The organism is Pseudomonas sp. LS44 (assembly GCF_024730785.1).
Taxonomy (GTDB): Bacteria; Pseudomonadota; Gammaproteobacteria; order Pseudomonadales; family Pseudomonadaceae; genus Aquipseudomonas.
The window spans coordinates 342,233-572,918 of the sequence record NZ_CP102830.1 but is presented as its reverse complement, the minus strand read 5'-3'; the positions used below and the strand labels follow the sequence as shown (position 1 = coordinate 572,918).

The 230,686-nt window shown below is 63.3% G+C and carries 200 protein-coding genes, 1 tRNA gene, 4 pseudogenes and 3 riboswitches (1 of these 208 only partly in view); of the genes and pseudogenes, 116 read left to right on the top strand and 89 right to left on the bottom strand.

Annotated elements, in window-relative coordinates; translation table 11 throughout:
- Positions 1-12: 12 nt before the first annotated feature.
- The 4 genes from waaC to glnE all read right to left on the bottom strand — a co-directional run bounded on the left by waaC (position 13) and on the right by glnE (position 6,214).
- Entirely contained in the window at positions 13-1,014 is a 1,002-nt protein-coding gene (gene waaC, locus NVV93_RS02595; RefSeq protein ID WP_258252904.1) for a lipopolysaccharide heptosyltransferase I, read from the bottom strand.
- Positions 1,011-2,048: a lipopolysaccharide heptosyltransferase II gene (gene waaF, locus NVV93_RS02590; RefSeq protein WP_258252903.1), complete on the bottom strand. Its 1,038-nt coding sequence runs from the start codon at positions 2,046-2,048 to the stop codon at positions 1,011-1,013. The genes waaC and waaF overlap by 4 nt, the downstream gene beginning before the upstream one ends.
- A 182-nt stretch (positions 2,049-2,230) precedes the next feature.
- Positions 2,231-3,151 carry a branched-chain-amino-acid transaminase gene (ilvE, locus tag NVV93_RS02585; protein ID WP_258252902.1) on the bottom strand — a complete coding sequence of 307 codons (921 nt, stop codon included), beginning with the start codon at positions 3,149-3,151 and terminating at the stop codon, positions 2,231-2,233.
- Positions 3,152-3,265: 114 nt separating this feature from the next.
- Entirely contained in the window at positions 3,266-6,214 is a 2,949-nt protein-coding gene (glnE, locus tag NVV93_RS02580; RefSeq protein ID WP_258252901.1) for a bifunctional [glutamate--ammonia ligase]-adenylyl-L-tyrosine phosphorylase/[glutamate--ammonia-ligase] adenylyltransferase, read from the bottom strand.
- Between the two features lie 296 nt (positions 6,215-6,510).
- Between glnE and aceE the strand changes: the two genes are divergently transcribed.
- Positions 6,511-9,156 carry a pyruvate dehydrogenase (acetyl-transferring), homodimeric type gene (gene aceE / locus NVV93_RS02575; protein ID WP_258252900.1) on the top strand — a complete coding sequence of 882 codons (2,646 nt, stop codon included), beginning with the start codon at positions 6,511-6,513 and terminating at the stop codon, positions 9,154-9,156.
- Positions 9,157-9,167: 11 nt separating this feature from the next.
- The gene (gene aceF / locus NVV93_RS02570; RefSeq protein WP_258252899.1) at positions 9,168-10,838 is read left to right on the top strand and encodes a dihydrolipoyllysine-residue acetyltransferase; all 1,671 of its coding nucleotides are present in this window, start codon (positions 9,168-9,170) and stop codon (positions 10,836-10,838) included.
- Positions 10,839-11,139: 301 nt separating this feature from the next.
- Here aceF and NVV93_RS02565 read toward each other — a convergent pair whose 3' ends face one another.
- Positions 11,140-11,685: a hypothetical protein gene (locus tag NVV93_RS02565; RefSeq protein WP_258252898.1), complete on the bottom strand. Its 546-nt coding sequence runs from the start codon at positions 11,683-11,685 to the stop codon at positions 11,140-11,142.
- 75 nt (positions 11,686-11,760) lie between these two features.
- Between NVV93_RS02565 and NVV93_RS02560 the strand changes: the two genes are divergently transcribed.
- Together NVV93_RS02560 and msrA are read left to right on the top strand one after the other, a co-directional pair.
- Positions 11,761-13,884 (top strand): bifunctional diguanylate cyclase/phosphodiesterase, encoded by a 2,124-nt coding sequence (locus NVV93_RS02560; RefSeq protein ID WP_258252897.1) that lies wholly within the window; start codon positions 11,761-11,763, stop codon positions 13,882-13,884.
- 241 nt (positions 13,885-14,125) lie between these two features.
- Entirely contained in the window at positions 14,126-14,770 is a 645-nt protein-coding gene (gene msrA / locus NVV93_RS02555) for a peptide-methionine (S)-S-oxide reductase MsrA (protein WP_258252896.1), read from the top strand.
- A gap of 143 nt (positions 14,771-14,913) precedes the next feature.
- Here the strand turns inward: msrA and NVV93_RS02550 are convergent, their stop codons facing one another.
- Entirely contained in the window at positions 14,914-15,750 is an 837-nt protein-coding gene (locus NVV93_RS02550) for a 23S rRNA (adenine(2030)-N(6))-methyltransferase RlmJ (protein ID WP_258252895.1), read from the bottom strand.
- Between the two features lie 224 nt (positions 15,751-15,974).
- Between NVV93_RS02550 and NVV93_RS02545 the strand changes: the two genes are divergently transcribed.
- The 4 genes from NVV93_RS02545 (at position 15,975) to selO (ending at position 24,764) form a co-directional block, all read left to right on the top strand.
- Positions 15,975-17,777: an acyl-CoA dehydrogenase gene (locus NVV93_RS02545; RefSeq protein ID WP_258252894.1), complete on the top strand. Its 1,803-nt coding sequence runs from the start codon at positions 15,975-15,977 to the stop codon at positions 17,775-17,777.
- Positions 17,778-18,105: 328 nt separating this feature from the next.
- Positions 18,106-19,851, top strand: a complete 1,746-nt coding sequence (locus NVV93_RS02540; RefSeq protein ID WP_258252893.1) for a potassium/proton antiporter — start codon at positions 18,106-18,108, stop codon at positions 19,849-19,851.
- A 35-nt stretch (positions 19,852-19,886) separates the two neighbouring features.
- Positions 19,887-23,189 carry a mechanosensitive channel MscK gene (gene mscK, locus NVV93_RS02535; RefSeq protein WP_258252892.1) on the top strand — a complete coding sequence of 1,101 codons (3,303 nt, stop codon included), beginning with the start codon at positions 19,887-19,889 and terminating at the stop codon, positions 23,187-23,189.
- Between the two features lie 114 nt (positions 23,190-23,303).
- Entirely contained in the window at positions 23,304-24,764 is a 1,461-nt protein-coding gene (selO, locus tag NVV93_RS02530; protein ID WP_258252891.1) for a protein adenylyltransferase SelO, read from the top strand.
- A 15-nt stretch (positions 24,765-24,779) separates the two neighbouring features.
- On the opposite strand, the gene NVV93_RS02525 is transcribed toward selO, so the two are convergent.
- Complete coding sequence (locus tag NVV93_RS02525; RefSeq protein ID WP_258252890.1) at positions 24,780-25,295, bottom strand: hypothetical protein; 516 nt, start codon at positions 25,293-25,295, stop codon at positions 24,780-24,782.
- Between the two features lie 228 nt (positions 25,296-25,523).
- On the opposite strand from NVV93_RS02525, the gene NVV93_RS02520 reads away from it, so the two are divergent.
- From NVV93_RS02520 to NVV93_RS02505, 4 genes are all read left to right on the top strand, one after another.
- Positions 25,524-26,498 carry a sulfite exporter TauE/SafE family protein gene (locus NVV93_RS02520; protein WP_258252889.1) on the top strand — a complete coding sequence of 325 codons (975 nt, stop codon included), beginning with the start codon at positions 25,524-25,526 and terminating at the stop codon, positions 26,496-26,498.
- 73 nt (positions 26,499-26,571) lie between these two features.
- Positions 26,572-27,006: a thioredoxin TrxC gene (trxC, locus tag NVV93_RS02515; protein ID WP_258252888.1), complete on the top strand. Its 435-nt coding sequence runs from the start codon at positions 26,572-26,574 to the stop codon at positions 27,004-27,006.
- A gap of 90 nt (positions 27,007-27,096) precedes the next feature.
- Positions 27,097-27,540, top strand: coding sequence for a DUF4442 domain-containing protein (locus NVV93_RS02510; RefSeq protein ID WP_258252887.1), 444 nt, complete (start codon positions 27,097-27,099; stop codon positions 27,538-27,540).
- A gap of 166 nt (positions 27,541-27,706) precedes the next feature.
- Complete coding sequence (locus NVV93_RS02505) at positions 27,707-28,501, top strand: universal stress protein (protein ID WP_258252886.1); 795 nt, start codon at positions 27,707-27,709, stop codon at positions 28,499-28,501.
- A gap of 29 nt (positions 28,502-28,530) precedes the next feature.
- Here the strand turns inward: NVV93_RS02505 and NVV93_RS02500 are convergent, their stop codons facing one another.
- Positions 28,531-29,301: a ParA family protein gene (locus NVV93_RS02500; protein ID WP_258252885.1), complete on the bottom strand. Its 771-nt coding sequence runs from the start codon at positions 29,299-29,301 to the stop codon at positions 28,531-28,533.
- A gap of 235 nt (positions 29,302-29,536) precedes the next feature.
- Here NVV93_RS02500 and NVV93_RS02495 point away from each other — a divergent pair, with 235 nt between their 5' ends.
- The 22 genes from NVV93_RS02495 to NVV93_RS02390 all read left to right on the top strand — a co-directional run bounded on the left by NVV93_RS02495 (position 29,537) and on the right by NVV93_RS02390 (position 49,242).
- The gene (locus tag NVV93_RS02495; protein WP_375162901.1) at positions 29,537-30,253 is read left to right on the top strand and encodes a beta-ketoacyl synthase chain length factor; all 717 of its coding nucleotides are present in this window, start codon (positions 29,537-29,539) and stop codon (positions 30,251-30,253) included.
- Positions 30,226-31,035, top strand: a complete 810-nt coding sequence (locus NVV93_RS02490) for a 1-acyl-sn-glycerol-3-phosphate acyltransferase (protein WP_258252883.1) — start codon at positions 30,226-30,228, stop codon at positions 31,033-31,035. The genes NVV93_RS02495 and NVV93_RS02490 overlap by 28 nt, the downstream gene beginning before the upstream one ends.
- Entirely contained in the window at positions 31,016-31,276 is a 261-nt protein-coding gene (locus NVV93_RS02485; protein WP_258252882.1) for a phosphopantetheine-binding protein, read from the top strand. The genes NVV93_RS02490 and NVV93_RS02485 overlap by 20 nt, the downstream gene beginning before the upstream one ends.
- Before the next feature lie 11 nt (positions 31,277-31,287).
- A complete protein-coding gene (locus NVV93_RS02480) occupies positions 31,288-31,545 on the top strand; it encodes an acyl carrier protein (protein ID WP_258252881.1) in 258 nt (85 codons plus the stop codon).
- On the top strand, positions 31,542-32,087 hold the full coding sequence (locus tag NVV93_RS02475; RefSeq protein WP_258252880.1) for a hypothetical protein: 546 nt from the start codon (positions 31,542-31,544) through the stop codon (positions 32,085-32,087). Before NVV93_RS02480 ends, NVV93_RS02475 begins: the two co-directional genes overlap by 4 nt.
- Entirely contained in the window at positions 32,084-33,739 is a 1,656-nt protein-coding gene (locus NVV93_RS02470; protein ID WP_258252879.1) for an acyl-CoA synthetase family protein, read from the top strand. The genes NVV93_RS02475 and NVV93_RS02470 overlap by 4 nt, the downstream gene beginning before the upstream one ends.
- 129 nt (positions 33,740-33,868) lie before the next feature.
- A complete protein-coding gene (locus NVV93_RS02465) occupies positions 33,869-34,603 on the top strand; it encodes a glycosyltransferase family 2 protein (protein WP_258252878.1) in 735 nt (244 codons plus the stop codon).
- On the top strand, positions 34,600-35,532 hold the full coding sequence (locus NVV93_RS02460) for a glycosyl transferase (RefSeq protein ID WP_258252877.1): 933 nt from the start codon (positions 34,600-34,602) through the stop codon (positions 35,530-35,532). Before NVV93_RS02465 ends, NVV93_RS02460 begins: the two co-directional genes overlap by 4 nt.
- Positions 35,513-37,054, top strand: coding sequence for a histidine ammonia-lyase (gene hutH, locus NVV93_RS02455; protein ID WP_258252876.1), 1,542 nt, complete (start codon positions 35,513-35,515; stop codon positions 37,052-37,054). Before NVV93_RS02460 ends, hutH begins: the two co-directional genes overlap by 20 nt.
- A gap of 74 nt (positions 37,055-37,128) precedes the next feature.
- Positions 37,129-37,554, top strand: a complete 426-nt coding sequence (locus NVV93_RS02450) for a thioesterase family protein (protein ID WP_258252875.1) — start codon at positions 37,129-37,131, stop codon at positions 37,552-37,554.
- On the top strand, positions 37,551-38,144 hold the full coding sequence (locus NVV93_RS02445) for an outer membrane lipoprotein carrier protein LolA (protein WP_258252874.1): 594 nt from the start codon (positions 37,551-37,553) through the stop codon (positions 38,142-38,144). The genes NVV93_RS02450 and NVV93_RS02445 overlap by 4 nt, the downstream gene beginning before the upstream one ends.
- Positions 38,134-40,449 carry an MMPL family transporter gene (locus NVV93_RS02440; protein WP_258254270.1) on the top strand — a complete coding sequence of 772 codons (2,316 nt, stop codon included), beginning with the start codon at positions 38,134-38,136 and terminating at the stop codon, positions 40,447-40,449. Before NVV93_RS02445 ends, NVV93_RS02440 begins: the two co-directional genes overlap by 11 nt.
- Positions 40,446-41,603 (top strand): sodium:proton antiporter, encoded by a 1,158-nt coding sequence (locus tag NVV93_RS02435; protein ID WP_258252873.1) that lies wholly within the window; start codon positions 40,446-40,448, stop codon positions 41,601-41,603. Before NVV93_RS02440 ends, NVV93_RS02435 begins: the two co-directional genes overlap by 4 nt.
- Entirely contained in the window at positions 41,590-42,840 is a 1,251-nt protein-coding gene (locus NVV93_RS02430; RefSeq protein ID WP_258252872.1) for an NAD(P)/FAD-dependent oxidoreductase, read from the top strand. The genes NVV93_RS02435 and NVV93_RS02430 overlap by 14 nt, the downstream gene beginning before the upstream one ends.
- 20 nt (positions 42,841-42,860) lie before the next feature.
- Positions 42,861-43,589: a class I SAM-dependent methyltransferase gene (locus NVV93_RS02425; RefSeq protein ID WP_258252871.1), complete on the top strand. Its 729-nt coding sequence runs from the start codon at positions 42,861-42,863 to the stop codon at positions 43,587-43,589.
- A complete protein-coding gene (locus NVV93_RS02420) occupies positions 43,586-44,080 on the top strand; it encodes a hypothetical protein (protein WP_258252870.1) in 495 nt (164 codons plus the stop codon). The genes NVV93_RS02425 and NVV93_RS02420 overlap by 4 nt, the downstream gene beginning before the upstream one ends.
- The gene (locus tag NVV93_RS02415; protein WP_258252869.1) at positions 44,080-45,285 is read left to right on the top strand and encodes a beta-ketoacyl-[acyl-carrier-protein] synthase family protein; all 1,206 of its coding nucleotides are present in this window, start codon (positions 44,080-44,082) and stop codon (positions 45,283-45,285) included. The genes NVV93_RS02420 and NVV93_RS02415 overlap by 1 nt, the downstream gene beginning before the upstream one ends.
- Complete coding sequence (locus tag NVV93_RS02410) at positions 45,282-45,746, top strand: hotdog family protein (protein WP_258252868.1); 465 nt, start codon at positions 45,282-45,284, stop codon at positions 45,744-45,746. Before NVV93_RS02415 ends, NVV93_RS02410 begins: the two co-directional genes overlap by 4 nt.
- Positions 45,739-46,467, top strand: a complete 729-nt coding sequence (gene fabG, locus NVV93_RS02405; RefSeq protein ID WP_258252867.1) for a 3-oxoacyl-ACP reductase FabG — start codon at positions 45,739-45,741, stop codon at positions 46,465-46,467. Before NVV93_RS02410 ends, fabG begins: the two co-directional genes overlap by 8 nt.
- On the top strand, positions 46,467-47,693 hold the full coding sequence (locus NVV93_RS02400) for a beta-ketoacyl-ACP synthase (protein ID WP_258252866.1): 1,227 nt from the start codon (positions 46,467-46,469) through the stop codon (positions 47,691-47,693). The genes fabG and NVV93_RS02400 overlap by 1 nt, the downstream gene beginning before the upstream one ends.
- Positions 47,694-47,719: 26 nt before the next feature.
- Positions 47,720-48,109: a hypothetical protein gene (locus NVV93_RS02395; protein WP_258252865.1), complete on the top strand. Its 390-nt coding sequence runs from the start codon at positions 47,720-47,722 to the stop codon at positions 48,107-48,109.
- A gap of 629 nt (positions 48,110-48,738) precedes the next feature.
- Positions 48,739-49,242 carry a hypothetical protein gene (locus NVV93_RS02390; protein WP_258252864.1) on the top strand — a complete coding sequence of 168 codons (504 nt, stop codon included), beginning with the start codon at positions 48,739-48,741 and terminating at the stop codon, positions 49,240-49,242.
- Positions 49,243-49,287: 45 nt separating this feature from the next.
- Here NVV93_RS02390 and hemE read toward each other — a convergent pair whose 3' ends face one another.
- From hemE to NVV93_RS02335, 11 genes are all read right to left on the bottom strand, one after another.
- Complete coding sequence (hemE, locus tag NVV93_RS02385) at positions 49,288-50,355, bottom strand: uroporphyrinogen decarboxylase (RefSeq protein ID WP_258252863.1); 1,068 nt, start codon at positions 50,353-50,355, stop codon at positions 49,288-49,290.
- 181 nt (positions 50,356-50,536) lie between these two features.
- Positions 50,537-51,955: an FAD-dependent oxidoreductase gene (locus NVV93_RS02380; RefSeq protein WP_258252862.1), complete on the bottom strand. Its 1,419-nt coding sequence runs from the start codon at positions 51,953-51,955 to the stop codon at positions 50,537-50,539.
- 32 nt (positions 51,956-51,987) lie between these two features.
- A complete protein-coding gene (gene gltB, locus NVV93_RS02375) occupies positions 51,988-56,433 on the bottom strand; it encodes a glutamate synthase large subunit (RefSeq protein WP_258252861.1) in 4,446 nt (1,481 codons plus the stop codon).
- A gap of 241 nt (positions 56,434-56,674) precedes the next feature.
- Entirely contained in the window at positions 56,675-58,285 is a 1,611-nt protein-coding gene (locus NVV93_RS02370; RefSeq protein ID WP_258252860.1) for an AAA family ATPase, read from the bottom strand.
- 18 nt (positions 58,286-58,303) lie between these two features.
- Entirely contained in the window at positions 58,304-59,401 is a 1,098-nt protein-coding gene (gene aroB / locus NVV93_RS02365; protein ID WP_258252859.1) for a 3-dehydroquinate synthase, read from the bottom strand.
- Between the two features lie 51 nt (positions 59,402-59,452).
- Positions 59,453-59,971, bottom strand: a complete 519-nt coding sequence (aroK, locus tag NVV93_RS02360) for a shikimate kinase AroK (protein ID WP_258252858.1) — start codon at positions 59,969-59,971, stop codon at positions 59,453-59,455.
- Between the two features lie 4 nt (positions 59,972-59,975).
- Complete coding sequence (gene pilQ / locus NVV93_RS02355; RefSeq protein ID WP_258252857.1) at positions 59,976-62,042, bottom strand: type IV pilus secretin PilQ; 2,067 nt, start codon at positions 62,040-62,042, stop codon at positions 59,976-59,978.
- A 54-nt stretch (positions 62,043-62,096) separates the two neighbouring features.
- A complete protein-coding gene (gene pilP, locus NVV93_RS02350) occupies positions 62,097-62,591 on the bottom strand; it encodes a type 4a pilus biogenesis lipoprotein PilP (protein ID WP_258254269.1) in 495 nt (164 codons plus the stop codon).
- Positions 62,592-62,620: 29 nt separating this feature from the next.
- Entirely contained in the window at positions 62,621-63,244 is a 624-nt protein-coding gene (gene pilO, locus NVV93_RS02345) for a type 4a pilus biogenesis protein PilO (RefSeq protein WP_258252856.1), read from the bottom strand.
- On the bottom strand, positions 63,241-63,813 hold the full coding sequence (gene pilN / locus NVV93_RS02340; RefSeq protein WP_258252855.1) for a type 4a pilus biogenesis protein PilN: 573 nt from the start codon (positions 63,811-63,813) through the stop codon (positions 63,241-63,243). Before pilN ends, pilO begins: the two co-directional genes overlap by 4 nt.
- Positions 63,813-64,877: a pilus assembly protein PilM gene (locus NVV93_RS02335; RefSeq protein WP_258252854.1), complete on the bottom strand. Its 1,065-nt coding sequence runs from the start codon at positions 64,875-64,877 to the stop codon at positions 63,813-63,815. The genes pilN and NVV93_RS02335 overlap by 1 nt, the downstream gene beginning before the upstream one ends.
- A 185-nt stretch (positions 64,878-65,062) precedes the next feature.
- Here NVV93_RS02335 and NVV93_RS02330 point away from each other — a divergent pair, with 185 nt between their 5' ends.
- Positions 65,063-67,492 carry a penicillin-binding protein 1A gene (locus tag NVV93_RS02330; protein ID WP_258252853.1) on the top strand — a complete coding sequence of 810 codons (2,430 nt, stop codon included), beginning with the start codon at positions 65,063-65,065 and terminating at the stop codon, positions 67,490-67,492.
- Between the two features lie 69 nt (positions 67,493-67,561).
- Here NVV93_RS02330 and NVV93_RS02325 read toward each other — a convergent pair whose 3' ends face one another.
- The 4 genes from NVV93_RS02325 to rpmE all read right to left on the bottom strand — a co-directional run bounded on the left by NVV93_RS02325 (position 67,562) and on the right by rpmE (position 71,403).
- Positions 67,562-68,830: a malic enzyme-like NAD(P)-binding protein gene (locus NVV93_RS02325; RefSeq protein ID WP_258252852.1), complete on the bottom strand. Its 1,269-nt coding sequence runs from the start codon at positions 68,828-68,830 to the stop codon at positions 67,562-67,564.
- Positions 68,831-68,933: 103 nt separating this feature from the next.
- Complete coding sequence (locus NVV93_RS02320) at positions 68,934-70,370, bottom strand: M48 family metalloprotease (RefSeq protein WP_258252851.1); 1,437 nt, start codon at positions 70,368-70,370, stop codon at positions 68,934-68,936.
- Positions 70,367-71,167 (bottom strand): thermonuclease family protein, encoded by an 801-nt coding sequence (locus NVV93_RS02315; RefSeq protein WP_258252850.1) that lies wholly within the window; start codon positions 71,165-71,167, stop codon positions 70,367-70,369. Before NVV93_RS02315 ends, NVV93_RS02320 begins: the two co-directional genes overlap by 4 nt.
- A gap of 23 nt (positions 71,168-71,190) precedes the next feature.
- Positions 71,191-71,403, bottom strand: a complete 213-nt coding sequence (rpmE, locus tag NVV93_RS02310) for a 50S ribosomal protein L31 (RefSeq protein WP_258252849.1) — start codon at positions 71,401-71,403, stop codon at positions 71,191-71,193.
- 166 nt (positions 71,404-71,569) lie between these two features.
- Here rpmE and NVV93_RS02305 point away from each other — a divergent pair, with 166 nt between their 5' ends.
- The 10 genes from NVV93_RS02305 (at position 71,570) to NVV93_RS02260 (ending at position 84,630) form a co-directional block, all read left to right on the top strand.
- A complete protein-coding gene (locus tag NVV93_RS02305) occupies positions 71,570-73,804 on the top strand; it encodes a primosomal protein N' (RefSeq protein ID WP_258252848.1) in 2,235 nt (744 codons plus the stop codon).
- A gap of 123 nt (positions 73,805-73,927) precedes the next feature.
- Positions 73,928-75,667 carry an arginine--tRNA ligase gene (gene argS, locus NVV93_RS02300; protein ID WP_258252847.1) on the top strand — a complete coding sequence of 580 codons (1,740 nt, stop codon included), beginning with the start codon at positions 73,928-73,930 and terminating at the stop codon, positions 75,665-75,667.
- Positions 75,668-75,673: 6 nt separating this feature from the next.
- Positions 75,674-76,357: an SPOR domain-containing protein gene (locus NVV93_RS02295; RefSeq protein ID WP_258252846.1), complete on the top strand. Its 684-nt coding sequence runs from the start codon at positions 75,674-75,676 to the stop codon at positions 76,355-76,357.
- 232 nt (positions 76,358-76,589) lie between these two features.
- On the top strand, positions 76,590-77,120 hold the full coding sequence (gene hslV / locus NVV93_RS02290; protein WP_258252845.1) for an ATP-dependent protease subunit HslV: 531 nt from the start codon (positions 76,590-76,592) through the stop codon (positions 77,118-77,120).
- Positions 77,121-77,190: 70 nt separating this feature from the next.
- A complete protein-coding gene (gene hslU, locus NVV93_RS02285; RefSeq protein WP_258252844.1) occupies positions 77,191-78,528 on the top strand; it encodes an ATP-dependent protease ATPase subunit HslU in 1,338 nt (445 codons plus the stop codon).
- A gap of 216 nt (positions 78,529-78,744) precedes the next feature.
- Positions 78,745-79,119, top strand: a complete 375-nt coding sequence (locus NVV93_RS02280; RefSeq protein WP_258252843.1) for a DUF971 domain-containing protein — start codon at positions 78,745-78,747, stop codon at positions 79,117-79,119.
- 259 nt (positions 79,120-79,378) lie between these two features.
- Positions 79,379-81,061 (top strand): class II poly(R)-hydroxyalkanoic acid synthase, encoded by a 1,683-nt coding sequence (phaC, locus tag NVV93_RS02275; RefSeq protein WP_258252842.1) that lies wholly within the window; start codon positions 79,379-79,381, stop codon positions 81,059-81,061.
- A 161-nt stretch (positions 81,062-81,222) separates the two neighbouring features.
- Positions 81,223-82,080, top strand: coding sequence for a poly(3-hydroxyalkanoate) depolymerase (phaZ, locus tag NVV93_RS02270; protein WP_258254268.1), 858 nt, complete (start codon positions 81,223-81,225; stop codon positions 82,078-82,080).
- Between the two features lie 177 nt (positions 82,081-82,257).
- Complete coding sequence (gene phaC / locus NVV93_RS02265; RefSeq protein WP_258252841.1) at positions 82,258-83,940, top strand: class II poly(R)-hydroxyalkanoic acid synthase; 1,683 nt, start codon at positions 82,258-82,260, stop codon at positions 83,938-83,940.
- 75 nt (positions 83,941-84,015) lie between these two features.
- The gene (locus NVV93_RS02260) at positions 84,016-84,630 is read left to right on the top strand and encodes a TetR/AcrR family transcriptional regulator (RefSeq protein ID WP_258252840.1); all 615 of its coding nucleotides are present in this window, start codon (positions 84,016-84,018) and stop codon (positions 84,628-84,630) included.
- 47 nt (positions 84,631-84,677) lie between these two features.
- Here the strand turns inward: NVV93_RS02260 and NVV93_RS02255 are convergent, their stop codons facing one another.
- The 3 genes from NVV93_RS02255 to NVV93_RS02245 form a co-directional block, all read right to left on the bottom strand.
- Positions 84,678-85,523 (bottom strand): phasin family protein, encoded by an 846-nt coding sequence (locus tag NVV93_RS02255; RefSeq protein ID WP_258252839.1) that lies wholly within the window; start codon positions 85,521-85,523, stop codon positions 84,678-84,680.
- An 11-nt stretch (positions 85,524-85,534) separates the two neighbouring features.
- Positions 85,535-85,966 carry a phasin family protein gene (locus NVV93_RS02250; RefSeq protein WP_258252838.1) on the bottom strand — a complete coding sequence of 144 codons (432 nt, stop codon included), beginning with the start codon at positions 85,964-85,966 and terminating at the stop codon, positions 85,535-85,537.
- A 412-nt stretch (positions 85,967-86,378) separates the two neighbouring features.
- Positions 86,379-86,654 (bottom strand): polyhydroxyalkanoic acid system family protein, encoded by a 276-nt coding sequence (locus NVV93_RS02245; RefSeq protein WP_258252837.1) that lies wholly within the window; start codon positions 86,652-86,654, stop codon positions 86,379-86,381.
- Positions 86,655-86,790: 136 nt separating this feature from the next.
- On the opposite strand from NVV93_RS02245, the gene ubiE reads away from it, so the two are divergent.
- The 9 genes from ubiE (at position 86,791) to NVV93_RS02200 (ending at position 92,718) form a co-directional block, all read left to right on the top strand.
- The gene (gene ubiE / locus NVV93_RS02240; RefSeq protein WP_258252836.1) at positions 86,791-87,561 is read left to right on the top strand and encodes a bifunctional demethylmenaquinone methyltransferase/2-methoxy-6-polyprenyl-1,4-benzoquinol methylase UbiE; all 771 of its coding nucleotides are present in this window, start codon (positions 86,791-86,793) and stop codon (positions 87,559-87,561) included.
- Positions 87,561-88,184, top strand: coding sequence for an SCP2 domain-containing protein (locus NVV93_RS02235; RefSeq protein ID WP_258252835.1), 624 nt, complete (start codon positions 87,561-87,563; stop codon positions 88,182-88,184). The genes ubiE and NVV93_RS02235 overlap by 1 nt, the downstream gene beginning before the upstream one ends.
- Positions 88,181-89,785 (top strand): ubiquinone biosynthesis regulatory protein kinase UbiB, encoded by a 1,605-nt coding sequence (ubiB, locus tag NVV93_RS02230; protein WP_258252834.1) that lies wholly within the window; start codon positions 88,181-88,183, stop codon positions 89,783-89,785. Before NVV93_RS02235 ends, ubiB begins: the two co-directional genes overlap by 4 nt.
- A gap of 65 nt (positions 89,786-89,850) precedes the next feature.
- The gene (hisI, locus tag NVV93_RS02225) at positions 89,851-90,252 is read left to right on the top strand and encodes a phosphoribosyl-AMP cyclohydrolase (RefSeq protein ID WP_258252833.1); all 402 of its coding nucleotides are present in this window, start codon (positions 89,851-89,853) and stop codon (positions 90,250-90,252) included.
- Positions 90,245-90,580, top strand: a complete 336-nt coding sequence (locus tag NVV93_RS02220) for a phosphoribosyl-ATP diphosphatase (RefSeq protein ID WP_258252832.1) — start codon at positions 90,245-90,247, stop codon at positions 90,578-90,580. Before hisI ends, NVV93_RS02220 begins: the two co-directional genes overlap by 8 nt.
- A gap of 20 nt (positions 90,581-90,600) precedes the next feature.
- Positions 90,601-90,855, top strand: a complete 255-nt coding sequence (locus NVV93_RS02215) for a twin-arginine translocase TatA/TatE family subunit (RefSeq protein ID WP_258252831.1) — start codon at positions 90,601-90,603, stop codon at positions 90,853-90,855.
- 11 nt (positions 90,856-90,866) lie between these two features.
- The gene (gene tatB / locus NVV93_RS02210) at positions 90,867-91,214 is read left to right on the top strand and encodes a Sec-independent protein translocase protein TatB (protein ID WP_258252830.1); all 348 of its coding nucleotides are present in this window, start codon (positions 90,867-90,869) and stop codon (positions 91,212-91,214) included.
- Positions 91,211-92,014, top strand: coding sequence for a twin-arginine translocase subunit TatC (tatC, locus tag NVV93_RS02205; protein WP_258252829.1), 804 nt, complete (start codon positions 91,211-91,213; stop codon positions 92,012-92,014). The genes tatB and tatC overlap by 4 nt, the downstream gene beginning before the upstream one ends.
- Positions 92,011-92,718 carry a 16S rRNA (uracil(1498)-N(3))-methyltransferase gene (locus NVV93_RS02200; protein WP_258252828.1) on the top strand — a complete coding sequence of 236 codons (708 nt, stop codon included), beginning with the start codon at positions 92,011-92,013 and terminating at the stop codon, positions 92,716-92,718. The genes tatC and NVV93_RS02200 overlap by 4 nt, the downstream gene beginning before the upstream one ends.
- Positions 92,719-92,916: 198 nt before the next feature.
- Here the strand turns inward: NVV93_RS02200 and NVV93_RS02195 are convergent, their stop codons facing one another.
- Positions 92,917-93,408, bottom strand: a complete 492-nt coding sequence (locus NVV93_RS02195) for a helix-turn-helix domain-containing protein (protein ID WP_258252827.1) — start codon at positions 93,406-93,408, stop codon at positions 92,917-92,919.
- A 118-nt stretch (positions 93,409-93,526) separates the two neighbouring features.
- Between NVV93_RS02195 and NVV93_RS02190 the strand changes: the two genes are divergently transcribed.
- From NVV93_RS02190 to NVV93_RS02175, 5 genes and pseudogenes are all read left to right on the top strand, one after another.
- The gene (locus NVV93_RS02190) at positions 93,527-94,255 is read left to right on the top strand and encodes an SDR family oxidoreductase (protein ID WP_258252826.1); all 729 of its coding nucleotides are present in this window, start codon (positions 93,527-93,529) and stop codon (positions 94,253-94,255) included.
- A gap of 163 nt (positions 94,256-94,418) precedes the next feature.
- Complete coding sequence (locus NVV93_RS02185; protein ID WP_258252825.1) at positions 94,419-95,006, top strand: 2-hydroxychromene-2-carboxylate isomerase; 588 nt, start codon at positions 94,419-94,421, stop codon at positions 95,004-95,006.
- Positions 95,007-95,091: 85 nt separating this feature from the next.
- Positions 95,092-96,171 (top strand): annotated as a pseudogene (locus NVV93_RS20125) (methyl-accepting chemotaxis protein); the annotation flags it as partial.
- 30 nt (positions 96,172-96,201) lie between these two features.
- The gene (locus NVV93_RS20120) at positions 96,202-97,074 is read left to right on the top strand and encodes a methyl-accepting chemotaxis protein (protein ID WP_375162920.1); all 873 of its coding nucleotides are present in this window, start codon (positions 96,202-96,204) and stop codon (positions 97,072-97,074) included.
- A gap of 50 nt (positions 97,075-97,124) precedes the next feature.
- Positions 97,125-97,562, top strand: coding sequence for a UPF0158 family protein (locus NVV93_RS02175; RefSeq protein ID WP_258252823.1), 438 nt, complete (start codon positions 97,125-97,127; stop codon positions 97,560-97,562).
- A gap of 84 nt (positions 97,563-97,646) precedes the next feature.
- Here the strand turns inward: NVV93_RS02175 and NVV93_RS02170 are convergent, their stop codons facing one another.
- From NVV93_RS02170 to NVV93_RS02160, 3 genes are all read right to left on the bottom strand, one after another.
- Positions 97,647-98,381 (bottom strand): amino acid ABC transporter ATP-binding protein, encoded by a 735-nt coding sequence (locus NVV93_RS02170; RefSeq protein WP_258254267.1) that lies wholly within the window; start codon positions 98,379-98,381, stop codon positions 97,647-97,649.
- Positions 98,374-99,336, bottom strand: coding sequence for an amino acid ABC transporter permease (locus NVV93_RS02165; RefSeq protein ID WP_258252822.1), 963 nt, complete (start codon positions 99,334-99,336; stop codon positions 98,374-98,376). The genes NVV93_RS02170 and NVV93_RS02165 overlap by 8 nt, the downstream gene beginning before the upstream one ends.
- 214 nt (positions 99,337-99,550) lie before the next feature.
- Complete coding sequence (locus NVV93_RS02160; protein ID WP_258252821.1) at positions 99,551-100,342, bottom strand: transporter substrate-binding domain-containing protein; 792 nt, start codon at positions 100,340-100,342, stop codon at positions 99,551-99,553.
- 218 nt (positions 100,343-100,560) lie between these two features.
- Here NVV93_RS02160 and NVV93_RS02155 point away from each other — a divergent pair.
- Positions 100,561-100,710: pseudogene (locus NVV93_RS02155) on the top strand (urease subunit beta); the annotation flags it as partial.
- A 148-nt stretch (positions 100,711-100,858) separates the two neighbouring features.
- Here the strand turns inward: NVV93_RS02155 and dtd are convergent.
- The 8 genes from dtd to estP all read right to left on the bottom strand — a co-directional run bounded on the left by dtd (position 100,859) and on the right by estP (position 109,177).
- Positions 100,859-101,296, bottom strand: coding sequence for a D-aminoacyl-tRNA deacylase (dtd, locus tag NVV93_RS02150; protein WP_258252820.1), 438 nt, complete (start codon positions 101,294-101,296; stop codon positions 100,859-100,861).
- Positions 101,293-102,264, bottom strand: a complete 972-nt coding sequence (pip, locus tag NVV93_RS02145; RefSeq protein ID WP_258252819.1) for a prolyl aminopeptidase — start codon at positions 102,262-102,264, stop codon at positions 101,293-101,295. The genes dtd and pip overlap by 4 nt, the downstream gene beginning before the upstream one ends.
- Positions 102,265-102,492: 228 nt before the next feature.
- Positions 102,493-103,056, bottom strand: a complete 564-nt coding sequence (locus tag NVV93_RS02140) for a lipocalin family protein (protein WP_258252818.1) — start codon at positions 103,054-103,056, stop codon at positions 102,493-102,495.
- Between the two features lie 10 nt (positions 103,057-103,066).
- Positions 103,067-103,321: an outer membrane protein assembly factor BamE gene (bamE, locus tag NVV93_RS02135; protein WP_258252817.1), complete on the bottom strand. Its 255-nt coding sequence runs from the start codon at positions 103,319-103,321 to the stop codon at positions 103,067-103,069.
- A 64-nt stretch (positions 103,322-103,385) separates the two neighbouring features.
- On the bottom strand, positions 103,386-104,000 hold the full coding sequence (locus NVV93_RS02130) for a DUF924 family protein (RefSeq protein ID WP_258252816.1): 615 nt from the start codon (positions 103,998-104,000) through the stop codon (positions 103,386-103,388).
- Between the two features lie 3 nt (positions 104,001-104,003).
- Positions 104,004-105,014 carry a class 1 fructose-bisphosphatase gene (locus NVV93_RS02125; RefSeq protein WP_258252815.1) on the bottom strand — a complete coding sequence of 337 codons (1,011 nt, stop codon included), beginning with the start codon at positions 105,012-105,014 and terminating at the stop codon, positions 104,004-104,006.
- A gap of 89 nt (positions 105,015-105,103) precedes the next feature.
- Positions 105,104-106,756, bottom strand: a complete 1,653-nt coding sequence (locus NVV93_RS02120) for a histidine kinase N-terminal 7TM domain-containing protein (RefSeq protein ID WP_258254266.1) — start codon at positions 106,754-106,756, stop codon at positions 105,104-105,106.
- Positions 106,757-107,269: 513 nt separating this feature from the next.
- Entirely contained in the window at positions 107,270-109,177 is a 1,908-nt protein-coding gene (gene estP, locus NVV93_RS02115) for an esterase EstP (RefSeq protein WP_258252814.1), read from the bottom strand.
- A 210-nt stretch (positions 109,178-109,387) separates the two neighbouring features.
- Here estP and NVV93_RS02110 point away from each other — a divergent pair, with 210 nt between their 5' ends.
- The gene (locus tag NVV93_RS02110; protein WP_258252813.1) at positions 109,388-109,798 is read left to right on the top strand and encodes a YkgJ family cysteine cluster protein; all 411 of its coding nucleotides are present in this window, start codon (positions 109,388-109,390) and stop codon (positions 109,796-109,798) included.
- 68 nt (positions 109,799-109,866) lie between these two features.
- Positions 109,867-109,956: riboswitch (glycine riboswitch) on the top strand.
- Positions 109,957-110,057, top strand: a riboswitch (glycine riboswitch).
- Between the two features lie 62 nt (positions 110,058-110,119).
- Positions 110,120-110,698 carry a trimeric intracellular cation channel family protein gene (locus tag NVV93_RS02105; protein WP_258254265.1) on the top strand — a complete coding sequence of 193 codons (579 nt, stop codon included), beginning with the start codon at positions 110,120-110,122 and terminating at the stop codon, positions 110,696-110,698.
- A 193-nt stretch (positions 110,699-110,891) separates the two neighbouring features.
- Here NVV93_RS02105 and typA read toward each other — a convergent pair whose 3' ends face one another.
- Together typA and thiI are read right to left on the bottom strand one after the other, a co-directional pair.
- Positions 110,892-112,703, bottom strand: coding sequence for a translational GTPase TypA (typA, locus tag NVV93_RS02100; protein ID WP_258252812.1), 1,812 nt, complete (start codon positions 112,701-112,703; stop codon positions 110,892-110,894).
- Between the two features lie 127 nt (positions 112,704-112,830).
- Positions 112,831-114,285 carry a tRNA uracil 4-sulfurtransferase ThiI gene (thiI, locus tag NVV93_RS02095; RefSeq protein WP_258252811.1) on the bottom strand — a complete coding sequence of 485 codons (1,455 nt, stop codon included), beginning with the start codon at positions 114,283-114,285 and terminating at the stop codon, positions 112,831-112,833.
- 330 nt (positions 114,286-114,615) lie between these two features.
- Between thiI and glnA the strand changes: the two genes are divergently transcribed.
- The 5 genes from glnA (at position 114,616) to ntrC (ending at position 120,123) form a co-directional block, all read left to right on the top strand.
- Positions 114,616-116,022, top strand: coding sequence for a glutamate--ammonia ligase (gene glnA, locus NVV93_RS02090; protein WP_258252810.1), 1,407 nt, complete (start codon positions 114,616-114,618; stop codon positions 116,020-116,022).
- Positions 116,023-116,262: 240 nt separating this feature from the next.
- Positions 116,263-116,802 carry a DUF4124 domain-containing protein gene (locus NVV93_RS02085; protein ID WP_258252809.1) on the top strand — a complete coding sequence of 180 codons (540 nt, stop codon included), beginning with the start codon at positions 116,263-116,265 and terminating at the stop codon, positions 116,800-116,802.
- Between the two features lie 3 nt (positions 116,803-116,805).
- The gene (locus tag NVV93_RS02080) at positions 116,806-117,417 is read left to right on the top strand and encodes a DUF4124 domain-containing protein (protein WP_258252808.1); all 612 of its coding nucleotides are present in this window, start codon (positions 116,806-116,808) and stop codon (positions 117,415-117,417) included.
- 190 nt (positions 117,418-117,607) lie between these two features.
- Positions 117,608-118,690 (top strand): nitrogen regulation protein NR(II), encoded by a 1,083-nt coding sequence (glnL, locus tag NVV93_RS02075; protein WP_258254264.1) that lies wholly within the window; start codon positions 117,608-117,610, stop codon positions 118,688-118,690.
- A complete protein-coding gene (gene ntrC, locus NVV93_RS02070; protein ID WP_258252807.1) occupies positions 118,687-120,123 on the top strand; it encodes a nitrogen regulation protein NR(I) in 1,437 nt (478 codons plus the stop codon). The genes glnL and ntrC overlap by 4 nt, the downstream gene beginning before the upstream one ends.
- A gap of 368 nt (positions 120,124-120,491) precedes the next feature.
- Here ntrC and NVV93_RS02065 read toward each other — a convergent pair whose 3' ends face one another.
- The gene (locus tag NVV93_RS02065) at positions 120,492-120,938 is read right to left on the bottom strand and encodes a hypothetical protein (protein ID WP_258252806.1); all 447 of its coding nucleotides are present in this window, start codon (positions 120,936-120,938) and stop codon (positions 120,492-120,494) included.
- Between NVV93_RS02065 and trmL the strand changes: the two genes are divergently transcribed.
- Positions 120,937-121,410, top strand: a complete 474-nt coding sequence (gene trmL / locus NVV93_RS02060; protein WP_258252805.1) for a tRNA (uridine(34)/cytosine(34)/5-carboxymethylaminomethyluridine(34)-2'-O)-methyltransferase TrmL — start codon at positions 120,937-120,939, stop codon at positions 121,408-121,410. The two genes, NVV93_RS02065 and trmL, sit on opposite strands and share 2 nt — an antisense overlap.
- 126 nt (positions 121,411-121,536) lie before the next feature.
- Here trmL and secB read toward each other — a convergent pair whose 3' ends face one another.
- From secB to NVV93_RS02045, 3 genes are read right to left on the bottom strand one after another with little or no spacing between them, the layout of a single operon-like run.
- Positions 121,537-122,019 (bottom strand): protein-export chaperone SecB, encoded by a 483-nt coding sequence (gene secB / locus NVV93_RS02055; protein ID WP_258252804.1) that lies wholly within the window; start codon positions 122,017-122,019, stop codon positions 121,537-121,539.
- A 41-nt stretch (positions 122,020-122,060) separates the two neighbouring features.
- Positions 122,061-122,315 (bottom strand): glutaredoxin 3, encoded by a 255-nt coding sequence (gene grxC, locus NVV93_RS02050; RefSeq protein WP_258252803.1) that lies wholly within the window; start codon positions 122,313-122,315, stop codon positions 122,061-122,063.
- Positions 122,316-122,729, bottom strand: a complete 414-nt coding sequence (locus NVV93_RS02045; RefSeq protein ID WP_258252802.1) for a rhodanese-like domain-containing protein — start codon at positions 122,727-122,729, stop codon at positions 122,316-122,318. It lies immediately after the preceding gene.
- A gap of 142 nt (positions 122,730-122,871) precedes the next feature.
- On the opposite strand from NVV93_RS02045, the gene gpmI reads away from it, so the two are divergent.
- The 3 genes from gpmI to NVV93_RS02030 all read left to right on the top strand — a co-directional run bounded on the left by gpmI (position 122,872) and on the right by NVV93_RS02030 (position 127,210).
- The gene (gene gpmI, locus NVV93_RS02040) at positions 122,872-124,407 is read left to right on the top strand and encodes a 2,3-bisphosphoglycerate-independent phosphoglycerate mutase (RefSeq protein WP_258252801.1); all 1,536 of its coding nucleotides are present in this window, start codon (positions 122,872-122,874) and stop codon (positions 124,405-124,407) included.
- A gap of 173 nt (positions 124,408-124,580) precedes the next feature.
- The gene (locus tag NVV93_RS02035; RefSeq protein WP_258252800.1) at positions 124,581-125,846 is read left to right on the top strand and encodes a murein hydrolase activator EnvC; all 1,266 of its coding nucleotides are present in this window, start codon (positions 124,581-124,583) and stop codon (positions 125,844-125,846) included.
- A 47-nt stretch (positions 125,847-125,893) separates the two neighbouring features.
- Complete coding sequence (locus NVV93_RS02030; RefSeq protein ID WP_258252799.1) at positions 125,894-127,210, top strand: S41 family peptidase; 1,317 nt, start codon at positions 125,894-125,896, stop codon at positions 127,208-127,210.
- Between the two features lie 222 nt (positions 127,211-127,432).
- On the opposite strand, the gene hisF is transcribed toward NVV93_RS02030, so the two are convergent.
- From hisF to hisB, 5 genes are all read right to left on the bottom strand, one after another.
- Entirely contained in the window at positions 127,433-128,203 is a 771-nt protein-coding gene (hisF, locus tag NVV93_RS02025; RefSeq protein WP_258252798.1) for an imidazole glycerol phosphate synthase subunit HisF, read from the bottom strand.
- Between the two features lie 90 nt (positions 128,204-128,293).
- Positions 128,294-129,031, bottom strand: coding sequence for a 1-(5-phosphoribosyl)-5-[(5-phosphoribosylamino)methylideneamino]imidazole-4-carboxamide isomerase (gene hisA / locus NVV93_RS02020; protein ID WP_258252797.1), 738 nt, complete (start codon positions 129,029-129,031; stop codon positions 128,294-128,296).
- Between the two features lie 40 nt (positions 129,032-129,071).
- Positions 129,072-129,329 carry a DUF2164 domain-containing protein gene (locus NVV93_RS02015; RefSeq protein ID WP_258252796.1) on the bottom strand — a complete coding sequence of 86 codons (258 nt, stop codon included), beginning with the start codon at positions 129,327-129,329 and terminating at the stop codon, positions 129,072-129,074.
- A complete protein-coding gene (gene hisH, locus NVV93_RS02010; RefSeq protein ID WP_258252795.1) occupies positions 129,326-129,964 on the bottom strand; it encodes an imidazole glycerol phosphate synthase subunit HisH in 639 nt (212 codons plus the stop codon). Before hisH ends, NVV93_RS02015 begins: the two co-directional genes overlap by 4 nt.
- A complete protein-coding gene (gene hisB / locus NVV93_RS02005) occupies positions 129,964-130,557 on the bottom strand; it encodes an imidazoleglycerol-phosphate dehydratase HisB (RefSeq protein WP_258252794.1) in 594 nt (197 codons plus the stop codon). Before hisB ends, hisH begins: the two co-directional genes overlap by 1 nt.
- Positions 130,558-130,689: 132 nt before the next feature.
- On the opposite strand from hisB, the gene NVV93_RS02000 reads away from it, so the two are divergent.
- The 10 genes from NVV93_RS02000 to NVV93_RS01955 all read left to right on the top strand — a co-directional run bounded on the left by NVV93_RS02000 (position 130,690) and on the right by NVV93_RS01955 (position 140,157).
- Positions 130,690-131,088, top strand: a complete 399-nt coding sequence (locus tag NVV93_RS02000; protein WP_258252793.1) for a PanM family protein — start codon at positions 130,690-130,692, stop codon at positions 131,086-131,088.
- Between the two features lie 125 nt (positions 131,089-131,213).
- Positions 131,214-133,445, top strand: a complete 2,232-nt coding sequence (locus tag NVV93_RS01995) for an AsmA family protein (protein WP_258252792.1) — start codon at positions 131,214-131,216, stop codon at positions 133,443-133,445.
- Entirely contained in the window at positions 133,442-134,506 is a 1,065-nt protein-coding gene (gene mutY, locus NVV93_RS01990) for an A/G-specific adenine glycosylase (protein ID WP_258252791.1), read from the top strand. Before NVV93_RS01995 ends, mutY begins: the two co-directional genes overlap by 4 nt.
- 43 nt (positions 134,507-134,549) lie before the next feature.
- On the top strand, positions 134,550-134,822 hold the full coding sequence (locus tag NVV93_RS01985) for an oxidative damage protection protein (RefSeq protein WP_258252790.1): 273 nt from the start codon (positions 134,550-134,552) through the stop codon (positions 134,820-134,822).
- Between the two features lie 90 nt (positions 134,823-134,912).
- A tRNA-Phe gene (locus tag NVV93_RS01980) sits at positions 134,913-134,988 on the top strand.
- Positions 134,989-135,166: 178 nt separating this feature from the next.
- Entirely contained in the window at positions 135,167-136,375 is a 1,209-nt protein-coding gene (locus tag NVV93_RS01975) for an integrase arm-type DNA-binding domain-containing protein (RefSeq protein WP_258252789.1), read from the top strand.
- Between the two features lie 78 nt (positions 136,376-136,453).
- Positions 136,454-136,885: a hypothetical protein gene (locus tag NVV93_RS01970; RefSeq protein ID WP_258252788.1), complete on the top strand. Its 432-nt coding sequence runs from the start codon at positions 136,454-136,456 to the stop codon at positions 136,883-136,885.
- Positions 136,886-137,081: 196 nt separating this feature from the next.
- Positions 137,082-137,327, top strand: a complete 246-nt coding sequence (locus NVV93_RS01965; RefSeq protein ID WP_258254263.1) for an AlpA family transcriptional regulator — start codon at positions 137,082-137,084, stop codon at positions 137,325-137,327.
- A 297-nt stretch (positions 137,328-137,624) separates the two neighbouring features.
- Positions 137,625-139,379 carry a YfjI family protein gene (locus tag NVV93_RS01960; protein ID WP_258252787.1) on the top strand — a complete coding sequence of 585 codons (1,755 nt, stop codon included), beginning with the start codon at positions 137,625-137,627 and terminating at the stop codon, positions 139,377-139,379.
- 352 nt (positions 139,380-139,731) lie between these two features.
- Entirely contained in the window at positions 139,732-140,157 is a 426-nt protein-coding gene (locus tag NVV93_RS01955) for a Hint domain-containing protein (RefSeq protein ID WP_258252786.1), read from the top strand.
- An 874-nt stretch (positions 140,158-141,031) separates the two neighbouring features.
- On the opposite strand, the gene NVV93_RS01950 is transcribed toward NVV93_RS01955, so the two are convergent.
- Positions 141,032-143,416 carry a DUF4238 domain-containing protein gene (locus NVV93_RS01950; protein WP_258252785.1) on the bottom strand — a complete coding sequence of 795 codons (2,385 nt, stop codon included), beginning with the start codon at positions 143,414-143,416 and terminating at the stop codon, positions 141,032-141,034.
- Positions 143,417-144,669: 1,253 nt separating this feature from the next.
- Between NVV93_RS01950 and NVV93_RS01945 the strand changes: the two genes are divergently transcribed.
- Both NVV93_RS01945 and NVV93_RS01940 read left to right on the top strand, forming a co-directional pair.
- Positions 144,670-146,607, top strand: coding sequence for a DUF294 nucleotidyltransferase-like domain-containing protein (locus tag NVV93_RS01945; protein WP_258252784.1), 1,938 nt, complete (start codon positions 144,670-144,672; stop codon positions 146,605-146,607).
- Complete coding sequence (locus tag NVV93_RS01940; protein ID WP_258252783.1) at positions 146,604-147,308, top strand: PolC-type DNA polymerase III; 705 nt, start codon at positions 146,604-146,606, stop codon at positions 147,306-147,308. Before NVV93_RS01945 ends, NVV93_RS01940 begins: the two co-directional genes overlap by 4 nt.
- Before the next feature lie 182 nt (positions 147,309-147,490).
- Here the strand turns inward: NVV93_RS01940 and arsH are convergent, their stop codons facing one another.
- From arsH to NVV93_RS01920, 4 genes are read right to left on the bottom strand one after another with little or no spacing between them, the layout of a single operon-like run.
- Entirely contained in the window at positions 147,491-148,177 is a 687-nt protein-coding gene (arsH, locus tag NVV93_RS01935; protein ID WP_258252782.1) for an arsenical resistance protein ArsH, read from the bottom strand.
- 13 nt (positions 148,178-148,190) lie between these two features.
- Positions 148,191-148,661, bottom strand: a complete 471-nt coding sequence (locus tag NVV93_RS01930; protein ID WP_258252781.1) for an arsenate reductase ArsC — start codon at positions 148,659-148,661, stop codon at positions 148,191-148,193.
- A gap of 28 nt (positions 148,662-148,689) precedes the next feature.
- Positions 148,690-149,973 (bottom strand): arsenic transporter, encoded by a 1,284-nt coding sequence (locus tag NVV93_RS01925; RefSeq protein WP_258252780.1) that lies wholly within the window; start codon positions 149,971-149,973, stop codon positions 148,690-148,692.
- Positions 149,974-149,996: 23 nt separating this feature from the next.
- Positions 149,997-150,341: a metalloregulator ArsR/SmtB family transcription factor gene (locus tag NVV93_RS01920; RefSeq protein ID WP_258252779.1), complete on the bottom strand. Its 345-nt coding sequence runs from the start codon at positions 150,339-150,341 to the stop codon at positions 149,997-149,999.
- A 368-nt stretch (positions 150,342-150,709) separates the two neighbouring features.
- Here NVV93_RS01920 and NVV93_RS01915 point away from each other — a divergent pair, with 368 nt between their 5' ends.
- The 5 genes from NVV93_RS01915 to NVV93_RS01895 all read left to right on the top strand — a co-directional run bounded on the left by NVV93_RS01915 (position 150,710) and on the right by NVV93_RS01895 (position 156,122).
- Positions 150,710-151,228: an RNA polymerase sigma factor gene (locus NVV93_RS01915; RefSeq protein WP_258252778.1), complete on the top strand. Its 519-nt coding sequence runs from the start codon at positions 150,710-150,712 to the stop codon at positions 151,226-151,228.
- Complete coding sequence (locus NVV93_RS01910) at positions 151,225-152,193, top strand: FecR family protein (protein WP_258252777.1); 969 nt, start codon at positions 151,225-151,227, stop codon at positions 152,191-152,193. The genes NVV93_RS01915 and NVV93_RS01910 overlap by 4 nt, the downstream gene beginning before the upstream one ends.
- A 147-nt stretch (positions 152,194-152,340) precedes the next feature.
- Positions 152,341-154,734, top strand: coding sequence for a TonB-dependent siderophore receptor (locus NVV93_RS01905; RefSeq protein ID WP_258252776.1), 2,394 nt, complete (start codon positions 152,341-152,343; stop codon positions 154,732-154,734).
- Positions 154,735-154,803: 69 nt separating this feature from the next.
- Positions 154,804-155,937: a PepSY domain-containing protein gene (locus NVV93_RS01900; RefSeq protein ID WP_258252775.1), complete on the top strand. Its 1,134-nt coding sequence runs from the start codon at positions 154,804-154,806 to the stop codon at positions 155,935-155,937.
- Positions 155,934-156,122, top strand: a complete 189-nt coding sequence (locus NVV93_RS01895) for a hypothetical protein (RefSeq protein WP_258252774.1) — start codon at positions 155,934-155,936, stop codon at positions 156,120-156,122. The genes NVV93_RS01900 and NVV93_RS01895 overlap by 4 nt, the downstream gene beginning before the upstream one ends.
- Before the next feature lie 250 nt (positions 156,123-156,372).
- Here NVV93_RS01895 and NVV93_RS01890 read toward each other — a convergent pair whose 3' ends face one another.
- The 5 genes from NVV93_RS01890 to NVV93_RS01870 form a co-directional block, all read right to left on the bottom strand.
- Positions 156,373-156,699: a hypothetical protein gene (locus tag NVV93_RS01890; protein WP_258252773.1), complete on the bottom strand. Its 327-nt coding sequence runs from the start codon at positions 156,697-156,699 to the stop codon at positions 156,373-156,375.
- Positions 156,699-158,054, bottom strand: coding sequence for a cell envelope integrity protein CreD (gene creD, locus NVV93_RS01885; protein WP_258252772.1), 1,356 nt, complete (start codon positions 158,052-158,054; stop codon positions 156,699-156,701). Before creD ends, NVV93_RS01890 begins: the two co-directional genes overlap by 1 nt.
- Positions 158,055-158,263: 209 nt before the next feature.
- A complete protein-coding gene (gene creC, locus NVV93_RS01880) occupies positions 158,264-159,691 on the bottom strand; it encodes a two-component system sensor histidine kinase CreC (protein ID WP_258252771.1) in 1,428 nt (475 codons plus the stop codon).
- Complete coding sequence (creB, locus tag NVV93_RS01875; RefSeq protein ID WP_258252770.1) at positions 159,691-160,371, bottom strand: two-component system response regulator CreB; 681 nt, start codon at positions 160,369-160,371, stop codon at positions 159,691-159,693. The genes creC and creB overlap by 1 nt, the downstream gene beginning before the upstream one ends.
- 198 nt (positions 160,372-160,569) lie before the next feature.
- Complete coding sequence (locus tag NVV93_RS01870; protein ID WP_258252769.1) at positions 160,570-161,073, bottom strand: ATP-dependent zinc protease; 504 nt, start codon at positions 161,071-161,073, stop codon at positions 160,570-160,572.
- A gap of 597 nt (positions 161,074-161,670) precedes the next feature.
- Between NVV93_RS01870 and NVV93_RS01865 the strand changes: the two genes are divergently transcribed.
- Positions 161,671-162,312: an SCO family protein gene (locus NVV93_RS01865; protein WP_258252768.1), complete on the top strand. Its 642-nt coding sequence runs from the start codon at positions 161,671-161,673 to the stop codon at positions 162,310-162,312.
- Positions 162,313-162,558: 246 nt separating this feature from the next.
- Positions 162,559-164,415, top strand: coding sequence for a multicopper oxidase family protein (locus tag NVV93_RS01860; RefSeq protein ID WP_258252767.1), 1,857 nt, complete (start codon positions 162,559-162,561; stop codon positions 164,413-164,415).
- A gap of 279 nt (positions 164,416-164,694) precedes the next feature.
- Here the strand turns inward: NVV93_RS01860 and NVV93_RS01855 are convergent, their stop codons facing one another.
- Positions 164,695-165,249, bottom strand: coding sequence for a DUF2780 domain-containing protein (locus NVV93_RS01855; protein ID WP_258252766.1), 555 nt, complete (start codon positions 165,247-165,249; stop codon positions 164,695-164,697).
- 205 nt (positions 165,250-165,454) lie between these two features.
- Here NVV93_RS01855 and NVV93_RS01850 point away from each other — a divergent pair, with 205 nt between their 5' ends.
- The 8 genes from NVV93_RS01850 to NVV93_RS01815 all read left to right on the top strand — a co-directional run bounded on the left by NVV93_RS01850 (position 165,455) and on the right by NVV93_RS01815 (position 174,184).
- A complete protein-coding gene (locus NVV93_RS01850; RefSeq protein ID WP_258252765.1) occupies positions 165,455-166,015 on the top strand; it encodes an HdeD family acid-resistance protein in 561 nt (186 codons plus the stop codon).
- Complete coding sequence (locus NVV93_RS01845) at positions 166,012-166,260, top strand: hypothetical protein (protein WP_258252764.1); 249 nt, start codon at positions 166,012-166,014, stop codon at positions 166,258-166,260. The genes NVV93_RS01850 and NVV93_RS01845 overlap by 4 nt, the downstream gene beginning before the upstream one ends.
- 33 nt (positions 166,261-166,293) lie before the next feature.
- Complete coding sequence (locus NVV93_RS01840) at positions 166,294-167,232, top strand: choline ABC transporter substrate-binding protein (protein WP_258252763.1); 939 nt, start codon at positions 166,294-166,296, stop codon at positions 167,230-167,232.
- A gap of 57 nt (positions 167,233-167,289) precedes the next feature.
- Positions 167,290-168,138, top strand: coding sequence for a choline ABC transporter permease subunit (choW, locus tag NVV93_RS01835; protein WP_258254261.1), 849 nt, complete (start codon positions 167,290-167,292; stop codon positions 168,136-168,138).
- Positions 168,135-169,337 carry a choline ABC transporter ATP-binding protein gene (choV, locus tag NVV93_RS01830; protein ID WP_258252762.1) on the top strand — a complete coding sequence of 401 codons (1,203 nt, stop codon included), beginning with the start codon at positions 168,135-168,137 and terminating at the stop codon, positions 169,335-169,337. The genes choW and choV overlap by 4 nt, the downstream gene beginning before the upstream one ends.
- A 620-nt stretch (positions 169,338-169,957) precedes the next feature.
- On the top strand, positions 169,958-171,382 hold the full coding sequence (mdtD, locus tag NVV93_RS01825; protein ID WP_258252761.1) for a multidrug transporter subunit MdtD: 1,425 nt from the start codon (positions 169,958-169,960) through the stop codon (positions 171,380-171,382).
- Between the two features lie 224 nt (positions 171,383-171,606).
- Positions 171,607-172,986: an ATP-dependent RNA helicase DbpA gene (gene dbpA, locus NVV93_RS01820; protein ID WP_258252760.1), complete on the top strand. Its 1,380-nt coding sequence runs from the start codon at positions 171,607-171,609 to the stop codon at positions 172,984-172,986.
- A gap of 61 nt (positions 172,987-173,047) precedes the next feature.
- Positions 173,048-174,184 (top strand): NAD(P)/FAD-dependent oxidoreductase, encoded by a 1,137-nt coding sequence (locus NVV93_RS01815; protein WP_375162919.1) that lies wholly within the window; start codon positions 173,048-173,050, stop codon positions 174,182-174,184.
- A gap of 216 nt (positions 174,185-174,400) precedes the next feature.
- Here NVV93_RS01815 and NVV93_RS01810 read toward each other — a convergent pair whose 3' ends face one another.
- The 6 genes from NVV93_RS01810 to NVV93_RS01785 form a co-directional block, all read right to left on the bottom strand.
- Positions 174,401-174,913 (bottom strand): protocatechuate 3,4-dioxygenase, encoded by a 513-nt coding sequence (locus NVV93_RS01810; RefSeq protein ID WP_258252758.1) that lies wholly within the window; start codon positions 174,911-174,913, stop codon positions 174,401-174,403.
- Between the two features lie 209 nt (positions 174,914-175,122).
- A complete protein-coding gene (gene ald, locus NVV93_RS01805; protein ID WP_258252757.1) occupies positions 175,123-176,244 on the bottom strand; it encodes an alanine dehydrogenase in 1,122 nt (373 codons plus the stop codon).
- Between the two features lie 337 nt (positions 176,245-176,581).
- Complete coding sequence (locus tag NVV93_RS01800; protein WP_258252756.1) at positions 176,582-177,340, bottom strand: slipin family protein; 759 nt, start codon at positions 177,338-177,340, stop codon at positions 176,582-176,584.
- A gap of 2 nt (positions 177,341-177,342) precedes the next feature.
- A complete protein-coding gene (locus tag NVV93_RS01795) occupies positions 177,343-178,725 on the bottom strand; it encodes a nodulation protein NfeD (protein ID WP_258252755.1) in 1,383 nt (460 codons plus the stop codon).
- A gap of 349 nt (positions 178,726-179,074) precedes the next feature.
- Complete coding sequence (locus tag NVV93_RS01790; RefSeq protein ID WP_258252754.1) at positions 179,075-180,484, bottom strand: DUF2252 domain-containing protein; 1,410 nt, start codon at positions 180,482-180,484, stop codon at positions 179,075-179,077.
- 141 nt (positions 180,485-180,625) lie between these two features.
- Complete coding sequence (locus NVV93_RS01785; protein ID WP_258252753.1) at positions 180,626-182,017, bottom strand: amino acid permease; 1,392 nt, start codon at positions 182,015-182,017, stop codon at positions 180,626-180,628.
- Between the two features lie 351 nt (positions 182,018-182,368).
- Between NVV93_RS01785 and NVV93_RS01780 the strand changes: the two genes are divergently transcribed.
- Complete coding sequence (locus tag NVV93_RS01780; RefSeq protein WP_258252752.1) at positions 182,369-182,851, top strand: GreA/GreB family elongation factor; 483 nt, start codon at positions 182,369-182,371, stop codon at positions 182,849-182,851.
- Between the two features lie 69 nt (positions 182,852-182,920).
- On the opposite strand, the gene NVV93_RS01775 is transcribed toward NVV93_RS01780, so the two are convergent.
- From NVV93_RS01775 to NVV93_RS01765, 3 genes are all read right to left on the bottom strand, one after another.
- Complete coding sequence (locus tag NVV93_RS01775) at positions 182,921-184,048, bottom strand: methyl-accepting chemotaxis protein (RefSeq protein WP_375162918.1); 1,128 nt, start codon at positions 184,046-184,048, stop codon at positions 182,921-182,923.
- 792 nt (positions 184,049-184,840) lie between these two features.
- Positions 184,841-185,371: a YgjP-like metallopeptidase domain-containing protein gene (locus NVV93_RS01770; protein ID WP_258252750.1), complete on the bottom strand. Its 531-nt coding sequence runs from the start codon at positions 185,369-185,371 to the stop codon at positions 184,841-184,843.
- Between the two features lie 183 nt (positions 185,372-185,554).
- Complete coding sequence (locus tag NVV93_RS01765) at positions 185,555-185,713, bottom strand: hypothetical protein (protein WP_258252749.1); 159 nt, start codon at positions 185,711-185,713, stop codon at positions 185,555-185,557.
- A 95-nt stretch (positions 185,714-185,808) separates the two neighbouring features.
- On the opposite strand from NVV93_RS01765, the gene NVV93_RS01760 reads away from it, so the two are divergent.
- A complete protein-coding gene (locus NVV93_RS01760; protein WP_258252748.1) occupies positions 185,809-186,477 on the top strand; it encodes a polysaccharide lyase family 7 protein in 669 nt (222 codons plus the stop codon).
- Between the two features lie 409 nt (positions 186,478-186,886).
- Here the strand turns inward: NVV93_RS01760 and fba are convergent, their stop codons facing one another.
- The 6 genes from fba to NVV93_RS01730 form a co-directional block, all read right to left on the bottom strand.
- Positions 186,887-187,951, bottom strand: a complete 1,065-nt coding sequence (gene fba / locus NVV93_RS01755; RefSeq protein ID WP_258252747.1) for a class II fructose-bisphosphate aldolase — start codon at positions 187,949-187,951, stop codon at positions 186,887-186,889.
- 145 nt (positions 187,952-188,096) lie between these two features.
- Positions 188,097-188,423 carry an MliC family protein gene (locus NVV93_RS01750; RefSeq protein WP_258252746.1) on the bottom strand — a complete coding sequence of 109 codons (327 nt, stop codon included), beginning with the start codon at positions 188,421-188,423 and terminating at the stop codon, positions 188,097-188,099.
- 7 nt (positions 188,424-188,430) lie between these two features.
- Positions 188,431-189,594, bottom strand: coding sequence for a phosphoglycerate kinase (locus tag NVV93_RS01745; protein ID WP_258252745.1), 1,164 nt, complete (start codon positions 189,592-189,594; stop codon positions 188,431-188,433).
- Between the two features lie 25 nt (positions 189,595-189,619).
- Positions 189,620-190,669 (bottom strand): erythrose-4-phosphate dehydrogenase, encoded by a 1,050-nt coding sequence (gene epd / locus NVV93_RS01740; protein WP_258252744.1) that lies wholly within the window; start codon positions 190,667-190,669, stop codon positions 189,620-189,622.
- 129 nt (positions 190,670-190,798) lie between these two features.
- Positions 190,799-192,799 (bottom strand): transketolase, encoded by a 2,001-nt coding sequence (gene tkt / locus NVV93_RS01735; protein WP_258252743.1) that lies wholly within the window; start codon positions 192,797-192,799, stop codon positions 190,799-190,801.
- Positions 192,800-192,949: 150 nt separating this feature from the next.
- Entirely contained in the window at positions 192,950-194,080 is a 1,131-nt protein-coding gene (locus NVV93_RS01730; protein ID WP_258252742.1) for a TDT family transporter, read from the bottom strand.
- A gap of 120 nt (positions 194,081-194,200) precedes the next feature.
- Between NVV93_RS01730 and NVV93_RS01725 the strand changes: the two genes are divergently transcribed.
- From NVV93_RS01725 to NVV93_RS01705, 5 genes and pseudogenes are all read left to right on the top strand, one after another.
- Positions 194,201-195,097: a LysR family transcriptional regulator gene (locus NVV93_RS01725; RefSeq protein ID WP_258252741.1), complete on the top strand. Its 897-nt coding sequence runs from the start codon at positions 194,201-194,203 to the stop codon at positions 195,095-195,097.
- A gap of 46 nt (positions 195,098-195,143) precedes the next feature.
- A pseudogene (locus tag NVV93_RS01720) lies at positions 195,144-196,144 on the top strand (ArsR/SmtB family transcription factor).
- Positions 196,145-196,161: 17 nt separating this feature from the next.
- Positions 196,162-197,352 carry a methionine adenosyltransferase gene (gene metK / locus NVV93_RS01715; protein ID WP_258252740.1) on the top strand — a complete coding sequence of 397 codons (1,191 nt, stop codon included), beginning with the start codon at positions 196,162-196,164 and terminating at the stop codon, positions 197,350-197,352.
- Between the two features lie 472 nt (positions 197,353-197,824).
- Entirely contained in the window at positions 197,825-199,495 is a 1,671-nt protein-coding gene (gene ligB / locus NVV93_RS01710) for an NAD-dependent DNA ligase LigB (RefSeq protein ID WP_258252739.1), read from the top strand.
- A 207-nt stretch (positions 199,496-199,702) separates the two neighbouring features.
- Positions 199,703-200,104, top strand: a complete 402-nt coding sequence (locus NVV93_RS01705) for a DUF1090 domain-containing protein (protein ID WP_258252738.1) — start codon at positions 199,703-199,705, stop codon at positions 200,102-200,104.
- A gap of 14 nt (positions 200,105-200,118) precedes the next feature.
- On the opposite strand, the gene NVV93_RS01700 is transcribed toward NVV93_RS01705, so the two are convergent.
- The 3 genes from NVV93_RS01700 to NVV93_RS01690 all read right to left on the bottom strand — a co-directional run bounded on the left by NVV93_RS01700 (position 200,119) and on the right by NVV93_RS01690 (position 201,566).
- On the bottom strand, positions 200,119-200,565 hold the full coding sequence (locus NVV93_RS01700; RefSeq protein WP_375162917.1) for a c-type cytochrome: 447 nt from the start codon (positions 200,563-200,565) through the stop codon (positions 200,119-200,121).
- Positions 200,566-200,684: 119 nt separating this feature from the next.
- The gene (locus tag NVV93_RS01695) at positions 200,685-201,071 is read right to left on the bottom strand and encodes an MAPEG family protein (protein ID WP_258252736.1); all 387 of its coding nucleotides are present in this window, start codon (positions 201,069-201,071) and stop codon (positions 200,685-200,687) included.
- A gap of 105 nt (positions 201,072-201,176) precedes the next feature.
- Positions 201,177-201,566: a hotdog domain-containing protein gene (locus NVV93_RS01690; RefSeq protein WP_309137382.1), complete on the bottom strand. Its 390-nt coding sequence runs from the start codon at positions 201,564-201,566 to the stop codon at positions 201,177-201,179.
- Between the two features lie 175 nt (positions 201,567-201,741).
- A riboswitch (S-adenosyl-L-homocysteine riboswitch) is annotated at positions 201,742-201,825 on the top strand.
- Positions 201,826-201,872: 47 nt separating this feature from the next.
- Between NVV93_RS01690 and ahcY the strand changes: the two genes are divergently transcribed.
- From ahcY to NVV93_RS01670, 4 genes are all read left to right on the top strand, one after another.
- Positions 201,873-203,282, top strand: coding sequence for an adenosylhomocysteinase (gene ahcY / locus NVV93_RS01685; protein ID WP_258252735.1), 1,410 nt, complete (start codon positions 201,873-201,875; stop codon positions 203,280-203,282).
- A 118-nt stretch (positions 203,283-203,400) separates the two neighbouring features.
- On the top strand, positions 203,401-204,246 hold the full coding sequence (metF, locus tag NVV93_RS01680; RefSeq protein ID WP_258252734.1) for a methylenetetrahydrofolate reductase [NAD(P)H]: 846 nt from the start codon (positions 203,401-203,403) through the stop codon (positions 204,244-204,246).
- Between the two features lie 244 nt (positions 204,247-204,490).
- Positions 204,491-205,864 (top strand): nucleotide 5'-monophosphate nucleosidase PpnN, encoded by a 1,374-nt coding sequence (ppnN, locus tag NVV93_RS01675; RefSeq protein WP_258252733.1) that lies wholly within the window; start codon positions 204,491-204,493, stop codon positions 205,862-205,864.
- 205 nt (positions 205,865-206,069) lie between these two features.
- Complete coding sequence (locus NVV93_RS01670; RefSeq protein WP_258252732.1) at positions 206,070-207,938, top strand: DEAD/DEAH box helicase; 1,869 nt, start codon at positions 206,070-206,072, stop codon at positions 207,936-207,938.
- 67 nt (positions 207,939-208,005) lie between these two features.
- On the opposite strand, the gene NVV93_RS01665 is transcribed toward NVV93_RS01670, so the two are convergent.
- The 3 genes and pseudogenes from NVV93_RS01665 to NVV93_RS01655 all read right to left on the bottom strand — a co-directional run.
- Positions 208,006-208,584 (bottom strand): YceI family protein, encoded by a 579-nt coding sequence (locus NVV93_RS01665; protein ID WP_258252731.1) that lies wholly within the window; start codon positions 208,582-208,584, stop codon positions 208,006-208,008.
- A 32-nt stretch (positions 208,585-208,616) separates the two neighbouring features.
- On the bottom strand, positions 208,617-209,168 hold the full coding sequence (locus tag NVV93_RS01660; protein ID WP_258252730.1) for a cytochrome b: 552 nt from the start codon (positions 209,166-209,168) through the stop codon (positions 208,617-208,619).
- 258 nt (positions 209,169-209,426) lie between these two features.
- A pseudogene (locus NVV93_RS01655) lies at positions 209,427-210,810 on the bottom strand (flavin monoamine oxidase family protein); the annotation flags it as partial.
- Between the two features lie 195 nt (positions 210,811-211,005).
- Here NVV93_RS01655 and NVV93_RS01650 point away from each other — a divergent pair.
- On the top strand, positions 211,006-212,412 hold the full coding sequence (locus NVV93_RS01650) for an adenosylmethionine--8-amino-7-oxononanoate transaminase (protein WP_258252729.1): 1,407 nt from the start codon (positions 211,006-211,008) through the stop codon (positions 212,410-212,412).
- Between the two features lie 101 nt (positions 212,413-212,513).
- Positions 212,514-213,233: a 16S rRNA (uracil(1498)-N(3))-methyltransferase gene (locus tag NVV93_RS01645; RefSeq protein ID WP_258252728.1), complete on the top strand. Its 720-nt coding sequence runs from the start codon at positions 212,514-212,516 to the stop codon at positions 213,231-213,233.
- A 28-nt stretch (positions 213,234-213,261) separates the two neighbouring features.
- Here NVV93_RS01645 and NVV93_RS01640 read toward each other — a convergent pair whose 3' ends face one another.
- The 8 genes from NVV93_RS01640 to pilG form a co-directional block, all read right to left on the bottom strand.
- Complete coding sequence (locus tag NVV93_RS01640) at positions 213,262-213,735, bottom strand: chemotaxis protein CheW (protein WP_258252727.1); 474 nt, start codon at positions 213,733-213,735, stop codon at positions 213,262-213,264.
- A gap of 26 nt (positions 213,736-213,761) precedes the next feature.
- Positions 213,762-214,781, bottom strand: coding sequence for a chemotaxis protein CheB (locus tag NVV93_RS01635; RefSeq protein WP_258252726.1), 1,020 nt, complete (start codon positions 214,779-214,781; stop codon positions 213,762-213,764).
- Positions 214,778-222,469 carry an Hpt domain-containing protein gene (locus tag NVV93_RS01630; RefSeq protein ID WP_258252725.1) on the bottom strand — a complete coding sequence of 2,564 codons (7,692 nt, stop codon included), beginning with the start codon at positions 222,467-222,469 and terminating at the stop codon, positions 214,778-214,780. The genes NVV93_RS01635 and NVV93_RS01630 overlap by 4 nt, the downstream gene beginning before the upstream one ends.
- Positions 222,470-222,493: 24 nt before the next feature.
- Entirely contained in the window at positions 222,494-223,354 is an 861-nt protein-coding gene (locus NVV93_RS01625) for a protein-glutamate O-methyltransferase CheR (protein WP_258252724.1), read from the bottom strand.
- 63 nt (positions 223,355-223,417) lie between these two features.
- Positions 223,418-225,466, bottom strand: coding sequence for a methyl-accepting chemotaxis protein (locus NVV93_RS01620; RefSeq protein WP_258252723.1), 2,049 nt, complete (start codon positions 225,464-225,466; stop codon positions 223,418-223,420).
- Positions 225,467-225,558: 92 nt separating this feature from the next.
- A complete protein-coding gene (locus NVV93_RS01615; RefSeq protein WP_258252722.1) occupies positions 225,559-226,095 on the bottom strand; it encodes a chemotaxis protein CheW in 537 nt (178 codons plus the stop codon).
- 44 nt (positions 226,096-226,139) lie between these two features.
- Positions 226,140-226,505 (bottom strand): twitching motility response regulator PilH, encoded by a 366-nt coding sequence (pilH, locus tag NVV93_RS01610; protein ID WP_258252721.1) that lies wholly within the window; start codon positions 226,503-226,505, stop codon positions 226,140-226,142.
- A 42-nt stretch (positions 226,506-226,547) separates the two neighbouring features.
- Complete coding sequence (gene pilG / locus NVV93_RS01605) at positions 226,548-226,955, bottom strand: twitching motility response regulator PilG (protein WP_258252720.1); 408 nt, start codon at positions 226,953-226,955, stop codon at positions 226,548-226,550.
- A gap of 248 nt (positions 226,956-227,203) precedes the next feature.
- Between pilG and gshB the strand changes: the two genes are divergently transcribed.
- From gshB to pyrR, 5 genes are all read left to right on the top strand, one after another.
- Positions 227,204-228,157, top strand: coding sequence for a glutathione synthase (gshB, locus tag NVV93_RS01600; protein WP_258252719.1), 954 nt, complete (start codon positions 227,204-227,206; stop codon positions 228,155-228,157).
- Positions 228,158-228,265: 108 nt separating this feature from the next.
- Positions 228,266-229,159: an energy transducer TonB gene (locus tag NVV93_RS01595; protein WP_258252718.1), complete on the top strand. Its 894-nt coding sequence runs from the start codon at positions 228,266-228,268 to the stop codon at positions 229,157-229,159.
- A gap of 42 nt (positions 229,160-229,201) precedes the next feature.
- Positions 229,202-229,771, top strand: coding sequence for a YqgE/AlgH family protein (locus tag NVV93_RS01590; protein ID WP_258252717.1), 570 nt, complete (start codon positions 229,202-229,204; stop codon positions 229,769-229,771).
- Positions 229,771-230,205, top strand: coding sequence for a Holliday junction resolvase RuvX (gene ruvX / locus NVV93_RS01585; RefSeq protein ID WP_375162900.1), 435 nt, complete (start codon positions 229,771-229,773; stop codon positions 230,203-230,205). Before NVV93_RS01590 ends, ruvX begins: the two co-directional genes overlap by 1 nt.
- Before the next feature lie 78 nt (positions 230,206-230,283).
- Positions 230,284-230,686: the 5' portion of a bifunctional pyr operon transcriptional regulator/uracil phosphoribosyltransferase PyrR gene (gene pyrR, locus NVV93_RS01580; protein WP_258252715.1), read on the top strand. Its footprint extends 113 nt past the window's final position; 403 of the gene's 516 nt are visible here — the first part of the coding sequence; it begins with the start codon at positions 230,284-230,286; its stop codon lies beyond the right edge, outside the window.

Here is a 230,686-nt window from a genome sequence, read left to right as displayed (position 1 = left end):
GAGCGCCGCACATCAACATACCGGCTCGCTCAATAGCAGCGCTTCCAACTCCAGCGCCACCCGTTCCGGGCGCAGGCTGTCGAAACAGAGCTTGTCGCGGTCACCCGAGCCGGCGTCCGGGCCTTCCGCGCACAAATGCACCTGCGAGCCGCCATAGGCGCCGACCAGGTCCGGGCGGGTCGGCCCGTACAGGGAGATGGTCGGCACATCCAACGCCGCGGCCAGATGGCCGAGGCCGGTGTCCACCGCGACACAGGCGCGCGCCCCGGCGATGACTTTGGCGATCCCGGCCAGATTCAAACGCGGCAGCACGCTGACATGCGCCAGGCCCTCGGCCAGCCGCTCGGCGCGGGCCTGTTCGTCGGCATTGCCCCACGGCAGGCGCACGTCCCAGGCCAGTTCGTTCATCCGCTCGAGCAGCGCACGCCAATAAGCTTCCGGCCAGTGTTTGCTGGCCCAGGTGGTGCCATGCAGAAACAACAGGTAAGCCGGCACCACCGGATCGGCCAGGCGATTGCGGTCCAGACCGTAATCGACGACGCCTTGCGGCAGTGGATAGTCGAGCGCCTGGGCGAATAACTGACGCACCCGCTCCAAGGCATGCTGACCCTTGGCCACCGCGTAGCGCCGGTCATAGAAGCGACTGGCCAGCGGCTCGCGGGCGGAATTGCCGTCCAACCCGGCCACCGGGGCCTGGGCATAGCGGGTCAACCAGGCGCTTTTCAGCAAGCATTGGGCGTCGATCACCAGGTCGTAGCGGCGGCTGCGCAGACGTTGCTTGAAGCGCGCCCACTCACCACTCCTGAGGGTTTGCCAGAGGTTCTTGCGCCAACGGCGGATCGCCACCGGAATCACCTCGGCGACCGCCGGGTGCCAGGCGGGAATCTCGGCGAAGCCCTCTTCCACCACCCAGTCGAAGCGGATGCTGGGAATCGCCCGCGCTGCATCGGTGAGCGCCGGCAAGGTGTGGATCACGTCGCCCAGCGAGGACGTCTTGATCAGCAGCACTCTCATTCGCCGACCTCAATCGGGTCAGCGACCAGCCGGTCGAGGGCCTCGATCACCGGCCGCGGCTTCAGCTCGCGCAGACAGTTGTAATGCCCGAAGCGGCAGGTACGGTCGAAGCACGGACTGCATTCGATGCCCAGCCGGACGATTTCCACCTGATCGGCCAGCGGCGGGGTGAACTGCGGCGAGGTCGAGCCGTACACCGCCACCAGCGGCAGGTTCAGCGCGGCGGCGACATGCATCAGTCCGGAATCGTTGCTCACCACCGCTCCGGCGCAGGACATCAAGTCGATGGCTTCGGCCAGGCTGGTCTCACCGGCGAGATTGCGCAGTTCTTCGCGCAGGCCAGGAATCAGGCGCATGCGGATATCTTCACCGCCGGGGTGGTCGTTCTTCGAGCCGAAGATCCACACCTGCCAGCCAGCGCGGATTTTCAGCTCGGCGACCTTGGCGTAGTACTCGGCCGGCCAGCGCTTGGCCTCGCCGAATTCGGCGCCGGGACACAGCACCAGCACGGGACGATCGAGACTCAGGCCGAATCGCTCCAGCGCCGTCGCACGGCTGGCCGGGTCGATCTGCAAACGCGGCTGCGGATAGGGTTGCGGCAGCTCGGCAGCCGGCTCGAACGCCAGTGCCATGAAGCGCTCGATCATCAGCGGATAGCGTTGCCTGTCGAGTTTGCGCAGGTCATTGAGCAGACCGTAGCGCATTTCGCCCTTCCAGCCGGTGCGCTTGGGGATGCCGGCGAAGAGCGGCACCAACGCCGACTTCAGCGAATTGGGTAGCAGAATCGCCTGATCGTACTGGCCCCTGAGACTGCGGCCGATCTTGCGCCGCGCGGCGAGATCCAGCACGCCATGACCCAGCGGGAAGCTCAGCGCCTGGCGCACTTCGGGCATGCGCTCGAGTATCGGCCGGCTCCACTCGGGCGCCAGCACGTCGATCACGCAATCGGGGTGGCGCTGTTTCAAACAGTGAAACAGCGTCTGCGCCATCACCATGTCACCGACCCAGCTCGGCCCAACGATCAGTATTCTCATCACGGCTCCGGAAATGAGCAGGGAGGCTTACGCCTCCCCAGTCACTGCCTTATTGATGTATTGCTCTGCTTCAGTCCCGCCTACTTGCCCATTGAAATGGGTCTTCGTCGCAGGCTTTTCAATCTTGGCAAGCGGGCCACCGTCGAATGGCCCCGCGCCAGACGCTGCCAGCGCCGTACGTCTTATACCAGCGTGCGCCACTCGGCGTGCGCGCTGGTCTTGCCGGTCACCAGATCGAAGTATGCGGTTTGCAGCTTCTCGGTGATCGGACCGCGACGGCCAATGCCAATCGCCCGACCGTCGACTTCGCGGATCGGCGTGACTTCAGCAGCGGTGCCGGTGAAGAAGGCCTCATCGGCGATGTACACCTCGTCGCGGGTGATGCGTTTTTCCACCAGTTTCAGACCTTGCTCTTCCGCCAGACGCAGCACGGTGTTGCGGGTGATGCCGTTGAGGCAGGCGGTGACTTCCGGGGTGTACAGCACGCCGTCTTTGATGATGAAGATGTTCTCACCGGAACCTTCGGCCACGTAACCTTCCGGGTCGAGCATCATCGCCTCGTCGGCACCGCCGGAGATGGCTTCCTGCAGGGCCAGCATCGAGTTGATGTAGGCACCGTTGGATTTGGCGCGGGTCATCGAGATGTTCACATGGTGACGGGTGAAGGAGCTGGTGCGCACTTTGATGCCTTGCTGCAGCGCTTCCTCGCCCATGTACGCGCCCCAGTCCCAGGCGGCGACGATCAGGTGCACTTGCAGGCCGCTGGCGCGCAGGCCCATGCCTTCGGAACCATAGAAGGCCATCGGACGGATGTAGGCGCTTTTCAGGTTGTTCTCGCGCACGGCGGCGCGGCACGCTTCGTTGACCTGTTCTTTGCTGAACGGCATCTGCATATTCATGATGTGCGCCGAATCGAACAGGCGGTCGGTGTGCGCCTGCAGGCGGAAGATCGCCGTGCCTTGCGGCGTGTTGTAGGCGCGGACACCTTCGAATACGCCCATACCGTAGTGCAGGGTGTGGGTCAGCACATGGGTGGTAGCGTCGCGCCACTGCACCATTTCGCCGTCATACCAGATCACGCCATCACGATCGGCCATCGACATCTTTGCCAGCTCCTCAAGTGTTCGATTCGTTCATCAGAGTGGCGGCGTCGGCAGTCAATTCCGCCGCTACCACCGACAGGTCGCGCCGCATGCGCGCCCTGCTCAATCTTGTCGTCAGTTCAGCTCCAGCTCCAGCTCGCCCCAGATGCGCATCACGGCGCGGCGCTCGGTGTGGAACTGGTCGCCCGTCACCACCGCCGGCTGCTTCTGCAGGGCCAAGCGGTGCGCCACTGCACGGTAGGCCTTGTAGATCTCCTGCAGCAGGCGGGCGTCGTCACCAGGCAACAATCCGGCCGCTTCCAACTCGTCCAGGATGCGGATGTTGTCGGTCCAGCGCAGCAATTGCGGGTGCTGGTGCGACCAGGCCAGGGCCGTGTATTGCACCATAAATTCAATATCGACGATACCGCCGGCGTCCTGCTTGAGGTCGAACGGCGCCTCGGCGGCGAAGGCGTTGGCGCCGGTACCGGCGAGGGTCGTCGGGCTGCCGAGGTTGTCGCGCATCTTCGCGCGCATCTCGCTGACCTCCTCGCGCAGCTTGCCCGGGTCGCGCTCGCGCCCCAGCACGGCGGCGCGCACGTGTTCGAAGGCGCTGGCCACGCGCGGGCTGCCGACCAACACCCGGGCACGGGTCAGCGCCTGATGCTCCCAGGTCCAGGCCTCGTTCTGCTGATAACGCTCGAAGGCGCCCAGCGAGCTGACCAACAGCCCCGAGGCGCCGGAGGGGCGCAGGCGCATGTCGACCTCATAAAGCTGGCCGGAGGTGGTCTGGGTGGTCAGGAGATGAATGATGCGCTGGCCCAGACGGGTGAAGAACTGCGCACCGTCGATCGGCTTGTCGCCGTCGGTCTCAGCCTGCGGGTCGCCGTCGTGGATGAACACCAGATCCAGGTCCGAGCCGTGGCCCAGCTCCAGGCCACCGACCTTGCCATAACCGACAATGATGAAATCCGGATCGCACAGGCTGCCGTCGCTGCGCCGCGGCGTGCCATGCCGCGCGGTGCTGTAGCGCCAGGCCAGCGCCAGGACCTGATCGAGAATCGCCTCGGCCAGCCAGGTCAGATAGTCGCTGACTTTCATCAGCGGCAGCGTGCCGGCGATCTCCGAAGCGGCCACGCGCAAGCCGTGGGCCAACTTGAAGTGGCGCAGCGCTTCCATCTGCTGCTCGAGGTCGTCTTCGGGAATCCGCGTCAGCCGCTCGCGTAGCTCGGCAGCCAGCTCGGGCGCCAGCGGCGGCTTGAACAGGCGGCCCTCGTTGAGCAATTCATCGAGCAATAAAGGAAAGCGGGTGATCTGTTCGGCGATCAGCGGACTGGCGGTGCACAACCGCAGCAGGCGCTCCAGCGCGCCGGGGTTTTCGCTAAGCAAGACCAGATACGCGGAGCGGCGCGCCACAGCCTCGACCAGCGGCAACACGCGCTCGAGGACCAGATCCGGATAGTCGTGCTCGACCGCCTGGGCCAGCAGGCGCGGCATGAAGGCGTCCAGGCGCTCGCGGCCGAGGCGCTGGATGGCGCGCACCTGCGGGCCGCTGCGCAAATCACTAAGCCGCCGCCAGGCGATCTCCGGCTCGCGGAACCCGGCATCCTCCAGTTGCCGAACGCTGGCCACCACGTCCAGCGCCTCCTCCCACAGCGGCAGCCATTCGCCACCGATGCACGGTGTACCACCGCCCGCCTCGTCTTCATCGGGATCGGCGATCACCTGGCGGAAATGCCAGTCGACCCGGCCACGCCAGTACATCAGTTGCGCATGAAACGCCGGCCAGCTGTCGAAACCCATGATCAGGGCGACCCGCGCACAATCGTCGTCGTTGTCCGGGAGCATCTGTGTCTGCCGGTCGGCGATCGCCTGCAGGGCGTGCTCGGTGTAGCGCAGAAACTCGTAGCCCTCACGCAGTTCGGCGACCACCGCTGGCGGCAGGTAGCCCTGGCCCTCGAGAGTCGCCAGCACCTTCAATAGCGGGCGCTGCTGCAGGCTCAAGTCGCGCCCGCCGTGGATCAGCTGGAACGCCTGGGCGATGAATTCCACCTCACGGATGCCGCCGGAGCCCAGCTTGATGTTGTCGGCCATGCCCTTGCGCCGCACCTCCTGCTGGATCAGCTGCTTCATCGCGCGCAGCGCCTCGATGGCGGAGAAGTCCAGATAGCGTCGGTAAACAAAGGGGCGGAGCATTTCCAGCAGCTGTTTGCCAGCGCCCTGGTCACCACCGACCACGCGCGCCTTGATCATCGCGTAGCGTTCCCAGTCGCGGCCCTGGTCCTGGTAGTACTGCTCCAGCGCATTGAAGCTGAGCACCAGCGCCCCGGCCGAGCCGTAGGGGCGCAGACGCATGTCGACGCGGAACACGAAGCCTTCGACGGTGATTGCGTCCAGCGCCTTGATCAGTCGCTGGCCGAGCCGGGTGAAGAACTCCTGGTTGTCCAGCGCGCGCTTGACGCCCTGGGTCTCGCCGCTCTCCGGAAAACCGAAAATCAGGTCGATATCCGACGACAGGTTCAGCTCGAAGGCGCCGAGTTTGCCCATGCCGAGAATTACCATGTGCTGCGCCTGGCCGCTGCGCCGCCCGATCGGCGTGCCGAACTGCTCGCAATGGCGCAGATACAGCCATTGATAGGCCTCATCGATGCAGGCGTCGGCCAGCTCGGAGAGATCGCGACAGGTTTCGCGCAGGTCGGCCTGGCGCGTGATGTCGCGCCAGATGATGCGCAGCTGCTGGCGATTGCGGTACCGCCGCAGGCGCCGGCCGAGGTCACTTTCGTCGGCGCACTCGGCGAGCGCGGCGCTCAGCTGCGCGCGCAACTCGCCCGCCGCCAGACTGCGTTCGAGCTCGCCGGAGTCGGCCAGGGCGATGAATCCAGGCGCGTCGCGACTGGCTTGCTGACTGACAAAATCACTCGCCGCACAGACGCGCACGAAGGCTTCCCGGCGGCTCTCCGGCCAGCCGTCCAGACACTGCTGGGCATCGGGCTGATCGCTCAGGGCGGCCTGCAACGCCTGCTCGGCACGTTCGGAAAAGGGCTGCAGGGAAATCGGCAGGACGGCAAACGGCGGCAGGCTCATGGTCTATCCTTTTTCGGGCTACAGGCTACAGCTGACGGACTGCTGAAGTGCCTGCAGCCCGCGTAGCGCCTGACTTCTATAGGTGTCCACCTGATGACCAGGGCAGCGCGCCGCGCAAAAATTGTAGTTTTACTACTAAAGACTGTGCCAGAGGGGCTGAAATTAACGTCTATTTGTAGTAAAACTACACAGCCGGCCCTATCCCCGGTCATCCCAAGAATTCACGCGCCCGCCCAAAAGGCCGGCTGCGAACCTCGGCTACCGATTCTGGAAGCCTTTCCGCCCTGGAGCAAGCCATGCAAGATCTCGATCCCATCGAAACCCAGGAATGGCTGGACTCGCTGGAGTCCGTCCTCGACCGCGAAGGTGAAGACCGCGCGCATTACCTGCTGACCCGCATGGGTGAGTTGGCCACCCGCAGCGGCACTCAACTGCCCTACGCGATCACCACGCCGTACCGCAACACCATCCCGGTTGGCCACGAAGCACGCATGCCCGGCGACCTGTTTATGGAACGCCGCATTCGCTCGCTGGTGCGCTGGAACGCGTTGGCCATGGTCATGCGCACCAACCTGAAAGATTCCGACTTGGGCGGTCACATCTCCAGCTTCGCCTCCAGCGCAACGCTGTATGACATCGGCTTCAACTACTTCTTCCAGGCCCCGACCAGCGAGCACGGCGGCGACCTGATCTTCTTCCAGGGCCACGCATCGCCAGGCGTTTACGCCCGCGCCTTCATGGAAGGCCGCATCACTGAAGATCAGATGAACAACTTCCGCCAGGAAGTCGATGGCAAAGGCCTGTCGTCCTACCCGCACCCTTGGCTGATGCCGGATTTCTGGCAGTTCCCCACCGTGTCGATGGGCCTTGGCCCGATCCAGGCGATCTACCAGGCGCGCTTTATGAAGTACCTGGAGGCCCGCGGCTTTATCCCGGCCGGCAAGCAGAAGGTCTGGTGTTTCATGGGCGACGGCGAGTGCGACGAGCCGGAATCGCTCGGTGCGATCTCCCTGGCTGGCCGCGAGAAACTCGACAACCTGATCTTCGTCATCAACTGCAACCTGCAGCGCCTCGACGGCCCGGTACGCGGCAACGGCAAGATCATCCAGGAACTCGAAGGCGTGTTCCGTGGCGGTGGCTGGAACGTCAACAAAGTGGTCTGGGGCCGTTTCTGGGACCCACTGCTGGCCAAGGACGTCGACGGCATCCTGCAACGCCGCATGGACGAAGTGATCGACGGCGAGTACCAGAACTACAAGGCCAAGGACGGCGCGTTCGTCCGTGAGCACTTCTTCAACTCGCCGGAGCTCAAGGAGATGGTCAAGGACCTCTCCGACGACGAGATCTGGAAGCTCAACCGTGGCGGCCACGACCCGTACAAGGTCTATGCGGCCTACCACCAGGCGGTCAACCACAAAGAGCAGCCGACCGTGATCCTGGCCAAGACCGTCAAGGGTTATGGCACCGGGGCCGGCGAGGCGAAGAACACCGCGCACAACACCAAGAAGGTCGATGTCGACAGCCTGAAGCAGTTCCGCGACCGCTTCGACATTCCGGTCAGGGACGAAGAGCTGGAAAACCTGCCGTTCCTCAGGCCGGAAGAAGGTAGCGCCGAAGCCCGCTACCTGAGCGAGCGCCGCACAGCGCTGGGCGGCTTCGTGCCGCAGCGCCGCGCCAAGAGCATCAGCATCCCGACACCGCCGCTGGAAACCCTCAAAGCCATCCTCGACGGCTCCGGCGACCGCGAAATCTCCACCACCATGGCCTTCGTGCGCATCCTCGCGCAGCTGGTCAAGGACAAGGAAATCGGCCAGCGCATCGTGCCGATCATCCCGGACGAAGCGCGCACCTTCGGCATGGAAGGCATGTTCCGTCAGCTCGGCATCTACTCCTCGGTCGGCCAGCTCTACGAGCCGGTGGATAAAGACCAGGTGATGTTCTACCGCGAAGACAAGAAGGGGCAGATCCTCGAGGAAGGCATCAACGAAGCCGGTGCCATGAGCTCCTTCATCGCGGCCGGTACTTCGTACTCCAGCCACAATCAACCGATGCTGCCGTTCTACATTTTCTACTCGATGTTCGGCTTCCAGCGCATCGGCGACCTGGCCTGGGCCGCTGGCGACAGCCGCACCCGCGGCTTCCTGATCGGCGGCACCGCCGGGCGTACCACGCTCAACGGCGAAGGCCTGCAACACGAAGACGGCCACAGCCACATGCTCGCCGCAACCATCCCCAACTGCCGCACCTTCGATCCAACCTACGGCTATGAGCTGGCGGTGATCATTCAGGACGGCATGAAGAAGATGACCGAGCAGCAGCAGGACGTTTTCTACTACATCACCGTGATGAACGAGTCCTATCAGCAGCCGGCCATGCCGGACGGTGTCGAGAACGGCATCATTAAGGGCATGTACCTGCTCGAAGAAGACAAGCGCGACGCCGCCCACCACGTGCAACTGCTCGGCTCCGGCACCATCCTGCGCGAGGTCCGCGAGGCGGCGAAGATCCTCCGTGACGAGTTCAACGTCGCCGCCGACGTCTGGAGTGTCACCAGCTTCAACGAACTGCGCCGCGAAGGACTGGCCATCGAGCGACACAACCGCCTGCATCCGGAGCACAAACCGCAGCAGAGCTACGTCGAGCAATGCCTGAGCGGCCGTAAAGGCCCGGTCATTGCCTCCACCGACTATATGAAACTGTTCGCCGAACAGATTCGCCAGTGGGTTCCGAGCAAGGAATTCAAAGTCCTCGGCACCGACGGCTTCGGCCGCAGCGACAGCCGCAAGAAGCTGCGCCACTTCTTCGAAGTGGACCGCAACTGGGTTGTCCTGGCGGCCCTGGAAGCGCTCGCCGACCGTGGCGAGATCGAACCGAAAGTGGTGGCCGAGGCCATCGCCAAGTTCGGCATCAACCCAGAAAAACTCAACCCACTGGACTGCTAAGGAGACGCACTGTGAGTGAATTGATTCGCGTACCCGACATCGGCAGCGGTGAGGGTGAAGTTATCGAGTTGTTCGTCAAGGTCGGCGACCGTATCGAGGCCGACCAGAGCCTGCTGACCCTCGAGTCGGACAAGGCCAGCATGGAAATCCCGGCTCCCAAGGCCGGAGTGATCAAGAGCCTCAAGGTCAAACTCGGCGATCGCCTGAAAGAGGGCGACGAGCTGCTCGAGCTGGAAGTCGAAGGCGCCGCCGCTGCCGAGACTCCGGCCGCGACACCAGCGGCAGCGGCACCTGCCCCAGCCGCCCCCGAGGCAGCCGCGCCGGCAGCCCCAGCGCCAGCGGCTGCACCGGTCGCCGCCAGTGAGCAGGTGCAGGACATCCATGTGCCGGACATCGGTTCGGCCGGCAAGGCCAAGGTCATCGAGCTGTTCGTCAAGGCAGGCGACCGCATCGAGGCCGAGCAAAGCCTACTGACTCTCGAGTCGGACAAGGCCAGCATGGAAATCCCCTCGCCGGCTGCCGGTGTGGTGGAAAGCCTAAGCGTGAAACTGGACGACGAAGTCGGCACCGGTGACCTGATTCTCAAACTGAAAATAACCGGTGCGGCTCCAGCACCCGCCACTGCACCAGCTGCTGCTACGCCGGCTGTTGCCAGCGACGTGCACAAGGTGCCAGCCGGCGCTCACCCAGCCGTTGCCGCCGAAGTCAGCGCCATCGCGTCTCTGGCGGCAGCTGCGGCCAAGGTCGCTGGCGCCCCTGTCCGCCCAGGCAACAAGGTGCATGCAGGGCCAGCCGTACGCCTGCTGGCGCGCGAGTTCGGCGTCGAGCTGGAGGCAATCAACGGTTCCGGGCCGAAAGGCCGCGTCCTCAAGGAAGATGTGCAGGTCTACGTCAAGGCGATGATGCAGCAGGCCAAGGCCGCACCCGCCGCTGCGTCTGGCGGTGCCGGCATCCCGCCCGTACCGGCGGTCGACTTCAGCAAGTTCGGCGAAATCGAAGAAGTGCCGATGACCCGTCTGATGCAGGTCGGCGCCGCCAACCTGCATCGCAGCTGGCTCAACGTGCCGCACGTGACCCAATTCGACTCGGCCGACATCACCGAGCTGGAAGCTTTCCGCGTGGCGCAGAAGGCGGTGGCGGAGAAAGCCGGGGTCAAGCTCACCGTGCTGCCGCTGCTGCTCAAGGCTTGCGCGCACCTGCTCAAGGAGCTGCCGGACTTCAACAGTTCGCTGGCGCCGTCGGGCAAGGCGCTGATCCGCAAGAAGTACGTGCACCTCGGCTTCGCCGTGGACACCCCGGACGGCTTGCTGGTACCGGTGATCCGCAACGTCGACCAGAAGAGTTTGCTGCAGCTGGCGGCTGAGGCGGCCGAACTGGCGGAGAAAGCGCGCACCAAGAAGCTCTCGCCGGATGCCATGCAAGGCGCCTGCTTCACCATCTCCAGCCTCGGCCACATTGGCGGCACCGGCTTCACGCCGATCGTCAACGCGCCGGAAGTGGCGATCCTCGGGGTCAGCAAGGCGACCATCCAGCCGGTGTGGGACGGTAAAGCCTTCCAACCCAAGCTGATGCTGCCGCTGTCGCTGTCCTACGACCACCGGGTGATCAACGGTGCCGCCGCCGCACGCTTCACCAAGCGCCTCGGCGAAGTGCTCGGCGACATCCGCACGCTGCTGCTGTAAGGCTTACGCTTTCCCAATCGAGCATGCCACGCTCGTCCTCAACCCCGCCGCTTGGCGGGGTTTTTTTATAGCTATGTACCCGTTAAATGTTGCGTACCGCTTTTGTAGGGTGGGTTAGCCGCACAGCGGCGTAACCCACCAGCGGCGTCATATTGGACAGCGGCGTCCAGCCTGCTCGGTGGGTTACGCCTACGGCTAACCCACCCTACGAATCATCGCCCCAAACATCGCCTAGTTGGCCTGCACGTCCCAACAGGTAACTGGGACATAGCCTTTTTTATCCACTGCCTGGGACCGCGCCTCAGTTCTTCTGCACGTTACGGATCAGGAAGCTCACCGCCTTGGCCAGCTCTTCGGCGCCACCGTGATCGCGCACGATGGTCACCAACGCGCTGCCGTCCAGCGGATTACGCAGCTCGCAGGTCAAGCCGTTGTTCGGGCATTCGTAGTGGATGTACGGATCGACGCCAAACACCGCGACCCGCTGATTGCGCACCGCCAATGCAGTGCCCTGCTGAGCGCGAGTTTCTTCGCGCACCAACAATTCGCCGGGGCCGCTGACACTCAGCTGATAGAGCAGATCCTGGCGCTGGCTCTGGCCGAGCTGGTAGCCGGCGCGCAGGGCATAGGTGCTGAGCAGCTGATTACAGTGGGCGAGCAGCGCCTTGCGTTCATCGTTGGTCTGATACAGGCGCTTCAATTCCGCCAGGTAGCGGCCTTGCTCTGCGCCGCGCAGGCTGGCGGGCTGGTCGGCTGCCGGCGCTTCGGCGGCGGGTAACGGCGCCTGGGCGAACAAGGCGGCCAATAACGTGACAACGCTGAGTTTTCTTGTATGTCTCAATGACATGATGCACCCTTGCGGAACGCTAAGAAGTGGGCCTGAACCCGAGTTTCGGCCAGCATAGTGGATGCCTGCCACCTGATGAAAAGCCATACCGATGTCGTCAGCCGAGCGGCGACCGAGGTTGTGACGCAGTTGCCAGTCCCGTCGCGACTGGGGATGCTGCGTTTCGAACGCCTCAATGAGGCCAGTTGGGCCCTGCTTTTCCTCGATTCCGCCTGCGAACGCCAATTTGGCCTCGCTGCCTCCGAGCTCTGCAGTCTGACCGCCTCACCCTATGCCAGCCTCATGGAGCCGCAGGCGCGCTATCACCTGCACGACAGCATCCAGCAACAACTCGACGCCCAGGGGCATTACCTGGTCCGCTACACCCTGCATGCCCCGCAAGGTGCTCTGCATCTGCTGGAGCTGGGCGAGTCGTTCAAGCAGCATGGCCGCCAGCTGTTGCGTGGCTATCTGCTCTCCGCCGATGCGCCACCCCAGCCCCTCCCACCGCCCATCCAGCCGCTGATCGAAGCGGTAGCCGCACAGCACCTGTTCCAGCGCGCCGTGGAGCAGAGCGCCAGCGCTTTCATGCTGGTCGACCGCGACGGGCGGGTCGAATACGTCAACCCGAGTTTCACTGCGATCACCCTGTATGGCGTCGAAGAAGTCCAGGGGCGGCGCCTGTCCGAGCTGTCGGCGCTGGAAAATCTCAGCGACATCCTCTTCGATGCGCAGTCCGGGCTGGCCGAGCACAGCAGCTGGCAAGGCGAGTTCCGCAGCCGCCGCAAGAACCTCGACCCGTACTGGGGCCAATTGTCGTTTTCCAAGGTGCATGACGACCAGGGCGAGCTGACCCACTACATCGGCATCTATGAAGACATCACCGACAACAAGCTGGCCCAGCAGCGTATCGAGCGGCTCGCCTACACCGACAACCTGACCCGCTTGGGTAACCGACCGGCGTTCATCCGCAGCCTCGAGCAGCGCTTCGCGCGCAGCGCCGACCAGCCGTTCAGCCTGCTGTTGGTTGATATCGACAACTTCAAACGGATCAACGACAGCCTCGGCCACCAGACCGGCGACAAGCTGCTGGTCAGTCTGGCCAAGCGCCTGCGCAACAGCCTGGGCAGCAACAACACCCTGGCGCGCTTTGCCAGCAACGAATTCGCCGTGCTGCTCGACGACACCGACATGCTCAGCGCCCAGGCGCTTGCCGGACAGATCCTGCACACCCTCGACAAGCCGCTGTTCGTCGACAACCAGCTGATCAACGTCACCGGCTCGATCGGCCTGGCCTGTGCGCCGTTGCATGGCCAGGACCCGCAAACCCTGATGAAGCACGCCGGCCTGGCCCTGCACAAAGCCAAGGCCAATGGCAAACATCAAGCGCAGACCTTCACCGAGGCGCTCAACGCCGAAGCCAGCTACAAGCTGTTCGTCGAGAGCAACCTGCGCCGCGCCTTGACGCAGAACGAACTGGAAGTTTTCTACCAGCCCAAGCTGTGCCTGCGCAGCGGCCAACTGCTCGGGATGGAGGCGCTGCTGCGCTGGAATCATCCGGACAAGGGCATGATTCCGCCGGAACATTTCATCGGCGTCGCCGAGGACACCGGACTGATCATTCCGATCGGCAAATGGGTGGCGCGCCAGGCCTGCCGGATGAGCAAGCAACTCAGCGCGCTGGGCCTCGGCGATCTGCTGGTGGCGATCAACCTGTCGCCCAAGCAGTTCTCCGACCCCGACCTGGTCGGCTCTATCGCCGCAATCCTCGATGAGGAACAATTGCCGGCCAAGCTGCTCGAACTGGAGCTGACCGAAAGCCTGCTGCTGGAAGCCACCGAAGACACCCGCGAGCAGCTCAGCCGCCTGAAGAAGCTCGGCCTGTCGCTGGCGATGGACGACTTCGGTACCGGCTACTCGTCGCTCAGCTACCTGAAGAAATTCCCCATCGATGTGATCAAGATCGATCGCAGCTTCATCAAGGATATCCCCGACAATCAGGACGACATGGAGATCACCTCGGCGGTAATCGCCATGGCCCACAACCTCAAGCTCACCGTGGTCGCCGAGGGCATCGAAAGCGCCGCGCAACTGGCCTTCCTGCGCCGCCACCAGTGCGATATCGGCCAGGGCTTCCTGTTCGACAAACCCATTCCGGGGACGGTATTGATCGAGCATCTGCGCCGCTATCCCTGCCGCAATAACCCCCGCCCCCTGTAATTTCCCGCCAGCGCCACCATCTCTTAGAGCCTGTTTACGATCGCGCGAGCTAGAGTCAAACAAGGCGAAAACGGCTGAGGAAGCGGAGTTTAGGAGTTGTAAATGAGCATTCCGAAGCCGTTTTCAACGCAGTTTGACCGACGCGCAGCAGATCGTAGACAGGTTCTTAGTCAGGCCGCCCTCTTTTCAACCCGCATCGGCGTTAGGCTATGCCGACAGCCGCCCAGCGGAGGAAACCCTCATGGTTCTACGCTCGCAAATACTCGTTCACAAAACCGACCTGCCCAGCGCCGAGCAGGCTCTGCCGGGCCGCGCCACACCGCTGCCGGTGCCCGAACGTCACTACGTCAACGGCAATCCGCTGCAAGGCCCCTTCCCCGAGGGTTTGCAGCAGGCGGTCTTCGGCTTGGGCTGTTTCTGGGGCGCTGAACGGCGCTTCTGGCAATTGCCCGGTGTCTGGAGCACGGCGGTCGGCTACGCCGGTGGCTCCACCCCCAACCCGACCTACGAGGAAACCTGCTCGGGTTTGACCGGTCACACCGAGGTGGTGCTAGTGGTGTTCGATCCACAGCTGATCAGCTACGAGCAATTGCTCAAGGTGTTCTGGGAAGTGCATAACCCGACTCAGGGCATGCGCCAGGGCAACGATGTCGGCAGCCAATACCGCTCGGCGATCTACTGCTACGGCCCCGAGCAACTGGTCGCCGCCGAAGTCAGCCGCAGCCTGTACCAGGGCCAACTGGAGAAGTCCGGCTACGGCACGATCACCAGCGAAATCGCCGCTGCGCCAACGTTCTATTACGCCGAGGCGTACCACCAGCAGTATCTGGCGAAGAATCCCGGCGGCTATTGCGGGCTGAGCGGGACCGGCGTGTGCCTGCCATAGGGTTGGAGTGACGTAGAAATCGCGGTGCTCCCTCTCCCGTTTACGGGAGAGGGCTAGGGAGAGGGATGCTTGGCTGAAACCCTCTCCCCCAGCCCCTCTCCCACAAGTGGGAGAGGGGAGTCACGAGATCTCCTGCGCGGCGCTCAGGCTTCTTCAATCAGCCAGTCCAGCCGCCAGTCGCCCTGGCTTTGCGCCAGGTTCGCGGCCAGCCACGGCAGCAGTTGCCGCAACTCCTCTTCCAGGCCCCAGGGCGGATTGGCGATAACCAGCCCGGAACCATTCAGGCGCTGCGCCTCGTCGGCCGGATGCACGTACAGTTCGGCGCGCAGCAGCTTGGGCGCGCCGCTGCCCTGCAGGCCGCGGTAGAACTGGCGCAGCTGGCGCAGATCCTTGATCGGATACCAGATCACCACCACCGTCTGGCGCATCCGCCCGATGGCCTCCTGCAGCGCCTGCACGCAGCGCTGCGCCTCGTCGGCTTGCTCGAAGGGCGGGTCGATCAACAGCAGGCCGCGCTTTTCCGACACCGGCAGCAAGGCCCGCGGAATGTGCCAGCCCTCGCCGGCATGTACCGCCACGCGCCGATCGCCGCGCATGTTGTCCTTGAGCAACTCGCCGTCTTCCGGGTGTTTCTCGTTGAGATGCAGGCGATCCTGCTCGCGGGTCAGCTGCCGCGCCAGCTCCGGCGAACCGGGGTAGTAACGCAGTTGGCCGTCCGGGTTGAGGCTGCGGATCACGCGCAGATAGTCCTTGGCCAACGCCGGCGCCTCGAGCTGCCAGAGACGCTCGATGCCTTCGCGCCACTCGTCGGTGCGACTGGCCTGATCGCCCTTCAGATCGTACAGACCGACGCCGGCGTGGCTGTCGAGATAGGCGAACGGCGCCTCTTTGCGCGACAGCAGGCCGATCAGCCGCGACAGCGTCAGGTGTTTGAAGACATCGGCGTGGTTGCCGGCGTGGAAGGCGTGGCGGTAGTTCATGAGCGGCTCCTGGCGAGGGCGAGGATTCTACCACCCCCGTAGGGGCGGACCGGAGCGCCGGCCGCTCAGCAGTCCGCCAGATCGACCAGGCAACACACGGCGTACTGCTACGCGAGTACGCCCTACCGCTTCTGGTTTGGTGGTTCTATCACGCGTATGGATGGTACTGGGCTCGCCTCATTCACCGGCATAGACTCGGCGCATTCCACCGGAGGTAAGACCCCATGTCCGAGACACTGCTCAGCTCCCGCAACCTGGCCTTCGAACTCTACGAGGTGCTGGACGCCGAAGCTCTGACCCAGCGCCCGCGCTTCGCCGAGCACAGCCGCGAGACCTTCGACGCCGCGCTCGGCACCGCGCGCAGCATCGCCGAGGAGCTGTTCGCCCCGCACAACCGCAAGAGCGACGAGCACGAGCCGCAGTACGCCGATGGCAGTGCGGTGCTGATCCCGGAAGTCAAACCGGCGGTCGACGCCTTCATCGAGGCCGGCTTCCAGAACGCCTCGCGCAGCTTCGAGGCCGGCGGCATGCAGCTACCCAGCCTGCTGTCGCGCGCCTGCTTCGCGCATTTCCAGGCGGCCAACATCGCCACCTCGTCCTATCCGATGCTGACCATGGGCGCCAGCCACCTGATCGAGACCTTCGGCGACGACGAACAGAAGCGCCGCTTCCTGCAGCCGATGATCGACGGCCGCTTCTTCGGCACCATGGCGCTGACCGAGCCGCACGCCGGCTCCTCGCTGGCGGATATCCGCACCCGCGCGGAACCCGCCGCCGATGGCAGCTACCGGATCAAGGGCAACAAGATCTTCATCTCCGGCGGCGATCACCCGCTCTCCGAGAACATCGTGCACATGGTGCTGGCCAAGCTGCCGGACGCACCGGCCGGGGTGAAGGGCATCTCGCTGTTCATCGTGCCAAAATTCCTGGTCAACGCCGACGGCAGCCTGGGCAAGCGCAACGACGTGCTGCTCGCCGGCCTGTTCCACAAAATGGGCTGGCGCGGCACCACCTCCACCGCGCTGAACTTCGGTGACAACGGCGAATGCGTCGGCTACCTGGTCGGCAAGCCGCACCAGGGCCTGAGCTACATGTTCCAGATGATGAACGAGGCACGCATCGGCGTCGGTATGGGCGCGATCATGCTCGGCTACGCTGGCTACCTGTACTCGCTGGAGTACGCCCGCCAACGCCCGCAAGGCCGCCTGCCGGATGGCAAGAATCCGGCCTCGGCGCAGGTGTCGATCGTCCAGCACACCGACGTGCGCCGCATGCTGCTGACCCAGAAAGCTTACGTCGAAGGCGCCTTCGACCTCGGCCTGTACGCCGCGCGGCTGGTCGACGACTGCGAAACCCTGGCGACTGAAGAGGAGCGCCAGCAAGCCCACGAGCTGCTCGACCTGCTCACCCCGATCGTCAAATCCTGGCCGTCGGAGTTCTGCCTGAAGGCCAACGAGCTGGCCGTGCAGATTCTTGGCGGCCACGGCTATACCCGCGAATATCCGGTCGAGCAGTACTACCGCGACAATCGCCTCAACCCGATCCACGAGGGCACCCACGGCATCCAGTCGCTCGACCTGCTCGGCCGCAAGCTGACCCAGAACGGCGGCGCCGGCCTCAAGCAGCTTACCCGTCTGATCCACACCACCTGCCAGCGCGCCGAAGGCTTCCCAAGCCTGGACGCCATGCGCCAGCCGCTGGAACAACTGCTCGCGCGCCTGTCGCAGGTGACCCTGGCGCTGCTCGGCGACCTGATGGCCGGCCAGGTCAATCAGGGCCTGGCCAACTCGGCGCTGTACCTCAAGGTGTTCGGCCATACGGTGATCGGCTGGCGATGGCTGGAGCAGGCGATCCGCGCCGAACAGGGTCTGGCCGCCGGCAACCCCGCCGACGCCGACTTCTACCGCGGCAAGCTGCAGGCGGCGCGCTACTTCCTGACCTGGGAAGTGCCGGCCTGCCATCACGACCTGGCCTTGCTCGAAGCCCGCGACGACACCTGCCTGACGATGCAGGACGCCTGGTTCTGAAGTTGAACCGTCCCGCCAGGCGTACGGGCTAGCCGTACGCCTGGCGGACGAAATTCCGTAGGGTGGTCCGCGCGGACGGTTTGATGGGTATCGCTGCGCTCAACCTGCGCGGACCGACCCATCCTACAATTCGCTCCTGAAACGCCCCAATTACACCCTCCTGCGGGCCAGCCTCGCCAGCTGGCGAACTTTGCCCTGCGATTGCCGTCTACTTTGCCCTCGCGCGCTTGCCGCGAGGCGTCGTCGGCAGGTTAGAATTCGCTCGAGTCGGCGCCCATGTCGACACTTTCTGTCGTGCTTCACCCCCAATCGCCTGGAGTCCCCACCTGTGGATGCAACCGCCATCAATAGCCTGTTCCTGATCGGCGCATTGCTGGTGGGTGCAAGTATTCTGGTGAGCTCGGTATCCTCGCGACTAGGCATCCCGATCCTGGTCATCATCCTTGCCGTGGGCATGCTGGCCGGCGTCGATGGCCCCGGTGGCATCAGCTTCAACAACTACCCGCTGTCCTATCTGGTCGGCAACCTGGCCTTGGCGGTGATTCTTCTCGACGGCGGCCTGCGCACCCGCGTTTCCAGCTTCCGCGTGGCGTTGTGGCCGGCGCTGTCGCTGGCCACCGTGGGCGTGCTAATCACCACCGGACTGACCGGCATGGCTGCCGCCTGGCTGTTCAACCTGAACCTCATGCAAGGTCTGCTGATCGGCGCCATCGTCGGCTCCACCGATGCCGCGGCGGTGTTCTCGCTGCTCGGCGGCAAAGGGCTCAACGAGCGGGTCAACGCCACCCTGGAGATCGAGTCGGGCAGCAACGACCCGATGGCGGTGTTCCTCACCGTGACGCTGATCGACATGCTCGCCAAGGGCCAGAGCGACTTCAATCTGGACTTTCTCATTCACCTGCTGCGCGAATTCGGTATCGGCGCGCTGCTCGGGCTCGGCGGCGGCTGGCTGCTGTTGCAGTTGGTCAACCGCATCAACCTGCCCCATGGCCTCTATCCACTGCTGGTGGTCAGCGGCGGTCTGCTGATTTTCGCCCTGACCAATACCCTGCACGGCAGCGGCATCCTCGCCGCTTACCTGTGCGGCCTGGTGCTCGGCAACCGGCCGATCCGTTCGCGGCACAGCATCCTGCACATGCTCGACGGCATGGCCTGGCTGGCGCAGATCGGTATGTTCCTGGTCCTCGGCCTGCTGGTCACCCCGCACGATCTGCTGCCCATCGCCCTGCCGGCGCTCGGCCTGGCGCTGTGGATGATCGTCGTCGCCCGGCCGCTGTCGGTGCTGATCGGCCTGTGGCCGTTCAAGGCCTTCCATGATCGCGAGAAGGGTTTTATCGCCTGGGTCGGCCTACGCGGCGCGGTGCCGATCATTCTCGCCGTGTTCCCGTTGATGGCCGGCCTCGAGCATGCCCAGCTGTATTTCAATCTGGCGTTCTTCATCGTCCTGGTCTCGTTGCTGCTGCAAGGCACCAGCCTGCCATGGGCGGCCAAGTGGCTGCGCGTCACCGTGCCGCCGGAACCGGCGCCGATCTCGCGCGCGGGCCTGGAAGTCCACCCAACCAGCGAGTGGGAGCTATTCGTCTACCGCCTGGGCGCGGAAAAATGGTGCATCGGCGCGCCGCTGCGCGAGCTGAAAATGCCCGATGGCACCCGCGTCGCCGCGCTATTCCGCGGCCGCGAACTGCTCCACCCGTCCGGCAGCACGACCCTGGAGGCCGGCGATATTCTCTGTGTGGTCGGTCATGAACACGACCTGTCGGCGCTCGGCAAACTGTTCAGCCAGGCACCGAAGCGTGGCCAAGACCTGCGCTTCTTCGGCGATTTCGTCCTCGAGGCCGATGCCGAGCTGCACGCGGTGGCGGCGCTGTATGGCCTGAAACTCGGCGAACAGGACGGCAACGTGACTCTCGGTCGCTTCATCGCCCAAGAAATTGGCGGCGAGCCGGTGATCGGCGACCAAGTCGAATGGAACGGCCTGACATGGACGGTCGCCGCCATGGACGGGAACAAGATCCGCAAGGTTGGCGTCAAATTCCCCGACGGCGCCCGCCCCGGGCCCGGCCTGTTCCTCTAGACTCCATGAAATTTCCAGCCCTCCGACCTGCGAGCATGCCCCTTTTGCGTACTTTTTTTGCCGCCGCGTTGCTCGGCCTCTGCCTGGCCACCCAGCCTTTGCAAGCCGCCGAAGCACCTGACGCTGGCGCCGTCCAGCGCAGCCTCGACACCCTCGCCGACCGCAAGCTGGCCGAAGCCGACCAGCAATCGATCAAGCAAACCCTCGAAGCCACCCTGCAGCTGCTGCAGGAGCGCACTGACAGCGATCAGCGCCTGATCGATCTCAAGCGCATGCTCAGCTCCGCGCCGCGCGAAACCGACGAGGCGCAGCGCGCCCTGGCGAAATTGCAAAGCACCCCGATCGTCAACATCAGCAAACGCTATGCCAGCAGCCCGGTGACCGTGCTCGAGCAGATGCTCGCCGACCGCAACAATCAGCTCGCCGAATGGCAACAGGAGTTGACCGCCGCCAATAGCCTGATCGTCACCGCGCAGACCCGCCCGGAACGGGCGCAGACGGAAATCAGCCAAGGCCAGGCCCGCAGCCAGCAGATCAACAGCATCCTCAAACTCAACAAGGAAAACGGCAAACCGTTGAGTCCCGAGAAGCGCGATCAACTCGCCGCCGAACTGGCCGCGCTGGCCGCCCGCGCTCAGCTGCGCCGCGAGGAGCTGGCCAGCAACAGCCTGCTGCAGGACTTGGGCAATGCCCGTCATGATTGGCTCACCGAGCGCATCAGCCGGGCCGAACAGGAAAGCCTGGCCCTGCAGTCGCTGATCAACGATCAACGCCGCCGCCAATCCGAGCGCACTGTTGCGCAACTGTCGCTGGAGGCGCAGAAAGCCGGCTCCGGCAACCAGCTGGCGACTGAGAGCGACACCAACCTGAAGCTCTCCGACTATCTGTTGCGCTCCACCGAACGCCTCAATCATCTGACCCAGAAGAATCTCGAAACCAAACAGCAGCTGGACAATATCGGGCAGACCGACCAAGCACTCGATGAACAGATCAGCGTGCTGCAGGGCAGTCTGCTCCTGGCGAAGATTCTCTATCAGCAGAAGCAGGCGTTGCCGACCATCACAGTGGACAGCCACCTCGCCGACGAAATCGCCGACATTCGTCTGTACCAGTTCGAAATCAATGAACAGCGCGAACAGATCCGCAATCCCGAGGCCTATGTCGAAAAAATCCTCTCCGGCCTGCCGCCTGCCGATGTGACCCCCGAGCTGCGCCGCACCCTGAGCGAGCTGATCGCCACGCGCAGCGACTTGCTCGACCGGCTCAATCGGGAAATGAGCGCGCTGCTCAATGAATCCATCACCCTGCAACTGAACCAGAAAGAGCTGCAGAGCACCGCGAAGAAACTGCGCGATACCCTCGATGAGCAGATGTTCTGGATTCCCAGCAACAAGCCGCTCGACCTGGACTGGTTCAAGTCCGTTCCGCTCATGCTCGAACGCCAGCTGAGCACGGTGGCCTGGGGCTCGGCGGTCAAGGAGCTGGGCGCCGGACTGGTCAACAAACCGCTGCTGTTTCTGCCGCTACTGCTGCTGATCGGCCTGCTGCTGTGGCGCCGTCAATATGTGGCGCAGAAGCTCAGCGCGCTGCATCAGGACATCGGCCACTACAAGAACGACAGCCAACTGCATACGCCACTGGCGATCCTCCTCAACCTCGCCTTGGCGCTGCCCGGCGCGTTATTCCTCGCTCTGTGCGGCTTCGCCTTGCAAATGGACGCCCGCGGCCAGAACGCCACCCTCGGTGCGGCGCTGATACAGATGGCTCAGGCCTGGCTGATCTTCTACACCGCCTACCGAGTGCTCTCGCCGTCCGGGGTGGCCGAGCTGCATTTCCACTGGCCGCGTCCACAGGTAGCCTTTTTGCGCACCCAGGTACGCCGCCTCGCCATGGTGGTGATCGCCCTGGTGGCGGTGGTCACGGTCGCCGAGCACCAACCGCAAACGCTTGCCGAAGACGTCATCGGCATCGCCGTAGTGCTCACCTGCTATGCGCTGATGACCTGGGTGGTGAGCAAGCTGCTGCTCGATCCGCCGACCCGCGAGCGTGCCTCGGTATTTCGTCTGTTGCTCGGGCTGGCCTTCACTGCGCTGCCAGTCGCGCTGTTCATCGCAGTGGCCGCGGGCTACTACTACACCGCGCTGAAGCTTAGCGACCGGCTGATCAGCACCCTGTATCTGCTGATGTTCTGGCTGGTGGTGGAAGCCACGCTGATCCGTGGTCTGAGCGTGGCGGCGCGGCGCTTGGCCTATCAGCGAGCCTTGAGCAAGCGCCAAGCGCAGACCAAGGAAGGCGCCGACAACGAAGTAGTCGAAGAGCCGACCCTGGACATCGAGCAGATCAACCAGCAATCGCTACGCCTGATCAAGCTGGCCCTGCTGTCCTCCTTTGTGGTCATCCTGTACTGGGTGTGGGCCGACCTGATTTCGGTATTCTCCTACCTCGACAACATCACCCTCTATCAGTACACCAGCGGCAGCGGCGATGCCGCCGTGCAAGTGCCGATCAGCCTCAGTGACCTGCTTGGCGCGCTGGTGATCCTCGCCATCACCATCGCCCTGGCGCGCAACCTGCCCGGCCTGCTCGAGGTGTTGGTGCTGTCACGCCTGAGTCTGGCCCAGGGCAGCGCCTACGCCACCACCACCCTGCTGTCCTACACGATCATCGGCTTCGGCTCGATCTCTACCCTGTCCACCCTCGGGGTCAGCTGGGACAAGCTGCAATGGCTGGCCGCGGCCCTCTCGGTGGGTATCGGCTTCGGCCTGCAGGCGATTTTCGCCAACTTCGTTTCCGGCCTGATCATCCTGTTCGAGCGGCCGGTGCGCATCGGCGACGTGGTGACCATCGGCGCCCTGTCCGGCACGGTCAGCCGCATCCGCATCCGCGCCACCACCATCACCGACTTCGATCGCAAGGAAATCATCGTCCCCAACCAGACCTTCATCACCGATCAATTGATCAACTGGTCGCTGACCGACACGGTGACCCGCGTCACCGTGAAGATCGGCCTGGCCTACGAGAGCGACCTGCCGCTGGCGCGCAAGCTGATGATGCAGGCCTGCCTGGAAAACGCGCGGGTGCTGCGCGACCCGGAACCGCTGCTGTACTTCCTCACCATCAGCGCCAGCACCTTCGACTACGAGCTGCGCTTCCATGTCCGCGAACTGGGCGACCGCAACCCAGCCACCGACGAAATACTCAGCCACATCGTCGAGAGCTTCCGTGAGCACAACGTGGAAATGGCGTTCAATCAGGTCGACGTGTTCGTCAAGAATGCAAACGGCCAGGAAGGTCAACTGATCGCCGGCAAACCGCTGCCGCCGACCACCAACATCTGACCCTGCCTTGCCAGCCTGGGCGGCGCGCTGCGCTGCCCAGGCTGGTATCCAGCGACCGGCCGGCGTGGAAAACGCTTGGTGATGGCCTAGCCTGTGCACTGCCCGGAGTCCGCCGTGAAAAGCCTTACCGAACTGACCTTCGACAACCGCTTCGCCCGCCTCGGCGATGCCTTCTCGACGGAGGTCGCACCCGACCCGATTGCCGAGCCGCGCCTGGTGGTTGCCAGTGCGGCGGCCATGCAGCTGCTCGATCTCGATCCGGCGCTGGCCGAGGAGCCGCTGTTCGCCGAACTGTTCGCCGGACACAAGCTGTGGTCGACCGCCGCACCACGGGCGATGGTGTATTCCGGACATCAGTTCGGCGTCTACAACCCACGCCTGGGCGATGGCCGCGGGCTGCTGCTCGGCGAAGTGGTCAACCAGGCCGGCGAGTATTGGGACTTGCACCTCAAGGGCGCCGGACAGACGCCTTATTCGCGGATGGGCGACGGCCGCGCGGTACTGCGCTCGTCGATCCGCGAGTTCCTCGCCTCGGAAGCTCTGCACGCGCTAGGCATTCCGACCAGCCGGGCGCTGTGCGTGACCGGTTCGACGAGCCCGGTGTGGCGCGAGAAACAGGAGACCGCCGCGATGCTCCTGCGCCTGGCGCCCAGCCATGTGCGTTTCGGCCACTTCGAGTACTTCTACTACACCGGCCAGCACGAGCAGCTGAAGATCCTCGGCGAACATGTGCTGGCCTGCCACTTCGCCCACTGCCTGGAGCAGGAGCAGCCGTATGCGGCGTTCTTCCGCGAAGTGGTCGAGCGCAACGCCGAGTTGATCGCCCGCTGGCAGGCCTACGGTTTCTGCCATGGGGTGATGAACAGCGACAACATGTCGATCCTCGGCATCACCTTCGATTACGGACCGTACGCCTTTCTCGATGATTTCGACGCCAACCATATCTGCAACCATTCCGACGACAGCGGCCGCTACAGCTTCAGCAATCAAGTGCCGATCGGCCACTGGAACCTTGCCGCATTGGCCCAAGCGCTCACCCCGTTCATCGAAGTCGAGGTGTTGCGCGACACCCTCGGCCTGTTCCTGCCGCTGTATCAGGCCCACTACCTCGACCTGATGCGCCGCCGCCTGGGCCTGCTGAGCGCCGCCGAAGGTGACGAGGAACTGGTCCAGCGCCTGCTGCAACTGATGCAAACCAGTGCGGTGGATTACAGCCAGTTTTTCCGCCGACTCGGCGAGGAAGCGCCGCAGTCGACGCTGGCGGTACTGCGCGAGGAGTTCGCCGACCTTGCCGGCTTCGACGCCTGGAGTACCGAGTACCGCGCGCGCGTCGACCAGGAGGGCGGCAGCCAGGCCGAGCGGCGCACGCGCATGCACGCGGTCAATCCCAAGTACATCCTGCGCAATTACCTGGCCCAACAGGCCATCGAAGCCGCCGAGCGTGGCGACTACGCGCCGGTGCGCGAGCTGCATGCGGTACTCAGTCGGCCGTTCGACGAACAACCGGGCCGCGAACCCTATGCTGAACGTCCGCCAGACTGGGGCAAGCACCTGGAAATCAGCTGTTCGTCCTGAGCTCGGCGGAGACCTTCAATCGGCGCCGCGCGGCGCCTCACCCTCGGCTTCTCGCCCGCGCGCTTCGACTTCCCCGCGCGCCGCTTCGCCCTCCGCATCACGGCCACGCGCCTCGGCCTCGCCACGCCCGTGCTCGGCCTCGCCGGCCCGGCCACTGTGGGCACTGCCCGGCCCACTGTTGCCATGCCCGCCCACTGCGCCATCGCCGCTATGGCCACTGCCCGAGCCGCCATGTCCGCCGGAGCCACCGCTGCCCGAGCTGCCCCCATGACCGCCACCGGAGCCGCCGCTGCCTCCCGAACCACCGCTGCCGCCACCAGAGCCGCCACTGCCTCCCGAACCACCACTGCCGCCACCGGAGCCGCCACTACCTCCCGAACCACCGCTGCCTCCCGAACCACCGCTGCCGCCACCCGAGCCGCTGCTGGCCGATGCGGCGGGAATCAACTGATCGAGCAGCGGAGTGACTGCCGCGCCGATGAATAGCGCCGCGCACACGGCCGCGGCGAGCATGGTTTTGGACCTGTTCATAGATGGGCCTCTGCTGGTTGCTGAATGGCTTCCCCTGCGAAAAGCCTAACCAACCTGGCCGCTGGCGACGGCTGCCGCGACCGGCGGCATCACAGCTCCCGCCGTTTTTATCCCTTCATGGAATATAAACCTGCGTAAAGAGTCTTAGACTCTATAAGCAAAGCCAATTATCTTGCCCGACCGCGTTACATCCGCCTGTTCTACCACCCGCTGTCAGGCCGCCTCTGCATGAAAATTCGTGATCTTGATTTCACTCCAAGCCCGCTCAATGCGGAGCACGAAGCATTAGGGCTGCCTCCGGTCGAAGACTTCGTTTCGCACCCGCACGACCATCCGGTGCTGCGCGCCGCCATGTGGGCGGCGGTGCTGATCCTCGCCGGCCTGCTGCTGTTTCTCGCCTGGCGGCTGTTCTTCGGCAACGGCAGCACCAGCGGTCTGGAGATCATCGAGCGCACCCTGCAGAATCCGGCGTTCTGGAGCGCAGTGGCGGTCGGCTTCTTCGCCCAAGTGATCGACGGTGCGCTGGGCATGGCCTATGGCATCACCGCCACCACGTTCCTGCTGTCGACCGGCGCCTCACCCGCGGCGGCCAGCGCCAGCGTACATATCGCCGAAGTGTTCACCACCGGCCTGTCGGGGATCTCCCACGTCAAATTGGGCAACGTCAACAAATCGCTGTTTCTGCGCCTCCTGCTGCCGGGCATCATCGGCGCGATTCTCGGCGCGATCCTGGTCACTCAGGTCGACGGCACGGCGTTGAAACCGTTCATTTCCGCCTATCTGCTGCTGATGGGCCTGTACATCCTGAGCAAGGCCTACCACCACGTGGCCCAGCGCCGCACGCCCAAGCACGTCGGCAAGCTCGCGCTGTTCGGCGGCTTCGTCGATGCCGCCGGCGGTGGCGGCTGGGGCCCGGTGGTCACCAGCAGTCTGCTCGGCTCGGGCAGCGACCCGCGCACTACGATCGGCACGGTGAACTTCGCCGAGTTCTTCCTGACCATCTCCAGCGCCACCTCGTTCATCCTCCTGGCCGGCGAGCCGAGCACCTGGATGATGGTCGCCGGCCTGGTCTTCGGCGGGCTGTTCGCCGCACCGTTCGCCGCGCTGCTGTGCAAGAAGCTGCCGGCACGCGTCCTGCTGACCATCGTTGGCTGCCTGATCACCCTGATCAGCGCCTTCAACATCTACCAGGCCCTGGCCTGATCCCAAGCGCCGCGCTTGATTTTCCTCGCCCGCGACTCCAGATAACCCGGCAGCCGCCCCTGGAGTCCGCCTCATGTCCGAATCCCTGCTGATCCCCTGCCCGTACTGCAACGGCCTCAACCGCATTCCCGCCGAGCGCCTCGCCGACGCGCCACGTTGCGGACGCTGCAAACAGGCGGTCATGAGTGGCGCACCGTTCGAACTGAGCGGCGCCGCCTTCGCCAGTCAATTGAAGGGCGATCTGCCGCTGCTGGTGGATGTCTGGGCCAGCTGGTGCGGGCCCTGCCGGGCTTTCGCGCCGACCTTCGAGCAAGCCGCCAGCCAGCTGCTCGGCCGCTGCCGCCTGGCCAAGCTGGACAGCGAGGCGCATCCGCAGCTGGCCGGGCAACTGGGCATTCGTTCGATTCCGTCGCTGATCCTGTTCAAGAACGGCGTCGAAGCCGCGCGCCAGAGCGGTGCCATGGCGTTGCCACAACTGCTGGCCTGGTTGGGCCAGCACGGTATTTGAGCGTTTTCATCAATCCGCGTGCGCAGCGCGGCCATTGCCTTGCCAAGGTCCGCGGTTAGCCTGGAGTTCCACAAATCCAGGAGCGCCGTCATGCCCTTACCCACCGCACTCGCCCGCGTGTTGACCGAAGAGAAGATCGCCTTCGTCAAACGCATGAACCTCAAGGCTGAGATTCTCGAACCCGGCTTCGTGCGCCTGCTGGCCCCGCTGGCTGGCAACGAGAACCACATCGGCAGCATGTACGCCGGCGCGCTGTTCACCCTCGCCGAAGTCCCCGGCGGCGCCCTGTTCGCTACCAGCTTCGACCATCAGCGCTTTTACCCCATCGTCAAAGAGCTCAACCTGCGCTTCCGCCGCCCGGCGACTGGCGACATTCATGTCGAGGCGCGTCTGGCGGCCGAGGACATCGAGCGCCTGCAAGCCGAAGCGCAGGCCAACGGCAAGGCCGAGTACGCACTGGAGCTGCAGTTGCGCGACGCCAGCGGCGAAGTGGTGGCGGAAAGCCGGGCCATCTACCAGCTGCGCAAGCACTGAACCAGCCGCTTGCCGGGCGTGCTCGGCAAAACGCCGTGCGCTTTCCGGGGAAAACGGTGCGCCCCCCAGCAGAAGACCACGCCGCCCAGCGCGACGTTGATCCAGCGCAACACCGACGTCGCCTCCGCGTTCCAGACTGCGCCTATCCCGCCGCCGGAGACGCGCCATGTTCCGCCATATTCTGATCGCCCACGACCTCAGCCGCGAAGCCGACGTGGCGCTGCAGCGCGCCGCCCTGCTGGCTCGCCAGCACAGTGCGCGGCTGACCCTGCTGCATGTGCTCGACCACCCCGACCTGCGCCACGTCACCGAAGGCCAGCTCGGCCGTCTCCTGAACGCCTGCGCCGTCGCCGACAGCCAGCTGGTGCTGCTCAGCGGCGTGCCGCACGACGTTATCGCCCGCCAGCTGAAGACCCTGGCGGTCGACCTGCTAGTCCTCGGCGCCCACCACAAGGGCCGCCCCGAGCTGTTCGCCGGCACCACCCTGGAACGCGTCGCGCGGCAGAGCCAGGTGCCGGTGCTGCTGGCGGTCCACGAGCCGGTGGAGCCCTACCGCCAGGCGCTGGTGGCCCTGGACTTCTCGCTGAGCGCCTGCACCGCCCTGCAGCTCGGCCAGCACCTGCTGCCAAGCGAGGCCGGTCTGTACGCCCTGCATATCTGCGAAGTAGCCCCGGTGCGCGCTGCGAAGGCGCAGGAGGAGCTGGATTGCCAGCGCACGCTGTTCGATCAGTTGGTGGCCGACGAGCGCGCCAAGCTGCCCGCTGGCCGGCAACTGCAACACGGCGTCCGCCAGGGTGAGCGGCAAAGCTGCCTGGAAGCGGCGATCGAAGAATGGCGCCCGCAGCTGCTCGCCCTGGGCCAGCACAACCGCAGCATGCTCAGCGAAGCGCTGCTCGGCGGCCTGACCCAGCACCTGCTGCGCCAACCGCCGTGCGACGTACTGATCAGCCGCGGCGCCTGATGCAGGGCCGGACTGAGGGGATGGCGGGCTTACTCGGCTTCCAGCAAGCGGTGCAGCTCGACAAACTGCTGGCTGAGCTTGTGGTTGCGATCGAGGTGAATCAGTGGTTTGCACGCCTGGTGCGACTCGCGCATCTTCACCGAACTCATCAGGTACACCGGCAGCACCGGCAGCTCCTCGGCAATCAGTTCATCGAGGAGCTGCTGCGGCAGGCTGGCGCGCGGCTGGAACTGGTTGACCACGATGCCTTCGATCTCCAGCTCCTCGTTGTGGTCGTCCTTGAGCTCCTCGATCTCGCGCATCAGGCCATACAACGCCTGGCGGGAGAAACTGTCGCAATCGAAAGGAATCAGGCAACGATTAGCGGCGATCAGTGCGGAAATCGCATAGAAATTCAGCGCCGGCGGGGTATCCAGGTAGATCCGGTCGTAATCCTCGTCGAGCTCTTCGAGCAATTTGCGCAGCTTGTTGATCTTGTGCTTCGCCTCGAGCTTGGGCTGCAGGTCGGCCAGCTCGGCGGTGGCGGTGATCACGTGCAGGTTGTCGAACGGCGTCTCGTAGATATCGACCTTGCCCTTCTTGGCGAACGGCCCGGACGACAGGGTCTGCTTGAAGAAATCAGCGATGCCCATGGGAATGTCATCGCCGCTCAGGCCGGTCAGGTAATGGGTCGAGTTGGCCTGGGAGTCGAGGTCAACCAGCAGCGTGCGGTAACCCTCCGCCGCGCTCACCGCCGCCAGATTGCAGGCAATGCTCGACTTGCCCACCCCGCCTTTCTGATTGAATACCACGCGCCGCATCGGACACCTCCCTAATTCCATGGATAGCCGTGGAGTCTATGCAAAGGCCATGACAACGGCGAGATGAAAGACCGATGGTACGAGCTGTCTGACAATGAGATGTAACCAAAATTTGCCTGGCGCCGGCTCGCTCTGGATAATGCCAGCAGCCTGCTATGGCTCCTTTCGACAGGCTGGCCGTTCGCAAAGCCTATGGAAGGGACGCCCGCGAAGGGCCACAAAGAGCTCGCATGTGATGTATTTCAGGATCGAACAATGGCGTGCCTGGGCACCGGGCCTGGACACGGCTGCCGACTGGCGCGCGTGGAGTCAGGCGCCGGCACTCGTCGCCGACGACGGCCAACAACCGGATGTCAGCTTCCTCCCCGCCCTGCAACGTCGCCGTCTCAGCCGCCTGGCGCGGATGTTGTTCCATGTCGCTTGGCCGCTGGCCGAACGCTACGGCCACCTGCCGCTGGTGTTCACCTCGCGGCATGGTGAAACGCCGCGCACCCTGGCGATCCTCAGCGATTTGGTGCGCAGCGAACCGCTGTCGCCGACCCAGTTCAGTCTCTCGGTGCACAACGCGATCATCGGCCTGTGGTCGATTCAACGCGGCGATACCAGCGAAATGACCGCCCTGGCCGCCGAAGGCGATGGCCTCGAACATGCGATGCTCGAAGCCGGGACTTTGCTCGCCGAAGGCGCCCCCGCGGTACTGGTGGTGATTGCCGAAGAAGCACCGCCGGCGCTGTACGCCAGCCAGATCGATGATGTGCCGTTCCCCTATGCCCTCGCCCTGCTGCTGACTCCCGGCACCGAGTGGCAGCTGGAATTGCACGCCGGCGAGGCTGGCCAGCCGCTCGAATGGCCGCACCCGCTCAACCTGCTGCGTGCGCTGAGCACCGAGCAGGTTTCCCTTCACCATCACTGGAAAAAGCGCCAATGGAACTGGTCACGCACGCAGCCGTGAGTCGCTACAGCGCGCCCTATGCATGGCGCCTGATCGCTACCGGACTGAGCTTTACGCTATTCGGCATCGGCGGATTGCTGCTGCGACTGGTGGTGTTCCCGCTGCTGGCCCTGCTGCCCGGCGATGCCCTGACCCACCGTAGCCGTGCACGCGCCACGGTGAGCCGGAGCTTCCGCTGGTTCGTGCAGTTCATGTACCGCAGCGGCGTGCTCACCTATACGGTGGAAGGTATCGAGCGCCTCGGCCGGCCCGGGCAGATGGTGATCGCCAACCACCCGTCGCTGATTGATGTGGTGACGCTGATCGCCTTCATCCGCGACGCCAATTGCGTGGTCAAACAGAGCCTGTGGGACAACCCGTGCATGCGCGGGCCGATCCGCGCCGCCGGCTACATCAGCAACAGCGGCAGCCTGGACATGCTCGATGAGGCGGCCGCCGCGCTGCGTGACGGACAAACTTTGATCGTGTTTCCCGAAGGCACGCGCACCACGCCGGGGCAGCCGCCCGAGTTTCACCGCGGCGCCGCGGCCATCGCCTTGCGCGGCGCGCGAGTCATCACCCCGGTGGTAATCAGCGTCACGCCGACCACTCTGACCAAGGCCGAGCCGTGGTACAGCATTCCGTCGCGACGTTTTCACATCCGCCTGCACGTCGGCGAGGATATCGCTCCCGAACAATTCAGCTCTCAGAGTGCGGCGCCGATAGCCTCGCGCAAGCTCAACGATTACCTGCACCAGCACTTTATAAAGGAGCTCGCCAAAGATGAGCGATCTGCAACTTGAGATCAAAAACCTGATCATCGAATCCCTCGGGCTCGAAGACATGGTCGCCGAAGACATCGCCGCCGATCTCACCCTGTTCGGCGACGGCCTGGGCCTCGACTCGGTGGACGCCCTGGAACTGGGTCTGGCGATCCAGAAGCGCTTTGGCATCAAGATCGACGCCGAAGCCAAGGACACCCGCAGCCATTTCGCCAACGTGGCTAGCCTGGCGGCCTTCGTCACCGCCCGCCAAGCCGCGTGAAGGACAGCACCATGCAAACCCGTGAAGAGATCTTCGCCACCCTGCGCGACGCCCTGGTCGAACTATTCGAGCTAGATGCCGAGCAGATCACCCTGCAAGCCAACCTTTATCAGGATCTGGAAATCGACAGCATCGACGCCGTCGACCTGATCGATCACATCAAACGCCAGACCGGCAAGAAAATCGCCGCCGAGGAGTTCAAGTCGGTGCGCACGGTCGGTGACGTGGTCGAGGCCGTGTACCGCCTGGTCAATTCGACCAGCGCATGAGTCGTCTGCTCGGCCTGATACTGGTGTTGGCCGGCCTCGCCTACCCGTTCGCCGTCTATTACGGCATCGAGCACCTGTCGCCACGGGTGTTCGCCGGGCTGCTCGGCGGTCTGTGGCTGGCGCGCATGCTCAGTCGCGGACAGCGCCCAGGCGGGCGCTGTATGGCCGTGGCCGCCCTGGCGTTCTGCCTGCTGCTGGGCATCGCCGGCGAGCCGCTGCTGCTGCGCTGGTATCCGGTGTTGATGAGCACGCTGCTACTGGCCCTGTTCGGCCTCAGCCTGGCTTTCGGTCCGCCGCTGGTCGAGCGCCTGGCGCGCCTGCGCGAGCCCGAGTTGCCGGCGGTCGCGGTGCGCTACACGCGCCAGGTGACCAAGGTCTGGGCGTGCTTTTTCCTCGCCAACGGCCTGATCGCCGCCGCGCTGACCCTGTGGGCGCCGCTCAGTTGGTGGACGCTGTACAACGGCCTGATCGCCTACCTGCTGATGGGTCTGCTGTTCGCCGGCGAATGGCTGGTACGCCAGCGCGTGCGGAGGTTCGCATGAGCTGGCTGAGCCTCGATCGGCTGCTGCTCACGGCGCAGCCCGGCCGGCCGGTCACCAGCGATCTCGACCACGCCGCCCTACGCGACCAGGCGCTGCGCTTCGCCGCGCAGCTGCAGGCGCGCGGCATCCAGCGTCTGGCCCTCTATTTAGAAGATGCCGGCGAACTGGCCATCGCCCTGCTCGGCGCCTGGCGCGCCGGCGTCGAGGTCTTGCTGCCGGCCGATGCGCAGCCGCAGACCCGCGAGCGCCTTGGCGTACAGGTCGATCTGTGGCTGGACCAGCTGGAAGTCGACACCAGCGTGGCAGCGCTCGGCGCCGCGGCGCTGGATCTGGATGCCTGCCGGCTGATCCTCTGCACCTCCGGCTCCAGTGGCGCGCCCAAGCCGATCACCAAGACCCTGCGCCAGCTGGCCAACGAGGTCGAGGCGCTGGAGCAGCTGTGGGGCGCCGAACTGGGCGAGGCCACGGTGATCGGCAGCGTCGCCGCGCAACATATCTATGGCCTGCTGTTTCGCGTGCTCTGGCCGCTGTGTGCGGGCCGGCCGTTTGTATCCCGCGCGCAGCCGTTTCCAGAGGATATACAGCGTTTGAGCCTGGAACATGCCGCTTATGCCTGGGTCGCCAGTCCGGCCCTGCTTAAACGGATGGGCGACAACCTCGACTGGCCCGCCTTGCGCAACGTGCGCCGGGTGTTCTCCTCCGGCGGGCCGTTGCCGGCCGAGGCGGCGCAGGCGCTCGACGAACGCCTCGGCCAGGCACCGACGGAAATCTACGGCAGTTCGGAAACCGGCGGCATCGCCTGGCGCCAAGGCGGCGAGCTGTGGACGCCGTTCGCTGGCGTCGAACTGAGCCTCAACCCGGACGGCGCGTTGCGCGTCGCTTCACCCTACCTGCCGGCCGGACAAGTCGAACAGACCGCCGATGCCGCCGAGTTCGCCGCCGACGGGCGCTTCCGTCTGCGTGGGCGCCTCGACCGCATCGTCAAGCTGGAAGAAAAACGCATCGCGCTGCCGGCGCTGGAACAGGCGCTGCTGCATCCGTGGATCAGCGATGCGCGCCTCGGCGTGGTGCAGGAAGGCCGCGCGTTTCTCGGCGCGCTAGTGGCGCTGAGCCCGGCCGGCGTGCATGCCCTGCGCAACCAGGGCCGCCGCGCGCTTATCGATGGCCTGCGCCGCCACCTCGCCGGGCATTGCGAACCCATCGCCCTGCCACGCCGCTGGCGCCTGCTCGCGCAACTGCCCTACAGCACTCAGGGCAAGCTGGCCCAGGCGCAGGTCGAGGCGCTGCTCGCCGCGCCACGACCGACCCAGATCGAACCGCTCAGCGCTGTCGAGCAGGACGGCGAATGGCAGCTGGAGCTCGAGGTGCCGCTCGATCTCGCGCACTTCTCCGGGCATTTCCCGACGGTGCCGGTGCTGCCTGGGGTGGTGCAGATCGACTGGGCGCAGCAGCTGGCGCGGCGACTGATCGCCGACCTGCCACCGCGCTTCGCCGGCATGGAAGTGCTGAAGTTCCAGCAACTGGTGCGCCCCGGTGACCGCCTGCAGCTGTCGCTGCGCTTCGACGCCGCGCGCGGCAAGCTGTATTTCGCCTTCCGCAGCGGCACCGCGACCTGCTCGTCGGGACGGATTCTGCTCGGAGCTGCGCAGTGATGGATATCGCGGTTCTCCACCCATCCTACGAGGAGCGTACCGCCGTGAGCCTCCGTAGGTTGGTGTTGAGCGCAGCGATACCCAACAACACGGCGATGGGCCGTGACATTGCCGATGCAGGGGTTGGCCATGCATAACCCCTGCGCAGTGATCCCCGTGTACAACCACGAACACGCCCTGCCGGCCGTGGTCGCCGCGCTGCGCGACGCTGGCTTGCCCTGCGTACTGGTCGATGACGCCTCCAGCGCCGACTGTGCCGCGGTGATGGATCGCCTGGCTGGCGCGTCGGACACCTTCCTCGTCCGCCTGCCGCGCAACCAGGGCAAGGGCGGCGCGGTGATGGCCGGCTTGCGCGAGGCGCAGCGCCTGGGGTTCAGCCATGCGCTGCAGGTCGATGCCGACGGTCAGCACGACCTCGGCGACGTCGCGCGTTTCCTCGCCCAATCACAGCTGCAGCCGCAGGCGCTGATCTGCGGCTACCCGCAGTACGACGCCAGCGTGCCCAAGGCCCGTCTGTATGCGCGCTACCTGACCCACGTGTGGGTGTGGATCAACAGCCTGTCGCTGTCGATCCGCGACAGCATGTGCGGCTTTCGCGTCTACCCGCTGGCCGCCAGCGTGGCGCTGCTCGACTCGGCGCGCCTCGGCCGGCGCATGGACTTCGATCCCGAATTTCTGGTGCGCATGGCCTGGCGCAACCAGCCGATGCACTGGCTGCCGACCCGCGTGCACTACCCGCTCGATGGCCTCTCGCACTTTCGCCTGTGGCACGACAACGCGCTGATCTCGAAGATGCACGCCAAGCTGTTCTTCGCCATGCTGCCGCGCGCGCCGATGATTGCCTGGCGACGGTGGCGCGGATGAACCGCCAACACTGGGCCACGCAACGCGAGCGCGGCAGCTTCCTGCTGATGAAGTTCACCGCCGGCGCCGCCCGCCGCCTCGGCCGCCGCGCCCTGGCGCCGCTGCTGTACCTGATCGTCGGCTACTTCTTCCTGTTCGGCGGCAAGGCGCGGCGCAGCATCCACGCCTACCAGCAGCGCCTCGCCGCCTGGAGCGGCCGCGCCGAGCTGGGCCCGCGCCGCGGCTCAGTGTTCGCCCAGTTCCTCGCCTTCGCCGAAGCGCTGCTCGATAAGCTGGATATCTGGAGCGGCCGCCTCGACCCGGCGCAGATCGAGCTGATCGATCCCCACGATTTGCGCGGCCAGCTGCGCGGCGAACGCGGCCAGTTGCTGGTCGGCGCCCACCTCGGCAACCTCGAGGTCTGCCGCGCGCTCGCCGAGCTCGGCGAGAAAGTGCAGATGAACGTGCTGGTGCACACCAAGCACGCCGAACAATTCAACCGCCTGCTCGGCGAGGCCGGCGCCAGCCACCTGCGGCTGATCCAGGTCAGCGAGCTGGACCCGGCGATCATGCTGCAGCTCTCCGAACGCCTGGAGCGCGGCGAGTGGCTGGCGATCGCCGGCGACCGCGTGCCACTGCATGGCGGGCGCAACGTCACGGTCGACTTCCTCGGCCGCCCGGCCGCATTTCCCCAGGGCCCCTGGCTGCTCGCCGGCCTGCTGCACTGCCCACTCAACCTGATGACCTGCGTGAAGCAGGACGGCCGCTACCGCGTGTACCTCGAGCCGTTCGCCGAACGCGTGCAGTGGAAGCGCGGCGAGCGCGACGCGGTGATCCGCGCCTGGGTGCAGCGCTACGCCGAACGCCTCGGCCAGCTGTGCCTACTGGCGCCGCGCCAATGGTTCAACTTCTACCCGTTCTGGAACGAGCATGACGACACAGCAGCCTGAACCCGTGGTATTCGGCGAGCAGCCGCTGACCATCGAGAACGTCGTGGCGCTCAGCCAGCGGCGCGCCCGCGCCTGCTTGCAGGACGATGCCGTCTACCGCGCGCGCATCGCCCGCGGCGCGCAGTTTCTCGACAGCCTGCTCGACCGCGAAGGCAGCATCTACGGGGTGACCACCGGCTACGGCGACTCCTGCGTGGTCAGCGTGCCGCTGCATCAGGTCGAGGCGCTACCGCGCCATCTGTACACCTTCCACGGCTGCGGGCTGGGCAAGCTGCTCGACGAAGAGAGCACCCGCTCGGTGCTGGCGGCGCGTTTGCAGTCGCTGTGTCAGGGCGTCTCCGGGGTGCGCGTGGAGTTGCTCGAACGCCTGCAGGCGTTCCTCGACCACGACGTGCTGCCGCTGATCCCCGAGGAAGGCTCGGTCGGCGCCAGCGGCGACCTGACCCCGCTGTCCTACGTCGCCGCCACCCTCAGCGGCGAGCGTGAAGTGCTGTACCGCGGCCAACGGCGCAGCGCCGCCGAGGTCCATCAAGAACTCGGCTGGACGCCGCTGACCCTGCGCCCCAAGGAAGCCCTGGCGCTGATGAACGGCACTGCAGTGATGACCGCGCTGGCCTGCCAGGCCTATAGCCGTGCCGATTACCTGCTCAAGCTGGCGACCCGGATCACCGCCCTCAACGTGGTCGCACTAGCCGGCAACCCGGAGCACTTCGACGAGCGCCTGTTCGCCGCCAAGCCGCATCCCGGGCAGATGCAGGTCGCCGCCTGGCTGCGTGAGGATCTGGCCATCGACGGCCCGACCCCGCCGCTGCACCGCCTGCAGGACCGCTACTCGCTACGCTGCGCGCCGCACGTGCTCGGCGTGCTGGCCGACAGCCTGGGCTGGCTGCGCCAGTTCATCGAGATCGAACTGAACAGCGCCAACGACAACCCGCTGATCGACCCGGATGCCGAGCGCGTGATGCATGGCGGGCACTTCTATGGCGGGCATATCGCCTTCGCCATGGACGGCCTGAAGAATCTGATCGGCAACCTCGCCGACCTGCTCGACCGACAGCTCGCCCTGCTGGTCGACGTGCGCTACAACCACGGCCTGCCGAGCAACCTGTCCGGCGCCGCGGCGGACCGGGCGATGCTCAATCACGGCTTCAAGGCGGTGCAGATCGGCGCCAGCGCCTGGACCGCCGAGGCACTGAAAAACAGCATGCCGGCCAGCGTGTTCTCACGCTCCACCGAGTGCCACAACCAGGACAAGGTAAGCATGGGCACCATCGCCGCGCGCGACGCGTTGCGCAGCCTGGAGCTCGCCGAACAGGTCGCCGCCGCCACGCTGCTAGCCGCCAAGCAAGGCGTCTGGTTGCGCCAACGCAACGAAGTGCACGTCCTGCCGACGCCGCTGGCGACGATGCACGAACAGCTGGCCGACGACTTCCCGCCGCTGATCGAGGACCGTGCCCTGGAAGGCGAACTGCGCCTGTGCCTAGAACGCATCCGCGCCCAGCACTGGAGGCTGTATGCATAACGCGATTTGCGTAGGGCGGGTGCAACCCGCGAGCTGCCTGCGCGGGTTTCACCCGCCCTACCGGAGCGCTCACCATGCGTAGCCACGGCGTACTTCAGGCCGAGGTGGAAATCCTCGTGCCGTTCTTCGATGTCGACATGATGGAAGTGGTCTGGCACGGGCATTACGTCAAGTACCTGGAGGTCGCGCGCTGCGCCCTGCTGGATAAGCTCGGCCACAACTACGGGCAGATGCGTGAGGCCGGCTACGCCTGGCCAATCATTGATCTGCAGCTGCGCTACGTGCGTGGGGCGAAATTCGGCCAGCGCCTGATCGTGCGCGCCGATCTGGTCGAGTGGGAGAACCGCCTGAAGATCAACTACTTGATCAGCGATTTCAGCAGTGGCGAACGCATGACCCGCGCCAGCACCGTGCAGGTCGCGGTGGAGATTGCCACGCGGGAGATGTTGCTCGCCTCGCCCAAAGTGTTCGTCGACGCCGTGAGCAAGACGCTGGCATGAAGCGCCTGCTCGCCATCGTCCTACTGATCTGCGCGCCGTTGGCCCAGGCCTTCGACCTCGATCAGCTCAGCGTGCAACTGGCCAAGCCGACGGTGGTACGCGGTCCGTTCATTCAGGAAAAACACCTGCGCGCGCTGCCCCAGCCGCTGACCAGCCGTGGCCAGTTCGTCCTGTCGCGTGAGTACGGCCTGCTCTGGCAGCTGCAAAGCCCGTTGCAACAGGACTACCGCATCGATGCCCAAGGCATCGCTAAACGCAGCGCCACCGGCTGGCAAACCCAGCCCGGCCAGGACGTCGCCGCGCAGCAGAGTCGCTTGTTCCTAGCCGTATTGAAGGGCGACCGCAGTGGCCTGGAGCGCGATTTCGAGCTGCAGCTGAGCGGCACCGCGGATAACTGGCGCCTGCACCTCACGCCGCGTTCGCTGCTGCTCAAGCAAATCTTCAGCGCCATCGAGATCGACGGCGGCGCGCTGGTGCAGCGCATCGAACTACGTGAAACCCAGGGCGACCGCAGTGTCTTGCGCCTGCCGCAGAGCCAGGCGGGCGCTGCATTGAGCGACACGGAGCGGTCCGACTTTGCTGCCGACTGAACGCCTGCTGCCGCGCCTGTTCCTGTTCCTGCTCGCCGCGTTGCTGGCCCTGGCCGCCTGGCAATGGCGGGCCGGCGCGCCGGTCGAAGCCAGCATGCTCAGCCTGCTACCGCAGGGCGCCGGCGATGCGCGAGTACAGCAGGCCGAGCAGCGCATGCAGGAGCCGCTGAATCGCGAGCTGCTGGTGCTGATCGGTCATCCGCAGCGCGACCGGGCGATCGCCCTGGTGCAGCAGATTGGCCGGCACTGGCAGGCCGAGCAACGCTTCGCGCGGGTGCAGTGGAGCCTCGATGCCGACTTGCCGGCGCTACGCGAGCAATTGCGCACCAGCCGCCTGGCACTGTTGCCGGCGGCCGATCGCCAGCAGCTGCTCGAACAACCGCAGGCCTTCGTCGCGCAACGCGCCGCGCAGCTGTTCGACACCTTTGCCGGTGTCGCCCTGCTGCCCACCGCGCAGGACTGGCTAGGTCTCGGCGTGCGCGCGCAACAGGCGCTCAATCCGCACAGCCGCATTCAGGCCGATCTGGCCAGCGGCACGCTGCTCCTCGACGAGCAGGGCATGACCTGGGCGTTGCTACGCGCGCGGACCCACGGCGATGCCTTCGATATGCACGCGCCGCCGATGATCGCCGCCGACGTGGCACGGGCGCGCACGCAGGTCGAACAGGCCGGCGGTCAGCTGCTCGCCGCCAGCGGCGTGTTGTATGCCGCGGCCGGGCAGGCCAAGGCGACCCGCGAAATCAGCCTGATCGGCGGCGGCGCCACGCTCGGCACTTTGTTGCTGTTGCTGCTGGCATTCCGTCGCACGCGGGTTCTACTCAGCCTGCTGCCGATCGGCGTGGCGCTGCTCGCCGGGGTCACGGCTTGCGTGCTGGTGTTTGGCCAGATCAACGCGCTGACCCTGGTGCTCGGCGCCAGCCTGATCGGCGTGGCCGCCGACTACCCGCAGCACTACCTGAGCAAGAGCTGGGGCGATGCCGACTGGCGCAGCTGGAGCGCCCTGCGCGCCACCCTGCCGGGGCTGAGCCTGAGCCTCGGCACCAACCTGGTCGGCTACCTGGCGCTGGCCTTCACGCCGTTCCCGGCGCTGACCCAAATCGCGGTGTTCTCGGCCGCTGGGCTGATCGGTGCCTACCTGTGTTCGGTGTGTCTGCTGCCGGCGTGGCTCAGCGGCCTGCGCCTGGCACCGCCGGCCGGCGTACTGCGCTTCTGCCAGCGCCTGCTGGCGGTGCGCGCGCGACTGCTGGCGAAGACCGGCAGCTGGCCGCTGCTCGCCCTGCTGCTGGCCTTCTGTGCCGGCGGCCTGTGGCAGCTGCACAGTCAGAACGACCTGCGCCAGTGGCTGGGCAGCGAGCCGCGCCTGCAGGTCGAGGCGCAGCGCATCGCCGCGCTGACCGGGCAGCAGCCGACCAGCCAGTTCTTCCTGGTGCGCGGCGCCGACGAGGCGCAGCTGCTGGAACGCCAGGCCGCCCTGGCCCAACGCCTCGACCCGCTGCTCGCCGATGGCACGCTGCGCGGCTACCGCGCGCTCAGCCAACTGGTCGCCCCGCCCTCGCAGCTCGAAACACTGCGCGGTGCGCTGCGCCAACTGCCGGCGCATTGGCAGCCGCTGCTCGCCGCTGGTCTGCCGGAGACGGCGCTACGCAGCGAACTCGATGCGTTGCTGCATGCGCCACAACCGAGTCTCGATCAGGCCCTCGCCGGCCCGCTCGGCGAACCCTGGCGGCCACTATGGCTGGGCGCGGATGGCGACGGCGCGGCCGGCCTGGTCAGCCTCCAGGGCCAGGCCGACGCTGCGCGTCTGCAGGCCGCCGCCGAGGGCCTCGCCGGCGTGCAACTGGTCGACCGCCTCGGCGAGCTGAACCGCCTGTTCGCCGCCACCCAGCTCAGCGCCGCCGAACTCAAGCTGCTCTCCTGCGTGGCCATCGTCCTGCTCCTGTGCCTGCCATTCGGCCTCCCCGGCGCGCTGCGCGTGGTCAGCCTGCCGCTGCTCGCCGCCGTCGCCGCGCTGGCCTGCCTCGGTTGGCTCGGCCAGCCGCTGACCCTGTTCAGCCTGTTCGGTCTGCTGCTGATCACCGCGATTGGCGTCGACTACGCGATCCTCATACGCGAAAACATCGGCGGTCCGGCGGTCAGCCTGCTCGGCACGCTGCTCTCGGCGCTGACCAGCTGGCTGTCGTTCGGCCTGCTGCTGATCAGCCAGACCCCGGCGATCGCCAACTTCGGCCTGGCGATCAGCCTCGGCCTGCTGTTCTGCTTCCTGCTCGCGCCCTGGGCCGGCAACCTTTCGGAGGATTCCCGATGAGCGTGCTCGCCTTCTGGCTGCTCGCCCTGGCGCTCTACGCCCTGGCCGCAACGCTCGGCGGCCGCCGGTTGATCCCTATCGTCGGTCAGTTGCTAGTCGCCAGCCTGGCGATCCCGGCGCTGCTGCTCGGCTGGGTCGAGCCGCACTGGCAGCTCGATGCCCGCGCGCTGCTCGCCCCGGCCTGGGTCGAGGCGCTCTACGGCCTGTGCTTCGCCCTGCTGCTCGGCTACATCCTCAGCGACGTGATCGACCTGGAGCTGAGCCCCGCCTGCCTGAAGATCGCCCTGCCGAGCTTCCTGGTGCCGCTGCTCGCCGGCATCGCCTGCGCAGTCTGGCTGCTGCCCGGCCCGCGCGACTGGCTGAGCGCGCTGGGCATCGGCCTGCTGTTCTCGATCACCGCCATCCCGGTGCTCTACCTGTTCCTGCAGAGCATCGACTATCCGCCGGCGGCGACCCGCCGCCTGCTGCACGCGGCGATCCTCATGGATTTCCTGTGCTGGAGCCTGTTCGGCCTGGCCCAGGGCAGCGCCGACCCGACCAGCCTGCTCGTCCCGCTCGCTAGCGCCTGCCTGCCGTTGCTGCTGCACCGTCTCGGCCTGCGCCATCCGCTGGTCTACAGCCTGCCGTTCTTCGCCCTGATGCTGCTGTTGCAGAGTCTCAAGCTCAATGCTCTGGTGTTCGGCATCAGCTATCTGCTGTGCCTGGCCGCGCTGCGTCAGCCGCTCCGCCTGCCGCTGCCCGAACGTCACTGGAAGCGCCTGCTCAATGGCGTGGCGGTGCCGCTGATCCTCACCTGCGGCGTGCTGCGCGTGAACTTCCATGGCCTCGCCGGCGACTACCCGTGGAGCGCCTTCGCCGCGCTGCTGGTGCTGCCGGTGCTGAGCAAGGTGCTCGGCAGCTGGCTCGGCCTGCACTGGGCCGCACCGGCTTCGCCGGCGCGCCTGAAGTGGCGCGAGAGCCTGCTGCTGAACATCCGCGGCCTGACCGAGGTGGTGTTCCTCAACCTGTTGCTGCAACAGCAGCTGATCGACGCGCCGGTGTACTTCGGCCTGCTGCTGATGAGCCTGCTCTCCACCCTGCTGCCGGCCCTGCTCGGCAAGCGCCACCCCGTCCATTCCGAACCCGAGGCAAGGAGCCGCTATGAAGTTTCCTGAAGTCGAACAGCGCCAAGTCGTGGTGATCGGCGCCGGCCCGTCCGGCGCCATCGCCGCCGCCCTGCTCAAGCGCCAGGGCCACGACGTGCTGGTGCTGGAGCGCCAGCGCTTCCCGCGCTTCTCCATCGGCGAGAGCCTGCTGTCGCACTGCCTGGACTTCGTCGAGGAGGCGGGCATGCTCGACGCGGTCCGCGCCGCCGGCTTCCAGACCAAGCACGGTGCGGCGTTCGCCTGGGGCGAGCGCTACAGCGAGTTCGACTTCCGCGACAAGTTCAGCGCCGGCAAGGGCTCGACCTTCCAGGTGGTGCGCGCCGACTTCGACAAGCTGCTGGCCGACCAGGCCGCGCTGCAGGGCGTGGAGATCCGCTACGAGGAAGAAATCGTCAGCGCCGACTTCAGCGGCGACTGCCCGCGCCTCGGCGTGCGCCGCCTGGCCGACGGCCACGAGTACCAGGTGGAGTGCGCCTTCGTCCTCGACGGCAGTGGTTACGGCCGCGTGCTGCCGCGCCTGCTCGACCTCGACCAGCCGTCCGACTTCCCGGTGCGCCAGGCGCTGTTCACCCACGTCGAGGACCGCATCGACCCGGCCAGCGGCTTCGACCGCGAGAAGATTCTGGTCACCACCCACCCGACTCTGCGCGATGTGTGGTTCTGGACCATCCCGTTCAGCAACGGCCGCTGCTCGCTCGGCGTGGTCGCCGACGCGCAGCGCTACGCGAGCCGCGACAGCGATCTGGATGCCTGCCTCAAGCAGTTCGTCGCGGAAACGCCGAGCCTGTCGCGGGTGCTCGGCAACGCGCTGTGGGACACCCCGGTGCGCGCCCTCGGCGGCTACGCGGCCAACGTCAAGCGCCTGCACGGCCCAGGCTATGCCCTGCTCGGCAACGCCGCGGAATTCCTCGACCCGGTGTTCTCCTCCGGGGTGACCATCGCCATGCGCTCGGCGAGCATGGCCGCCGGCCTGCTGCACCGCCAGTTCGCTGGCGAGCAGGTGGACTGGGAGGCGGAGTTCGCGGTGCCGCTCAAGCGCGGCGTCGACGCGTTTCGCGCCTACGTCGAGGGTTGGTACGATGGTTCCTTCCAGGACGTGATCTATTACCAGAACGCCTCGCCGGAGATCCGCCGGATGATCTGCTCGATCCTCGCCGGCTACGCCTGGGACGAGCGCAACCCCTACGTCGCCGAACCCAAGCGGCGCCTGCGGGTACTCGCCGAGCTCTGCGCCCAGCCCGCCTGAGCCATGGAAAAGGACTTCACATGACCCGCGCCGCCGCCACCTACGTCGAGGAAACCGGCTTCGGTTTCTGGTTCCTGCAGAGCCATGTCTGGCAGCACCACGTGCTGCGCGTGGCGATCAACGACCTGCGTGGCCTGCTCGACGCGCCGCTGCCGCACGCGCCGGTGCTGCTCGACGCCGGCTGCGGCCAGGGCCGCTCGTTCCGCCTGCTGCACGAGGCCTTCGCCCCGGCGCGGCTGATCGGCCTGGACGCCGATCCGCACAGCCTCGCCTGCTCGCGCGCCGAGGCCGAACGCCTGGGCCTTGAGGTCGAGCTGATCGCCAGCGACTGCGCGCAGATCCAGCTGCCCGACGCCAGCGTCGACCTGCTGTTCTGCCACCAGACCTTCCACCACTTGGTCGAGCAGGAGCGCGCGCTGGCCGAGTTCTGGCGGGTGCTCAAGCCAGGTGGCGTGCTGCTGTTCGCCGAGTCGACCAAGTTCTACATCGACACCTGGGTGATCCGCTGGCTGTTCCGCCACCCGATGGAAGTGCAGAAGAGTGCCGAGGAATACCTCAGCATGCTGCGCGAGCAAGGCTTCCAATTCAGCGCGCGCAACGTCTCCTATCCGTACCTGTGGTGGAGCCGCTCGAGCGACTTCGGCCTGCTCGAACGCTGCGGCCTGATGAAGCCGAAGCCGTTCGGCCAGCGCAATGAAACGCTGGTCAACGTGGTCGCGCGCAAACCGCTGGAAGCCGTCGACCGATGATCCGCGCCGCCCTGCTCGGTCTGTGCCTGTTGCTGGCCGCCTGCGCCACGCCAACATCCTTGCCGAGCGCGCTGCCGAACCTGGGGTTGCCGCTGACGCTGCATATCCAGCACAGCGACGGCGCGCTCGCCGAGGATTGGCTGCTAGTGATCCAGACCGAAGATCGCGGCCTGCGCTGGTCGCTGTTCGATCCGCTCGGCGTACCGCTGGCACGTCAGCAACTGCTTGATGCGGAGTGGCACAACGACGGCTTGCTGCCGCCCAATCCGCAGGCCCGCGAGCTATTCGCCGCGCTGCTGTTCGCCCTGACGCCGAGCGCGCAACTGGCGCGCGTCTATCCATCCGCCAGTTGGCAACTGGACGCCGACGGTCAGCGCCGGCTTAACCCACAGTGGCGGATCGACTACCGTGCGCCGTTGGATTTCACCCTGAACCATGCCGCTGGCCCGCGTTACCGGGTCAGCGCGCTCACTCCGCAAGCAGGCTCCTGATGCCCAGTTATCTGAATGCCCTCGGCATCCTGTGCGCCCTCGGCAACGGCAAGCAGGCGGTCGCCGACGCCTTGCTCGCCGGCGACACCAGCGGCATGCAGGCGCAGGACGGCTGGGTGGCCGGGCGCCAGCTGATCGTCGGCGCGGTAGACGCCGCCTTGCCGGCCATGCCCGCCGGCTTTGCCGCAGCCCAGAGCCGCAATAACCAACTGCTGCTGGCTGCCGCCTTGCAGATCGAAGCACCGATCCGCGAGGCCATCGCTCGCTACGGCGCGGCGCGCATCGGCGTGGTCCTCGGCACCAGCACGTCCGGTATTCACGAGGCCAGCCAAAGCATCGCTACCTGGCAGCGTGACGGCCAGCTGCCCGCGGACTATCGCTACGCCCAGCAGGAAATGAGTGCGCCGGCGACCTTCCTCAGCGACTGGCTGCAACTCGGCGGCCCCAGCTATTGCCTGTCCACTGCCTGCACCTCGAGCGCACGCGCCTTGCTCAGCGCCCATCGCCTGTTGCAGCAAGGGGTGTGCGACGCAGTGCTGGTCGGTGGCGTGGACAGCCTGTGCGGGCTGACCCTGAACGGCTTCACCGCGCTGGAAGCGGTATCCAGCGAACTGTGCAACCCGTTCTCCGCCAACCGCCGCGGCATCAACATCGGCGAGGGGGCGGCGCTGTTCTTGATGACTCGAGAGCCGATGACCCGGGACGGCAGCGCATCCATCGCCCTGCTCGGCGGCGGCGCCAGCTCGGATGCCCATCATATTTCCGCCCCGCAACCCGAGGGCCTCGGCGCCCAGACGGCAATGCGCCAAGCGCTGAGCAGCGCCGGCCTGAGCGCCGCGGACATCGACTACTTGAACCTGCACGGCACCGCCACCGCACACAACGACGCCATGGAAAGCCTGGCAGTCGCCGCGCTGTTTCCCGCGGGCGTGGCCTGTTCCTCGAGCAAACCACTCAGCGGCCACACCCTGGGCGCCGCCGGGGCACTCGAAGCGGCCTTCTGCTGGCTGACGCTGAGCCCCTACAATGCCGGACGCTTGCTCCCGCCGCATCGCTGGGACGCAGTGGCCGATAGCCCGCTGCCCTCGCTACAGCTGGTCAAACCGGGCACGCGCCTGGAAAAATCCCACGCGCGGCGGCTGATGAGCAATTCCTTCGCCTTCGGCGGCAGCAACCTGTCGCTGATTCTCGGAGACCTGCAATGAACACCTGGCCGATTGCCGAACTGCTACCGCACGCCGGCGACATGATTCTCATCGATGAACTGCTGCACTGCGCCGAAGAGGAAGTGCAGACCCGTCTGGTCGTGCGTCCCGGCGGTCTGTTCAGCCAGGCCGACGGCAGCCTGCCGGCGTGGATCGGCCTCGAGCTGATGGCGCAAAGTGTGGCCGCCTACGCCGGCTATCAGGCTCGCTTGGCCGGGCAGCCGGTGGAGCTCGGCTTCCTGCTCGGCACGCGCAATTTCCAGTGCAACGTCGAACGCTTCCCGGCGGGCAGCGAGCTGTATATCCGCGGCGTACGCTCGCTGCAGGACGACAACGGCATGGGCGTCTTCGAGTGTCATCTAAACGGCCCGGGCATCCACGCCGAGGCGCGCCTCAACGTGTTCCGGCCGCCGCAGGTGGCCAGTTATCTACAAGAACATCAGGAGTCCGCACATGACTGATCCGATCCTGGTCACCGGCTCCAGCCGCGGCATCGGCCGCGCCATCGCCCTGCGCCTGGCCCGCGCCGGCCACGATATCGTCGTGCATTGCCGCAGCCGCCGTGACGAGGCCGAACAGGTCCGCGCCGAGATCCAAGCGCTGGGCCGCAGCGCCCGCGTCCTGCAGTTCGACGTCGCCGACCGCGCCGCCTGCCGCGCCGCCCTGGAAGCCGATGTCGAAACGCACGGCGCTTACTACGGGGTGGTGTGCAACGCCGGCCTGACCCGCGATGGCGCCTTTCCCGCGCTGACCGACGCGGATTGGGACGACGTGCTGCGCACCAACCTCGACGGCTTCTACAACGTCCTGCAGCCGCTGTGCATGCCGATGATCCGCCGCCGCGCGCCGGGGCGCATCGTCTGCATCACCTCGGTGTCCGGGCTGATCGGCAATCGCGGCCAGGTCAACTACAGCGCCTCCAAGGCCGGCGTGATCGGCGCCGCCAAAGCCCTGGCCATCGAGCTGGGCAAGCGCAAGATCACGGTCAATTGTGTGGCCCCAGGGCTGATCGATACCGAGATCCTCGACGAGCATGTGCCGGTCGAGGAAATCCTCAAGATGATCCCGGTGCAACGCCTCGGCAGCCCCGAGGAAGTCGCCGGCGCAGTGAATTTTCTGATGTCCGAGGAGGCGGCCTACATCACCCGTCAGGTCCTCGCGGTTAACGGTGGGTTGTGTTGATGAAACGAGTAGTAGTCACCGGCATGGCCGGCATCACCTCGCTGGGCAACGACTGGACGAGTCTGGAAGCGGCGTTTCGCGGCAACCGCAGCGGCATCCGGCGGATGGACGAGTGGGACCGTTTCAGCGAACTGAACACCCGTCTGGCCGGGCCGATCGACGACTTCGCGGTGCCCAAGCACTGGACCCGCAAGCAGCTGCGCAGTATGGGCCGCGTCTCGCGCCTGGCGGTGGCCGCTTCGGAGCGCGCCCTGGAGGACGCCGGCCTGCTCGGTGACCCGTGTATCCAGGATGGGCGCATGGGCGTGGCCTGCGGCTCGTCCACCGGCAGCACCGACGAGTTCAAGGCGTTCGGCAACATGTTGCTGAACTCGGTGGCCGACGGCCTCAACGCCAATTCCTACGTGCGCATGATGCCGCACACCACCGCGGCGAATATCAGCATCTTCTTCGGCCTCACCGGGCGGCTGATCCCCACCTCCAGCGCCTGCACCAGCGGCAGCCAGGGCATCGGCTACGCCTACGAAGCGATCAAGTTCGGCCGCCTGCCGCTGATGCTCGCCGGCGGCGCCGAGGAGCTGTGTCCGACCGAGGCCATGGTGTTCGACGCGCTGTACGCCACCAGCCTGAAGAACGACGCGCCGCACAGCACGCCGCGCCCCTACGACAGCGGCCGCGACGGCCTGGTGATCGGCGAGGGTGGCGGCATGCTGGTGCTCGAGGAGCTGGAGCACGCGCTGGCACGGGGGGCGAAGATTCACGCCGAGATCATCGGCTTCGGCAGCAATGCCGACGGCCAGCACATCACCAAGCCGGAACAACTGACCATGCGCGGCGCCATGCAACTGGCGCTGGACGATGCCGGCCTGGCCCCGGCGGCGATCGGCTACGTCAACGGCCACGGCACCGCCACCGAGCAGGGCGATATCGCCGAAACCCTGGCCACCGCCGAGCTGTTCGGCAGCCGCATGCCGATCAGCTCGCAGAAGAGCTTCCTCGGCCACACCCTCGGCGCCTGTGGCGCGCTGGAGTCCTGGTTCAGCATCGAGATGATGAACCGCGACACCTACATCCACACCCTCAACCTCGACGAGGTCGACCCGCGCTGCGGCGAGCTGGACTATCTGCGCGGCGAGGTGCGGCATATGAGCCAGGAGTACGTGATGAACAACAACTTCGCCTTCGGCGGGGTGAATACCTCGCTGATCTTCCGCCGCTGGCACTGACCCCACCCCGGACTAGGGCGTTCCGCATGAAGAAACTTTTCGCCCTGCTGCTCTGCTCCGCGCTGCTCGCCGGCTGCACCAGCAAGCCGCTGCTCAACCCCCACGAGCAGGTGCCGGCCGGCGTTCACGCCGACCAGGCCGTCATGCAGAAGGCCATCGTCGATGCCCTGAACCGCTGCGGCTGGTCGGTGCAACAGGTCACGCCCACCGACATCCGCGCCGCGATCAACGTGCGCAACCGTCATCAGGCACAGATCGCCATCAACTACAGCCCGCTTGATTACCAGATCCAGTACGTCAACAGCAGCGGCCTGGGCTACAAGAGCGGCAAGATCCACCGCAACTACAATCGCTGGGTCGCCAATCTGAGCAACACCATCATCCAGAACCTCGCCACCACGGCCAGCGCGCAATAAGCCCCATCCCGCCAAGGGACTGGAAACTGAACCCTCGCCGCCCTGCCCAGCCTCAGCCAGGCGCGTGACACCACGCACTAGCTGCCGGTCGAGCAGGCGACGCAGTCCGGCAAGCAGGACGGCGCGTGAAGTTCTACCCGGCTGGCAACACGCCAAGCGGCAAGTCTCGGTAATCAACTCGAACATCACCTGTCAGAAAACCAACGGCTTCAACAAGAGCGACGAAGAGCCTGCGTCTAAGTCCTGCAGTCGGCGCTGATCCGTCTGCAGGACGCAGCCGTGGTGAACATCGTCAGCAACTACAGGAACAAGGAGTGCAGGGATAGCGCCAAGTAGGCGTGCCGCGCCTCAGCGATCATGCGGCGTCGCCCTGAAGGGGAAACTCGCCAGAGTCAAATGAGCCTGAGTCATACCCAAAAAAGCCGCCTGCGCGGCCTTTTTTTGTGAGCGAGGCCCGCCCGCTTCGGCGCCGCACAACACGAGCTTTGCGAGCAACTCGCCCGGACGGGCAGTGCCATCAAAACAGTGGCACACCTATCCTCGCCAAACGCCCAATACTGCCGTGCAACGCGACAGTAGCCATGAAGGCTGAGGCGAATCTGCCAATACATAACAAGGAGTGCCACCCTTTGCGTGACGTCAAAACCAAACTCTGCCTATCGCTCGCTCTGTCCCTCAGTCTGCTCTCCGGCTGCGCCAGCATCGTCGGCAACAGCACCTACCCGGTGGCCATCAGCAGCAGCCCGGCCGGCGCCAACTTCGAAATCAAGGATGCTAATGGTCGGCTGATGCACACCGGCACCACGCCAAGCACGGTCAGTCTGAAATCGGGCAACGGCTATTTCGGGCGTGCGCACTACACCATCGCGTTCCAGAAGGAAGGCCATGAACCCAACGAGGTACGTCTGGACTCGGAGCTGAGCGGCTGGTACTGGGGCAACATCCTGTTCGGCGGGCTGATCGGGATGCTGATCGTCGATCCATTGACCGGTGCCATGTACAAGTTGCCGGAGGCCGCGAGCGCCGAGCTGGGCGAGAAGGTCGCCGGCCAGGCCGATGGCAACAGCCTGACGCTGCTGACCCTCGATCAGGTACCGGAAGCGCTGCGCGAGCAGATGATCCGGGTCAACTGAAACGCAAAAGGCCGTCGCAAGACGGCCTTTTTGTTTGCCCCACGCTTAACCGTGATACTGCGCCGACAACTCGTGCACCGCCTCGAGGAAGGCACCGGCGTGCGCCGGGTCGACTTCCGGGGTGATGCCGTGGCCGAGGTTGAACACGTGGCCCGAGCCGTTGCCGTAGCTGGCCAGGATGCGCGCCACTTCGGCACGAATCGCCGCCGGTTGGGCGTACAGCACGGTGGGGTCCATGTTGCCTTGCAGAGCTACGCGATCACCGACCCGACGCCGCGCATCGCCGATCTCGCAGGTCCAGTCCAGGCCCAGGGCATCGGCGCCGCTGGCCGCTAGCGATTCCAGCCAGAGGCCGCCGTTCTTGGTGAACAGGATCACCGGCACCTGGCGGCCGTCGTGCTCGCGGATCAGGCCGCTGACGATCTTCTGCATATAGGCCAGGGAAAACTCCTGATACGCCGCCGCCGAGAGGTTGCCACCCCAGGTGTCGAAGATCTGCACGGCTTGCGCGCCGGCTTTGATCTGCGCGTTGAGGTAGCTGGTCACTGACTGCGCCAGCTTATCCAGCAGCGCGTGCATGGCCTGCGGGTTGTCGTAGAGCATCGCCTTGGACTTGCGGAAGTCCTTCGAGGAACCGCCCTCGACCATGTAGGTAGCCAACGTCCACGGGCTGCCGGAGAAGCCGATCAGCGGCACGCGGCCGTTCAGCTCGCGGCGAATGGTGCGCACCGCGTCCATCACATAGCCGAGGTCTTGTTCCGGATCGGGAATCGGCAGGGCGGCGACATCGGCGGCGCTGCTGATGACTTTCTTGAAGCGCGGCCCCTCGCCGGTCTCGAAGTACAGGCCTTGGCCCATGGCGTGCGGAATGGTCAGGATGTCGGAGAAGAGGATCGCCGCGTCCAGTTGCGGGTAACGATCCAGCGGCTGCAGGGTGACTTCGCAGGCGAACTCCGGGTTCATCATCAGCCGCATGAAGTCGCCGGCCTTGGCCCGGCTCGCACGGTACTCCGGCAGGTAACGGCCAGCCTGGCGCATCATCCACACTGGAGTGACGTCGACAGGCTGCTTGAGCAGGGCGCGAAGGAAGCGGTCGTTCTTCAAGGCAGTCATGGGCAGTGTTCCCAACAATTCGGCAGCAAAAAAGTGCGGGCATTATCGTAGGGTGGATTAGCCGCAGCGCGACGTAACCCACCGCCCACTCACAAAAAGGTGGGCAATTGTCGCAAAGCCCAATGCAAAAGGCACGGCGAGTGCCGTGCCTTTTGTCCGTAGCGGCGATATGCCGCGCGGTTCAGACGTTCAGGTAATCGAGAATCCCTTCAGCAGCGTTGCGGCCTTCGAAGATCGCCGTCACCACCAGATCGGAACCACGCACCATGTCGCCACCGGCGAAGATCTTCGGGTTGCTGGTCTGGTGCTTGAACTGGCTTTGCTCCGGCGCCACCACGCGACCTTGGTTGTCGGTCTGAATGCTGAACTGCTCGAACCACGGCGCCGGGCTCGGACGGAAACCGAAGGCGATCAGCACGGCTTCGGCCGGGATGATTTCCTCGGAACCGGGAATCGGCTCGGGGCTGCGGCGGCCACGGGCGTCCGGTTCGCCGAGACGGGTCTCGACGACCTTGACGCCTTCCACCTTGTCCTCGCCGACGATGGCGATGGGCTGGCGGTTGAAGAGGAATTTAACCCCCTCTTCCTTGGCGTTTTTCACTTCCTTGCGCGAACCCGGCATGTTCTCGGCATCGCGACGATAAGCGCAGGTCACGCTCTTGGCGCCCTGGCGGATCGACGTGCGGTTGCAGTCCATGGCGGTGTCGCCGCCACCGAGAACCACGACCTTCTTGCCCTTCATGTCGACGAAGTCCGCCGCGCTCTTCTCGAAACCGAGGTTGCGGTTGACGTTGGCGATCAGGAAGTCCAGCGCGTCATGCACGCCCGGCAGGTCTTCGCCCGGGAAGCCACCCTTCATGTAGGTGTAGGTGCCCATGCCCATGAACACGGCATCGTACTCGGCGAGTAGCTGCTCCATGGTCACGTCGGTGCCGATTTCGGTGTTCAGGCGGAACTCGATGCCCATGCCGGTGAAGACTTCGCGGCGATGGCTGAGTACGGTTTTTTCCAGCTTGAACTCGGGGATGCCGAAGGTCAGCAGACCACCGATTTCCGGGTTCTTGTCGAACACCACCGGGGTCACGCCGCTGCGCACCAGCACGTCGGCGCAGCCGAGGCCGGCCGGACCGGCACCTATCACCGCGACACGCTTGCCGGTCGGCTTAACCTTGGACATGTCCGGACGCCAGCCCATGGCGAACGCGGTGTCGGTGATGTACTTCTCCACCGAACCGATGGTCACCGCACCAAAGCCGTCATTCAGGGTGCAGGCACCCTCGCACAGACGATCTTGCGGGCACACGCGGCCGCAGACTTCCGGCAGCGTGTTGGTCTGGTGCGACAGTTCGGCGGCGGCCAGGATGTTGCCTTCCGAGACCAGCTTCAGCCAGTTCGGAATGAAGTTGTGCACCGGGCACTTCCATTCGCAGTACGGGTTGCCACAACCCAGACACCGGTGCGCTTGTTCGCACGCCTGCTGTGGCTTGAATGGCTCATAGATCTCGACGAACTCTTTCTTGCGCTGACGCAGGAGTTTCTTCTTCGGATCTTTGCGCCCGACCTCGATGAACTGGAAGTCGTTATTCAGACGTTCAGTCATTACATAACCTCATCAAACTACTTCAGGCGCGATTATTGTGGGTTGGCACGGGTGCTGGAGAGCAGCGAGGCCAGGTTGGCGGCCTTCGGCTTGACCAACCAGAACTTGCGCAGGTAATCGTCCAGGTTCTCCAGGAGATTACGCCCCCATTCACTGCCGGTTTCTTCCACGTATTCGGTCAACACGCCCTGCAGGTGGCTACGGTAAGCCTCCATCGCTTCACTGTTGATCCGCTGGATTTCCACCAGCTCGTGGTTGACCCGGTCGTAGAAGCTGTTGTCCAGATCAAGCACGTAAGCGAAGCCGCCGGTCATGCCCGAGCCGAAGTTGTAGCCAGTCTTGCCCAGCACGCAGACGAAACCGCCGGTCATGTACTCGCAGCAGTGGTCGCCAGTGCCTTCCACCACGGTGTGCGCGCCGGAGTTACGCACGGCGAAACGTTCGCCCGCGGTACCGGCGGCAAACAGCTTGCCGCCAGTCGCGCCGTACAGGCAGGTGTTGCCGATGATGGCCGTGTCCTGAGTCTTGAACGGGCTGCCTTTCGGCGGGGTGATCACCAGCTTACCAGCAGTCATACCTTTGCCGACGTAGTCGTTGGCGTCGCCTTCCAAGTACATATTCAGGCCGCCGGCGTTCCACACCCCGAAGCTCTGCCCGGCGGTGCCGGTGAAGCGGAAGGTGATCGGCGCGCTAACCATGCCCTGGTTGCCGTGGGCACGGGCGATTTCGCCGGACACCCGTGCGCCGATGGAGCGGTCGCAGTTGCAGATATCCAGGGCGAACTCACCGCCGCTCTTGGTGGCAATGGCATCTTTAGCCAACTCGACCATCTGCTCGGCAAGCAAGCCCAGGTCGAACGGCGGGTTACGGTCGACTTCGCAGAACTGCGGCTTGTCGGCCGGAATATGGTCACTGCCGAGCAGCGGGGTCAGATCCAGATGCTGCTGTTTTTCTGTCTCACCAGGCAGCATTTCGAGCAGATCGGTACGCCCGATCAGTTCGCCCAGACTGGGCACGCCCAGCTTGGCCAGCCACTCGCGGGTATCTTCGGCGACGTAGGTGAAGTAATTCACCACCATGTCGACGGTGCCGATGAAGTGGTCCTTGCGCAGCTTGTCGTTCTGCGTGGCGACGCCTGTGGCGCAGTTGTTCAGGTGACAGATGCGCAGGTACTTGCAGCCCAGAGCAACCATCGGGCCAGTACCGAAGCCGAAGCTTTCGGCGCCGAGGATCGCCGCCTTGATCACGTCGAGGCCGGTCTTCAGGCCGCCGTCGGTCTGCACCCGTACCTTGCCGCGTAGGTCGTTGCCGCGCAGAGTCTGGTGGGTTTCGGCGAGGCCGAGTTCCCACGGGCTACCGGCATACTTGATCGAGCTCAGCGGCGAAGCGCCGGTGCCGCCGTCGTAGCCGGAGATGGTGATCAGGTCGGCATAGGCCTTGGCCACACCGGCGGCGATGGTGCCGACGCCGGCTTCCGCGACCAGCTTGACCGAGACCAGCGCCTGCGGGTTGACCTGCTTGAGGTCGAAAATCAGCTGTGACAGGTCTTCGATCGAGTAGATGTCGTGGTGCGGCGGCGGCGAGATCAGGGTCACGCCAGGTACCGCATAGCGCAGACGAGCGATCAACCCGTTGACCTTGCCACCGGGCAGCTGGCCACCTTCGCCGGGCTTGGCGCCCTGAGCAACTTTGATCTGCAGCACTTCGGCGTTGACCAGGTACTCCGGGGTCACACCGAAACGGCCGGTGGCCACCTGCTTGATCTTCGAGCTGCGCACGGTGCCGTAACGGGCCGGGTCTTCGCCGCCCTCACCGGAGTTGGAGCGGCCACCAATACGGTTCATCGCCTCGGCGATGGCTTCGTGGGCTTCCGGCGACAACGCGCCAAGGGAAATACCCGCAGCATCGAAGCGCTTGAAGATCGACTGCAGCGGCTCGACCTGATCGACCGACAGCGGTTGCTCAGCCAGCTTGACCTGCAGCAGGTCGCGCAGCATCGATACCGGACGGGTATCAACCAGCGCCGCATATTCCTTGTACTTCTCGTAGCTGCCCTGCTGCACAGCGGCTTGCAGGGTGTTGACCACGTCGGGGTTGTAGGCGTGGTACTCGCCACCGTAGACGAACTTGAGCAGGCCACCTTGCTGGATCGGCTTGCGATTGTTCCAGGCCTCGGCAGCCAGGAGCTTCTGCTCGCTTTCCAGATCGACGAAGCGCGCGCCTTTGAGGCGGCTGGCCACGCCACGGAAGCTCAGGCTGACTACATCCTCTGACAGGCCGACGGCCTCGAACAGCTGCGCACCGCGATACGAAGCCACGGTGGAGATGCCCATCTTCGAGAGGATCTTCAGCAGGCCTTTGGAAATGCCTTTGCGGTAATGTTTGAACACTTCGTCCAGATCGCCGAGCACTTCGCCGGTACGGATCAGATCGGCGAGCACTTCATAGGCGAGGAACGGATAGATCGCCGACGCGCCGAAGCCGAGCAGCACCGCATAGTGGTGCGGGTCGCGGGCGGTGGCGGTCTCGACCAGGATGTTGCAGTCGCAACGCAGGCCTTTCTCGGTCAGGCGATGATGCACCGCACCGACCACCAGCGAGGCATGCGCCGGCAGTTTGCCCGGAGCGATATGCCGGTCGGTCAGGATCAGCTGGCTCTTGCCGGCGCGCACCGCTTCTTCGGCCTGATCGGCCATGTTGCGCACCGCGGCTTCCAGGCCAACGCTCTCGTCGTAGTTGAGATCGATGATGTGGCGCTCGAAACCCGGACGATCCAGGGTCATCAAGGCGCGCCATTTGGCCGGGGAAATCACCGGCGAGCTGAGGATCACTCGGCTGGCATGCTCGGACGACTCGCTGAAAATATTGCGCTCGGCACCCAGGCAGATTTCCAGCGACATGACGATCGCTTCGCGCAGCGGGTCGATCGGCGGGTTGGTGACCTGCGCGAACTGCTGGCGGAAGTAATCGTACGGCGAGCGAATGCGCTTGGACAGCACGGCCATCGGCGTGTCGTCGCCCATCGAACCAACGGCTTCCTGGCCTTGTTCGGCCAATGGCCTCAGCACCTGATCACGCTCCTCGAAGGTGACCTGGAACATCTTCATGAATTGCTTGAGCTGGTCGGAGTCGTAGCTCGCCACGCCCTGATCATCGGCGAGAGTCGCCTGGATGCGCACGGCATTCTGGCGCAGCCACTGCTTATAGGGGTGCCGCGACTTCAGACGGTTGTCGATGTCGTCGGTGCTGAGCACCTGGCCGGTTTCGGTATCCACGGCCAGAATCTGCCCTGGACCGACCCGACCCTTGGCGATCACGTCTTCGGGCTGGTAGTTCCACACGCCGATTTCCGAAGCCAGGGTGATGTAGCCGTTCTTGGTGGTCACCCAGCGCGCCGGGCGCAGGCCGTTGCGATCGAGCAGGCACACCGCATAGCGACCATCGGTCAGCACCACACCGGCCGGGCCATCCCACGGTTCCATGTGCATGGAGTTGTATTCGTAGAACGCGCGCAGATCGGCGTCCATGGTCTCGACGTTCTGCCAGGCTGGCGGAATGATCATGCGCACGCCGCGGAACAGGTCGATGCCGCCGGTGACCATCAGCTCGAGCATGTTGTCCATGCTCGAGGAGTCGGAACCAACCCGATTGACCAGCGGGCCGAGCTCTTCCAGGTCCGGAATCAGCTCGTTGGCGAACTTGCTGCGTCGCGCCAGCGCCCAGTTGCGGTTGCCGGTGATGGTGTTGATTTCGCCGTTGTGGGCGAGGAAACGGAACGGCTGCGCAAGCGGCCATTTCGGCAGGGTGTTGGTGGAGAAACGCTGGTGGAACACACAGATGGCCGTCTGCAGACGCTCGTCACCCAAGTCCGGGTAGAACTGCTGCAGGTCGGCCGGCATCATCAGGCCTTTATAGATGATGGTCTTGTTGGAGAAGCTGCAGATGTAGTGATCGGTGTCGGCGGCATTGGCCACCGAAGAACGACGCCGCGCACTGAACAGCTTGATGGCGAACTCTTGGTCGCTAAGACCTTCGCCACCAATGAAGACTTGTTCGATCTGCGGCAAACGCTCCATCGCCAGACGGCCGAGGACGCTGGTATCGATCGGCACCTGACGCCAGCCAACCAATTGCAGGCCGGCGGCGAGAATTTCGCGATTCATGTTTTCGCGGGCGGCGTCCGCCTTGGCAGCGTCCTTATTCAGGAAGACCATGCCTACGGCATATTGCTGGGGCAATTCGGCGCCAAAGCAGTCTTTGGCCATAGCGCGGAGAAACAGGTCCGGCGTCTGGATCAGCAGACCACAGCCATCGCCGGTCTTGCCGTCCGCATTGATCCCACCGCGGTGGGTCATGCAGGTCAGAGCCTCGATCGCTGTTTGCAACAGGTGATGGCTCGCCTCGCCCTGCATATGGGCGATCAGGCCGAAGCCGCAGTTATCCTTGAACTCATCAGGATGGTACAGACCTGCTTTCATAGAGACTCTCACCAGGGTGCCTCTTACAAGGCAATTGCTTTCTAATTCAATCACTTACCAAACGCGCAGGACTATGCGCCAGCTTTGCGCAGGCAAAAGGGGGATCATTGTACACAGCTGTTTAGGGGGTCACAAACCCCCGCACGGCGATTGCGCGACACCTTATGTCGCTTAAATGGAAGGATGGCACTACGCGGTCATGCTATTGACCGCGCAGTCATCTTCCCGCACTCGAGTGCAATTAGCGCGCCTGCGCTTCCTGCTGGATGCTGGCAAAACTGCGGGGCCACGGCTTGCTGGCCTGCACCTTCGCCGGAAGGCTCTTGATGGCCGCCATCGCCGCATTGCGCGTCGCGAAATTGCCGTAGGTGACTACGTACAGCGGCTGGCCTTGGTGCACTTTTTTGAAGTAGTGGTATTCACCGCCTTGTTGGCGGACAAAGTCCCTGGCACTGCCTTCCGAACGCGTGCCCAGTACCTGCAAGGCAAAGTTACCCGCCGGCTGCTGACGGAACCAATTCGATCCTGCAGGGATAGCCGCCGAAGCCACGGCAGTTTTCTCTGCAGGTTTTGCTACAGGCTTGGCGGCTGGTTTCTCGACAGGTTTGGGCGCTGCAACAGGAGCAGGTTTTACTGCCACTGCGGCTGCCGGTGCTGGGGCGGGCGCTGTCGGTGCGGGTGCTGGCGCAACTACCGCAACGGGCGGCGTCGTTGGCGCTACTACTGGCGCCACAGCAACTGCCGATGGCATCGGCGGAGCAAGCGGCTCGGTCAAAGCTGCCTCTTCGCCATCAGCCTGACCCGCCGCCTGCGCCAGCGGCTCGCGAATGACTGGCTGCGCCTCGCCCACTAACGGCAACGGCAATGGCTGGCTGCCGCCGGCAAACTCAATAGCCGGCCCGGCTTGCGAAGCTCCCTCCTCACTCGCTGCGACAACCGGTGCCAGCGCAGCAGCCTCAGGCGACAATTCAGTGGCAGGCGGCACGCCAGGTTCTTCGCCCTTGCCGCCCTTCATCAGCCACGCACCACCGACCACCAAGACGACCAATGCCAACGCCAGCACATGCTTTATCGGTAGTTTCATGGCAAACCCAGGCGATTGCGTCGCACCACGCTGAGCCAACATCGTTTCGATTAGCGTATCGCGCGCAGTTTGATTGATCAGCCCAGGCCAGCCAGCCGACTGCTGATGTATCTCCCCCACTTGTTCATCGGATAAAACCTCAATACCGCTTCCGGCACCCTCCAAGCGCTGAGCGAGATACTCCCGGGTTTCGTCCTCACTGTAGGGTTGCAATTCAATTGCGTGAAAACGCTCCTCACCATCGCTGAGCAGCTCCAAACGCGGCAACAACGACGAATGCCCAAACAAAAACACGTGCGGACGGCCTTCGCCACCACCTGCCGCCAACGCCATCAACGTATCGAGCGCTGATTCATCGGCCTGCTCGGCATCGTCCACCAGCAAGTAGACCTCCTGCCCCATCAACGCCAGCTGAGCCACTTGAGCAAGAATTGCCCGGACTTCCGATTGCGCCGAGCTCAGCCCTTGAGCGACCTGACGCAGCAGGCTGCCAGCATCCATACCGCCGCGCGCCGAAATCACAACGCTTTGCACCGCCTGCTTATTGGTGCTGGCAACCAGCGCCTGGCGCAGCAAGGTCTTGCCACTGCCTTGCGGACCAGTCACCGCCAAAAGAAGCTGGCTGTATCGCGCTAAATGATGCAGCTGCCCCAACACCGGCTTGCGTTGCGCAGGGAAAAATTTGAACCCGGGAACTCGGGCTGCAAATGGATCATGACTGAACTGGAAATGGCTTAGGAACGTTTCGTCGGCATGCAAACTGGTCATGGCGTTCTCAATTAATTTTCAAAGCTGAGCCACCAGCGCACGGTAATCCGTAGCCAAGGTGGCATCTAGAATTTCGCGAGGGAAGTCGCCAGTGACGATGGCATCCCCGATCTGGCGGAGCAGTACCAGACGCAAACGCCCACCCTGCACCTTCTTGTCTACCGCCATGTGTTTGAGGAAGTCTTCCGGAACCATTTCTTCCGGCGGCACCACCGGCAGTCCCGCTCGCTGGAACAAACGAACCGCCCGATCACGCTCAGCAGCGGTAATCCAACCCAAACGCCTAGACATTTCCAGCGCCATCACGGTTCCGGCCGCCACCGCCTCGCCATGCAGCCAAACGCCATAGCCCTGGTGGGTTTCGATGGCATGACCAAAGGTATGGCCAAGATTCAGAATCGCGCGCAATCCCGACTCACGCTCATCCACTCCGACAACCTGGGCCTTGGCAGCACATGAGCGCTCGATTGCCACGCTCAACGCCTGCTGATCAAGCGCACGCAGCGATTCGATATTGCTTTCCAGCCAGGCAAGGAACGGCTCGTCACAAATCAGACCGTATTTGATGACTTCAGCTAGCCCGGCCGACAGCTCGCGCGGCGGCAGGCTAATCAGACTCGCGGTATCGATCAGCACAGCCTTCGGCTGATAGAACGCGCCGATCATGTTCTTGCCCTGCGGGTGATTAATACCGGTTTTACCCCCCACCGACGAATCAACCTGCGACAGCAGCGTAGTCGGGACCTGGATGAAATCGACACCACGCTGATAGCACGCAGCCGCAAAGCCAGCCATATCTCCAACTACCCCGCCACCCAAGGCAATTACAGTTGTGCTTCGCTCGTGGCGCGCGCTCAGTAACCCGTCAAAAATCAACTGCAGGGTTTCCCAATTTTTGAACGCTTCACCATCAGGCAGAACCACAGTCGCCAACTCAAAACCTTGCAATGCCTTCGTGAGCTTGCCGAGGTAAAGAGGAGCTACCGTTTCGTTGGTTACGATGGCGACTTGGTGCCCAGAGATATGCTGGGTGAGCAGTTCAGCCTGGGCCAACAGCTGCGCTCCGATATAAATCGGATAGCTTCGTTCGCCAAGCTCGACTTGAAGAGTTTGCATGCGGCCCCCGCGCTAAAAAGGGCACTAGGATAACGCAATTCCGCCGCGGCTTTAACGCGGCGGAAGCGCCTGGAGACGTTCGAGGATTTCCTGGACAACCATGCGAGGCGGGCGCTCATCGGTCTCGATGATAATATCTGCAATTTCGCGGTACAACGGATCACGGATTGCCATCAGCTCACGGAGCACTCGCCCCGGATCTCCAGTTCGCAAAAGAGGTCGATTGCGATCCCGAGAGGTGCGGTCAATCTGCTGCTCCACCGAAGTATGCAGATAGACAACACGGCCACCTGCATACAGGGCATCGCGGTTGTCCTGCCGCAATACCGCTCCCCCACCAGTAGCCAAAACAACGCCATCCTGCTCGCAGAGTTCAACCAGAACGGCATGCTCTCGCTCCCGAAAACCCTGCTCGCCTTCTACATCAAAAATCCAAGGAATGTTTGCCCCGGTTCGCTGCTCAATTTCCTTATCGGAATCTTTGAAGGGCAATCGGAGCTCTTTGGCCAACAGGCGCCCGATGGTGCTTTTTCCAGCGCCCATCGGGCCAATCAAAATCAAATTCTGCACAAAATTAACGGCTCACTGCGATGGCCTGGTTATTCATGATCCGCGGCGTCAAGAACACCAACAGTTCAGATTTTCTATCGGTAACAGTATCCCGCTTGAATAGACGCCCAAGGAAGGGTAGATCCCCAAGGAATGGAACTTTATCCACAGATTTGGTTTGAGTGTTGGAGAACACCCCACCGATGACTATGGTTTCGCCGTCGCTGACTAGAACCTTTGCATTAACTTCGTTCTTCTTGATTGGCGGAACGCCATTCAGTGCATTAGCGAAGTCCGGTTCATCCTTGGTAACTTTCACTTCCATAATGACACGGTTATCAGGAGTGATTTGCGGGGTCACTTCCAACGAAAGCGCCGCCTCCTTGAAGGAAGTACTAGTAGCACCACTGGAGCTGGCCTCCTGATACGGAACCTCAGCTCCTTTAAGGATCTTCGCTGTTTCCTTGTCCGATGTAACAACTTTTGGTTGCGACACAATCTCACCGTTACCGGTTTTTTCCATTGCCGACAACTCCAAATCAAGAATGGTGTTATCAGTGATGAACCCCAAGTTCAGGCCAGAAGTCGCCGCATTCGCGCCCATATCTACGAAGGTTCCGGCATTGGTCAACGGACTCCGCGCCGGATTGGCGCTGAGCAAGCTGTTCGAGCCGCCGACCACCCAATTATTGTCACCAATGCCAACCCCACGCCATTCGACACCAAGCGATTTGTCATAATCAACATTCGCCTCAACGATGCGCGCCTCAATCATTACCTGACGAACCGGAATATCCAACTGCGAAACGATCCGCCGCAACTCGTCGAGCTTATCCTGAGTTTGATACGCGATGATGCTATTGGTGCGATCATCAACAGTAATCGAACCACGCTCATCTTTACTTGCATCGCCGCTTGTTACCGATTGAAACAACTTCGATATATCTGTCGCTTTAGCATAGTTAACTTGAATAAGCTCTCGACGAAGAGGGGCCAATTCAGCAATTTGCTTCTGCGATTCTAATTCCTGTCTTTCGCGGGCGGCTATTTCATCAGCCGGTGCAACCAGAAGAACGTTTCCGACCTTGCGTTTATCCAAACCTTTTGTCTTAAGTACTAGATCCAGGGCCTGGTCCCACGGGACATTCTGCAAGCGCAAAGTAATATTGCCCTGGACAGTGTCGCTGGCGACGAGGTTCAAATCGGTAAAATCAGCAATCAACTGAAGGACTGAGCGGACATCGATATCTTGAAAGTTGAGCGATAGCTTTTCGCCGTTGTAGGCAAAGCTTTCATTTTTTCGCTTTTCGACATCTTGCTGGGTCAACGGCTTGATACTTATGGTCAATTTGTTATCAGTCTGATAAGCCAGGTAGTCATAGAAACCGCTCGGCTCAATAGTGATACTTGCCTTATCGCCAGTACCGGCAGCACTCACGAACTGAACTGGAGTAGCAAAATCCTTAACGTCCAAGCGAACGCGGAGATTTTCTGGCAACTGCGTTCGCACGAAATCCAATCGGATTTTGCCACCTTGCTCCTGAATGTCTGGGCTTACCGATGGATCGGAAAGCTCGATAACCACATTGCCCTCGCCCTGCTCGCCGCGTTGAAAATCTATATTACTGATCGCCCGACCTATTGACGCATAAGTCTTTTTTGCCGCTACTGGGGAGGCGGCGGGGATACTTGCCGCCGGCGCAGAAGCAGCGGAGCCTTCACCGACGACCACATATAAAGTATTGCCTTCGGCCCTAGTGCTATACGGGGCCAAAGTAGCGAGGTTGATAATTAAACGGGTCCGGTCTTTGGCTTCAACCACGGTGATGCTGCGCGCGTTACCGACACCTAACTCACGATTCTTTGCGCCCAACCCATTTTTTACCCCAGGAAGGTCCAGAGCGATTCGCGCCGGTTGCTCAATCGTATAGCCCCGCGGAGCCGCTACAGGAGCGTCAAAAGCTAACTTTAACTCGACACGATCTCCCGGCAACGCTGCAACATCTAGCGCTTCAAGATTTGCAGCCATTGCGATTGGCGATAAAAATACCGCCAAAAAAGAAATACAGAGGCGCGAAATAGAGCCGTTCATTATAAGTTTCCGTTTTGCAGACCGGTAATTATTTTTCATTTCCCCACCCCAAACTTAAGAGCGCTCTTTGAGAGATAGACTTCGTGGTCGTTCCAGCCAGCCACCCTCACCGTCCGGGACTATTTCGAGCACATCTACTTTCGCCTCATCGATCGCAACGATGCGACCATTGTTACGCCCCAAGTAATCACCAACCTTGATTCGGTGAACCCCTCCAGCGCCGTTAACCAAAGCAAACATCCCTCCATTGTTTGAAAGAGTGCCTACCATTTCGAAGACTTCTATATTGAAACCTTCTAAAAACTGCCTTACCCGTGTTTCGTCAGGCTTAATATCCCTTGAGCCCTTCGAACGACTGATCAGATCTATTTTTATAGGCGGCTGAAATGGACTGCGCAAGGCCGCGGCGCTGTAGGTAAACGCTTCATAAGGCTGAAACTTAGGCAGGGGCTCAATCGAACCCTTGGGGCGAGCACGAACTTCATCCATGTAGCCTTGCAAATCAGCGAAGTCACTGCCAGAGCCGCACCCAGCCAGCCCCAAAAACATTAAACTATAGAAAGCAATATGGGAGCTCTTCACTTCTGTAGCCCCTTATCGTTATAGCGATAGGTTTTTGCCAAAATCGTCATACGCAATTTCGTCGAACTATCCGCGCTAACCGGCTTAATTTCAAAATCATGCAAAGTAACGATACGCGGCAGGCTAGCGACGCCACTGACGAATGTTGCTAAATCATGATAAGCCCCGATCACAGAAATCTGGATAGGTAGCTCAATATAGAACTGCTGCGCAGCCTCAGGCAAAAGCTTGATCTCTTCAAACTCCAGACCACTACCCAAACCAGTCCGCGTAATATCCTCAAGCAGGCCTGGAACTTCAGTATCACTTGGCAGCTGCCGCAAAAGCGCACCAAAAGAAACCTCCATTTCCTTCATCTGCTCCTTATACGCTTCCAAATTTGCTGCCTGGAACGCCTTATTGGAGAACTGCTCTTTTAAGGTGACTTCCTCAGCGCGCTGCTGATCCAACTGAGCTTCAAGATCTTTTAGATGAAAGTTATAACCAAGCGCCAAAACGAGGACTAACAAAAGAACACAGGCAATGGCTTTTACTGGTACCGGCCAAGAGCCTAAGTTATTCAGATCCAAATCATTTAAATCAATTTTTCGAATACTTTCGAGAGAGTCGGAAAAGCTCATTTTTTGACCCCATCTACTTCAACTGAAGGTTGCGTCTGCTGCACGGTCAACTGAAACACATTGGCCTGATCCAAGGCCCCGGCCGTGACCGCCTTGACGGCGGTGAGATTTGGCGCCTGCAACCAATCCGAGGCATCTAAATTGCGCATTAAATTTGAGACACGGTTATTGGATTCTGCCGCGCCATCAATAGCTATGTTTTTTTCTTTCATACCGAGGGAGGTAAAATAAACGCCATCAGGTAAAGTACGCGCCAACTGATCAAATACACGCCCGATAATTGGTCGATTACCCTGCAAGTCTTGAATAATCTTCATTCGCTCAAGCAACTGCTGGCGACGTGTTTTCAATTCGCTAATTTCTTTTATCCGCGCATCCAAAACGGCATTTTCCTTGCGAATGAAATCGTTCCGAGCATTTTGCTGCTCAATAGCCGAGTTCAAATATTGGTCACCGAGAAAAACAAGACCTGCGGCCACCACTAAAACGCCGGCTAAGGTCGCTAGAAATCGCTGCTTACGCTCCTCGCGCAGTTGTTCGCGCCAAGGCAGAAGGTTAATGCGCGCCATCAGTCAAAACTCCTCATGGCCAGCCCACACGCAATCATTAGTGCCGGAGCGTCGCTAGCCAGAGCGCCAGCGTTAACTCTGCTGCTTAAGGCCATATCGGCAAATGGATTAGCCACTAAAGTCTGAGTCCCAATTTTTTGCTGAATCAGGCGATCCAAATCAGGAATAGAAGCCGTACCACCAGCCAAGAGGATGTAGTCGACATCGTTGAATTGACCGGCTGCGAAGAAAAACTGCAGCGATCGCGAAACCTGTTGCACTACGGCCTCTTTAAACGGCTGCAGCACTTCACCTTCATAATCATCCGGTAAACCACCCTGTTTTTTGGCAAGCCCCGCCTCTTCAACCGATAAGCCGTAACGGCGCTGGATTTCATCGGTCAACTGCTTGCCGCCAAACAACTGTTCGCGGGTATATATAGTGCGCCCATTGTGCAGCACGCTCAGCGTGGTCATGGTTGCGCCGATATCGACTACCGCGACGGTCATTTCGTCATGACCATTGCCAAACTGCGGGGCGAGTAACCCGTAGGCACGCTCCAAGGCGTACGCCTCGACGTCAACTACCTTCGCAGTCATCCCCGACAGCGCCAAGGCAGCTTCGCGCACCTCGACATTTTCCTTTCGGCATGCCGCGAGCAATACGTCCACTCGATCAGCGTTCCGCGCTGAAGCTCTCTGCACTTCGAAATCGATCGCGACTTCTTCCAGCGGGTAAGGAATGTATTGATCGGCTTCGATCTTCAGCTGGTTTTCCAGCTCATCGTCGGAGAGACCGGCTTCCATCTCGATGGTCTTTGTAATGACAGCCGAGCCCGCAACAGCCACTGCGACCGTCTTTACGCCAGTTTTGGCTTTGGCGAGAACACGGGCCAGCGCCTGACCGACCCCCTCCAGCTCGACAATGTTCTTCTCAACCACGGCGTTAGGTGGGAGGGGCTCGACGGCGTAAGCCTCTACTTTGTAGCGGCTTCCCGAGCGACTCAATTCCAAGAGCTTGACTGAGGTCGAACTGATATCTATCCCCAGAAGCGTATTCGCTTTCTTATTGAAGAGCCCTAGCACGACCGTTTTTCCTATTGACATCCGCGACTTACGGACTATTTATGTTTTTTCACATTAAATAACAGTCTTGACACAAGCGCAAATAGCTACGCCGAAAAAAAAGCGCTTATAATGTGAACGATTTTTCTCTTTTAGCTTTACCCTGCGCTTAACCCATTCTTTTATCTGGAAATCCACAAGCCTTGATGCGCCTGCTGAAACTCTTCTGGTGGCTCTGCGTCACTGTTTTTTGCGGGCTGCTGCTCAGTTTCAGCGGCGCCTACCTTTATTTGAGCCCCGGTCTCCCCTCCGTGGACTCGCTACGCAGCATTCAGCTACAGATCCCCCTCCGGGTCTACAGCAGCGATGCCAAGCTAATCGCCGAGTTCGGCGAGATGCGCCGCTCCCCTATTCGCTTCGCCGATATTCCACCAGATTTCATCAAGGCGCTACTGTCTGCCGAGGATGATAATTTCGCAAATCATTATGGCGTCGATTTAAGCAGCCTGATGCGCGCCGCCACGCAATTATTGAAGAGCGGACAGATTCAAACCGGCGGCAGCACGATCACCATGCAGGTGGCGAAGAACTACTTCCTTACCAGCGAGCGCAGCTTTTCGCGCAAGATCAGCGAGATCTTGCTCGCCCTGCAAATCGAGCGCGAGCTGAGCAAAGACGAAATTCTCGAGTTGTACGTCAATAAAATCTATTTGGGTAATCGCGCCTACGGCATCGAGGCAGCGGCGCAAGTGTATTACGGCAAATCCATCCGTGATGTCAGCCTCGCGCAGATGGCGATGATCGCTGGCTTGCCCAAGGCCCCCTCGCGCTTCAATCCACTCGTCAACCCGACTCGCAGCAAAGAGCGCCGCGACTGGATTCTCGGGCGCATGTACAAGCTCGGCAAGATCGACGAGGCGCGCTATCAAGCCGCGCTGAACGAACCGATCAACGCCAGCTACCATGTGCCAACACCAGAACTTGTCGCGCCGTATGTCGCCGAGATGGCGCGAGCCGAGATGGTCGGCCGCTATGGCAGCGAGGCCTACACCGAAGGCTTCCATGTCACCACTACGGTACCCAGTCAGCTGCAGGAAGCGGCCAATGTCGCGGTGCGCCAAGGTCTACTCAGCTACGACCAACGCCATGGCTACCGAGGGCCGGAAACGCGCCTACCGGGAATGACCAAGGAAACCTGGCAGCTGGAGCTGGCCAAGAGCAAATACATTGGCGGCCTTGAGCCAGCAATCGTCACCCAAGTTGAGAAGAGCGGCATTCTGGTCCTGACTCGCAGCGGACAAGAGGAAACGGTCACGTGGGAGAGTATGAAATGGGCGCGCCCATTCCTTAACACCAACAGCCTCGGGCCGCGGCCGCAACAGCCAGCGGATGTGGTGCAGATCGGAGATCTGATCCGCGTGCAGCGCCAGGATGGCGGTACCCTGCTATTCAGCCAGATACCTGCAGCACAAAGCGCGCTGGTCTCCCTCGACCCGCAGAACGGAGCCATTCGCGCGCTGGTTGGCGGCTTCTCCTTCGAACAGAGCAATTACAATCGCGCCGCGCAAGCCAAGCGCCAGCCAGGCTCCAGCTTCAAGCCCTTCATCTATAGCGCCGCGCTGGATCGTGGCTACACCGCCGCCACCCTGGTGAACGATGCGCCCATCGTGTTCGTCGACGAGTATCTGGATCAGGTCTGGCGCCCAAAGAATGACAACAACACATTCCTCGGCCCGATCCGGTTGCGCGAGGCGCTCTACAAGTCGCGCAACCTGGTTTCCATCCGTTTGTTGCAAGCGATCGGCATCGAATATGCGCTGAATTACGTCAGCCATTTCGGCTTCAACAAGCAGGAATTGCCGCGCAACTTGTCTCTGGCCTTAGGCACCGCGAACCTGACGCCATTGGAGATTGCCGGCGGTTGGAGTGCGTTCGCCAATGGCGGCTACAAGGTCCAGCCTTATTTGGTCGATCGCATCAGCAACCGCAACGGCGACTCGCTGTTTATTGCCAACCCGCCCAGCGTACCTAATGAGGCACTCACCACCAGCCAGCCCATGACCCCGCAAACGGTCGTCACTCCGCAACCGGTGGCGACGACGGACAGCACCAGCCCGCAGCCAGCCGTGGCCGAACGCATTCTCGATGCGCGCACCGCTTACATCATGACCAGCATGCTCCAGGATGTGATCAAGCGCGGCACCGGCCGCCGGGCTATGGCCATGGGCCGTGCCGATCTGGCCGGCAAAACCGGCACCACCAATGAATCCAAAGACAGCTGGTTCTCCGGCTACAACGCGGACTACCTCACCACCGTATGGGTCGGCTTCGATCAGCCAGAAAGCCTCGGACGCCACGAGTTTGGTGGCACCATCGCCCTGCCGATTTGGATGACCTATATGAGCGCGGCCCTCAAGGACAAACCCGAGCACCCGCCGAGCGAGCCGGACGGCCTGCTGACCTTGCGCGTCGATCCACTCAGCGGACGGGCGGCAACCCCGGGAACGCCGAATGCTTACTTCGAGCTGTTCAAGAGCGAAGACTCGCCACCGCCGATGAGCGAACTCGATCCAGGCGTTGGCGTGCCGGGCAGCCCTCTGCCGGCAGACGAGGCAGCTCCAATCGATCTGTTCTGACCGCGCGGAATCGTCGCCAATAAAAAAGCCCAGCATTCGCGGGGCTTTTTTATTGATCAGCTCAACAGCTTAACCCTTGAACACATCGTCCACCGAGCTCAACGGATAGTGCGCAGGGTACGGCAACGTCGCCACGCCACTTTCGATAGCGGCTTTGGCGACCGCATCGCACACCACGTTGATCAAGCGAACATCCATCGGTTTAGGGATGATGTATTCGCGACCAAACTCCAACTTAATGCCACCGTAGGCATCGCAAACCTCCTGCGGTACCGGCTGCTTGGCCAGGTCACGCAGCGCCAGGGCGGCGGCGATTTTCATCTCCTCATTGATACGCGTCGCACGCACATCCAGCGCGCCGCGGAAGATGAAGGGGAAGCCCAGCACGTTGTTGACCTGGTTCGGGTAATCCGAACGGCCGGTGGCCATGATCACGTCGCTGCGGGTTGCACGAGCCAGCTCCGGCTTGATTTCCGGGTCCGGGTTCGAGCAGGCGAAGACGATCGGATCGGCCGCCATGCGCTGCAGGTTCTCGGCGCTCAGCAGGTTGGCCCCGGACAGGCCGACGAATACGTCGGCACCGTCGAGCGCATCGGCCAGGGTGCGCTTGTCGGTTTCGTGGGCGAACACCGCCTTGTACTGATTGAGATCGTCGCGGCCGGCGTGGATTACGCCCTTGCGGTCGACCATAAAGATGTTTTCGATGCTCGCGCCCATGCTGACCAGCAACTTCATGCAGGAGATCGCTGCGGCGCCAGCGCCCAGGCAAACCACCTTGGCATCGGCCAGCGGCTTGCCGACGATTTCCAGCGCATTGAGCATGCCGGCCGCAGTAACGATCGCCGTACCGTGCTGGTCATCGTGGAACACCGGGATATCGCACTGCTCAATCAGCGCACGCTCAATCTCGAAGCACTCCGGCGCCTTGATGTCTTCCAGATTGATGCCACCGAAGGTAATGGAGATGCGCTTGACCGTATCGATGAACGCTTGCGGGCTCTCGGCGTCGACTTCGATATCGAACACGTCGACACCGGCGAAACGCTTGAACAGCACGCCCTTGCCTTCCATAACTGGCTTGGAGGCCAGCGGGCCGAGATTGCCGAGACCAAGAATCGCAGTGCCATCGGAAATCACTGCAACCAGATTACCCTTGCCCGTGTACTTGAAGGCCAGCTCGGGGTCGCGAGCAATTTCACGTACCGGTTCAGCCACACCCGGGCTATAGGCCAGCGACAGATCACGGGCAGTGGCGGTGGGTTTGGTCAGCTCGACGCTCAGCTTCCCCGGGCGCGGGTGAGCGTGATAGTCGAGAGCGGCAGTTTTCAGATCAGACATAATGGCAATCCCGCTTTTTTGTGCTGTTGAAACAAACAGGCGGCCGAGCATACGCAAGATGCCAGAGGCCGACAAGACAGATCAGGCCGCCAAGTCAATAGCCCTAACGAACCACTTTAAGCCAGTCACCCGGGCGTAGTTCGCCGCTCGGATAGAGATGGTTAAGCAGACGCAAAGTGACTTCTGCGTCTTTTGGCAGCGGACTGCTTTTCGCCAGATCCGCCAGGGTTTTGCCGCCCCCAGCCTTGACCAGATGCAACCGCATCGGCTGCGCGAGTTTTTGCTCATCCGCGCGCAGCGAGCGGAAGCTCTTGATGGTCTGCAGGAAGTGCGCGTCCTCACTTTCCAGCGACGCACCACTCTTCACCGCAGCAACGAACAAGAAGGCGTGCCGATCCTTGAAAATCACCGCAACCCGTCTCGCCGGCTGGCCGGCGAGCACCCCGGTGTAGCCCTGCAAACCGTTTTGCTGCAAGGCCTCGGGCTGGGCAAGTTGACGACCACCCAACCGCGCACGCAAGAACGCCTCGGGAGTCTGCGCCGCGCGATCCAGGGTCATGGCGAGCAGCGCCTGACGGTCGGCGCTCTGGCCGACCAACGTATCGGGGCGATTGTCCATCGACCAACCTGGCGGAACGCTGAGAGTAAAGCCCAGATCGGCGTGGTAGAAATTTTGCCCGCGGCGTATGCCGGTCGATTGCGAATCGCCGAAAGGCAGTCCCTCCAGGCGCTGAAGGAAGACCTCACGATTGGTTTCCTGCCGGCCGCCCGCCAACGCCCGGGCCGGGCCGACGACTTGCTGCAAGCGCCGGTCGTTATCCGGATGGGTGTCGAACACGCCGTGATAGCCGCCAGTCGGCTGCGTCTCGCCACGCTTGGCGGCTTGATCGCGAGCGAAATCCTCCTGGCTCTTGAGGACCTTGACCACTTCGACCATCGCCTGCGGGTCATAGCCACTGCGCGCCAGATATTGCGCACCCAAACCATCAGCCTGCAGCTCCATGTCACGGCCATAACCGCGCACCATGGCAGTCCCCAGTACATTGGTCAGATCGCCCGCCGCGCCGACGCCGGTGCCGATCGCCACGGCCTGACCAAGGACATTCCAGGCCATCGACTGACTCTGCTGCTGCACGCTATGGCGCGCCGTGACATGCCCCACTTCATGGCCGAGCACTGCCGCCAATTCCGCCTCGGAGCTGAGATAGGCGAGCAAGCCGCGGTGGATATAGATGTAGCCACCGGGCAACGCGAAGGCATTGATGTCAGCGTCATCGACCACCGTGAACACATAGTTGAGATTGCTGCGGTGGCTATGCTTGGCGACCCGCTCGCCGACCTGCTGCACGTAGGCTTGCAGCTTGGCGTCTTCATAGCGCGGGTATTGCTTGACGATGTCCTGATTGGCGCGCGCGCCCAGATCCAGTTCCTGTTGCTCGCTCATCATCACGAAATTGCTTTCCCCGGTGGCGGGGTTGGTGGCGCAGCCCGCAAGGCCAACAACCGCCAGCAGCAACAGGGACATCACAGATAGCTTCACGGCAATACCTCCAGCATCGCACCATCAGTCAACGGCAGCATCCAGCGTGCCTGTTTCGGTTTTACGCCGCCCTTTCGGCTGCGGTCAATCACCCAACCCCGCGCCTCGACACGCCGTCCGGCAAGCGCCTGCAGCGCGCGAGCATCGAAGCGATCAAGGAATTTCGGTGCCACATGCAGGACCAGCGGGCCGTCCATTTCCAGCCAGATCCCACCGTGATTGCGCTCGACGCGCTGCACCCGCGCCTGGACCAACGCGAACCCCGCCTGTTCGAGCTGCTGCGGACTGCGCAGCGGCGCTTGCCGCCAGATCCCCCGCTCAGCCTGTCGCCCCTGCGCCTCGGCTTCCCGCAGACAGGCGACCAGCGCGACATTCGGCGCCACGGCGACTTGGTAAGCCAGCCCGGCCTCAAGCAACGCGGCCTCGAAATTGCGCCCGCGCGCATCGTAGGCATGCGCCAGGGTGCGCCCGTAATGATCGCGCGGCTGCTCGCCGACGCGCAGGCTAACGCGCTGCTGATTGCCGTCTACCAGCGCCTGCAGCTGCCGACGCGCCGCCTCGGCGAAAGGCTCGGTGGTGCGTCCGTGATGCGCCAGCTCGGGGGCATTCACTCCGATCAGGCGCACGCTGCGCCCATCGCTGAGCTTCAGCGTGTCGCCATCGACCACTCGCTGAACCGCGAAGCTGGGCAGCTCACCCGGCAGCGGGCAGGCCGCCCAGGACGACGACCACAGAACGATAGAAACAAAAAAGGCGCCCACTAGGGACGCCTTTTTCAACAGCACGGGAAAACCCATCGGGCCTTCTCGGCTTATTCGGCTTACTTAGCGCCGAAGGCGCCGAAACGCTGCTTGAAGCGGTCAACACGGCCACCGGTGTCGAGCATCTTCTGCTTGCCGGTGTAGAACGGGTGGCACTCGGAGCAGACGTCGAGGCTCAGGCTCTTGCCCAGGGTGGAGCGGGTCTTGATCACGTTACCGCAGCTGCAGGTAGCTTCGATCGCGACGTAATTCGGATGAATATCGGCTTTCATGGTGCATTCCTCAGGACTGGCATGCCGCCACTCGACACCATTGTCGGGTACCGCACGCAATTAGGCGGCGGATAATACCAGAGCATTGCCGCGACGCAAGCCGGGCACTGCGCCGGTCGTCGCGTTCGGCCATGCTAAGATCGCGCGTCCCTTCTGGAGTCACCGCGTGCCCGACGCTAATCCGCGCGAGCTCATTCTACGCCTCGCCCTGCCCTCGCCGCTGCGCCGGCTGTTCGACTACCGTGCGCCGCCCGGCATCTCGCGCGGCCAACTGCAGCCGGGGATGCGCCTGCGCGTGCCGTTTGGCCGCCGCGAAATGATCGGCATCCTGATCGAGCTCGACGAGCGCAGCGACGTACCCGCCGCCAAGCTCAAGCCAGCCTTGCAATTGCTCGATGCGCGCGCGCCGCTGCCGCCGGCGCTGTTCAAGCTGTGCCTGTGGACCGCGCAGTATTACCAGCACAGCCTCGGCGATACTTTGAGCTGGGCGCTGCCGGTGCTGCTGCGTCAGGGTGAACCGGCCGAGGCCCGCCAGGAACGCTTCTGGCATGTCAGCGACGGCGCCCAGCTCGACGATCCACGCCTGAGCCGTGCGCCGCGCCAGCGCCAGGCGCTGGCGACCATCGCGCAACATCCGCATGGCGTGCCCCATCAGTTACTCAGCCAGCTGCAGCTCAACCGCGACAGCCTGCAATTGCTGCATGAAAAAGGCCTGCTGCGCGTCGAGGTGCGCCGGCATGCGCGCAGCGAGCCACCGACGCACTGGCTGGCGCAGCCGGAACTGCCGCTGAACCCCGAGCAAGCCAGCGCCGCCACGGCGATCCGCGCCAGCTTCGGCCGCTTCAACGCCTTCCTGCTCGCCGGAGTGACCGGCAGCGGCAAGACCGAGGTGTACCTGCAGCTGATCCGCGAAACCCTGGAAGCCGGCAAGCAGGCGCTGGTGTTGATTCCGGAAATCAACCTCGGCCCGCAGACCCTGGCGCGCTTCGAGAAGCGCTTCAATGCGCGCATCGCCCTGCTGCATTCCAACGTCAACGACCGCGAGCGCCTGGATGCCTGGCTCGCCGCGCGCGACGGCGAGGCCGATATCATCATCGGCACCCGCTCGGCGCTGTTCACCCCGATGTGCAATCCGGGGCTGATCATCGTCGACGAGGAACACGACGCTTCCTATAAACAGCAGGAAGGCCTGCGCTACCACGCCCGCGATCTGGCCTTGGTGCGCGCGCGGCAGGACAACGTGCCGATCGTCCTCGGCTCGGCGACCCCCTCGCTGGAAAGCCTGCACAACGCTCACGCCGGACGCTATGCGCTGCTCAAGCTGACCCAGCGTGCCGGCGGCGCCCAGCAACCGCGCTTCCTGCGTCTGGACGTGAAAAGCCGGCCGCTCGACTCGGGCATGTCGCCGCCCCTGCAGCAAGCAATCGCCCAGACCCTCGAGGCCGGGCAGCAAGTGCTGGTGTTCCTCAACCGGCGCGGCTTCGCACCGACCTTGTTGTGTCACGACTGCGGCTGGCTGTCCGGCTGCCCGCGCTGCGATGCGCGGATGACCGTGCACCAGCGCAGCAACGAACTGCGCTGCCATCACTGCGGTTACGCCGAGCGGCGGCCGCACAGCTGCCCGCAGTGCAACAAACTCGATCTGCGCCCGGTAGGCGCCGGCACCGAGCGCGCCGAAGAGCGCCTGGAAATCCTTTTCCCGAACGTCCCGGTGTTGCGTGTCGACCGCGACAGCACCTCACGCAAGGATGCGATGAACCAATTGTTCGCCACCATCCAGCGCGGTGAGCCGTGCATCCTGATCGGCACGCAGATGCTCGCCAAGGGTCACCATTTCCCGCGGGTGACGCTGGTGGCGATCCTCGATGCCGATGGCGGCCTGTTCTCCGCCGACTTCCGCGCCAGCGAGCGCATGGCGCAGTTGATCGTCCAGGTCGCCGGACGGGCTGGGCGCGCCGAAGAGCCCGGCAAGGTGATCATCCAGACCCACTTGGCCGACCATCCGTTACTCGTGCAGCTCACCGAGCAGGGCTATTTCGCCTTCGCCGAGCAAGCCCTGGCCGAGCGCCGCTCCGCCGGCCTGCCGCCGTTCGCCCACCTCGCCCTGCTGCGCGCCGAAGCACACAAGCCCGGGCAGGCCGAGAGCTTTCTCGACGAAGCGTGCGGCCTCGCCGAACAATTGCTCAACCAATTGCGGCTCAGCGGCATCGAACTGCTTGGTCCGGTGCCGGCGCCGATGGAGCGCCGCGCCGGGCGCTACCGCGCGCAACTGCTGCTGCAGGCCAATGCCCGCGCGCCGCTACACCGTCTGCTGGCCAGTTGGCTGCTGACCTTGGAGCAACTGCCCAGCGGTCGCTCGGTGCGCTGGTCGCTGGATGTCGACCCGATCGACCTGTTCTAAGCTCTCAACCTTCCGGCGGCGCGCTGCCACAGCGGTTGGCAAGCCTGGGATGGCCACGGATAATGCGCAGTTTTCCACCAGCTCCACAGCGCCCTGCGCTGTCAGCGGCCGAAAGGGCAGACCATGAAAGACACGATTCGCCAGCTGATTCAGCAAGCCCTCACCCGTCTCGTCGATGACGGCGTACTGCCGCCCGGCCTCACGCCGACCATCCAGGTGGAGAACACCAAGGACAAGACCCACGGCGATTTCGCCAGCAACATCGCCATGATGCTGGCCAAGCCGGCCGGCGCCAAACCGCGCGAGTTGGCCGAGAAACTGATCGCCGCACTGCCGCAGGACGCGCAGATCAGCAAAGTGGAAATCGCCGGCCCGGGCTTTCTCAACTTCTATCAGGACACCAGTGCGCTGGCCGCGCGCCTCGACGCCGCCCTCGCCGACGCCCAGCTGAACGTGCGCAAGGCCGGCGCCGTGCAGCGCGTGGTGGTCGACCTGTCCGCGCCGAACCTGGCCAAGGAGATGCACGTCGGCCACCTGCGCTCGACCATCATCGGCGACGGCGTGGCACGGGTCCTGGAGTTCCTCGGCGACACGGTGATCCGCCAGAACCACGTCGGCGACTGGGGTACCCAGTTCGGCATGTTGCTGGCCTACATGCAGGAACAGCCGGTCGGCAACGATGCCGAACTGGCCGACCTGGAAGGCTTCTACCGCGCGGCGAAAAAGCGCTTCGACGAGTCGCCCGAATTCGCCGACCGCGCCCGCGCGCTGGTGGTGCAGCTGCAGGCCGGCGATACCGAATGCCTGCGCCTGTGGCACCGCTTCAACGACATTTCCCTGAGCCACTGCCAGACGCTGTACGACCGCCTCGGCGTCAAGCTGAGCATGGCCGACGTCAAGGGCGAAAGCGCCTATAACGACGACCTGCCCCAGGTCATCGCCGACCTGCAGGCCAAGGGCCTGCTCAGCGAGAGCGACGGCGCCCAGTGCGTGTTCATGGACGAGTTCAAGAACGCCGAAGGCAACCCGCTGCCACTGATCGTGCAGAAGGCTGGCGGCGGCTACCTATACGCCACCACCGACCTGGCCGCCCTGCGCTACCGTGCCAACGTGCTGCACGCCGGCCGCGCGCTGTACTTCGTCGACCAGCGCCAGGCCCTGCACTTCCAGATGGTCTTCGCCGCCGCGCGCCTGGCCGGCTTCGTCCCCGCCACCATGCAACTGGAACACATGGGCTTCGGCACCATGAACGGCGCCGATGGCCGTCCGTTCAAGACCCGCGACGGCGGCACGGTGAAGCTCATCGAGCTGCTCGATGAGGCTGAAGAGCGCGCCTACACGCTGGTCAAGGGCAAGAATCCCGAGTTCGACGACACCGAGCTGCGGCAGATCGCCCGCGCGGTCGGCATCGCCTCAGTGAAGTACGCCGACCTGTCCAAGCACCGCACCAGCGACTACAGCTTCAACTTCGAGCAGATGCTCAGCTTCGAGGGCAACACCGCACCCTACCTGCTCTATGCCTACACCCGGGTGGCCAGCGTGTTCCGCAAGCTGGGTAAGGAGTTTAGCGAGGCCGATGGCCAACTGGTCCTCGAAGCCGAGCAGGAAGTCGCCCTCGGCGCGCGCCTGGCGCAGTTCGGCGAAGTGCTTAACGGCGTCGCCGACAAGGGCGTGCCGCACCTGCTGTGCGCCTATTTGTACGACTTGGCCGGACTGTTCTCGAGCTTCTACGAACACTGCCCGATCCTGGCCGCCGAGACCCCGGCGCAACAGCAGAGCCGCTTGCGCCTCGCCGCGCTGACCGGTCGCACCCTCCAGCAAGGCCTGCAGCTGCTCGGCCTGAACACCTTGGAACGCATGTAACGGACTATGGCAACGAAAAAGAAAGCGGCTCCCAAGCGCGGCGCCAGCCGCTATCAGGCTTCTGCAAAGAAATCCGTCCCGGGCTGGGTGTGGCTGGCCTGCGGACTGGCGATCGGCGCGTTCCTGGTGTTGCTGACCAAGCTCGAACCGGGTCGCGACGACATCCAGCGCAGCAAACCGGAAACCGCGCAGTCCGGCAGCGCCAAGCAGCCGGGAAAATCGCCCAGCGCCACGCCGAGCGTCACGCCGCCCGCCCAGGTGAAGCCGAAATACGACTTCTATACCTTGCTGCCGGAGTCCGAAGTGATCGTGCCGCCGGACGCGGTGCCCGAGCAGACTCCGCCGCCGCCCACACCACAGGAACTGGCCAAGGCCGATGCAGCGCGCGCCGAAGCCGCGCTCAAAGGCGAAACGCCGCCGCCCCTGCCCGTCGCGGTCAAGGCCGCCAGCACGCAGTTCTTCCTGCAGGCCGGCTCGTTCCGCAAGCAGCCGGATGCCGAGAAGGTCCGCGCGCAGATCGCCCTGCTGGGCCAAAGCGTGCAACTGGAATCGGGCATGGTGCGCGACGAGACCTGGTACCGCGTGCTGGTCGGCCCGTTCAGCAACCGCGAGCAGCTCACCAAGGCGCAGAAGCAGTTGGCCGGGAGCGGCTTCAGCAATCTGCTGCTGCAACAGCGGCAGGCGCGCTGACGGCGTAGGTTGGCGCCGGGGTAGGTTGGTGCTGAGCGCAGCGATGCCCAACGAGCGATACCAACCCTACCCCAACTCGTCACCCAAACCGCCCGTTGGGCATCGGTGCTGCGCACCTCAGCCCAACCTACGTTACAGCCGCACGACTAAGCGGCCGGTTGAAATGCCGGAAAAACTCCCCCATATGGTTCTTCATTAGGGCATTTCGCCCCGTAGCGTGGAGATCCACCTCTTGACCACCATCGTTTCAGTCCGCCGCCAAGGCAAAGTCGTCATGGGCGGCGACGGCCAAGTTTCCCTCGGCAACACCGTGATGAAAGGCAACGCCAAGAAAGTCCGGCGCCTCTACCACGGCCAGGTAATCGCCGGCTTCGCTGGCGCCACCGCGGATGCCTTCACGCTGTTCGAGCGCTTTGAAGGTCAGCTGGAGAAACACCAGGGCCACCTGGTGCGTGCCGCCGTCGAGTTGGCCAAAGAGTGGCGCACCGATCGCTCGCTGAGTCGCCTGGAAGCCATGCTGGCGGTCGCCAACAAGGACGCCTCACTGATCATCACCGGCAACGGCGATGTGGTCGAACCCGAAGACGGCCTGATCGCCATGGGTTCCGGCGGCCCCTACGCTCAAGCCGCGGCCCGCGCACTACTGATGCACACCGAGTTGTCGGCCCGCGAGATCGCCGAAACCGCGCTGAACATCGCCGGCAGCATCTGCGTATTCACCAACCAGAACCTGACACTCGAGGAGCTGGACTACGCCGAATAAGGCGTCATCCAGCTTGCTCCGGCGGTCGAGCGCAGTGCTCGCCGCCCCACCTCCTTAACGAGCCAGCCCCATGCCCATGACCCCCCGTGAAATCGTCCACGAACTCAACCGCCATATCATCGGCCAGGACGACGCCAAGCGCGCCGTGGCGATCGCCCTGCGCAACCGCTGGCGGCGCATGCAATTGCCGGCCGAATTGCGCCAGGAAGTGACACCGAAGAACATCCTGATGATCGGCCCGACCGGGGTCGGCAAAACTGAGATCGCCCGGCGCCTGGCCAAACTGGCCAATGCGCCGTTCCTCAAGGTCGAGGCGACCAAGTTCACCGAGGTCGGCTATGTCGGCCGCGATGTCGAGTCGATCATCCGCGACCTTGCCGACGCGGCGATCAAGCTGCTGCGCGAACAGGAAATCGTCCGCGTCCGCCATCGCGCCGAGGACGCCGCCGAGGAACGCATTCTCGATGCGCTGCTGCCGCCGGCGCGCAGCTTCGGCGAGGAAGCCGCGCAGCCCAGCGACTCCAACACCCGCCAGCTGTTCCGCAAACGCCTGCGCGAGGGCCAGCTGGACGACAAGGAAATCGAGATCGAAGTCGCCGAGAGCCCGGCCGGCGTCGAGATCATGGCCCCGCCGGGCATGGAAGAGATGACCAACCAGCTGCAGAACCTGTTCGCCAACATGGGCAAGGGCAAGAAGAAGAACCGCAAGCTGAAGATCGCCGACGCGCTGAAACTGGTGCGCGACGAAGAGGCCGCACGCCTGGTCAACGAGGAAGAGCTCAAGGCCCGCGCACTGGAGGCCGTGGAGCAACATGGCATCGTGTTCATCGATGAGATCGACAAGGTCGCCAAGCGCGGCAATGTCGGCGGTGCCGATGTGTCCCGCGAGGGCGTACAGCGCGACCTGCTGCCGCTGATCGAAGGCTGCACGGTGAACACCAAGCTGGGCATGGTCAAAACCGACCATATCCTGTTCATCGCCTCGGGCGCGTTCCACCTTAGCAAGCCGAGCGATCTGGTCCCGGAGCTGCAGGGCCGCCTGCCGATCCGCGTCGAGCTCAAGGCGCTGTCGCCGCAGGACTTCGAGCGCATTCTCACCGAGCCGCACGCCTCGCTGACCGAGCAGTACAGCGCTCTGCTGCAGACCGAGGGGTTGACCATCGAGTTCGCCGAGGACGCCATCAAGCGCATCGCCGAGATCGCCTGGCAGGTCAACGAGAAGACCGAGAACATCGGCGCACGGCGTCTGCATACGCTGCTCGAACGGCTGCTCGAAGAGGTCTCGTTCAGCGCCGGCGACCTGGCCGCACAGCACGACGACAAGCCGATCCGCATCGACGCCGCCTACGTCAACAACCACCTCGGCGAGTTGGCCAAGGACGAGGACCTGTCGCGCTATATTCTCTAAGAACCTGTCTCGGATCTGCTGCGCGTCGGAAAAGCTGCGTTGAAAACGGCTTCGGAATGCTCATTTACAACTTGTAAACTCCGCTTCCTCAGCCGTTTTCGCCTGGTTTTTCTCTAGCTCGCGAGATCCGAAACAGGTTCTAAGTAACGGCGCGAGCCTGCTTGCTGGCGTGCGCGCCGGCAAGCTCACTTCCACGTCAGGCCGGAGCCACCCACGATGCGCATCCCCAGCGCCATCAAACTGCACAAGACCTCGAAAACCCTGGAGCTGGAATATGCCCCAGGCGAGTGCTACATCCTGCCCGCCGAGTTTCTCCGCGTGCACTCGCCGTCGGCCGAGGTGCAGGGCCATGGCCGGCCGATTCTGCAGTACGGCAAGCTGGGCGTTGGTTTGAGTAAGATCGAGCCTGCCGGGCAGTACGCACTAAAACTGTGCTTCGACGACGGGCATGACAGCGGACTGTTCACCTGGGATTACCTCGAGCAACTGGCGCAACGCCAGGATCAGCTGTGGGCCGATTACCTGGCTGAACTGGCCAAGGCCGGCAAGTCCCGCGACCCCTCCGAATCCGTCGTCAAACTGATGCTCTAACTCGCCGGTTAGGGCGCGCTTTCTAAATCCCCTCGACATACTCCGCTCGCGTATGACCGGCCGTACGCCCGGCTTGCGCAAAATCACGTCTCGGGTTACCAAGGTTCTGGCAGGTTCCGTGCATTTGCTCAGGCGAATGCAGAGCATGACGCGGAGTTCTCTCCGCCCCCGGTAACCCGAGCAGTACCTGGCCCGCGCTTTGTGTCCGCGCGCACAGACGCCCCGCCGGTACTTGTTTCAGGACAATGGAGCGTCGTAGATGAGCAACAAGAGCAACGAGGATTTGCAGCGCCAAGCCTCCGAAAGCACCCTGGGTCTGAACCCGGTGGTCGGCTTGCGCAGCAAGGACATTCTGACATCTGCCCGTATGGTGTTGGCCCAGGCCATCAAGCAACCTTTCCATAGCGCCAAGCATGTGGCGCAGTTCGGCCTGCAACTGAAGAACGTCCTGCTCGGTCAATCCGACTTGCAACCGTCGGACGGCGACCGCCGCTTCGCCGATCCGGCCTGGAGCCAGAATCCGCTGTATCGCCGCTATCTACAGACCTACCTGGCCTGGCGCAAAGAACTGCATGCCTGGATCGAGGAGAGCAACCTCGACGAGCAGGATGTCCGCCGCGGCCACTTCGTTCTCGATCTGCTCACCGAGGCGATGTCGCCCAGCAACAGCATGGCCAACCCGGCGGCGATCAAACGCTTCTTCGAAACCGGCGGCAAGAGCCTGCTCGACGGCCTCGGCCATCTGGCCAAAGACCTGGTGAACAATGGCGGGATGCCCAGCCAGGTGAACATGGATGCCTTCGAAGTCGGCAAGAACCTCGCGCTGACCGAGGGCGCGGTGGTGTTCCGCAACGACCTGATCGAGCTGATCCAGTATCAGCCGAGCACCGAGCAGGTCCACTCACGGCCGCTGCTGGTGGTGCCGCCGCAGATCAACAAGTTCTACGTCTTCGACCTGTCCCAGGAGAAGAGCCTGGCGCGCTTCAACCTGCGCAACGGCGTGCAGACCTTCATCATCAGCTGGCGCAACCCGACCAAGGCGCAACGCGAGTGGGGCCTGTCGACCTATATCGAGGCGCTCAAGGAAACCATCGACGTAGTGCTGGCGATCACCGGCAGCCCCGATCTCAATCTGCTCGGCGCCTGCTCCGGCGGCATCACCTGCGCCGCGCTGCTTGGCCATTACGCGGCCACTGGCGAAAACAAAGTGAATGCCGTGACTCTGCTGGTCAGCGTGCTCGACACCCAGCTGGACACTCAGGTCGCGCTGTTCGTCAACGAGCAGACCCTCGAAGCCGCCAAGCGCCACTCCTACCAAGCCGGCGTGCTGGAAGGCAAGGACATGGCTAAGGTGTTCGCCTGGATGCGCCCCAACGACTTGATCTGGAACTACTGGGTCAACAACTACCTGCTCGGCAATGAGCCACCGGTGTTCGACATCCTCTATTGGAACAACGACACCACGCGCCTACCGGCGACCTTCCATGGCGATCTGATCGAGCTGTTCAAGACCAACCCGCTGACGCGGCCCAACGCCCTGGAAGTCTGCGGCACGCCGATCGATCTCCAGCAGGTCAAGTGCGACATCTACTGTCTGGCCGGGATCAACGACCACATCACCCCGTGGGAGTCCTGCTACCGCTCGGCGCGGCTGTTTGGTGGCAATATCGAATTCGTGCTCTCCAACAGCGGGCACATCCAGAGCATCCTCAACCCGCCGGGCAATCCCAAGGGCCGCTTCATGACCGGTAACGGCACGATGCCTCACGATCCCAAGGCCTGGATGGCCGACTCGACCAAGCAACCGGACTCCTGGTGGCTGCACTGGCAGGCCTGGATGGCCGAGCGCTCCGGCGAGTTGCAAGCGGCGCCGGGCTTCCTCGGCAACAAATCCTTCCCGGCTGGCGAAGCCGCGCCTGGTACCTACGTGCATGAACGATGAAAACTGAAACCCCAGCAGTGGCGACGGATAGCGCCACTTACTCAGGCGAGCTTGCCGACACCACACCCGCGCCGCTGAAAAAACAGGCCGCGCGGCGCACCACTACGCCCGGCACCGCTCACGGTGCCGCTGTCGCCAAGCCTTCGCCGGGGGCCTCCAACATGCCGCAACCGTTTGTCTTCCGAACCATCGAGCTCGACGGCCTGAGCATCCGCACCGCGGTGCGCCCGGGCAAGCCACATCTGACGCCGCTGCTGATCTTCAACGGGATCGGCGCCAACCTGGAACTGGTGTTTCCGTTCGTGCAGGCGCTCGATCCGGATCTCGAAGTGATTGCCTTCGACGTGCCGGGGGTCGGCGGTTCGTCGACCCCCGGTACGCCCTATCGCTTTCCGGGCCTGGCCAAGCTGGCGGCGCGCATGCTCGATTATCTGGATATCGGCCAGGTCAGTGCGATCGGCGTGTCCTGGGGCGGCGCGCTGGCCCAGCAATTCGCCCATGACTATCCCGAGCGCTGCAAGAAACTGGTGCTCGCCGCCACCTCGGCCGGCGCGGTGATGGTGCCGGGCAAGCCGCGGGTGCTCTGGCGCATGGCCAGCCCACGGCGTTACATCCAGCCCTCGTATGGTGTACGCATCGCCGCCGACATCTATGGCGGCGCCTTCCGCCGTGACAGCGGCCTGGCGCTGGCGCATGCCAGCAAGGTGCGCTCCTCCGGCAAGCTCGGTTATTACTGGCAGCTGTTTGCCGGCTTTGGCTGGACGAGCATCCATTGGTTGCATCGCATCCAGCAACCGACCCTGGTGCTGGCCGGCGATGACGATCCGCTGATTCCCCTGATCAACATGCGCCTGCTCGCCTGGCGGATTCCCAACGCCGAGCTGCATGTGATCGACGACGGCCATTTGTTCCTCATCACCCGTGCCGAGGCCGTGGCACCGATCATCATGAAATTCCTCCAGGAAGAGCGCCAACGGGCGGTCATGCACCCGCAACCGGCAGCACTGCGCAGCCACTGAACGCCGACGCACGGCGGCGGTGCATGCATTCGAACCTTGACCCATCGCGAGGCCTCATGTAACTCCTGTATCCCTCGCGCGGCAGTCTGGAATGCACCTCCGGCGCGCATTGGTACAGGCCTTGCTGCTTGTCTCACTGACGTTGCCTTCTTCTGATCGCCCACGGAGTGTTGCTCTATGCGTGATAAATCAGCTGCGCCTTCCCTCCCTGTTTCTAGCCATTTCATGAACGCCCAAAACGCCGTTGTCGGCCTGCGCGGACGGGATCTGTTTTCCAGCATTCGCGGCATCACCGTGCACAGCCTCAAGCACCCCCGGCACAACGCCAAACACCTGTTCGCCCTGGGCAAACAATTCGGCCGCGTGCTGCTGGGCGATACGCCCTATAAGCCCAATCCGACCGACAGCCGTTTCGCCGACCCGACGTGGACGCTCAACCCGTTCTACCGACGCAGCCTGCAGGCTTATCTGGTCTGGCAGAAACAACTCAGCCAATGGATCGCGGAAAGCGAGATGAGCGCCGACGACCGTGCCCGTGCGCAGTTCCTCGCCAACTTGCTCGGCGACGCCCTGGCGCCGTCCAATACGCTGCTCAATCCGCTGGTGCTCAAAGAGCTGTTCAATAGTGCTGGCAGCAGCCTGTTCAAGGGCGCCCGGCACCTGTATGACGACCTCTTGCACAACCATGGTCTGCCCAGCCAGGTGAATAAAGAGGCCTTCGAGGTCGGCAAGAATCTCGCTACCACCGCCGGCTCAGTGGTGTTTCGCAATGAGTTGCTGGAGCTGATCCAGTACCGGCCACTGAGCGAAAAGCAGTACCTCAAGCCGCTGCTGATCGTGCCGCCGCAGATCAACAAGTTTTATATCTTCGACCTCAGCCCGGAGAAGAGCCTCGTCCAGTACGCGCTGAAGGGCGGCATCCAGACGTTCATCGTCAGCTGGCGAAATCCGGATGCGCGGCACCGTGAGTGGGGCCTGTCGAGCTATGTCCAGGCGCTGGAAGAAGCGCTCGATGTCTGCCGCTCGATCACCGGCAGCAAGGACGTGCACCTGATGGGCGCCTGCGCCGGCGGCCTGACCATGGCCGCCCTGCAAGGCCATCTGCAAGCCAAGCGGCAGCTGCGCAAAGTCGCCAGCGCGACCTACACCGTGAGCCTGCTGGACAGCCAGATCGACAGCCCGGCGATGCTGTTCGCCGACGAACAAACCCTCGAGTCGGCCAAGCGCCGCTCGTATCAGCAAGGCGTGCTGGACGGCCGCGACATGGCGCGGATTTTCGCCTGGATGCGTCCCAACGATTTGATCTGGAACTACTGGGTCAACAACTACCTGCTCGGCAAGCAGCCGCCGGCCTTCGACATCCTCTACTGGAACAACGACAACACGCGCCTACCGGCGGCCCTGCATGGCGATCTGCTGGACTTGTTCAAACACAATCCGCTGACCCGCGCCGGTGGCCTGGAGGTTTGCGGTACGCCGATCGACCTGCAGAAAGTCACCGTCGACAGCTTCAGCGTGGCCGGGATCAACGACCACATCACGCCGTGGGATACGGTCTACCGCTCGACGTTGCTGCTCGGTGGGAATCGACGCTTCATCCTTTCCAACAGCGGACACATCCAGAGCATCCTCAACCCGCCAGGCAACCCCAAGGCGAATTTCTATGAGAACAGCAAGCTCAGCTCCGACCCGCGCGCCTGGTACTACGATGCCCAACAACACCATGGCAGCTGGTGGAGCGAGTGGCTGGAATGGCTCCAGGCGCGCGCTGGTGCGCAACGCGAGACGCAGGTGAATATCGGCAACAGCCACTACCCGGCAATGGAGGCGGCGCCCGGCACCTACGTGCACGTGCGTTGACGTGCCACTGACTCTGGTCGGCGCGCCGCCGACCAGCAACCGTTCGGCGAATGCCGGCAACGAAAAGATCATGGAATGAAGACCCGCGACCGCATCCTCGATTGCGCCCTGCAGTTGTTCAACGAGCTCGGCGAACCCAACGTCTCTACTCTGGAAATTGCCAACGAGCTGGATATCAGCCCGGGCAATTTGTATTACCACTTCCATGGCAAGGAGCCGCTGATCCTCGAGCTGTTCGCGCGCTTTCAGGCAGAAATAACGCCACTCCTCGACCCGCCTACCGACATTCGTCTGGAGCCGGAAGATTACTGGCTGTTTCTGCACCTGATCGTCGAGCGCCTGGCGCTCTATCGCTTCCTGTTCCAGGACCTCTCCAACCTGGCCAGCCGCCTGCCCAAGCTGGAGCGCGGCATACGCCTCTGGCTCAACACCCTGAAGCGCGCGATTGCCGCCTTGCTAGGCCACCTGAAAGCCGAGCGGCAGCTGACCAGCGATACCCAGGCGCTGGGCCTGCTGGTCGAGCAGATCACCCTGACCCTGCTGTTTTCCCTGGATTACCAACGCATCATCGGCGGCGAAGGTGAAAGTCGGCTGGTGGTCTTCCAGGTGATGATGCTGGTCGCGCCGCACCTGACCCGAGGTTCACGCAATGCCGCCGAGCAGTTGGCGCAGCGCTATCTGCAGGTCTGAAACGCAAACGCCCGACACTAGGCCGGGCGTTCGTGGACCTGCAAAACTCAGGACGAGGTAGCGGGAGTCGCTGGCGTTACCGGCGCCGAAGGCGTCGTTGCAGCCGGAGCAGCACTCGGCGCGGCAGACGGTGCCGAGGCAGGTTTCGCCGCTGTCGCCGGTTTTGCAGCCGCAGGCTTGGCTGCGGGTTTAGCAGCTGGCTTGGCCGCCGCTTTCACTGCAGGCTTGGCGGCCGGTTTGCTCGCGGCTTTAGCGGCCGGTTTGGCGGCTGGCTTCGCTGCAGGTTTAGCTGCAGGTTTAGCTGCAGGTTTAGCTGCAGGTTTCGCCGCAACCTTGGCCGCTGGTTTGGCTGGCGCCTTGGCAGCAGGCTTGGCGACGGGTTTCGCTGCCGGCTTAGCGGCCGGTTTGCTGGCGGCCTTGGCCGCAGGTTTAGCAGCGGGTTTGGCAGCAACTTTGGTCGGTGCCTTAGTCGGAGCCTTGACCGAGTTGGCGGAAACCCCGGTGAGTTTTTCGATCTGTTTGGTCAAGGCTTCCACCTTGCCATGCAGGTCCTTGACCTCGTTACGGCTCGGAACGCCAAGGCGGGAGATGGCGCTGTTCAAACGTTTATCGAAAGCCTCTTCCAGCTCCTCCCATTTACCCAAGGCCAAATCGGCAACCTTGGACTTGGCCGACTTGGCTGAGGACTTCACTGCGCCGACCTGCTTGTCGACTTCGGTCTTGGCCAATTTCTCAGCCTTTTGGCCATCGGAAACCAGCGTATCGAACAGCTTATTGCCGTCCTTGCTGATCTTTGAATAGGCACCCAAGCCAGCCAACCAGATCTGCCGCGAGTACTTCTCGACCTCGCCAATCCAGGAGCTTCCTTTTTCGGATTTCTTTTTAGCCACCATCCCCGCTCTCCTTACTTAGTTTTGGTCACGCTCGCCAGCAACTCATTCAACACATCCAGCTTAGCAGACAGTGCTTCCACGTCCTGCCGGGACGGGATGCCGACACGATTGAGGGCGATGGCGACGCGATCATCGAAGGCCTTTTCGATTTTGTCGAAACGACTTTCCAGTTTGTCTTTCACGCTGATGACATTGCCCTTGACCTCATCGATCTGACTGTTGGCAGCCTCGACTTGTTCAGTCACCAGTTTCTTGCCCTGCTTCTCGACCGACTCGCCAGCCTTGACCAACTCTTTCAGATAATCCGCGCCTTCTTGCCCGGCCTTGGCATATGCCCCCAGACCCGCCAGCCAGATCTGCCGGCCGTAGTGCTTGATATCGGTCAGCACAGTGGATTGGCTGGCAATTTTTTCCACGTTCTTCTTAACAGCTACTTTCGACATGCTGCACCTCGCACAGGTGTTGAGGACACGCCCGCGGTAGCGGGCTTGAGTGCAAAGTAACGAAGAAAATTAGAATCCACATACTAGGGCCTGTTAACACTACTGACGCGAGCCGCGTTGCAGCGAGAAATGGCCCCCGGTTAGGCGCAGGACGCAGGCAATGGTCATTCCCTTGGCAAGTCCTGCAACGACAGCGGGGGCCATTTCCCGCGCAACCCTGCGGGACGGGCCTGCTTTTGCGCGAGGCTGCGTTTCTCGATGCTCATTTGGAATGCCAAACCTTGCATCTCGTGCCTTGCCTCGCGCAAAAAGAGGCTCCGGCACGGCCGTGTCAGTAGCGTTAACAGGCCCTAGGGCAACAGATCGTTTTTTTCCGGCGCCCGCGGCAAAAAACGTCGATGTCAGCGGGCGCTCAGGCGAGCTTCTCGTCGAGGGTGGTTTCGATTTCGCGCTTGATCGTCCCGCTCATAGCGGACAGCAGCAGCCCGAGTTTCAACTCGACGCGCACACGATCCTCGCCGACCTCGATGCTGCCGTCGGCACCGCTACGCTTGAACTCCAGGGTGTCACCGTTCCAGCGGTAGCTCACCTGATATTGCCTGGCCAGGCGCTCGGCCAATTGTTCGGCGCGTTCGCGAGCAGCCGCGCGGCCGAGGGAATGAGGACGTTCGATAGTGATGCGGGCCATAAGATGCTCCTAACCGCGGCCTGTGGTCGGCCGACTATATCAGGCTCGCCATCTGCGGCAGCTGGCCCGGCGGCCGCCAAGACAAAGCAGGTCGGCAGGATTAGAATGGCCGGCACTTTCTTCCGGTGGTAGCCCTATGAACGATCCACGCAAAGGCAGCGATGCCGAACCCAGTACCCATTTCGGTTACCAGAGCGTGCCGGAAAGCCAGAAGGCCGGAAAGGTCGCCGAGGTGTTCCACTCGGTCGCCGCCAAGTACGACTTGATGAACGATCTGATGTCCGCCGGCGTACACCGCCTGTGGAAGCGCTTCACCATCGAGCTGTCCGGTGTGCGCACCGGTAACCGGGTGCTCGACATCGCCGGCGGCACTGGCGATCTGGCTCGCCAGTTCTCGCGCCTGGTCGGCCCGACCGGCGAAGTGGTGCTGGCCGACATCAATGCTTCGATGCTCATGGTCGGCCGCGACAAGCTGCTCGACAGCGGCGTGTCGGGCAATGTCAGCTTCGTCCAGGCCGATGCCGAGAAGCTGCCCTTCCCCGACAACCATTTCGATTGCGTGACCATCGCCTTCGGCCTGCGCAACGTGACGCACAAAGACGACGCCCTGCGCTCCATGCTGCGCGTGCTCAAGCCGGGCGGTCGACTGCTGGTGTTGGAATTCTCCAAACCGAGCAGCAGCCTGCTGTCCAAGGCCTACGACGCGTACTCCTTCACCCTGCTGCCGCTGATGGGCAAGCTGATCACCAACGACTCGGAAAGCTACCGCTATCTGGCCGAATCGATCCGCATGCACCCGGACCAGGAAAGCCTCAAGGCGATGATGGTCGAGGCCGGTTTCGATCGCGTCACCTACCACAACATGACTGGCGGCATCGTCGCCCTGCATCGCGGCATCAAGCCCTGATGTTGTCCCAGGCCGTGCTAGCCGGCGTCGAGCTCGGTCTCAACCGCGTCTTGCGCCTCGACGCCACGGCTCTGCCACGTCTGGCGTCGCTGAATGGCGCGGTGATTGAAATCGACTGCCAGAAGCCACCCGTGCAGCTGTTTCTCTTGCCTTCCGAACAGGGCGTGCAACTTGCCGGCCATTGGGATGCGCCGGCCGATTGCCGTCTGCGCGCGCCCGCCGCCAGTTTGCTGCGCCTGGCCTTGAGTAAGGACAAAAGCAGTGTGCTGCATAGTCCGGAGATCGAGCTGCAGGGCGATAGCGCCGTGCTCCTGGATCTCGCCGCCGTGCTGCAGGACCTCGAGCTGGACTGGGAATACGAACTGTCGCGCTGGCTCGGCCCGCTCGGCGCGCAAGTGCTCGCCAGCCACCTGAAGCTGCGCGCGCGCTGGCTCGATCATGGTCTCGACAGCTTGCGCCTGAGCCTGGCCGATTTTCTCAGCGAGGAGTCGCGCAGTTTGGTCGGCACGGCGGAAGCCGAAGCCCGGTTTGCCGAATTGGACAGCCTGAAAGTCGCCCTCGAGCGCCTCGAAGCTCGCGTCGCCCGTCTCTCCCTTCCACCTGAACCCAGCGATCCCGCATGAAGCTGCTTGCCGTCCGCCGTCTGTTGCGCATTCAAAGCGTGGTCATCCGCTACCGTCTTGACGACCTGCTGTTCAACCTACCGCTGCCCTGGTGGCTGGCCGCTTCGCGCTATCTGCTGCCGTGGCGCTGGTTGCCGCGCAAGCGCCTGAACCTGACGCGCGGCGCCGCGCTGCGCCTGGCCTTGCAAGATCTCGGGCCGATTTTCATCAAGTTCGGCCAACTGCTGTCGACGCGCCGCGACCTGCTGCCGCCGGATATCGCCGACGAGCTGGCCTGGCTGCAGGATCAAGTGCCGCCGTTCGATCCCGAACATTCGGTGGCGTTGATCGAAGAGCAGTTGGGCGTCTCGGTGGCCGACGCCTTCGCGCGTTTCGACAGCCAGCCATTGGCCTCTGCCTCGGTGGCCCAGGTGCATGCCGCGCAGCTGAAAAGCGGCGAAGAAGTGGTGGTCAAGGTGATTCGCCCAGGGCTGCGGCCGATCATTCGCGCCGACCTGGCCTGGCTGTATCTGCTCGCCACACTGGCCGAGCGCATCTCCACCGAAGCGCGCCGCCTGCACCCGGTGGAAGTGGTCAGCGACTACGAGAAAACCATCTACGACGAGCTCGACCTGCTGCGCGAGGCGGCCAATTCCAGCCAGCTGCGGCGCAACTTCGAAGGCTCGCCGCTGCTCTATGTGCCACAGGTGTACTGGGATTGGTGCCGGCCCAAAGTGCTGGTCATGGAGCGTATCTACGGCGTGCCGGTGACCGATCTGGCGACCCTCGCCGACCAGCGCACCGACATGAAGCTGCTCGCCGAACGCGGCGTGGAGATCTTCTTCACCCAGGTGTTCCGCGACAGCTTCTTCCATGCCGACATGCACCCCGGCAACATCTTCGTCAGCACCCGCACGCCGTGGAGCCCGCAGTACATTGCCATCGACTGCGGCATCGTCGGCAGCCTGACCCCCGAGGATCAGGACTACCTGGCGCGCAACCTGATCGCCTTCTTCAAGCGCGATTACCGCAAGGTCGCGCAGCTGCATATCGACTCTGGCTGGGTGCCCGCCGGCACCAAGGTCAACGATTTCGAGGCGGCGATCCGCACGGTGTGCGAACCGATTTTCGAGCGGCCGTTGAAGGACATCTCCTTCGGCCAACTGCTGCTGCGCCTGTTCCAGACCGCCCGGCGTTTCAACATGGAAATCCAGCCGCAGCTGGTGCTGCTGCAGAAGACCCTGCTGAACATCGAGGGCCTCGGCCGCCAGCTGTATCCCGACCTCGACCTGTGGAGCACCGCCGCGCCGTTCCTCGAACGCTGGATGCGCGAGCGAGTCAGCCCCAAACAGCTGCTGAGCAATCTGCACAGCCAGGTCGAGCAAGTCCCGCATCTGGCCACCATGACCCGCGACCTGCTCGAACGCCTGTCGCAAGCGCATCTGCAAGATCCGCCAGCGCCGCGTCTCGAACCGCGCGATAGCTGGCTGCTGCGCCTGGCTGGTGCGGGCTTACTGGGTGGCGCTGCAGTGCTCGCGACCAGCGCTGCGCTGACCGCGCCCGAAGCCTGGCCGGCCTGGCTGATGGCCGCCGCCGGGATTTACCTGGTCGTGCGCCGATAGCCAGGCTGGTCGACGACAGGCAAACTGTATCCCTGTGAATACGGCCCCAGCGGGCGGAAAAACCGATGACTGACTGGCTCGACGAAATCAACTGGAACAGCGACGGCCTGGTGCCGGCAATCGCCCAGGACTACCAGACCGGCCGCGTGCTGATGATGGCCTGGATGAACCGCGAAGCCCTGGCTCTCACCGCCAGCGAGCAACGCGCCATTTACTGGTCGCGTTCGCGCGGCAAGCTGTGGCGCAAGGGTGAGGAATCCGGCCATGTGCAGAAGCTCCATGAACTGCGCCTGGACTGTGACGCCGACGTAATCGTGCTCAGCGTCGAGCAACTCGGCGGCATCGCCTGCCATACCGGCCGGCAAAGCTGCTTTTACCGGGTCTACCGGGACGGCGCCTGGCACATCGTCGATCCGGTACTCAAAGACCCGCACGCCATCTACTCTGCAGGACATAGCCATGAGTGACACGCTGACCCGCCTGGCCGAGGTGCTGGAGTCGCGCAAAGGCGCGCCGCCGGACAGCTCCTATGTAGCCAGCCTGTACCACAAGGGTCTGAACAAGATTCTCGAAAAAGTCGGCGAAGAGTCGGTGGAAACCATCCTCGCCGCCAAGGACGCCGCCGTCAGCGGCGACAGCACCGACCTGATCTACGAAACCGCCGACCTGTGGTTCCACAGCCTGGTCATGCTCGCCGCCCTTGGCCAGCATCCGCAGGCCGTGCTGGACGAACTGGATCGCCGTTTCGGACTGTCCGGGCATGCCGAAAAGGCCGCCCGCGAACCTTCCGCTTAATAGACATAGAGGAACGCGACATGGGCATTTTCGACTGGAAACACTGGATCGTCATTCTGATCGTCGTGGTCCTGGTGTTCGGCACCAAGAAACTCAAGAACCTCGGCAGCGACCTCGGCGAAACCATCAAGGGTTTCCGCAAGGCGATGAACGAGGACGAGGCCAAGCCCGCCGAGCCGCCAATCACCCCGGTCACCCCACAGCCGCCGCTGAACTCGCCGCACACCATCGACGCCCAGGCGCAGAAGGTCGAAGAGCCGCTGCGCAAGGACTGAGGTAGACCGTCATGTTCGGCATTAGCTTCAGCGAATTGCTGCTGGTCGGCCTGATCGCCCTGTTGGTGCTCGGCCCCGAGCGCCTGCCAGGTGCGGCGCGCACCGCCGGGCTGTGGATCGGCCGGCTGAAGCGCAGCTTCAATGCGATCAAGAGTGAAGTGGAGCGCGAAATCGGCGCCGACGAAATCCGCCGCCAACTGCATAACGAGCAGATCCTGGCGATGGAGCAGCAACTGAAAAACCAGCTCGCCTCGCCAACTCCCGTGCCGCCCGCCGCCCAGCCGACGCCGGTCGAACCGGCCCCGAGTGACGTGGCAAGCCCCGTTACCGAACCGCAGCAAGTACCGCGAAACCCATGAGCGATCACAAGCCGGAAAACGACCAGGAGATGCCGCTGGTTACGCATCTCACCGAATTGCGCACGCGCCTGCTGCGCTGTGTAGCGGCGATCTTCCTGATCTTCGCCGGGCTGTTCTACTTCGCCCAGAAGATCTACACGCTGGTCTCCGCGCCGCTGCGCCAGTACCTGCCGGAAGGCGCGACGATGATCGCCACCGACGTCGCCTCGCCGTTCCTCACCCCGTTCAAGCTGACCATGGTGGTCGCGCTGTTCCTCGCCATGCCGGTAATCCTCCATCAGATCTGGGGCTTCATCGCCCCCGGTCTGTACAAGCACGAGAAGCGCATCGCCGTGCCGCTGCTGATTTCCAGCATCATCCTGTTCTACGGCGGCATGGCCTTCGCGTACTTCCTGGTGTTCCCGATGATCTTCCACTTCTTCGCCAGCGTGACCCCCGAAGGCGTGGCGATGATGACCGACATCTCGAGCTATCTCGATTTCGTCATGACCCTGTTCTTCGCCTTCGGCGTGGCCTTCGAGATTCCGGTGGCGGTGGTGCTGCTGATCTGGATCGGCATCGTCGACGTCGCCTACCTGCGCAAAATCCGCCCCTACGTGATCATCGGCTGTTTCGTGGTCGGCATGATCCTCACCCCGCCGGACATCTTCTCGCAGACCATGCTGGCGGTGCCGATGTGGCTGCTGTTCGAGCTCGGCATCCTGGCCGGCAGCCTGGTGCGCAAGCGCAGTGACGCGCAGGCCGATGCCGATGCCGAGAACGACGCGCCGCAGGACCAGCCACCCTCCGTGCAGCCGTGAACCTGCTGCTCCTCGAAGACGCCGACTTCGTCGCGGCCGATCGCGCCGTGCTGCGCGATCGGCGCCTCAAGCATCTGCATGAAGTGCATCAGGCCGCCGTAGGCGACCAAATGCGGGTCGGCCGCCTAGGTGGCGCGATGGGCAGCGGCACCTTGCTGCGCCTGGATAGCGACGAAGCCGAACTGCACGTGCAGCTCGATACGCCACCGCCGGCCAAGCTGCCGCTAACCCTGTTGCTGGCCCTGCCGCGCCCGAAGATGCTCAAGCGCGTGCTGCAAACCGTCGCCGCCATGGGCGTGCCGCGACTGATCCTGCTGAACAGCTACCGGGTGGAAAAGAGCTTCTGGCAAACCCCGTTTCTGGAACCGGCGGCGCTGCGCGAACAACTGATTCTCGGCCTCGAGCAGGCGCGCGACACGGTGCTACCCGAGGTGTTCATCGAGAAGCGCTTCAAGCCGTTCGTCGAGGATCGCCTGCCGGCGCTGGCCGCCGCTACGCTCGGCCTGGTCGGCCACCCCGGCGCTTTCCCGCCCTGCCCGCGCGCGGTCGAGCAGCCGGTAACCCTGGCGATCGGCCCGGAAGGGGGCTGGATTCCCTATGAAGTCGACAAGCTGCGCGAGGCCGGCCTGCAGCCGGTGCAGCTCGGCGCGCGGATTCTGCGAGTGGAAACGGCGGTGCCGGTGTTGCTGGCGCGGCTGTTCTGAGCGGGCTTTTTACGCACCAGCGGTGCTAACGGCGTAGGGCTAGGCGCCCCCACCCACCCGACGAACCGTAGGAGCGAATTTATTCGCGACGCGATCGACTGAGCGCGAAGGATCGCGAATAAATTCGCTCCTACCGGTGGCGGGGCCAGCACCGTAGCCCGGATGCAGGCAGGTTCGGCCCAAGCGCGCACATGCCCTTCAGCCCTGACGTTCACGCCAATGCCGCGGCAGCAGTTGCTCGCGAAACTCCGGCGCCTCGGCCAGATCGACGTCCCGCGCCTGCAGCGGCTCGCCGCATTCGGAACACACCAGCACGCCATGCATCGGCTTGCCGCACGCCTTGTGCACGTGGCGGATCGGCGCGCCCTCGCTACCGGCGAGATGGCGGTCGCCCCAATTGACCAGCGCCAGAATCGCCGGATACAGATCGTGACCGCGCGGCGTCAGGCGATACTCCTCGCGCCGGGGCCGCTCCTGATAGGCAACCTTGTCCAGCACCTGCGCCTCCACTAGCGTCTTCAGGCGGTCGGCCAGCACATGCCGGGTGATGCCCAGGCGCTGCTGGAAATCGTCGAACCGGCGAATGCCCATGAACACCTCACGCAGCACCAGCAGAGTCCAGCGGTCGCCGACCACGGCCAGGGTGCGCGACAGCGAGCAGGGTTGTTGATCGAGTTCTTCCCAGCGCATGGCCGGTCCTCCGCCAGATGATGGCGCTACTCTAGCTTGACAGGTTCTAAAAAGGAACTGACTATTCATTGCGAGTTCCAAAACAGAACTGACAAGAATTCCATCCGGAGCAACGGCAATGACTGAACGCAAAGCGGTACTGGTAGTGGGAGCCGGCGATGCCACCGGCGGGGCAATCGCCAAGCGCTTCGCCCGCGAGGGCTATGTCGCCTGCGTGGCGCGGCGTAATGCCGACAAGCTGCAGCCACTAGTCGAGCAGATCGAGGCCGCCGGCGGCCAGGCGCGCGCGTTCGGCTGCGATGCGCGGGTCGAAGAGCAGGTCCTGGCGATGTTTCAGAACATCGAAAGCGAGATCGGTCCGCTCGAAGCGGTGATCTTCAACATCGGCGCCAACGTGCAGTTCTCGATCACCGAAACCACCGAGCGGGTTTATCGCAAGGTCTGGGAGATGGCCAGCCTGGCCGGCTTCCTGACGGGTCGCGAAGCCGCCCGAGTGATGCTGCCGCGCGCTCGCGGGACGATCATCTTCACCGGCGCGACCGCCTCGCTGCGCGGCCGCGCCGGCTTCGCCGCCTTCGCCAGCGCCAAGTTCGCCCTGCGCGCGCTGGCCCAGAGCATGGCCCGTGAGCTGGGGCCGCAGGGCATTCATGTCGCCCATCCGGTGATCGACGGGGCGATCGACACCGCGTTCATCCGCGACACCTTCCCCGAGCGCTATCAACTCAAGGAGCAGGACGGCATTCTCAATCCCGAGCATATCGCCGAGACCTACTGGCAGATCCACAATCAGCCGCGCGACTGCTGGGTGCATGAGTTGGATCTGCGACCGTGGGGCGAGACGTTCTAGACACTTCCGGAGCCCGTAGGTTGGGCTGAGCGTAGCGATGCCCAACAATGAACACAGGTGACGCCGCAGCGAGAGGCGCCACCATTCGTTGGGCTTCGTCGCAGGCTCCTCAGCCCAACCTACGGACTAAGCCCCCCTACTTCCCCGCGACAAGGACAACAAGATGAGCAAAACCGTAGAGTTCTTCTTCGACTTCGGCAGCCCAACCGCTTACCTGGCCTGGACTCAGCTGCCGAAAATCGCTGCCGCTACCGGCGCGACCATCGTCTGGCGCCCGCTGTTGCTCGGCGGCGTGTTCAAGGCCACCGGCAATCAATCGCCCGCCGCCATTGCGGCCAAGGGCCGTTACATGAATCACGACCTGGCGCGCTTCGCCCGTCGCTACGGCGTGCCGCTGCGCTTCAATCCGTACTTCCCGATCAACACCCTGATGCTGATGCGCGGCGCCGCCGGCTATCAGGACGATCCGCGCTTCCACGCCTACCTGACGACGATCTTCCAGGCCATGTGGGTCGACGAAAAGCCCATGGGCCGCCCCGAAGTGGTCGCCGAAGTGCTCGCCGCCGCCGGCTTCGATGCCGCCGAATTCGAACGACTGATCAACGACGAAACAGTCAAGGAGCGCCTCAAGGCCAGCACCGAGGAGGCCATCGCGCGCGGCGTGTTCGGCGCGCCGAGTTTCTTTGTCGACGGCGAACTGTACTTCGGCCAGGACCGCCTCGATTTCATCGCCGAGGCCTTGGCGAAATAACTACACCCCAGCAGGTACGGGCGTTCCAGCCGACGAAAGGTTGGCATCAGCGCTTAAGAAAATCGCCCCAGCGGCCGATTAACATATGCGCCACCGACCAAACGGAGCGCCCCGTCCTTGCTGGAGAAATGGAATGTTCAAGTGGTTCACCGACGCGCTGGGCAACGTCAGCGTTAACCGAAAATTAGCGCTGGGTTTCGGCATCGTCCTGGCGCTGACCCTGATGGTCGCCCTGATCGGCTGGCTCAACATGAGCACTATCATCCAGCGCGGCGACAAGCTCGCCAGCCTGTCCCAGCTCAATCTGCTGACCAAGGACCTGCGCATCTACCGCCTCGGCTATCAGTCCAGCCGCGAGGCCGAAGACCGCGACGCGGCACTGCAGACCCTCGACAAGCTGGGCCAGCATAACCAGCAGCTCCTCGGCCTCCTAACCGACCCGCAAGACCGTCAACTGCTCGACAAGCTCGACGGGCATGTCGACGACTACCGCAGCAGCTTCGCCACGCTGGTCAAGACCTTCGACAACCGCGAAGCCGCGCGGCAGAACCTGATCCAACAGGCGACCGCGATCGCCGACAGCATGGTCAAGGTCGAACAGGACATCCTCAACGACGCCGGCGGCACGATCGAGCAGCGCCTGCAGGACCTACACACCTTTGCCCAGTTCGGCCGCCAGGTGGTGGAGGCGCGCTTCCAGGCGTTTAGCTACACAAGTGGCGACAATCAGGCGCACAAGGCCGCCGCCCTCGGCGCCATCGACCAGACCATCGAAACCCTGCGTAGCCTGCGCGGCCAGGTCGGCAGCGGCCATGAAGCCGAACTGGACCAATCCGCCGCCGCACTGGCGACCTACCGCACCACCCTCGCCTCGTTCTCCAGCGAGATCGACGCCAGCCTGGCGGCGCGCGAAACCATGGTGTCGCTCGGCGGACAGATCGCAGAACTGAGCGATGAGCTGAGCGACCGTCAGGCCGCCAAGCGCGACGCCGCGGCCGAGCACGCCCGCCTACTGATCGGCTTCGGCGTGGCCCTCGCCCTGCTGCTGGGTATCGGCGCCGCCTGGACCATTACCCGACAAATCGTCGCCCCGCTGAACGACACCCTGGCCGCCGCCACGCGCATCGCGTCCGGCGACCTCAGCCAGGACGTCCGCGCCACTCGCCGCGACGAACTCGGCCAGTTGCAACAGGCGATGCAGCGCATGACCCTGAGCCTGCGCGAGCTGGTTGGGCGCATCCACGACGGCGTGACGCAGATCGCCAGCGCCGCCGAGGAGCTCTCCGCAGTTACCGAGCAGACCAGCGCCGGGGTCAACAGTCAGAAGGTCGAGACCGACCAGGTCGCCACCGCGATGAACGAGATGGCCGCCACCGTGCAGGAAGTCGCGCGCAACGCCGAGCAGGCCTCCGAGGCCGCCGCAGAAGCCGATCGCGAAGCCAGCCAGGGTGATCGGGTGGTCAGCGACGCCATCGCGCAGATGGACCGCCTGGCCGCCGAGGTGCAGAGCTCGGCGCAGGCCATGGAACAGCTCAAGCAGGAAAGCGCGAAGATCGGCAGCGTGCTCGACGTGATCAAGTCGGTCGCCGAACAGACCAACCTGCTGGCGCTCAACGCGGCCATCGAAGCGGCGCGCGCCGGCGAGGCCGGGCGTGGCTTCGCGGTGGTCGCCGACGAGGTGCGCGGCCTGGCGCAGCGCACGCAGAAATCCACCGAGGAAATCGAAGAGCTGATCGCCGGCCTGCACAGCGGTACCCAGGCGGCCGCCAGCCGCATGGACAGCAGCCGCGACCTGGCCGGGCGCACCGTGGAGCTGGCCCGCAAGGCCGGCGACGCGCTGGCCAACATCAACCAGCGGGTGTCGAGCATCCAGGCGATGAACCTGCAGATCGCCGCGGCCGCCGAAGAGCAGAGCGCGGTGGCCGAAGAGATCAATCGCAGCGTAATCAACGTGCGCGACATCTCCGAACAAACTGCCGCGGCCAGCGAGGAAACCGCCGCCTCGAGCACCGAGCTGGCGCGTCTGGGCGGCGAGTTGCAGCAGCTGGTCAACGGCTTCCGCCTGTAACGTCGATAAGGGTAGGATCAGCGGGTAGCCATTGTCTGGGGGAACCGGCCATGCGCCCGCTGACTATCGACCTCGACGCCCTGAGCCGGGCGCTCGACAGCCCGGATCAACTGCATTACCTCGACCTGCTGAGTGGCCGCATCGAAGCCTTCGACGCGACGCTCGAAGGGCAACTGCTGGAAGAACCCGAGCGCTATCTCTCGATCGAGCCCTGGGAGCCGGAAATCGGCTACCGGCTGATGCAGGAATTCACCCAGCAGGTCACTCACCCGCTCGCCTACCCGCAGCTGCAGCTGGCCCTCGCCGGCCGGCGGGCGACCCGTGCCTTCCGCCACGTGCTCGGCGCGTTCCCGCAAGTGGCCGCGGAGTGGCAGAGCTTCGAACGTGAACGGCGCCGCGAACTGGCCGAGGACTGGCTGGAAGAACAGCATCTGCGCGCGGCACCGAACAATGCAGCGCAGAAGCCGCCCACCAGACCGCTTTGGTAGGAGCGAATTCATTCGCGATCTGGGTGCCGCCCATCGCGAATGAATTCGCTCCTGCACACAAAGGCTTCCGGGGCCGCCCGACGCTTACAGCACCTGCTTGAGGAACGCCTGCGCGCGCGGGTCGCGGGGTTGGTTGAAGAACTCGGCCGGCGGCGCGTCTTCAAGCAGCTTGCCGTGGTCGAAGAACAGCACGCGGTCGGCGACTTCGCGGGCGAAGCCCATTTCGTGGGTGACGCAGACCATGGTCATGCCTTCCACGGCCAGCTGCTTCATCACGTCGAGCACCTCGCCGACCATCTCCGGGTCGAGCGCCGAGGTCGGTTCGTCGAACAGCATCACCTTCGGCTCCATGCACAGCGCGCGGGCGATGGCCACGCGCTGCTGCTGGCCACCGGAAAGCCGCGAGGGGAATTCATTGGCCTTCTGGGCGATGCCGACCTTGGTCAGTAGCGCGCGCGCCTTGTCCTCGCGTTCGGCCTTGCCGCGTTTGCGCACCACCTTCTGCGCCAGACACAGGTTCTCCAGCACGGTCATGTGCGGGAACAGGTTGAAGTGCTGGAACACCATGCCGACTTCGCGGCGGTAGGCGTTGACGTCGGTCTTCGGGTTGGCGAGGTCGAGGCCGTCGATGCTCACCGAGCCGGAGTCGAGCTCTTCGAGACCGTTGAGGCAACGCAGGAAGGTCGACTTGCCCGAGCCGGACGGACCGATCACCACCAGCACTTCGCCCTTCGACACATGGGTGCTGACCTTGTCCACCGCACGTACTTCGTGGCCGCGGGCATCGAAAACTTTTACCAGATCACGGACTTCAATCACTTTGCGCAAGCCTCCGTTCCAGGCGGTTGGCAATCTGCGACAGCGGCAGGTTGATCAGCAAATACAGCGCCGCCACGCAGAACCATATTTCAAAGGTCGAGAACGAGGTGGTGATCGCCTCGCGGCCGCTTTTGGTCAGCTCGGTGATGGCGATCACCGAGACCAGCGAGGTGTCCTTGACCAGGCTGATGAACTGCCCGGCCAGCGGCGGCAGCACACGCTTGAAGGCCTGCGGGAGAATCACATAGCGCATGGTTTGCGGCGCGGTGAGGCCCAGCGAGCGCGCCGCCTCGTCCTGTCCCTTGACGATCGACTGCACGCCAGCGCGGACGATTTCGGCCACATAAGCACCGGTGAACAGCGCCAGCGCCGCAACCCCGGCGAACTCGCGGGACAGGTTGAGCACCGTGCCGATGAAGAAATAGAAGATGAAGATCTGCACCAGCAGCGGCGTGCCGCGCACCAGTTCGACGAACACGGTCGACAGGTCGCGCAGGGTCGGATTCTTCGACAGCCGGCAGAGGCCGGTGGCCAGGCCGATCAGCAGGCCGAACGCGCCGGACACCACGGAGATCCACAGCGTGGTCCACAGCCCCCAGAGCAGCGGTCCGGCGGCCCAGTGACGGGTCACACCAAGCTCGTCGCCCTCGCTGACGTCGTCCCCCTCGGCCACGCGCAGGCTGTCCTTGGCGACGCTCACTTGGATCTCGTCGCCACTCTCGCTGGTCAGCGTCACCACGGCGCGCTCGCCCTGCTCGGTGATGCTCTTCACGCTGGCATAGTCGGACGCGCGCTGCGCATCCTCGGCGTGGTAGGCAAAGTACTGCGGCACGCGGTTCCAGTGCCACTCGTAGGAAATCAGCGAAGTCGAGAACCACAGCGCATAGGCCAGCGTGATAAGAATCAGGCCGGTCAGCAGATGCCAGGGCCACAGGGCTTTTTTCGATTTAGCCACGGTCGGTTTCCATAAATGCGAACGCGCAGGAATAGCCTGCGCGTTGGTTCAATTTCGTAGGGTGAGTTAGCGAAGCGTAACCCACCAATGCCGCACAAGCGCGGCACCTCGCGGTGCCAATGGTGGGTTACGCCGCTACACGGTTAACCCACCCTACGAAATCCAGCGCACGCCACACCGCAAACGGGCTGGAAGGCGCTGCTCGAAGTCACTGTTACTCCATCTCTTTCAGCCACTCGGTCTTCTTGAACCACTTGGCGTGAATGCGATCGTAGGTGCCGTCTTCGCGGATCTGCTTGAGGAAGTTATTGATCCAGTTGACGCTGTCGTAGTCGCCTTTCTTCAGGCCAAAGGCCAGCGGCTCGTAGGTGAACGGCTCATCGAGGTAGACCAGCTTGCCGGCGCCGAACTTGCTCGCCGCCACCACGTTGTACGGCGCGTCGTAGATGAACGCATCAGCCTTGTTGTTGACCACGTCCATCACCGCTTCCGGCTCGTTGTCGAAGCCATGGTATTTGGCCTTGCTGATGCGCTTCTTGGCGACCATCTCGCCAGTGGTGCCGATCTTCGAGGTGATGCGGTACTTGGCATCGTTGAGGTCCTTGTAGGACTTGATGGTGCCTTCCAGCTCCTTGCGGATCAGCAGGGTCTGGCCGACCACGATGAACGGTTCAGGGAAGTTGAGCCGCAGGTTGCGCTCCTGGGTCACGGTCATGCCCGAGCCGATCATGTCGAACTTGTTGGTCAGCAGCGCCGGAATGATGCCGTCGTAACTGGTCGACACCAGCTCCAGCTTGACGCCCATGGCCTTGGCCATTTCCTTGAGGATGTCGACTTCGAAGCCGATGATCTCCCCACGCTTGTTGGTCATTTCGAACGGCATGTAGGTCGGGTCCATGCCTACGCGCAGGGTGCCGCTCTTGACCACGTCGTCGATCATCCCGGCATGGGCCAGACCGCCCATGGCGCAGGTGCAGAGCAGCAGGGAGGCGAGAAACTTCTTCATTGCGAATCCTCGATTGGAACTTGGAAAGTGGGTGACAGCGCCCACGGACAAAAAATGACCGCGCATGCTAACCGTCATCAGCAAAGATGGCGAGCCGTGGGAAAGCAAGAATGGCGTGAGATGACGAGCTGCCGGTCAATGCCTGAACGATCGGCGACGTTGCTCGCAGGATGAAGCCGGGAGCGAGCTCGATGGGTTGAGCACAGCGATACCCATCGAGCCTTGATCGACCGAGTACGCGCGGCATGCGCCTGATCATCCAGGCCGTCACTACGGTACGCTTCGAGCCGGGACAGAGCCGCGAGGTCGAACTGGCCGGCCTGCGCCGGGTATACGGCTTAGCCGGATGGGTGATGGGCGAGTTGTGAGGAGGGTTTGCTCCCCTCTCCCGCTTGCGGGAGAGGGGCCGGGGGAGAGGGCTGCGCCAGCCGAGCCACCCTCTCCCTAGCCCTCTCCCATGAATGGGAGAGGGGACTAACACGCAGGATGGCCGAGAAGCGCCACGAGGCGCGCCACTCACGCCTCGAGGAGAAAAGTTACCGGCCCATCGTTGATCAGCTGGACCTGCATGTCGGCGCCAAATCGGCCGGTGGCGACTTGCCGGTGCTGGGCACGAGCCAATTCCACCAGCGCCGCGAACAACGCCTCGCCCTGGGCCGGTGGCGCGGCGCTGGAAAAGCTCGGGCGCAGGCCGTTCTTGGTGTCGGCGGCGAGGGTGAATTGGGAAACCAGCAACAGGCCGCCGTCGATGTCTTTCAGCGAGCAGTTCATCTTGCCGTCGGCATCGCTGAACACTCGGTAATTGAGCAACTTGTGCAGCAGCTTGGCGACGCTCGCCGGGGTGTCCTGCGGCTCCACACCGACCAGCGCCAGCAGGCCCTGATTGATGGCGCCGACGCATTCGCCGGCGACGTCCACGCGCGCATTGCGCACGCGCTGAATCAGCGCCTTCATGCTTCGTCCGGCGCCAGATCGAGGAGTTTGTGGGCGATCTGCTTGGTCGCGCGCACCAGGGCGTCGGTGATGCCCGGCTCGGAGGCGGCGTGGCCGGCGTCGCGAATCACCTGCAACTCGCAGTTCGGCCAGGCCTGATGCAGCGCCCAGGCGTTATCCAGCGGACAGACCACGTCGTAGCGGCCATGCACGATGACGCCGGGCAGATGGGCAATCTTATGCATGTCGCGAATCAGTTGATCGGATTCGAGAAACGAGTCGTGGATGAAGTAGTGACACTCGATCCGAGCAATAGACAGCGCCCGCGACGGCTCGCTGAAGCGATCGACCACCAACGGATTGGGGCGCAAGGTGGCGGTGCGCCCTTCCCAGGTCGACCAGGCCTTGGCGGCGTGCATCTGGGCGATCTGATCGGCGCCGGTAAGGCGCTTGTAGAAGGCCTTGACCAGATCGCCGCGCTCTTCGGTCGGAATCGGCGCCAGGTAATCCTGCCAGTAATCGGGGAACAGTCGGCTGGCGCCTTCCTGGTAGAACCACTGAATTTCCTGCGGGCGGCACAGGAAGATGCCGCGCAGGATCAGCGCCAGCACCCGCTCCGGATGGCTCTGTGCATAGGCCAGCGACAGGGTCGAACCCCAGGAGCCGCCAAACAGCACCCATTTGTCGATACCCAGGTGTTCGCGGATGCGCTCGAGGTCGGCGACCAGATGCCAGGTGGTGTTGTTCTCCAGGCTCGCATGCGGCGTCGAGCGCCCGCAGCCACGCTGGTCGAAGGTGATGATGCGGTACAGGGTCGGGTCGAAATAGCGGCGACTGGAGGCATCGCAGCCGGCCCCTGGGCCGCCATGGATGAATACCACCGGCAGGCCATCCGGCGACCCGCTTTCGTCCACATACAGGACGTGCGGTGCCTCTACGGCCAACTCATGGCGCGCGTAGGGCTTTATCTCCGGATACAAAGTCTGCATAGCATATTCCCCAAATGTGCACGTACGGCGCCAGGGCGCCCCGTGAAAATGTCCTCGGGGCATCATAACCATGAAACGGGATTTGAGCATTCCGGCATTCGTGGTGCGCCGCACGCGCCAGGCAATTCCGCCTGAACGACAGCACGGCTAGCTAACGGCGAATGCAGCAAGCAACGCGGCACTCGATGAAACGCAGGATGGCTGCGACTGGCCATCCTGCTCGCCAGGTTAGTTCCGGCTACCGAGCTGCGCATCCGGCGTGCGCCAGATCAGCTTGTCGATCGTGTAGCCACGGCGCTTCGCTTCATTCAGCAGTTTGGCCCGGACCTCCGGCTGTACCTCGGGAGTGCGCGACAGCAGCCACAGGTAGCTATGGTCGGGATTGCCGACCAGGGCGGTGTGGTAGTCCTTATCCAGGTACAGCACCCAGTAATCGCCCTTGGCCAAGGCCGGAGCCAGGCTGGAAAACCAGTTGTCGAAACGCACCCACAACTTGTCGGTTTCGCCCGGCTTCTGCGGCACGGCCTGGCCTTTGGCTTCCTGCCATTTGCCTTCGGCAGTGCGACAGCGATTGAGCACGCCGATGCTGCCATCGTCCTGCAAGCGGTAATGCGCTTCGGACTGCAGGCAATCGCGCTGGAAGAACATCGGCAGGCGCGCCAGTTCGTACCAGGTGCCTTGGTAGCGCTGCAGGTCGACCTTGTCGACGGTTTGCGGGGGGACCGTGCCGGTACCGGAGTTGGCGCAGCCGCCAAGGGCCAGCACGGCACAACAGATCAACCATTTACGCATCTGCAATTCCTTACTTGAGGCCTTTTCCGGAGAACATCAGCACCTTGTCTCCCGCGTACTGAATGCTGATTAAGGCCTCCTGGTCGCCCCAGGTACAGCTGGTCAGCCCCACAGCGCCGGAGCATTCGGTGGGGCTGCCGAGGAGTTTCTCGACTTCCGCCTTGGTCATCCCGGCGTTGAGCTTGGAATAATTTTCCTGATTGAGCTTGTTGCAGGCGGCCAACAGCACGCAAAACGATAGCAGCGCGAAATGACGCAGAGACATGGAGAACTCCTTGGGGATAGACGACAACCTGAGCGTAGCCGGTTGGCGGGTTAGCTCGTTGGAGTCAAAAACGCGAGCCAGGTTCCTGCAGGAAACTCAGCTCGGCATCGGTCGAGGGGCGCTGGAGAATGGCGTTGCGATGGGGAAAGCGACCGAAGCGGGCAATCACCCGGCGGTGCTGCTCGGCATAGTCGAGAAAACCGCCGAACAGCGCTCGTTCGGCGAGCGGTGCAGCACCGTGCAAGATCTGGAAGCGGGCAACCGCCTGCTCCTGAACTGCCAGGTTTTCGCTGTGCTCGAGCACCAGATAGATGAACACCTGACGTAGCGGGGTCAGCGCCGCTTCGCGACCCTCCGCCAGCCCCTGGCAAACCAGGGCTTGCGCGCGGCTATCGCCGGCGAACGCACGGGGCGTATCGCGGTAGATCATCCGCGGCAGTTGATCGAGCAACAGGATCAGCGCCAGCCAACCTTCGGGCTCGGCAGTCCACTCGCTCAGTTCGCCGGCCAGAGCCTGTTCGACCTGTCCGGCGAAGCGCTCGCGCGCCTGCATATCCTGACTGTCCTGTTTGCCGAACCACAGACCGTAGCGCTGGGCCGCCGCCTCGAGATCGCTCGGGGTCGCGCCGACGCCGGGCGCCCCGAACCACCATTCGAGCAAGGGCTGCCAAGCGCTCACCGGTTATTCCTGGTGATAACGGGTCGCGCGCTCGACTTCTTCTTTCGAACCGAGGAACACCGCCACGCGCTGGTGCAGGGACTCCGGCTGGATATCGAGGATGCGCTGGTGGCCATCAGTGGCCGCGCCGCCCGCCTGCTCGATGATGAACGACATCGGGTTGGCTTCGTACATCAGGCGCAGCTTGCCGGGCTTGCTCGGCTCGCGGCTGTCGCGTGGGTACATGAACATGCCGCCGCGGGTGAGGATGCGATGCACGTCGGCCACCATCGAGGCAATCCAGCGCATGTTGTAGTTCTTCTCCAGCGGACCGTCCTTGCCAGCCAACAGTTCGTCGACATAACGCTGCACCGGAGCTTCCCAATGGCGCTGGTTGGACATGTTGATGGCGAATTCGGCGGTGGTTTCCGGCACGCGGATGTCGTCGTGAGTGAGCACGAAGCTGCCCAGCTCGCGGTCGAGGGTGAAGCCCTTGACGCCGTCGCCAAGGGTCAGCAGCAGCATGGTCTGCGGGCCGTAGATGGCATAGCCGGCGGCGACCTGCTGGGTGCCCGGCTGGAGGAAAGCTTCCTCGCCGAGGGTGTCGTTCTGGCTGACGCAGCCGTTCGGGCAGCGCAGCACCGAGAAGATGGTGCCGACCGAGACGTTGACATCGATGTTGCTGGAGCCGTCCAGCGGGTCGAACACCAACAGGTAGGCGCCTTTCGGGTACTTGCCGGGAATCTGGTAGGCGTTGTCCATCTCTTCGGAGGCCATGCCGGCCAGGTGGCCGCCCCATTCGTTGGCTTCCAGAAGGATCTCGTTGGACAACACGTCGAGCTTCTTCTGCACTTCGCCCTGGACGTTTTCGGTGCCCATGCTGCCGAGTACGCCGCCCAACGCGCCCTTGGACACTGCGTGGCTGATCTCTTTGCACGCACGCGCCACTACCTCGATAAGGAAGCGCAGATCGGCCGGAGTGTTGTTGCTACGGGTCTGCTCGATCAGGTAGCGGCTGAGGGTAACGCGGGACATGGGAGACTCCGGAGGAAGAGAAAATCGCGCGCAGTTTAGCGCGAGTCGAGTTGCATTGCTTCTGTCTGACCGAAGCGCGCGGCGTCCGTTCAGCTGCTCGCCGGAATCGCCGCGCACACCTGGTTGCGTCCGCTGCGCTTGGCTTCGTACAGCGCGGCGTCGGCGGTTTGCAGCAGGACGTCGAGAGCCAGGCCTTGCGCCGGCCAGTGCGACAAGCCCGCCGACAAGGTCACGCGCAGCAAGCCGCTACGGGTTTCCACCGGGGTTTTCGCCAGTTCCTCGCAAATGCTCGACATGCGCTTGTGCGCCTCGATCGAGTCGGCGCCCGGCAGAATCAGGAGAAATTCCTCGCCGCCGATACGAAATACCGCATCGGAGCTACGCAGACTGCTGCCCAAGCGCGCGGCCACCGCGCGTAACACATCGTCGCCGGTCAGATGGCCGTGTTCGTCGTTGAGGCGTTTGAAGTGATCGAGGTCGATCAAGGCCAGCGAAATCGGCACGCACTCGCGCTGGCAACGCGCCAGTTCGCGGGCAAAGAACTCATCGAGATAACGACGGTTGTAGAGTTTGGTCAGCGGATCGCGCAGAGCCTGGTCCTGCAACTGCTCATGTAGTTGGGAAATCGTCCGCAGGCGCTCCTCGCTGACCGCCAGCGCCTCGGCCAACTTGAGTTCGCTGAGGTGCCGCTGGGTCACGTCGCGCAGATAAATCATGCGCCCGAGGATGTAGCTACCGGTACGAGTCGCCCGTTCGATATTGCGAATGCGCAACTCGAAATAGCGCGTCGAGCCCGCCAGCGCCAACAGCTGCTCTTCAGTGCTGGTCGAGCCTTGCAGCACCGCCAGCACATCCGCACCGAACACCGGCCAGTCGCCCAATGGTCGGCCCTGCCAATCCGTCCCGAGACCGGCTAGCTGCAAGGCGGCTGGGTTGGCCTCGATGACCCGCGACTGCGGATCGACCACCAGAACGGGATCGAATAACTCTTCGAGAAGCAGATGGCGCGCCACTGGCAGCAGATCGAACAGGCGCACCCCGACAATCAGCCAGGCAAACGCTACCAACGTCACAACGAAGCTGAAGGGCGTCGGATCGAAACCGAATAGCGTCCAATCGAACAACACATAGCCGAGGTTGGCGGCCCACGGAATGCAGGTAACCAAGGCGAAGGCCAGGTAATGACGCCGATACACGCCCTGAGCGGCCAGCGCGGCACGCAAGGTCAACATGAAGCAGTAGACCATCAGCAAGTAGCCGTAGATCGCCGCGGTGTAGAACAGCAGACCATGCTCGTAGCGGATCGCCGCGCCGGGCTCAGCGCTAACCGGTGCCGTCCCGGCGCTATAGAGCAGGCCATGCCAGGCATTGGTCATGGCCAGCGCCCAGATCAGCAGCGGCGCGATGCTCAGCGCCAATATGCTGCGCCAGGCCAGACCGGAGCGCACGCTGTTGACGTACTGCCAGAGGAACACCGCCCAGAAGGTCGGCACCCCGACGATGCCGGGCCAGGCCATGCTGGCCCAGAACACTTTGCAGCCCGCCGCCTGGCTGGCCATTTCGGCGCCCGCCGCCAGCAACCACCACACGCTCGCGACGTGCAGCAGCACAAAACTGTCGCGCCCCGGAAAACCGCGCTGATGCAACACCCAGTAGCCCAACAGCATGATGCCGAGGCACAGCAAGCCCGTGACGAATACCGGAAAACTCAACATCCAGCTGGAGTCGACGCAAGCGCTCAGCACGACAGGTACTCCCAAGCCACCACAACACGGAGAGGGTTACGCAAAGTCTTCCTGACCTCGGCTGGGGAGTAAGGAGAATGCTCGACCCATACGCGGCCTTGCAGCATGGCGCATGCAACTCAGCGCCATCGTGGCTACAGGCCCACCATCGAGCAACAACACTGCCGGTAAGCCTAACGTTTCCACCCCGGAACGGATACCTCAACCACGCGCAGACGGGTGCCCGGACTCAGAACCTGTTTCGGATCTCGCGAGCTAGAGAAAAACAAGGCGAAAACGGCTGAGGAAGCGGAGTTTACAAGTTGTAAATGAGCATTCCGAAGCCGTTTTCAACGCAGTGTTTCCGACGCGCAGCAGATCCGAGACAAGCTCTTAGGTGTTGCGGCACTGCCGTTCGGTCGCTTGGTGGAGGAATCCCGCAAGTTTCAAGAACTGGAGCCCAATAACGCAAAACGAGCGCCGAAGCTTAGGGCCTCGACACTCGTCCGAGTGGTGCGTTTGGGAGCGCGTTCAGAAATCCAACGACAGCCCCACGCTCACCGCCTGCAGCTCGTCATCGTCAGTCTTGCCGAAGGTGTAGCCGCCGCGCAGCGCCAACTCCGCGGTGAGCTGCTGATTGAAGCCGATGCTGGCGCGCTGCAGTTGATCGTCCGGGGTATAGCCCTGCAGGGTGAAGTCGAGGCTATCGAGGCTGTTCAGCGACATGCGCAGATCGCTAGGGTCATCCTCGAACTCCCGCTCTTGCGCCACTTCGGCGAACAGCGCGGTCGCCGGTGTCACTTGCAGACGGCCCTGCAGACCAACGCCCAAGCGCTTGGAGGTGCGCTTCTGATCATCGAAGCGCAGCGACGTCGACGTAGCGCCATTCTCCGCATAACCGTCGACCTCCACTCGCGCATAGTCGGCGCTGATGAACGGACTCAGATGCCAGTCGCTGCCCGGCTGGGCGATGTCGTAACCGGCACGCCCGCCGAGCGCCCAGAGATAGCCGTCGGTGTCACCCTTTTCGCTGCGGGTGGTGATGCCCAAGGCGAATTTGCGCTTCAGGTCGTCGTAGTCCAGGTAGCCGCCGGTCAAGGCCAGCTCGCCCCACCAGCGATTCTGCTGGTACTGGGCGAAGACGGTGCCTAGATAGCTGCGCAGGTTGTAGTCGGAGTCGGCTTGCCCGGCTTCCAGCTCCTGCCCATACAAACCCGCCGCCACGCCAACCCGCCAGGCATCGTCGAGTCGATAGCTGCCGCCGAGGTTGAGGTTGTAGCCGGTCCCATCACCGCTGGCGCCGGCGTCCTGACCGTCGAAATCGAGGTGCTGGCCGCCGCCATTGACGAAGGCCCGCCACTCTCCGACCGCTTGCCATGCCTCCCAGTCGGCCTGCCATTGCGCGCGCAGTTGATCCTGATGGGCGCGCAGGGTGCCGTGCGCCATTTCCGGCAGCAGGGTCAGCTCCCAGGGCGCGGACAGCAGTGAATAGGTGTAGTCCGCGAAGATCTGCTGCACCGCGGTGGTCGGGTGCACGCTGTCGTTGAACAGCAAGCGGTCCGGGTTCGGCGTAGCACTGGTGATGCCCCAGGTCGGGTTGACCCTGGCACAGCCACTGAAGCAGGTGCCACGCAGATTCTGCGTCGCATCGAAGCCATAAGCAGCGGGGTTCTGGAGAACTTCGCCGAACAACGCCGGCACGTTCAGCGGAATGATTTGCGCATCGATCTGCTTCAAGCGGCCGATCAGCTGAGTATTCAGATCATTCACCAACCCGGTGAGCAATCCCGCAGCCGGGGTTCCAAAGAGCGCCGGGGTATTGCCCACACTGCCCATCATCGACACCACGAAGTAACGCGCGCCGGCCGCCTGCAACGCCTGCACGCTATCGGCGAGGCGGTTCCCGGCGGCTTGCGCCTGGACCGTATTCAAGACCCGTCCTTGGAGAAAATCGTTGCCACCGCCGTTCACATAGAACAATGCGTTGCGATCCAGGCTCAGGCCGCGATTGGCGAGGTCGACCAGATAGCCATCGCGGGTTCGAAAACCGGTAGCCGAGCCCCCCGGCTGGGTGATCGAGGCGAAAATCTGGTCGGTGCGATAGCCGCCCACCGCCCAGTTGTTGCCGTCGGCCAGGCCCTGGCGGGCGAGCACCGCTGAAGTGGATGGCCCCAGCCCGTCCACACCGAGCAGCGCCCCAAGACGCATCGGCGTGGTCGTACTGGTCACCTCGCCACGTCCCGGCAGATAGGTTGGCCCGACCCGGTTGGTAAAGCGTAGGGTGGCGTTGGCCGGGCCGCCCGAATCGGCAAACTGCCCGGCATCGCTAAGGCTGTCGCCAAAGACGATCAATGAGCTGTAGGGCGAGGCGTACAACGCAGGGGAAATAATTGTCAGCAGGCAGGCTGGCGCCAACGCGCGCAGAGTCCGTTTCATCATGCGAATCCTTATGTTTGTTATTGGATTGGGACGCCAGTACGACTTTAGCCGGGAAGCCAGCGGGCGCCAACCATTCGGGTGACACCAAAAAGGCGCGAATGCCTCGTCAGTACTTATGTGTATCGGCCGGCGGTTCGGCGGAAAATTGTTCACAATTTCGCCAACGCCGCTATCATGCGCGCCCGCAATTCGCCTCCAGCCGTGGATTCCATGAACAACCTGTTGATCATCGGTGCCGAACTCGATCGCACCGAAACCTGGATCAAATACGAAAAAACCATGTGCAGCAGCTGCCACTCCACCTGCTGCACCATGCCGGTAGAAGTGAAGTTCAACGATCTGCTGCGGATTGGTCTGGTTCAGGAGTTCGAGCGTAGCGAGCCGGCCAAGAACATCGCCAAACGCTTGATGAAAGAAGGCATCGTCGAGCGCTTCAGCCAGAAAACCGGGATCTACACGCTAGTGCGCATGGGCAACAACGACTGCCTGTATCTGGATCGCAAGAGCCGCCTGTGTACGATCTACGACTTGCGCCCGGAGACCTGCCGCAATCACCCGAAAATCGGCCCGCGGCCGGGCTACTGCGCATTCAAGCCCAAGGCTGAGCCGGCCCGACGCTAGGCTCGCTCAGGGCTTGGCGGGCCGGGCATAAAAACCTCGTCAAGCCCACCGCCGCCGTGCGGTATACTCCGCTCCCCGCAGGAGAGCGAGATGCCCGCCATCTCCGCCGAAGGCGCAAACTCCCATAATCGCTCAGGCCAACCTACTGCGGCTTCACATCATCGCCAACTGGAGAGCGGCCGCCCGCGAGCGGCCCACCGAAGGGGCAAGCGGCCGGTCGCCGCGTAAACTCTCAGGTACCAAGGACAGGGGGAGGGCGCACAACGCAGGGATCTCTGTGTGCTCACCTATATCTATCTGATCGCCATCAGCGCCGAAGCCATGTCCGGCGCGCTCGCCGCTGGGCGGCGCAACATGGACCTGTTCGGCGTCTCGCTGATCGCCTTCCTCACCGCCCTCGGCGGCGGCACCGTGCGCGACATTCTGCTCGGCCACTATCCGGTCGGCTGGACCCAACACCCACAGTACATCTACGTGACCATCGGCGCCGGCCTCTGCGCCATGCTGCTCGCGCGCTTCATGCACCACCTGCGCCAGCTGTTCCTGGTACTCGACGCCGTGGGCCTGATCGCCTTCACGGTGATTGGCTGCAACGTCGCCCTGGAGCTGAACTACAGCCAACCGGTAGTGGTGATGGCCGGACTGATCACCGGCATCTTCGGTGGCATCCTCCGCGACATCCTCTGCAACCGCACCCCGCAGGTGCTGCGCCACGAGCTGTACGCCAGCGTGTCGCTGCTGATCGCCCTGCTCTATCTGGCGCTGCGCGAGCGCGGCGTCGACCACGACATCAACCTGCTCGCCTCCTTCAGCGCTGGCCTGCTGCTGCGCCTCTCGGCGATCCGCTTCGGCTGGTCGCTGCCGGTGTTTTCCTACGCACCGGGGCGTTGGGGACACTGAGGCCGCATAGCGTAGGGCGGCAAAAGCCACAACGCCCGAAAGGATCGTCCGCGGCTTAACGCCAGACGCCTGGCAGAGCGACGTACCCGCATGACAACACAGCCCCCATGGCGACAACCGCAGTCCTGCCCTGACAAACAACAACGCCCCCGCCAGCAGAGCTGACGGGGGCGTTGTTTCAAGCGGTTAGCAATCAGTTCTTGCTGGCGCGCTTACGCTCGTTCTCGTTGAGCACTTTCTTGCGCAGACGGATCGACTTCGGCGTCACTTCGACCAGTTCGTCGTCATCGATGAATTCCAGCGCCTGCTCAAGGGTGAACTTGATCGGCGGAACCAGAGCGATGGTTTCGTCTTTGCCGGAAGCCCGCATGTTGTCAAGCTTCTTGCCTTTGGTGGGGTTGATCACCAGGTCGTTGTCGCGGCTGTGGATACCCGCCAACTGGCCTTCGTAGATGTCCTGGCCCGGCTCGAGGAACAGCTTGCCGCGATCCTGCAGGGTTTCCAGCGAATAGGTCAGCGCCTTGCCGGTAGCCATCGAGACCAGTACGCCGTTCTGGCGGTGGCCGACTTCACCCGACTTGATCGAACCGTAGTGGCTGAAGGTCGAGGTCAGGATGCCGCTGCCCGAGGTCATGGTCAGGAAGGCGTTACGGAAACCGATCAGGCCACGGGCCGGAATGGTGTACTCCAGGCGGATACGGCCTTTGCCATCCGGAACCATGTTGGTCAGATCGCCCTTGCGCAGACCCATCTGCTCCATCAGCGAGCCCTGGTGCTGCTCTTCGACGTCGATGATGACGTTTTCGTACGGCTCTTGCTTCTCGCCGTCGACTTCCTTGATCACCACTTCCGGACGGCCGACAGCCATCTCGAAGCCTTCGCGGCGCATGGTTTCGATCAGTACCGAGAGGTGCAATTCACCACGGCCGGAGACCTTGAACTTGTCTGCCGAATCGCCTTCCTGAACGCGCAGGGCAACGTTGTGCAGCAGTTCTTTTTCCAGGCGCTCCTTGATGTTGCGGCTGGTAACGAACTTGCCTTCTTTACCGCAGAACGGCGAGTCGTTGACCTGGAAGGTCATGGAAACGGTCGGCTCGTCGACGGACAGCGGCGGCAGGGCTTCGACATTGTTCATGTCGCACAGGGTGTCGGAGATGTACAGCTCGTCCATGCCACTGACGCAGACGATGTCGCCAGCCTGGGCTTCGCCCACTTCAACGCGATGCAGACCCGAGTGACCCATGATCTTCAGGATGCGGCCCTGACGCTTCTTGCCGTCGGCGCCGATGGCGACCACTGGGGTATTGGTTTTGACCTTGCCGCGAGCGATACGGCCGATACCGATGACGCCGAGGAAGCTGTTGTAGTCCAGCTGGGAGATCTGCATCTGGAACGGACCGTCGATGTCGACAGCCGGGGTCGGCACGTGGTCGACGATGGCCTGGAACAGAGCATCCATGTGCTCGTCCATGTTCTCGTGGTCGAGGCCGGCAATGCCGTTCAGGGCGCTGGCGTAGACGATCGGGAAGTCCAGTTGCTCTTCGGTGGCACCGAGGTTGTCGAACAGGTCGAAGATCTGGTCGACAACCCAGTCCGGACGCGCGCCCGGACGGTCGATCTTGTTGATCACCACGATCGGACGCAGGCCGGCCTTGAACGCCTTCTGGGTCACGAAACGGGTCTGCGGCATCGGGCCGTCTTGGGCATCGACCACCAGCAGCACGGAGTCGACCATCGACATCACGCGCTCAACTTCACCGCCGAAGTCGGCGTGGCCGGGGGTGTCGACGATGTTGATGTCGTAGCCGTTCCATTTCAGGGCGGTGTTTTTGGCCAGGATGGTGATGCCACGCTCTTTTTCCTGGTCGTTGCTGTCCATCACGCGCTCGGATTCCAGCTCTTTACGGTCCAGGGTGCCGGACAGGCGCAGCAGCTTGTCAACCAGGGTGGTTTTGCCATGGTCGACGTGGGCGATGATGGCGATGTTGCGTAGATTTTCGATCACGATGTCGTCTCGATTAGGGATTCAGGTGCCGCGATTCTGGGCGGCCAATATGAAAAGCAATGCAGTGATTGTTCAGTTCGGGTCGGGGGGGCGATGGCGGATACTGCCGCCAAACAGCCCAGGCTGTTTAAGCCGGACGATAAACACGCACATTGGTATGCCCCTCGCTGAGCAAATGATGGGCATGCAGGCGACTCATCACACCCTTGTCGCAATACAGCAGGTACTGGCGGGTGTCATCCAGGTTCTTGAAGCGGCTGTTGAGGGCGAAGAACGGCAGTGCCTGTACTTCGATGCCCGACAGCTCCAGCGGTTCATCTTCGGCGGCATCCGGGTGGCGGATGTCGAGAATGATCTGCCCCGGCAGCGCCTCGGCCAGCTCCTCGACCTGCACGTCTTCGCCCAGCTCGTCGATCACTCGGTCGATTGCCACCAGCCGCGCGCGCTCCAGCGCCCGCTCGAGGACCGCCATATCGAACTGACGTTCCTCGTATTCGACGCGATCGCGCTTGGCCCGAGTGGTCGGATTGACCGAGATGACGCCGCAATATTCCGGCATGTGCTTGGCGAATTCGGCGGTGCCGATCTCGTAAGCGGTATCGATGATGTCTTGCTTGTGGGCGGCGATCAGCGGGCGCATCACCAACTTCTCGGTGGCCGCGTCAATCACCGCCAGGTTCGGCAGGGTCTGGCTGGAAACCTGGGAAATCGCCTCGCCGGTGACCAGCGCATCGATTTTCAAACGATCGGCAATGTCGGTGGCGGCGCGCAGCATCATGCGTTTGAGGATCACGCCCATGTGGCTGTTGTCGACCTTGCCGAGAATCTCGCCGACCACTTCCTCGAACGGCACCGACACGAACAGTACGCGCTGGGAACGGCCGTACTTGTCCCACAGGTAGTGGGCGACCTCCATCACCCCCAGCTCATGGGCGCGGCCGCCTAGATTAAAGAAGCAGAAATGGCTGACCAGGCCGCGACGCATCATTTGATAAGCCGCCACGGTGGAGTCGAAACCACCAGACATCAGCACCAGACAATGCTCGATAGTGCCCAGCGGATAACCGCCGATGCAGTTGTGCTGTTTATGCACGACGAACAGACGCTGGTCGCGGATTTCCATACGCACCACGACGTCCGGCTGCTTCAGCGAAATGCCGGCGGCGTCGCATTGCTGGCGCAGCTGGCTGCCGACATAACGCTCCACCTCGATGGAGGTGAAGTCGTGCTTGCCGGCACGCTTGCAGCGCACCACGAAATTTTTCCCGGGCAGCTGATCGCCGTAATGCTGCTTGCACTTCTCGACGATGTCGTCGAAATCGCCCAGCGGATATTCGTGCACTTCGAGGAACTGACCGATACCTGGCGTGCATTTCAGCCGTTCGATCATCTCGCGCAGCACTTTCGGCTCGCTCAAGGAGCTATGCACTTCGAGGTTGTCCCAGGCGCCACTGACCACCAACTGCGGGTCGAGGTCGCGCAACACCGTGCGGATGTTCTTCGCCAGCTGCCGGATGAAGTGCTTACGCACCGGGCGGCTTTTGATGGTGATTTCTGGGAAGACTTTGACGATCAGTTTCATGAAAACAACGCGCGTAAGCGAGGCCGAAAAACAGGGGCGCGGATTATAGCGGAAATTGCTCAAGGTTTAATCAACTTTGCACAAGCGATGATCTAACGCACCGAGTTGGAACACACGGAAAACCATACGCATCAAAACGGTGCGTCATTTCGTCTAAATCAGCCCCACAGGCCCCGTCATTCCTACACTCCAGGCGTTCCACCCAAACTAGAGCACTGGCATACTATTTGCTCTCTTGTGAGGCAGGCTACTGAGGCGGAACATGCCGCCTGGTTTCACAAGTATTTGTAGGGCTCATTACGTACAGCCCCTTTCCACCTGGAGGACAGCATGTCGAAGGCGCTTCAACTAATCAAAGAACACGACGTGAAGTGGGTTGACCTGCGCTTCACCGACACCAAAGGCAAACAGCATCACGTGACCATGCCGGCACGCGACGCGCTGGACGACGAATTCTTCGAAGTCGGCAAGATGTTCGACGGCTCGTCCATTCATGGCTGGAAAGGCATCGAAGCCTCCGACATGATCCTGCTGCCGGTTGACGAAACTGCCGTTCTGGACCCGTTCACCGAAGAGCCGACCCTGATTCTGGTCTGCGACATCATCGAGCCGAGCACCATGCAAGGCTACGACCGTGACCCGCGCTCCATCGCCAAGCGCGCCGAGGAATACCTGAAAACCACCGGTATCGGTGACACCGTATTCGTTGGTCCGGAGCCAGAGTTCTTCATCTTCGACCAAGTCAAATTCAAATCCGACATCTCCGGCTCGATGTTCAAGATCATCTCCGAGCAAGGCTCGTGGATGACCGACCAGGACGTCGAAGGCGGCAACAAGGGCCACCGCCCGGCCGTCAAAGGTGGTTACTTCCCGGTTCCGCCGTGCGACCACGACCACGAAATCCGTACCTCCATGTGTAATGCCATGGAAGAAATGGGCCTGATCATCGAAGTTCACCACCACGAAGTGGCGACTGCCGGTCAGAACGAAATTGGCGTGAAGTTCAACACCCTGGTCGCCAAGGCTGACGAAGTTCAGACCCTGAAGTACTGCGTGCACAACGTTGCCGACGCGTACGGCAAAACCGCTACCTTCATGCCGAAGCCGCTGTATGGCGACAATGGCTCGGGTATGCACGTACACCTGTCGATCGCCAAAGATGGCAAGAACACCTTCGCTGGCGAAGGCTATGCCGGCCTGTCCGACACCGCCCTGTACTTCATCGGCGGCATCATCAAGCACGGTAAGGCCCTGAACGGCTTCACCAACCCGGCGACCAACTCCTACAAGCGTCTGGTTCCGGGCTTCGAAGCTCCGGTCATGCTGGCCTACTCGGCTCGCAACCGTTCCGCCTCGATCCGTATCCCGTACGTCTCCAGCCCGAAAGCCCGCCGTATCGAAGCGCGCTTCCCGGACCCAGCTGCCAACCCGTACCTGGCCTTCGCAGCTCTGCTGATGGCCGGCCTGGACGGTATCCAGAACAAAATCCACCCTGGCGATGCAGCGGACAAGAACCTGTACGACCTGCCGCCGGAAGAAGGCAAGCTGATCCCGCAGGTGTGCGGCAGCCTGAAAGAAGCTCTGGAAGAACTGGACAAGGGCCGTGCGTTCTTGACCAAAGGCGGCGTGTTCTCCGACGACTTCATCGATGCCTACATCGAGCTGAAGAGCGAAGAAGAGATCAAGGTGCGCACCTTCGTGCACCCGCTGGAATACGACCTGTACTACAGCGTCTAATCCAGCCCAGCTGAATTAAGGCCTCCTCCGGGAGGCCTTTTTTATGGGCGCAATTAGCTCGCAGCCAGGGAAAAACCCGCTCTGCGAATTGGTGCGCTTAGGAAAGCCTGGCCCGCTGGTAGGATAATCCGCTGCAACCCAAGCCCCAGGCCTGCCAGAAGCAGCCGCGGCCACCGGGTTTTCCTTGCCAGTCGCGCCTCGCGATGCAAGGCTAACCGCATCCCATCTTGGAGACGCCTCATGCGCTTGCTTGTCGCCGGCCTCATCCTCGCCATGACCCTACCGGTCAGTGCGCAGATCTATAAATACACCGACGCCAAGGGCAACACGGTGTACACCAACCAACCGCCGGACGGGGCGAACAGCAAACCCGTCGAGCTGCCGCCGACCAACACCGTCGAAATGCAAAAGCCGACCACCAGTGCCGACACCAATCCAGCTGCCCAAGCCAAGCAAGCCGCTTATCGCATGCTGCGCCTGATCAACATCCCCAACGACGATGCCTTACGCGCCAACAACGGCACCTTCAGCGTAGATGTGGAGCTGCAGCCGCAACTGCAGAGCGGTCACCTCCTGCGCCTGCTGCTCGACGGCCAACCTTATGGCGTACCCAGCCCCGTGCCGCGCTTGCAATTGGTCAATATCGACCGTGGCGAGCACAGCTTGGCAGTGGAAATCCTCAGCGGCGATCAGTCGATCCAGATCAGCAACACCGAGACGTTCACCGTTCAACGGGTAAATACCAGCAGCCCGGCCCAGCGCCCAAAACCTAAGCCCTGAGCCATGCGCGCGATTCTTTTCAGCCTGATTTTGCTTGGCCTGCCCGCTGCGGCCGAGGTCTACACCTATATCGACGCCGAAGGTAATCGGGTATTCACCGACCGACCGCATGGCGGCAACGCCGAACGCCTGCAACTGCCGCCTACCAATGGCATAGGCGCTCCCCAGCCCAGTGCGCCAGCCGTAGTACAGGCGGCCACCACGCTCCCACAGAGTTACCAGCTGTTGCGCATCCTCGTCCCGCAGCCGGATGCGACCGTGCAAAACGGCAGCTCTGGCGAGCTGATCGTCACCGCCACCAGCGAACCCGGCCTACTGCCGGGTCACAGCTATCAGTTATTGCTGGACGGGCAGGCAGCCACTGCCCCAAGTCGCAGCCCGGTGTTTCCGCTGACCAATCTGGATCGCGGCACCCATCAGCTGGCTGTTGAGATTCTCGATGCTCAGGGCCGCACGCTTGAGCGCACGCCCAGCCAACCGGTGCACATCCTGCGCACCTCGCTGGAGCAGAAGCGCCAGATCAAGCCCTGCGCCAAAGAGGATTACGGCAACCGCCCGGAATGCCCGCTCAAGGACAAGCCCGAGGAAGAATCAAGCATTCTGCCGTTCTTCTAAACAACGCATACGCACCGCAATGGTGCGATATGCTCCAATAGATTTTTCGACATCCCCATTTTGGTTCGCCATTTCCACCGCTCGCGCTGATAAGCAGCCGCAAAGCCTGGGGCGCCCTTTTTTCACGCGTCTTTTCAGGGCTTTGGTTTGTTTTTTGCATTTTCCGACCCAACTCCGGAAGCTGCCTATGATCATTAACGACGCACTGCACCGCCTGTTGCTCGACAACCTGACCACCGCGACTCTGCTGCTCAATGCCGAACTGCGCGTCGAGTACATGAACCCCGCCGCGGAAATGCTCCTGGCCGTCAGCGGTCAGCGCAGTCATGGACAGTTCATCAGCGAACTTTTCACCGAATCGCCCGAAGCCTTGGCCTCGCTGCGCCAAGCCGTCGAAGAAGCCCACCCGTTCAACAAGCGGGAAGCGGTGCTGACCGCACTGACCGGGCAGACCTTGACGGTCGACTACTCCGTCACGCCGATTCCCAATCGCGGTGAAACCCTCTTGCTACTGGAAGTGCTGCCGCGCGATCGACTGCTGCGCATCACCAAAGAAGAGGCGCAGCTCTCCAAGCAGGAAACCACCAAATTGCTGGTGCGCGGCCTGGCTCACGAAATCAAGAATCCGCTCGGCGGCATCCGCGGAGCGGCACAGTTGTTAGCCCGCGAACTGCCGGAAGAGAGCCTCCGCGACTACACCAACGTGATCATCGAGGAAGCCGATCGCCTACGGAACCTGGTCGATCGGATGCTCGGCTCGAACAAGCTACCGCGCTTGGCGCTGACCAATGTCCATGAAGTCCTCGAGCGGGTTTCCAGCCTGGTCGAAGCAGAAACCCAGGGCGGCATCACCCTGATCCGCGACTACGATCCGAGCATTCCAGATGTATTGATCGACCGCGAACAGATGATCCAGGCGGTGCTCAACATCGTGCGCAATGCGATGCAGGCAATCGGCACGCAGAACGAGTTGCGCCTGGGCCGCATCAGTCTGCGTACGCGCACGCTGCGCCAGTTCACCATTGGCCACACGCGCCACCGCCTGGTGACCAAGGTCGAAATCATCGATAACGGCCCCGGCATTCCGCCGGAGCTGCAAGACACCATCTTCTATCCCATGGTCAGCGGCCGCCCGGACGGTACCGGGCTCGGCCTGGCCATCACCCAGAACATCATCAGTCAGCACCAAGGCCTGATCGAGTGCGAGAGCCACCCCGGGCATACCGTGTTCTCGATCTTCCTGCCGCTGGAACAAGGAGTCAGCCCGTCATGAGCCGCAGTGAAACCGTCTGGATTGTCGATGACGATCGCTCCATCCGCTGGGTATTGGAGAAGGCGCTGCAACAGGAAGGGATGACGACTACCTGCTTCGAAAGCGCCGATGGCCTGCTCAATCGTCTCACTCGGCAGCAGCCCGATGTGATCGTTTCCGACATCCGCATGCCGGGCGCCAGCGGCCTCGACTTGCTGGCGCGTATCCGCGAGCTGTATCCGCGTCTGCCGGTGATCATCATGACCGCCCATTCTGATCTGGAAAGCGCGGTCGCCTCCTATCAAGGCGGGGCTTTTGAGTATCTGCCCAAGCCCTTCGATGTCGATGAAGCGGTGTCGCTAGTCAAGCGCGCCTATCTGCATGCGCAGGAACAACAAGGCCTGCAGATCCCGGTAGAACAAACGCGCACCCCGGAAATCATCGGCGAAGCGCCGGCGATGCAGGAAGTGTTTCGCGCCATCGGCCGCCTCAGCCACTCGAACATCACGGTGCTGATCAATGGTGAGTCGGGTACCGGCAAAGAGCTGGTCGCGCATGCCCTGCATCGCCACAGCCCACGCGCGGCCGCGCCGTTCATCGCGCTGAACATGGCGGCGATTCCCAAGGATCTGATGGAGTCCGAGCTGTTCGGCCATGAGAAAGGCGCCTTCACCGGCGCCGCCAACCAGCGCCGTGGGCGCTTCGAGCAGGCCGACGGCGGCACGCTGTTCCTCGACGAAATCGGCGATATGCCGGCGGATACCCAGACTCGCCTGCTGCGCGTCCTGGCCGACGGCGAGTTCTATCGGGTTGGCGGCCATACGCCGGTCAAGGTCGATGTGCGCATCATCGCCGCGACCCACCAGAACCTCGAGTCGCTGGTGCAGGCCGGCAAGTTCCGCGAGGACTTGTTCCATCGCCTCAACGTCATCCGCATTCATATCCCGCGACTGTCAGACCGGCGTGAAGACATTCCCACTCTGGCCCGCCACTTCCTCAGCCGCGCCGCTCTGGAGCTGGCGGTGGAGCCGAAGCTACTCAAGGTGGAAACCGAGGATTACCTGAAGAACCTGCCGTGGCAGGGCAACGTCCGCCAGCTGGAAAACACCTGCCGCTGGATCACCGTGATGGCCTCCGGACGGGAGGTGCATATCGACGACCTGCCGCCGGAACTGCTGACCCAGCAGCACGATGCGGTGCCGGTGACCAACTGGGAGCAGGCTTTGCGCCAATGGGCTGATCAAGCCCTGGCGCGCGGCCAATCGAGCCTGCTCGACAACGCCGTACCGGCGTTCGAGCGGATCATGATCGAAACGGCCCTCAAGCACACCGCGGGCCGCCGCCGCGACGCCGCCGTACTGCTCGGCTGGGGTCGCAACACCTTGACCCGCAAAATCAAGGAACTGGGCATGAAGGTCGACGGCGCGGACGATGACGAGGGCGATGAGGCCTAAGCCTGCTCCCCAATAAAAAACGGCGCTCACTGCGCCGTTCTTTATTGGATAGAGAAAAATCCACGACGGTAGGAACGCCACCTGGCCAAGCCCTTTGGTGGATCGCGCGTACCTATCGCGGCCGGGTCCACTCTTACAGGGCTCTACGCACGAAAATGCCCACCACGAGCGCGCGCGCTGCACGCCACGCACCCGCGCGGTTCAATTCCGGCCCATCTTTTACTATCGGAAAAACCGGCGAAGCCGCTACAGCCCACTAATTTCGGCCTTTTCAGGCGATGTAATAAAACTGGCACACGCACTGCATAGGATAGGACGACACCCAGTTTCGGGGACCTTGGTACAGGCAGGCCGGGGATTCCCCTCTTTTATTCCTCTCGCGGACTGATCTCCAGCCGCCACCGCCCATCCACCGCCGCGCCGCGCCATTCACCGCGGAGCGGGCGGGCGGCGACCAGGTTTACCAGCAAACCACCCTCCTCGCCCTTGCCCTTCGCTATCCGCCAGTTCACCGTTTTGCCATCCATCTGCAGTTGACCGTGGCGTGCCGCACCGCTGGCTTCGATACGCAACACCAACACGCCCTGGACCGACTCACCGCGCACACTCGGCTCCTGATCGAACCACAACAGCAAGCGCCCCTCCTGCACCTCGGCTTTTTCCAGCGTGGTTACCGACGGGCCACTCAGGCGACCGAGCATCAACCCCAGCAGCAATCCGAACACCGCCAATGAGACGATAAAGCGCCAACCCATCTGCGGACGCGGGGTCTCAGGGGTAGAATGCCGCTCGTTATCAAGCGCGGAGCCGGGCATGTTTCACGTCATCCTTTTCCAACCGGAAATTCCACCGAATACCGGCAACATTATCAGGCTGTGCGCCAACAGCGGTTGCAGCCTGCATTTGATCGAGCCACTTGGCTTCGAGCTGGACGACAAGCGCCTGCGCCGCGCCGGACTGGACTATCACGAGTACGCCCCGCTGCAGCGCCACGCCGATCTGGCCAGCTGCCTGGAAAGTCTCGGCCAACCGCGCCTGTTCGCCTTCACCACCAAAGGCTCGCACGGCTTTCATGAAGTGCAGTATCAGCCTGGCGACGCCTTCCTGTTCGGCCCGGAAAGTCGCGGCCTGCCGGAGGAAGTGCGCAACGCTCTGCCGCCGGAGCAGCGCATCCGCCTGCCGATGCGTCCCGGCTGCCGCAGCCTGAACCTGTCCAACACCGTGGCGGTGACCGTCTACGAAGCCTGGCGCCAGCATGGCTTCGCCGGAGCGGGACTGGCCAGCTGAGGTAGGAGCGAATTTATTCGCGATCTCTACGCGCCTGTCTGATGCTCGCGAATAAATTCGCTCCTACAGAATGCAAAAACGCCGCTTCCCCCTAGGAGAAGCGGCGTTTTCTTGAGCAGGCTCGGATCAGGCCTGAACCGGAGTCTCGCCAGCGGCCTGCATGCGCGCCAGTTCCTGGCCGTACAGGGCGTCGAAGTTCACCGGCGACAGCATCAGTGCCGGGAACGAACCACGGGTGACCAGGCTGTCCAGCGTCTCGCGGGCGTAGGGGAAGAGGATGTTCGGGCAGAAGGCGCCGAGCGTGTGGCTCATCGCCGCGGCGTCCAAACCCTTGATCAGGAAGATCCCGGCCTGCTGCACTTCAGCGATGAAGGCGACTTCTTCGCCGGTTTTCACGGTAACCGACAGGGTCAGCACCACTTCATGGAAGTCGCCTTCCAGCGCCTTTTGGCGGGTGTTCAGATCCAGACCGACGCTCGGATTCCACTCCTGGCGGAAGATTTCCGGGCTTTTCGGCGCTTCGAAGGACAGGTCGCGGACATAGATGCGCTGCAGCGAAAACTGTGGATTTTCTTCCTGAGCGGCGCCATTGGTAACTTGATCGGTCATAGCAAAAGCCTTCTTCTTATAGGGTGATTAACACGTACGGTTCAGGATTTGAGCAGCGCATCCAGTTTACCGGCACGCTCCAGAGCATACAGATCGTCGCAGCCGCCGACATGCGTGCTGCCGATCCAGATTTGCGGCACCGAGCTGCGCCCGGCCTTGCGGGTCATCTCGGCGCGCACTTGCGGCTGGCCATCGACGCGGATTTCCTCGAAGGTCACGCCCTTGCTCGCCAGCAGCTGCTTGGCGCGAATGCAGTAAGGGCACCAATCGCTGGAGTAGACGACGACCGCGGCCATTTACTTCACCAGCGGCAGATTGTCGCCGCGCCAGCTGCCGATCCCGCCACCCAACTTGGCGGCGTTGAAGCCAGCGGCCTTCAGATCGCGGCAAACGGTGCCGGCGTGCTGGCCCATCGCGTCGACGACGACCAAGGTCTTGGCCTTGTACTTCTCCAGCTCGCTGATCCGCGTAGCAACTTTGTCGAAGGGGATGTTCAGCGCCCCGACGATATGCCCGCTGGCGAAATCCTTGCTGTTGCGGATGTCGAGTACCACACCGTTTTCGCTGTTGACCAAGGCGGTCAGCTCGCGACTGCTCAGGCTTTTACCGCCTTTGCTCAGTTCGGTGTAGGCCAGCAGCGCCAGCAACACAACGAAGATTGCGCTCAGTACATAGTGGTTAGAGATAAATTCAATCAGGTGGGCAAGCATCGCGTGGTTCCACAACCGTAAAATGGCGGCCAGTATACACACGCCCAAAGGTCGGCCAAACCCCGTCCAGCGGTGACGCCACGCGAACTTGGCTTTAAAATGCCGGTCTTTTTTCGCACCCCTAGCGCAACGAGTCGACCTCATGACTGCAACGCCAAAACCGCTGGTTCTGATCATCCTCGACGGCTTCGGTCACAGCGACAGCCCCGAATACAACGCCATCCACGCCGCCCGCACCCCGGTTTACGACCGTTTGCGCGCCACCCAACCGCACAGCCTGATCTCCGGCAGCGGCATGGATGTCGGCCTGCCGGACGGGCAGATGGGTAACTCCGAGGTCGGCCACATGAACCTCGGTGCCGGGCGCGTGGTGTACCAGGACTTCACCCGGGTGACCAAGGCGATCCGCGATGGCGAGTTCTTCCACAATCCGACCATCACCGGTGCGGTCGACCAGGCCGTAGCCGCCGGCAAGGCCGTACATATTCTCGGCTTGCTGTCCGACGGCGGCGTGCATAGCCATCAGGACCATCTCGTGGCGATGGCCGAGCTGGCCGCCCAGCGTGGTGCCGAGAAGATCTACCTACACGCCTTCCTCGATGGCCGCGACACCCCGCCGAAGAGCGCCAAGCCGTCGCTGGAGCTGCTCGATGCGACCTTCGCCGATCTCGGTAAAGGCCGTATCGCGACGATCATCGGCCGCTATTTCGCGATGGATCGCGACAACCGCTGGGACCGCGTTGCCCAGGCCTACAACCTGATCGTCGACAGCCAGGCCGAGTTCGCCGCCGCCACTGCGCTCGAGGGTCTGCAAGCGGCTTACGAACGTGGCGAGAGCGATGAATTCGTCAAAGCCACGCGCATCGGCGCCGCCGCATCGGTGGAGGACGGCGACGCCGTGGTGTTCATGAACTTCCGCGCCGACCGCGCCCGCGAGTTGACCCGCGCCTTCGTCGAGCCGGATTTCCAGGAGTTCGCCCGCGCCCGCCAACCGCAGTTGGCCGGCTACATCATGCTCACCCAGTATGCCGCGAGCATCCAGGCGCCCAGCGCTTTCGCGCCGTCCAGCCTGAACAACGTGCTCGGCGAATACCTGGAAAAATGCGGCAAGACCCAACTGCGCATCGCCGAAACCGAGAAATATGCGCACGTCACCTTCTTCTTCTCCGGCGGCCGTGAAGAGCCGTTCGTGGGCGAAGAACGCATCCTCATCCCGTCGCCAAACGTCGCCACCTACGACCTCCAGCCGGAAATGAGCGCGCCGGAAGTCACCGATCGCATCGTCGAAGCCATCGAACAACAGCGTTACGACGTGATCATCGTCAACTACGCCAACGGCGATATGGTCGGCCATACCGGCGTGTTCGCCGCCGCCGTCGCGGCGGTGGAATGCCTGGATGGCTGCGTCGGGCGCATCGTCGCCGCGCTGGACAAGGTCGGTGGCGAAGCGCTGATCACCGCCGACCACGGCAACGTCGAGCAGATGGAAGACGAGTGCACCGGTCAGGCGCATACCGCCCACACCTGCGAGCCGGTGCCCTTCATCTATATCGGCAAGCGCGCGGTGCTCCTGCGTGAGGGCGGCGTGCTGGCCGATGTGGCACCGACCATGCTGACCCTGATGGGCCTGGAAAAGCCGGTGGAAATGACCGGCACCAGCATCATCGAGCTGGCCTAAGCGCTCCACAACAACCCCGGCGAAAACCGGGGTTGTTGTTTTAGACACCGCTAATCGGCGCCCGATCGCTTATTCGCATCCAGACCACGCTATCCGCGGCGTGGACGTTTTTTTTGCCTCGCGCGGCGGGCATACTAAGCCGGTCCTCCCCTCCCCTCGGTGTCACTCACCCCATGTCTCGCGCCCTGCTTGCCTTTCTTTGCCTTTGCCTGCTCAGCCCTGTGATGGCCGACCAGCGTGCGGAAACCCAGCAGCAGCTGGAAGCGGCACGCAAAGACGTCGATGAACTGAAAAAGCTGCTCAAACAGATCGAGCAGGAAAAGTCCGGCGTGCAGAAACAGCTGCGGCAGACGGAAACCGAGATGGGCGGCCTGGAAAAACAGGTCAAATCGCTGCAGGAAGAGCTCAAGGACGGCGAGTCCGAACTGCAGCGCCTGGATAGCGAGAAAAAAAAACTCGACGAGGCGCGCCTTGAACAGCAACGCCTGATCGGCATCCAGGCGCGCGCCGCCTATCAGGCCGGCAATCAGGAGCCGCTGCGCCTGCTGCTCAACCAGCAGCAGCCAGAAAAATTCTCGCGCACCCTCACCTACTACGAATATCTCGGCCAGGCGCGCCTAGAGCAGCTGCAAACGTTCAACGAAACGCTGCGCCAGCTGGCCAATATCGAGCAGGACATCGGCACCCAGCAAAGCCGCCTGAGCGAACAGAAAGCCGCCCTGGATGGCCGCCGCGACGCGCTAGCGCAAGTCCGCAAGCAACGTCAGCTGGCCCTCGCCAAACTTGGCCAGCAGGCGCGGGAGCGCGGTCAGAAGCTCAAGTCTCGCGAACAGGATCAGGCACAGTTCGGCCGCGTGCTGAAAACCATCGAAGAAACCCTGGCCCGCCAGGAACGCGAAGCCAAGGCCGCCGAAGCCGCCCGCTTACGCGAGGCGGAACAACAGCGCCTAGCCGCCAGCCAGCCGACCCGCAGCGGCAAGCCGGCCAGCGTCAGCGGGCCGTTGGTTTCCAGCACTGGCGCCAACTACGGCGGCCCCTTTGGCCAGGCGCGCGGCAAATTACCGTGGCCAATCAATGGACGTCTGGTTGCGCGATATGGAACCCCGCGCGGCGATGACGCTCGGAGCAAATGGGACGGCGTATTAATCGGCGCCAGCGCCGGCAGCCAAGTGCATGCCGTGCATGGCGGCCGCGTAGTGTTCGCCGACTGGTTGCGTGGTGCTGGGCTTCTGGTCATTCTGGATCATGGCAACGGCTACCTGAGCCTCTATGGTCACAACCAGAGCCTGTTGAAAGATGCCGGCGACGTCGTCAAAGCCGGCGAAGCCATTGCGACCGTCGGTACCAGCGGCGGCCAAGCCACCCCGGCGCTGTATTTTGCGATTCGTCAGCAGGGTCGCCCGAGCGATCCTGCCCAGTGGTGCCGCGCACAAGGCTAGGAAGCCCGCGTATCAGTAGCGCCACAATTTCTAGGAGTCAGTCCAACATGCCGCACTCGTCCCGCCTCACCTCCCTGGCCATGGCGTTCGCGTTCATGCTCGGTGCGCCGCTGCTGCAGGCCGCCCAGCCCGCCACGCCCGTCGCCAGCCCTGTCGCCAAGGACCAAGCGCCGCTGCCATTGGATGAGCTGCGGACCTTTGCCGAGGTTCTCGACCGCATCAAGGCCGCCTATGTCGAGCCAGTGGACGACAAGACCCTGCTGGAAAACGCCATCAAGGGCATGCTCAGCAACCTCGATCCGCACTCCGCCTATCTCGGCCCGGAAGATTTCCAGGAGTTGCAGGAAAGCACCAGCGGTGAATTCGGCGGCCTGGGCATCGAGGTCGGCATCGAAGACGGCTTCGTCAAAGTCGTCTCGCCGATCGACGATACCCCGGCGTCCAAGGCCGGCATCCAGCCCGGCGACCTGATCATCAAGATCGACGGTCAACCGACCAAGGGTCTGTCGATGATGGAAGCCGTCGACAAGATGCGCGGCAAACCCGGACAGAAAATCGAGCTGACCCTGGTTCGCGAAGGCGGCCAACCGTTCGACCTGGAACTGACCCGTGCGGTGATCAAGGTCAAGAGCGTCAAGAGCCAGCTGCTGGAGAACGGCTACGGCTACCTGCGCATCACCCAGTTCCAGGTCGCCACCGGCGAGGAAGTCGGCAAGGCGCTGGCCAAGCTGAAGAAGGACAATGGCGGCAAGCGCCTGCAGGGCCTGGTCCTCGACCTGCGCAACAACCCCGGCGGCGTGCTGCAGGCCGCGGTGGAAGTCGCCGACCACTTCCTCAAGAAGGGTCTAATTGTCTACACCAAAGGCCGCATCGCCAACTCCGAGCTGCGCTTCTCCGCCGATCCAGCCGACGCCAGCGAAGGTGTGCCGCTGGTGGTATTGATCAACGGCGGCAGCGCCTCGGCTTCGGAGATCGTCGCCGGCGCCCTGCAGGACCACAAACGCGCGATCCTCATGGGCACCGACAGCTTCGGTAAAGGCTCGGTGCAAACCGTGCTGCCGCTGAGCAACGAGCGCGCGCTGAAGATCACCACGGCACTGTACTTCACCCCCAACGGCCGCTCGATCCAGGCGCAAGGCATCAACCCGGATGTCGAAGTCACCCGCGCCAAGATCACCCGCGAGCAGGACGGCGAGATCTACAAGGAAGCCGATCTGGCCGGCCACCTGGGCAATGGCAACGGCGGCGCAGACAAGCCGACCGGCAAGAAGGCCGCGACAACCCCGCGCCCGCAGGACGATGACTACCAACTCGGCCAAGCGCTCAACCTGCTCAAGGGGCTGAACGTCACGCGCGGCAACTGATCGCCAAACGGCCATAAAAAACCGGACAGATGTCCGGTTTTTTTATGGCTAGGTTGGGATTCCCGCGCTTGAGGTGCCGAACTCCGATTTTCATCCCCTCGCCCCGCTGGGGAGAGGGTTAGGGAGAGGGGCGGTGCCGGCCGATAACACCAAACTGCCGACTCCCCCTCTCCCCCAGCCCCTCTCCCATAAATGGGAGAGGGGAGCAGATCGAGCAGGCTCTTAACGCACCACGATCCCGCGACTGGCCAGATAGGCCTTGGCCTCCGGCACGGTGTACTCGCCGAAGTGAAAGATGCTCGCCGCCAGCACTGCGGCGGCCTTGCCTTCGAGGATGCCGGCGGCCAGGTGTTCGAGGTTGCCGACACCGCCGGAAGCGATCACCGGAATGCCCACGGCTTCGCTAATCGCGCGGGTGACACCGAGGTCGTAGCCGCGCTTCACGCCGTCCTGATCCATGCTGGTCAGGAGGATTTCGCCAGCGCCAAGATCTTCCATCTTCTTCGCCCAGAGCACCGCATCCAGCCCGGTAGGCTTGCGTCCGCCGTGAGTGAAAATTTCCCAGCGCGGCGTCTCGCCGGGCTTGGAAACCATCTTCGCGTCGATGGCGACGACGATGCACTGCGAGCCGAACCGATCGGCCGCTTCACCGACAAACTCCGGGGTGAACACCGCCGCGGTGTTGATCGACACCTTGTCGGCGCCGGCGTTCAGCAGGTTGCGAATGTCCTGCACGGTGCGCACGCCGCCACCCACGGTGAGCGGAATGAACACCTGACTGGCCATGCGCTCGACGGTGTGCAACGTGGTGTCGCGGCCGTCGACGCTGGCGGTGATGTCGAGGAAGGTGATCTCGTCGGCACCCTGCTCATCGTAGCGACGGGCGATTTCCACCGGATCGCCGGCATCGCGGATGTTCTCGAATTGGACGCCCTTGACCACGCGACCGTTATCGACGTCGAGGCAGGGGATGATGCGTTTTGCCAGTGCCATATTCAGTGCTCTCGTAGGACGGACTCGGCGCGCAGCGACAGTCCGCCGATGGGCGACGGCGTACTGCCTGCGGCGAGTACGCCCTACCGGTTACTTCGCGAAGCTATCGCACAGCGCCTGCGCTTCGGCCACATCCAGGGTGCCTTCATAGATCGCTCGGCCGGTGATCGCGCCGATGATGCCCGGGGCCTTGGCGTCCAGCAGGGCCTGGATGTCGCCAAGATTGTGGATGCCGCCGGAGGCGATCACCGGGATCTTCGTGGCATTGGCCAGCGCGGCGGTGAAAGGCACGTTGCAGCCCTGCATCATGCCGTCCTTGGCGATGTCGGTGTAGACGATCGCGGAAACGCCGTCAGCCTCGAAACGCTTGGCCAGGTCGATGACCTGCACCGTGCTGATTTCCGCCCAGCCGTCGGTGGCGACGAAACCGTCTTTGGCATCCAGACCGACAATCACCTTGCCGGGGAAGGCCTTGCACGCCTCGGCCACGAACTCCGGCTGTTTGACCGCCTTGGTGCCGATGATCACGTAGCTGACCCCGGCCTTGACGTAGTGCTCGATGGTTTCCAGCGAGCGGATGCCGCCGCCGATCTGGATCGGCAGCTGCGGGTAGCGCTTGGCGATGGCGGTGACCACTTCACCGTTGACCGGCTGACCCTCGAAGGCGCCGTTCAGGTCGACCAGGTGCAGGCGCCGGCAACCGCCGTCCACCCACTTGGCGGCCATGCTCACCGGGTCATCGGAGAACACCGTGGAATCGTCCATGCGGCCCTGGCGCAGACGCACGCAGGCGCCGTCCTTGAGATCGATAGCGGGGATAATCAGCATCGCGGAAACCTGCTTGAGTCTTGAGTTCGGTTAGGACGGGTCAACTCTTCTCGAGCGCCCACAAGTCGCTTTCGATGCTCTGGAACCTGTCGGTCAGGTGCGCCTGCACATCGGCAATCGCCTTGTTATAAAAATGCGGTGCCAGTTCGCGGGTGAACAGGTCGAGCACTTCCTGCACCTCGAAGGAGCCCAGCTGTAGCTCGAAGCGCTCCTCGAGGAAGCGTTTGAGAGTGTTCAGCGCGTCCCGCTCCTGGGCGGCGTCCAGCGCCAGGATCGGCGGCTTCTTGGCGCGGCTCACCAGCGACCATCCCAGGCGGCGAAGTTCTGCAGCAATTGCAGGCCGTGGGTATGGCTCTTTTCCGGGTGGAACTGCACGGCGAAGCGCGAACCCTCGGCCAGTGCGGCGGCGAAATCCTTGCCGTAGTGGCCACGGCCGGCGACCTGCTGTGGATTACCGGCTTCGATGTAATAGCTGTGCACGAAGTAGAAGCGCGCCAGGTCCGGAATATTGTGCCAGAGCGGGTGATCGAGGCTCTGCGCGACTTCGTTCCAGCCCATGTGCGGGACCTTCAGCGCTTCGCCATCTTCGACCATGCCCTTGCCGAAGAAGCGCACCTGACCCGGGAACAGACCGATACAGTCGACCCCGTCGTTCTCTTCGCTGCGCTCAAGCAATGCCTGCATGCCGACGCAGATGCCGAGGAACGGACGGTCCTGGCTGACCTCGCGGACCAGGCTGTCGAAGCCCAGACGACGAATCTCGGCCATGCAGTCGCGGATCGCGCCGACCCCGGGAAACACCACGCGGTCGGCCTCGCGAATCACATCGGCATCGCTGGTGATCTGCACCCGGCCGGCGCCGACGTGTTCCAACGCCTTGGCCACCGAGTGCAGATTACCCATGCCATAGTCGATGACGGCCACCGTCTGCATCAGAGGCAGCCCTTGGTCGACGGCATCTGCCCGGCCATGCGCGGGTCCAGCTCGACAGCCATGCGCAGTGCGCGGCCGAAGGCCTTGAATACCGTCTCGATCTGGTGGTGGGTGTTGTGCCCACGCAGGTTGTCGATGTGCAGGCTGACCAAGGCGTGGTTGACGAAACCCTGGAAGAATTCCTGGAACAGGTCGACGTCGAAGCCGCCAACCACCGCACGGGTGAACGGCACATGCATCTGCAGGCCCGGGCGACCGGAGAAATCGATCACCACGCGCGACAGCGCCTCGTCGAGCGGCACATAGGAGTGGCCGTAACGGGTCATGCCCTTCTTGTCGCCGATGGCCTTGGTGAAGGCCTGGCCGAGGGTGATACCGACATCTTCGACAGTGTGGTGGTCGTCGATATGCAGATCGCCCTTGCACTCGATGTCGAGGTCGATCAGGCCATGACGGGCGATCTGGTCGAGCATGTGCTCGAGAAACGGCACGCCGATATCAAAGCGCGCCTTGCCAGTGCCATCCAGATTGATCGAAACCTTGATCTGGGTTTCCAGGGTGTTGCGTTCGACGGACGCCGTACGTTCGGCCATCACCAGCTCCACAAGTGCTCACGGAAAAGGCGGGCATTATAGGCGGTCGCGGCCGCACGCGGCTACCGACGGCGGTCGCACGCGGTTTACACTCGTCGGCCCCACCCCTTTAGCGCCCGCCGGAGCCCTGCCATGCCCGTGATCGTCGAACGCATCAGCCAGCCCTCGGAGCAGGATCGCCTCGATCTGGCGAAGATTTATGCCGACGCGCCGGCTTGGCTGCTCGCCCCGTATACCGATGCGCAGGCGTTGATCGCCGCGGGACTGGCCGCCGGCACGTTGCTGAGCGGACGCTTCAACGATCGCCTGCTCGGCGCCGCCCTGCTGGAAAGCGGCAGCGTGCATTGGCGGCTGTCGCACCTGTGCGTGCGCACCCTGACCCGCAAACGCGGGGTCGGCCGCCGGCTGCTCGATGAAGCCCAGCGCATCGCCCGCGAAGCCGGTCGACCGCTGCATCTGGCGGCGCCCGTCGAGCATCTGGAGTGCCAAGCGCTGGCGGCGCGCTGTCATCTGCCGCTCGAGCCGCTGTAACACCCGACTCGGGAACCAGCCGCGGCTCTGCTCCGTCCAAGCCGCTACATGCCTGGCGCGGCAGCGAATTTGCACCACTCTGTATACTTCGCCATCCCCTGTTATTTGCCCACAAGGACTCGTCGATGAAATCGCTCGGCAAAATTCTCGGCCTGGTCTTTCTCGGACTGCTGCTGATCGTGGTGGCGCTGGGCTTCGCCCTCACCCACCTGTTCGACCCGAACGACTACAAGGACGAAATCCGCCAGCTGGCGCGGGAAAAGGCCAACCTGGAACTGACCCTCAATGGCGATATCGGCTGGAGCCTGTTCCCCTGGCTCGGCCTGGAGCTGCATCAGGCCAGCCTGGCCAGCGCCGCCACGCCGGATAAGCCGTTCGCCGACCTCAACCTGCTGGGCTTGTCGGTGCGCGTCCTGCCGCTGCTGCGCAAGGAAGTGCAGATGAGCGATATCCGCGTCGAGGGCCTGAACCTGACCCTGAGCCGCGACGAACAAGGCCACGGCAACTGGCAGGACATCGGCCGCCCGGCCAAACCCGCCAGCGCCCCAGCCGATGCAGCCGAGTCGGCGCCAGCCACGCCCGCTAGCAGCGAGACGGACGAGGAAAAATCTGCGCAACCGATGAAACTGGATATCGACAGCCTGATCGTCAACAACGCGCGCATCGATTACCACGACGCCAAGAGTGGCAAGCAATTCAGTGCCGAAAGCATTCAACTGACCACCGGCGCGATTCATGAAGGGGCCGATATTCCGATCAAGCTGACCGCCTTCCTGGGCACCAATCAGCCGCTGATGCGCGCCAAAACCGAGCTGCAGGGCGCACTGCGTTTCGATCGCGCGCTCAAGCGCTATCAGCTGGAAGACATGAAACTGTCCGGCGAGGCCTCGGGCGAACCCTTGCAGGGCAAGACCGCGACCTTCTCCGTCCAAGGCCAGTTGCTCCTCGACCAGGCGGCACAGATTGCCGAGTGGAGCGGCCTGAAACTGTCGGTCAACCAACTGCGCGCGCTCGGCGAACTGAATGTGCGCGAGCTGAACAAAACCCCGAAACTCACCGGCGGCCTGTCCATCGCCCAGTTCAACCTGCGCGAATTTCTCGACGGCATCGGCCAGTCGCTGCCGGCCATGGCCGACCCAACGACGCTGAGCAAAGTCGAATTGGTCACGCGCCTGGGCGGCAGCCCGACCAGCGTGGCGCTCGAAGAACTCAACCTGAAATTCGATGACAGCAGCTTCAGCGGCCGCATCGCCGTCGCCGACCTCGCCAAGCGCGCGCTGCGCGTTCAGCTCAAGGGCGATCGTCTGGATCTCGATCGCTACCTGCCGGCTCGAGTCGCGGAGGGTGCCGACGCCGCCACTGCCAGCCGCCGGAGCGAAGTCAAAGGCACGATTGCCGAAGCCACCAGCAGCGGCAGCGACGAGCTGCCCAAAGCGCCGACCCAGCAGGCCTGGAGCGGAGCCCCGATAGTGCCGGTGGAGCGCCTGCGCACGCTGGACGTGGAGCTGGATATGGCGCTCGGCCAACTGACCCTCGACAAGCTGCCGATCGACAACGCCAGCCTCAAACTGACCAGCAAGGACGGTCTGCTGACCCTGCAAGACCTGCGCGGCGAGCTCTACAACGGCAACTTCAACGCCCAGGCCAGCCTCGATGTGCGCCAGCCAACACCACTGCTGACCGCCAAGAAACGCATCAGCCAGGTACCGGTGGAAAAACTCGTCGAGAGCCAGGGGCAGAAAAGCCCGCTCACCGGCCGCCTGGATCTGGTCACCGATATCACCGCCAGCGGCAACAGCCAAAAGGCCTGGATCGATAGCCTGAATGGCACCGCCAGCTTCACCCTCAGCGACGGCGTGCTGGTCAACGCCAACCTCGAGCAGCAGCTATGCCAGGGCATCGCCACGCTCAATCGGAAAACCCTGTCCAGCGCGCCGCGCGGTCGGGACACACCGTTCCAGGAACTCAAGGGCAATCTCAACTTCCACAACGGCGTAGCCAGCAACCCCGATCTGCGCGCGCGCATCCCCGGCCTGAGCCTCAAGGGCAACGGCGACCTCGACCTGCGCGTCCTCGGCATGGACTACCGGGTCGGCGTCGTCATCGAAGGCGACAAGAGCGAGATGCCCGACCCGGCCTGCCAGGTCAACCAGCGCTACGTCGGCCTCGAATGGCCGCTGCGCTGCCGCGGCCCGCTGGAACTGGGCGCCAAAGCCTGCCGCCTGGACCGCGACGGGATGGGCAAGGTGGCCGCCAAACTGGCCGGCGACAAACTCAATGAAAAGCTCGAAGAGAAGCTTGGCGACAAGGTCAGTCCGGAACTCAAAGACGCCCTCAAGGGCCTGTTCAAGCGATGAGCCCCGAGCATTTCTCCAGCGCCGTGCTCGATTGGTATGACTGCCACGGACGCAAGGATCTGCCCTGGCAACTGGGCATCAACCCGTACCGGGTGTGGGTCTCGGAGATCATGCTGCAGCAGACTCAGGTCAGTACCGTGCTCGGCTACTTCGATCGTTTCATGGACGCCCTGCCGAGCGTCGCCGCCCTGGCTGCCGCGCCGGAAGATGAAGTGCTGCACCTATGGACCGGCCTCGGCTACTACAGCCGCGCCCGCAATCTGCACAAGACCGCGCAGATCGTGGTCGCCGAGCACGCCGGCGAATTCCCCCACAACGTCGATGCGCTGGCCGAGCTGCCCGGAATCGGTCGCTCCACCGCCGGAGCCATCGCCAGCCTGAGCATGGGCCTGCGCGCGCCGATTCTGGATGGCAACGTCAAGCGCGTGCTGGCCCGCTACAGCGCGCAGGACGGCTACCCCGGCGAACCCAAGGTGGCCAAGCAACTGTGGGAAGTCGCCGAGCGCTTCACCCCGCACGCGCGGGTCAACCACTACACCCAGGCGATGATGGATCTGGGCGCCACACTCTGCACCCGCAGCAAACCGAGCTGCCTGCTGTGTCCATTGCAGACGGGCTGCCGCGCGCACTTCCTCGGCCGGGAAACCGCTTATCCGGTCGCCAAACCGCGCAAGGCGCTGCCGCAGAAACGCGCGCTGATGCCGCTACTGGCCAACCGCGATGGCGCCATCCTGCTCTATCGCCGCCCGCCCAGCGGCCTCTGGGGTGGGCTGTGGAGCCTGCCGGAACTGCTCGCCAGCGACGAGCTGGACGATCTCGCCGCCCGCCACGGTCTGACCCTTGGCCAGCGCCGCCAGCTACCCGGTCTGACCCACACGTTCAGCCACTTCCAGCTGGCCATCGAGCCCTGGTTGATCGAGGTCGACGCGCACGGCAGCGGCGTGGCCGAGGCCGACTGGCTCTGGTATAACCTCGCCTCCCCGCCGCGCCTGGGCCTCGCCGCTCCGGTGAAGAAGCTGCTGAAACGCGCGGAAACCGAATTGCACACCGACACCGCTTGAGCCGCGAATCCGCTCAAGCGCGCCATAATCGCAGGAGATCGCCATGACCCGCACCGTGATGTGCCGCAAGCACAAACAACAATTGCCCGCCCTCGACCGCCCGCCCTATCCGGGCGCAAAGGGTGAAGACATCTTCAACAATGTCTCCAAGCAAGCCTGGGACGAATGGCAGAAACACCAGACCCTGCTGATCAACGAACGCCGCCTGAACATGATGAATGCCGAGGACCGCAAATTCCTCCAGGGCGAAATGGACAAGTTCCTCTCCGGCGAGGAATACGCCCAAGCCGATGGCTATGTTCCGCCCAGCGAATAAGCCGACAAACGTAAGCGCCCGTTATCGCTAAATATTTTTCCAACTCGCGCTTGACAGGCAAAGGTCAAATCCGTCTAATAGCGCCCCGTTGCCCAGGTAGCTCAGTCGGTAGAGCAGGGGATTGAAAATCCCCGTGTCGGCGGTTCGATTCCGTCCCTGGGCACCATCTTTTGTTTTCAGGTGGTGCCAAAACCACCCGAAAGCCCCAAAAAACCGGCCTCTGAGCCGGTTTTTTGTTGTCTACGCTTCCCAAGACACCCCGCATAAGCCCCAACAAATGGGGGCCTGTATGGGGGCTTCTTTGGTTCGGTCTCAAAAAGGCCCCCAATGCGGAAGCGAACGACATGTCCCTGACTGACAGCGCCATCAAGGCAGCCAAACCCCAAGAAAAGCCCCACAAGCTGACTGACGCCCACGGGCTTTACCTGCTGGTCAACCCAAACGGCTCCAAGCTGTGGAAGCTTAAATACCGGGTAGCCGGCAAAGAAAAAAAGCTGGCCCTCGGCGCTTACCCCACGGTAACGCTTCAGAAGGCCCGCCAGCGCCGCGACGATGCGCGCCAATTGTTGGCCGAGGGTATCGACCCCGGACAGCAGAGGAAGGCCACCAAGCAGGCACAGAAGGCCGAGGCGCTGACCTTCGAGACGGTGGCACGGGAGTGGTATACCTATAACGCCCCGCGCTGGGCAGAAAGCACTCGCTATAAAGCCAAGCTTTACCTAGAAAACGACATTATCCCCGGCATCGGCTCACGCCCCATCGCCGGTATCACCCGGCCCGACATGGTGGAACTGGTGCGCAAGGTAGAAGCACGCGGCACGTTGAATGCCGCTGGCAAGATTCGCCAATGGTTGCACCAGATATTCCGCTACGCGCTGGCCAAGGGAGTGGTGGAGAGCAACCCGGCCACCGATCTCAGCGTGGTGGCAGAACCGGCCAAGGCTGCCCGCCACCATCCGCACATCGCCTTCACCGAACTGCCCGAATTGCTGGAGAAACTGGAGGCCGTCAAGCTACACACATTCACCCATTCCGCCATTCGCCTGCTGATATTGACAGCCGTTCGCCCCGGCGAATTGCGCGCCGCGCGCTGGGATGAGTTCGACCTTAACTGTGATACCTGGACGATTCCCAAGGAACGCATGAAGGCCCGCCGTCCCCATGTGGTGCCCCTGCCTCGCCAGGCTATGGCCATCCTGCGCCAGCTTCAGGAGATCAGCGGGAAATACGCCCTGGTCTTCCCCGGCCAGCAGAACCCCGATCGGCCCATGAGCGAGAACACCATCAACAAGGCGTTGCGCCTGATGGGCTACGAAGGTCGGCAGACGGGCCACGGCTTCCGCCATCTGCTGAGCACCGAACTGAACGGGCGCGGCTACAACGGCGACTGGATCGAGCGCCAGCTTGCCCATGGCGACAAGGACGAAATCCGTGACACCTACAACCACGCGACCTATCTGCCCCAACGAGAAGACATGATGCAGGCCTGGGCCGATTCGATTGACGCCCTGTGCGCCGGCGCCAATGTGGTGTGCATCAAGCGCAAGGCGTAATTCTTCAACCGTACCGACTATTCTCAAGTCATCGCATTTTCAGTTCAGCCAGCCACACGTGTAGCTCTGGAGAATCCGATGGCCAAGTCGAACCAAAACCTCTACCGGGAGTTTCTGGACGCATTCCATGCCGGCACGCCCCCCTCCCCCGATGCAATGGCGGCCATGGCTGAAGTGGCGCGAACAAAGTTAGATCGAAAGCCCGTCGGCCGACCCCGACGGACACTTGCACAAATACGTCAAAGCCCGTGGCTAAAAGCTGCTTTGAAAGTCGAGGCCAGAAGGGAGCAAGGGGAAACCTGCGCAAAAGCCCGTGCAGAAGTTTTACCAAACTGCAAAAACAGCAAGCGTACCCTTGAGCGATACGGGCGAATAGCGAAACCCCTTTTCGCCCTCCATACCATCGCCAAGTCCGGAGACGCCACCGCTGCGTCATTCAATGTCGTCATCGAATCCGCTAATGCTGTCGTCGAAGCCGCCAATGCCACTTTCAGAGTCCGGGCCGATTGAAAGGCGGCAGTACACAAAGAGAAAACGACGACAAAAATTCAGCCCGAATTATTGTCGTCGCCAGACTCGCCACTAGCACCTTCACTGAAAGTCATGTTCAACGCCACCCCTGGAGGCCCACAACATGGCAAACCCCACCCTATCCGGACTTCGCGAGGCTGCAAAAGCCGAACACACGCGGCGTAACGAAGCCAAAATTCCGCAGCCTGACGAAGAGTTTGAACTCCGCGTCAAGGCTGCCCTCAAGAGCTATCGGTTTATCAAACTACCCGAAGTGAAATGGCTGACCACCCTTTCCACCTCCGAGATTTATCGGCGTATCGCCGCCGGCACTTTCCCCAAGCAAGTCATGCTAGGTCCGAAGTCTGCTGCCTGGATCGAAGACGAGGTACTTGTCTGGCGAGAAGCGTGCATCCGGGCAAGCCGGGATGAAATTGCCTGAGCCATACGCTCAGCGTTGTCCCTGCACACCAAAACAGACGCCACCCCCCGCATAACAACCTGATCCGCTACCAGCGGGGCCGCCCTTGGCTTGCCCGAAAACACCCCTGGAGGCCCCAAACATGGACCACCAAAAGAAACCGGAAAGAGTCAAAGTGGGGTACTGCGTCGTCGATCCGGAAACCGAATGCATTTTGCTGGGGCCATACCCGGCCAAAGAGGAAGCTGATCGTGAATGCGCAGCCTCCTACCCCTGGGGACGAGTGACGGTTCGCCTCGTTCCAATCCGGAGGCGGCCATGACTGATCTCAACGACCGGCACGAACACCTGGAGAGCGAAATATCGGACGCCCTTGAAGCCGAGCGTAGGTGCGAGCGCGAACTGGGCGAGGCGATAGCACGTGGCGATTCAGACGAGGTCCTGAAGGACTTATATAGGGATTGGGACGACGCCCGTGCGGCCCGGCGAGGTATGGAGCCTGAGGTCGAAGCCATGGGTATCCCGCCTGAACTGACTGGCGAAATGCCGGAATACGCCCTGTTGTCTTACCTCAACCCAAACATCCAGCCACGTCCGCTGCCCGTCGGGCTGCCATCGGCAATGACCTGGGATTACGACCTGCTGCCCGATGCATTGAGTAGTTTTGTTCGCGATGTTGCCGAACGCACCCAATGCCCGCCTGACTTTGTGTCCGTCGCTTTGGTCGTCGAGATAGGTAGTGTGGTGGGACGCAAGTTCACCATTCACCCCAAGCGGCACGATGACTGGGCAGTAGTGCCAAATCCGTGGGGATGCGTGATAGGAAATCCGGCGACGATGAAATCGCCTGCACTCAACCAGGCAATGTTTCCACTGCAATCCCTGGAAACTTCAGCAAGGGAGCAGCACACCAAAGCCATGACCGAGTACAAGACCGGCAGCGAACTGCTGGAACTGGAACGCAAGGTCGTTAAGGACAAGGCGAGGAAACTGCTCGAAAACAATCAGAAGGTGGGCGCCCAGTCCCTACTGGAATCCGTCGTGGAGGATATTCCGCCTCCAATCCCCCGGCGCCATATTGTCAACGATACGACTGTCGAGAAGCTGGGGGAGTTACTGAACCAAAACCCCAATGGCCTGCTTCTGGCGCGCGATGAACTGTCGGGATGGTTGGCGCGCCTGCAGGACGAACGCTGGGCGGCAGATCGGGCGTTCTACCTTGAGTGTTCCGAGGGCAACGGCGAGTACACCTATGACCGGATTGGTCGTGGGACGCTGCATATCTCGTCATGCTGCTTATCCATAATCGGTGGCATCCAGCCTTCTCGTATTGCATCGCTAGTGCGCGGTGCGGTTACTGGTGATTTTGCTGACGGGTTGATGCAGCGCTTTCAGCTCTTGGTTTGGCCCGATGACAATAGGGAATGGCAACTGGTGGACCGCTGGCCGAACCACGCCGTCAGAGAGTACGTAAAAGGGATCTTTCATGACCTTGACCAACTACCAGACGAGCCACGCCTGGCACTGCACTTCACCGAGGAAGCTCAGGAGCTTTTTAATACTTGGTACACCGAACACATGCAGGAAATCCGCAGAGGCGAACTGCATCCCGCCCTGCAGGCGCACTTCATCAAAATGGCCAAGACCATCGTCAGCCTGGCTCTGTTGTTCGAGCTAATAGTAGGAGGCAGGGAGGCTGTAGGCCTTGTTGCCACCGCACGCGCCTTGGGCTGGGCGGATTATCTCAAGTCGCACGCCGGGCGAGTGTATGGCGCCGCCATCAACGCTTCGCTATTGGGCGCTCGGTTGATTCTGGAGCGCCGGCGAAAACTCCCTGAGCCGTTTACGCCACGGGACGTCATGCGCAAAGGATGGGCTGGTCTCGACTCACCGGCGACGATAAACGACGCGCTAGCCATCCTCGCTGAGCATCACCTGGTTATTCGGTACGAAGTAAAGGTCGAGACAGGCGGACGACCCTCAGCTCGATTCGTTTGGAGGAGAACTCCTCATGGGCCGATGGTTACAGAAAATCCAAATATGTCCGGACACCCTACCGACAGAACCGACTAAACCTAGTTCTGTCAGTTTTGTCGGTACCTACTCTGCGCATATCCAAAAAATTCCGGGACGTACGGAGCCGTCACCCAATGCTTATGTCTGGCTGCCTACGGTCGCCGCGCTGCTCGAGTGCTCGCCGGTCTATCTACTGGAATCCGGGTTCATCGATCACCATGACCTTGCCGAGCAATGCGGAATGCACCCGCGCTTCGCCGCCCGGCTGATCCGCAGTCACCCAGAATGGAATGCGGCACCGTCCGCAAACGAGCGCAATTTTGCTGGCCCTACAACAACGTGATTGCTTTCCGTCGGACACACGGGTCGCAGCGCCGAGAGAGCCCGCTGGACTGTACCTATCGAGGACTTGACCGCTGGCGACGAAATTTTTAGCTTCGGTCTTGGAAGTGGCCAAATGTTGGCTGCACCGATTGTGGCGGTGCAGGAAAAGTATGCAGCAAGTGGATTGGTTGAGATTAGAACAGCTTCCGGCAAGTGTGCCCGAGCTACACCAGATCATCGTTTCTCAGTGCCCGGAGTGGGCTGGATCACAGCCGTTGACCTTGAAGCAGGGGTCACGATCACGGGCTTTGTGGTTGAGCCTGCCTTGCTTGCAGTGCGGCGAGGATCTGAAGCGCCCACCCGCAAAGGCTTTCAAGGCTGTGGAGAAAAGCAACAGCGAGGTGTTTTGCAGCCTGTCATGCTCCACTCGGTACAAAAATCTAAAGCGAGGGCCAGCGAAACCCAAAGTGCGCGCTGCGCCGCAGAAGGTGGACAAACTGGTGTTCACTGAACTTCCACGAACCCTGGAAGAATTAAACCTACGGGCCATCCAGGAGTACTCACACTGGGCCGGGAAGAAGCCGGGCACGCTGAAAAGGGGCAATCGCTCGTGTGTCCTGGCGATTCACCTTCCCTGCGCGGTGTGTGGCAAACCGATGGTTTATAAAAAACATGCGGTGGTCCAGGCGATTCAACGCGGAATACTACGTTTCAACTGCTCAAAAGAATGCACAAAAATGGCCATACGTCTTGCAGGGCGCCGCTGCAAGACTTGCGGGGGTGTTTTGCCCTTCAGCTACACACGCAAAAGGCCAAGAGCGACCAATGCGATTTACTGTTCGAAAGCCTGCAAACCCAGTCTGAAGACACTGAAGCCAAAACCCTGCGAGTGGTGCAAAGAGCCGTTCCAGCCAGATACCAGTCGCCGCCTCTATTGCTCAGATCCTTGTTTCAGGGCGGGGCATAGTTGGCGATCGGTTCAGCGGAGACTCGGAAACGGCACAACTAGCGGGCCTTACTCCGGGCAGTTTCTGTCCGCACGCGATTTGATCATCGAGCGGGATCGGGTTTGCCGAGTGTGCCAAGAGTGGCGGGAAGACGTGAAGATGGTAGCCCATCACCTGGATGAGAACCCGGCGAATAACGACGTCTCAAACCTGATCCTCCTGTGCGCAAGTCACCACATCACGCATCACAAGTCGAAATCGACACCATATCCATGGTTCGCAGATTGGACAGCGTGGGCGAACCAATTTATGCCATCTACCTGGCACGAACAGAATGTCGCTTTGGGGGCGAAATACAACAACGTCCACCCGATTTCTACTGAAACACAAGCCGCATTGCCAGCCTTCGGGTAGGCCATGCCTCAGAGAAAATGGTTCTCAGGGCGCGTCCACAAGGAGAGCCATCGGTACGGTCTGAAGAGCGTTGTCTGGCCCATAGGTGAGTACCAAGCGCTGTGCTGGTGCATACGCAGCCCCCCCTTCAGGAACCGACAGCCGGAGCCGTAACGCAAATCCAGGTGAAATCTCGGTCCTCCAGCGCTCCTGAGCCGCCGCGAAGGCTTCTTCTGCCTCTAGCGCCAACTGCTCAGCCTGTACCGCAACATCCCCCTCCGGGGCGATAAGCGTGCCCAACAGGCTCCTAAACACCCTTCTGACATCTAAGAAAGTGTCCGCTGTCCGTAATTGAAGTGCTTGTTGATGATCGTCGGGCAGTGCGAAGGGCAGCTGCTCGGTCGCGGCAGTAAACCGTTCCCAGCATGCTGCAGAAGGCCCAGCCTGCGCAGCAGCATTGAGCTGCCGCCAAAATACTGGAAGGTCGGTATAGACTGCCGCACCCGTCACCTGCGCCATAAACATAGAAAACTCTAGGGGCGAACAGCGGCACACCATGAGCTGGCTTTGCTCCACGGGTTGCAACAACGCCAAGGGATCATCGGCTCTACTCTTCTGAATGTCGTGAGCGAGCTGATCCGCCTCGGCTTCACCTAGCTCGGGCCGCCTTCTCCGAATGAGGTTGCTGAGAGCCTTATGCGGCAGCCTTGCGTGCGCCCGATCTAGGTCGTCATCGGCGAGGCGCCTTAAAAATCCAGTCTCATCTCGACACAGATCAGGGTTGCCACTCCTTGCCTCCGCCATATACCGCATAGCCTTACCAAAGGTGTAATTGAGCTCGCCCGGGTCAGGGACTAGGTGGACTATCCCCGCTTCGATGAAAGGCTCAAGGAACATCAGAAGCAATACGTTCTTGAGGGTCTGCGTCTTGTACTGCCCGGGGTTGTGGATTGGGTTGTACTCCGGACGGATGCATGCCGGATTCTGAAAAGGGTTGAGGACAATAATTTCGTCAAAATAGCTGGTCCATGCGAGCACGCTGGCAACCACTGTTCGTGGATCTATGCAGCCCATGAATACCGCACGGAAGGTTCGCGGATCAGGCCGCGGCCAGAGCTCCCGAAAATTGGTGTCCGGTGGCCATATGCCTTGCAGCGTTTTGTAGATCTGAACAATGTGCTCATCACACAGCTCGGTGCGGATGTCGTTCCAGTCCTTTCTGCTATCCAATCCGAGGATGTGGCGCACCGCCCGAATGAACATCAGGTTACGTTCGCGAATGCTCGCCACCGACCAGCTAGGTCGCTTCGCCTCAGGCAACTCTTTGCAGCATTTTTCGAAAGTGCGCCCACTTCCGCACCCGCACTCATCCCCATCCTGAATCGAGAAACACTTGGACTCCTTCTTCAGATACTCATGGCTCCCCGACGTTCGTCCATAAGGGTCTTGATAATCGGTCGAGCCATCTTGGTACCCGACATAGATCTCCCCTCCAAAGTGCCAGAGCTCATCACTCGGCGGACGCAACACCTCGCCGACTCCAGCCCAATCCCCCGAATACTGCTGTTCGGGAAAGAGCCATTCCTCCGCTGCGGCCGCCACATACCTGTGAGCTCGCGATTTCAGCAAGTAGTTGACCGCTACCACCGCTTCACGGGAGAGAGACCTAGTGCGAACCCATGCGAGGGTGTTGACGATCGTACGGCCTAGGTGCCGGGAATTCTGACGGTCGGCTAGTAGGTCTAAACCTGGTTTCTGATTTGCGTAGTCGAGATGACTGATGATCAGGCAGTGGTTTGCATCCAGAGCGAAAATAGTCTGGGTACCGTTCCACTGCGCAGCAGGTTCATTGGGGTAAATACATGCCTGGGAATCAGGAGGACAGGCCGCGTTGTAAAGGGTGACTGGATGATCCGTCACGATGAACTTCACGTCCGAGTCTTTGGCTGAGACGATCTCGCGGACACCCTCGCTCCAGAGTGTCAGGTTCAGATGCAGTAAGTACTGCATCTCCGTCATAAGGCCATTCTGATCGAGCCCCGAATATCGCTGCTTGATCCACTCTAACCCTTTGGGCGTACGCATCTTCTGTGCGGCGATGTACGCAAAGAACGACTCGAAGGCGCTATGCACCTCCTCCGGTTTACCTTCGGCCATCTGTCGTACAGCGACCGCCCCCTCGTTGTCGATATCCCCAAAAAGAAGACGCTCTATTTCATCGTTGGGCTGCCCATCCGGCCACGTCGTATAGAGATCCGATGTATAGAAAAAACTCTTAGGAAATTTCTTGTTAATCGCCCTCGCCGGGCCTTTGTGATAAACCGGGGGTGTGAGATCAAGGCGATAAATCTGCGCATTAGGCTCCTGTAGGAAGCGCTTCTGGTACCACACCGGCACGTAGTGGTTATCGTGAGTCTGCTGGGCTGTCACTGGGTAGTTTCCGGTGAGCTTGAGGTTTGGACTGGAAAGAGTTGGTGCGCCCCTCTAGCCGCATGAGCAACGTCAGGACGTTCAGTAGTTTTCTGTGGCGAGAGGCGACTGCTTTATAGGGTTTTCTAACACCTCGTTGGCAAACCATAGACCTACTTTGAACCGCCATTGGCATTTTGCGGACAGCATGACCAACCGGTTTGGGTCGCTAGGCAGCGTCCGCTTCTGGCCGAGGCTGTGTAAAAACGTTTTGAGCGCCGAACACTGATCGTTTGACGATCAATTTTGGCGCTTCCTAGCAAATTCTGAGCATCCCAACTCGGTCAAATTCCAAAGATTTTGCGTAGCAACGCCAACCTCGAATTTCAGCGGGAGTTTTTACACAGCCTCGGCCGAAAACGGACACCATGAAGGTCAGAAGCGAACGCACTAAGCCAAATTGACCTTTCTCCCTGAGCGCTGCTAGTAAATCTTCAGTTTCTAAACAGGTCCCTTTGGGCATGCATCTTCCTTGAGTGGTGTAATCTGCAGTTGATCGTCTGGTCCATCGGCAGTGGACAGAGGCAAGCCACGCAGCGGAAGTCTGACCGGTCTACACCTATCCGTATTCATCCAGTGGTCAATAGCGCCAGCGCCGGGAGCCGAGAGTCTGCGAAGGCCCTAGTTTGCCTTTTTCCGGGAGCGGGATTGCAGTGATTCGCGCGGCGCGAAGACGGCTTTAAACGCAAGCACCTCAGAAAACTGCCCCCAAGGTGCGTGCCCACCCCAGAGGGGGGGAGGCGCTGCAGCTCCCGACACTTGATCTAGCGGACCCCGAACCCCTTCTTCAAATCGAACGCAGAAAAAACGGCGAATTTCCCCAAGACTGGAAAAAACGGCTACCCGGTTCGCCGCCGACACCTACTGGCTTTTGTCGGGACTGCTAGGGCAAAATTACTACTCCGGACTAAAGGACATCTCGTTTTGGGGGCTTATTTGGGGGCTTCTGCAAAGAGCGAACCCAGAGAAACCTTTCAACGACGGGCTTTTGGCGGGACAGTTCGATTCCGTCCCTGGCACCACTAATACCGAGAAACCCCAAGCGAACTTAGCCTCCTTGGGGTTTTTTATTGCCTGCGATTCCTCGTCACCGCGTGTCCGTTCCTTGCTCCTCGGCGGACAACGGCTCCGCGAGCGCGCCTAGACTTACGTCCAATGGGCAAGCCGCCCGCCAGCCATGACCATGGCCTTCTTCGTTTTCCGCATGGTTCAGCATGAGCACCAGCGATGCGTTCGCCCAGGCGGGCAAGACCGCCGTGCTGCAGAACATCCACGGTCTGATGGAGTTTCTGCAGAAATTCCCACCGTTCAACCAGATGGACAGCAGCCATCTGGCCTACCTGCTGGAACACTGCCAGCTGCGTTTCTACGCCCAGGGCGAAAGCATCATCAGGCCCGCCGATGGGCCGGTGCAGTACTTCTATATCGTCAAGCAAGGCCGAGTGGTTGGCGAGCGTCCGCATTCGGCCAGGCGCGGCACGGAAACCACTTTCGAGATCACCAGCGGCGAGTGCTTCCCGCTGGCCGCGCTGCTCGGCGAGCGTGCCACTCGCACCGAGCATCTGGCCGGCGCCGATACGTTTTGCCTGTTGCTCGGCAAGGAGCCATTCGCTCGACTGTTCTCGACGTCCACCCCGTTCCGTGATTTCTCCCTGCGCGGGGTCAGCAGCCTGCTCGACCAGGTCAACCAGCAGGTGCAGCTCCGCGCGGTCGAGTCTCTCGGCGCCGACTATTCGCTGGACACCCGCCTGGCCGAGCTGGCCACGCAGCAACCGGTGAGCTGCCGGTCAGACACCCCGTTGCGCGAGGCGGTGCGGCACATGCATGAGATGCACGTGGGCAGCATCGTGATCGTCGATGAAATGCAGCGGCCGCTGGGCATTTTCACCTTGCGCGACCTGCGCCGGGTGATCGGCGAAGCCAGTGCCGACCTCGAACAGCCGCTGGGTGAAATCATGACCCAGCAACCCTTCGCCATGGCTCCGTCGGCCAGCGCGTTCGACGCCGCCATGGCGATGACCGAACGGCATATCGCCCACGTCTGCCTGGTCGAGAATGGCCGCCTGACCGGCGTGATCTCGGAGCGCGACCTGTTTTCCCTGCAACGCGTCGATCTGGTCCATCTGGCCCGCACCATTCGCCATGCCGGCAAGCTCGACACCCTGGTGGCGCTGCGCAACGACATTCATCTGCTGGTCGAGCGCATGCTCGCCCACGGCGCCAGCTCGACGCAGATCACCCGCCTGATCACCCAGCTCAACGATCACACCACCTGCCGGGTGATCGAGCTGACGCTGGCCGAGCATGGCGACCCCGGCGTGCCCTTCACCTGGCTGTGTTTCGGCAGCGAGGGGCGCCGCGAGCAGACGCTGCACACCGATCAGGACAACGGCATCCTCTTCGACGCCGACGACGCGGTCGAGGCGGCGGCGATCCGCGGTCGCCTGCTGGCGCTCGCCGAGCGCATCAATCAGGCCCTGGCGCAGTGCGGTTTCAGCCTGTGCAAGGGCGGCATCATGGCCGGCAACCCGGAAATGTGCCTGTCACGCAGCGAGTGGAGCCGGCGCTTCAGTACCTTCATTCGCGAGGCGACGCCGGAAAACCTGCTCGGCTCGACGATTTTCTTCGACCTGCGCGCCATCTGGGGCGCCGAACAGAGCTGCGAGCAACTGCGCGTCGAGCTGATGGCGCAGATCGCCGAAGACCAGATCTTCCAGCGCCTGATGGCCGCCAACGCACTGCGGATGCGCCCGCCGGTCGGGCGCTTTCGCGATTTCGTGGTGGCCCGCAAAGGCGGTGAGCAGGCCGGCACCCTGGATCTCAAGGTGCAAGGCCTGACGCCCTTCGTCGATGCCGCGCGGCTGCTCGCCTTGGCCAATGGCATCGCCGCCACGGGCACCCTCGAGCGCCTGCGCGCCCTGGTCGAGCGCCAGTTGATCGATGCCCAGGACGGCGCCGCCTACGAGGAGGCCTATCACTTCATCCAGCAGACCCGCATGCAGCTGCACCAGACCCAGGCGCGCCAGCAGCAGGCGTATTCGAATCGGCTGAACCCCGACCACCTCAATCACCTCGACCGGCGCATCCTGCGCGAGTCGTTGCGGCAAGCGCAGCGCCTGCAGAGCAGCCTGGCGCTGCGCTATCAACTATGAGCATGCTCGCCTGGCTGCAGCGCCGCCGGCCGCTCTTGAGCGCCGTCCAGCAACAGCGGCTGGCCACGCTGCCCGTCGCTCCGCCGCTGGACAGCCGGCCGCTGTGCACGCAACGTCTGGTGGTGCTCGATCTGGAAACCAGTGGCCTGAACATGCGGCGCGATCAGGTTCTGGCAGTCGGCGCGGTGGTCATCGAAAACGGCGCCATCGACCTTGCCCAGCAGTTCGAATGCACCTTGCAGGCAACTGCCCAAATCGGCCCCAGCGTACTGATCCACGGTCTGGGGCCAAGCGAGCTAGCCGCCGGGGTCGATCCCACGGAAGCGCTGCTGGGCTTTCTCGAATTTCTCGGCAGCAGCTCGCTGCTGGCCTTTCACGCGGGCTTCGATCAACGCATGCTCGGCCGCGCGCTCAAGCAGGTGCTCGGCCTGCGCCTGCAGCGGCATTTCTTCGATGTCGCCGAACTGGCACCACTGCTGTGCCCGCAGGCGCAGCTCCGCAATGCCGGGCTGGACGACTGGGCCGGCTATTTCGGCCTGCACGCCCACCAGCGTCATCACGCCAGCGCCGACGCGCTGCTGACCGCGGAAATCGCCCTGATCCTGTTCAATCGCGCCCGCAGCCACGACCTCGATAGCCTGGTGGCGCTGGAGCAACGCTTGCAGCACTGGCGCCGCCGGCAACGCACGCCGTCGTTCTGACAGGCCGTTGAGAAATGTAGGCGAGGCCGCCGAGGCAAGGCGCAACGCAGTCGGTGGGTTACGGCCTGCGGCCTAACCCACCCTTGAAAATCAAGACATTAAAGGGTCGGATCAATAGGATGCGCGGCCCAGCTGGCATGGCTTGGGATTTCCGACCTGGAGCAGACGAACAGTCCGGCGCTTCAGATGGACCGCTGGTTGACCCGTTTGGACAGCTCCTCGGCCGACTCCTTCCGCTCCGAGTAGCGATCGACCAAGTCAGGGCGTTCGCGCAGCAGGAGGGTGAACTTGACCATCTCCTCCATGACGTCCACCACACGGTCGTAGTAGGACGACGCCTTCATGCGGTCCTGGTCGTCAAACTCCAGGTACGCCTTCGGCACGGACGACTGGTTGGGGATGGTGAACATCCGCATCCACCGACCTAGGACCCGGAGCTGGTTGACCACATTGAAGGACTGCGACCCGCCACACACCTGCATGACCGCCAAGGTTTTGCCCTGGGTCGGGCGTACCGCCCCCAGCGCCAACGGCACCCAATCAATCTGCGCCTTGAAGACGGCCGACATTGCGCCGTGTCGCTCGGGTGAACACCAGACTTGGCCTTCAGACCAGACCATCAGGTCCAGCAGCTCGCGCACCTTGGGATGGTCGACCGGGGCGTCATCGGGCAAGGGGAGCCCGGACGGGTTGAAGATGCGCGTCTCTGCACCGAAGCGCTCCAGCAGACGGGCGGCTTCCTCCACCAGGAGCCGGCTAAAAGAGCGTGGCCGGGTCGAGCCATAGAGCAGCAGGATGCGCGGTTTGTGGGCCTCCGCTTCGCGGCCTTGGACTAGCGTTTCGTCCAGATTGGGGAGGTCGTGGGTCATGGTCGTCTCCAGGCTACAGGGTGCTGATGCGGTCGAGCTCGTGCTTCAGCTCGTCGCGACTCAGTCGGTCGAAGGGCAACGCCAGGAAAGCCCGGCAACGCGTCTCGATGTGGGCCAGGGTCGCGTGAAATGCGGCGGAGACAGCGGCGGCGTCTCCCTTCACGTCGGACGGGTCCTCCAGGCCCCAGTGGGCTTTCAGGGCCGGGCCGAAGTACACCGGGCAGGCTTCCCCAGCGGCCTTGTCGCAAACGGTGATGACGACGTCCGGGACGCTGCTCTCAAAGGCATCGTTGCCCTTGCTGGCCAGACCCAGGGTCGAAATACCGGCCTCCTGGAGCGTCGTCAGCGTGCGTGGCAGGACCTGGCCTTTGGGGAAGCTGCCGGCGCTGACAGCCTCGAACCCCTCCGGAGCCAGATGGTTGAACATGGCTTCGGACAGGATGCTGCGGCAACTGTTGGCCGTACACATGAACAGGACTTTCACAGGGTGCTCCTCCGTATTGGCAGTGGCATCAGAAGCCCAACCGGATGGCCAGGGCGGACAAGGTGATGAACAGGATGGGCAAGGTCAGGATGGCGCCGACCTTGAAGTAGTAGCCCCAGGTGATGCGGATACCCTTGCGCTCCAGAACATGTAGCCAAAGAAGCGTGGCCAGACTGCCAATTGGCGTAATTTTCGGCCCCAGGTCGCAGCCGATGATGTTGGCGTAGACCATCGCCTCGCGCACCACGCCAGTAGCATCCGTTGCCTGAATCGACAGGGCGCCGACCAGGACGGTAGGCATGTTGTTCATGACTGACGATAGCGCCGCCGTTAGGAATCCGGTCCCCAGCGCAGCGCCCCATACGCCATAGCCGGCCAAGTGGTTTAGGGCAGCCGTCAGGTAGTCGGTGAAGCCTTCGTTCTTCAGGCCGTAGACGACGAGGTACATGCCCAGGGAGAAGATGACCACTTGCCAGGGCGCCTCGCGCAGCACCCTCCGAGTGGAAATGACATGCCCCCGAGCAGCGACAGCAAACAGGACGGCGGCGCAGACGGCAGCTACGGCGCTGATCGGGATGCCCAGCGGCTCCAAGGCGAACAGCCCCAGTAGCAGCGCGACCAGAACACACCAACCTACGCGGAAAGCAGCCCGGTCGCGGATGGCCATGCGCGGGTCTTTCAGCAACTCCAGGTCGTAGCTCACCGGGACCTCGCGCCGGAAGAACCACCAAAGGGCGGTCAGGGTGGCGGCGACGCTGACCAGGTTGACCGGGACCATGACAGAGGCGTACTCGCTGAAGCCGAGTCCGAAGTAGTCCGCCGACACGATATTCACCAGGTTAGAGACGACCAGAGGCAAGCTGGCGGTATCCGCGATGAAGCCGGCCGCCATGACAAAGGCCAAAGTGGCAGCTGCCGAGAAGCGCAGGGCAACCAGCATGGAAACCACGATTGGGGTCAGGATGAGCGCGGCGCCGTCGTTGGCAAACACGGCCGAGACTGCGGCCCCCAGGAGTATGGTGAAGGCGAAAAGGCGGCTCCCCCGACCTTTGGCCCAGCGCGCAACGTGAAGTGCGGCCCACTCGAAGAACCCGGCTTCATCGAGGAGCAGGCTGATGATGATGACCGCGATGAAGGTCGCCGTAGCGTTCCAGACGATGCCCCACACGGTGGGAATGTCGGCCAGGGTAACGACGCCGAGCAGGAGGGCGAGGATGGCGCCGAAGGATGCGCTCCAGCCGACGCCAAGGCCCCTGGGCTGCCAGATGACCAGGATGATAGTGACGAGGAAGACTGCTACTGCGACAAGCATGACGACTCCGGTGCGCTTCTGAGTTAGCAGCAAGCAGCGGCGCGGACGGGGCGGTCGCCCATCTGCCCCAGGCGTGCTCGGTCCTGTTCAAGCCACTCGCTGTTGGCCTCCAGCGTCGTCATAAGGACGTCATGGACCCAAGGCGCCAGGTCCGGATTGAGCTTGTAGTAAACCCATTGCCCTTGGCGTCGATCCAGCAGAAGGCCGCACGCACGGAGTTGGGCAAGGTGTCGAGATACCTTCGGCTGGCTGTCATCCAGGGCACAGACCAGTTCGCAGACGCAAAGCTCGCCCTCCTGGACAACCAGCAGGGCCGCACGCGCCCGGGTTTCATCCGACAGGCACTTGAACAGAGCGAGCGGGGTCATGGCGAACAGTGCCTCACAAACATATGGATTATCGAATATATGGATATCCACATATCTTAGCAACCATATCATCCACGCGACCTACTCATGGGGACACACGACGCCATACCAGCGCCCACGCGCTGCTGAGCGCCGAAAAATGCCCTGATTCTGTTCAGTGCCCCGCGCCCGACACCTCGCTTGGCTTGGCGCCGGAGCAACCTTTGCAACACTGCTGCCGTCGGCAACGCACGTCATCGCCCCTAACAACTCCGTACTCTGTGCTCCGCCCGACCATCTGCAATTGCGGCAGATCGCCATATTCTGCGAATATATGCGAATAATTCTCGTTGTTTTGTTATTTGTCATTTGCAGAGGCTGGGGTTGCAGTGGCCGTTGGGGAATCTTCAAATCACGAACTGGCGGGGCTGCTCTATCGCGATCATCGCGATTGGCTGCTCGGCTGGCTGCGCAAGAGTCTGAGCTGTCCGCATCGGGCGGAAGACCTTAGCCAGGACACCTTCGTGCGCATCCTCAACAAGCCGGATCTGCGTCAGCTGCGAGAACCACGGGCGCTGTTGACCACCATCGCGCGCGGCTTGCTGATCGACCATTTCCGTCGCCACTCGCTGGAACGTGCCTACCTCGACGAGTTGGCCCTGCTGCCCGAACAATCGCACCCGGATGTCGAGGAGCAAGCGCTGATTCTCGAATCGCTCCGGGAAATCGAGCGGCTGCTCGGCAAGCTGTCCAGTAAGGCCTGCGCGGCTTTCCTGCATAACCGCATCGACGGCATGGGCCACGCGGAAATCGCCGAGCGCCTCGGCGTGTCGGTGCCGCGCGTGCGCCAATACCTGGCCCAGGGCCTGCGCCAGTGCTACATCGCGCTCTACGGAGAACCGACATGAACCATGCGCCGGTGTCGGCCAAGGTGCTCGATGCGGCCATCGACTGGCAGCTACGTCTCGACTCGGGCGCGGCCAGCGAGCATGAGCGCGGCGAGTTCAGCATCTGGCTCGCCGCGCACAGCGAGCATGCCCGCGCTTGGGCGCAGCTGGGTGGGCTCGACCATCGGCTCGCCGGGGCCTCCAGCCTGGCGGCACGGCGCGCCTTGCTGCGCACGCCAAACAAAAAACGCACCGCGCGGGCCAGCGGACTGCTCGGCCTGGTCCTCGGCAGTGCGCTCGCGCTTGGCCTGCTGAACCAGCAGCGACCGTTGACCGATTGGTTGGCGGACATCGTCACCGGCAGCGGCGAACAGCGCGAAGTGCAATTGCCGGATCGCACGCGGGTGCGCCTGAACAGTCGCAGCGCGCTGGATATCGACTTCAATCCGACCCAGCGCCGGCTGTTCTTGCGCAGCGGGGAAATTCTCGTGGAAACCGCCCACGGCGATGTGCGTCCGTTCGTGGTCGGCACCCCGGAAGGCGACCTGCGCGCGCTGGGCACGCGTTTTCTGGTCCGCCGCGAAGCCCAGGGCACGCGCCTGATCGTGCTGCAGTCGGCGGTGGCCGCGCACCCACTCGCGGCGCCGGACGAGCGCATCGTCACGGAAGGCCAGCAGGTGCTGATGCACGCCGCCACGCTGGAGGCCAGTCAGCCGGCACCGCTCGCGGCCGACGCCTGGACTCGCGGCATGTTGGTGGCCGAGAACATGCGCCTGGCCGAGCTGCTCGCCCAATTGAGCGAGTACCGCGATGGCTATCTGGGTGTCGATCCACGTATCGCCGATCTGCGGATCAGCGGCAGTTTCCCGCTGCACGACAGCGAACTGGCCCTCGCCGCACTGCCACCGAGCCTGCCGGTGCGCATCGAACGACATACTCGCTGGTGGGTGAAGGTAGCGCCGGTTGAGAGCTCGCAATCGCGATAGAAGTTAAGCCACGAGGGCCGCTTCTATAGCCGGGAAAACCGATCGATCTCGCCGCCAGTAAAAATAATTTCATCCTGCCCTATCACTTTTCCAATCTGCTTCGGCAACAGGACATTGAGACTTATTCCCGCTTAGGAGATGTTCGCAATGTCGTTCTCGTTGACCACCCCGTTCCGACCCGCCCTGCTGGCCGCCGCTCTGGCACTGAGCTGTGCCTCCCTGCAGGCGCAGGCTGATTCTGCCGTACGCCATTACCAACTGCCAGCCGCGCCGTTGGCCAGCACGCTGAGCCGGATCGCCAGTGATGCCGGGATCGTCCTGAGCATCGAGCCTAGCCTGACGGCCGGCAAAACTGCCCAGCCAATTCAAGGCGATTACGACGCGCGCACTGCCCTGCGCCAAGCCCTCAACGGCAGCGGCCTGCAGCTGGTACAAAGCAGCGCCGGCACCTACAGCCTGGAGCCGCTGCCGCAAGGGGCGCTGGCGCTGCCGGAGACCAACATCAATGCCGCCGGCAACAGCGAAGCTGCCTGGGGCCCGGTCGAAGGCTACGTCGCCAAGCGCACCGCCGCCGGCACCAAGACCGATACACCGCTGATCGAGGTGCCGCGCTCGGTGTCGGTGATCACCCGCGAGCAGCTGGACGATCGGCAAACCCTTAACCTCAACGATGCCCTGCGCTACACCGCCGGCGTGCTGAGCAGTGGCTACGGCTCCGACTCGCGCGCCGACTGGTTGAAAGTGCGGGGCTTCGTGCCGACTCAGTTCCTCGACGGTCTGCCGCTGCCGGTCGGCTCGTTCGCCAACCCGAAGATCGAGCCGTGGAACCTCGAGCGCATCGCCGTGCTGCGTGGTCCGGCCTCGTCGGTCTACGGTCAGACCCCGCCTGGCGGCCTGCTGGACATGGTCAGTCGCCGCCCGCAGAGCGAAAGCAGCCAGGAAGTGCAGGTGCAGGCCGGCACCAATAACCACAAGCAGATCAGCTTCGACAGCACCGGCGCCATCGACGACGACGGTCGTTTCGCCTACCGCGTCAGCGGCACCGTGCGTGACAGCGACACGCCAATCGACCACATCTCGGACAAGCGCTACAACCTCGCCCCGAGCCTGACCTGGAACCTCGACGACGACACCCACCTGACCTTCCTGTCGCAGTACACCCGCGACGATACCGGCATCACCGGTCAGTTCCTCCCGCTGCAGGGCACCAAGATCGACTCGCCGTTTGGCAAGATCTCCCATCACAAGAACCTCGGTGAGCCGGACTGGGACTTCTACGACCGCACCTACTACGCGCTCGGCTATGCCTTCGACCATCGTTTCAACGAGGTCTGGCAGTTCCGTCAGAACCTGCGTTACACCAAGAGCGACCTGGAATTCCAGGCGGTCAACGTCAGCACCTTCAATACCGTCGACGCCAATGGCAACGTCACCCGCGAATCCGGCATCGTCAACGAAGACATCAGCCAGTTCGCCGTAGACAATAACTTCCAGGCCGACTTCCAGACTGGTGAGCTGAGTCACACCCTGCTGCTCGGCCTCGATCACCAGCGCTCGAATAGCAACTACCAGTGGCTGTACGGCTTCGGCGTGCCGTCGATCAACGTCAACAAGCCGGTTTATGGTGCCGACCTGTCTGGCGTGACCTACTTCACCCTGCAGGACTACAACCAGAAGACCCGCCAGACCGGCCTCTACGTGCAGGACCAGATCGCCCTCGACAACTGGCGCCTGACCATCGGTGGCCGCGAAGACTGGGTGCACACCGGCACTACCTTCTACAATCAGGGCGACGTTACTAACACCCAGCGCGACGTTGTGTTCAGCGGCAACGTCGGTCTCAGCTACCTGTTCGACAATGGCCTGGCGCCGTACGTGTCCTACGCCGAATCGTTCCAGCCGGCGATGGGCGCCACCGTCAGCAGTACCACCTCGTTCGAGCCCACCGAGGGCAAGCAGTACGAAGTCGGCATCAAGTACCAGCCGCCGGGCAGCAACACGCTGCTGACCGCCGCAGTGTTCGACCTGACCCAGCAGAACGTCAGCGTCACCGAAGGCAGCATCACCCGCCAGATCGGCGAACTGAAAGTCCGTGGCCTGGAGCTGGAAGCCACCTCCGACGTCACCGACAACCTTAAGCTGGTCGCCTCCTACGCCTACAACGACTCTGAGATCCAGAACGGCGCGGACAAGGGCAATCGCATGCAGCAGATGCCGCGCAACCAGGCCACCACCTGGGCCGACTACACCTGGCACGCCGGTCTGCTCGACGGTTTCGGCATCGGCGCCGGTGCGCGCTATGTAGGTGACAGCTACGGCAACACCGCCAACACCTGGGTCGGCCACACCGGCTCCTACACCGTGTACGACGCCTCGCTGCACTACGACCTCGGCCGCCTGAGCAGCACCCTGCGCGGTGCCGCGCTGGCGGTGGACGCGAAGAACCTGTTCAACAAGGACTACCTGTCCACCTGCGACGGCTTCTGGTGCTACTACGGTGACGAACGCAGCGTCGTCGCCAGCGCCAGCTACAAATGGTAAAGCGCTAGCGCGCTGCGTCGCATGATCGAGGCCGCCTGTAAGCGGCCTCGGTCTTTTGGGGAAATGACCATGAATGCCACCACGATTCGCCGCTGGTCCTTCGTCCACACCTGGACCAGCCTGATCTGCACCCTGTTCCTGCTGCTTCTGGCGCTGACCGGTTTGCCGCTGATCTTCCACCACGAACTCGAGCACCTGCTCAGCGACGCGCCGGAACTGCGCGAGCTGGCGCCGGGTACCCCGCAGCTCGACCTGCAGCAACTGGTCGAGGCAGCGGAGAAGCACCGTCCCGGCGAAGTGATGCAGTACCTCGGCTGGGAGGAGGACGAGCCGAACGGCGTGGTAGCGATCACCGCCGCCACGGCCGGCACCGAGCCGAATTCCTCGCACACCTTCATGCTCGACGCACGCACGGGCGAGGCGGTGGCCATGCCGGCGGCCAACGGCGGCTTCATGATGCTCATGCTGCGCCTGCACGTGGACATGTTCGCCGGCCTGCCCGGCAAGCTGCTGCTGGCCTTCATGGGCCTGCTGTTCGTGGTCGCCATCGTCTCCGGGGTGGTGCTCTACGCGCCGTTCATGCGCCGTCTGCGCTTCGCCGAGGTGCGCCGGCACAAGTCGGCGCGCACCCGCTGGCTCGACCTGCACAACCTGATCGGCATCGTCACCCTGAGCTGGGCGCTGGTGGTCGGCATCACCGGAGTGATCAGCGCCTGCAACGATCTGGTGATCGCCGCCTGGCGCCACGACAGCCTGGCCGCGCTGATCGAGCCGTACCGCGACGCCCCGCCACTGACCACGCGCGCGCCGGCGACCGACGTGCTGCGCATCGCCGCCGCTGCGGCACCGAACATGCAACCGGACTTCATCGCCTTCCCCGGCACGCGCTTCTCCAGCGCGCACCACTACACGGTGTTCATGAAGGGCAGCACGCACCTCACCGCGCACCTGTGGACACCAGTGCTGATCGACGCACAGAGCCTGGCGGTGACCGCGGTCGGCACGCGACCCTGGTACATGAGTGCGCTGTCGCTGTCGCAGCCGCTGCACTTCGGCGACTACGGCGGGCGGCCGATGCAGATCCTCTGGGCGCTGCTCGACGTGCTGACCATCGTCGTCCTCGGCAGCGGCCTGTACCTGTGGTGGAGCCGCCGCGGTCCGTTGCCCGGCACGCCGCATGCGGCGCGTGAGGTGCAGCCATGAAGCGGCAGAGTTTGTGGCGAGTATTCGCCGCCCCGCTGCTACTCGCCCTGCTCGGCTTCGCCGGGCTGTTGACCGCCTTGCTCGGCGACGGCCTGTGGGACGCACTGGCCTGGCTCGGCCTCGGCCTGGCCGCGCTGCTCGGCTACTGGGCGCTGCTGCCGCGCGGCCAGCGGCCTGAGCCGTGACGGAAACAACAGGCTACGTCCCCGTTAAGCGTTGCGCACCGCTTTTGTAGGACGGGTTAGCCGCGTAGCGGCGTAACCCACCAGCGGCATCGTTCGGAACACTGGCGGCCCGCCTGCTCGGTGGGTTACGCCTACGGCTAACCCACCCTACGAATCTGGCGACGACCCGCCGCGCACTGCCGGCGGCCAGAAGCGTGGCGGGAACAACAGGGCAATCTGCCGCGCCAGACGGGCGCCCAGCGCGCGCTCGTCACTCAGCATGGCCATCGTCTGGCTCCCGGCACAGCGTCCAATACAAGCCCAGCGCCAGCAGCAGAGCGAGCTGGCCGAGCGCCGCGCACAGCTCGAGAAACGAGCGCAGAGTGCTGCTGGCGGCAGCGTCATGGATGCCGGTCAGCCACAGCCAGAAAGCGTCCGGCAGCACGCTCAGCGCCAGGTAGGCGAGTGGCGTGCCGCTGAGCACGAAGCCCTTCACCAGGCCCATTTCGCCGGTGAACAACAGTAGCACCAGGGCGATCACCCCGAGCACCAGACCAATCGCCAAGCAGGCAGTGAATTGCAGGATGGCGCGGCCCATCACTGCACCTCCTGGCGAGCCGCGTCGCCGCGACCCACGCCGTACCAATCCAACTTGCGAGTCAGCAGCATGACGGCGGCGAGCAGGCCGAACACCAGCAGTGAGCCCATCAGCAGCGCGTAATCCTCGGCGCTGAGCAGCGCATAGAGCATCGCGTAGAGCGCCGCCAGCAACGCGGTGAAGCCGCCGCCGCGCAGCCAACTGTGCAGCACGCCGCTGACGTAGACGCCGACCATCAGCACGCAGGCGCTCGCAGAAATCCCATAGGCCAGGGCGAAGCCGAGGTGTTCGGAGAGTGACAACAGCAGCAGGTAGAACAGCGCCAGGGCCAAGCCGACCAGGCCGTACTGCACCGGGTGCACCGCCAGACGCTTGAGCACTTCGAAGAGGAAGAACGCGGCGAAGGTCAGGGCGATGAACAGCAGCGCGTATTTGATCGCCCGTTCGCTCTTCAGATACTGGTCGACCGGGTCGACGAAGCTGACGCCCAGGCTCGGCCCGCTGAACGCCTCGCAACGCTCGTGGCGCACACAGTCGCGCAGCGCTTCCTCGAGGTTGGTGGCGAAGAAACTGGTCTGCCAACGAGCGACGAAGCCCTTGCCGCTGATCTCCCGCTCACTCGGCAGGTAGCTGCCGACGAAACTCGGGTGCGGCCAGTCGGAACTCAGCGCCACACGGCTGTCGCGACCGACCGGGGTGACGCCGAGCTGGCCGGTGCCCTGCAGTTTGAGCTCGAAGGAGAAGTTGAAGGCCTGCGCGCTGCTGCCATCGAGCAACGCCAGCGGCACATGCACGCCGTTGCCCAGCCGCGAGTCGCCGCTCCCCGGCGCGAAGCTCAGGGTCTGCCCGCCGATGCGCAGCTTGAGGTCATTCTTGATCCCGCGGATGTCGCTGATGCCGACCGCAAGGAACGCCGGCTCGAAACGATAATCGGCGAAATTCTCGCGGATGCCGAACTGCGCCGGCACTTCGAAGCGCCCGCTGAGCTGGTTATCGCTATGGAACAGGCGCGCCTGGTAAATACCGCGGTAGCGCAGCTCGGTCTTCACCGTGCCGTCGAGGGCGAACCGCTCGGGCAGGAAATACAGGCGGCTGCGCACTTCGCGCTCTTCCAGGTAGCGCTCGCCGCTCTTCTCGTGGGTCTTCCACTCGCGCACGGTGCGCCGGTATGGCACCACCAGGATCGGTCCGGTGATCTGCTGGCTGTAACTGGAACTACGGGCGATGTCGTCGAGCACACCGTCGCGCAGTTGCTGACGCTCGTCGACCAGGCCGTCGATCAGCATCAGCGGGATCATTAACAGGACGATCAACAGGGCGACGATGCCCAACTTGAAACCCAGGGTACGGCTCATGGCGACTCTCCATTCGGGATGAATGGAGGCAGTCTGAGCAGCGTGTGTGCAGGCTGCGTGGGGCGCGAATGGAGATTGGGTGGATAGTGTGTGAAGCGCCCGGCGGCGCTTCCGTAGGAACGTAGGGCGGACTCAGGAGCGCCAGCGAACAGTCCGCTGCCGGCCTCCGACGGCGTACTGCTGCGCGAGTACGCCCTACGGACGGTGGATCAACCGTCCGCTAGCAGCTCCAGACGGGCCTCGACGCCAGCCTCGACGTTCACCACCGCTAACCGCCCGCCATGCAGCTCGGCGACTTCGGCGACGAAGTTGAGGCCCAGGCCGGTGCTCTTGCGCCCGGTGTGCGGGCGCGCCAGCGAGTAGAAGCGCTCGGTGAGACGCGCCAAGGCATAGTCGGGAATCGCCGGCCCAGGGTTGAACAGACGCAAAATCAGGCGTTCGCCGACGCACTCGGCGCTGAACCGCAACTCGCCGCCCGCCGCCGTGAAATCCACGGCGTTGTCGAGCAGATTGGCCAGCGCCTGGCGCAGCAAAAAACGCTCGCCGCTGGCCGTCAGATCCGCGTCGATGCGGTTGTCGACCCGCAACCCAGCCTGCTGCAAGCGTGCCGCCTGAGCCTGGCAAAGTTCCTCGACCAGCGCGCGCAGCGGCACCGCGACGCGCTCTTCCAGGCCTTGGCGCTGCTCGACCTGGGCCAGCAGCAGGAGCCGCTCGATCAGCTGCTGCAGACGCGCGCTCTCGCTGTCGATGTTGCCGACGAAGCGCTCGCGCTGCTCGACCGGCATCTCGCCGTGCAGCAGTTCGGCGGCGCCGCGAATCGCCGCCAGCGGGCTCTTCAACTCGTGGGTCAGGGTATGCACGTAGCGCTCGACGTAGGCCTTGCCCTCCAGTTGGGTGCGCATTGCCTCGACCGCCACGGCCAGTTGCGCCAACTCGCCGCCGCGGTAGACCGGCAGTTCGGCACGCTGCCCAGCGCTGACCGCCTCGGCGTAGCGGGTCAGGCGACCGAGGGCGCGGCTCAGCCACCAGGACAGCAACCCGCCGATCAGCAGGCCGAGGCCGATCAGCCCGCCGCCGAGCCAGCCCAGGCGGCGTTGCGAGCGTTCGATGTAGGGCTGCAGGGTGCGATTCGGCTTGGCCACCGAGACTACGCCGATGATGGTCGAGCCATCCATGATCGGCGCCGCCACGTACATCACCGAGGAGTCCGAATCATTCGGGTCTTCGCGACTCGAGCGCGCGCCGTACTGGCCGCGCAGGGTGCGGTACACGTCGTTCCAGCGCGAATAATCCTGACCGACGCCAACTCCGCTGGAATCGAGCAGGACGATGCCGCGGGCGTCGGTGACGTAGATGCGGTGGTTGACCTCGCGCTTGGTCACCCCCCAGATCTGCGCCTGCGGCCGGCGCTCGCCGTAGGCGCGGAGCAGTTCGGGCAGCCGGCTTTGCGCCAGGGTGCCGGCCTTGACGTCGTCGCGCAGCAGCTCGGCGAGCAGGTTGGCGGTATCGACCAGGGTTTCCTCGGTGGACTGGCGCATGCCGGGGCGGATCTCGTCCATCACCGTGCTCAGCACGAACCAGCCGGTGAGGCCGACGAACAGGAAATAGACCAGAAAGATACGTATGCCGAGCGGCATCAGGCGTGCTCCGGCGCATAGCTGTAGCCGAGGCCGCGGTGGGTCTGGATCGGCTCGGCGACGGCAACCTGGCGCAGCTTGGCGCGCAGGCTCTTGATGTGGCTGTCGATGTTGCGTTCGTAACCGGCGTCGGCCGCCACGCCGAGGCCATCGAGCAGCTGCTCGCGGCTGAACACCCGCTCCGGCTGGCCGAGCAGTTGCTCGAGCAGGCGGAACTCATGGCGGGTCAGGCTCAGCGCCTGGCCGTGGTAACGGATGCGCTGGCGCAGACTGTCGACCTCAAATGGCCCGGCGTCGCCGACCGCTGCCGGCACAAGCGGGGCGACGCGCTTGAGGATCGCCTTGACCCGCGCCGCCACCTCGCGCGGGCTGAACGGCTTGACCACGTAGTCGTCGGCACCGATTTCCAGGCCGACCACCCGGTCGATCTCGCCGTCGCGCGCGGTGAGGAAGATCACCGGCACCTCGGAGAAGCGCCGCAGCCGCTTGCAGGCCTCGAAGCCGCTGATGTCGGGCAGGCCGACGTCGAGAATCCACAGGTCGGCCGGGGTCTGCCGCTGGAACTCCAGGGCGGCACCGGCCAGGCTCAGCCAGGTGGTGGTGAAGCCTTCGCCGTGCAGGGCGTAGATCAGCGTGTCGGCGATTGCCGCTTCGTCTTCGACTATCAGTATGTGCGCCATGGCATCCCGAACCTGCTCCAAATCAGCTGCGCGTCGACGATACTGCGTTAGAAGCCGCCTCGGAATGCTCATTTACAACTCGTAAACTGCGCTTCCTCGGCGGCTTCTGCCTTGTCTCGTCCTAGCTCGCAAGATTTGGAACAGATTCTTGCGCTCCCGAGTGGGAGCCGGGGAAAGTGCCGAATGCCTGCTCAGGCGTCAATCACACTTGGGCTTGCCGGCGGTGAAGCGTCGTGCTGGGTTCACCGCGGCGTCGAATTCGCGCAGGGCGCGCGCGCCGATCAGCAGCGGGTAGTTGAAGTGGCTGCGGTCGGCGAGGTTGACCTCGATGGTGCGGGTCACGCCGTCCAGACACATCTGCATATCGATCACCGGGCGCTTGGTGGCCTCCGGTGCGTCCTCCTCTTCCTCCTCGTCGACCCGGCTCTTGATCTTGCTGATGCGCGCGACCTGATGCTCGTAGACGGTGTTATCGGCATCCTTGGTGGCCAGCTTGAAGCGCACCCAGTCCTCGCCATCGCGGCTGAAGCGCTCGATGTCCCTGGCCGACAGCGAGGCGGTCAGCGCGCCGGTGTCCATCTTGGCTTTGAAGGTCTGCTTCAGCTCGGGCAGCTTGATGTACTCGTAACGGCCATACAGCGTCGGCTCGGCGGCCAAGACTGGCAGAGCGATGAGGGTCAGTAGGGCAACAAGGTGTTTCACGCGGCACTCCTTCCGGTGGGAAATATAGGGTGGGACTGATGCAGACGGCGGTTGGTTCGTTATAGCCGGCCGGTCGTGGAAATCCTGTCATCTCGATACGGAGCGAGCCCGCCGGCGCGCCACGTCCGTACGCAGCAGTGGCGCTTTAATGGCTCTCGCAACTGTGATTGATAGGCCTTCGCACCTATCAACCCGCCAAATGGTCATTGATCCCAACAGTATCCATGTAGAAATAATCTTTACTATCAAATAGATGAGAAATATTTCGCCGCTTATCGGCAATACCGCCATGGTATTGACGCCTCACAACTAAAGTCCTATCACTTAAGGAACAGCGCACGATAGCGACGGAGCATGTCCTGCTCATGAGGGTTTGACGGCTAACCGCCCGCATCCCGGCGCTGAGGAGATCGCCAACATGGATCCCAGCCTGTCTTTGGCCGTAACGGCTCATATCGGTCGCTTCCACGGCCCACCCCTCGCTCGACGCTCAGCTCGACGCTGACGCCGCTGTTCGTTGTTCGCCTTGCGTCTTTTTGACCGCCCCTGGTCGTTTGGGCGGCGTCCCCACTATTGTCTTGATCCAGGGAAATCACCATGAACAATCGGAGAGAGTTGTTGACCGGCCTTGGCGTGGCCGCACTGGGAGTCGGTGCCTGGCACCTGGCCGGCAACCTGAACCAACTGCAGGCAAAGCCCGCCCGCAGCGAAGATAGTTATTTTCCCAATGTCACCTTGTTCACCCATGAAGGCAAGGCCGTGCGCTTTTACGACGACCTGATTCGCGACAAGGTGGTGGCGGTAAACATGATGTATGCCTCGTGCGGCGACCGCTGCCCGACCATGACCGCCAATTTGTTGGCGGTGCAAAAGCTGCTCGGCGCACGCGCCGGCCGCGATGTGTTTTTCTATTCGCTGACCCTGCAGCCGGAACTCGACACCCCGGCGGTGCTCAAGGAATACGCCGAGAAGTATCGGATCAAAGCGGGCTGGCAGTTCCTCACGGGCGATCCCGCCGATATGGAACGAGTGCGCTTGCGGCTCGGCTTCTATGACATCAATCCGCTGCTCGACGCCAACAAGGCCAACCACACCGGCATGATCCGCATCGGCAACGACCGCTTCAATCGTTGGTCGATGGCCCCTGCGCTGGCCGATCCCAAGCAGATTTTCGCCACGCTCAATCACCTGGATCATGCGGTTAAGCACACCGGCGCGGACGCTACCGAGCTTGGTTAACGGTTAACAAACCTGTCGCTCGTTACGCGAGCAAGGAGCCGCTCATGCTGCCGGCACGGATTGACCACCCTCTGCAGTCGCCACGGAATCGCTCATTCCTGACGCTGTTTCATGCCCCGCCGCGCCCGATGTGTTGTCCGCATTCACTCCGCCGGCCATCGCGACTTATGCGTCCGGGAAGCTGACCCGCCGTCAGAGCCCGCCCCCTTCGGCCCGCCAGAAAAGCTCCAATAGAGAGAGGCCATCATGAAAGCCACCGTCCAGTCGGATAATGAAATCACCAACCCAGCGCCGGAAACCAACGACCGGCGCCGATTCCTTAAACTCAGCGCCGCCGCGGTGGCAGCTCCACTGCTGCTGCGCAGCCAGACCAGCACCGCTAGCGAACCGGCTCCGTTGGTCTTGCCGCCCAGCCCGCCGACCACGCCGTGGAAGGACGAGCTGCCGTTGGCCGTGACGCCGCAGACCCCGCTCGCCGCGCTAAACCCGATGCCGACAGTCACCGCCAATACCGAAAGCGGCGAATGCGGGCGCGCCGAGCATCAACGCTATGACGAGTTGTGCGAGGACAAGTACGTGCAGTTCTATCAGCTGCATGCCAAGGTGAATCCCGAGTGGGTGTTCCACAAGGATTATCCGAAACAGACCATCTGGGGCTTCGCCCTCCCCGGCAGCAATGAGAAGGCCAGCATTCCCGGCCCGCTGTTCGCCGCCCGTTACGGCCAGCCGATCGTGGCGCGCTTCTACAACGACCTGCCGCCAATGCCGTACAGCTCAGGCGGCAGTCAAGCCGAACTGCTGCGCAGTTTCGGTTCCCCGGAAATTTCCGTGCACCTGCACAACCTGCACGCGCCATCGGAAAGCGATGGTTTCCCCGGCGACTACTTCAGCGCGACTAAATCCGGGCCGACCCTGCCGAAACCGGCGACTCCGGGGCAGTACAAGGATCACTTCTATCCAAACATCTACGCCGGCTTCGACGCCCTCAACGACGGCATAGGCGACCCTAAAGAAGCCCTGGGAACCCTCTGGTATCACGACCACACGCTGGACTTCACCGCGTCGAATCTGTATCGCGGCCTGTTTGGTTTCTACTTCATCTATGACCAGCTCGATACCGGCAGCGAGACTACCGGCCTGCGCCTGCCCAGTGGCGCCTACGACTACCCGTTGAGTTTCGGTGATCGGCGCTTCGACTCTTCTGGCGTGCTGGTCTACGACCAGTTCAATCCCGAAGGCACCCTCGGCGACAAGGTCATCGTCAACGGCAAGATCGAGCCGGTGCTCAAGGTCGCCGCGCGCCGCTACCGCTTCCGCATGCTGAATGCCGGGCCGAGTCGCTTCTATGCGCTGTACTTGGTCGACGCGAACAACAACGTGAAACCGGTCACCTATCTGGCCAACGACGGCAACCTGCTGCCCAACTCGCTGATCAACTTCAACTTCGTCGAATTGGGCGTGGCCGAACGCGCCGATATCGTGGTGGATTTTTCCAAGTTCGCCAAAGGCACCGAGCTGTATCTGGTCAACCGGATGATCCAGGACGAAACCCGCAGACCCAAGGAGATCAAGGGCCCGGGGGTGCGGGTCATGAAGTTCGTGGTCGATCGCATGCCGAGCAGCCCGGACCGCAGCAACCCGAACCTGATGAAAACTTCCATCCCGCTGCGACCGTTGCCGACCTTGCCATCCGTCGCCGAACTCGCCGCCTTGCCGGTGCGCAGCTGGGCGTTCGCCCGTTCCGGTGGGCTGTGGACAATCAACGAGAAGCTGGTCGATGTGAATGTGCCGCGGGCGGAAATTCCCTTAGGCAGTGCGGAAATCTGGGAGCTGACCAATACCGAGGACGGCTGGGATCACCCGATCCATATTCACTTCGAGGAAGGCCGCATCCTCAGCAAGCTGATCAATGGCGTTGCCGTGGCCGTCCCGGTCCATGAGCGCGGGCGCAAGGACGTCTTCGTGCTGCACCCGTTCGAGAGGCTGCGGGTGCTCATGCATTTCCGCGACTTCAAGGGCAAGTACGTCATGCACTGCCACAACCTGGTCCATGAAGACCACGCGATGATGCTGCGTTTTGACATCGTCGACCCACCGGCCTAACCCAGCGTTTCACGGCGGCGCGCCCTGCGCCGCCGTGATGGATTATCCCGCCGCATTTGACGCCGGCTTGGCAACGCAGGTGGTTTTGCGTGTTGAGACGTGCAGGCCCGCTAGGTGATACCTGCTGCGATGATCCGTAGGGTGGGTTAGCCGTAGGCGTAACCCACCGATTCTGCTGGACACTGATGTTCAGGTTGGCACCGCTGGTGGGTTACGCCGCTACGCGGCTAACCCACCCTACAAAAGCGATGCACAACACTTAACAGGTACATAAGCCTGTTAGCCCGCCGCACCCCACAGCGTACTCAGACTGCTGAGTGCATCGCTGTTCAAACCTTGTTTGCCGAAGTAGTCGATCAGGACATTGGCGAACTTGCCGGTCATCCCGCTATCCATCCCCAACGCGCCGAACGCCTGGTTGACGTCGCCCAGACTGGAGACGTTGCCGAGCACGGCATCGGCGGCGCCGGACGTCTGCGTAGCCCCGCCGACCATATTGCCGAGCCCGCCGAGGCCGGCCAGCGCATTGCTGCCGCTGAGCTTATCGAGTCCGGGAATGGTCTTCAGCAGTTGTGAGTAATCGGCGCCACCGAGCTGATTTTTGGCCAGCCCGAGCAAGGCGCCGGTACCGCCGACTGCCTGTTCCGGAGAAACCCCAAGCTGGCCGGTCAGGGCATTCAGCAGGCCGGTGGCTTGCGGGGTGGTGGCCACCTGTGCGACGCCCGGAGTGGCGCCGGAGACGGCTTTGGCCGCCTCGCCAAGATCGAAAGCCAGCACTGGTGCGGCTGCCAGCAGCAAAGCCGCGGCGAGGACGAAGGGGGATTTGCCGGTCATGGTGATTCTCCTGGGAAAGGTGCGCCCATTTGACCGACCTGAGGGCTTTCCGTTCAGCGGCGGGCAACCCAGCGGTCGGCTCTTCCCGAGCACCTGCAGCGACGCTGCAAGCGACTATCGTTATAGGGCCTGTTAACGCTACTGACACGGCCGCGTCAGTAGCGTTAACAGGCCCTTACCACAAGCCGCTTTCAAGGAGCGCACCATGACCTACCATCCCCTCTGGTTAGACCTCGGCCAGCATTGGAAATGGATCGCCTTGCGCGGTTTCGCTGCGCTGCTGTTCGGCCTACTCGCCCTGGCCTGGCCGGGCCTGGTGCTGACTACTCTGGTGATCTTCTGGGGCGCCTATGCGCTGACAGACGGCGTGTTCTCATTGATCGGCGCCTGGCGCATGCGCCATGAAGGCGAGCCGCTGTGGCCGCTGTTGGTGGTCGGTGTGCTGGGCGTGGTCGCCGGGCTGGTGGCCCTGTTCTGGCCGCAACTGACCGCCCTCGGCCTACTGATCCTGATCGCCGTCTGGGCCATTGCCATCGGCGCGTTGCAGATCATCGCCGCGCTGCGTGTGCGTCAGCTGCTCGATAACGAATGGTGGCTGGGCCTGTCCGGCACGGTCTCGCTGCTGTTCGGCCTGATGATCCTGGTCTTCCCCGGCGCCGGTGCGCTGGCGCTGGTATGGCTGATCGGCGTCTTCGCGGTGTTATTCGGCGTCTTGCTGATTTTGTTGGCCTGGCGCCTGCGCGGCACTGTGACATTGGGTGCATGAAGCCGTCCGTAGCGACGTCCATCCCGCCGCGCGACTGGTGCGTGCTGCGCCTGGACGACAACGGCAATCAATTCGTCGTGTGCGGCGATCTGGACCAGCACGACGCCGAAGCACTGGCCGCCGATTACCAGGCCCGCGGCCACAAACAGAGCTACTGGGCGCAACGCAGCGGCACACCGATTCGTAGGGTGGGTTACGCCGCTGCGCGGCTAACCCACCCTACAAAATCGGTGCGTAACACTTAACGGGTACATAGCTTTCGAAAAGGAGTCCGCACGATGAAAGGTTCCACCCTCCTGTTATTGGCCAGCTTGCTCGGCCTGCCGCTGCTGAGCTCGGCCCAGGAGCCGGAATCTTGTGCCACGGTGCGCTTCTCGGATGTCGGCTGGACCGATATCACCGTCACCACCGCAGTCGCCAGCGAATTGCTCGAAGCCCTCGGCTACCAGACCAAGACCAGCATGCTCTCGGTGCCGGTGACCTACCGCTCGCTGCAGAACAACGATCTCGACGTGTTCCTCGGCAACTGGATGCCGACCATGGAAAACGATCTCAAGCCGTATCGCGACAAGGGCACGGTGGAAACCCTGCGCGCCAATCTGCAAGGCGCCAAATACACCCTGGCGGTGCCCGCCTACGTGTACGACGCCGGCCTACATGATTTCGCCGACATCGCGCGCTTCCACGAGCAACTGGACGGCAAGCTGTATGGCATCGAGCCGGGCAACGACGGCAACCGCCTGATCCAGAGCATGATCGACAAAAACGCCTTCGCCCTCGGCAAGTTCAAGCTGGTCGAATCCAGCGAAGCGGCGATGCTCGCCCAGGTCCAGCGCGCCGCCCGCACCCAGCAGTGGCTGGTGTTCCTCGGCTGGGAGCCGCACCCGATGAACCAGCGCCTGCCAATGCGCTATCTGACCGGCGGCGACGAGTTCTTCGGTCCCGACCTGGGGCGTGCCACGGTGTACACCAATGTGCGCAAGGGCTATGCCGAGGAATGCGCGAATGTCGGCAAATTGCTGTCCAACCTGGAGTTCAGCCTGGAGATGGAAAACCGGCTGATGGATGCCGTACTCAACGACAAAGCCAAACCACGCGCCGCCGCTCGCGCCTGGCTCAAGGCCAATCCGCAGCAGCTCGATGCCTGGCTCGCCGGCGTGACCAGCCGCGATGGCCAGCCGGGGCTGCCGGTGGTCAAGGCCAAGTTGGCCCCCTGAGCCTGGCGGCGGCCGCTCGCTCCTGTTCACGCTGTCCGTGGTGGAAGATCGATGACCATGCTGACCGATGAAAAAATCCCCCTAGGCCAGACCGTCGCCGACTGGGTGGATTGGCTGACCCGCCACGGCGCCAGCTATTTCGACCCGTTCGCCGCCGGCCTGGAGCAGCTGATTCACGGCCTGACTCAAGCACTGCTGTGGTTTCCGCCGCTGCTGCTGATCGGCCTGTTCGCCTTGTTCACCCAACTGTTGCAACGCCGTTGGGGCCTGACCCTGTTTTGCGGTCTGGCGCTGCTGCTGATCCTCAACCTCGGCTATTGGCAGGAGACCCTGGAAACCCTCGCCCAGGTGCTGTTCGCCACTTTGGTCTGCGTGTCGATCGGCGTGCCGCTGGGGATTCTCGCCGCGCACCGGCCGACCCTCTACACGCTGATGCGCCCGGTGCTCGACCTGATGCAGACGGTGCCGACCTTCGTCTACCTGATCCCAACCCTGACCCTGTTCGGCCTCGGCGTGGTGCCGGGGCTGATCTCCACCGTGGTGTTCGCCATCGCCGCGCCGATCCGCCTGACCTATCTGGGCATCAGCGGCGTACCCCACGAACTGCTGGATGCCGGCAAGGCGTTCGGTTGCTCGCGCCGCCAACTGCTCACGCGCATCGAACTGCCGCACGCCATGCCGAGCATCGCCGTCGGCGTGACCCAATGCATCATGCTCTCGCTGTCGATGGTGGTGATCGCCGCGCTGGTCGGCGCCGATGGCCTCGGCCGGCCGGTGGTCAACGCGCTGAACACCGCCGACATCGGCCTGGGCTTCGAAGCCGGGCTGGCCATCGTGCTGCTGGCGATCATTCTCGACCGGGTTTGCAAGCAGCCGGCGCCGCGCAGCAAGGAGGTCCCCGCATGAGCCTGATCCGCTGCGAACACGTCGATGTGATTTTCGGCAAAGCGCCGCGCCGCGCCCTGCCGCTGCTGCAACAAGGCCTCAGTCGCGATCAGGTGCTGCAGCGCAGTGGCCAGCTGGTCGGCGTTGCCAACATCAACCTGACTGTCGAACGCGGTGAAACCTGCGTGCTGATGGGCCTCTCCGGTTCGGGAAAATCCACCCTGCTGCGCTGCATCAACGGCCTCAACCGAGTCACCCGTGGCCACCTGCTGATCGAACACCAGGGCACGGCGCTGGATATCGCCAGTTGCACGGCGGCGCAGCTCAAGGAACTGCGCACCCAGCGGATCGCCATGGTGTTTCAGAAATTTGCCCTGCTGCCCTGGCTGACGGTCGGCGAAAACATCGGTTTCGGTCTCGAACTGCAAGGCCGCCCGGCCGCCGAGCGGCGTCGGCGAGTGAATGAAAAACTCGAACTGGTCGGCCTCAGCCAGTGGCGCGACAAACGCCCCGAGCAGCTCTCCGGCGGCATGCAACAGCGCGTCGGCCTGGCTCGCGCGCTGGCCATGGATGCCGACATCCTGCTCATGGACGAACCCTTCTCGGCCCTCGACCCGCTGATTCGCCAGCAGTTGCAGGACGAACTGCTGACCCTGCAACGCAGCCTCAACAAGACCATCGTGTTCGTCAGCCACGACCTCGACGAAGCGCTGAAACTCGGCAACCGCATCGCCATCATGAAAGACGGGCGCATCGTCCAGTACGGCCAGCCGGAAGACATCGTCCTCAATCCGGCCGACGATTACGTGCGCAGCTTCGTCGCCCACACCAACCCGCTCAACGTGCTCAGCGGCCGCAGCCTAATGCGCCCGCTGAGCGCCTGCCGTCATGAAGACGGGGAAATCTGCCTGGACCGCAGCGACGACTGCTGGCTGGACCCGGGCGCCGACCAATGCCCGACCGCCGCGCGCCAGGGCAGCCAGTCGTTCAGCCTGCAAAGCTGGACACCCGGCCAGCCGGTCGCCGCGTTGCGCCAGCAACCGACCGTGGTCGACGTGCAGATCGCCATGCGCGACGCTCTACAGATCCGCTATCACACCGGCCACCAACTGGTGCTCCAGGAAAGCGGCCGGGTGGTCGGCCTGCTCGGCGACCACGAGCTGTATCACGCGCTGATTGGCAAACCGGGAGAAGCAGTGCAGGAGCGGCGGTTGGCTTGAGATTCGACCGTTTGCCGCATCCCCTCTACCTAGCCCTCTCCCCAGAGGGGCGAGGGGACTGAACGGCGGGGAGTTCCAACCCTGCGGCCAACGCCAAACCGTAGCCCGGATGCAATCCGGGGAAATGGACTGCCGATATCTCGCTTCCCGGATTGCATCCGGGCTACACACTGATCGGTAAGCCGGGGTGGCGATGCAGCCGCATCGGTTGAGGTGTTCGATCGCTCGCCGCTCCCCCTCTCCCTAGCCCTCTCCCCGCAGGGGCGAGGGGACTGAACGATGGGGAGTTCCAACCCCTTGCGGCCAACGCCAACCGTAGCCCGGGTGCAATCCGGGGAAATGGACTGCCGATATCTCGCTTCCCGGATTACATCCGGGCTACGTCGCTGAACCAATCATCACCCCCTCTCCCGAACGCCTAGATGCTTCATTGAGCCACGTGGATGGGTCGGGCCGCGCAGGTCGAGCGAAGCGATACCCATCAGCAGCGCTGAACCTATCGTCACCCCTATCCCATGAATGGGCGAGGGGCCGGGGGAGAGGGTCGGACGAGCACGCAGAAATTGGCAAGTCGCCCGCCGCCAGCCTAAAGTCCCCGGGAAGCCGCCTTAAGGAAAATCATGCCCAGCCCGTTGCCGCTTGACGCTCGCACCGCCCGGATACTGCCGTGGATCGTCGCCATCGCCTTCTTCATGCAAACCCTCGACGGCACTATTCTCAACACCGCCCTACCGGCGATGGCCCGCGATCTGGCCGAAGATCCGTTGCGCATGCAGTCGGTAGTGATCTCCTACATGCTCACCGTGGCGCTGCTGATTCCCGCCTCGGGGTGGATCGCCGATCGCTTCGGCACGCGGCGGATATTCTTCGGCGCGATCCTCCTGTTCAGCCTCGGCTCGCTGCTCTGTGCGCTGTCGGAAAGCCTGGTGCAATTGGTCGGTGCCCGGGTGGTCCAGGGCCTCGGTGGCGCGCTGATGATGCCGGTCGGACGGCTGATCGTGCTGCGCGCTTACCCGCGCAGCGAGCTGGTGCGGATCATGAGCTTCATCACCATCCCCGGCCTGCTCGGCCCACTGATGGGTCCGACCCTCGGCGGCTGGCTGGTGGAGTACACCAGCTGGCATTGGATCTTCCTCATCAACCTGCCGGTCGGCGTGCTGGGCTGCATCGCCGCGCTGACCCTGATGCCGGATTTGCGCGGCCCGGAACGCAGCCGTTTCGACGCCGTCGGCTTCATGCTGTTCGGCGCGGCGATGGTGCTGATCACCATCGCCTTGGAAGGCCTTGGCGAACTGCATCTGCCGCACCTGCGCGTGCTGCTCCTGCTGGTCGGCGGCCTGGCCTGCCTGGCCGCCTATTGGCTGCGCGCCGGGCGCATCGAGCATCCGCTGTTTTCGCCCAGCCTGTTCCGCACCCGCACCTTTGCCGTTGGCATCCTTGGCAACCTGTTCGCTCGCCTGGGCAGCGGTGCCCTGCCGTTTCTGGTGCCGCTGCTGTTGCAGGTGGCGCTTGGCTACTCGCCGGCCCAGGCGGGGATGAGCATGATTCCCCTGGCCCTCTCGGCGATGGTCGCCAAGGGCCTGGCGCGACGATTGATCGAACGCGTTGGCTACCGCGGCGTGCTGACCGGCAACACCCTGGCGCTCGGCCTGATGCTGTGCAGCCTGGCGCTGGTCGACCCGGCGCATCCGTACTGGCTACTGCTGATCCAGCTGGCGGTGCTCGGCGGGATCAATTCCTTGCAGTTCACCGCAATGAACACCGTGACCCTGATCGACCTCGACGACCACGCGGCGAGCAGCGGCAACAGCCTGCTGTCGGTGGTCGCGCAACTCTCGCTGGGCCTCGGCGTCGCCAGTGCGGCGGCGCTGCTGGGCGGCTTCACCGCCTCGATCGGACAAGAGGTGAACAGCGTACTCGGCGCGTTCCAGGCGACCTTCCTGTGCGTCGGAGTCCTGACCATGTTCGCCGCGGCGATCTTCCTCCAGCTGACCCGCGAGGACGGTCGCAGCACCCGCAAGGTTGAGGTGGTGCCGGAGGAGTGACCCGTAGGATGGGTCGGACCGCGCAGGTTGAGTCGCGTAGCGGCGATACCCAGCAAGAGGGTTGCGATGGGTATCGCTGCGCTCAGACTGCGCGGCCCGGCCCATCCTACGAGCTGGAGGAATAGCGAAGTGGGTAGGACGCCGCACCGCGAGTCCGGCCGCCACGGAATCCCGCGGCCGGCCTGTTACAATGCGCGCCATTTCCGCTTCCCCAGGCCGCCGCCGTGACTTCCACCGCCTTCGACTCTCTGCCGCTTTCCCCCGCCATGCTCGCCAACCTGGCGAGCCTCGGCTACGCGCAGATGACCCCGATCCAAGCCCAAAGCCTGCCGCTGATGCTCAAGGGCCAGGACCTGATCGCCCAGGCCAAGACCGGTAGCGGCAAGACCGCGGCGTTCGGCATCGCCCTGCTCGACCCGCTCAATCCGCGCTTCTTCGGTTGCCAGGCACTGGTCATGTGCCCGACCCGCGAACTCGCCGATCAGGTCGCCAAGGAGCTGCGCCGGCTGGCCCGCGCCGCCGATCACATCAAAATCCTCACCCTCTGTGGCGGCGTGCCGTTCGGTCCGCAGATCGGCTCGCTGGAGCACGGCGCGCACATCATCGTCGGCACCCCGGGACGCATTCAGGAACACCTGCGCAAAGGCACTCTGAAACTCGACAGCCTCAACACCCTGGTTCTCGACGAAGCCGACCGCATGCTCGACATGGGCTTCTACGACAGCATCGCCGAGATCATCGAACAGACCCCGGCCAAGCGGCAGACCCTGCTGTTTTCCGCCACCTATCCGGCCGGCATCGGCCAACTGTCCGCACGCTTCATGCGCAATCCGCAGCGCGTCGAAGTCGAGGCGCTGCACAGCGACAGCCAGATCGAGCAGCGCTTCTACGAAATTGCCCCGGACCAGCGCCTCGACGCGGTGCTGCGCGTGCTCGGCAGCATCCGCCCGCAGTCCTGCGTGGCCTTCTGCTTCACCAAGCAGCAATGCCAGGAAGTGGTCGAGCTGCTGCAGAGCAAGGGCATCGTCGCCGCCGCGCTGAACGGTGACCTGGAACAGCGCGACCGCGATCAGGTCCTGGCGATGTTCGCCAACCGCAGCCTCAGCGTGCTGGTCGCCACCGATGTCGCCGCGCGCGGCCTGGACATCGACGGCCTGGATCTGGTGATCAACGTCGAGCTGGCCCGCGATGCGGAAATCCACATCCACCGCGTCGGCCGTACCGGTCGCGCCGGCGAGAGCGGCGTGGCGGTCAGCCTGGTCGCGCCGGCCGAAGCGCAACGTGCACGCGCCATCGAGGAACTGCAGGGCAAGCCGCTCAAATGGAAGTCCTACGACGAGCTGCCGGCGCCGCGCGGCGAGCCGCTGCTGCCGCCGATGGCGACCCTGTGCATCAGCGGCGGGCGCAAGGACAAGGTGCGCCCCGGCGATATCCTCGGCGCCCTGACCGGCGATGCCGGCATCCCCGGCACGCAGGTCGGCAAGATCGCCCTGTTCGACTACCAGGCCTTCGTCGCCGTCGAGCGCGGGGTCGCCAAGCAGGCGCTCAAGCGTCTCAACGAAGGTAAGATCAAGGGCCGCTCGCTGAAAGTCCGCGCGCTGTAACAGGAACCGCCTCGTGCTAAACACCGAAGTCATCATCCTGGGCGCCGGCGCGGCTGGACTGATGTGCGCCTTTCAGGCCGCCAAGCGCGGGCGTCGCGTGCTGCTGCTCGACCACGCCAACAAGGCCGGCAAGAAAATCCTCATGTCCGGCGGCGGGCGCTGCAACTTCACCAACATGTACAGCGAGCCGGGCAATTTTCTCTCGGAGAACCCGCACTTCTGCAAGTCGGCGCTGGCGCGCTACAGCCAGTGGGATTTCGTCGAGCTGGTGGTCAAGCACGACGTGCCGTACCACGAGAAGAAGCTCGGCCAGCTGTTCTGCGACCGCAAGTCCAGCGACATTCTCGAAATGCTGCTATTCGAGTGCGCCGAGCACGGCGCCGAGCTGCGTCTGGACACCTCGATCCAGCAGATCGAGAAAACCGCCAGCGGCTATCTGCTGGAAACCAGCGCCGGGCAGATGGCCTGCCAATCGCTGGTGATCGCCACCGGTGGGCTGTCGATTCCGACCCTCGGCGCCACCGGGTTCGGCTATCAGGTGGCGCGCCAGTTCGGCCACCACGTGCTGGCGACCCGCGCCGCGCTGGTGCCGTTCACCATCACCGAACCGCAGTTGAAGGCCCTGTGCACCGAGTTGTCCGGCACCTCGGTGGAGGACTGCGTGGTCAGCTGCAACGGCCAGAGCTTCAAGGAAAACATCCTGTTCACACACCGCGGTTTGAGCGGTCCGGCGATCCTGCAGATCTCCTCCTACTGGCAGCCGGGCGACAGTGTCGAGATCAACCTGCTGCCGCATATCGACCTGCCCGAGTGGCTGGCCGAGCAACAGCGCACGCGGCCCAATACCGAGCTGAAAACTCTGCTCGCCGAGCTGTTCACCAAGAAGATGGCCGGCTTGCTGGCCGAGCAGTGGTTCGACTCCAAGCCGCTCAAGCAGTACACGCCGAGCGAACTCACGGCGATTGCCGAGCATCTGGCGGCCTGGACGCTGGTGCCGGCGGGCACCGAGGGTTACCGCACCGCCGAGGTGACCCTGGGCGGCGTGGACACCCGCGAGGTGTCGTCGAAAACCTTCGAATCGCTGAAGTCGCCGGGGCTGTATTTCATCGGCGAAGTGCTCGACGTCAGCGGTCACTTGGGCGGCTTCAACTTCCAATGGGCCTGGGCCTCGGGCTTCGCCGCCGCGCAGTTCGTCTAGCGGCGCTCCACGTCTTCTGTAGAAGCGAATTTATTCGCGATGGATTGCCCCTGGACTGTCTGGATCGCGAATAAATTCGCTCCTACAGGGAGACAGGATGGGTCGAGCGCAGCGATACCCATCGATGGTGGCCGAGCTGGATACCGCCGGTGGGTTACGCGCCGCAGACAGTTTTCCGGGGCTACCAGACTGTGCACTTGGCGCCGCCAACCCACTCTACGATGGCGCATTGTCACTCGGTGTCAGCCCCAGGACGATATCGAAGCGCGCCAGCTGCTCACCGTTCGCCCCCGGCAGGAAATCCACCTGCAGCAACTCGCGCGCCCGTGCATCGGCAACGCCATTGAGCACGAAGTCGTCGGCGTTGCGCGGCTCGCCACGGATATAGCACTGAGTGGTGAAGCGCGGCTGGCCGGGCAACGTCACCGCCACATGGATATGCGGGGTGCGCGACGAATAGGCCACTGGGCGAATGGTGCGAAAGCGGTATTCGCCGCTGCTGGCGGTCTCGAAACGGCCATAGCCCTGGAAGCCGGCATCGCGGCGCTGCCGGCTGCCACTCCGGCTGTGTAGGTAGATGCCGTCGGCGTCGACCTGCCAGATCTCCACCAGCGCCTGCTTCAGCGGCTCGCCGCGAGCGTCGAGAATCCGTCCGTGCAGCTCGACCAGCGTGCCCAGCGCCGACTGGCCGTCAACCTGCACCAGGTCGTTGTCGCGATCCAGCGGCAACTGGTCGGGGTAGAAGGGCCCGGCGGTTTGCCGCGGAGTCAGCAGCAGATCGGCCCAGGCACCGGGAGCGCTCAGGGCCAGGGCGGCGCAGGCGGCGGTTATAGGGGAACGCTTGCATAGGCACCTCCCGACTGCGGTCTAGCAACTGCTCTCTGTAGGAGCGAATTTATTCGCGATGGGTTGTGCCTGGATCGCCAATAAATTCGCTCCTACAACAGCGCCAGCAGCTCTTCCGCCGGTCGGCACGCCAGGTCGTGGGCCTCGGCGACGCCGGTGTAGGTCAGCGCGCCCCGCGCCACGTTGAGGCCATGACGCAGATGCACGTCTTCCTCCAACGCGCGGCGCACGCCCTTGTCGGCCAGGGCCAGGACGAACGGCAAGGTGGCGTTGTTCAGCGCCAGGGTCGAGGTGCGCGCCACGCCGCCGGGCATGTTGGCCACGCAGTAATGCACCACACCATCGACCTTGTAAGTCGGCTCGGCGTGGGTGGTCGGCCGCGAGGTTTCCGCGCAGCCGCCCTGGTCGATGGCCACGTCGACCAGCACCGCGCCAGTTTTCATCTGCCTGACCATCTCCGCGCTGATCAGCTTGGGCGCCGCGGCCCCGGGAATCAGCACGCCGCCGATCACCAGATCGGCGCCGGTAACCTGTTCGGCCACTGCGGTGTGTGTCGAATACAGGGTGGCGATGCGGTTGCCAAACTGGGTATCCAGGCGCCGCAAGGCGTCGACGCTGCGATCCAGTACGGTGACTTCCGCCCCGAGGCCGACCGCCATGGCCAACGCGTGGCTGCCAACCACGCCGCCGCCGAGAATCACCACCTTGCCCGGCGCCACCCCCGGCACGCCGCCGAGCAACACACCGCGCCCGCCCTGGGCGCTCTCCAGACAATGCGCGCCGGCCTGGATCGACATGCGTCCGGCGACCTCGGACATCGGCGCCAACAGCGGCAGGCGACCCTGGGCGTCGGTGACGGTTTCGTAGGCGATGCAGGTGGCGCCGCTGGCCAACAGCTCGTCGGTCTGCGGCCGATCCGGGGCCAGATGCAGGTAGGTGAATAGGGTCTGCTCCGGGCGCAGCTGGGCACGCTCTGCGGCCTGCGGCTCCTTGACCTTGACGATCAGCTCGGCGGCGGCGAAGACCTCGGCGGCGGTGGCGACGATGTGCGCGCCAACCGCCTGGTAATCGGCGTCGCTGAAGCCGATCGCCGCCCCGGCCTGGCTCTGCACCCAGACCTCATGGCCGTGACCGAGCAGTTCGGCGACCGACTGCGGGGTGAGGCCGACACGATATTCGTGGACTTTGATTTCCTTGGGGACACCGATGCGCATGGCTAGCTCCCGTGGACGGGTGTGTCTGAAAGTCTAGGAAGCCCAGGCCAGCGGAGGGCCCTGAAGATCGCCGCGGTTTTGGGCGATTCCCCTGAAAATCGCGACCTGTGTAGGTTGGTGCGTAGGTTGGCGCTGAGCGCAGCGACGCCCAACATCTGCACGGATGACATCAGCGCGTAGGGGAAGCGTTGCGTGTTCTGAAAAACTACGACCTCTGTAGGTTGGTGCTGAGCGTAGCGATGCCCAACATCTCTCCAAGACCACCGGCGGCGCGCGGGAGCGCAATGCACTCCTCGTTGGGCATCGCTTCGCTCAGCGCCAACCTACGAGCACCAATCTACGTCTTGCCCTTCATCTCGCTCATGCCCTGCAGCAACTCGATCGGCAGCGGGAAGACGATGGTCGAGCTCTTGTCGCCGGCGATGCTGCTCAGCGTCTGCATGTAGCGCAGCTGCATGGCGCCGGCCTGGCGGTTGAGCATTTCCGCGGCCTGCATGAGTTTTTCCGAAGCCTGCAGCTCGCCCTCGGCGTGGATCACCTTGGCGCGCCGCTCGCGCTCGGCCTCGGCCTGTTTGGCGATGGCGCGGATCATCGATTCGTTGAGGTCGACGTGCTTGATCTCCACGTTGGCCACCTTGATGCCCCAGGCGTCGGTCTGCGCGTCGAGCACCTGCTGGATGTCGGCGTTGAGCCGCTCGCGCTCGGCGAGCAGCTCGTCCAGCTCGTGTTTGCCGAGCACCGCGCGCAGGGTGGTCTGCGCCAGTTGGCTGGTGGCCATGAGGAAGTCCTCGACCTGGATGATCGCCTTCTGCGGGTCGAGCACACGGAAGTACACCACCGCATTGACCTTGACCGACACGTTGTCGCGGGTGATCACGTCCTGCGGCGGCACATCGAGGACCACGGTACGTAGGTCGACGCGGACCATCTGCTGGATCACCGGGATGATGATCACCAGCCCAGGGCCCTTGACCTTCCAGAAGCGCCCGAGCTGGAACACCACGCCGCGCTCGTACTCGCGCAACACGCGAAAGGCCGAAACCAGCAACACCACCAGGATGACCAGCAGCGGTGCGAACGTCAGGGTGAAACTCATGGTTAGTCTCCTTCACGCGACGATTCGTCCGCCGCCTCGACATCCAAGCGCAGGCCCTCGCGGGCGACTACGCGTACTTGTTGCCCGGGCCGCAGCGGCGCCCGGCTGACCACTTGCCACTGTTCGCCCTGCAGCTGCACCCAGCCGCCCAGCGGGTTGCCGGCCTGCACCGCCGCCACCGCCGCCAGGCTGCCGACCAGCCCGGCGTCACCGCTGACCACGTCGCGCCGGCGCGCCTTCATGGCCATGCCGAGGATGCCGAAGATCAGCAAGGCGCTGGCCAGCGCCAGGCCGACGATCACCACCAGCGGAATGCCGAAGCCCGGCACTTCGGTGTCGATCAGAATCACCGCGCCGACCACGAAGGCCGCCACCCCGCCGATGCCGATCACGCCGAAGCTGGGCATGAACGCCTCCGCCGCCATCAGCGCCGTACCGAGGAGGATCAGGGCGATGCCGGCGTAGTTCACCGGCAGCAATTGCAGGGCGTAGAGGGCGAGGATCAGGCAGATACCGCCGACCACCCCGCCGACCGCTGAGCCGGGATTGGAAAATTCGAAGATCAGCCCGTAGATGCCGATCATCATCAGGATCAGCGCCACACTCGGGTTGGTGATCACCGCCAGCAGCCGCGTGCGCCAGTCCGGCGCATGCTCGACCACTACGGCGCCGGCGGTGCGCAAGCGGACTTCGCCGGTGGCGGTTTTCAGCGTCTTGCCCTCCAGTTGGCGCAGCAGGTCCGGCAGGTCAACGGCCACGTAGTCGATCACCTTCTGCTGCAACGCCTCCTTGGCGGACAGGCTGACCGCCTCGCGCACCGCCTGCTCGGCCCACTGGGCATTGCGCCCGCGCAGCTGGGCGAGGCCGCGGATGTAGGCGGCGGCATCGTTGACCTGTTTCTTGGTCAGCGCATCGTCCGCCGGCGGCTCTTTCGCCTCCTTCTCCCCAGGCTTGGCCGGCTTATCCGGCGGTGTCCCGGGCATGCCGCCGATCTGCACCGGGGTGGCGGCACCGAGGTTGGTGCCCGGAGTCATCGCCGCCACATGGCTGGCATAGAGGATGTAGGTGCCGGCGCTGGCGGCCCGCGCGCCGCCGGGATTGACGTAGGTGGCCACCGGCACCGGGCTGGCGAGGATCGCCTTGATGATGTCGCGCATCGAGGTATCCAGACCGCCGGGAGTGTCCATGCGGATCACCACCAGCTGCGCCTGGTCCTCCTCGGCACGCGTCAGGCCACGGATCAGGTAGTCGGCGCTGGCCGGGCCGATGGCGCCGTCGACGCTGAGCACCGTCACCGTCACCGGCGCGCTCGCCGCAGCTGTTATACCGGCCACCGTGCACAGCGCGAGCAGCAGCAACACGGAGCACAGCGGATGCTTGTTCATGGGTTCCTCCCGGCCATCGAGGATGGCTGTGGAAACACCCCGCGTCCCTGCGTCGGCTGGTGGATACCTCAAGGATAGTCGAGTGTTTTTTTCGCCGGGCGATTGCCTCAGCCGCACACCGAACCGAGCAGGCCTGGACAGGTGCCAGGGCGTAGGAGCGGACTGATCCGTAATAGCCGGCGACGCGGATCGCGAATGAATTCGCTCCTACACCGACCGCGCTTGCAGCCGCTCTCTCGTAGGATGGGTCGGGCCGCGTGGGTCGAGCGTAGCGATACCCATCACATCCATCGTTGGGTATCGCTGCGCTCAACCTGCGCGCCCGACCCAACCTACCAAAGCTACGCGTTCACGGCAGATGATCGGCCACGAAGTCCGCTTCCGAGCGTGCCTCCAGGCGGCCTTTGCGGCACGCCTGCTGGAAGCGTTCGAAGTCACGCTCGTTCTGTTCTGCGTAGACCTGGGCGTACTCCAGCAGCGCGTCGGCGAGGCTGTCGCTCTTGCCGATATAGCCGCTGATCTCCGCCGCGCGGCCGGACGCCTTGGCATGCGCACGGGCCAACGCGCGCCCGCAGACCCGGCCGTAAGCCTCGAAAATGCTGCTGTCGAAGGTTTCCAATTCGGCCGAGATCTTCATGTCGCGCAATTGCCGCACATAGAAGTGTCGGCCATCGCTGCCCTTGGTCCAGCCGAGGAACAGGTCGCTGGCCGACTGCATCAGGCGCTGGCCTTCGACTACCCGCTGGCCTTCGTGGCGCGGCCGGGATTTGACCTTGAGGTAGTCGGCGAGCACCGAACGGCGCGCCTCCTTGAACTGCAGGAACAGCGGCTGCGCCTGATCGTCGGTGAGCAGCGCGACCAGACAACGGGTGCCGACGCTGCCGACGCCGACCACCTTGAACACCAGGTCGTGCACGTGAAACCGCGACAGCAGTTCACGCCGATCCGCCTGCAGGGTGTTGCGATAGTCGCGCATCAAGGTCTGGTAGAGCGGCTGCCAGTGCTTCAGGCGCATCCAGTCGTCGTCCTTGTCGAGCAGGCTGCTGCGTTCATGCAGATGGAAGATCTCCGGCAGGTCGTCGCGAATGTGCAGGCGGCCATGCTCATCGCGCTCACTGATCTTCGGCAACAGTTCGGCATGGGTGCGCCGTGCCGCCTTGTCCATGCTGCGCTGCACCTCTTTGACGGCGCTTTGGGTATTGGCTTGTTCGAGCAGATCGTCGTAGCTGAGGCGGTCGTACCAGATTTCCAGCGCGCCCTGCTCGGCATGCTCGGCCATGGTCTTCTGGTAGGCGCCGACCACTTCGCGGCACACCGCTTGCGCCACGCCCTCGCTGTGGCGCAGGTCGCGGGCGGCGACCATGAAGCTCGCTACCAGGCGCTTGAGGTCCCATTCCCAGGGGCCGGGATGGGTTTCGTCGAAGTCATTGACGCCAAACAACAGGTTGCGTTCCGGGGTCGCGAAACCGCCGAAGTTCATCAGGTGACAGTCGCCGCAGATCGGCGCGCTTACGCCCATGTTCGGCGTGCCGGCCAAATCGTGAGCCTGCAGCAGCGCACTGCCGCGATAGAAAGCGAATGGCGACACCAGCATGCGGCCATTGCGCAGCGCCACCAGCGATTTGACTCGGCCGGCGCCGGAGGCCTCGATCAGCGGTAGCGGGTCGCGGTCAATGTGGCCAGGCTCGGCGTGCGCACTGCGCGGGCATTGGTCGCGGGCCGCCTTGCCCTGTTTGCGATAGTCCTTGAGTTCGCTCATGCAATCCCTCCCCGGTTGGCCATGCTGTGCCGAGCTTAGCGGATTGCCTGGAGAACGAGTGCGGTCGGCGCTGCAATAAAAAGCCCCGCGCGAGGCGGGGCTTTTTATTGCAGCTAGGAGCCTTTTACAGCGTGCGGCCGATCAATACGCCGCGTCAGCCACGGTGCGTTGTTCGCGCGCCTTGTCGCCGAGCTTGAGGCTGCGATACAGCGCCACCAGCACGACGAGGAACAGCGGGCCGACATACAGCGCGATGCGGGTGTCCTCGAAGAACGCCATCAGGCCGACCACCAGGGCTAGGAAGGCCAGCGCCAGGTAGTTGCTCAGCGGCGACAGCCACATCTTGAACTGCAACTTGCCGGTTTCCGCGGCGCTCAGGGTGCGGCGGAACTTCAGCTGCGAGAGCAGGATCATCGCCCAGGTCCAGATCGCGCCGAAGGTAGCGATCGAGGTGACCCAGACGAAGACTTTCTCCGGCGCCAGGTAGTTGGCTACCACGCCGAGCAGCAGGGCGAAGATCGACAGCAGCAGCGCGTTGCGCGGCACGCCGTTCTTCGAGGTCTTGGCGAAGGCTTTCGGCGCTTGGCCGTCCTGGGCCAGGCTGTAGAGCATCCGACCGGTGCTGAAGATGCCGCCGTTGCAGGAACTCAGCGCGGCGGTGATCACCACGAAGTTGATAATGCCGGCGGCGGTCTTGATGCCGAGGCGCTCGAAGGTCATCACGAACGGGCTGCCCTGGGTGCCGATCTCGCTCCACGGGTAGATCGACATGATCACGAACAGCGCGCCAACGTAGAACAGCAGGATGCGCCAGAACACTGAGTTGATCGCGCCCGGCAGGCTCTTCTGTGGGTTCTTCGCTTCACCGGCGGTGAGGCCGATCATTTCCACGCCGAGATAGGCGAACATCACCATCTGCAGCGACATCAGCACGCCCTCGATGCCGTTGGGCATGAAGCCGCCGTGAGCCCAGAGGTTGCTGATCCCGGTAGCGACGCCGTCATTGCCGAAGCCGAAGACGATCATCCCGGCGCCGGCCAGGACCATGGCGATGATGGTGACGATCTTGATCAGGGCGAACCAGAACTCGAACTCGCCGAACGCCTTGACCGTGGCCAGGTTGATCGCGCCCATGCTGCCGAGCGCGGCCAGCGCCCAGATCCAGCGCGGGATCTCGGGGAACCAGATCTGCATGTAGATGGCCACCGCGGTGATTTCCGCGACGCAGGTCACCAGCCACAGGAACCAGTAGTTCCAGCCGGTCAGAAAGCCCGCCAGCGGGCCGAGGTATTCTTTCGCGTAGTGGCTGAACGAGCCGGCCACCGGGTTGTGCACGGCCATCTCGCCGAGGGCGCGCATGATCACCAGGATCGCCAGGCCGCCGATGAGGTAGGAGAGCATGATCGCCGGGCCGGCCATCTGGATGGCCTTGGCGGAGCCGAGGAACAGGCCGACGCCGATGCAGGCGCCGAGGGCCATCAGGCGAATGTGTCGCTCGCCCAGGCCGCGGTGGAGTTCATCTTTCTGCGACATGTAGAACCTTTTATTTTTGTAAAGGGTTATCCGGAGCGGACGGGTGGTCCGCTCCGCGTTGCGCCGTTGGCGGCTGATCGAGCAACCTCGGGCTTGCGGTCGATCAGGGGGCGCGAGGCCGCTCCTGAGTGATCGGGCGTTTTAAAGAAGGGGGCAAGCCGGCGCAACCAAGGACGCGACAAGAAGTTTCAAAACAGGGAAAGATGCCGCCACAGCATTCATTTGCAGTAAATAACCACGCCGATCAGCCAATCGACAGGAGACTATTGACTAGTACGCTCGTTCAGGCCAGAAAACCATTGGCCTTTAGCTAGCGGTTACAATCGGCCATCCATCTGACGACCGGCGACCATGCGCAAGACCGAATTGCTCCAACTGATCATCGCCGCGCTGCAGGTCGATCTCGACAATGCCCTGCGTGCCGCACGCACCGCCCACGAGACCGCCACTCACGAAGAAAACGTCGCCGAGAACAAGTACGACACCCTTGGCCTGGAAGCGGCGTACCTGGCGGCGGGGCAGTCGCGCCGCGCCGAGGAATTGCGCCAGGCACTGGCCGCTTATCGCAGCCTGGTGCTGCGGCCATTCGACGAGGCGCGCGGTGTGCAACTCGGCGCCTGGGTGACCCTGGCCGATGCGCAGGGCGTGGAACAGCAGTTTTTCCTCGGTCCGGACGGCGCCGGGCTGAAGGTGCGCCTTGCCGCCCAGGAGGTGCGGGTGATCAGCCCGCATGCGCCGCTCGGCCAGCAACTGCTCGGCAAGGGCCTCGGCGACGAGGTCCAGCTCGGCAGCGGCCGCCAGGCGCAGACCCTGGAGCTGGTGCATATCGAGTGAGACGTCAGGTTCACGCCCATGCCCTGCGGCGCGACGATCACCCCGAGCACGCCCCTGCGGCGGGCGGGATTAGTCGAGGCCGATGACTTTTGCCGCGACCAGCGAAACCATCACACCCCAGTGACGGCCCTGCACGCTCAGCGGCAGGAACACCACAATCGCAGTAATGCCACTGGGTAGGGTGGCCGCCGCCAGCCCGAGGCTGCGACAGGTGATGAGGTTGTCCTTATCGCCCTTGCTCATCGGCCCGAAGTACATGAAGCGGCTCTTCTGCGCATCGATCTCGGGGTTGCCAGTCGGCGCCTGTGTCAACTCGCTGCGGTTGGTTACGATATAACCACGCTCGGTCATTGGCGACAGCGACATCATCCCCGGAATGTTCTGCACGGTCTCATCGACGATGCCCTGGACCGCATCCCGCATTGGTCGCACCCAATTGACGTTGTGCTTCTGCGGATTGGTGCCGGCAATCGGCTGGTAGTTCTGATCGAACAGGTCGACGCCTTGGGCATGCAGGCCGTGCATGGCGTCCTGGATCCGGTCGCGACACGCCGAGAGGCCCTCACAGATCGACTCCAACCGGCTGTTGCCCACACTGAAACAGCCCAGCTGCTTGGTCATCCGATTGACGTCGTCACGCAGCAGGTCGGACTCGACCAGCGCTTTCTGCATGCCGCCACTGATTTTCGTCCCCAGTTCGCGAATCCCGATGCTGTGCTGGTGGCTTTCGCGGTTGGTCACCGACAACTCTTCCAGCGCCGAACCGACCATCAGCAGATCGCCGTTGGTGCTTTCGAAATCACGCACCATGCCTTCGAACTGTTCGGCGGCGGCTTTCACCGCGACGCTGGCTTGCGCCGCGCGCTCGACCATCTGAGTGCTGCTCTCGCCCGCGCCTTCCACGGCCCGGGTCATATCCTGCAGCAGGCCCTGGATCTGATCGGCCGCCTGGCCAACCTTGCCGGCCAGGTTGCGCACCTCGTCGGCCACCACGGCGAAACCGCGCCCTTGCTCACCGGCGCGGGCGGCTTCGATGGCAGCGTTGAGGGCGAGCATGTTGGTCTGCGCGGCGAAATCCAGCACGGTGTTGAGAATGCTGCGGATGTTGGTCGAGCTGCTCTGCAACTGCACCACTTCGCCCTGGAAAGCCCCCATCACGTCACTGATGCCGCCGATCTGCCGGCTGACTTCGGCCATTTCCTGCTGCGAGCTACGCGCCACCTCGAGGTTGCGGCCGTTCATATCGGCAATGCTGGCGGTACGCCGCGAGACTTCCTGCACGGCCGTGGCCGACTGTTCGCTGGAATGGAAAACCAGTTCGGAGAACTCCTCCTGGCTGCCGGCATTCGTAGCCGCCTGTTCGGCGAGGACGCGCGCCTGGCTGGAAGCAATAGCCACGCCGAGGCTGCGTAAGCGCACGTCCTCCACCACATCGCGAAGGCGCTTAAGCAAGCTGTTGTACTGTGTGGCGAGGCCAGCGCAGGCGCTACCCGGGGCGACGCGCAGATCGTGGGAGAGATCCAGTTTCTCGCCGTTGGCCGCAGCCAACAGGCTGGTGAACTGCTGGATATCCGCATCTGGCCTGCGCACGCGCAGGGCCAAAAGCACCCCGCCGAGGCCGATCAACACCGCGGCAATGAGCATGCTGCCTTGGCTGGTGAACAGCAGCAGACCGGCGCTGAGCAGCTGGCAGAGCAGCAACGCCAGGCTCAAGGAGTGGCTGGTAAAACGCAGAGAAGCACGTTCCGGCTCTTGAATAGAGAGCTGCGGAGCTGCCCAGGATTGGTTGGCTGACATCGATTACCCCGATCTTCTTATTTTTTGGCGATGAGCTGCACGGATTGGAATGCCGCTGGATTCCATCCGAGAGACCGTCCGGCCGTGGTTGGTATCTATCCAGACTGCGTGACCGTCCCCGCCTCGATATTTCGGCGCGATACACGGACTTCGGTTACCCACAGTCTCGGCCAACCGGCGCCTGACTTTAGATCACCCAATTGGATGATTTTGCTCATCCACAGCAGTCTCAGCAGGCAGCTCGCGCCAAGTCAGATACACGCGCAAATCGAATTCCAACTGGTGATAGCCCGGCAACATGTGCTCGCAGAGCTTGTAGAAGGCCTTGTTGTGCTCGGCCTCGCGCAGATGCGCGAGCTCGTGGACGACGATCATGCTGAGGAATTCCGGCGCGGCTTCCTTGAACAGCGCGGCAACGCGGATTTCCTTCTTGGCCTTGAGCTTGCCGCCCTGCACCCGCGAGATCGCCGTGTGCAGGCCCAATGCGCGATGGGTGAGGTCGAGGCGATTGTCGTAGAGCACCTTGTCGATGTTCGGTGCGCTCTTCAGGTATTGCTGCTTCAAGTCCAGGGTGTAGGCGTACAAAGCCTTGTCGTTCTGCACCTGGTGTTTAGCCGGGTAGCGGCGCTGCAGATATTCACCAAGACGCTGCTCGGCGATCAGCTGGCGAACTTGTGCCTGCAGGGCCGCGGGGTAATGGGCGAGATAGCGCAACACCAACATGCAAGCTCCAAATCAAGGTCAGGACGCCAGTGTAAAGGCTGGCCAGTATTTTTCCCCGACTGGCCACTATCTCCGCTGGTCAGATAGTTTTTCGCGCTCACCAGCCGCTACAGCGACCCAGAACAAAAAACTGACGCCAGACGCGGAAAAATTTTCTTTTCCGATCAAGTACCGACAGCAACGTCACCAACCGACAGCCTCATTTCCAGTGCTGGCAAAGCGATAGCCAGCACGGTAGTTGATCAATTTTTTGACGTCAGCTAGCAGATAGCCGGTGATTACAAGCATCTGCCAGGCCCGTATAAAGCGCCGTCCGAAGCTCTTCACCACGACTTTGGACAAGCCCCCAACTCGTGCCCTAATCCAGCTTTTAACGTGCGCCCTCGGCAGAACGCCGCCTAGTGCCGCCTGGAAGCCCACTGTCGAGAACCCCTTAAATGATCGACCTTGCAACCTGGAATCTCACCCTGCCCGTCGGCCAGCCAGCCGTGACCATCGAAACCTCGCAGCTGGTCGGCGGCTACCGCGATCAGTATTTCCATGCGGAGTCCGGCACCTCGTTCTTCTGGGTTCCCGTCAACGGCACCACGACCGCCAATGCCAGCTATCCACGCAGCGAACTGCGTGAAACCTTCAGCGACGGCAAACTACGCAACTGGACGTATCCGCTCGCCGACAACTACCTGAGCGCCAATCTCAGCGTCGGCGAGGTGCCGTCGACCGGCAAAATCGTGGTCGGCCAGATTCATGCGCAAAACAGCACCAGCCCGCTGCTCAAACTCGAGTATCAGTACAAGACCAAAACCAAAACCGGCAACATCGTCGCCAAGGTGCGCGCCAAGCCGACCGACGCGGAAGGCACGGTGTATACGCTGCTCAGCGGCGTGAAGCTCAATCAGCGCTTCACCTATGTGATCAACCTTTCGCCATCCGGCGTACTGAGCATCCTGCTTAACGACACGCAATGGACCAAGCCGCTGAGCGCCGACTGGAAGACCAAGCCGCTGTACTTCAAGGCCGGCGCCTACGTACAGGACAACGCCGGCGACGGCGAAGCCGGCAGCGTGACCTTCTACAACTTGAAAGCCGAGCACCGCCCCAAGTAGTAACTCCAGCAGCGCCTTACGAAGCCCCGCACTGCGGGGCTTTTTCTTAGCTATGTCCCGGTTACGTGCTGCATGGTCTCGCCCGGAACACTGGCGTCCAGCCTGCTCGGTGGGTTACGCCTACGGCTAACCCACCCTTGGATCTACGGGTCTGACGTAGATTTTTTGTAGGGGCGGATTTATCCGCGATAGCCGGCGCCGCGGATCGCGAATGAATTCGCTCCTACCAAGGCGCTGAAACCCGCTTTGCTGATTTTCAGGCTTGGTCCACGGGGTTGGCAGGCGGGCTTGGTGCCTTACCCGCCCAAAAGGCAACAAACCAAGGCTGGCGCACCGCAGCGCGAAACAGCAGCGCGAGAAACGCAAAAGCCCCGCAGGTGCGGGGCTTTTTTGCTTTCAGCGCCGGGGCTTAGTTGACCTTGGCGGTCAGCTCACCCTTGGCGTAACGCTGGAACATGCCTTCGAGGGTGATCGGTTTGATCTTCGAGGCATTGCCGGCGGTACCGAACGCTTCGTAGCGGGCGATGCAGATGTCGCGCATGGCGACGATGGTCTTGGCGAAGAATTTGCGCGGGTCGAACTCGCTCGGCTCTTCGGCCATCATCCGGCGAATCGCACCGGTGGAAGCCAGACGCAGGTCGGTGTCGATATTGACCTTACGCACGCCGTGCTTGATGCCTTCGACGATTTCTTCGACCGGCACCCCGTAGGTTTCCTTGATGTTGCCACCGAACTCGTTGATGACCTTCAGCCACTCTTGCGGCACCGAGGACGAACCGTGCATCACCAGGTGGGTGTTGGGGATGCGCTTGTGGATTTCCTTGATGCGGTCGATGGCGAGGATGTCGCCGGTCGGCGGCTTGGTGAACTTGTAGGCGCCGTGGCTGGTGCCGATGGCGATTGCCAGGGCATCCACCTGAGTCCTTCTGACGAAGTCGGCCGCCTCTTCCGGATCGGTGAGCATCTGGCTGTGGTCCAGCACGCCTTCCGCGCCGACGCCGTCTTCTTCGCCGGCCATGCCAGTTTCCAGCGAGCCCAGGCAGCCCAGTTCACCTTCCACCGAGACGCCGCAGGCGTGGGCGAAGGCCACGGTCTGCTGGGTCACGCGCACGTTGTAGTCGTAGTCGGCTGGAGTCTTGCCGTCTTCCTTCAGCGAGCCGTCCATCATTACCGAGCTGAAGCCCAGTTGGATCGAGCGCTGGCAGACGTCCGGGCTGGTGCCGTGGTCCTGGTGCATGCACACCGGGATGTGCGGGAATTCTTCGATGGCAGCGAGGATCAGGTGACGCAGGAACGGCGCCCCCGCGTACTTGCGCGCACCGGCGGATGCTTGAACGATCACCGGCGAGTCGGTCTTGTCGGCCGCTTCCATGATGGCGCGCATCTGCTCGAGGTTGTTGACGTTGAAGGCCGGCACGCCGTAGCCGAATTCGGCGGCGTGGTCGAGCATCTGACGCATGCTGATGAGTGCCATGGTTTTCCTGTCTCCCGGTTGGAGTTCGTTAATCGTGCCAAGCCTGCCGCACGGGCAGGCACTGTTCAAGTTTTCCGCGAGGAGCGGTTCCGCTCCCCGGGTTGTGTCTAAAGCTCTCTCTCCCGGAAGGAGGGAGTCAAAGCGTTCACGGCGCCTGACAACCGCGGCCGATCAGATAATCGTTGCCGACCCAGTAGACCAGGCCCTCCTCGCCTTTGTTGCGAAAGGCGATGACGTTATCGCTGTAGAAGGTGCCGGAACCTGCCGGTTCCTGGCGCAGGCGATAGACGATGTCGCTGCCGCCGAGGCGCAGGTCGACGCTTTCCCGGCTGTCGTCGGCGAAGCGCCACAGCACCTCGGTCTGACTGTCGCACACCCAACGCGTCCAGCCGCCGATTTGCTCGTCAGCCGGCGGGGTCTCGGCGCAGGCGCCCAACAGCACCACCGCCAGTCCCAGCGCGGTGCGACGCATGGCTGCCTTAAGCCTTGGCACGCTGTTCCAGGACCGCCACGGCCGGCAGTACCTTGCCCTCGACGAATTCGAGGAACGCACCGCCACCGGTGGAAATGTAGGATATCTGCGCGCCGACGGCGTATTTGTCGATCGCCGCCAGGGTGTCGCCACCACCGGCGATGGAGAACGCCGGGCTTTCGGCAATGGCTTGCGCGAGAACCTTGGTGCCGTTACCGAACTGATCGAACTCGAACACGCCGACCGGGCCGTTCCACAGGATGGTCTTGCTCGACTTGAGCAGCCCGGCGAACTGCGCGGCGGTCTGCGGGCCGATGTCGAGGATCATGTCGTCGTCGGCCACTTCGCCGATCAGTTTGACCGTTGCAGCGGCGGACTCGGCGAACTCCTTGGCGACCACCACGTCGACCGGCAGCGGCACGCTGACCTTGGCGGCGATGGCTTTGGCGGTGTCGAGCAGGTCCGGCTCATACAGCGACTTGCCGACGTTGTGGCCGGCGGCGGCGAGGAAGGTGTTGGCGATGCCGCCACCGACGATCAGCTGATCGCAGATCTGGCTCAGCGAGTTGAGCACGTCGAGTTTGGTCGACACCTTGGAGCCGGCGACGATCGCCGCCATCGGTTTGGCCGGGTTGCCCAGCGCCTTGCCCAAGGCGTCCAGCTCGGCCGCCAGCAGCGGGCCGGCGGCGGCGATTTTGGCGAACTTGGCCACGCCGTGGGTCGAACCCTCGGCACGGTGGGCGGTGCCGAAGGCATCCATGACGAACACGTCGCACAGCGCGGCGTATTGCTGGGCCAGCTCGTCGGCGTTCTTCTTCTCGCCCTTGTTGAAGCGCACGTTCTCGAACAGCACTACTTGGCCTGGCTGCACGTCGACGCCGCCGAGGTAGTCGGCAACCAGCGGCACTTCACGACCAAGCGCTTTGCTCAGGTAGTCGGCGACCGGCTTGAGGCTGTTCTCTTCGCTGAACTCACCCTCGGTCGGACGACCCAGGTGCGAGCAAACCATTACCGCCGCACCCTTCTCCAGCGCCAGTTTGATGGTCGGCAGGGAAGCGACGATGCGCGCGTCGCTTTTCACCTGGCCATCTTTCACCGGCACGTTGAGGTCTTCGCGGATCAGTACGCGCTTACCCTGGAGGTCGAGGTCGATCATCTTCAAAACGGTCATGGCATCAGTCCTTCACGGGGGCTGGTTAAACGGTGGTTGGGTTGGCGACGCGCAGATAGTGATCGGCGACATCGAGCATACGGTTGGCGAAGCCCCATTCGTTGTCGAACCAGGCCAGCAAGTTCACCAGCCGAGGGCCGGAAACGCGGGTCTGGCTACCATCGACGATGGCCGAATGCGGGTCGTGGTTGAAATCGCAACTGGCATGGGGCAGCTCGGTGTAAGCCAGCAGGCCCTTGAGCGGGCCACTTTCGGCGGCCTCGCGGAGCACCCGGTTGATCTCTTCGGCCGACGTATCGCGGGCGGTCTGCAGGGTGATGTCCAGGCAGGACACGTTCACCGTCGGCACCCGGATGGCTTTGGCCTGGATGCGCCCGGCAAGTTCCGGCAATAGCCGCTCAATGCCGCGCGCCAGACCAGTGGAGACTGGAATCACCGACTGAAACGCCGAACGGGTACGGCGCAGGTCTTCGTGGTGGTAGGCATCGATCACCGGCTGGTCGTTCATCGCCGAGTGGATGGTGGTGATGGAGAGGTACTCCAGACCGATCGCCTCGTTGAGCAACTTGAGCAGCGGCACTGCGCAGTTGGTCGTGCAGGAGGCATTCGACACCAGCGTCTCGCGGCCGCTGAGGCTTTGCTGATTGACCCCGTAGACCACCGTGGCGTCGATATCCGCCTCGCTGGCCATCGGCTGCGAGAACAGCACCCGCGGCGCGCCGGCATCGAGGAAGCGCTGGCCATCGGCGCGACTGTGGTAGGCACCGGAGCACTCCAAGACCAGATCGATGCCCAGGCCGGCCCAGTCGATCGCTTCCGGGGTGGCGCAACGCAGCACGCGGATGCAGTCGCCGTTGATATGCAGGCCGTCGTCCCCGACCCGCACTTCGCCGGGGAAACGGCCGTGGGTGGAGTCGAAACGGGTCAGGTATTCGATGCTCGCCAGATCGGCCAGATCGTTGAGGGCGACCACCTCGAAACCGGCGTGCGCGCCACGCTCATACAACGCGCGCAGCACGCAGCGACCGATGCGGCCGTAGCCGTTAAGGGCGACTTTGTAAGGACGGTTGGGCATGGTGGTCTCGATGCACGGGGCTGGGAACTCCCTCTCCCACTTATGGAAGAGGTCCGGGGAGAGGGCTGAGCCAACGACCTCCCTCCCCCCGGCCCCTTCTCCCGCACGCGGGAGAGGAGGTCAATGGGCTCAGGCGTCGAGCAGTTCGCTGGCGGTTTCCAGCAGGTTCTCGACGGTGAAGCCGAAGTGCTCGAACAGCGCCGGCGCCGGGGCGGACTCACCAAAGGTGGTCATGCCGATCACCCGACCTTCGAGGCCGACGTACTTGTACCAGTAGTCGGCATGCGCGGCCTCGATGGCGATGCGCGCGCCAACCTGCAGCGGCAGCACGGCCTGTTTGTAGCCAGCGTCTTGCTGGTCGAACACGTTGGTCGACGGCATCGACACCACGCGTACCTGGCGGCCTTGTGCGGTCAGTTTGTCGTAGGCCTGGGTGGCCAGACCAACTTCCGAACCGGTGGCGATCAGGATCAGCTCCGGCTCGCCAGCGCAATCCTTGAGCACGTAGCCGCCGCGGGCGATATCGCCCAGCTGGCCCGCATCGCGCGGCTGATGGGGCAGATTCTGGCGCGAGAAGATCAGCGCCGACGGGCCATCGTTGCGCTCGATCGCATGCTTCCAGGCCACCGCCGATTCCACCGCATCGCACGGACGCCAGGTGTTCAGGTTCGGCGTGCAGCGCAGGCTGGCGAGCTGCTCGACCGGCTGGTGAGTCGGGCCGTCTTCACCGAGGCCGATGGAGTCGTGGGTGTAGACGAACAGCACGCGCTTCTTCATCAACGCGGCCATGCGCACGGCGTTGCAGGCGTACTCCATGAACACCAGGAAGGTCGCGCCATACGGAATGAAGCCGCCGTGCAGGGCGACGCCGTTCATGATCGCGCTCATGCCGAACTCGCGCACGCCGTAAAACATGTAGTTGCCGCTGGCATCCTCGGCGCTGACGCCCTTACAGCCTTTCCACAGGGTCAGGTTGGAGCCGGCGAGGTCGGCCGAGCCGCCGAGGAATTCCGGCAGCAGCGGACCGAAGGCGTTCAGGGCGTTCTGGCTGGCCTTGCGGCTGGCGATGGTTTCGCCCTTGCTGGCGACTTCCTGAATGTAGGCGTTGGCCTGCTCGGCAAAGTCCGCCGGCAGCTCGCCAGCGAGGCGGCGCTTGAGCTCCACGGCGAGTTGCGGATGGGCGGCGGCGTAGGCGGCAAAGCGCTGATCCCACGCGGCTTCGGCGGCGGCGCCGGCCTGCTTGGCGTCCCACTCGGCGTAGATCTCCGCCGGCACTTCGAACGGCGCGTGGCTCCAGCCCAGCGCGGCGCGGGTCAGGGCGATCTCGTCGTGACCGAGCGCGGCACCGTGGCACTCTTCCTTGCCCTGCTTGTTCGGCGAGCCGAAGCCGATGATGGTCTTGCAGCAGATCAGGGTCGGCTGACCAGTGCTTTTTCGCGCGGTTTCGATGGCGGTCTTGATCTCGTCGGCGTCATGGCCGTCGACATTGCGGATCACCTGCCAGCCGTAGGCTTCGAAGCGCTTCGGCGTGTCGTCGGTGAACCAGCCATGCACTTCGCCGTCGATGGAAATGCCGTTGTCGTCATAGAAGGCGATCAGCTTGCCGAGACCGAGGGTGCCGGCCAGCGCGCTGACTTCATGGGAAATGCCTTCCATCATGCAGCCGTCGCCGAGGAACACGTAGGTGTTGTGGTCGACGATGTTGTGCCCGTCGCGGTTGAACTGCGCGCCCAGGACTTTCTCGGCGAGGGCGAAGCCCACCGCGTTGGCGAGACCCTGACCGAGCGGCCCAGTGGTGGTCTCGACGCCAGCGGTGTAGCCGTATTCCGGGTGACCGGGAGTGCGCGAGCCGAGCTGACGGAACTGCTTGAGATCCTCGACGGTGACGTCGTAGCCGGTCAGGTGCAGCAGCGAATAAATCAGCATCGAGCCGTGGCCGTTGGACAGCACGAAGCGGTCACGGTCGGCGAACGTCGGATTGGCCGGGTTGTGCTTGAGGTAATCGCGCCACAACACTTCGGCGATATCGGCCATGCCCATCGGAGCGCCGGGATGGCCGCTGTTGGCTTTTTGCACGGCATCCATGCTGAGGGCACGAATGGCGTTGGCACGCTCGCGACGGCTGGGCATCACTGAATCTCCTACGGATTGGGTTCACGGCTGGCAGGGCTCGACCCCTCGGAAAAGGGCACACCTGCACGAAAAGGCGGCTATTTTCGCCCAGCCGGCGCCTGCGGAGCAATGACAGATGGTCGCGGCGTGCGCCTTCGTTGACGCTCATCAACGCTGTAGCACCCCCAACGACGCCAGGCACGGGGCCTCGAACAGCTCGCCGTGCCAGGCGCCGACCAACGTCTGGCGCATCACCAGCAGCCAGATCGCCAGTAGCGCGCACGCCAGCAGTACCCCGGTGGTGGCGAAGAAAGCGACGTCCGTCAGATGCAGCAGCTCGAAGCTCGCCAGGGTGAACACCCCGAGCGGGAAGGTGAAACCCCACCAGCCGAGGTTGAAATGCATGCCGTGCCGCGCATGACGCGCAGTACACAGCGTGGCGACCACCAGCCACCAGAGCCCGGCGCCCCACAGCAGCAGCCCGCCGATCACCCCGAGATGCGCAGCCAGCGGCGCGGCGTCGGCCAACGGGCTGCCTGCCCAAGCGTGCGGCGCCGCTTCGCCGAGCTTCATCAGCGCCAAGCTACCGGTGCCCAGCGGGCCGAGCGGCAACCAGCTGGTGGCGGCGAAGCTGCTGTCCGGCAGGTTGTGCACAACCAGACGCAGCAGGACCAGACTGATCAGCGCAAAGGCCAGGCTCAGCGAAATCCCCCAGAGCAGATAGCCCACTACCAACACCTCGCGGGCGGCGGCCGGATCGAGGTGCGGCGCCAGGCTACCAGCAACGCCGGCGGCAACCTCCGGGGCCACCACCGGCAGCAGCCACACAGCGGTAAGCGACTCCAGCGCGTGCTGTTGGCGGGTGACCATCAAGTAGGGCACCAGCACCGCGACGCCAATGGCCAACGCCACGTCCAACCACCACAGCGCGGTGGCCAGCGAATAGGCGCCCTCACCCATACGTGGCGCAGCGAAGGCGAGAAAACCATTGATCAGTACCGCCAACCCCATCGGGATGGCGCCGAGGAACATCGACTGCACCGGGTGCCGTAGCATCGGCCCCACTGTGTCGGGGAACAGCAGCAGGCGCGCCGCAAACAGCAGGGTCGACAGGCTGAACAGCAGGACGGCGAAGCTCCAGATGGTTTCCGCCAGCAACGTCTGCCCGGCAAACGCCCACGGCAACTGCGCAACCACCAGCGCCACGACGCCGGTCCCCATGGTCATGGTGAACCAGTTGGGAGTGAAGTGCCGGATGAACGCCAGCGGCTCGGGCAGGCGGGTAAAGGGACGAGGCATGACGGCTCCGGTCGGGAAGTCCCGTGACGAGAATGAGGAACTCACGCTACGCTCGGCCTTGCCATATGAAAAATACATATTCAGCATCCGATACATGCCTTGTATTTATGCGAGACCGCCATGAACCTGCATCACCTGAAGGTCTTTCTCGCCGTCGCCGAAACCGGCAGCATCAGCGCCGGCGGGCAACGCCTCTTCATCAGCCAACCGGCGGTGACCCGCGAGATCCGCGAGCTGGAACGCCAGATTGGCCTGCCGCTGTTCGACCGCCAGCCACGCGGCGTCACGCTGACCGAGGCCGGCCGCCGCCTGCGCCATTACGCCGAACGCATCTTCAGCCTCGAACAGGCTGCCGAGCAGGAACTGCGCAGCTTCGCCGCTCTGGAAGACGGCGAACTGAACCTCAGCGCCAGCGCCACGCTGGGCAGCTATGTGCTGCCGCCGTTGCTGCGGCGCTTTCGCCAGCACTGGCCGCAGATTGCCATTCACCTGGAAGTCAGCAACACCGCGGCGGTCACCGCCAGCCTGGATGCGGCGCGCTGTGCGCTGGGTTTCGTCGAGGGGCGTTTCGACACCGAGCGCTATGAGCACCGGCTGCTGGCCCTCGATGCGCTGCTGCCGGTGGTCGGCGTGCAGCACCCACTGGCGGGCCGACCACGACTGGTAGCCGCCGACCTTGGCGGTTTCCCGCTCTACCTGCGCGAGCCCGGCTCCGGCACACGGGCCAGCGTGGAGAGGACCTTCGAGCAGCTGGGTCTAGCGCTGGATGCCCGCCTTTCGGTGGGCAATACCGAGGCGCTCAAGCAACTGCTCGACGACCAGCAAGGTATTGCCTGGTTGTCCGGGCAAGCCATCGGCCGCGAGCTGACTGAAGGGCGGCTGGCCGTACTGGATGTCCAAGAGCTTCGCGTCGAGCGCGAGCTGCATGCTGTGTGGCGGTCGGGCAGCAGCCTTAGCCCCTCAGCCAACGCCCTGCTGGAGCTGGCCAACGACCCAGGCAATATCAAAATGTTTTGATATTGCCATTGCTGTATGAAAAATGACCGACTAGACTGCGCGCCTTATGAACCTGCGCGTCCCTCAAGTGCGTTTCGAGCCCAGCGATGAACTGGCGGCCCTGTGCAAGGCCGGCGGCGATCCGCTGCGTCTCAACGTGCTGCGCGTACTGACCAACGACTCGTTCGGCGTGCTGGAGCTGGCGCAGATCTTCGCCATCGGCCAGTCGGGCATCAGCCACCACCTCAAGGTGCTGGCCCAAGCCGGATTGGTGGCGACGCGCCGCGAAGGCAACGCGATCTTCTATCGGCGCGCCCTGCCGCACAGCGAACTGGCCGGCGGCCGACTGCACGCCGCGCTGCTCGAGGAAATCGATGATCTGCGCCTGCCGACCGAGGTGCTGACCCGGATCGCCGCGGTGCATGCCCAACGCGCCGCGGCCAGCCGGGATTTCTTCGCCAAGACCGCCGAGAAGTTCCAGGCCCAGCAAGACCTGATCGCCGGCTTGCCGCAATACGGCGACAGCGTGTTGGCCCTGCTCGATGCGCTGAACCTGCCGGCCAGCGCCACCGCGCTGGAAGTCGGCCCTGGCGATGGCGGTTTTCTCCCCGAGCTGGCGCGGCGTTTCAGTCAGGTGCAGGCGCTGGACAACAGTCCGGCGATGCTCGAACTGGCCCGTCAGCGCTGCGTGCAGGAAGGCCTGGACAACGTCGAATTGAAACTCGCCGATGCCCTCAACGATCTCCACAGTGCCGCCGACTGCGTGGTGGTGAACATGGTCCTGCACCATTTCGCCGCACCAGCCGACGCGCTGCAGCAATTGGCTGGCCTGGTGAAAAGCGGCGGCAGCCTGCTGATCACCGAGCTGTGCAGCCACGACCAGAGCTGGGCCAGGGAGGCCTGCGGTGATCTCTGGCTAGGCTTTGAACAGGACGACCTGGCCCGCTGGGCCAGCGCCGCGGGGCTCGCGCTCGGCGAGAGTCTCTACATTGGTTTGAAGAACGGCTTTCAAATTCAGGTGCGGCACTTCGCCAAACCGGAGTTCCGAGCGATCTCACCCACCGGTAAAAATTAGGAACCGATTGATGAGCGACTATTCCCTGTTTACTTCCGAGTCCGTGTCCGAAGGGCATCCGGACAAGATCGCCGACCAGATTTCCGATGCGGTGCTCGACGCCATCATCGCCCAAGACAAATACGCCCGCGTGGCCGTGGAGACCCTGGTCAAGACTGGCGTCGCCATCGTCGCTGGCGAAGTCACCACCAGCGCCTGGGTCGACCTCGAGCAGATCGTCCGCGACGTGATCTGCGACATCGGCTACACCAGCTCCAACGTCGGTTTCGACGGCGCCACCTGCGGCGTGATGAACATCATTGGCAAGCAGTCCCCGGACATCAACCAGGGCGTCGACCGCGCCAAGCCGGAAGACCAGGGTGCCGGCGACCAGGGCCTGATGTTCGGTTACGCCAGCAACGAGACCGACGTACTGATGCCGGCACCGATCCGTTTCTCCCACGCCCTGGTCGAGCGCCAGGCCGAAGCGCGCAAGTCCGGCCTGCTGCCGTGGCTGCGCCCGGATGCCAAATCGCAGGTCACCTGCCGCTACGAGAACGGCAAGGTGGTCGGCATCGACGCGGTGGTGCTGTCCACCCAGCACAACCCGGAAGTCTCGCTGGCCGACCTGCGCGAAGGCGTGATGGAACTGATCATCAAGCACAGCCTGCCGGCCGAGCTGCTGCACCAGGGCACCCAGTTCCACATCAACCCGACCGGCAACTTTGTGATCGGCGGCCCGGTGGGTGACTGCGGTCTGACCGGCCGTAAGATCATCGTCGACTCCTACGGCGGCATGGCCCGTCACGGCGGCGGCGCGTTCTCTGGCAAGGACCCGTCCAAGGTCGACCGTTCGGCGGCTTACGCCGGTCGTTACGTGGCCAAGAACATCGTCGCCGCCGGCCTGGCCGAGCGCTGCGAAATCCAGGTTTCCTACGCCATCGGCGTGGCCCAGCCGACCTCGATCTCGCTGAACACCTTTGGCACCGGCAAGATCAGCGACGAGAAGATCATCCAGCTGGTTCGCGAGCACTTCGACCTGCGTCCGTACGCAATCACCAAGATGCTCGACCTGCTCCACCCGATGTACCAGCCGACTGCGGCGTACGGCCACTTCGGCCGCACTCCGTACGAGCTGACTGTCGGTGATGACACCTTCACCACCTTCACCTGGGAGAAAACCGACCGCGCCGACGCACTGCGTAGCGCAGCCGGCTTGTAAGGCTCTCAGCGATGAACAAAAGCCCCGCCTAGTGCGGGGCTTTTTGCTTTATCCCCTCGCCCCGTTGAGGAGAGGGGTAAGCCGGCAACACCTATCTCTTTGAGCGACAGGGTGGATACCGCTCTGCACATCCACTGATACCCCCGGATATCGCTGGTGGGTTACGCCGCTTCGCGGCTAACCCGCCCTACAAAAGCGCTTCGTCTAATGGCCGCAGCAATACGCCAACTGGAATCTGCATGCGCCGCTTTTCCGTAGGAGATGTAAACCCGTAGGGCGGGTTAGCCGAAGGCGTAACCCGCCGATGTACCGAACACCGCTGATCGGGGTTACGCCGCCGCGCGGCTAGCCCCCTGAAAGGTTCTCCATTGGGTGGCCGGGAAATCCGCAGAGGACTGAGCATTCCAACACGGCATGCGCCACGCCGACGCCTCTAAACTGCTTCCCCCTCACTCGAGCAAGGATGCTCACGATGAAACGCTCGATCGCGTTATGCCTCGCCCTGTCCCCGCTAATCAGCCACGCCACCTGCCCCGACTGGAATAGCGCGCAGGCCGCCGAAGAGTTGCAGGCGCTCAGCGGCCAGATCGCCGCGTGGGACGACGCCTACCATCGCCTTGGCCAAGCGCCGGTCGCCGATGAACTGTATGACCAGGCCCGCGCCCGCCTGGACGCCTGGAACCGCTGCTTTCCCGCCAGCGCAACCACAGCCCCGCCTGCCCTGGCCAGCGTCGGTGGGCCCATTGCTCATCCGGTGGCGCAGACCGGCCTGGACAAACTCGCCGGCGCCAGCGCCGTGCAAGCCTGGATGGCCACAAAGAGTGGCCTGTGGATTCAACCCAAGGTCGATGGCGTGGCGGTCACCCTGGTCTATCGACACGGCCGCTTGCGCCAGGCGATCAGCCGCGGCGACGGAAGCCATGGCCAGGACTGGACGGCCAGCACGCGGCAGATCGCAGCCATCCCGCAGCAACTGAACAGCGGCGCCGATCTGATCCTCCAGGGCGAGCTGTATTGGCGCCTGAGCGCGCATGTGCAGGCGCACGCCGGTAGCCGCGGCGCGCGCAGCCAGGTCGCCGGGCTGCTCAATCGCGAGCAACTGCAGCCGGCCGATGCGACGCAGATCGGCCTGTTCGTCTGGGATTGGCCGAACGGCCCGGCGAGCATGGTCGAGCGCCTGGCCGGCCTCGACGCGCTGGGCTTTACCGATACCGCGCGCTTCAGCCAGCCGTTGGCGAACTTCGCCGAGGCCGAGCAGTGGCGCGAGCACTGGTATCGCAGTCCATTGCCCTTTGCCAGCGATGGCGTGGTGCTGCGGCAGGGCCAGCGGCCGCCCGGCGCGCGCTGGCAAGCCGCGCCACCGGCCTGGGCGGCGGCGTGGAAATATCCGTTCGCCCAAGCGCTCGCCGAGGTACGCAGCGTGCAATTCAATATCGGTCGCAGCGGGCGCATCACCCCGGTGCTCAATCTGCTCCCGGTGCGCCTGGACGACCGCACGATACACCGGGTCAGCGTCGGCTCCTTGCAACGCTGGCAAACGCTGGATATTCGCCCCGGCGACCAGGTCGCCATCGCGCTCGCCGGATTGACCATTCCACGCTTGCAGGAAGTGGTCTGGCGCGCCGCCGAACGCCCGCCGGTGCAGGCACCGCTGACCGCCGAGCATCACCCATTGAGCTGCTGGCAGCCGACGCCCGGCTGTGCCGGCCAATTCCGCGCCCGCCTGGCCTGGCTCAGCGGCAAGCAAGGCCTGGCCCTCAGCGGCGTCGGCCCGGGGACTTGGGATAAGTTGTTGCAGGCCGGGCAACTCGCCGGACTGCTCGACTGGCTGGCGTTATCCGAAGCGCAGCTGCGTGAGTTGCCGGGCTTCGGCGCCCGCAGCGCCGCCACCTTGGCGCAACGCTTCAGCCAAGCCAGACAGCGACCCTTCGCTGTCTGGTTGCGTGCCCTCGGCATGCCACCGGTGCCGCCGGCCGCGCTGGCGCCGTCATGGACCGCGTTGGCCCAGCGCAGCACGCAGGACTGGCGCCAGCAGACGGCTGTCGGCCCGGCCCGCGCCGCACAATTGCGGGACTTCTTTCATCACCCGGAAGTCGTGGCCCTGCGCGAGCGCTTGCAGACCGCCGCGGTTCCAGGCTTTTGAGCGGACATCTGCCAGCGAGCGCGCTACCCTCAGAACCTGTTTACGATCTTTTGGACTAGAGCCAGACAAGGCAAAAACAGGCGAGGAAGCGGAGTTTACGAGCTGTAAATGAGCATTCCGAGCCTGTTTTTAACGCGGTATGGCCGACGGACAGGAGATCGTAAACAGGTTCTCAGCGACCCTCCCGTCATATTTTTGGAGAGCCCCATGCTTTTGCAACGCTCCCTCCTCGCCAGCCTGCTCATCGGCGCCGCCCTCTTCAGTACAGCGAGCGTCGCCGCCCAGGACGAGGCCGCCCCGAGCGGTTGCGCAGCCAAGCGGCAGGCGCTTGCCGAACAAATCGAAGCGGCCAAGCAACACGGCAACAGCGCGCAACAAGCTGGTCTGGAAAAAGCCTTGAGCGAGGTCACGGCGCATTGCGACGACGCCTCGCTGCACAAATCCCGCGAGGAAAAAGTCCTCGACGCCCAACATGAGGTGGCGCAACGTGAGGCCGATCTGCGCAAGGCAATGGCCAAGGGTGACCAAGCCAAGATCGACACGCGCAAGACCAAGCTGGCCGAGGCGCACAAGGAACTACAGGAAGCGCAGGAACAGCTCGAGCACTGACGCAGCAGGAAGAATCAGAAGGCGCGGAACTCTTGGTGACAGGCCTCGCAGGTGTCTTCCACGCGCTGCATTGGCTTGTCCAGCGCCGCCTCGTTCAGCGGTTGCTGGGTGCTGGCGACCACCAGAGCGGCGGTAGCGCTTTCCAGTTGCCGCGCGAGCTCCTGGAAACGCGCCTGGCGCTGCCAGACTTCGTCCTTGGCGCTGCTCTTGGCGTCGTCCTTGATCTGCGGAAAATGCTGCCACGGCTGGCGCGACAACTGATCCAGCTGGGCCGCGCCGGCGCTAAAGCGCGGTGCATCGAAGGCAATCCGCCCGCGCAACATGCCGCCCAGATCCTCGCTGGTGTTGAGCATCTGCTTGAAGATCGCCTTGCGCTGGCCGAGCGGCGAGTTTGGATCAATCTGCCCGCAGGCGCTCAGCAACAGACAAGTCAGCAGGATGGCAAAGCGGCTTTTCACAATCGACCTCGGTGTATTTCTGCGGTAATGCGGCGGTAAAACGGCGGCCGCCAGTATCCTCGTCCGCCAGCCGAATACCAATTGCGGTGGATTGCCGCAGTAATTTTCGACCGCCAGCGCGGTCAGGCGGCGACCACGAACAGCGCGACGATCAAGCCCATGCCCATGAACCACACCAGCGAACGCACCGGACCCCAATCGGCCAGATAGCAGCCCAGGTACACCAGCCGGCTGATCACGAAGCCGACCGCCAGCGAGTCGATCAATGCCTGGCTGGCGCCGCCAGCGAGGTGGGCGATGATCACCGCGGCGGCGAACGCCGGCGCCACTTCGAAGCCATTCAGCTGCGCATGGTGGGCGCGCTGGCGCATGTCGCTCAGCCCGGCGAGGAAGGCGCGCGGGTTCTGGTTGGCTTGCGGGCCGTAATCGCCGCCAGAAAACTTGGCGATGGCGGTGCCCAGATACGGCAGCAGGATGACGACGAGTACACACCAGAAAGCAAGGGTCATGGCAGTTCCAGGGTTGCGAAAGGAACCGCCAGCCTGCCGCTAAATCCACCCCGACTCCATGGCCGTTGCGCCGGGTGGATCAGCGGAGCGGCCAAGCGGCGCGCTTCAGTCCTTGAACTGATCCTTGATGTAGGTGATCTCGGTCTTACCATGCGGTGCCGGCAGGTCGTCCGGGCCGAGGTTGACGAACACCAGCTTGTCGACCGTGAGGATGCTCTTGCGGGTGATCTTGTTGCGCACCTCGCAGGTCAGGGTCAGCGACGTGCGGCCAAACTCGGTGGCGGTGATGCCCAGCTCGATGATGTCGCCCTGGCGCGCCGAGCTGACGAAGTTGATCTCCGAGATGAACTTGGTCACCACCTTCTGATTGCCGAGTTGGACGATGGCGTAGATCGCCGCCTCCTCGTCGATCCATTTCAGCAGGCTACCGCCGAACAGCGTGCCGTTGGGATTGAGGTCTTCGGGCTTGACCCACTTGCGGGTATGGAAATTCATAGTGGCTCCTGTTTGCTCAGGTACGGGCGGCATGATTGCAGGCCAATCCACGACTGTCTCGGCAAGCGTTTCAATCGATCCGATAGGCGGCACAGGAAAGCTTGGGCTGGGCGATGCACCTCGCTATAATCGCCGGGCTTTCACGCGCCCGGCCCAGCCCGGACGCGCCCGCCACCTGTCCGAGGGGCGCTGCAGCAGGCTTTGACCTGTCAGGCTCGGATGGGGCGTTAACCATACGCATCAACGGCGCCCAGACAGACAGGGTACGAATCCCTCTGTCGCATACAACGAATGGAGAACTCGTTTATGAGCGCTGTACAGACGCCTGCCGGTTTCACTGACTTCAAAGTCGCCGACATTTCCCTGGCCGCCTGGGGCCGCCGCGAACTGATCATTGCCGAATCGGAAATGCCTGCCCTGATGGGCCTGCGCAGCAAGTACGCCGGCGAACAACCGCTGAAGGGCGCGAAGATCATCGGCTGCATCCACATGACCATTCAGACCGGCGTGTTGATCGAGACCCTGATCGCCCTCGGTGCCGAAGTGCGCTGGTCGTCCTGCAACATCTTCTCGACCCAGGACCAGGCCGCTGCCGCCGTCGCCGCCGCCGGCATCCCGGTATTCGCTTGGAAAGGCGAGACCGAAGAAGAGTACGAGTGGTGCATTGAGCAGACCATCCTGAAAGATGGCCAGCCGTGGGATGCCAACATGATCCTCGACGACGGCGGCGACCTGACCCAGATCATCCACGAGCGCTACCCGGCCATGCTGGACAAGATCCACGGCGTGACCGAGGAAACCACCACCGGCGTACACCGCCTGCTCGACATGCTCAAAGCCGGCACCCTGAAAATTCCGGCGGTCAACGTCAACGACTCGGTGACCAAGAGCAAGAACGACAATAAGTACGGCTGCCGTCACAGCCTCAACGACGCCATCAAGCGCGGCGTCGACCACCTGCTGTCGGGCAAGCAGGCCCTGGTGATCGGCTACGGCGACGTGGGCAAGGGCTCCGCGCAGTCGCTGCGTCAGGAAGGCATGATCGTCAAGGTTTCTGAGATCGACCCGATCTGCGCCATGCAGGCCTGCATGGACGGTTTCGAAGTGGCCTCGCCGTACCTCAACGGCCTCAATGACGGCACCGAAGCCAGCATCGACAAGGCTCTGCTGGGCAAGATCGACCTGATCGTCACCACCACCGGTAACGTCAACGTCTGCGACGCCAACATGCTCAAGGCCCTGAAGAAGCGCGCCGTGGTGTGCAACATCGGTCACTTCGACAACGAGATCGACACCGCCTTCATGCGCAAGAACTGGGCCTGGGAAGAGGTCAAACCGCAGGTGCATAAGATCCATCGCACCGGCGCCGGCAGCTTCGACGCGCGTAACGACGACTACCTGATCCTGCTGGCCGAAGGCCGCCTGGTAAACCTGGGCAACGCCACCGGCCACCCGAGCCGGATCATGGACGGCTCGTTCGCCAACCAGGTTCTCGCCCAGATCTTCCTGTTCGAGCAGAAGTTCGCCAACCTGTCGGCCGCCGACAAGGCTGCGCGTCTGACTGTGGAAGTGCTGCCGAAGAAACTCGACGAAGAAGTCGCCCTGGAAATGGTTCGCGGCTTCGGTGGCGTGGTCACCCAGCTGACCAGCAAACAGGCCGAGTACATCGGCGTGACCGTGGAAGGCCCGTTCAAGCCGGACGCCTACCGCTACTAAGAAAGCGCCGAACCATAAGCCCGTAGGGTGGGTTAGCCGCGTAGCGGCGTTACCCACCAGCGCCACCACTCAAACGGTGGGTTACGCCTTCGGCTAACCCACCCTACGGAATAGATCTATGAGCCAAGAACGCCGCTACAGCTTCGAATTCTTCCCGGCGAAGACCGAAGCGGGCCATGAAAAGCTGATCGCCACCGCGCGCCAGCTGGCCGGCTACAACCCGGATTTCTTCTCCTGCACTTATGGCGCCGGCGGTTCGACCCGCGAAGGCACCCTGCGTACAGTGCTGCAGCTGAACGGCGACGTCGGCGTGGCGACCGCGCCGCACCTGTCCTGCGTGGGTGACAGCAAGGACGATCTGCGCGACCTGCTGAACCAATACCGCGAAGCCGGGATCCAGCGCATCGTCGCCCTGCGCGGCGACTTGCCGTCGGGCATGGGTATGGCCAGCGGCGAGCTGCGCTACGCCAACGAGCTGGTCGAATTCATCCGCGCTGAGACCGGTGATCACTTCCATATCGAAATCGCCGCCTACCCGGAAATGCACCCGCAGGCGCATAGCTTCGAGAGCGATCTGGACAACTTCGTGCGCAAGGCCCAGGCCGGCGCCGACAGTGCGATCACCCAGTACTTCTTCAACGCCGACAGCTACTTCTACTTCGTCGATCGGGTGCAGAGGCTCGGCGTGGACATGCCGGTGGTGCCGGGGATCATGCCGATTACCAACTACAGCAAGCTGGCGCGCTTCTCCGACGCCTGCGGCGCGGAGATCCCACGCTGGATCCGCAAGCAGCTGGAAGCCTACGGCGACGACATCGCCAGCATCCAGGCCTACGGCGAGCAAGTAATCAGCGAAATGTGCGAACGCCTGCTGGCCGGCGGCGCACCGGGGCTGCACTTTTACACACTGAACCAGGCCGAACCGAGCCTGGCGATCTGGAACAATCTCAAGCTGCCGCGCTGAGGCAATTCGAGTAATGAAAAAACCGGGCGCAACACGCCCGGTTTTTTATTGTCTGCTGTTCCCCGCGGCAGATTTCACGCCTGACGGACTCCGCGCTTCGGTCCCATACGGCTGGTTGGCGTTGACCCGACGCAAAGCCGCGGTCAAGACTATCCACACGCTTCTAACGGCCCAGCGACCTTCGGGCCCTTTCGTCCATCGCCGGTCACCGCGCTTGTGACCGGTGCCTTGTTTGGAATCACCCATGGCCACGCGCCTCAAGATCAACGCCTCGGTCAGCCCCAAGGGCAGCCTGGAAACCCTCTCTCAGCGCGAAGTACAACAGCTCCGCGAAACCGGCTCCGGCAGCGTCTACCGACTGTTCCGCCAATGCGCGCTGGCGATCCTCAACACCGGTTCGCACAGCGACAACGCCAAGACCATCCTCGAGGCGTATCCGGATTTCGAGGTGCGCATTCATCAGCAGGACCGCGGCATCCGCCTGGAGCTGCTGAACGCGCCGGCCGACGCCTTCGTCGATGGCGAGATGATCGCCAGTACCCGCGAAATGCTGTTCAGCGCGCTGCGCGACATCGTCTACACGCAGAGCGAACTGGAGAGCAAACGCATCGACCTGGACAGCTCGCAAGGCATCACCGACTACGTTTTCCACCTGCTGCGCAACGCCCGCAACCTGCGCAGCGGCGTCGAACCGAAGATGGTGGTGTGCTGGGGTGGCCACTCGATCAGCACCGAGGAATACAAGTACACCAAGCGCGTCGGCCATGAACTGGGCCTGCGCAAGCTGGACATCTGCACCGGCTGCGGCCCCGGCGTGATGAAGGGGCCGATGAAGGGCGCGACCATTTCCCACGCCAAGCAGCGCATCCTCAACGGTCGTTATCTGGGCCTGACCGAGCCGGGCATCATCGCCGCCGAAGCGCCCAATCCGATCGTCAACGAACTGGTGATCCTGCCGGACATCGAGAAACGCTTGGAAGCCTTCGTGCGCGTCGGCCACGGCATCATCATCTTCCCCGGCGGCGCCGGTACCGCGGAGGAGTTCCTCTATCTGCTCGGCATCCTCACCCACCCAGACAACCGCGACTTACCGTTCCCGGTGATCCTCACCGGGCCGAAGAGCGCCGGGCCGTATCTGCAGCAACTCAACAACTTCATTGGCGCGACCCTCGGCGAAGAGGCGCAGCAGCGCTACACCATCATCGTCAACGATCCGGCCGAAGTAGCGCGACAGATGGCCCAAGGTATCAAGGAGGTCACCCAGTTCCGCCGCGAACGCAACGACGCCTTCCACTTCAACTGGTTGCTGAAGATCGACGAGAATTTCCAGCGCCCGTTCGAGCCGACGCACGCCAACATGGCCAGCCTGCGCCTCAAGCGCGACCTGCCCTTGCACGAACTGGCGGCCAACCTGCGCCGCGCGTTTTCCGGCATTGTCGCCGGCAACGTCAAGGAAAACGGCATCCGCCTGATCGAGCAGCACGGCCCCTATGAGCTCACCGGCGACCAGGCGCTCATGCAGCCGCTGGATCGCTTGCTGCAATCCTTCGTCGAGCAGCACCGCATGAAGCTTCCCGGCGGCAGCACCTATGTGCCGTGCTACCGAGTATTGAGCTGAACACGCGGGAAGCCGGGTATAAAACCGTCTAACGGTGAAAAAACGCACAACCGCAAGGTTTTGTTATACTCCGGCTTCCCCGCCAGGCTTTCGCCCGGACACTCGGCCCGCAGAGGCCCAGCAGGACCGGACGGGACCGCGCCCCAAGCGTGCTTCAAGTCTGGCCAAGATCCCCGGGCCCAGCCCTAACTAGACAGGATTACTCATGTCCTTTGCCTCCCTCGGTCTCTCCGAGGCTTTGGTCGGTGCCGTGCACGCAGCCGGCTACACCCAACCTACACCCGTGCAACAGCGGGCTATTCCCGCCGTGTTGCAAGGCCGCGATCTGATGGTCGCCGCGCAAACCGGTACGGGTAAGACCGGCGGCTTCGCCCTGCCGATCCTCGAACGCCTGTTCCCCGCCGGTCATCCGGACAAACCCCACCGTCATGGCCCGCGCCAACCGCGCGTGCTGGTCCTGACCCCAACCCGCGAGCTCGCCGCCCAGGTGCATGACAGCTTCAAGGTCTACGCCCGCGACCTGCCGCTGGTCAGCACCTGCGTCTTTGGTGGCGTCGGCATGAACCCGCAGGTGCAAGCCCTGGCCAAAGGCGTCGACATTCTCGTCGCCTGCCCCGGCCGCCTGCTCGATCTCGCCGGCCAAGGCAGCGTCGACCTCTCCCACGTGGAGATTCTGGTCCTCGATGAAGCCGACCGCATGCTCGACATGGGCTTTATCCATGACGTCAAAAAGGTCCTTGCCCGCCTGCCGAGTAAGCGCCAGAACCTGCTGTTCTCGGCGACCTTCTCGCGCGACATCACCGAGCTGGCCGGCAAACTGCTGCACAACCCGGAAAAAATCGAAGTCACTCCGCCGAACACCACGGTCGAGCGCATCGAACAACGGGTGTTCCGCCTGGCCGCCAGCCACAAGCGTGCCCTGCTCGCCCACCTGATCACCAAGGGCGCCTGGGAACAAGTGCTGGTGTTCACCCGCACCAAGCATGGCGCTAACCGTCTGGCCGAGTACCTCGACAAGCACGGTCTGCCGGCCATGGCGATTCACGGCAACAAGAGCCAGAACGCGCGCACCAAGGCGCTGGCCGACTTCAAGGCCAACCAGGTGCGCATCCTGGTCGCCACCGATATCGCAGCGCGCGGTCTGGATATCGATCAGCTGCCGCATGTGGTCAACTTCGAATTGCCGAATATCGAGGAAGATTACGTCCACCGTATCGGTCGTACCGGCCGCGCCGGACGCAGCGGTGAAGCGATCTCGCTGGTCGCGCCGGACGAAGAAAAACTGCTCAAGGGCATCGAGCGGATGACCAAGCAGAAGATTGCCGATGGCGATCTGATGGGCTTCGATGCCAGCAGCGTCGAAGCGGAAAAGCCCGAAGTCCGTGCCCCGCGCGAACCACGTCCACCACGCGGCGGCGGCGAGCAGAAGAAACCCCGTGGCAACGCTGGCGAACATCAAGGCGGGCGCAAGGATAAAGGCAAGGATCGCGGCCGGCAGAAGCCCACCGCGCACGCCAAGCCCAACCAACCGCAGGCCCAGCAAGCGTCGGCGCAAGCTATTCCATCGTTGCCAGCCAATCGCGACCCGGAAGAGTTCCTCGACGACGAGATCGACAACTTCGGTAACCGCGCCGACTACGTCCCGGTGCAGCCCAAGCCGCAAGGCCGCCACAGCAATCCGCGTCGCGGTGGTGGTGGTGGTGGCGGCCAAGGCCAGACGCAAGGACAAGGCGCCGGTCAGGGCCGTGGCCAAGGCAAACCGCAGGGCCAGCGCCCGGCGGGTAGCGGTCAAGCCGGACAAGGCGCTCAGGGCGCCAACAAGCCAGGCCGCTCCGGCCAACGTCCGCAGGGCCAAGGTCGTAGCGGCCAGGGTCGTGGCATGGGTGGCGGGCGTCGCGACGATGCGCCGCGCGAGCGTCAAGAGCCGGCCGTGCAGGATCCACGCAGCAACAGCAAGCAGCCGCTGATTATCCGTAAGGGCGAGCGCCTGCCGACTGCCGAGCAACTCGATCAGCTGGACAATCGTCCACGTGGCGAGAAGCCGGCGCTGCTGACGCGCAACCGCGAAGCCTGAGTTTCAGGCTGCCACACACGAAAACGCCGGCTAGCAGCCGGCGTTTTTGTTTTTTCGTTACCAGCTCTTACTGGCGTACGCCTTCAAACGAGATGATCAGCTGGACTTCCTGGGCAGTCGGGCCGAGGTCTTTCAGGATGTCAAAATCCTTCAGCTTCAACGTGGTGGTGCCTTCGAAGCCGGCACGGTAGCCGCCCCACGGGTCCTTGCCTTCGCCGATGAACTTGGCGGCGATCACCACCGGCTTGGTCACCCCGTTGAGGGTCAGGTTGCCGGTGATGTCGGCAGTCCCGCTGCCAGTGGATTTGACCGAGGTGGACTCGAACGTGGCCGTCGGATTCTTGCCGACATTGAGGAAATCGCCGCTACGGATGTGCTTGTCGCGCTCGGCATGGTTGGTGTCGACGCTGGCGGTTTTCAGGCTCACCTTGACCTTGCTGGCTTCGGGTTGCTTGTCATCGAAACTGAAGCTGCCGTCGAAGTCCTTGAAGGTGCCATACAGCCAGCTGTAACCGAGGTGGCTGATCTTGAAGTTGACGAAGGCATGTTGGCCTTCCTTGTCGATCACATAGTCGGCCGCCATCGCCTGACCGGCGCCGAGCAGCGCGCCACCGAGAACCAGAACCGCGAGAGTTTTCTTGAGCATATCGATCTATATCCTTGTGAGAGGCGGGAGGGTTAGCGTGCGCGCCCCAGCATGCGTGCCAGGGTGGCGTCACGGTCGATAAAGTGGTGTTTCAGGGCCGCCAGGGCGTGCAATCCAGAGAAGATCACCAGGCCCCAGGCCAGGTATTCGTGCACCGCGCCGGCTACGTCTTCCTGATCAGGAATCCCGGTAATCAATGCCGGGACTTCGAGCAGGCCGAACACGCTAATCCCGCGGCCATCGGCGGTGGAGATCAGGTAGCCGGAAATCATCACCGCGAACAGACCGAGATACAGCAGGCCATGGCCGGCTTTGGCGCTGACGCGGGTCAGCCGCCCGTAGCTGTCCAACAATGGCGGCGACGGGCTGATGAAGCGCCAGACGAGGCGCAGCAGCATGACAGCGAGCAGGATCAGGCCGATCGATTTATGCAGGGACGGAGCGGTTTGCCGCCAGGCGCTGTAGTAATCCAGCCCGACCATCCACCAGCCCAGCGCGAACAGACCGAAGACCGCCAGCGCCACGCCCCAGTGCAACAGGATGCTGACCAGACCGTAACGGGCCGAAGAATTGCGCCACTGCATAGCATTACCCCAAAAAATATTGGCGTAAGACTAGCGGCAAATCTATCGAGATAAAGCGGAAAATTTCGCTTGGAAATATCGAGAAATACGATCGATACCAGGGGAGCCCGCGCCGAATGACGTTGGCTGAGCGGGGTGCGCCAGGCGGCGCACCCCGCGGCCATCACTCGAAGATCTTCGAGAAAAAGCCGTTCCCGGCTGGGGAGTTGCTTTTGGCCGGCGCGACTTTGGCAGCCGCCACCGCCTGGCCGGGCACCAGCACTGGCTTGCCGGCATACAGGTCGGTGGCTTGCGCGGCAGCGCGCTGGCCACTGCGCAAGGCGCCTTCGAGGGTGCCGGGATACAGCGGATCGGTATGTTCGCCGGCGAACACCACGCGCTGCAGCGGTTGCTCCCAGAGACGCCACTGGCGGCTGATCTGCCCTGGGCCGAAGGCCAGATAGGCGCCGCCGGTACTCGGGTCGGTGCTGTAACGACGGATCTCATAGCCGGTAAAGGAACCGCGTGCCTTGGGATAGAACTCATGCAGACGGATCAATACCTGATCGACCATTTGCTTGTCGCCGAACGACTGCAGCAAGCGCGCATTGTCACCGGACAGGTTGACCACCACATTAGCGCCGCCTTTGATCGCCGGCTCGATCCACAGCATGCCCAGGCCCTGGTTGCTGAATATTTCCCCGGACAGGCGCGCCTTACTCTCCCACACCGGTTGCTTGAACTTCAGCATGATCTGGTCGCGCCAGCCGTAGTTGGTGCTCTTCAGCGCGGCGAGGTGCTTGGCGTCCAGGGCGGGCGTCAGCTGGATTTTCCCCAGTGCACGCAGCGGCACGGCGACCACCACGTAATCGGCCTGGTAGCCGACCGCGCCAACCTTGACGGTCACGCCATCCTTGTCCTGGCTGATGGCGGAAACCCGCGAGTTGGTCTTGATGGTTTTCAGCTGTTTGACGAAGGCCTGGGCGAGGATCTGGCTGCCGCCGGGCAAACGCGAGGCGCGCAAGTCGCGATCGTCGATGCCGCGGTAGACGCGGGTTTGCTGGGCGAGATAGAGCAGCGACAAGCGCGACGGCTCGTCATAGCGAGTACGGATGCGCTGGTTGACCAGTTGCCGGGCGGTGGCCGGCAGCGCCAGCTTATCCAGCCAACGCGCCACGGTGATCTGATCGAGGGCAAACAGCGTGCTGTTGGCATGCGGGTTGAGCGGATCATCGATCGAGGCAGACAACTCATCGAGGCTCTTCTCGAAACGAGCCAGGGCTTCGGCAGTGGCCGGCTGCTTTTCCTTGAGTTCGGCGGCGGTGAAGTAGTGGCCGTCGATCAGATAGCTCGGCGTACGCACGAACTCCGGGGCCGGCAACGTACTCAGCTTGAACTGCTCGAGGTAACGATGCAGCTGCGGCTGCGCTTTGTGGCTGCCGATCCATTCGCTGGTGGCCAGACCGGAGCGCCCGCCAGTACCGGCCTTGGCTTCCAGCAGGGTGACTTGCCAGCCCTTCTGCTGCAGCTCGTAGGCGGCAGTCAGGCCGGCCATGCCAGCGCCGACCACGATGGCCGTCGGTTGTTTGTCTTTCGCCGCAACTGTCAGGCTGAACAGCCCCAGCACCACCAATGCGCACGCGCGCAGGCTCCCCGCAACCATTTTTTCTTCCTCATCAATCCATCACGCCAGGCTCCATGCGCCGGGCTGCCGGGCAGGATACGCCAGCACCGAAAGGCCGGCCAGCCATCTCCGTCGGACGCCAAGACGCCCGTGGCGGTTGTCGCGCGACGGGCCTTTGCATAGGCTTGCGCGACTGTTGTTGTGGCAGCACTGCCTGCCTCGAGGAGAATCACCATGAGCCTGAACGATCAGTGGATGCAGCGCGACCTCGCGGTGCTCTGGCACCCCTGCACGCAGATGAAAGATCACGAGCGCCTGCCGCTGATCCCGATCAAGCGCGGTGAAGGCGTGTGGCTGGAGGACTTCGACGGCAAGCGCTATCTGGATGCGGTCAGCTCCTGGTGGGTCAACGTGTTCGGCCACGCCAACCCACGCATCGGCGGGCGCATCAAGGCGCAGCTCGACCAGCTCGAGCATGTGATGCTCGCCGGCTTCAGCCATCCACCAGTGATCGAGCTGTCCGAGCGCCTGGTGCAGCTCACTCCGGCCGGCTTGGAGCGGGTGTTCTATGCCGACAACGGCTCCTCGGGCATCGAGGTGGCGCTGAAGATGAGTTTTCACTACTGGCGCAACTGCGGCCAGGACGGCAAGAAACGCTTCATCACCCTGACCAACAGCTACCACGGCGAGACGGTGGCGGCGATGTCGGTGGGCGATGTGGCGCTGTTCACCGAAACCTACAAACCGCTGCTGCTCGATACCCTCAAGGTGCAGAGCCCGGACTGCTATTACCGGCCGGACGGGATGGGCTGGGAAGAGCATTCGCGGAACATGTTCGCGCACATGGAGCAGTGTCTGGCCGAGCATCATCAGCAGGTCGCCGCGGTAATCGTCGAACCGCTGATCCAGGGCGCCGGCGGCATGCGCATGTATCACCCGATCTACCTCAAGCTGCTGCGCGAGGCCTGCGACCGCTACGGCGTGCACCTGATCCACGACGAGATCGCCGTTGGCTTCGGGCGCACCGGGACGATGTTCGCCTGCGAGCAGGCCGGCATCACGCCGGACTTCCTGTGCCTGTCCAAAGCGCTGACCGGTGGCTACCTGCCGATGGCCGCGGTGCTCACCACCGACCGCATCTATCAAGCCTTCTACGACGATTACGACACCCTGCGCGCCTTCCTCCACTCGCACACCTACACCGGCAACCCGCTGGCATGCGTGGCGGCGCTGGCGACCCTGGATATCTTCGCCGAGGACAACGTGATCGAAGCCAACAAGGCGCTGGCTGCGAAGATGGCCAGTGCCACCGCGCATCTGGCCGAGCATCCGCATGTCGCCGAAGTACGCCAGACCGGCATGGCCCTGGCCATCGAGATGGTGCAGGACAAGGCGAGCAAGACCGCCTACCCGTGGCAGGAGCGCCGCGGCCTGGCGGTGTACCAGCACGCCTTGCAGCGCGGCGCGCTGCTGCGGCCGCTGGGCAGCGTGGTGTATTTGCTGCCGCCGTATGTGATCAGCGAAGAGCAGATCGACTTCCTCGCCAGCGTGGCCAGCGAAGGCATCGACCTGGCCACCAGCCAGTCGGTCAGCGTCGCGGTGAGCGCCAGTGCGCCGGCCGATTTTCGCGATCCCGGCTGATTAGCCGGGCGCCGCGATCCCGGCTTCGTGAACCTGGCCCGGTGCGCGCGGCACGCTCGAGCGGCTAAACTCTGCGCCTTCATTTGCCGATGCCTGCCGCCATGCGCCTGTCCCGTTTCTTTGCCGACCTCCCCCTCGCCCTCGGCCAGCACGACCTGCCGGAGGCGCAAGCCCATTACATCGGGCGCGTGCTGCGCATGAACGCGGGCGATGCACTGCAGCTATTCGATGGCAGCGGCCAGGAGTTCCTCGGCGAATTGCTCGAGGTCGGCAAGAAAAACGTGCGGGTCGAACTGCGTGAGCAATTCGCCGGGCAGCCCGAATCACCGCTGCATATCCATCTCGGCCAAGGCTTGTCGCGGGGCGAGCGGATGGATTGGGCGATCCAGAAAGCCTGCGAACTGGGCGCCAACGAGATCACCCCGATCGTCAGTGAGCGCTGCGAAGTGCGCCTGAAGGATGAGCGCGCCGACAAGCGCCTGGCCCATTGGCGGCAAGTGGCGATCAGCGCCTGCGAGCAATGTGGCCGCTCGGTACTGCCGGTGATTCGCCCGCCACTGCCTCTCGGCGAGTGGCTGGCGCAGACCCAGGCCGACCTGAAACTGGTCCTGCATCCGGTCGCCGAGCCACTGCTCAGCCACGCCCAGCCGCACAGTCTGGCGTTTCTGATCGGTCCGGAAGGTGGGTTGTCGGATGCGGAAGTCGAGCAGGCCAAGCAGGCCGATTTTCACGCCGCCCGCCTCGGCCCGCGGGTGCTGCGGACCGAGACTGCGCCGGTGGTAGCGCTGAGCGTCGCACAGCAATTGTGGGGCGATTTTTAAGCGTTATTGTTCGGCGCCCAAACGCCGATCAGATCAGTCCGGCATCGGCGAGCAGCTGCTCCAGCGCCACCAGATCGGGAACCTTGACCACCTCGCCGCCCAGAGTCACAGCTTCCAACTCCAACGGCGCGAGAGGCGCATCGGCGCGGGCCAGACTGCTATCGATTTTCAGCGCGCGGGGAATGCCCTGCACTAACAAGGCGATGAACTTGACCTGCGGACGACCGCCCAAGGCATTCAGCACAGCCACCCGCACCCCGGAATGGATGTGCGCCTCGCCATCGGAGGCCGCCTCGAACGACAACAGCGGCAAACTCAAGTCACGCCAGGCGACCTGGCCGACGAACCACGCCGGCATGCCCACCGAGACCTGCGGGGCGCGATAGGGAATCAGCTCGGCGACCGCCACGTTGGGCAGCAGCAGGGTGCGGTCGGCCAGCGTTAGCAGCAGTCCGTTGAGACTGTTGACGGTGTTCGGAGGGACGGTAACGGCTTGATTCATGGCTACTCCGCAAAATCAGAATCAGCTCAGGCGCACTGCCCGGCCAAATGGTTCACCAGCGCCTCGGCCAACTCGCGCGGGTCGCCGCTCAAGACGCTGTAACCGCCCTCACGCAAGCTGTCCGGCATGCTTGGGCAGGCGCAGCTGTCGGCACGCTGGGTCCAGATTACTCCACCCTGGCGGCGTACATAGGCGGCGGCGGCGCTACCATCGCTGCCCATGCCGCTAAAGACAATCACCCCACACTGGCCACCATAGTGTTGCGCCAGGTTGAGCATCATCTGGTCGATCGACGGGCTATAGGGTTCCGGCCAACCCCGCGCGCCAACTTGCATGCTGCCGTCGTCGGCAAACGCCAGCTCGTTCTGGATCGGCACCACCACCACCTCGCCGCAGCGCACCGGGTCGCCGGTCCGCGCCGAATTGACGTGCCACTGGCTGTGGCGACCGACGGCTTGGGGCAGCGCGCTCTCGAAACTGGCATCAATATGCTGGGCATAGATGAAGCCCAGCGGCAGGCCGCCGGGCAGCGCATCGAGAAACGCCTTAACCGCCACCGGCCCGCCCAGCGATGCCGCCAACAGCCATACCTGACGCGCCGGTTCACCGGCGACCAGCGGGGTTTCGGCAAGTGCCTTGGGCAACTCCAGACGGTTGGGGCGCTGCGCGTCGGCGAGCAAGGCCTCAAGGCTTGGCCCTACCGCTTGCGATGGGTCGCCAACCAGGCGCTTGAGCTTGCCGACCAGCCGCCGTTCCCAGCGCGGATAGTTTTCCGAGTGCCGCTCGGGCGCATGCCCCTCACCGAACAACACCGGTGCGGCGAAGCGCTCGAGCAGGCTGTCGACCAGCGGGGAGTCTTCCGACTGCGCCAGATCGACCAGCCACAAATCGGCGCAGCACGCCTCTAACGCGTCTTCATCGAGGCGCGCCGGGTCGCTATTGAGGACCACTTCATAACCGTTGGCCGCCAACGCCTGCTGCAGCACATGGCGCTGCAGCGAGGTGTCGGCGAGCACGGCAATCCGTCCAGCCGCTTTCTCGATCATTGGCTTTTATCCGTGTGACGATCAGCGGGATGGCGCGCCACCAGCTGCGCGATAGTTTCCAGCAGCAGAGACTCCTGGTACGGCTTGCCCAGGTACTCGTTGACCCCGATATTCATGGCCCGCTCACGGTGCTTCTCACCGGTCCGCGAAGTGATCATGATGATCGGCAGATCCTTGAGGCGCTCGTCGTGACGCACCAGGGCGGCCACTTCGAAGCCATCCATGCGCGGCATCTCGATGTCGAGGAGCATGATGTCCGGCTGGTGTTCCTGCAGCAGGGTGATCGCGTCGACCCCGTCCTTGGCGGTCAGCACGTTCATGCCATTGCGCTCGAGTAGACGGCTGGTGACCTTGCGCACAGTGACCGAATCGTCCACCACCATGACCAGGGTCGGCCGCTCGACTTCCACCTCGACGCTCGGACCGATCGAGCGGAGCAAGCGTGGTTGCGCCTGATTCTGCAGATGCGCATGGAGCACGCGAATGGTTGCCAGCAGGTCGAGAATCACCACCACGCGGCCGTCGCCGAGGATGGTTGCCCCGGAAATGCCGTGCACGCCAGCGAACTGCGCGCCGAGGCTCTTCACCACGATTTCCCGCGAACCGGCCAGCGAATCCACCTGGACCGCCACCGCGTGTTCGCTGGAACGCACCAGAATCACCGGCAGCGGCAGGCTCTGGCCGACCAGCTTGGGATGTTGACCGTTGTTCAGCAGGTCGCCGAGATACCGCAGCTCATAGCTCTGTCCGGCGTATTCGAAACGCGGCGCGTCCGGCTGGTAATAGGCTTCCAGCTCATACGGCGAGACCCGCACGATACCTTCGATGGTGTTCAGCGGAATGGCGTACAGATCCTCACCAGACAGCACCATCAGCGCGCGGTTGACCGACACGGTGAATGGCAGGCGGATCAGGAAGCGCGTGCCTTCACCCAAGGTCGAGTCGATGCTCATCGAGCCACCGAGTTGCTTGACCTCCGAATGCACCACGTCCATGCCGACACCACGCCCGGAAATCTGCGTGACCTTCTCGGCGGTGGAGAAGCCCGCTTCGAGGATGAACTGCAGCACCTCGTGATCGGTCAGGTCGGCATCGGCATCCATCAAGCCGCGCTCGATGGCCTTGCGGCGCACCGCCTCGAGCTTGATGCCGCCGCCATCGTCGCTGAGGCTGAGAACGATATCACCGCCCTCACGGCCCAGATTCAGGCGAATCGTGCCCTGCTCCGGCTTGCCTGCAGCATGCCGCGCTTCGGCGGACTCGATGCCATGGTCGACGGCATTGCGCAGCATGTGTTCCAGCGGCGCGACGATGCGTTCCAGCACGGTACGGTCCATTTCCCCATCGGCGTTGCCGACGACGAACTCCACCTGCTTGCCCAATTCGCTGGCCACCTGGCGGACGATGCGCCGCAAGCGCGGCACCAAGCGGTCGAACGGCACCATGCGGGTGCGCATCAGGCCTTCCTGCAACTCGGTGTTGACCCGCGCCTGCTGTAGCAACAGGGTTTCCGCATCGCGGTTACGCGCCGCCAGGGTTTCTTTCAGATCGAGCAAGTCGGAAGAGGACTCGAACAGCGCCCGCGATAATTGCTGCAGCTGCGAGTAACGGTCCATTTCCAGTGGGTCGAAATCTTCATAGCCGGCACGCTCGGACTCAGCCTGATAACGGCTGAGAATCTGCGCCTGGGTCTCGGTGTCCAGGCGCCGCAGTTGATCGCGCACCCGGTCGATGGTGGCTTCCATTTCACTGAGAGTGAAGCCGAAATCGCTGACCTGCTGTTCGACCCGACCACGGAAGATCGAGGTCTCACCAGCCAGGTTGACCAAGCCTTCGAGCAGATCCGCTGGTACTTTGACCAGTTCCTGCGGGGCGCGGCGGGCGGCCGCGTCCTGTGCTGCCTCCTGGGCGCGTCGCACGAACGGTAGAACCTTGGCGGCACTGTTCGTTACCGGCACTTGGCTGGCAGCGATGATCGGCGTCGTCAGGGCGCGCAGCGGTAGCGCCGATGGCACGGGCGCTAAGGCTGGCGGCGCAGCTGGAGTGTCGATTGCCACTGGATCGCCAGCCGGTTCCAGCGTCGGCGCTAGCTCTGCCAGATTACTGATGTCCAGGCGCTGACGCAGGGCGTCGAGCTCGCGCTGCAAGCCTTCATAGCCACTCTGTACGTCGAGGACCAGGCTTTCCGGCCAAGGCGCCCCTTGTTGCTGGGCCTCGCTCAAGTGCTGTTCCAGATCATGGGTCAGATCGCCCAGACGTTTCTGCCCGGCCAACCGCGCGCCGCCCTTGAGGGTATGCAGCACACGCAACATGTCATCGATCGCGGCGCTATCGTCGCGGGAAACCTCCCAACGGCCGATGGACGCTTCCATTTCCTCCAGCAGTTCGTCGCCTTCCTCAAGAAAAATGTCGAGGATATCGGCTTCCGCTTCATCGTCCTGAGCGGCGACCGCGCGCAGATGCACGCTGGCGGGAATCAGCAGTTGCTCCGCCGGGTTGGCGCGAAAATGCCGGATGGCCTGGATCAGCGCCTGGCCATCGCTGGGCACGCGCTGGGCACGCACGGCTTCGAGCATACCGGCCAGCGCGTCCTGGCAACGCTGCAACAACTCGAACAAGCCGGGGCTGGCGCGCAGCCGGCCGTTGCCCAGATCCTCGTAGAGAAACTCCAGTTCGTGGGCAAGATCGCCGATCTCGCGGATCTCGGCCATCCGTGCGCCACCCTTGAGGGTATGCAGATCGCGCTGCAGCGATTCGACTTCCAGCGTGTTGTCGCTGTCGGCCATCCAGCGCTGCAGGGCGGCGCTGGAGCTGTCGATGATGTCGAAGCCTTCTTCCAGGAAGATTTCCACCAGTTCAGGATCGCGGTCGTCCTGCAGCGGCGTCAGACTCACCGGCTCGGCTCGCGGCGGGCTGACCGGTAGCGGCTCGGGCACTGCTTCGACGTCTGGAGCGGCGAGAACTTCGGCATCCTCCAGCCACACACTGGCAGTCAACTCGCCAACTTCCGGTTCGCTATCGACGAACTGCTCTAGCGGCGTAATGGCTTGCGCAGCCCCCTCATCATGGCTTTCCAGCGTGTCGAAAAAGGTGGCGACGTCGGCGTCGTCTATTTCCTCCTCGATCAACGCGACCGGCATCTCGGCTTCAAGCTCGAGTTCGGCCTCGAACTGAGCCGGTAACTCGGCGATCGGCAAGCTGGAGCTCAAACCCTGACGAAACGCCCGCATGGCCTGCACCAGCTCGCTCGGCTCATCCAGGGGACGCTGGGCTTGCAACTGCTCAAGCAGCACGGCAAGCCGGTCATGGCTCTGTTGCAGAAGAATCGCCAGCGCTGGGGAATAGCTGAAACGCCGGTCTACCAGACCTTCGTAAAGCGACTCCAGCTCATGGGCGAGATCGCCGATCGGACTGATCTCGGCCATCCGCGCACCACCTTTGAGGGTGTGCAGATCGCGCTGCAGCGATGACAAGGCCAGCTGGTTGTCCGGCTCCACCAGCCAGCGTTCGAGTGCCTGACCGGCGCTCTCGAGTAGATCCACTGCCTCTTCGAGGAAAATGGCCACCATTTCCTCGTCCAGTGGATCGATGCTCTGAGGCGGCAACGGCGCAGGTTCGTCGAGCGCGAATGCCGACTCATCCCAATCCTGCTCGTCCAGTTCGATGAGCGGGGGCGTGGCTGCTGCTTCGTCTACCAACCACTGCGACATGTCCAGCGCGGCAGTGGCATCGTCCAGCTCGACAATCTGCAAGGCGCCGTCGTCATCGATCGACAACAGCCCGAGTTTGTTGGGGTCCAGCGCTTCATCGAGCAGCGTGCGCAGAGCGGCAACCCGTTCCGGCTGAGCGCTGACCTGCAAACCGGCCGCGACCTGATCCATCATGCCGATCAGCGCCTCATGGGCGCTTTCGGCCTCGCTGAAGAAGCGTTCGCTCACCGCCAGTCGGCCTTCTTCGACAGCACCATAGAGGTCCAGCAAGGCTTCGCAGAGTTCGTCGATCTGCGGCAAGTCAGCCATTTCCGCGCCACGCCCGAGCGTGGTCAGTTCCTCCAGCAGGGCACTGAGTTCCTGGCGCTCGGACGGGTGCTCATGCCAACGGCGCAGCAGATCCTCGGCGTCCAGGAGAATATCCATGCCTTCGGCAAGGAAGATGCTGATCAGCTGCGGATCACGGCTTTCGCTCGACCGACCCTGGCGCAGCGCTTCGGCGGCTTCCAGGCGGTCTTGGTGCAATTGCTGAGCGCGTTCGAGGAACTCGACTGCGCCTGGGATTGGCGCCAACGGTCGGCTTTCCAGCTGCTCGAGGCCCACGCGGAACAACTGCTCAGCGGCGTGCAGCAGTTCAGCCTCGGCAAGATCCATCGGCAGCAGATTGGCCTTGTATTCCTTGACCAGTTTTTCCAGCGGGGTAGCAATTTCGGCAATCGGCAGGATCCCGGCCATCGAGGCACTGCCCTTGAGGGTGTGCAAGGCGCGCTGCAGATCATCGGTCACCGGCTGCGGCAGCTCTTGGGCGCAGTCAGCCAGAAACGCTACCAAGGCATCCAGATGGGTTTCCGCTTCGTTGCGGAAAATCTCGATCAATTGCGGATCGAGGGCCTCTTCCGCGTCGTCGGCGTAGGGGACAGCCGGCAGCTCCACTTTAATACTGGCGTCTTCAGCGCTGGCGTCTGGCTCGGTAGTCAACGTGGTTTCGCGCTTAGCCAGGCTCTCACCCTTCGCCAGCACATAGGCGTTGGCCGCCAACTGATCAACATCGTCACGCTGGCGCTGGGCCTTGGCGGCGAATTCGTCGACCAGCGAGGGCATCAAATCGATTACCTGGCCAATCAGCTGGAACAACTCATCACCGGCCTCGATGCTGCGCTCCAGCACGCGGTTAAGCAGATTCTCGATCGACCAAGCGAGCTCGCCGATAATCAACGCGCGGACCATTCGCCCGCTGCCTTTAAGGGTATGGAAGGCGCGCCGCACTTCGGTCAGGGCATTCTTGTCATCGCGTTCGGCCTGCCAGCGCGGCAGATATTCACCCAGGGTGTCCAGCACCTCGCCGACTTCTTCGATAAACACTTCCTGCAGTTCATCGTCGACCGGCTCTTCGTCCGCCGGTGGCGGCAGCAGGCTCGGCGGCACATCCTGGGCAGGCGGGTTGATGGCTTGCACCGGGGCAGCCATGACGTCTGCTACCGACAGCGGTTTGGCCTGCGGTTCGATCGACGCGACGGCACTCGGCGCGCTGGGCAAATCGACTTCCGGCAGATCCATCTCGCTCAGGTCGACGTCGTCCCAGATCGAACCCGACTCTTCAGGATTGAGGCTCAGCTCGTTCAGCTCGAAATCGCTGGCGGCGTCAAGCGCTTGCCATTCGTCCTGCAGAGGTTGCTCGAGGAAAATCTCGCCGAGCGGCGCAGGTTCACTAGCATTCCAATCCAGCTCGAACTCAAATTCGTCGTCAGACTCCGGAGCCCCCTTGACAGCTTGCGGCGCCACCTCCAGCGCGCCCACAACCAGTGGCTCGTCAGCAGCTAATGCCGGAGTATCCAGTTGAAACTTGATTAATTCATCCGCATCGTCCAGCTGCCCGCTCTGCTCAAGCGACGGCGCCTCGCTGAGCGATTGCAGCGCTTCGCCAGGGCTCTCGCTCAGTGTCGGTAGTTCGCCAAAATCGACGTCGAGGTCGAATTCCATGGCGGCCTCTTGCGGCCCATCGAGGGGCGCAGCAAACGGGCTATTGGTGTTCGACTCCGGCTCGTCGCTCAGTACTTCGATGTCATGCAGCAGGTCGCTCGGGCTCTCATTCAACTCCGGCAGTGCGCCGAAATCGACATCGAACTCGAATTCCGCAGCGGCCTCTTGAGGCTCATTGGGCTGCGCGGCGAACTGCTTATCGGCGTTCGGCTCCAGTTCGTCGCTGAGGACTTCAATGTCGTGCAGCGGGTCAGCCAGCGGGGCGCGCTGTACAGCAGCGGGCGGCTCGATGCGGTCGAGGATCGAGGGCTTTTCCTTGAGCGGATAGCCGAGGCTGTCGAGGCTTTCCTCGGCGACGTCGAGAATTAGATCGCCTTGGCTGGCGTGGTCTTCGCTGAGACGCTCGAGGTAATACTCGACGCTGGTAATGGCATCGGCGAGGGTATCTAGGTTGTGCCAGTTCGGCACCGCCTTGCGTGCCAGCAGTTGCTCCTGGATATAGCGATTGCAGGCGTTCAGCAACTGCGCCGCACGGTTCAGCGGAATCATCGCCAGGCCGCCACGCACCTGGGTCAGCAGATCCGGGACGCGAGCCAGGTGCTCATGGTTCCACTGTGAAGCGATGAATTCGATGATCGCGTCCTTGGCCTGTTCCAGACCGTTACGCGCTTCCTTGATGACCAGCTGGTGGATTTGCGCCACATCGGTAGTTGGCAGGTGGCTTTCTTCGCGGCGGCTATCGTCCGCCGGACCGACCATTCCCGCCAGAGTCGCCTCCACGTACAGCAGCGCACCGGCAACATCCATCAAGACGCCGTCGCTTGGCTCACGCTGGCCGAGCGACAGCGCCTGCACCACGTCGAGCTGATCAAGAATGACTTTGCGCGGCTGACCAAAACCCAGCACCGCCAAGGTGTCGGCGATCTGCTTGAGCGGTGCGTGCAGGCCGTCCAACTCGGTGACGCGCTGGCGGTCGCTGCGCACGAACAGATCAAGGCTGTCCTTGACTCGTACCAGCTCCTCGCACAGCGCATCGACCACCGAACGCATCGCGTCGCGATCCGGGCCGGCCAGACGGGCCCGCTCCTCATCGACTTCGGCGCTATCCAGCAGGGCTTCGTCGAGGCGGTACTGTTCCTTGAGCGAGCGGATGCGTGGCGACTCGGCCGAGGCCTTGGCCACGTAGAACAACAGGTTCTTGATCAGCTCATCGGGAGCAGCCTGGTTGATGCCGTCGGCACCCACGTCAACCACACGCTTGAGTTGTTTGTCGACTTGGCGCAGCAAGGTGCGCACCGATGCGCCATTGACCACACTGCCATTGGCCAGGCCTTCGACCATGCCCGAGGCAATAGCCCATAACGGGCCGAGCGGGGCGTCCTTGCACAGCACTTCAAGACGGGCAAAGACCCTGGCCATATAGCCTAGGTTGGTCGCCAAATCGTGGTTGCGAATCACTCCAACCAGGGCCATCTGCAGCATCTGCCGCAATTTGCGCAGCAGCACCGGCAATTCGGCCGTGCGCAACTGTGCCAGCGATTCATGTGAGAGCTGCGGTAGCGGTGCCGCAATATCCGGAGCGAACAGACTGGTTTCTGATAGCAGGTTTTCGCCGCGCGCGGCGCGCAGATCATTGAGCAGCGGCAAGATCACCAGCGGCAGGTCGCGACGGGCGGCCTGAATGCGCTCGAGATAGGCGGGCAATTGCAGAATTGCCTGCATCAGCACTTCCAGCGCTTCGCCCTGATTACTGACGCGGTCTTCCATCAGCGCCTGGGCCAGATGTTCCATTTCTTCAGCGAGCAACGCAGCGCCAAAGAACTCGACCATCTGCAACGTGCCGTGGACCTGATGTGCATAGGTCAGACAGAAACGCATGCGCGTCGAATCCTGCGGATTCTCGACGAACGCCTCGAGAGCTTGCCGCGCCTGTTTCAGCGTTTCTGCGATCTCGCCCTTGACCCATTCCAGGGCGACATAATCGTGCCGATCACCCATAGCCACTCCGCTCATAACCTTGTGTTACCCCTTCCGGGTAAAAGCCAGAACTCGCTCGTCGGCCACCGGCACTAAGTCCGGATGCTGCCAACCGACCACTTCCCCGACCCCGATGACCAGCAATCCTCCCGGCGCCAGGCGTTCAGCCAGGCGGTTGAGGATTTCGCGGCGGCGCCAACGACGGAAATAAATCAGCAAGTTCTGACAGAAGATGACATCCATGCCGGACAGCGGCGCCTTAGCCAACTCCAGCACATTGAGCCGGGCGCAGCAGACACGCGCCGCCAGACTCGGAATAACTTTGGAACGCCCATCGTTCTGGGTCTGAAAATAACGCGCACTCAAGTCGCTATCCAGTGACTCGAGGCGCCGCGCGCCATATATGCCTTCCCGCGCTTTGCTCAAGGCACTGAGGCTGATATCGGTAGCGGTGACGCCATATTGCGCCAAACTTTCCGCCCCCCGTAGCGCCTCGGCCACACTGATCGCCAGCGAATAGGCCTCTTCGCCACTCGAGCAGCCGACACTCCATAGTGCCAACGGCTGATCGGCCGAACGCTCTAGGCGCTGTAGCAGATGCTGCTCAAGTAAGGCGAAAGACGGCGGATGGCGAAAAAATCGGGTCTCCTGGACGGTCAGCCGATCCAGCAGCGTCGACCACTCCACTGCGCCGCGCGGGCCATCAGTGACTTGACGGTAGTAGCTGGCATAGTCATCGACCCCGAGCTCGCGCATCCGCGCACTTAAATTGGTTTGCAGAAATGCCCGCCGCTGCTCACTGATCACTACCCCGGTGCGCTCTTCGAGCAATGTCCGCCAATCATGGAAGTCCGCCGCCGATATGTCGGCCAGCGGCTTCAAGGCCCAGACTACGCCTGGCTGCATGCCGTGCCCCTCGCCCTCGCTCATGGCCGTTAAGCAGCGGCCGAAGCCGCCGCGCTCCTATGCTCAGGCCTCTTCCGTGGCTTCTGGCAGGGTAAAGCCGGACACCGAACGACGCATTTCGCTGGCCATTTTCGCCAGGTTACCGATGCTCTTGGCGGTAGCGGTGGTACCCGAGGAGGTTTGCGAGGTGATTTCTTGGATCACGTTCATGGTGTTGGAAATATGACCGGCCGAAGAGGCCTGCTGGCGGGCAGCGTTGGAAATGTTCTGAATCAACGCCGCGAGGGTCTTGGATACTTTTTCGATCTCTTCCAGGGACACCCCGGCGTCCTGCGCCAAGCGCGCACCGCGAACAACTTCAGAGGTGGTTTGCTCCATCGAGATGACCGCTTCGTTGGTGTCGGTCTGAATGGTTTTAACCAGTGCCTCAATCTGCTTGGTGGCCGCTGAGGAACGCTCCGCAAGACGCTGCACTTCGTCCGCTACCACGGCGAAGCCGCGGCCCGCGTCACCGGCCATGGATGCCTGAATCGCAGCGTTCAAGGCGAGGATGTTGGTCTGGTCGGCGATGTCGTTAATCAGGCTGACGATGTCACCAATCTCCTGGGACGATTCACCGAGGCGCTTGATTCGCTTCGAGGTGTCCTGGATCTGCTCACGGATGTTGTCCATGCCGGTGATGGTGTTGTGCACCACCTCGTTGCCTTTGTTGGCGATAGCTACGGAGCGCTCGGCTACCGCGGACGATTCCGAGGCGTTCGCCGAGACCTGGTCAATCGACACGGCCATTTCGTTGATGGCCGCAGAAGCCCCGGCGATTTCCTGCGCCTGGTGCTCGGAGGCTTCGGCCAGATGCATCGCCGTAGCCTGGGTTTCCTGGGCGGCGGCGGCCACCTGAACGGCAGTTTGGTTAATCGTCAGTACCAGATCACGCAGCTGGTCGATCGAGTAGTTGATCGAGTCGGCAATCGCGCCGGTAAAGTCTTCGGTCACCGTCGCGGCTACGGTCAAGTCACCATCGGCGAGGTCGGCAATTTCGTCGAGCAGTCGCAAAATAGCCGCCTGGTTACGCTCGTTCTTCTCGGCGGTTGCCGCCAATCGCGAACGAGTGCTTTGCACCATTACCAGACCGATCAAGATGATCGACGCCAACGCCAGCGCACCTAGCACGTAACCGATCAAAGTGTTCACATAACGCCCACCGGCCAAGCGCTCGAAGCCATCGGCCAAGCTCGAGGCTTTTTCCAGCAGGGTTTGCGAGCCGGTAAAGATGGTGTTGGCAGATTCGCGGACCTGGAATAGCTCCGGTGAGGTCTCAAGAATTTCGTCTACCGAGCCGGATACGAACTCGAACAGCTCGGCAATCTCGCCGAGCCGCTCCAGCGCTTCGCTGTCGGTTACCTTGGTGATTTTCATCGCCGAGTTGCCTTCGATCATCGCTTTGAGCACGCGACCAAAGAGGCTGGCGTCACGACCGAACATGTCAGCGGCCTGCACCGAATCGGCGTCACCGGCCAGCACTTTGTTCACCGAGCCGAGAATCCGCTCAGCCAGCAACGATTGGCGCTGGGCCACGGAGACCTGGTCGGCCGGCGCGCCGCTGGCGAGCAAAATCTCGACCACTTCTTCGTACTCGACCTGCAGCTGCGGAATGGTTTCCGCCAAAGTTGCCGCTACCTGGTGCAAGGACAACACCGTCTGCTCGCTGGCCAGAATGGCATCGGAGTTTTTCCGCAGGCTATCCCACTCTTGCTGCACCGCGGCCATTTCGGCTTGCACAGCCTCCGGGGCAGACGGCAAGCCAGTGGACTCGTCGCCGCCAACCAGGATATTCCAACGCTTCTCGAAGTCGTTGCGCGCATCTTTGAGCAAGGCGAAAGCCTCGACCTTACCGGCCGCTGCCTCGGTGGCGTTCTTCGCAATTCGCTGAGAAAGAACACGCAGCTCACCGGAATGGCTGATGTATTCCTTGTCGTAGTTCGATTGCGTGTTGAGGTAGGCGAAGTTGGCGAACAACAACACGATCGATACGATCAGGACGATGAAAAGTCCTGCGATCAGCGTGCTGCTGCGCATACCTGCCAAAAGATTGCCTGTATTGAGTTTTTTCATTATCGGCCCCCCGCCTGGACCAACCGCACTACTATTCCAATATTCCAAGTAACGCTAAAAAGGCCGGCAGCGCCGACCTCACCAGAAATTTTTCAGATCGCGACGTCGAGAAAACCAGCGTGCTGAGCCAGCGCATGTGGACTGAACACCAACCAGGACTGCTCGCGCTGGAACACACCATAGATAAAGGGCTGAATTGACGCGTCAAGCGGCGGCAGCTGCTCGGAGAAGTTATCCACCGGAAAATGCTGCATGCCGAACACTTCGTCGACTGTCAGCCCGGCGAAGACTTCCTGATGATCAACCACCAATACCCGGCGCTGCTTACGCAACGGCGACAGGTCATGGCCGAAGAAGCCGCACAAATCCATGACCGGCAACAACCGGCCGCGCACATTGGCGACGCCCTTGACCCAGCTTTTCACTCCAGGTAACAGCGTAAACCGCGGCTCATGCAGGACTTCGCCAATCTCGCCCATAGGCGCGACGAACAACTGCTCGCCCATGCGAAAGCCGATACCGCTCCAAGTCTGTATCGCCGCCTGTTGCGACGGCAAGCCTGCCGCCATCAGCCGGCAACGCTGGTCGATTTCGAAGAGAAGCTGGAATGGAGTTTGTGCGTCCGCCATGCGGCCGGGCCTTCTTATTGTTTTAGCAACGGACTGGCGGGCTTTTAGCCGACCAATACTGCATTAAGCGTTTTGAGCAAGGTTTCTTCGTCCACTGGCTTGGTCAGATAGTCGCGTGCGCCTTGACGCTTGCCCCAGACCTTGTCGGTCTCCTGATCCTTGGTGGTGACGATGATTACCGGGATATGCCCGGTTTCGCTGTCCTTGGTCAATTGCCGGGTTGCCTGAAAGCCATTCAGACCCGGCATGACGATATCCATCAGCACCGCGTCGGGCTTTTCCTGACGCGCCAGGGCGACGCCATCGGCACCGTTCTCAGCTTTGAGTACCTGATGACCATGCTTCTCGAGCATCGCGGTCAGCTTGTACATCTCGGTTGGTGAGTCATCCACAATCAGAATTCGAGCCATGGTCTTCCCCATACAAAGGCATCAGCGGCCGAGCGGCCTTAATCAGGAAGCTTGTTCTACCGGAACGAACTCCGGCACGTGGGCTTTTATTGCACCCAGCAGCTCTTCCTTACTAAAAGGTTTGGTGAGGTACTGATCGGAGCCGACGATACGGCCCTTAGCCTTGTCGAACAGGCCGTCCTTGGAGGACAGCATGATCACCGGCGTACCTTTGAATGCGCTGTTATTTTTGATCAACGCGCAGGTCTGATAACCGTCGAGCCGCGGCATCATGATGTCGACGAAAATGATACTGGGGTGGGTATCGGCAATCTTGGCCAGGGCATCGAAGCCGTCGACCGCAGTGATAACGTCACACCCCACTTTCTTGAGCAGAGTCTCAGCAGTGCGACGAATCGTCTTTGAATCGTCGATCACCATGACCCTCAAACCTTCGGAATGCTGTTCCATGTTTGCCCTACCATCGCCTCGGTGAATTGTTATTTTTGCGTTATATCAGTGCGCCTGGGCCCTGTCACCGACGGGCTGAAACCCAACCGTCGGGTCTTTTTAACACAGTCTCCTGATGCACGCTATAAGCCCCGGAAAGCCTCGCTTTCCCTTGACCGGGGGCCGCTCGAGCGCCACCCTGACCAACTCTTTATCTTGTCTCGGCAGCCCGATGCTGCCGCTTTAATCCGTTGCGGAGGATTACCCACATGAGCGTTCGCCTTGGCATAGTCATGGACCCCATTGCGCGCATCTCTTTCAAAAAAGACAGCTCGCTGGCCATGCTCCTCGCTGCCCAGGCTCGTGGCTGGCCGCTGTTCTATATGGAACAACAGGATCTTTACCAGGCGGCTGGCGAGGCACGTGCACGCATTCGCCCGCTCAAGGTATTCGCCGATCCGCAGCATTGGTTCGAGCTAGGCGAGGAAAGCGACATTGCCCTCAGCGAACTGGACGTGATCCTGATGCGTAAGGATCCGCCGTTCGATATGGAGTTTGTCTATTCCACTTACTTGCTGGAACAGGCCGAGCGCGCGGGCGTCTTGGTAGTCAATCGCCCGCAAAGCCTGCGTGACTGCAACGAAAAGTTGTTCGCCACGCTGTTCCCCCATTGCACCCCAGCCACAGTGGTCAGCCGCCGACCCGACATTCTGCGCGAGTTTGCCGATCAGCATCGTGACATCATTCTCAAACCCCTGGATGGCATGGGCGGTTCTTCGATTTTTCGGCATCGCGAGGATGACCCCAATCTCTCGGTCATTCTCGAGACGCTGACCCTGCACGGCACCCAGCAGATCATGGCGCAGGCGTATCTGCCGGCGATCAAGGACGGCGACAAGCGCATTCTGATGATCGACGGCGAGCCGGTGCCGTACTGTCTGGCGCGTATTCCGGCCGCCGGTGAAACGCGCGGCAACCTGGCCGCCGGCGGGCGCGGCGAAGCGCGACCATTGACCGAGCGCGACCGCTGGATCGCCGCCGAGGTCGGCCCGACGCTGCGCGAGAAAGGGCTGCTATTCGTCGGCCTGGATGTGATTGGCGAGCATCTGACCGAAATCAACGTCACCAGCCCAACCTGCATTCGCGAGATCGACAACGCGTTTGACACGCGCATCGGCGAGCACTTGATGGATGCGATCGCGAGCAAATTGACCCAGCGCTGAGACGCGCACGGCGAACAGCGGCCGACTGCTCAAGCCGCGCAGTGCTTCATAGACTTTTCGCCAGGCGCTGGGCAGACTGCGCGACAACTTGAACCGGCCCGCTCCGCGATGAACGCAACCTCCAATCCAGTGCAACTCCCTACCGCCGGCGTGCGTCCGGCGGACCGCCTGGGCTTTACCTTGTTCATTGCCGCGGTGCTGCATCTGGCGCTGATTCTCGGTGTCGGCTTCACCGTGGTTGAACCTAGCGATATCAGCAAAACCCTGGAAATCACCCTGTCCACCTTCAAGAGCAAGGAAGCGCCCAAGAAGGCCGATTACCTCGCCCAGGACAACCAGCAAGGCAGCGGCACCCTGGAGCACAAGGCGAAGCCGAAAACCACCGAGCTGGCGGTCTTCCAGGACACCCAAGTCAAGCGTGTAACCCCGCCCAGCGCGCCGCCACCGAGCGCCAAGCAGGCGGCGCCGAAAGCGGCTGTCGCCACGCGCAAACCGCAGCCGCAAAAAACTCCGGTGAAGAGCGAGAAAGCCAAGCCGGAGCCGCAAGCCCGCACGGCACCGACATTCGATAGCGCGCAATTGTCCGCGGAGATTTCCAGCCTCGAAGCCGAGCTGGCGCAAGAGCAACAGGCCTACGCCAAACGCCCGAAAATCCATCGCCTGAACGCCGCCTCGACGATGCGCGACAAAGGCGCCTGGTATAAGGACGAATGGCGCAAAAAGGTCGAGCGCATCGGCAATCTCAACTATCCCGACGAAGCGCGGCGCCAACGCATCTACGGCAACTTGCGCCTTCTGGTATCGATCAACAGCGACGGCAGCCTCCATGAGCTGCAGGTGCTGGAGTCCTCCGGACAACCCGTCCTGGACCAAGGGGCGATGCGCATCGTGCGCCTGGCCGCGCCATTCGCGCCGTTCAGCGGTGACCTGGCGGATATCGATCGCCTGGAGATCATCCGCACCTGGCGCTTTGAGCGCGGCGACCGCCTGTCGAGCAACTGAGTCGACTTGTCAGCAAGGCCGGCCAGCGGCGACACTATCACCATGAAACACGCCAGCCCCAGCTACCTCACCCATCAGCTTCTGATTGCCATGCCGCACATGGCCGATCCGAATTTCGCGCAAACCGTGATCTATCTGGTCGAACACAATGCCCAGGGCGCCATGGGCCTGACCATCAATCGCCCCAACGGCCTCAGCCTGGCCGACGTACTCGAGCAATTGCGTCCCGACGACACCCCACCGATCAGCAGCCACGGCCAACCGATCTACATCGGCGGGCCGGTGCAGACCGACCGCGGTTTCGTCCTGCATACGGCGGACGTGCAGTTCCAGGCGACCCTGCAACTCGGCGAACTGGCCCTGTCGACCTCGCAAGATGTGCTGTTTGCCATCGCCGATGGCAGCGGTCCGAAAAAAAGCCTGATCTGCCTCGGCTATGCCGGCTGGGAAGCCGGGCAACTGGAAGCTGAACTGGTCGACAACGCCTGGCTGACCTGTCCGGCGGACCAGCAAATCCTCTTCGATCTGCCACATGATCAACGCCTGAGCGCCGCTGCCGCCCGTCTGGGCATCAATCTCAGCCTGCTGACCTCCCAGTCCGGGCACGCTTGATGAACGAACGCCCGTTGCGCTTGTTGCTCGGCTTCGACTACGGCAGCAAACAGATCGGCGTGGCCGTCGGCCAGGCAATTACCGGTCAGGCCCGTGAGCTGTGCGTGTTGAAAGCGCAGAACGGGGTGCCGGACTGGCAGAAAGTCGAAGCGCTGATCCGCGAATGGCAACCCGACGCCCTGGTCGTCGGCCTGCCGCTGAACATGGACGGTACGCCGAGCGAGATGAGCGAGCGCGCCGAGAAATTCGCCCGCCGCCTGCACGGCCGCTTCAGCTTGCCGGTGCATACCCACGATGAGCGCCTGACCACCTACGAAGCCAAAGGCCAGCGCCTGGCCCAAGGCCAGCGCAGCGGCTATCGCGACAACCCGGTCGATGCGCTGGCCGCGGCCCTGCTGCTGCAGGGCTGGCTGGAACAACACCTGGAACTTTGATCGAGGGCAATGGCCTCACGCGCGAAAGCACCTACGCTTGCCGTCTACGCCCGTCCGCCGTCTACCTGAGGAGCGCCCATGAGCCTACCCACGCCCGCCGAACTGCTGCCGCAAATGGCCGCGGCGCTGAACCGCCACTTGAGTAACCGGCAGATCGATACTCCACGCTTCATCGGCATCCACACCGGCGGCATCTGGGTTGCCCAGGCCCTGCTCGCGGCGCTCGGCCGCACCGATGAGCTCGGCCTGCTCGACGTCTCGTTCTACCGCGACGACTTCACCCAGAACGGCCTGCACCCGCAAGTTCGGCCCTCGGCACTGCCGTTCGAGGTGGATGGCCAGCACCTGGTGCTGATCGACGATGTGTTGATGAGCGGCCGAACCATTCGCGCCGCGCTCAACGAGCTGTTCGATTACGGTCGACCGGCCAGCGTGACCCTGGTCTGCCTGCTCGATCTGAACGCCCGCGAACTGCCGATTC

Coding starts and splice junctions, on each gene's coding strand:
- NVV93_RS01985 (WP_258252790.1), top strand. CDS start 134,550: ATGACCCGCACCGTGATGTGCCGCAAGCACAAACAACAATTGCCCGCC.
- epd (WP_258252744.1), bottom strand. CDS start 190,669: ATGCCCAACCGTCCTTACAAAGTCGCCCTTAACGGCTACGGCCGCATC.
- NVV93_RS02175 (WP_258252823.1), top strand. CDS start 97,125: ATGCGCCCGCTGACTATCGACCTCGACGCCCTGAGCCGGGCGCTCGAC.
- NVV93_RS01850 (WP_258252765.1), top strand. CDS start 165,455: ATGACCTACCATCCCCTCTGGTTAGACCTCGGCCAGCATTGGAAATGG.
- hisH (WP_258252795.1), bottom strand. CDS start 129,964: ATGCAGACGGTGGCCGTCATCGACTATGGCATGGGTAATCTGCACTCG.
- NVV93_RS01645 (WP_258252728.1), top strand. CDS start 212,514: ATGCGCCTGTCCCGTTTCTTTGCCGACCTCCCCCTCGCCCTCGGCCAG.
- pilQ (WP_258252857.1), bottom strand. CDS start 62,042: ATGAACGGCTCTATTTCGCGCCTCTGTATTTCTTTTTTGGCGGTATTT.
- ubiE (WP_258252836.1), top strand. CDS start 86,791: ATGAACGATCCACGCAAAGGCAGCGATGCCGAACCCAGTACCCATTTC.
- NVV93_RS01940 (WP_258252783.1), top strand. CDS start 146,604: ATGAGCATGCTCGCCTGGCTGCAGCGCCGCCGGCCGCTCTTGAGCGCC.
- hisB (WP_258252794.1), bottom strand. CDS start 130,557: ATGGCCGAACGTACGGCGTCCGTCGAACGCAACACCCTGGAAACCCAG.
- NVV93_RS02490 (WP_258252883.1), top strand. CDS start 30,226: ATGGAACTGGTCACGCACGCAGCCGTGAGTCGCTACAGCGCGCCCTAT.
- NVV93_RS02415 (WP_258252869.1), top strand. CDS start 44,080: ATGCCCAGTTATCTGAATGCCCTCGGCATCCTGTGCGCCCTCGGCAAC.
- NVV93_RS02190 (WP_258252826.1), top strand. CDS start 93,527: ATGACTGAACGCAAAGCGGTACTGGTAGTGGGAGCCGGCGATGCCACC.
- NVV93_RS01800 (WP_258252756.1), bottom strand. CDS start 177,340: ATGAGTTTCACCCTGACGTTCGCACCGCTGCTGGTCATCCTGGTGGTG.
- metK (WP_258252740.1), top strand. CDS start 196,162: ATGAGCGACTATTCCCTGTTTACTTCCGAGTCCGTGTCCGAAGGGCAT.
- grxC (WP_258252803.1), bottom strand. CDS start 122,315: ATGGCCGCGGTCGTCGTCTACTCCAGCGATTGGTGCCCTTACTGCATT.
- NVV93_RS02565 (WP_258252898.1), bottom strand. CDS start 11,685: ATGTCATTGAGACATACAAGAAAACTCAGCGTTGTCACGTTATTGGCC.
- ubiB (WP_258252834.1), top strand. CDS start 88,181: ATGAAGCTGCTTGCCGTCCGCCGTCTGTTGCGCATTCAAAGCGTGGTC.
- NVV93_RS02160 (WP_258252821.1), bottom strand. CDS start 100,342: ATGAAGAAGTTTCTCGCCTCCCTGCTGCTCTGCACCTGCGCCATGGGC.
- NVV93_RS02280 (WP_258252843.1), top strand. CDS start 78,745: ATGCGCATCCCCAGCGCCATCAAACTGCACAAGACCTCGAAAACCCTG.
- NVV93_RS02330 (WP_258252853.1), top strand. CDS start 65,063: ATGCGCCTGCTGAAACTCTTCTGGTGGCTCTGCGTCACTGTTTTTTGC.
- NVV93_RS01695 (WP_258252736.1), bottom strand. CDS start 201,071: ATGACCCTTGCTTTCTGGTGTGTACTCGTCGTCATCCTGCTGCCGTAT.
- NVV93_RS01660 (WP_258252730.1), bottom strand. CDS start 209,168: ATGCAGTGGCGCAATTCTTCGGCCCGTTACGGTCTGGTCAGCATCCTG.
- NVV93_RS02220 (WP_258252832.1), top strand. CDS start 90,245: ATGAGTGACACGCTGACCCGCCTGGCCGAGGTGCTGGAGTCGCGCAAA.
- NVV93_RS01750 (WP_258252746.1), bottom strand. CDS start 188,423: ATGCGTCGCACCGCGCTGGGACTGGCGGTGGTGCTGTTGGGCGCCTGC.
- NVV93_RS01905 (WP_258252776.1), top strand. CDS start 152,341: ATGTCGTTCTCGTTGACCACCCCGTTCCGACCCGCCCTGCTGGCCGCC.
- phaC (WP_258252842.1), top strand. CDS start 79,379: ATGAGCAACAAGAGCAACGAGGATTTGCAGCGCCAAGCCTCCGAAAGC.
- choV (WP_258252762.1), top strand. CDS start 168,135: ATGAGCCTGATCCGCTGCGAACACGTCGATGTGATTTTCGGCAAAGCG.
- NVV93_RS02035 (WP_258252800.1), top strand. CDS start 124,581: ATGTCTCGCGCCCTGCTTGCCTTTCTTTGCCTTTGCCTGCTCAGCCCT.
- tatC (WP_258252829.1), top strand. CDS start 91,211: ATGAGCGATCACAAGCCGGAAAACGACCAGGAGATGCCGCTGGTTACG.
- ppnN (WP_258252733.1), top strand. CDS start 204,491: ATGGCCACGCGCCTCAAGATCAACGCCTCGGTCAGCCCCAAGGGCAGC.
- ilvE (WP_258252902.1), bottom strand. CDS start 3,151: ATGTCGATGGCCGATCGTGATGGCGTGATCTGGTATGACGGCGAAATG.
- rpmE (WP_258252849.1), bottom strand. CDS start 71,403: ATGAAAGCCGATATTCATCCGAATTACGTCGCGATCGAAGCTACCTGC.
- NVV93_RS01760 (WP_258252748.1), top strand. CDS start 185,809: ATGATCGACCTTGCAACCTGGAATCTCACCCTGCCCGTCGGCCAGCCA.
- estP (WP_258252814.1), bottom strand. CDS start 109,177: ATGATGAAACGGACTCTGCGCGCGTTGGCGCCAGCCTGCCTGCTGACA.
- trmL (WP_258252805.1), top strand. CDS start 120,937: ATGTTTCACGTCATCCTTTTCCAACCGGAAATTCCACCGAATACCGGC.
- NVV93_RS01630 (WP_258252725.1), bottom strand. CDS start 222,469: ATGGGTGATCGGCACGATTATGTCGCCCTGGAATGGGTCAAGGGCGAG.
- NVV93_RS01785 (WP_258252753.1), bottom strand. CDS start 182,017: ATGTCGCAGAAAGATGAACTCCACCGCGGCCTGGGCGAGCGACACATT.
- NVV93_RS01650 (WP_258252729.1), top strand. CDS start 211,006: ATGAGCCTGAACGATCAGTGGATGCAGCGCGACCTCGCGGTGCTCTGG.
- NVV93_RS01590 (WP_258252717.1), top strand. CDS start 229,202: ATGAAACACGCCAGCCCCAGCTACCTCACCCATCAGCTTCTGATTGCC.
- NVV93_RS02410 (WP_258252868.1), top strand. CDS start 45,282: ATGAACACCTGGCCGATTGCCGAACTGCTACCGCACGCCGGCGACATG.
- mscK (WP_258252892.1), top strand. CDS start 19,887: ATGCCCCTTTTGCGTACTTTTTTTGCCGCCGCGTTGCTCGGCCTCTGC.
- NVV93_RS02030 (WP_258252799.1), top strand. CDS start 125,894: ATGCCGCACTCGTCCCGCCTCACCTCCCTGGCCATGGCGTTCGCGTTC.
- NVV93_RS02445 (WP_258252874.1), top strand. CDS start 37,551: ATGAAGCGCCTGCTCGCCATCGTCCTACTGATCTGCGCGCCGTTGGCC.
- mutY (WP_258252791.1), top strand. CDS start 133,442: ATGAGCCCCGAGCATTTCTCCAGCGCCGTGCTCGATTGGTATGACTGC.
- NVV93_RS02295 (WP_258252846.1), top strand. CDS start 75,674: ATGGCAACGAAAAAGAAAGCGGCTCCCAAGCGCGGCGCCAGCCGCTAT.
- ntrC (WP_258252807.1), top strand. CDS start 118,687: ATGAGCCGCAGTGAAACCGTCTGGATTGTCGATGACGATCGCTCCATC.
- NVV93_RS01865 (WP_258252768.1), top strand. CDS start 161,671: ATGAACAATCGGAGAGAGTTGTTGACCGGCCTTGGCGTGGCCGCACTG.
- NVV93_RS02460 (WP_258252877.1), top strand. CDS start 34,600: ATGAACCGCCAACACTGGGCCACGCAACGCGAGCGCGGCAGCTTCCTG.
- NVV93_RS01795 (WP_258252755.1), bottom strand. CDS start 178,725: ATGAACAAGCATCCGCTGTGCTCCGTGTTGCTGCTGCTCGCGCTGTGC.
- gpmI (WP_258252801.1), top strand. CDS start 122,872: ATGACTGCAACGCCAAAACCGCTGGTTCTGATCATCCTCGACGGCTTC.
- NVV93_RS01845 (WP_258252764.1), top strand. CDS start 166,012: ATGAAGCCGTCCGTAGCGACGTCCATCCCGCCGCGCGACTGGTGCGTG.
- dtd (WP_258252820.1), bottom strand. CDS start 101,296: ATGAAGGCGCTGATTCAGCGCGTGCGCAATGCGCGCGTGGACGTCGCC.
- pilP (WP_258254269.1), bottom strand. CDS start 62,591: ATGTTTTTGGGGCTGGCTGGGTGCGGCTCTGGCAGTGACTTCGCTGAT.
- phaC (WP_258252841.1), top strand. CDS start 82,258: ATGCGTGATAAATCAGCTGCGCCTTCCCTCCCTGTTTCTAGCCATTTC.
- hisA (WP_258252797.1), bottom strand. CDS start 129,031: ATGCTGATTATCCCCGCTATCGATCTCAAGGACGGCGCCTGCGTGCGT.
- NVV93_RS01855 (WP_258252766.1), bottom strand. CDS start 165,249: ATGACCGGCAAATCCCCCTTCGTCCTCGCCGCGGCTTTGCTGCTGGCA.
- metF (WP_258252734.1), top strand. CDS start 203,401: ATGAGCCAAGAACGCCGCTACAGCTTCGAATTCTTCCCGGCGAAGACC.
- NVV93_RS01995 (WP_258252792.1), top strand. CDS start 131,214: ATGAAATCGCTCGGCAAAATTCTCGGCCTGGTCTTTCTCGGACTGCTG.
- NVV93_RS02545 (WP_258252894.1), top strand. CDS start 15,975: ATGTCCGAGACACTGCTCAGCTCCCGCAACCTGGCCTTCGAACTCTAC.
- trxC (WP_258252888.1), top strand. CDS start 26,572: ATGTCCGAATCCCTGCTGATCCCCTGCCCGTACTGCAACGGCCTCAAC.
- NVV93_RS01640 (WP_258252727.1), bottom strand. CDS start 213,735: ATGAATCAAGCCGTTACCGTCCCTCCGAACACCGTCAACAGTCTCAAC.
- NVV93_RS02470 (WP_258252879.1), top strand. CDS start 32,084: ATGAGCTGGCTGAGCCTCGATCGGCTGCTGCTCACGGCGCAGCCCGGC.
- glnA (WP_258252810.1), top strand. CDS start 114,616: ATGTCGAAGGCGCTTCAACTAATCAAAGAACACGACGTGAAGTGGGTT.
- tatB (WP_258252830.1), top strand. CDS start 90,867: ATGTTCGGCATTAGCTTCAGCGAATTGCTGCTGGTCGGCCTGATCGCC.
- ahcY (WP_258252735.1), top strand. CDS start 201,873: ATGAGCGCTGTACAGACGCCTGCCGGTTTCACTGACTTCAAAGTCGCC.
- pilO (WP_258252856.1), bottom strand. CDS start 63,244: ATGAGCTTTTCCGACTCTCTCGAAAGTATTCGAAAAATTGATTTAAAT.
- aceE (WP_258252900.1), top strand. CDS start 6,511: ATGCAAGATCTCGATCCCATCGAAACCCAGGAATGGCTGGACTCGCTG.
- NVV93_RS01635 (WP_258252726.1), bottom strand. CDS start 214,781: ATGATCGAGAAAGCGGCTGGACGGATTGCCGTGCTCGCCGACACCTCG.
- NVV93_RS20120 (WP_375162920.1), top strand. CDS start 96,202: ATGCAGCGCATGACCCTGAGCCTGCGCGAGCTGGTTGGGCGCATCCAC.
- NVV93_RS02105 (WP_258254265.1), top strand. CDS start 110,120: ATGTCCGGCGCGCTCGCCGCTGGGCGGCGCAACATGGACCTGTTCGGC.
- NVV93_RS01595 (WP_258252718.1), top strand. CDS start 228,266: ATGAACGCAACCTCCAATCCAGTGCAACTCCCTACCGCCGGCGTGCGT.
- NVV93_RS02110 (WP_258252813.1), top strand. CDS start 109,388: ATGAACAACCTGTTGATCATCGGTGCCGAACTCGATCGCACCGAAACC.
- NVV93_RS02525 (WP_258252890.1), bottom strand. CDS start 25,295: ATGAACAGGTCCAAAACCATGCTCGCCGCGGCCGTGTGCGCGGCGCTA.
- NVV93_RS02500 (WP_258252885.1), bottom strand. CDS start 29,301: ATGCGGCGCGTGGTATTCAATCAGAAAGGCGGGGTGGGCAAGTCGAGC.
- NVV93_RS02215 (WP_258252831.1), top strand. CDS start 90,601: ATGGGCATTTTCGACTGGAAACACTGGATCGTCATTCTGATCGTCGTG.
- creD (WP_258252772.1), bottom strand. CDS start 158,054: ATGAGCCGTACCCTGGGTTTCAAGTTGGGCATCGTCGCCCTGTTGATC.
- NVV93_RS02245 (WP_258252837.1), bottom strand. CDS start 86,654: ATGGCCCGCATCACTATCGAACGTCCTCATTCCCTCGGCCGCGCGGCT.
- arsH (WP_258252782.1), bottom strand. CDS start 148,177: ATGACCCACGACCTCCCCAATCTGGACGAAACGCTAGTCCAAGGCCGC.
- NVV93_RS01860 (WP_258252767.1), top strand. CDS start 162,559: ATGAAAGCCACCGTCCAGTCGGATAATGAAATCACCAACCCAGCGCCG.
- NVV93_RS01620 (WP_258252723.1), bottom strand. CDS start 225,466: ATGAAAAAACTCAATACAGGCAATCTTTTGGCAGGTATGCGCAGCAGC.
- NVV93_RS01725 (WP_258252741.1), top strand. CDS start 194,201: ATGAACCTGCATCACCTGAAGGTCTTTCTCGCCGTCGCCGAAACCGGC.
- NVV93_RS02425 (WP_258252871.1), top strand. CDS start 42,861: ATGACCCGCGCCGCCGCCACCTACGTCGAGGAAACCGGCTTCGGTTTC.
- NVV93_RS01775 (WP_375162918.1), bottom strand. CDS start 184,048: ATGGCCGAAGTCAGCCGGCAGATCGGCGGCATCAGTGACGTGATGGGG.
- NVV93_RS02000 (WP_258252793.1), top strand. CDS start 130,690: ATGCCCGTGATCGTCGAACGCATCAGCCAGCCCTCGGAGCAGGATCGC.
- NVV93_RS02065 (WP_258252806.1), bottom strand. CDS start 120,938: ATGCCCGGCTCCGCGCTTGATAACGAGCGGCATTCTACCCCTGAGACC.
- NVV93_RS01970 (WP_258252788.1), top strand. CDS start 136,454: ATGGCCAAGTCGAACCAAAACCTCTACCGGGAGTTTCTGGACGCATTC.
- NVV93_RS01900 (WP_258252775.1), top strand. CDS start 154,804: ATGAATGCCACCACGATTCGCCGCTGGTCCTTCGTCCACACCTGGACC.
- NVV93_RS02380 (WP_258252862.1), bottom strand. CDS start 51,955: ATGACTGAACGTCTGAATAACGACTTCCAGTTCATCGAGGTCGGGCGC.
- NVV93_RS02315 (WP_258252850.1), bottom strand. CDS start 71,167: ATGGGTTTTCCCGTGCTGTTGAAAAAGGCGTCCCTAGTGGGCGCCTTT.
- NVV93_RS01910 (WP_258252777.1), top strand. CDS start 151,225: ATGAACCATGCGCCGGTGTCGGCCAAGGTGCTCGATGCGGCCATCGAC.
- NVV93_RS01790 (WP_258252754.1), bottom strand. CDS start 180,484: ATGAGCGAACTCAAGGACTATCGCAAACAGGGCAAGGCGGCCCGCGAC.
- NVV93_RS01670 (WP_258252732.1), top strand. CDS start 206,070: ATGTCCTTTGCCTCCCTCGGTCTCTCCGAGGCTTTGGTCGGTGCCGTG.
- NVV93_RS02485 (WP_258252882.1), top strand. CDS start 31,016: ATGAGCGATCTGCAACTTGAGATCAAAAACCTGATCATCGAATCCCTC.
- NVV93_RS01615 (WP_258252722.1), bottom strand. CDS start 226,095: ATGGCGGACGCACAAACTCCATTCCAGCTTCTCTTCGAAATCGACCAG.
- NVV93_RS02185 (WP_258252825.1), top strand. CDS start 94,419: ATGAGCAAAACCGTAGAGTTCTTCTTCGACTTCGGCAGCCCAACCGCT.
- NVV93_RS02495 (WP_375162901.1), top strand. CDS start 29,537: ATGTATTTCAGGATCGAACAATGGCGTGCCTGGGCACCGGGCCTGGAC.
- phaZ (WP_258254268.1), top strand. CDS start 81,223: ATGCCGCAACCGTTTGTCTTCCGAACCATCGAGCTCGACGGCCTGAGC.
- aroB (WP_258252859.1), bottom strand. CDS start 59,401: ATGCAAACTCTTCAAGTCGAGCTTGGCGAACGAAGCTATCCGATTTAT.
- NVV93_RS01815 (WP_375162919.1), top strand. CDS start 173,048: ATGTGCGCCTTTCAGGCCGCCAAGCGCGGGCGTCGCGTGCTGCTGCTC.
- NVV93_RS02420 (WP_258252870.1), top strand. CDS start 43,586: ATGATCCGCGCCGCCCTGCTCGGTCTGTGCCTGTTGCTGGCCGCCTGC.
- NVV93_RS02550 (WP_258252895.1), bottom strand. CDS start 15,750: ATGAACTACCGCCACGCCTTCCACGCCGGCAACCACGCCGATGTCTTC.
- ligB (WP_258252739.1), top strand. CDS start 197,825: ATGAAACGCTCGATCGCGTTATGCCTCGCCCTGTCCCCGCTAATCAGC.
- argS (WP_258252847.1), top strand. CDS start 73,928: ATGAAAGACACGATTCGCCAGCTGATTCAGCAAGCCCTCACCCGTCTC.
- NVV93_RS02480 (WP_258252881.1), top strand. CDS start 31,288: ATGCAAACCCGTGAAGAGATCTTCGCCACCCTGCGCGACGCCCTGGTC.
- waaF (WP_258252903.1), bottom strand. CDS start 2,048: ATGAGAATACTGATCGTTGGGCCGAGCTGGGTCGGTGACATGGTGATG.
- NVV93_RS01625 (WP_258252724.1), bottom strand. CDS start 223,354: ATGCAGCCAGGCGTAGTCTGGGCCTTGAAGCCGCTGGCCGACATATCG.
- thiI (WP_258252811.1), bottom strand. CDS start 114,285: ATGAAACTGATCGTCAAAGTCTTCCCAGAAATCACCATCAAAAGCCGC.
- NVV93_RS02255 (WP_258252839.1), bottom strand. CDS start 85,523: ATGGTGGCTAAAAAGAAATCCGAAAAAGGAAGCTCCTGGATTGGCGAG.
- NVV93_RS01920 (WP_258252779.1), bottom strand. CDS start 150,341: ATGACCCCGCTCGCTCTGTTCAAGTGCCTGTCGGATGAAACCCGGGCG.
- gltB (WP_258252861.1), bottom strand. CDS start 56,433: ATGAAAGCAGGTCTGTACCATCCTGATGAGTTCAAGGATAACTGCGGC.
- hutH (WP_258252876.1), top strand. CDS start 35,513: ATGACGACACAGCAGCCTGAACCCGTGGTATTCGGCGAGCAGCCGCTG.
- bamE (WP_258252817.1), bottom strand. CDS start 103,321: ATGTCTCTGCGTCATTTCGCGCTGCTATCGTTTTGCGTGCTGTTGGCC.
- hemE (WP_258252863.1), bottom strand. CDS start 50,355: ATGACTGCCTTGAAGAACGACCGCTTCCTTCGCGCCCTGCTCAAGCAG.
- waaC (WP_258252904.1), bottom strand. CDS start 1,014: ATGAGAGTGCTGCTGATCAAGACGTCCTCGCTGGGCGACGTGATCCAC.
- fba (WP_258252747.1), bottom strand. CDS start 187,951: ATGGCACTCATCAGCATGCGTCAGATGCTCGACCACGCCGCCGAATTC.
- hisI (WP_258252833.1), top strand. CDS start 89,851: ATGACTGACTGGCTCGACGAAATCAACTGGAACAGCGACGGCCTGGTG.
- NVV93_RS02505 (WP_258252886.1), top strand. CDS start 27,707: ATGTTCCGCCATATTCTGATCGCCCACGACCTCAGCCGCGAAGCCGAC.
- NVV93_RS02475 (WP_258252880.1), top strand. CDS start 31,542: ATGAGTCGTCTGCTCGGCCTGATACTGGTGTTGGCCGGCCTCGCCTAC.
- creC (WP_258252771.1), bottom strand. CDS start 159,691: ATGCCGCTCGGCATACGTATCTTTCTGGTCTATTTCCTGTTCGTCGGC.
- NVV93_RS02195 (WP_258252827.1), bottom strand. CDS start 93,408: ATGCGCTGGGAAGAACTCGATCAACAACCCTGCTCGCTGTCGCGCACC.
- NVV93_RS01890 (WP_258252773.1), bottom strand. CDS start 156,699: ATGGGCCGCGCCATCCTGCAATTCACTGCCTGCTTGGCGATTGGTCTG.
- NVV93_RS02370 (WP_258252860.1), bottom strand. CDS start 58,285: ATGACCAGTTTGCATGCCGACGAAACGTTCCTAAGCCATTTCCAGTTC.
- pip (WP_258252819.1), bottom strand. CDS start 102,264: ATGCAGACTTTGTATCCGGAGATAAAGCCCTACGCGCGCCATGAGTTG.
- NVV93_RS02435 (WP_258252873.1), top strand. CDS start 40,446: ATGAGCGTGCTCGCCTTCTGGCTGCTCGCCCTGGCGCTCTACGCCCTG.
- pilN (WP_258252855.1), bottom strand. CDS start 63,813: ATGGCGCGCATTAACCTTCTGCCTTGGCGCGAACAACTGCGCGAGGAG.
- NVV93_RS01960 (WP_258252787.1), top strand. CDS start 137,625: ATGACTGATCTCAACGACCGGCACGAACACCTGGAGAGCGAAATATCG.
- NVV93_RS01705 (WP_258252738.1), top strand. CDS start 199,703: ATGCTTTTGCAACGCTCCCTCCTCGCCAGCCTGCTCATCGGCGCCGCC.
- choW (WP_258254261.1), top strand. CDS start 167,290: ATGCTGACCGATGAAAAAATCCCCCTAGGCCAGACCGTCGCCGACTGG.
- NVV93_RS01770 (WP_258252750.1), bottom strand. CDS start 185,371: ATGTTGGTGTTGCGCTATCTCGCCCATTACCCCGCGGCCCTGCAGGCA.
- NVV93_RS02465 (WP_258252878.1), top strand. CDS start 33,869: ATGCATAACCCCTGCGCAGTGATCCCCGTGTACAACCACGAACACGCC.
- pilG (WP_258252720.1), bottom strand. CDS start 226,955: ATGGAACAGCATTCCGAAGGTTTGAGGGTCATGGTGATCGACGATTCA.
- NVV93_RS02325 (WP_258252852.1), bottom strand. CDS start 68,830: ATGTCTGATCTGAAAACTGCCGCTCTCGACTATCACGCTCACCCGCGC.
- NVV93_RS01975 (WP_258252789.1), top strand. CDS start 135,167: ATGTCCCTGACTGACAGCGCCATCAAGGCAGCCAAACCCCAAGAAAAG.
- NVV93_RS02235 (WP_258252835.1), top strand. CDS start 87,561: ATGTTGTCCCAGGCCGTGCTAGCCGGCGTCGAGCTCGGTCTCAACCGC.
- NVV93_RS02080 (WP_258252808.1), top strand. CDS start 116,806: ATGCGCGCGATTCTTTTCAGCCTGATTTTGCTTGGCCTGCCCGCTGCG.
- mdtD (WP_258252761.1), top strand. CDS start 169,958: ATGCCCAGCCCGTTGCCGCTTGACGCTCGCACCGCCCGGATACTGCCG.
- NVV93_RS01925 (WP_258252780.1), bottom strand. CDS start 149,973: ATGCTTGTCGCAGTAGCAGTCTTCCTCGTCACTATCATCCTGGTCATC.
- NVV93_RS01665 (WP_258252731.1), bottom strand. CDS start 208,584: ATGCTCAAGAAAACTCTCGCGGTTCTGGTTCTCGGTGGCGCGCTGCTC.
- NVV93_RS02125 (WP_258252815.1), bottom strand. CDS start 105,014: ATGTCCCGCGTTACCCTCAGCCGCTACCTGATCGAGCAGACCCGTAGC.
- NVV93_RS02045 (WP_258252802.1), bottom strand. CDS start 122,729: ATGCTTGCCCACCTGATTGAATTTATCTCTAACCACTATGTACTGAGC.
- ald (WP_258252757.1), bottom strand. CDS start 176,244: ATGCGCATCGGTGTCCCCAAGGAAATCAAAGTCCACGAATATCGTGTC.
- hisF (WP_258252798.1), bottom strand. CDS start 128,203: ATGGCACTGGCAAAACGCATCATCCCCTGCCTCGACGTCGATAACGGT.
- pilH (WP_258252721.1), bottom strand. CDS start 226,505: ATGGCTCGAATTCTGATTGTGGATGACTCACCAACCGAGATGTACAAG.
- NVV93_RS02510 (WP_258252887.1), top strand. CDS start 27,097: ATGCCCTTACCCACCGCACTCGCCCGCGTGTTGACCGAAGAGAAGATC.
- NVV93_RS01780 (WP_258252752.1), top strand. CDS start 182,369: ATGCGCAAGACCGAATTGCTCCAACTGATCATCGCCGCGCTGCAGGTC.
- NVV93_RS02560 (WP_258252897.1), top strand. CDS start 11,761: ATGAAAAGCCATACCGATGTCGTCAGCCGAGCGGCGACCGAGGTTGTG.
- tkt (WP_258252743.1), bottom strand. CDS start 192,799: ATGCCCAGCCGTCGCGAGCGTGCCAACGCCATTCGTGCCCTCAGCATG.
- ruvX (WP_375162900.1), top strand. CDS start 229,771: ATGAACGAACGCCCGTTGCGCTTGTTGCTCGGCTTCGACTACGGCAGC.
- NVV93_RS02450 (WP_258252875.1), top strand. CDS start 37,129: ATGCGTAGCCACGGCGTACTTCAGGCCGAGGTGGAAATCCTCGTGCCG.
- creB (WP_258252770.1), bottom strand. CDS start 160,371: ATGGCGCACATACTGATAGTCGAAGACGAAGCGGCAATCGCCGACACG.
- NVV93_RS01730 (WP_258252742.1), bottom strand. CDS start 194,080: ATGCCTCGTCCCTTTACCCGCCTGCCCGAGCCGCTGGCGTTCATCCGG.
- gshB (WP_258252719.1), top strand. CDS start 227,204: ATGAGCGTTCGCCTTGGCATAGTCATGGACCCCATTGCGCGCATCTCT.
- NVV93_RS02395 (WP_258252865.1), top strand. CDS start 47,720: ATGAAGAAACTTTTCGCCCTGCTGCTCTGCTCCGCGCTGCTCGCCGGC.
- NVV93_RS02085 (WP_258252809.1), top strand. CDS start 116,263: ATGCGCTTGCTTGTCGCCGGCCTCATCCTCGCCATGACCCTACCGGTC.
- secB (WP_258252804.1), bottom strand. CDS start 122,019: ATGACCGATCAAGTTACCAATGGCGCCGCTCAGGAAGAAAATCCACAG.
- fabG (WP_258252867.1), top strand. CDS start 45,739: ATGACTGATCCGATCCTGGTCACCGGCTCCAGCCGCGGCATCGGCCGC.
- NVV93_RS02430 (WP_258252872.1), top strand. CDS start 41,590: ATGAAGTTTCCTGAAGTCGAACAGCGCCAAGTCGTGGTGATCGGCGCC.
- NVV93_RS02250 (WP_258252838.1), bottom strand. CDS start 85,966: ATGTCGAAAGTAGCTGTTAAGAAGAACGTGGAAAAAATTGCCAGCCAA.
- NVV93_RS01690 (WP_309137382.1), bottom strand. CDS start 201,566: ATGAATTTCCATACCCGCAAGTGGGTCAAGCCCGAAGACCTCAATCCC.
- NVV93_RS02260 (WP_258252840.1), top strand. CDS start 84,016: ATGAAGACCCGCGACCGCATCCTCGATTGCGCCCTGCAGTTGTTCAAC.
- NVV93_RS01840 (WP_258252763.1), top strand. CDS start 166,294: ATGAAAGGTTCCACCCTCCTGTTATTGGCCAGCTTGCTCGGCCTGCCG.
- glnE (WP_258252901.1), bottom strand. CDS start 6,214: ATGAGCCTGCCGCCGTTTGCCGTCCTGCCGATTTCCCTGCAGCCCTTT.
- NVV93_RS01745 (WP_258252745.1), bottom strand. CDS start 189,594: ATGACCGTTTTGAAGATGATCGACCTCGACCTCCAGGGTAAGCGCGTA.
- NVV93_RS01895 (WP_258252774.1), top strand. CDS start 155,934: ATGAAGCGGCAGAGTTTGTGGCGAGTATTCGCCGCCCCGCTGCTACTC.
- NVV93_RS02400 (WP_258252866.1), top strand. CDS start 46,467: ATGAAACGAGTAGTAGTCACCGGCATGGCCGGCATCACCTCGCTGGGC.
- NVV93_RS02140 (WP_258252818.1), bottom strand. CDS start 103,056: ATGCGTAAATGGTTGATCTGTTGTGCCGTGCTGGCCCTTGGCGGCTGC.
- msrA (WP_258252896.1), top strand. CDS start 14,126: ATGGTTCTACGCTCGCAAATACTCGTTCACAAAACCGACCTGCCCAGC.
- hslU (WP_258252844.1), top strand. CDS start 77,191: ATGCCCATGACCCCCCGTGAAATCGTCCACGAACTCAACCGCCATATC.
- NVV93_RS01945 (WP_258252784.1), top strand. CDS start 144,670: ATGAGCACCAGCGATGCGTTCGCCCAGGCGGGCAAGACCGCCGTGCTG.
- NVV93_RS02520 (WP_258252889.1), top strand. CDS start 25,524: ATGAAAATTCGTGATCTTGATTTCACTCCAAGCCCGCTCAATGCGGAG.